Source organism: Thermosynechococcus sp. QS41, assembly GCF_031583515.1.
Classification (GTDB): domain Bacteria; phylum Cyanobacteriota; class Cyanobacteriia; order Thermosynechococcales; family Thermosynechococcaceae; genus Thermosynechococcus.
The window spans coordinates 1,537,409-1,765,150 of sequence record NZ_CP134181.1; the positions used below are offsets into that span (position 1 = coordinate 1,537,409).

The following is a 227,742-nucleotide window of genomic DNA, read 5'->3' on the forward strand; positions in this document are numbered from 1 at the left end:
TTCGCCTTCATCTATAATGTGGCCGGCATTCCCATTGCCGCCGGTATCCTTTACCCCCTGAGCGGCTGGCTCCTCAATCCCATGGTGGCCGGTGCAGCAATGGCCTTTAGTTCCTTCTCCGTGGTGATGAATGCCCTGCGCCTGCGCTCTTTTCGACCAAGACTGCCAGCCCTCAGTTAACACATAGATAATTAATACATAGATAACAAAGATAACAAAAAACAACGTTAGGAACAATCGGCACCCCTACGGGATCGGATCGTCCCCAACAGCGTCACTACTTGTACACAGCGTTGGCTGCCGACGGCAGTATTACCCTTTGGTCGGAATGTAATTTGTTGCGGTGGCGTATTAGTAATAGCGACACGACCATTAAATTCATAGGTGAGCCGATAGGAACCATCAGTTAGGGGCAGTGTTGTCTGACTAGGGACAATTTCGATTTTGTCAGCATCGTTCTCTAGCAAATTTTGCCACTGCCACTGAGTTACTGGCATACTGGATCGATTGACAGTCCACTGCACCTGATTATCGTGGGTACGAAAAGCTACTGTCCAGCGTAAATTTTCTCGCCGTGCCCCTGCCTGTGCCAAACGCATTGCAGACATGGCTTCGTTAACTCCGGAACGCATGCGTTGCTCATTGAGCAATGAAAACCAAGATACACCTGCTAAGCTCCCCAGTAGGCCAATAATTAGCACAACAACTAAAATTTCAATGAGTGTAAACCCTTGTTGGGTAAGCCTTAGCCTTGCCATATCTATCCTCCCTTAGTTACTGGGGACTTTCTGATGCACTCCCCGACTCAGTACTGTTGTTGTCAGCACTGGACGCACAGCCTCATCTTGGGGACGAATTGCTGGTTTACCGCGAGGATTAGCCCGCAAATAGACGAATGTTGCTGTATTGAAATTAGAACCGCGACTCAGGACACATCCATAAAAGCTATTGGGTGGTGTCGTTGTCTCCAATGGTGTGCGCACATAAGCACCAATTCGTGGATTAGTAACCTCATCTTGACAGGCAATTGGGGTAGGAGCTACTTCGCTCCAGTTACCATCAATAAAATCAGCCACAACTGGTAAATTACTCAAGTCATTACTGGGAGATGTAGCTTGAAGGTTTGCCCCCGTGTTAATATTCAGAGGCCAAGCAACAAAGTTGGTGTTTTCAGTGGGATCTACGTAACCGGGCGTTTGTGTAATGTTTGTGCCGTTAATAGTTGCATACTGTCGTAATTGATAGCGCCGTAGGCGAGCAGCACCCTGCCATTCACTACTAGTATTTGTATCTAAGTAATAAACAACTAACGTGTAAGAACGACGCGAGTTTTGAATCCGCAAGCACGTAGCATTCTCGGGCGGACAATTCGTGGGCATGACGAAAGCAGGATTGTTATCATAGGGCAAATGCTCTAAAATCCACATTGCTAAAATAGGACGGATATTTGCACCAAAATTCGGTAAGTAAGAAGTAATAGGTGTACGTGCACTACCATTTGAGTTAGCGCAAAGCCCGCTACCTTGAAGGCAATTACCATCATAGACAAAAGTTGCTTGGGATAAATCAGCAATAATAAAATTCATTGCCGACTGTAGTTCTTGTCTGACTTCGTTGAGGGATGCCTCACGCGATTCAGTTTCAATCATGTCAATGAGGATAGCTCCAAGGGAAACTGTGATCACAGAGCCAATCAACAGTGAGATCAATATCTCAATAATCGTAAATCCTTGGGCTGCTCGCCGCCACTGCCGCCATTTCATAGACACCTCAACTGATTCTTAAGAGCATTGACTAATTGCGCAAAGCGCTGTGCTAGAGTCACCTTGGACAATATCTGTCGTGATTACAGCAAGGGGCAGTTCTAAATTTCCAATTGAGGTCGTCATTGTTGCCGGCTGCTGACCAATTGGAGTTGCAGTGCTAGGAGAACCATTTGTAAATGTTGCGCGATTATAGACTCGAACCTGCATTGGATAGCCCACAATGCGGTTATTGGGACCAAAGGTAATGCTACCCCGATAAATTTGAACAACAAACTCCCTGTTATTAAATACGCGAAGACAGCCCTCAGTTGCTGAAGTGGGTAGTGCCATCCCGCCACCAGTGCAGGTAACCACTGTTGTTGGTGGAGGTTGATTTGAGAGCAGTTCGGGTTGCCCTAAACTAGCCGTGACAGAGCTAGGCGGTGGGATGACTGCGGTAGTAACATTAACCCCCTGTTCCATGAGTACTCGCATGCGATCGACCTCAGAAAGAGCAAGAGCGCTTGCTTGGGAGATACGATCGTTCTGCACCCGTGTGGCTGCTACCAACATCAAGGGCGCCACAAGCGCGGCAACCGCAACGTTAACTAGTAGGATGGCAACAATACATTCAGCAAGTGTTAAACCCTGTTCGGCACTATGTAATTGTGATTGTCTTATTTGCGTGATTTTCATCAGAACCCACCTCCATTTACGGACAACCTGTTACTGAAGGATCTACCGTACCACCGCCTCCTGGACGGGGAGCGCAGCGCAACCGCAGGATATAGGGGTCATCCGCCGGTAATTCCCTATAGTATTCGCTACGTTGGCGGGCAGGTGTAATAAAGCGCGACGCCACTGGCCCTGCCGGCGCGAGTTGCAGACCCACGTCATAGCCCCAACGACGGTTAGGCGGAGAGTAATATCTAATCCACTCAGCAGCCTGAGCCGCACAGTTAAATGCGGTATTGACATCTCGACACGCAGCCGTGTTTGGTACTTCCCACTGATCTTGATCAAAAGGACCTGTGGCTTGAGTAGAGAAGTTCAGTTGAATAAATGCTCCTTGGATCCATAGGTTATTCCAAGCTTCAATGAAGCGAGGGAAGTTATGCATCCCACCGTAGGACTGTGTGGGTCGCGAAGGCACAGTGCCACTGATGATTACCGCATTGACTTGGGTATCCGTTGCTGCGTTGCGGCTACGTTGAGAACCAAAGTCATAGTAGCTGTTGTAAGGGTTACTGGCTTGGCCCTGTTCACCATCGGGATAGGAGGTCAACCGTTTGCCCTCGCGATCCACCCGTTCACCTGTTCGGTAATTAATCGCCCAAGGCGTGCCATTGCGATCCACGTAAATCGGTGAACTGGGATCAAAGGGACTTTCCCGCAGCCAAACTGTATTGTTAGGTAAGTTGGCACTAGGACGGTTGGCATTCAGGAATGCAGGCTGTAAGGAGCTATTGTTACCACACGTAGGATAGATGCGGTTGTTACCAACATTACTCACAATAGCATTACTAGAGGTACCAACATTAGTTTGGGGGTAGTTTGTGCTTAGATTTTCAGGAGAGCTATTCCCCATGTTCGATACAGGGTCATTGTAGGCATTGGCAAAATAATCATTGGCAGAGCCATTGCAGAAATTGTCAGAGAGAATCGTCACCGCATCCCCGAGGATTTCTGCGGGTCGCCAAGTGTCGGAGTTAGGCCGGGCAAAGCGATTATCGAGCGTATTACGGCTATAGAAGTTGCTCCAGTTTGCGTCTAGGGTTGTGGTAAATTCCTCCAGATTGTTTGTTGTGCCGTTGGTACTGTGGAGGTTAAAGTTCCCCTGAATATACACGGGGTTATCGCTGATAAAGGAGAGACCAGCGATATTCTTCTCGGCAGGAATTCCTTGGCGGTCAAGGCGCCGGCCATTCCACAATCGAAAGCCATTGGGTCGCCGCATTGGATCCGCAAAGAAATCCACTGGTTTTGTCGAAATGCCGTTGGCGGCTCGGATGGGATCATGAGGATTGCTGGGATTAGTATTCATCCAGTTTTGACCTGTAATGGCAGGTCGGGCAATGCCATCTTCGCGCACTGCATCCTCCCGGAAGGCATAGACAATGCCCCCCATCGGCAGCCATGTATCCCCACCAATAGAAGTGCGCCGAAGCAGGTCAAGGTCAATATCCATTTCCCGCACCGCCATCTCTTCACGACCATTGAAGAGGGTGTTATCAAGGAAAGCGACATTGCGAGCATTGCCGTCAAAGCCAATGATTTGATTCAGGCGGCTGGGATAGCGGATATTATTCACTAGAGTCCCAGTAGCTGGCTCGGTAGGGGTAAGGAAATCTGTTGGATTCATACGTGGGTTTGCTGCAATAACACTCGGAGTTACACGCTTCTCCTCCGAGGGGTTGAAGATCGCCTGCAACGCTGGATATTTAATCACCGTATTAAAGGTACCGAGAGGCAATTCGCGGCGTTTGAGCACCACCAGTGTCGAGTCCTGAATAATGTCCTCCATACCCGTACCCGTACGTTCTGTGCCGCCAATGTAGCGTAGTTTTGCTGTAAGTGGAGCAGGACTGTCAATGACCTTAAAGACTCCCTCTACGCGATCACTGTTAGGATCAGTAGAATTGATGGGACGGCGAATTGCCACAATGTCTCCAACTTGGAGTTGGGGCGGTGGCGTGGGCGGTGGCGTGGGCCCTAGCATGTATGTGATTGTAACCTCGGTAGGGTTGCTTGGGTCATTGCTTGGGTTATTGGGAAACGGAACGGCAACGCTGATAGTACCAGTTTCCGAGGAGTTGTTAGGCGGAGTAACAATCCAAGCAGAAGCTCCTGCTGAAATCGATCCTGTCTTATTATCTAGGACGCCTAGGTTTTTCAACTTTACTTCGAGGATTTTGTCATGGTCATCACGGACGAAGGGATTCTTGGGATCCAGAATCATCCACCCCGCATCGGTGACATAGACAAATTTGCCCTTATCAGAGTCGCGCAGGTCAAAGTTATAGCTGGGGGCATCTTCAAGATTGACAGTCACTGTTTCACCGGCGGGCGGCATCTCAAACGCCTCACCAATCACAAATCCTCGTTTGTCTTGCCCTAGGCAAAAAGCCTTCCGCAAGTTGCTATACTGAATAGGAATTCCACACGTGTACTCTTGTGGATTAAGGTCATATTTCACCTGCTCCGTGAGGGCAATTAACCGCGCAAGACGGGCATTGACATCGGCATTAGTTTCTTGCAGCGGGCGCTGACTCCAGCGAGCATTAGGGATCAGGGCGGTGATGTAGGCATTGGCATCCAAATAGCCCCCGCGATAGGAGAGGCTCTGATTAGCACTGAAGCCTTGCCGAATGACTTGCACAGTACCTGCCCCTCTTTCTTCATTAATTCTCGGAATCACTTCACCGTTGTTAAAGTCATTGTCATTTAAATCATTGATACGATTGTTCAGGTTATCCAGTTGATTCCCCGCATTGAGGCTATTAACATCTAAGGTTTGAAGGGTATTCACGCTATGAGCCAGCATTCCCAACATACAGCCTGCGGTGTGGATTGTACTTTGATCGGCCAAGCTTAGAGCGCTCAAGCTGCCTCTTTGCTCTAGGAGTTGAAGCGCGCGGTCAAGGTTCGAGAAATTCCCAGCACGGGTCTTATCAGGATTGGGGTGAATTGTGGTTCCCCCTATTTCCTGTTTGGGCGGAAACGCCCCATCCACACCATCACCCGCATAGTCCACGAGGTTCCGCATCGCTTGTTGCATCTCTGGACTGTTGAAATTAGGAGGCTGAAACTCCCAACCATTGGTGCCGCGCCCGGTAAAGAAGTCAAAGAAGCGGAAGTTAGGGGGCAAGCCCTGAATGCCATCGTACTGGTTGAACATGATGCTGCGCAGGGCAGTTTGCGGTGTGCCGTGGTGGTGAGTAGTCGCCAAGCAGGCGATCGGCTCATAGCCCCCTGTGTCATTCCCCTCGTAGGGCAGGGTGAGAGGGTCTTGAATACTCGAGTTGATAGTAGTACCAGCAGCTTTGTAGTGATAAATGGCTGTGGCCTGCACGGCTGCCAAATCATCCCGCAGCGTGCGGTGCTGATAAAACTCGTTGCGGCGGCTGTTATTAGCGGTATCACCCGCAGGTGGATCAAGAGGTTTGCCCAGTTCCAAGCGTTCTCCCACAATGATTCGTAGGCCTTCTTGGCGTGCCCGCCGCTCCCAGTAGCCATCTAGACCAACTTCTGTCCGTCGATCCGCTTCAGCAGATTCAGGAACAGTATTACGCAATAACAGTTGGTTAGAGGAGGGAATTTGATCACCAATGCGGCTTCCAGACGGAATCACACGATCGGCAAATTCTGCAGCTACAGCGGGATCATTTTCAAGGGCATCACGGGTAACATTGGCATAGATTGGCTTGGGGCCGTAGCGATCGTCGGCACGGTACGTATCATCCACGTATGGCTTTGAAACCTGCTGATTGGAAAATCGACCCGTACCACCACTGTCAGCAGGCCCGTAGAATTGCTGTACCCAGTTAGGATCACGGTAGCTAGCATTACTGGTGTCAGATGCACGGGAGCGACTGCGATCTTCAGTAACGATTAAGACAGGGTTGAGGGCTAGTTGAGCTGGTTGATTAACAGAGCTAACAACTGAATCCCGATTGCCGTTAAAGATTACATTTTGTCCGGGTGGATCATTGTCACCTGTAGTGAAGGGAAGTGCAGGTGATTCACGGTAGGAATGAACAGTAGTACTGCCGCTAATAGTATTGTCCCGTAAGGTGCCCGAAATAAACTGGCCTTGAAATATTGGCTCGGACGTGTTGCCGTCATTGTCAAAATCATATGTGTCGGGAACCTGTGCTGCAGTAATTTCGGAAGCAGCTCGAGTATAGATACATGAACTGGGAGCGCTCACGAGAAAGGCCGAGAAACTGCTACCACCACCCATAAAAATACTTCCCTCGGTGTGCATGGCACCATTCCAACGGAAGGCAGGCCCCGGGAAAATCTCTAAGTCGTTTCGAAACCATGCTCCCCACTTGTTCCCACGGTCGAGTTCACGTTCTTGAATAAAGTCAAGGGTGGCAAGGGCTTGACCGCCATTGCGATTTTCATAAACAAAGGCGTTAACTTGGAAGTTTTTGCGCAGGCTAGCTGTGCCCACACTATCCCAACCTGCTTCTGCCGTTTGTGCTGCAACTCCACCTGCGCTGGCACATTGGCCACTCATTTCTGCAATGTTGAGGGCACGGCTGCGAGTGACTAGGGCTGCGGCCTTTTGAGCATCGCTTTGATTAATTTGGGTATCGTTGGGGCGGGTCATTAAAATGGAGTACGCCACAATTGAGTTGGGGGTCGGCTGGAAAACCCAAGCGTTATCCACATTCCCGTCACCATTGATGTCAATCCGTTGTTCATCGGCAAGAGTGTAGGGATCGGGGTTTGCACCCACATTCAACATCAGTTCTCGTAGGCGATCTTCCCCTGGCACCCCACTGGGGCGACGTGGATCCCGAGTAAAGAGATACTCTAGTTTGGCCTTGGCGCGATCAATAGCAGGCGTAGCAGCATTGAGTACTTGAATATCTTGGCGTTCTCCCGCCACTTGAGTAGTGCGGTTCAGTGTCCGCAGCATCAAGGCACCCACTGTAATAGTGAGCACTAAGATAACGATAACAACGGTCGGCAAAACAAACCCTGATCGCCCAAACCGCACTTGTCGCTGTCGGAGCACAGGGCTAAGCCGTCGCTGCATCCAGAGGCGTAGTTGGTGAAACAAATGCCGAATCGTTCGCATTAGCTTGCGATACTGCCGTTTTGAGAGGCCAAAGCGTCGGTCATTCTTTTTCATAGGGGCACCTAGTCAACGCACGGGAGCAGTAACCTACCACTAGTTATATCGATAGATCTGAAGATCTGAAATAGGCTAGTAATTAGTATGGTTTTTCCTTAGTAAAAAATTTCAGCCTCCAGACAATTTTGCGGATTGTTGCGCACAGCAATCATACTTAAAGATCAAAAACACAATTTTTCAACTGTTCCAACCAGCGATTTATGATGCCTAGGCTAGCTGGAGCGCTCTAGCCACGCAAACACTTCCTCTAGGGCAGTGAAGTCCAAGAGAGCCTCTGCCAAGGCTTCAATCTCATGGGCAGGGAGCTGGCGAATGCGCTCCTCAAGGCCAGCTGGTAACTCGCCAAACCGCCGTCTTAGGAGGCGTAAAACAACAAGGGTCTCTCCCTGTTGTAATCCCTGTTGTAATCCTTGCTGTAATACCTCTTCCCGTACCTCAGCATAGACCTCTTCCCGTACCTCAGCATAGACGTCCCGATAAAACCGCGTCCGCTTCAACTCTTCCGTCGTAAACCCCAGCATGTGCAACACCTCTTCGCGACTCAGCTCCGTAAACTTGTACAACACAATGGTGGTGATCAACTCCATTATGACTTCTGGCCTTGGCACTGCCTCTGTGCGAGTCCGCTCTGCCAACAACCGTGCTGCTGTCGGCATTTCTGCTTCGGGTAACACTGTGAGCTGCATCAGCGCTAGGCTCAATGGCAATTCCTCTGGTGACCCCAGTTCATTCAGATAGACCCGATGCAGGTGATGACTATTCACCAACACCTCATAGGGTTCAAAGGACACTTGTTCCACTTGACGATGGGGATAAATGACCACCGCTTGCCAGTGAGAGAAGGTGTGGCGATACAGCCGCAAGTAGAGAAAGATTTCCGCAAAGAAGCGATCATAGAAGCTGTTATCGCGCTGAAACTGCACCTCACAGAAATAGACGGTTCCTGAGGGGTCAGGGGGCACGAAGACGCCATCAATGCGAAAGGCCGTTTGCTTCAGCTCCACAGAGTCAAAGCGATACCCCTGAGGCGTGTCTATGCCCAAGAGATCAAAGAGGGTCTGGGGCAGCTGGGCAAAGAGTTGATAAAAAAGGGAGTCGCGGCGCATGGGCTAGCTGGAGCGCTCTAGCCACGCAAACACTTCCTCTAGGGCAGTGAAGTCCAAGAGAGCCTCTGCCAATGCTTCGATTTGAGGGGGAGAGAGCTGACGAATGCGCTCCTCAAGGCCAGCTGGTAACTCGCCAAACCGCCGTCTTAGGATGATGCGGGCGGCTCCGGGGGGCGTCTTGACTGCCAATAACTGCTGGAGTCCTCGTTGGCGATAAGCGTTCAGCCAGCGAGTAATAGTGGACTCGTTGCAATGGAGCAATTGGGCAATTTGTGGGCGGCTGTGGACAAGTCCTTGCTTCAGCCAGTAGAGCATCTGCAAGCGTTCCTGCTGTCGGGCATCGGTTTCATGTTGTAGGCGTCGCTGCAGTTCTTCAGAGCTTTCTGTAATTGTGAGGACAAGCAGGCGAGCCATGAAGGTCTCCTACTGAGATGACTTCAGTTTTAGGATAGACAATTCCCTCGTTTAAGACCTATTTATTAAGCTCAATGTTACAAAGAGCTGGTATTAAATACAAGTCTTGTCCCATGGATTGAACACACTCAACATTTTGAAAATGATTACAGGAAAGACTTATATCCGAGGTTTTAGAAAGGTGAAGAAGTGACACATTGACAATTGGTGCAGCCCCAAGCGATCGCTAGGCTAGAGGCAACCCCTTGGAACCGCCATTATGTACAGTGAGTCAGAACATACTCCCCAAGCGATCGCCAACCGCTCCTATCAAGTACGGATTGGTCAATACCTCAATGAGGGCTGGCAAATTTTCAGCACTCAACCCGCTGCCTACATTGGTTTTCTCATTCTGGCAATGATTATCAATGGTGTGCTCAACAACATTCCGGGGGCTGGCCCGATTGTTAGCACGATTTTGGCAGGCCTCTTCGCCGCAGGCTACTACTTTTTCAGCTTTCGCATTGCCCGCAACCAAAGACCCGAATTTAGCGACTTTTTTAATGCGTTCAAAAACAACTACTTTTTGCCAATTTTTCTGACGAACTTGATCATCGGTTTGATTACGAATGTGTTTGTGATTAGTGCCAGCATTCTATTCATGATTGCGGGGTTGCCCTTCTGGCAAAGCATATTAAGGCGGGCGGCGGCTGAAGCAGCGGAACCCGATGCCGACTTAGAACAACTGCTAGCGTTACTGGAGCAGCTTCCCGCTGTGCCGGATGCCCTGACCCCCGTTTTCATCTTGGTGGGTGCCATCCTGCTGCTGCCGGGGGTTTACTTTGGGGTAGCCTATATGTTTGCTGTGCCTTTGGTGGTGGAACACCGGTTTGATGTGTGGCCGGCACTAGAAACCAGCCGCCGCTTAGTTTCCCGCGATTGGTGGAGCTTCTTTTTTCTCAGCGTGTCAATCATTTTCTTCAATATCTTGGGCTTTTGCCTCTGCTGTGTGGGGATGCTGGTGACTATTCCTTGGAGTAGTTGTGTCATTGTGGCGGCCTACCGCGATATTATTGGCCTCATGCCCACGACGGATAATACGAACCAGTTTTAGTCTGATGACGCTGCCCACCCTTGCGGATCTCAACCTCGACCCCTTCTGGATGCCCTTTACGGCCAACCGCCAGTTCAAGCAAAGCCCTCGGCTCCTTGTTTCGGCAGCCGGGATGTACTACAGGAGCATTGATGGCCGTGAGATTCTCGATGGCACCGCCGGGTTGTGGTGTGTCAATGCCGGCCACTGCCGTCCAGAAATTGTGAGCGCGATCGCCCAACAGGCAGCAACACTGGATTTTGCCCCCACATTTCAGATGGGACATCCGGGGCCATTTCAGGTGGCCGATCGCCTGCGTGCCATTACCCCTGATCCCCTTAACCATGTCTTTTTTGCCAACTCTGGCTCTGAGGCCGTGGATACAGCCTTGAAAATTGCTCTTGCCTACCATCGGCTGCGGGGAGAGGGGACACGACAACGGCTCATTGGGCGTGAGCGGGGCTATCACGGGGTCGGCTTTGGTGGAATTTCAGTGGGAGGAATTGCGCCCAATCGCAAGTTCTTTGGTTCTCTCTTGGCAGGAGTGGATCATCTGCCCCACACCCACAACCTTGAGCACAATGCCTTCAGCAAGGGGCAACCCGCTTGGGGAGCACATTTAGCCGATGAGCTAGAACGCTTGGTGGCGCTGCATGATGCCTCGACGATTGCGGCAGTGATTGTTGAACCCCTCGCTGGCTCTACGGGGGTATTGATTCCGCCCCAAGGATACTTGGAACGCCTGCGTGCCATTTGCGATCGCCACGGCATTTTGCTGATCTTTGATGAAGTGATCACGGGTTTTGGCCGTCTCGGTGCCCCCTTTGCCAGTCAGTACTTTGGTGTGACTCCAGACCTCATCACGGTTGCCAAGGGTCTAACCAATGCCGCTGTACCCATGGGAGCGGTGATTGTCCGCGATGAGATTTACGACACCTTCATGCAAGGCCCCGCGGGGCAAATTGAGTTTTTCCATGGCTACACCTATTCGGGACATCCCCTTGCCTGTGCGGCCGCCTTGGCAACCCTAGAGATCTACGAGAAAGAAGCCCTATTTGAGCGGGCGGCTTCCTTGGCGCCCTATTGGCAGGAGGCCATCCACAGCCTACGGGGTCTGCCCCATGTCATTGATATTCGCAACTTGGGCTTGGTGGCAGGGATTGAATTGGCGCCACGGGAGGGACAAGGAGGGGCACGGGGCTATGATGCCCTCTGTCGTGCCTTTGAAGCGGGACTACTGATTCGTGTCACGGGGGATATTATTGCCCTCTCACCACCGCTGATTGTGGAGCGATCGCACATTGATCAAATGGTGGATATTTTGAGTCGTGTTCTACGGGAACTTCCCTAGGCACCGCCGCGTCAGAATCAGCGGATCACTCTCTCCTTGGAGGCATCTATGTTACGCTTCCTGCCGTTGGCCATCAGTAGCTTAGCTACGCTGGTGGCGATCGCTCCCCCCAGTCGTGCCGCCTATCCCCTCTTTCCTAATCAGCCGGGGGTTGATGTCTTTTTCCCAGGGCTAGAGTCCTTTGGGCGGCCACGGACACCGCAGTACAGTCCCTACAATCCCGTCATTTACCGTCCGCCGCAGCAATCTCAAACCTACATTATTGTGCCAGTGCCCTATCCGCCTCGCCCCGTAATTTACCCGCCCCCCTATTCACCCGTTTATTACCCCTATTACCCCTGTTATCCATTCCGTTGCCGATAAACAACAATACTGGGGATTGATACTTGACTCGACTTGGGAAGCAGACCGAGAGCCGGTTCTCCTGCTAAAATAGCGGCTAATTTAGCCATTTTCAGTTCGAGAGAAATCTATGGCTCAGTTGGCGATCGCTCCCGTTTTATTTCACCTTGCCTTTCCTGTCAGTAATTTGGCGGACACCAAGGCCTACTACATTGATGGGTTGGGCTGTGAACCGGGGCGCGAAAATCCCCACTGCCTGATCATGAAGCTCTATGGCCATCAACTGGTGGCTCACGTCACGGATGAACCCTTAACCCCACCCAAGAGCATTTATCCGCGCCACTTTGGCTTGATTTTCTTGGCACAGGCCGACTGGCAAAACCTCTGCGATCGCGTGATCAAGAAGGGACTTGACTTTTACCAGCCACCGCGTACCCGCTTTGCCAATACCCCCCTAGAGCACCAAACGTTCTTTCTCGCAGACCCCTTCCACAACCTGATTGAAATGAAGCACTACCGCCATGTAGAAGCCATTTTTGGCCTGCGGGATCACCGTCATATTGGCGATACCCCCCTCGTTTCTGCGCCGCAACCGTGACCCATCTGATTCTCTATAGCAAGCCCGGCTGTCACCTCTGTGAAGGACTACAAGAGAAGCTGGCCACTCTGAAGGAATTTACCCTTGAGGTACGCGACATCACCAGCCGCGAGGATTGGTGGCAAGCCTATCAATACGAGATTCCTGTTCTCTACCTAGTGATTGGAACGCAAGTGCTTCCCGTACCGCGCTTTTCTCCCCGTGCCAGTGCTGCACACATTCGTCAGCGACTCCAAGAACTGACCCATTCAGGCGGCTCAGCGTCCACTCCTTAAGGGCATGATCAATTACAGCCCTTTTCACAGCGATCGAATACGGCCAAAAATTTAATTGCTAGATTGCATCCCCCCTATGTATCCCATATGTTAGAAAAGGGTCGTCATCGGCATCGCAAAGCCAATAGGAAACTCAGGAATGGTGGATTTTGGAGCAATGCTCTTTCGCGGGCGGGGGGTCAAGATCTCGCAGCAGTATGCGGTGATTGGCCTAGGGCGGTTTGGCCGGGGGGTGTGCGAGACCCTGCACAGCATGGGCTATGAGGTGCTCGGCAGTGATAACCAAGAGCGATTGGTGAATCAAGTGCTTCAGGATCACATTGTGGATCATGCGATTCAACTGGATTCCACGGATCCCCAAGCCCTGAAGGAGGCGGGTCTGTTTGAGTTTGAAACGGTAATTGTGGCCATTGGCAACCATCTCGACGCCAGTATTATCACGACATTGAACCTAAAGGAGGCAGGCGTGCCCAATGTCATTGCCAAGGCTTCCTCAGAGATTCATAAAAAACTCCTAGAGCGAGTGGGGGCAGATCGGGTGGTCTTTCCAGAGTATGAGGCGGGTTGTGAACTGGCGCGATCGCTCACCCGCCCAGCGATTCTCGATTGGTTTGACCTTGACCCCGAAAAAAGTATTGTCGAAGTCAAAGTGCCTGAGGCATTTCACAATCGCACAGTTGCCGAGGTGGAACTCCGTAGTCGCTATGGCCTCAACCTCATTGCCCTGCGCTTTGATGATAAGTTTGAGATCAATCCCAGTCCCAACCAAAAGCTCAATAAAGGGGACATTATGGTGGTGATTGGTGCCAATAACGATATTGATCGCTTTTTGCGTAGTCAACACATTAATTAGGGCATAACCCTTGAGCTTTCGCTACTGGTCGCCGCCGGCACGGGTGATGGCAATTCTCCTGTGGATTTTTTGCATTAGTAGTTTGCGGCGGTTAGACAGTCTGGCGATCGCGACCTTGCTTGTGGCGCTCCTCTATCTCCTGAGCCATGTCCCTTGGCAGCGCTTGGGCAAACGTCTGCAGCAGATGGGGCTCTTTTTTCTGGGACTGTGGTTACTGTTGGCGGTTACGGCGTGGCCGATCGCACTGCTCCTCACATGGCGCTTGGTCTTGTGTCTTGCCCTTGGCGTGGTGTTGCTAGAAAGCTTGACGTTTAGTGAATGGGTGCGGGTCTGTCGCTGGTGGGGACTACCGCCCTTGTTGGTGGATACGCTGGCTTTGACCTATCGCTATCTCTTTGAGCTAGAGAGTCAGTTGACACAAATGCAGCAGGCACTCTTTCTGCGGGGATTTCGCTTGAGTTGGCGCCGCCTTCGCCCGTGGGCACAGGTGATTGGTATCTTTCTCATTCGCGCCGAGGAACGGGCACAGCAGATCTATCTGGCAATGCGGCTGCGGGGCTATGGGCAAGTGCTTCAGCGTCGTCCGCAATTTTCTGAAGGGGCGCCTTGGAGTTGGGGGCTAACGCTGAGTGCTAGCTTGGGGGCAGGATTGTTGGCAATCTATGATGCCCTTGGCGAAATCCAACTGCCTTTTTGAGGTGGATAGACGACAGTGGGAACAGTGGTACATTAACATATTAACATTTGTAAACGATTGCCCCTTTGAGATTGCCCCTATGAAACCCAAGAACGCGCTTTTCGTTGCGGAGCAGGTGTGCCTAGTTGGTCATATTGTGGCGATGGCCTTTGGCTTAGCGGGGTTGCTCCTCGTCGTTCCCCATCCCGAGTTTATTCTGGCGTTGCCCGCCTGGGGTCAGCAGCTTTTTCAATGGAGTATGGGGAGTGGGGGTGTCGTTTATATTGTCCTCGGCGCACTGGCGATCGCCCTTCACACCTATCGCAACTTTGGCCTTGGCAAACTGCTTGGCTTTTTGCTGCCAGCGGTGGGCATTTCCCTTACCAGTGAACTGTTGGGGACGAGTACCGGCTTTCCCTTTGGCCATTATGGTTACCTCAGTGGTTTGGGGCACAAAATTGCTGGACTGGTGCCCTTCACCATTCCCCTCTCTTGGTTTTATATGGGGCTAGTCACGTTTCTTTTGGCCTACAGTGGCTTCATCAGTCGTCCGCTGCGGGAAGGCAAGGGCGTGGGCTTGGGGGCAGCCTTGATCACCGTGGGCTTGGGAGCAATCTTTTTAACCGCTTGGGATTTTGTCCTTGATCCGGCCATGAGTCAAACTGCCATTCCTTTTTGGCAATTTCAGGATGTCGGTGAATTCTTTGGGATGCCTTACCGCAACATTCTGGGATGGACGGGCACAGGAGCCGTATTTATGGGGCTGGCGATGATCACTTGGTGGCCAAAGCCAATGGTGGTGAACCGTGGGCAACTCATTACCCCCTTGGTGGTGTATCTGGTGAATTTTGCCTTTGGGGCGATGATTACCCTCACATCTTTGGATCAACGTTTTTGGATTCCGGCAACGCTGGGATTTGTTTTGGGGGTCGTGCCGGTCACAGCACTGTGGTGGTTTACTGAAGCCCCCCTAGAGAAAGTTCAAGGGGTCAACATCAATACTGAGGCGGGTTGAGCGGGGACACTGCGCCTTGAGGTGCATGAGAGCTGGGCTGAGGTGAGAAACTCGTTCTAGTTTGCCCTTGAGTAAAATTTGCCAGCGGTAGCGGCCAGCAATTTTGGCGATCGCGGCCGGGGCGGGGCCAAGTACTTCCCATTCTCCCTGAGAAACTGGGGCTAACGTTTGGAGCTGTTGGGCGATCGCCTGAGCCGTTGCGGCCACCTCCTCAGCATCGGGACTACTCAAGCGCAGAAGGATTAGTTGGGCATAGGGGGGATAGCCCAAGGGGGCACGGCTACTTAGCTCCTGGGTAGCAAAGGTGTCCCAGTCATAGGCTTTGACCGCTGTAATCACTGGATGCTGCGGCACATAGGTTTGGAGAATGACTTTACCGGGGTGTGTCCCCCGGCCTGATCGCCCCGCCACTTGGGTGAGGATTTGAAACGTGCGTTCTGCCGCCTGATAATCGGGCAAGTGCAGGAGACTATCGGCAGCCAAAATTCCCACGAGGGCGACCTGCGGCAGATCAATGCCCTTCGTCAGCATTTGTGTCCCCACCATCACATCAGCTTCGCCGGCGGCAAACTGAGCCAGTAACCGGCGATGGGCACCCTTGCGTTGGGTCGTATCACTGTCAAAGCGCAGAACTCGCAACTGCGGAAAGAGGCGATTCAGTTCACTCACCACCCGCTGCGTCCCGCCACCAAAGGGCTTGAGATAGGGGGAGGCACAACTGGGACAACGCTGCGGTACGGCTTGGCTATAGTTGCAATAGTGACAGCGCAGCACTTCCATCTCCTCGCCAAAGAGGTGTCCAGTGAGAGAGACGCTGCAATGGGGACAGTAGATCACTGTGCCACAACTGCGACAGGAGACAAAGGTACTGTGACCCCGCCGCGGTACAAAGAGAATTGCCTGCTGTCCCTGAAGATTCCCTAGAGCGTCTTGCAGCGGACGACTGAGCATGGAACGGTTGCCACGGTGTAATTCTTGGCGCATATCCACAAGGGTGATGGGGGGCAGGGGGGTGGCGTGGATACGCTGGGGAAGGGAAAGGATCTGAATCTGGCCGGTTTGGACAGCCTGCCAAGTGCTGAGGGCAGGGGTAGCGGTTCCTAAAATCAGGGGACACTGTTGCTGGCGCGATCGCCACTGGGCAACGGTACGGGCATGGTAGCAGGGCTGAGGTTGATCCTGTTTGTAGCCGCTGTCGTGCTCTTCATCCAGAATGATCAAACCCAAGCCCACCAAGGGCAGCAGAACCGCCGATCGCGTGCCAATGATTACCCGTGGCTGCGGCATCAGCGTCAACCGCCAAGTATCGTAGCGCTCCCCCTCACTGAGACCACTGTGATAGACCAACAGGCGTTCACCAAAGCGAGCACGCACGCGATCCGTCAGTTGAGGCGTCAAGCCAATCTCCGGCACTAGCAGCAAGGCCGATCGCCCTCGCCCTAGGCACTCAGCTATGGCTTGCAGATAGACTTCCGTTTTGCCCGACCCCGTCACCCCGTGCAGGAGAAAGGTTTGGGCACAGTCTAGGTGTGCTGAAATGGCTTGCAGGGCGGTGGCTTGGGCAGGGGTGAGGGCTTTTGGCCGATCCGGTGTCACCGCTACCCCCTGTTCAATGCGGCAGTGCTGCTGCTCGACAATGGCAATGTATCCTTTGGCGGCAAGGCGATGGAGCGTTTGGGCGGTGGTGCCGGTGGCCTTGACCACCTCTTGTAGCCAGCAATCGCGACCCTGCTGCTGCAAATAGCGGAGGATTTGGCGCTGCCGCTGCGTTAAGGTCTCGCCTTCACTATTGAGGAGGATCACTGCCTGCTGCTGTTTTGGCTGTTGACTAGCGGGTGCCGCTAAGTAGGTTTCCACCAAGCCAAGGCGTTCGAGTTCTGCGAGGGCACGCTCAACCTTGGGAAGCTGTTGCTGGAGGTAGCGCACACTGTAGTCCCCATTACCCTTGGTCTGGAGAAAGCGCAGCAGATGTTGCCCCTGTTCTGACAGGGGGGGAATCCCCTGTTGGCGCCGCAGGCGCACCCGCCGTTGCGATCGCCCCAAGACCCCCGGCGGCAGAGCAGTGCGCACCACTTGAATTAAAGGCGTGCAGTAGTACGTGGCAATTTGTTCTAACAACGCCCAATAGTCCTTGGGAAAAAGCTGCTGGTCAACCACTTCAAGGAGCGATCGCAACCGCTGCGGATCAACCGATGGGGCTACAGTTTCTAGTACCTCTAGGACAATGCCGCGCACCACTTGGGAGCCAAAGGGCACGTCCACCACCTCGCCCCCTTGGAGACACCAACCCGCAGGAACTTGGTAAGTGTAAGCCTCGCTTGCCGCCGGACAGTCCACAAGCACACTGGCGTAGAGAGAGGGTTGTTGAGGTGCTAAGGCCATCAGATGGTTTGATTGGTTTTCACTCAGACAGGCAGATAAACAACGTCCCCAACCACTGTACATACTTCTCTATTTCTTTAGATTTTCGCTATTCCACAACGCAGATTTGCTCCCTAGGCTGGGAGCTGGCGATTATGCGCTGGCCGGTGGTGCACCGCTTTCCCACAGGCACTGTTTTAAGAGCCAATATCACACCCGCAGGCTTTGCCACGATTACCGATAGTCGAGGATTGCCTTGGTTCAAGGTGTCCATTGGTGAGGAGAATCACATTTGCTTGGTGCGAGCTAACCACCGATTGATTCGTCCCTGCTAAGAATTTGGTTGTTTGCTTTAGAGGACATGGGAAAATAGGAAAGGCTGCTCCTCACCCAAGATTCTCCGTGACTGGTCTTTACGAAGCACAAACGATCGCGATCGCCCGTCAACTGTGGGCGGCTAGTCAAGAGTCCCGCAACTTTTTCAGTCAACTGCGGGAGCAAATGCGCATTGAAGATAAACTCCTCGGCTGGGCGATGGAACATCCGGGGCTACGGGTGCAACTCTTTCGCCTCATTGACTGCCTGCCGAGTCTGCGCAGTAAAGCCGAGGTGGCACGCCACTTGCAGGAGTACCTCAGTGACCCCAGTGTGGAGTTGCCGGAAGGCCTAAAAAAACTCTTGAACTTTGCTCAGCCGGATTCCCTGCCCGCCCAAGCAGCGGCAACCACCTTCACAACAGCGGTTCAAGCCCTTGCCCACAAGTACATTGCTGGTGAAACCACCGAGCAGGTGCTGAAAACCATTGGCCGCCTACGCAAGCAGGGCATGCTGGTGACGATGGATATTCTTGGGGAAGCGGTGATTACGGAGGCAGAGGCGCAGCAGTATTGCGATCGCTACCTTGACTTGATGCAGCAACTCAGCCCCTTGGGTCAGCGGGAAGGGGTGAATCCAGTCCAAGTCTCCGTGAAGCTGACGGCCTTCTACTCGCAGTTTGATCCTTTGGATGTGTCTGGCTGCCGTGCCAAGGTGGGGGAACCGATTCGGCGGCTGTTGCATCGTGCCCAAGAATTGGGGGTAGCGGTGCACTTTGACATGGAGCAGTATGCCTACAAAGACATTACCCTTGCAATCCTCAAGGACATTTTGCTAGAGCCAGAGTTTCGCGATCGCGCTGATGTCGGGCTGACCCTGCAAGCCTATTTGCGGGATAGTTACCAAGATGCCCAAGACCTGATTACTTGGGTGCAACAGCGGGGGACACCAATCACCGTGCGGGTGGTCAAGGGCGCCTACTGGGATCAAGAACTGATTAAGGCGGTACAAAATGACTGGCCATTGCCCGTCTATCAACACAAGCAAGATACCGACGCCAACTTTGAGCGGGTGATTGAACTGCTCCTGAGTCACCACACGCTTTTGCGCACAGCAGTTGCGAGTCATAATGTGCGTTCCCAAGCGCGGGCGATCGCGATCGCCCAACATCAGCACATTCCGCCCACGGCCATGGAATGCCAAGTTCTCTATGGTATGGCCGATAAACTTGCCAAGGCTCTTGTGGAAGCGGGGCAGACGGTGCGGGTCTATTGTCCCTACGGTGAGCTGATTCCGGGGATGGCCTACCTGATTCGGCGGCTCTTGGAAAATACGGCCAATAGTTCCTTTTTGCGCCAACAATTGGGAGCGGTAAATATTGACGCACTCTTGGCACCGCCAGAACCAACGGCAGACTTTAGGGCAGTGAACGTTCATCTGACCACCGGCAAGACCTCAACCTTTGTCAATGCCGCCAATAGCGACTATGCCCGCGCCAGCCAGCGGGAAGCGATTCAAGCGGCCTTAATTCATGTCCATCGCCAACTAGGGCAAACCTATACCCCCATCATCAATGGCGATCGCGTCAATACCCTCGAATACAGTGAGTCCCTCAACCCCTCACAGCCAGAGGAAATCGTGGGTCGCGTTGGCTTGGCCACCATTGAGGATGCCGATCATGCAATCCGGGCTGCCAAAGCCGCTCAAGCGCAGTGGCAACAGACTCCCGTAGCCGAACGGGCCATCCTGCTACGGCGGGCAGCGGATCTCCTCGAGGCACAACGCCATGAACTGGTAGCTTGGATGTGCTATGAAGTGGGCAAGGTGGTGGCGGAAGGGGATGCCGAAGTCTCCGAAGCCGTTGATTTTTGCCGCTACTACGCCGATGAAATGGAGCGCCTCAGCAGCGGCTATGACCGCAACTTTCCCGGTGAAACCAACCATTACCACTACCAAGGTCGCGGCATTGCAGTCGTCATTTCCCCTTGGAACTTTCCCCTAGCGATTCCCACCGGTATGACCGTGGCCGCCTTAGTCACAGGCAACTGTACCATCCTCAAGCCCGCGGATCCGGCGGCTGTGGTTGCAGCGAAGCTGGCTGAAATTCTCATTGCCGCTGGTTTTCCCCGCGGGGTATTTCAGTTTCTGCCGGGGCGAGGATCGGTGATTGGCCCCTATTTGACAAAACACCCCGATGTGCATCTCATTGCCTTTACTGGCTCCCAAGAGGTGGGTTGCCGCATTATTGCTGAGGCAGCGGTGTTGCAGCGGGGACAAACCCACATCAAACGGGTGATTGCTGAGATGGGGGGCAAAAACGCCATTATCATTGACGAAAGTGCCGACTTAGATCAGGCAGTGGCGGGGGTGGTGCAATCGGCCTTTGGCTACAGCGGCCAAAAATGCTCCGCCTGTTCGCGGGTGATTGTCCTCGAGTCCATCTATCAACCCTTTGTGCAGCGCTTAGTGGAGGCCACCAAGTCCCTCAATATTGGGCCTGCCCATTTGCCCAGTACCCGTGTTGGACCGGTGGTGACCGCAGCCGCCCGCGATCGCATTCAGGAATACATTGCCAAGGGACAGCGGGAAGCGGAACTGACCTTGAGTGTACCGGTACCGGAGGTGGGGTATTTTGTCTCCCCTACCATCTTTACCAACGTCCCCCCCACCGCCACGCTCGCCCAAGAGGAAATTTTTGGCCCGGTGCTAGCGGTACTGCGGGCAGAAACCTTCAGCCAAGCCCTTGAAATTGCCAATGCCACGGCCTATGCCCTGACGGGGGGGCTCTATTCGCGGACGCCGTCCCATATTCAGCAGGCCAAAGCCCAATTTGCCGTAGGGAACCTGTACATCAACCGTGGGATTACGAGGGCGATCGTCGATCGGCAGCCCTTTGGTGGCTTTAAGCTCTCAGGGATCGGTTCCAAAGCGGGTGGCCGCGATTACCTACTGCAATTTCTGGAACCGCGTGTCATTACCGAGAATGTGCAGCGCCAAGGGTTTGCCCCCATTGCCGGAGTGGATGATTGATGCCAAAGGGCACTCAGCTATTGGCCGACCTTCAGGAGCGCATCAGGGCAGCGGGCGCCATTTCCTTCTGTGAGTTTATGGCCTTGGCTCTCTATGCACCGCAGTGGGGCTACTACAACCGTCCCCAAATACAAATTGGTCGGCGCGGCGACTTTATCACGTCCAGTAGTCTGACGAGGGATTTTGCGGAACTGCTCACTGAGGCTTTTGTGCAGATGTGGCACGCCTTGGAGCGACCGCAGCAGTTTACCCTGTTGGAGATGGGGGCGGGTGAAGGCCAATTTGCGGCTGGGGTCTTGGGCTATAGCCAAGCGACCTACCCCGATTTCTTTACCGCCCTGGAGTACCAGATTCAAGAGCAGTCCCCCACTTTACGGGAACGCCAACGGCAACGCTTGGCTCCTTGGGGCGATCGCCTGCACTGGCTGGATTCTAGCACAGCGGCTGAACCCATCGTTGGCTGTATTTTTAGCAATGAACTCGTGGATGCATTCCCAGTGCATCGGCTGCAATGGCAGGGGAGCAATTGGCAGGAAATTTACGTCAGCCTCAATGCCCAAGGGGAGTTTCAAGAGGTTTTGCGTCCCTTGAGTGGCGATCGCATTCACAAGTACTTTGCCACCGTTGGCATTAATCCGCAGCAGCAGGGCTACAGCGACGGCTACCGTACCGAGGTTAATTTGAACCTCATCCCCTGGCTCAAGGATCTGAGTCAGCACCTAGAGCGGGGCTTTGTTCTCACCATTGACTATGGTTATCCCGCCCAGCAATACTATCATCCCGCCCGCTGTGAGGGTACCTTGCAGTGCTACTATCAACACCGCTGCCACGACAATCCCTACTGCTTTGTGGGCCAGCAGGACATTACGGCTCATGTGGATGTGACCGCCTTGACGCGCTATGGGGAGCACTTTGGCCTTGAAACCCTCTATGTCACCCGCCAGAGTTTATTTCTCATGGCCTTGGGTTTGGGCGATCGCCTACTAGCGCAACAACAGAGGAATGGCAATCTCCTCCAAGCTCTCAACCGCCATCAATCACTGCACCAACTCATTGACCCCCTTGGCCTCGGTGGCTTTTACGTCGTTCTCCAAGGCAAGCAAGCCACCCTCGATCTGCCGCAACTCAGGGAAGCGGATCAGGGATTCAGTTAATGACTAAGAGCCACATCCCGCTGGGGGACTGGCAAAACTGATCGGTAGTACTGCTCTAGTTGCTGGGTGGCCGCCGCCCAACTCCAGCGTTCAGCTTCTTGGCGGGCATTTTGGCGTAGGGTCTCGCGATCGCTCGGAGAGTCAAAGAGGCGCTGACAAGCCGTAATCGCTCCTGTAGAATCCGCTGGGTCAAACAAAAACCCATTCACCCCATCAGTGACAATATCCGGAATCCCCCCACTGTTGGCAGCCACCACAGGACAGCCTGCGGCCATCGCTTCTAAAAGAACCAAGCCAAGGGTTTCCGTGCGCGAGGGAAAGACAAAGACATCCGCCGAGGCAAAAGCTGCTGCCAAGCGTTCACCCCGCAGATAGCCCACAAAATGCGTGGGGGTACCCGCAAAGTGCTGTTCAAGGGCTTCCCGATGCGGACCATTGCCCACGAGTGCCAGTCGCGCCTGAGGAATCTGCTCCAGAATGGGTTTAATCTGCTCAATTTCCTTTTCCGCGGAGAGGCGACCAACGTAGAGCAATAGGGGGGCTTCTGGATGCCCTTGGCTGAGAAAGTAACGCATTTCTTGACTTTGGCGCTGCGGATGAAACAACTCCACATCTACCCCCCGCTGCCAGAGATCCAGATGGCGAATGCCGTGCGCTTTCAGTTCTGCCACCATTGCCGTTGAGGTACACAAGTTGAGTTGAGCACGGTTATGGGCCAACCGCAGCAGCGACCAGAGCACCTCTTCAAGAAACCCCAAGCCATAGTACTTCAGGTATTGCGGCAAATGGGTGTGGTAGGAAGCGACCAAAGGCAAGTGGAATTTCTGCGCATAGTACAGACCCGCTACCCCCAAGACCGCTGGGTTCGCTACATGGATCAGATCGGGTGCAAAGGCCTCTAGGGCTTGACCAATGGCGGGTCGCGGCAGGGCGAGTTTGAGTTCAGGATACAATGGGAGGGGAAAACCGGAGACACCGTAGATCTGCGCACCTTCATAATGGTCTAGCCCGCCTTCGGGAGCCACCACCAACACCTGATGGCCATTCCGTTGCAGATGTCGGACGGTTTGACACAAACGGGTCACAATGCCATCAATCTTGGGAAGAAAGGTCTCGGTAAATAGCGCGATCCGCATTTCGCTAACCTGAATGGGAGGGGGATTTTTCCCATTCTCGAATTAGGGGGGTCTTGACGCAACCCATAGGGGCAAAAAAGTTGCTTGTACTAGGAGGGGTGAACTGTGGCAAAGACAGAGTTACTAATGGCGATCGCTGGCCTGAATCGAGGCATTCTAGCCACACCGCGCGATCGCAAACAGGTGGCCGCCCTTGCCGCTTCCCTTGAAACCATGAATCCCACCCCCGATCCCCTCAATGCCCTCGAAAAACTTGCCGGGGATTGGCGACTCATCTACACCAGTAGTCAGGCGCTGCTTGCTCTAGATCGCTCCCCAATTGTCAAGCTGGGGCAAATTTATCAGTGCATTCGTCCGCAGCAGCAGCGCATCTACAATATCGCTGAACTCTACGGCTTGCCCTTCCTAGAGGGGATTATCAGTGTCTTGGCGCGGTTTGAACCCTTGACCCAACAGCGGGTACAGGTGTACTTTGAACGCTCCATTGTTGGGTTGCGTCAGTGGCTCAATTACTATTCTCCCTCCCAGTTCATTCCCCAACTCCACAGCCGTCAGCCGCTGATTGCCCTAGATGTCCCCCTCAACAGCAATGATCAACAGGGCTGGCTCGATATCACTTACCTTGATGAGGATTTGCGAATTGCCCGCGGCAATGAGGGGAGCCTTTTTGTCTTGAGCCGGGTTTAGGGACAATTCCCTGTACCGTTAAACTAGGGAAGAGTGGCACGATTCTCACCCCTGCTGCAATGGAAGCACAGCTGCCCCAGCAACTCAGTTTTCCATGGAATCCGATGCCTTCTGAACCGCTGGCTGAAGGTTCCCTAGCGGCTACTCCTGTTGCAGGGAGTGATAGTAGCCAAGAGCGCATCCGTTATTTAGAGCAGGCTATTGACCAATGCGAACACTATATTAACGAGCTGAAGCAGCAACTGCGCAATCAGGCCTTTTTGGAAGACTTACTTGCTCGCACTGAGGAAACCGCTCAGATTCAACAACAGGCAATCCTTGCCCTCCAAGAACAATTGCGCTCCCAAGCCACCTGTGCCCACGAGTTGGCCGAAATGAGCCACCATCGCCAATCCTTGGAAACGATTCTTCAGCAATCGCAAACGGAAATTGAGCACCTGCATCAGGAGGTGGATCGGCTCCTCAAGGCTCAAGATGCCCTCGAGGCTAAATTGGTGAATAGCCATCGCCTCCTGCGGCAACGGGAACAGGAATATCAACTCCTTGAATCCCAACTGCGCCAAGTCCAAGAGGAAAAAGCGCTGCTGCAAACTCGCCTTGAACAAGCCCGCTCAGAGTTGAGCGATCGCCAAACCCAACTGGATGATCTCAACCGTCGCCTCACCCAAGCCAACCATTTAATTGAAACCCAAGAACGGATCATCACTGCGCTGCAACAGGCACAAGGATCAGAGGTCAGCAAAAACAATGTTATTCAGGGACTGAGTAAAACCCTCCTAAAAACCCAAACCAAGCTCCAAGAACTGGAGCGGGAGTATCAGCAACAGCGCCTGCAATATATGACCACCCAGCACTACAACCAAGAGCTGGAGGCGCGCACTAGTCAACAACAGGAACGCCTACAACACCTAGAAGCCCAAATTGCCGAACTCCAAGAGCAAATTCTCCATCAGGCACAGCAGGCACGGGAGCAGGAAACCGCTGTTCAACACTGGAAGGATCGCTACACCGAGGCCGAGCGATCGCTAGCGCAGTTACAACGCGTCATTGCCCAAATGGCCACGGGTGGATCCATTTCCCTGAGTGAGGTTCCTTCTTAGGGAGGATGTTTGAACAAATCTAAATTTTGTATAATAAGCCATAGTCATTACGAGTTTGTTTATGGTCAAATTCATTGGTTGGGCAGGGAGTCTGCGGGATAGCTCCTACTCTCAAAGCGCCCTAGATGTTGCCATTGCCAAAGCAGCCGCCCAAGGGGTTACCGTTGAACGTCTGGATTTACGGCAAATGACGCTCCCCTTTTGTACCGGTGCTGAGAGCTACCCCGACTACCCCGATGTCGCCATCTTTCAAACCAAGGTCAAGGAAGCCGATGGTATTTTGCTGGTGACCCCGGAGTACCACGGCAGCGTTAGCGGTGTGCTCAAGAACTCCCTTGATCTCCTCAGCTTTGAACACCTCAGCGGCAAAGTGGTCGCCATGATGAGTGTCCTCGGTGGCCAAACCAACAGCAATGCCCTCAATGATCTGCGGGTGATCTTGCGCTGGGTACATGCGTGGGTGATTCCAGAACAGGTGGCCATTGGTCAGGCGTGGCAAGCCTTCACACCCGAGGGGCAATTGAGGGATCCCAAGCTCGATGAGCGAGTGGACAAAATGATTGCCAGTTGGATTCAGACCACCCGTCAACTACGAGAAGCAAGCGCCTAATTCAATCCCTCTTGCAGCCACTGCGCCACCTGCTTGGCATGGTAGGTGAGAATGACATCAGCACCTGCCCGCTTAAAGCCAAGAAGGGTTTCCAGCACCACTTTTTTCTCATCAATCCAGCCATTGCAGGCGGCGGCTTTCACCATTGCATATTCCCCGGAAACGTTGTAGGCGGCCACGGGAACATCGCTCACCTGCTTGAGTTGGGCAATGACATCCATGTAGGCAAGGGCAGGTTTCACCATCACCAGATCGGCGCCCTCCTCAATATCCAAGCTGACCTCCCGCACTGCTTCGCGGACATTGGCTGGATCCATTTGGTAGGTTTTTTTATCACCAAACTTCGGTGCCGAATCTAAAGCATCGCGAAAAGGGCCATAGTAGGCGGAGGCGTATTTCGCAGAGTAGGCGAGAATCCCCACGTGGGTATAGCCTGCGGCATCTAGACCCGCCCGAATGGCACCGACACGGCCATCCATCATATCTGACGGAGCAACAAAATCAGCCCCGGCAGCCGCTTGACTCACTGCCTGTTTCACCAGCACCTCTACGGTTTCGTCATTGAGAATTTCGCCATCTTTGACAATGCCATCGTGGCCTTCGCTGCTGTAGGGATCAAGGGCGACATCGGTAAAGATCAGCAGGTCGGGTAAGACAGCCTTAATGGCACGTACCGATCGCTGGACAAGACCCTCAGGATTGTAGCTTTCGGTGCCAGCATTGTCCTTGAGGTGCTCAGGCACAAGGGGAAATAGCGCGATCGCCCCAATTCCCAAGGCATAGACCTCCTTCAGCTCTAAAATCAGGCGATCCAGCGTATAGCGATAGCAGTCGGGCATTGAGGGGACTTCCTGCACCTGATCTTCCCCCTCCATGACAAAGACCGGATAGATCAAATCCCCTGTGGTTAGGGTATGCTCGCGCACCAAGCGACGAATTTGAGCCGTGCGGCGTAAACGGCGAGGCCGATGGGTTAGCTCCATAATTCAACAATCAAAAACTCAGTAATGTCCCAGTTCAAACGGCTGTGAGTCAGCACGTACAACCTTTGGATTATTTCCGCATTATCTCACCTTGAGGGATCAAGACTGTGGGCGGTGCAGGATGCTTACAAACGTTTACGAACAACTTCAGTGTTCAAGCGGGTTGCAGATAGGGCAAGGCCAGATAGAAACTGGTGACGGTCTTGGCATCTTTCACTTGACCACTATGAATCGCAGCGGCCAAGTCAGCTAGAGAAAACTCCACGATTTCAATGTGCTCGTCGGTGTCCTGAGGCGGGGGTGTCTCTAGTTTTTCCAGCTCAGTGGCCAAGTAGGCGTAGATCACTTCATCAGAATAGCCGGGGGCAATGTAAAACTCTCCCAGTTTTTGCCAATGGTGGGCGCGGTAGCCCGTTTCCTCTTCAATCTCGCGCTCAATGGTGGCAAAAGGCTTTTCGTGATCCTCAACGGTGCCCGCTGGGAACTCCAGCAGATATTCCTCAGTGGCAAAGCGGTATTGTTTGACAAGGATCAGGTTGCCCTCTGGGGTCACCGGCACAGCTAATGCCCCCCCTGGATGCCGCACAGTTCCCAAGATCGAGACAGACCCATGGGGCAAGCGATATTGATTGACCTCAAAGGTAAACTTACGACTGCGGCAAAAGCAGTGGCGTTCGAGGACTTCGGGGGGGATTTTCGTCATAGAGGTTAGACAAGGGTGCGATCGGTGAGAATTTCGTAGCCCGTTTTGGTGACCAAGACCGTGTGCTCAAATTGGGCAGAGAGGGAATTATCAACCGTAACCGCTGTCCAGCGATCGCGCAAAATCCGCACCTGTTTTGAACCCGCATTCACAATGGGTTCAATGGCCAAGGTCATCCCCGCCCGTAGCCGCACATTCTTAAGTTCATTGGTGCGGAAGTTAAATACCGAAGGTTCTTCGTGGAGATTGCGCCCCACGCCGTGGCCAGTAAAGTCCTCGACCACAACAAAGCCATTGGCTTCGACATAATCTTGAATAGCACCCGCCAAATCCATGAGGTAGTTGCCTTCTTTAACCTGCTCAATGCCGCGGTAGAGGGCTTCTTCAGCCACTTTTACCAGCTTGGCCGCTTCCTCGGAGATTTCCCCCACTGGAATCGTAATGCAAGAGTCGCCATGGAAGCCATTGTAGTAGGCACCGGTATCAATCTTAACGATGTCGCCATTGCGAATCACTTTGCGGGGGCTGGGAATGCCATGAACCACCTCGTTGTTGATGCAAGCGCAAATGGAGGCCGGAAAGCCCTGATAGCCTTTGAAGCTCGGTGTTGCCCCCATTTCGCGGATGCGTTTCTCGGCATAGGCATCGAGATCCGCCGTCGTCATGCCCGGCTCGATCATCTGGGAAATTTCCTTGAGCACCGTCGCCACAATGCGCGAGGCCTGCCGCATAATCTCAATTTCTCGCTTGGACTTAATTTCAATGCCACGGCGGGGACGGGTTTGAATGGGGGTGGTGGGGGGAGTGAGCAGACTACCAAGGATATTCATGGGCGCGATGCAACCGCAAAAATCGTTCTTTTTCAGGATAACGCTGTTGCGCTGATCAGGGGAATGTCAATTTTATCCTTGAGGGATGGGTGAACGAACATGCGCTTGATAGAGCTGCTTAAATCGCCGCTGTTGCTGGCCGTGATCCACAATTGGCAAGGGATAACCGCAGCGATGCCGCTCTAGGGGAGAAATAGTTCCCGTCACCAAATCTGCCGTATCGAGGGATTTCAACTCCGGCAGCCAACGGCGAATATACTCCGCCTCAGGATCAAATTTTTGCGCTTGACTGGCTGGGTTAAAAATCCGCAGCGGCTTTGGATCCATCCCACTAGAGGCACTCCACTGCCAACCGCCATTATTGGCTGCCAAGTCGCCATCAATCAGTTTTTGCATAAAGTACCGCTCACCCCATTGGGGATTGATGATCAAGTCCTTAGTGAGGAAACTGGCCACAATCATGCGGCAGCGGTTATGCATCCAACCCGTTTCATTGAGTTGGCGCATGGCGGCATCCACAATTGGGTAACCGGTGCGACCCTCACACCAAGCCGCAAAGTGTTCTGCGTGATTCAGCCAAGGAAAAGTGGCAAATCGTTCACGATGGGGACGCTCCGCCAAGTGGGGAAACCAATAGAGGGCGTGCTGATAAAACTCCCGCCACGCCAATTCCTGCTGCCACGTGCGAATACTCGTTTTTGCCTCTTCACTGCGGGCTGCGGCCATAGCGGCCTGACTGGCTGCCCAGACACGACGAATACCAATGACACCGAACTTGAGGGCAGGGCTTAAGAGGGAGGTTCCAGGTTGCGCTGGATAGTTGCGCTGCTCACCATAGTCTTGAATGTGCTGGCCAATAAATGTCTCCAGTTGTGCTTGGGCGGCGGCTTCACCGGGAGCAAGGATCAGTTCTCCTGACCAATGAAATCCCAAATCCTTGGCAGTGGGGAGAGAAATCGCCCCCAAGGTTCGTGCAGTTGCTTGTTCTATTGCGGTGAGGGGTTCGAGGTGGCTGGGGCTGGGGACAGGCTCTGGTTTAGCTAGGCTTGACCAGTTGCGCCAAAAGGGGGAATAGACGGTGTAGGGCTGCCCCTGTTTTGTTTGTACGGCCTCTGGGGGATGCAGGAGTTGATCCCAAGCAGTTTCCACAGCAATTCCCTTTTCCTTGAGGGCAGCAGCCACAGCGCGATCGCGATCGCGACCGTAGGGTTCCACATCCTCATGCCAATGCACCGCCACCGCCCCTAAGCCACTGGCCACTTGGGGCAGAATTTGACGCGGGTCACCATGAAAAATTAAAAAGCTCCCCCCAAGTCGCTGATAGGCTTCTTGCAAGGCCTGTAGGCAACCCACGAGGTATGTCACCCGCACCGCCGCAATGTCCGAGGCACTGAGAATCGCCGGGTCAAAGCAAAAAATGCCAACCACTTTGGGAGTTTGGGTGTAGGCAGCCGCCAACCCCACACTGTCACTCAGGCGCAGATCGCGACGATGCCAAAAGAGGCGCAGGCTCATCACCCGTCCATCCTAGGCGCACTAGAAAATAGCGCCAATACATTCATTGATTGCGGCTTTAACTTCCGGGGGTTCATTGTCGGCAGTCATTTTCTGAAATTCCTCATAGCTCATTTTTTCTTGGAGGCGGTTTATCAGGCAAGTGCAATAGCGATGCCGCGATCGCCAAAGCCGGGAGGCGCTTGCGCCGCAAATTTGGTTTGACACTCCTGCATAAAGACCGCGATCGCCTCTGGGGGATAAGTCGCCGCTGGCGTTTCTTGGGCGAAAATAGATAAACTCAGCAATCCCAGACCGCTACTGCTGAGAAGGCTCATCACGAGTTTGGAGAATTTCATTGGGGCGACTCCTAGGGGCAATACCTGATGCGGTTCTGGCAAAGAGCTTCCTGCGGTTGCTGCACTTCCAAACTTTTGTTGAGTTAGCGATCAAGTCATAGACAAGGATGCCACGTTTATCTATACTTGTCTTCTATCGTTTTGTGTGTGCAGTTATCGGCAAAGGAGGCTCTCATTTCTGAACCACTTGCCCTCACCCAAAGCCTAAGAGGTACCCGTGAGATTCGCGATAACTATCAAGTGTTTCGCCTGACGGGTCTCATTGATGCGTTCTCCGAGTCGGCCTTTCGCAAGGTCATTAGTAAGTGTTTTGACGATGGGCCTGCCAACGTCATCTTAGACCTTTCAAAAATTGAGTTTATTGACAGCTCTGGCCTCGGCATTTTGGTACAACTGGCCAAAAAAGCCCAAGAGCATCAGGGTCAACTGCAAATTGTCACCAATCCCCGCGTCACCCAAACGGTCAAACTCGTGCGTTTAGAGAACTTTTTGCCCCTTCAGCCGGATCTGGCGACGGCGATCGCCCAAATTACTGGCGAAACCCATTCCTAAACATTCTGTTCCTGTGGCAGTAAAACTAAGGGGGGTCTTTTTAGCTGAAACGTCATGCTGGACTCTGCTGGATTATTGCCCCTTGTTCCCCCCAAAATTCCCGCCCATCAACTGCCACCGGCGGCTTTGGCCTACGTTGGCGACGCCGTTTATGAACTCTTTATCCGCTGGCTTTTTCTAACCCCCCCCCAACGTATTAATACCTACCACCGCCAAGTGGTGGCGCATGTGCGTGCCGAAAGTCAAGCCCGTTATATGGACTTCCTCTGGCAGCATTGCACCGAAACCGAACGCTCGATTTTTCGTCAGGGTCGCAATGCGGCTGCCGATGGCCCAAAGCGAGTTGCCGCAAAAATTTACCGTCAAGCTACTGGCTTTGAAGCCCTACTGGGATACCTCTACCTCACCAATCCGCAACGCCTACAGGAGATTTTTCAACTACTTGAGCGGCACATTCGCAATGAAATGAACAGCAATATCGACGAAGCAGAATCCCGTAATGAAATGTAACCACTGCGTGATAGGATGCTTAGTGGCCAGTTCAAGGCATCCTCGGATGCTCCCTATTCTGCTGTGACCGTTCCCGATTCTGCTTCAGCACCCTCTGTGCCATCAACCATTGCCAATTCCCCAAAGAAGGGCGGCTCGATGGCCGAGTTTTATCAACTCTGTCGCGAATTATTCACGACAAGCCTTGTGCTGATGGCGATCGCCTTTGGAGCGGTTTGGCTGATTTACGGCCTGAACACAGCGTTGAATTACCTTTTGGGGGCAAGTGCGAGCCTAATTTATCTGCGGCTCCTCGCCCGCAGTGTGGAGCGCCTAGGAAACGACCAGAAAAAGCTGGGGAAAACGCAGCTCCTTGTCGTCGTGGTTGTGATTATTTTGGCAGCCCGTTGGCAAGAGCTACATATTATTCCAGTGTTCTTGGGGTTCTTAACCTACAAAGCCGCCATTCTGGTCTATATGTTTCGTACGGTTTTGCCGTCCCCTTAACGCTGGCTCACTGTAGTGCTTAGACAACCGAGCGCGGAGGCATGATGCCTTTGATACACCTTTGGACAGCTCTTCCCCTTGCCAAGTTGGAGGTGGGGCACCATTTCTACTGGCATATTGGCAACCTAAAAGTTCACGGTCAAGTCTTCATCACCACTTGGTTTGTGATGGCCATTCTGATTGCGGCGGCCTTTGCCGCCTCGCGGAATATCCAACGGGTGCCCAGTGGTATTCAAAACTTGATGGAATACGCGCTGGAATTCATCCGCGATTTGACCAAGAGCCAAATGGGTGAGCACGAGTACCGAGCTTGGGTTCCCTTTGTGGGGACACTGTTCCTGTTCATTTTTGTTTGTAACTGGTCAGGCGCACTGGTACCGTGGAAACTCATCGAACTGCCAGAAGGGGAGCTAGCAGCACCCACCAATGACATCAATACCACCGTGGCCTTGGCTTTGCTGGTCTCCTTGGCCTATTTCTACGCCGGGCTACGCAAGCGGGGGCTGAAGTATTTCACCAAGTACATCGAGCCAACGCCCGTCTTACTTCCCATTGCCATCTTGGAAGATTTTACAAAACCGCTTTCCCTGAGCTTCCGTCTTTTTGGCAACATCTTGGCGGATGAATTGGTGGTGGGGGTCTTGGTGTTGCTGGTGCCCTTGTTTGTGCCCTTGCCCGTGATGGCCTTGGGACTCTTTACCAGTGCCATTCAAGCCCTTGTGTTTGCCACCCTTGCAGCCACCTATATTGGGGAGGCCATGGAGGGACATGGCGGCGAGCACGAAGAGGCGCACTCCTAAAAGGGGTACATACCCTGCTATTGTTATCTCTGGAAATTTTGTTTCGTCCTACTACGTCTCGAGGAAATCAACTATGGATCCGTTAGTCGCTTCTGCTTCTGTTTTGGCTGCTGCTCTGGCAATTGGTTTGGCATCGCTTGGGCCTGGGATTGGTCAAGGGAATGCCTCTGGTCAAGCCGTGGAAGGGATTGCGCGGCAACCGGAAGCGGAAGGTAAAATTCGGGGTACACTGCTGCTGACCTTGGCATTCATGGAGTCGCTGACCATCTACGGTCTGGTGATTGCGCTGGTGCTCCTGTTTGCCAACCCCTTTGCATCCTAATTAACCCCAGTGGGGGAGGCTTGGATGAGCTTTCCCCCGATCCCCCATTCTGGAGAGGCTGATGTTTGATTTTGATGCCACCCTACCCCTGATGGCTGTGCAATTCTTAATCTTGACCGTCATTTTGAATGCGCTGCTGTACAAGCCCTTGGGTCAGGCGCTGGACAATCGGGATGAATATATCCGAACCAACTTGCAGCAGGCCAAGGAGCGGTTGCAACAGGCCACTGAACTGGCTCAGCAGTATGAGCAGGAATTGGCCAGTACCCGTCGCCAAGCCCAAGCCTTGATTGAAGAGGCCAGAGCCGAGGCACAAAAAATTGCCACCGCCGAAATTGCCGAAGCACAGCAGGCCGTGCAGGCAGAGTTACTCAAGATTCAAGCAGAGATTGATCAGCAAAAGCAGGCGACACTGCAAGCGCTTGAGGGTCAAGTTGCCAGCTTGAGTGAACAGTTATTAGCGAAGTTACTGGCCTAGGAGTGTGGGTCATGGACGCAGTATTTTTATTGGCAACGGAAGAAGCGGGGCATTTTGGCATTAACACCAATTTGCTCGAAACCAATGTGATCAACCTTGCCATCATTATTGGGGTATTGGTGTATTTTGGGCGGGGCGTACTTGGCAAAACCTTGGGCGATCGCCAGCAACAAATTGCCACAGCCATTGCGGAAGCCGAAGAACGCCAGAAAGTGGCCGCTGCCCGCCTTACCGAAGAGCAGCAAAAACTGGCTCAGGCCAAGCAGGAGGCACAACGCATTCGCGAAGACGCCCTTGCCCGTGCCAAGGCTGCAAAGGAAGAACTCATTGCCCAAGCCAAGCGGGAAATTGAGCGCTTGAAGGAAACCGCTTCCCAAGATACGAGTGCCGCCACTGAGCGGGCGATCGCCGAAATTCGTGAGCGGATTGCCGCTAGGGCACTTGCCGAGGCCGAAAACCAACTCAAAGCGCGTTTGAGCCAAAATCCAGACCTTCAGCGTACCCTTGTTGATCGCAGTATTGCCCTACTAGGAGGCAAATGATGCAGACCACTGTCCGTGGTGAACTGGTTGAACCCTATGCCGAGGCGCTGCTGTCGTTAGCGCAAACCCACAACCTCATTGATCAGTTTCAGCAGGACACGCAGTTAATTCTGGAACTCCTTGCCAGCTCCAGTGAACTGCAACAGTTTCTCGCCAATCCCCTGATCAAGCCTGAGGCCAAAAAGAACGTGCTGCGGCAGTTGACCGTGGAGAAGGTGCATGGCTACTTCCTCAACTTCTTAATGTTGCTCGTGGATCGGCGGCGAATTAACTTTCTTGGCTCTATTTGTGAGCAGTATCGTGCCCTTGTGCGCAAACTCCGCAATGTGATCTTGGCGGAAGTCACCAGTGCCGTCGAACTCAACGACGATCAACGCCGTGCCGTGGTTGAAAAGGTCAAAGCCATGACCGGTGCTGCCGATGTAGAGCTGGTTACTGCCTGCGATCCCGAACTAATTGGTGGTGTGGTGATTAAAGTTGGCTCCCAAATCTTTGATGCCAGCCTGCGGGGTCAACTCCGCCGCCTCAGTCTCACCTTGGCGCAAGCCGCCTAACGTCCCCTTTGTAAACTGTTCAACCCTTGAGAGCGACTTCTATGGTAAGTATCCGACCCGACGAAATCAGTAGCATTATTCGCCAGCAAATCGAGCAGTACGAACAGTCGATCAAAGTCGATAATGTCGGTACTGTCTTGCAGGTGGGCGATGGCATTGCCCGTGTCTATGGCCTCGACAAAGTGATGGCCTCAGAATTGGTGGAATTTGAAGACGGCACCGTGGGAATTGCCCTTAACCTCGAAGAGGATAACGTGGGGGTGGTGCTGATGGGCGATGGCCTCGGTATTGAAGAAGGCAGTACGGTGCGGGCCACTGGCAAAATTGCTTCCGTGCCTGTAGGTGAAGCGGTCATTGGTCGGGTGGTGGATGCCCTAGTGCGCCCCATTGATGGCAAAGGGGAGATCCACACAACAGCAACCCGCCTGATTGAATCCCCCGCACCCGGTATTGTCCAGCGCAAATCGGTGTGTGAGCCGTTGCAAACGGGGATTACGGCTATTGACGCCATGATTCCCATTGGTCGTGGTCAGCGAGAACTGATCATTGGCGATCGCCAGACCGGAAAAACGGCCGTTGCCATTGACACAATTCTGAACCAAAAAGGCCAAGATGTGATTTGCGTCTATGTGGCCATTGGTCAAAAAGCGTCCAGTGTCGCTCAAGTGGTGAACGTGCTGCGGGAGCGGGGTGCACTCGATTACACGATTGTGATTGCCGCTAACGCCAGTGATCCAGCCGCTTTGCAGTATCTCGCCCCCTACACCGGTGCCACGATTGCTGAGTACTTCATGTACCAAGGCAAGCACACCCTCGTCATCTATGACGACCTCTCCAAACAAGCGCAAGCCTATCGGCAAATGTCGCTGCTGCTGCGCCGTCCTCCCGGTCGTGAAGCCTACCCTGGGGATGTGTTTTATCTCCACTCCCGCCTGCTGGAGCGTGCCGCCAAACTCAACGATGCCCTCGGCGGTGGCAGCATGACGGCGCTTCCTGTGGTTGAAACCCAAGCCGGTGACGTGTCTGCCTACATTCCCACCAACGTCATTTCCATTACCGACGGTCAAATCTTCCTCTCCTCTGACCTCTTCAACGCTGGCTTGCGTCCTGCCATCAACGCGGGGATTTCCGTGTCACGGGTGGGTTCTGCTGCTCAAATCAAAGCCATGAAGCAGGTGGCTGGCAAACTGAAGCTGGAATTGGCGCAATTTGATGAACTGCAAGCCTTTGCCCAGTTTGCCTCTGACTTGGATAAAGCCACCCAAAACCAACTGGCACGAGGCCAACGCCTGCGGGAAATTCTCAAGCAGCCCCAGTACTCACCCATTCCGGTGGAATACCAAGTGGCAACCATTTACGCCGGTACCAATGGCTACCTTGACGACATCCCCGTTGAGGCAGTGGCCAAGTTTGTTGCCGGTCTGCGGGACTACCTGCACACAAGCAAGCCCGAATACGGCGAAATCATCCGCACCACCCAAAAACTGGATGAAAAAGCTGAAGCCTTGCTGAAAGAGGCGATCGCCGAATACAAAGCTGGCTTTACTGCCTAGGCGCGATCGCGTTATATCATGCTCTGAACCTGCCCTCTACCTAGGGTAGGTTTTTTTATGCCTAGGCTACTCTCAAGTGTCAAAAATCATTGCAGTTTCCTGAAGCCATCCCCCTGAGCCTGCCGTCCTCTCCTACACTGGGATCCTAGGGCGAGGTTTGACAAAGGAGAAAACAGTGCGTGTCGTCCTCATGGCCGGGGGAAGTGGTACTCGGTTGCGTCCCCTCACCTGTGATCTACCTAAGCCAATGGTGCCGGTGGTCAATCGTCCCATTGCCGAGCATATTCTCAATCTCCTACGCCGCCATAGCCTTGATGATGTGGTCATGACATTGCACTATCTCCCCGATGTCGTGCGCGACTATTTTGGCGATGGGAATGAGTTTGGGGTGCACCTGAGCTATGTCGTTGAGGAAGAGCAGCCCCTTGGCACAGCAGGTTCAGTCAAAAACATTGCCAATTTGCTAACGGATCCTTTTTTGGTGGTCAGTGGCGATAGCATTACCGATATCGATTTAACCGATGCCCTACGTTTTCACCAGCAGCACGGTGCTCCCGTAACCCTGATCCTTGCCCGTGTACCTCAACCGAAGGAGTTTGGCATTGTCTTTACTGATAGCGATGGTCGCGTGCGGCGGTTTCTCGAGAAGCCCTCAGCGGGGGAAGTCTTTACAGATACGGTGAATACAGGCATCTACATCCTCAGCCCTGCTGTCATGGACTATCTCAATAGCGGCATCGAGCGGGATTTTTCGCGGGATTTATTCCCGTTGCTGTTGCAGGCGGATGTGCCGATGTATGGTTATATCACCGATGCCTACTGGTGCGATGTCGGCAGTCTGCAAACCTATCAACAGGTGCAACAGGATGCCCTCTATGGCCGCGTGCACTTGGAAATTCAGGGGCACGAAGTTCAGCCGCAAATTTGGGTAGGGCACAACACTACATTGCCGCAAACAGTTCAGCTACAGGCGCCGCTCGTCTTGGGCAATAACTGCCGCTTTGGTGCGGGGGTCACCCTTGGGGCAGGGACGATCTTGGGAGATAACGTGATTGTTGGTAATGGCAGTCGGTTGCGCTCAGTGGTGGCTTGGAGTGGCTGTTTTATTGGGGATGACAGTGAATTAGAGCACTGCATTTTGGCTCGCCATGTCCATGTCGATCGCCATGTGAGGGTGCACGAAGGGGTAATTATTGGCAGTCGCTGTGTGGTCGGGGAGGAAGCTAGCCTCAGTCAGGGGGTGCGGCTTTGGCCGGGCAAACGCATTGAAGCGGGTGCAATTGTCAATGAAAGCCTGATCTGGGGCACAACGGGGCAACGCTATCTCTTTGGCCAGCGGGGGGTAGCCGGTGTGGCCAATGTGGACATTACACCGGAGTTTGCTGTGCGGCTGGCGGCCGCCTATGCTTCAATCCTTGAGCCCGGAACTAGTGTGCTGGTGTCGCGAGATCAGCGCAATGTGTCGCGGATGGTGTCCCATGCTCTGATGTCGGGTTTGATGTCGGTGGGGATTCATGTCCTCAATTTGGAGGCGATCGCCCTACCGATTGCCCGCTTTGCTGCCCAAACCCTTTCAGTCAGCGGCGGAATTCATGTGCGTGCCCATCCCGATCGCGCCGATCAACTCTTGATTGAGTTTTTTGATCATAAAGGCATCAACCTGAGCAAAGCCAAAGAGCGGCAAATTGAAACCGCCTACTTCCGCGAAGATATTCGCCGCGCCCTACTTACGGATGTCGGTGTCATGACCCATCCCAACAACTGCGTGGCCGCCTATGCCCAAGGCTTTGAAAAGTGGCTAAATACCCAACTGTTTTATGGTAGCCCCGCCAAAATTGTCATTGACTATGCCTATGCCGTTTCTGGGGTTGTCTTGCCACAAATCCTCAGTAAGTTTGGCTGTGATGCCGTTGTTCTCAATGCCACCCTGCACCCAACCCCCCTCAATATTCTCGAGCGACAGCGACTCCTGCGGGAACTGGGACAGGTGGTGACAGCGCTATCTGCCAGTTTGGGGGTGCAAGTCTCTGCCAATGGTGAACGGTTGACCTTAGTGGACAATGCCGGTCAGGTGTTCAGTGATCAAGAACTCACGGCTCTAATGACCTACTTGATCCTCTTGACCCATCCGGGGGGCACTGTCGTGGTGCCGGTCACAACTTCTAGTGCGGTGGAGGCGATCGCCCGCCAGCAGGGAGGACAAATTATCCGCAGTCGCACCAACCCCACTGATCTCATGGAAGCCTGCCAACACCACAGTGGCGTTGTCCTAGGGGGATCTGCAGAAACCGGTTTTATCTTCCCGCAACTGCATCCGGGGTTTGATGCCATGTTTACGATCGCCACCCTGATCGAACTGCTGGCACTGATTGGCAAACCCCTCACCGTCATGCGCCAAGAACTGCCCCGCGTCCACTCCTATCATCGCCCGATTCGCTGTCCTTGGATTGCCAAAGGGTCATTGATGCGCCACTTGGTGGAAACCCATCCCCGCAATCACTTAAGTCTCATTGATGGCGTCAAAATTGGTGAACCCAATACTGACCACTGGGTACTGATTCTGCCCGATGCCAGTGAGCCATTGGTACACCTCTACGTCAATAGTCCCGATGCCACTTGGAGTGAGCAGATGTTGCAACGCTATAGCCGCCGCATTGAAGAGTTTGCTCGTTTGGAACCCCTCTCAGATGCCACAATAAAGATGTAACCAAAATCCCGTAGAATCAGGGAAAATTTTTCGTACATTAGGCGCAATGGTGGTGTTGAAAACCGAGAAAACCGAAGGGGACTTTACTGATAAATTGCGGGGCATTGCCCGTTGGTGGTCAGAATTCAAGATTCAAACCCGCCTCATGGCCACAGCAACCCTCGTGGTCTCGATCATCATGAGTGGTTTCACCTTTTGGGCGGTGAATACCATTCAAACCAATGCCCACCTCAATGACACCCGCTATGGCCGCGATTTGGGGTTGCTCTTAGCTGCCGATGTGGCTCCCCTCGTGGCCAAGGGAGATACCGCCGCTGTTGCCGAATTTTCCCGTAAGTTCTACGAGCGCAGTGCCAGTATTCGCTACATCCTTTATGCCGATCCCGATGGGGAAATTTACTATGGCCTCCCCTACTCTGCCCCCCAAGTGGAAAGTGCGCTGACCCTGCGCCGCCGTATTCAACTGCCGGACACCTACCGTGCCAGCCAAGAACCCCTTGTGCGCCAACACCAAACCCCCGACGGCCTTGTGGCCGATGTCTTTGTGCCGTTGATATTTAATGGTGAAAATCTAGGAGTTGTGGCTTTGGGCATTAATCCCAACCAAACGCTTATTGCCTCTGCCAATCTCACGCGGGATCTCACGATCGCCGTCTTTGTCTCCCTCTGGATCATGGTGATCTTGGGGGGCGTCTTCAATGCCCTCACCATTACTCAGCCCATTAAAGAATTGGTGCAGGGGGTCAAAAACATTGCCGCCGGCAATTTTAAGCAACGCATTAACCTGCCCTTTGGCGGTGAACTGGGGGAACTGATCACCAGCTTTAACGACATGGCTGAGCGCCTTGCTTCCTACGAAGCCCAAAACATTGAAGAACTGCAAGCGGAAAAAGCCAAGCTGGATACCTTGGTTTCCACCATTGCTGATGGGGCAATCCTGTTGGACACTGACATGCGGATTATTTTGGTCAACCCCACGGCTCAACGTCTCTTTAATTGGGAGGGGATGAATGTCATTGGTCAAAATGCCCTGAACTGTTTTCCGGCGCCGGTGTGTGAAAAACTCACCTGTCCTCTCTACAAAGCCTCCAAGGGCGAATCGGAAGGGGGAGAATTTCGCGTCACGCTCCAAGAACCCAGCTCGCGATCGGTACGCATTTTGCTGACAACGGTTATGGATGTGCAACGGGAAAAACCCAAGGGCATTGCGATTACGATTCAGGACATCACCCGCGAGGTGGAACTCAACGAAGCCAAAGCGCAATTGATTAGCAATGTTTCCCACGAATTGCGCACACCTCTATTCAATATCAAATCGATCATCGAAACCATTCAAGAGTACGGCAGCAGTCTTAGTGAAAAAGAGCAGCAGGAGTTTCTGGAAACCGCGAATCACGAGACCGATCGCCTGACCCGCCTTGTGAATGATTTCCTCGATATTTCTCGCCTCGAATCGGGTCGCCCCTATCAATTTGGCTCGGTACAGATGGCGCAGGTGATTGATCAGATCATGCGCACCTACCAACTCAATGCTGCCAATAAGTCCATTACCCTCACTGCCGAAGTGGAAAATCCCTTGCCACCGGTTTGGGGCAACTACGATCTGCTCATTGGTGCCCTCACTAACTTGGTGGGGAATGCTTTGAAGTTTACCCCCGAAAATGGACGGGTAACCATTCGTGCCTATGTCTGGCATCCCCCCAGCGATCCAGAGCAGGAACGGGTGCGCATTGAAGTCGCCGACACGGGTATGGGCATTGCCCCAGAGGATCAACCCCGCGTCTTTGAACGGTTTTTCCGCGTTGAGAATCGCGTGCATACCCTAGAGGGAACAGGGCTGGGGTTGGCCATTGTCCAAGATATTATCCACAAGCACAATACACAAATTCATTTAATTAGTGAATTGGGGGTCGGCAGTACCTTTTGGTTTGATTTGGCCATTGATGAATCCGCCCTCGTTAATAACCCTGATGGCACTGCTGAAACGGCACTTCCCCCCGCTTGAACAAGTTGATAGAGGAAGGGGGCGATCGCCCCACCTTGCCAACAACCACAAATGATCCGCTAAAATCTGAAGGCAAGAATCAATAACTCCTCACGCCAATGGTTCCTTGGGCTTGACCCTCAGGAAAAGAAACAAATTTTTGTATTGATTTTGCTGCCCTATCTAAAACCAAATAACTAAGCATTGGGGTTGAGGACGTGAAAACAAACTTATTTGCACCCGTTGCCCTTCTCTCTGTTCTCGGCAGTACGGGAGCGGTGTTACCTGCTTTAGCGATTCCAGTTATCACCCCCACCCAACAGGATATTCAGCCCCCCCTACCGGAACCACCCCCTCTACCCTCCCCTTCGCCACCCGCTCTTGAACCGCCCCCTTCACCCCCTAGCCCAGCCACCGAGTCAGAAAATGTTTTAATACCTGTACAAAAAATTGTTGTTGAAGGGAGTACTATCTTTGGGCCTGCGGAATTTGATCCGATTATTAAGCCCCTGGAAGGGCGTCAGGTGACGCTGGCGGAGCTACAAGGCGCTGCCGATGCGATTACAAAACTCTATCTTGAGGGGGGCTATTTGACCTCTCGCGCCGTTTTAGGCGAGCAGGTGGCACGGGATGGGGTAATCACGATTCAAGTGCTTGAAGGCCGCCTAGAGGACATTCGTATTGAAGGGAATAAAGGAATTATCCAACGCTATATTCGCAGTCGTATTGCCCTCGGTGCCGGCGTGCCCCTCAACTCCAATCGTCTGGAAGAGCAGTTGCGCCTGCTGCGAACGGATCCTCTCTTTGCCAATCTTTCTGCCAGTCTGCGACCCGGCACGACGCCCCAGGACAGTATTTTGGTGGTACGGGTGGTACCTGCCCGCTGGTTTAATGCTGCTTTTGGTTTGGATAACAATACGCCGCCAGCGATCGCCCCGGATCGGGCCACGGCCTTTTTGGGATACAACAACCTCAGTGGTCGCGGCGATAGCGTCTACGGTTCCTACGCCATCGGTAATAACCTAGGCACGTTTGACTGGGGAGCGTCCAACACTGTGGAGTTTGGCTACAGTCTGCCCCTCAATGCCATGAATGGCACACTCACCATTCGCACCGTACAAGCAGACAGCGAAATTACCCACCCCCCCGCCCTTGCTGGCTTGAATATTCGCAGTGAGTCTTCTATTTACGAAGCCAGTTTTCGCCAACCGGTGATTCGCAATATCCGTGAGGAACTAGCCTTTGGCATTGGCTTCCTGATGCAGTCGGCACAGACTTTTGTTTTGGGAGTGCCAGCCCCCATTTCCATTGGTTCTGATCCATCGGGCTATAGTGCCACCCGAGTGCTGGAAGTGAGCCAAGAATATATCCGCCGTGATCCCCAAGGGGCATGGGTCTTTCGTTCGCAGTTCAACTTTGGCCTGCCGATCTTTGGCGCCACCGAAAACCCCAGTCCAACCCCTGATGGTACTTTCTTTAGCTGGCTGGGACAGGGACAGCGGCTGCAACGCCTCTGGGCAGATAACTTCTTGATTTTGCGTACGGATGTGCAACTGAGTCCCAATAGCCTGCTCCCCTTTCACCAATTTGTCATTGGTGGCCCCCTGTCGGTGCGGGGTTACTCAACCAATGCCCTCTCTGGGGATAATGGCCTGCGGTTCTCTGGGGAAGCCCGTTTTCCCGTACTGCGCACTGCCAATCGTCGCCCAATTATTTCCATTGGGCCCCTGTTTGATCTGGGGGTGGTCTGGAACAATAGCCGTAATCCTGCGGGTGCAGTGCCTAACAATGTGATTGCCGGTTTAGGCATGGGACTCTTGGTGCAACCAACGCCCAACTTAGACATTCAGTTCCAGTACGCGGCACCATTGATTGATCTGCCCGGTCAAACCCGCAGTTTGCAGTCCGATGGCATTTACTTTACGTTGACGGTGCGTCCCTAGGGCGTATCGAGGGCTGTGCGGAGTGACTGACAAAACTCGGCGACAGCGGCAACTCCCTGCTCTGGTTCTGCCAGCCGTTTGACAAAGGCACTGCCGACAATGGCAGCATCGGCGCCCCAATCGCGCACTTGACGGGCATGCTCTGGACTGGCAATGCCAAACCCGACACCAATGGGCTTGGGGGTAATTTGCCGCAGTGTGCCCAATAGTTCCTGAACGCGACTGGCCATTTTTTGGCGCATCCCTGTGACGCCCGTGGTGCTGACAAGGTAGATAAAACCTTGGGAGGCGGTGGCGATCGCCTGCATCCGTTCGGGCGATGTGGTGGGCGCAATCAGTAGTGTCAATTCCAAGCCTAGATGCGCTGTTTCTGCAAGAACGGGTTCTGCTTCCTCAAGGGGCAAATCCGGAATCACTAAGCCCTTGATCCCGGCTTGGGCAACGGCTTTCAGAAATGAAGAGACCCCTCGATGGTAGATGGGATTGTAGTAGGTAAATAAAATGAGTGGTGCCCTCAGTTGGCAGTGTAAGTCCGTTGTCATTTCTAAGACTGCTTCGAGGCGAGTTCCCCGTTGCAGGGCGCGGGTAGCGGCTGCCTGAATCACAGGACCATCGGCCAAGGGATCGGAATAGGGCATTCCCAGTTCAATCAGATCTGCACCATGGGCATCTAAGGCCTTGAGGGCAGCAACCGTCGTTTCTAAATCAGGGTCACCGGCGGTCAAAAAGGGAATCAGGGCACAGCGTTGGCGGGCACGACATTGCTCAAAGCGTTCAGAAATTGTAGGCACAGTCACAGGCAGTCGCTCTCAAAGATGCATAATAATTGTGCCAGATTAGATACTGTTCCTATAGTGGCCGGTGCCAGTGAGGGTCATCTAAGCGTGAGTTGGTGGCGTTTTCTCCCCTTTGGCGATCGCCTGCGGCGCAGCGAAGCGGTTGGCGACCTGCGGCAGTGGACCCTAGAAGCACGATTGCTCCATTGGTTGACCCTAGTGTGGATTGGTCTTGGCTTGGTCGTCCTCTTTTCCGCTAGTTTTCCCGTCGGTTTGGCCGAAACAGGGGATGGGCTGTACTACTTTACGCGCCAGTTGCTGTGGCTTGCCCTTGGCTGGGCAGGGTTTCAATTGTTTCTACGGCTACCCCTGCGGCGATCGCTCCAGATGGCCATTCCAGGTTTCTTTTTGTTTCTGCTGCTGATCTGGGCAACACGCCTACCGGGGGTCGGGACAACGGTGATGGGCGCCACCCGCTGGATTAGTCTTGGTCCTTTTCAACTCCAGCCCTCGGAGATGATGAAGCCTTTTTTAGTCCTGCAAGCCGCTTGGGTGTTTAGTTCGTGGCGGCGGCTGCATCTCAAGGCACGCTGTTTTTGGTTAACGGCCTTTGCCGTGACGCTGCTAGGAATTTTAATTCAACCCAACCTCAGTACCACCGCCCTCTGCGGCATGACATTGTGGCTCATTGCCTTGGGTGCAGGTTTACCCTTGGCGCCCCTGCTGTTAACAGCCATGAGTGGCTTGGGCTTGGCAGTCCTCAGCATCAGCATTAACGAGTATCAACGGCGGCGGGTGATGTCCTTCCTCAACCCTTGGGCGGATGCGATGGGGGATGGCTACCAACTGGTGCAGAGTCTCTTGGCGGTTGCTTCGGGGGGCGTTTTGGGCACGGGCTATGGCTTTTCACAGCAAAAGCTCTCCTATTTGCCCATCCAGCACACGGATTTTATTTTTGCGGTCTATGCCGAGGAAATGGGGCTATTGGGGTGCCTCTTGCTCCTAGGACTGCTGGCGGCCTACGGTTGGCTGGGAATGCGGGTGGTGAATCAGGCGCGGAATCCCCTGATCCAGCTCATTGCCTTGGGGGCAACGGTGATCATGCTCCTACAGGCCTTGATTAATATAGGTGTCGCCATTGGTATCCTACCGACAACAGGATTACCCTTTCCCCTCTTTAGCTATGGCGGTAGCTCAATTATGGCCAGTATGGCGATCGCTGGCCTGTTGATTCGCTGTGCCCGTGAAGGACAGCAGGCAGAGGTGATTGCCTTCCCTGGTGCCACAAACACTCGCGCCAAAACGTCTAGAACCCACCGCCGCCGGGCTACCCCAGTCGTACCCCTGCGTCCTAAAGGGATCAATCGCTATTCTTCCCGCAAGCCCTAGGCTGACACTTCCCGGCCATCTGAGCGCCATACAGCAATGACGGCAGGCCGAGGCACGACCACCTCTTCTCCATAGGGCCAGCGTGTTGACAGATCAGCCGTGGATTTTGCCCCTTCCCCCGGATGCTGGATCGCGCAGAAAAAGGTGCGGTAGTCACTACTAAACTCTGGCCCACAAATTTCACAGCCGGGCACGCCAGAGAGGAACATCTTCAGTTCGCGGCGCTGCGGATTGAGGACATAAACGCCGTCATTTTTGCCAAGGCGGCTTGATGCTGGGTTCCCGTCGGTGGCAATCCACACGTTACCCCCTCGATCAAAGGCAAAATTATCGGGAGCGGAGATTGCTGGTACCTTAGCAGTGGCACGGTTGCCGTAAAGGATTAACTGCCGATTCGGCTCTCGGGCTGTAGGATCACCACACAACAAGGGCAAACGCCACTGAAACTGCAATGCAGCGGGATTGTTGCCCTGTTCCACAATCTCAACCACATGACCCATGACATTTTCAGCGCGGGGATTTACCCCATCGGTCTCCTTGCGGCGCTCATTGTAGGTCAGGGCCAGCCAAACACTTTTGGTGACCGGATTCCACTCAAAGTCCTCTGGGCGATCCATTTTTGTTGCCCCTAGGGCATCGGCGGCGGCGCGGGTGTAAATAAAACACAGGGCAGGATCCTGTTGGAAGGCTGTGGGCAGATTGGGGTTGGGGCTAATTGTACTGCCCTCAACGCGGGCGATCGCTCGCCATTCACCCGTCAGATCGTCATTAAAGCGAGCAACGTACAGTTCCCCTTCATCCAACAGATTCAAATTGGCGGCGCGATCGTTGGCTTGGTACTTGCCCTTGGTAATGAATTTGTAGGCATACTCAAAGCGTTCATCATCACCCATATACACCACAACTCGACCATCGGGGGCAATCACCGTTGTCGCCGCCTCATGGCGAAACCGTCCTAGGGCTGTGCGTTTAATGGGGGCGCGATCCGGAGAAAGAGGATCCACTTCCACAACCCAGCCAAAGCGAAAGGCCTCTTGGGGTTCCTTCGCGATGTTGAAGCGATCTTCATAGAGATAAAAGCCATAGCGATCGGCTCGCTCATTGGGAATGTCATAGCGCTTATGTAGCTCCTTCACCATGCCCGTCAGGTTGCTATCACTGCCGCCAAAATAGCTATGGAAGTTTTCCTCGCAGGTGAGTACCGTGCCCCAAGGGGTTTTGCCCGCTGCGCAGTTATTGAGGGTGCCATTCACCCGTGTCCCCGTGGGATCCCCAGCCGTCTTCAAAAGGGCATGGCCTTTGGCAGGGCCAGAAATTTCGCAGGGCGTTGAACCTGTGATTCGGCGGTTGTAGGGCGAGGCTTTCACATATTGCCAGCCACCATTGGCGTTTTTGGCAATCTCGACAATGGAGAGGCCATGGGCTTCCCGCTGGAGTGCGGCTTGCCATTGATTGGGGCGATCGCCCACCGTTTGAAACATGAGTTCGGGATTGGTGTATTCATGATTCACAACGAGCAAATGCTTGCCATCGGGTGTGGTCTGATAGCCAACAAAATCACAGTTGTAGCCAAAGCACTGCTGCTGCCGCTGGACATCAGCTGCGGTGACTGTTTGGTGAATGCGATTCCAATTCAAGTTTTCACCACCATCGAGGGCATCGCCCCAGCGAATCACGACGCCATGCTCAAAGCCCTCAGGCAGCGTAATTTTATCGTCGGTGTTGGGGTAAATCGTTGGAAAGCCTAAAGCCGGTGCAGTGGCACACCCTTTGGTCAGGGTTGCAAGGGTTAAACCCGCCGTGCCAAAAAGAGCAGTTTTTAGTACGGTGCGTCGGCTTAGGACACGGGGTAACAGATCACCAAAATATTCAGCCATGAAGCGTATCTCGTTCCAAATTCATCCACTGTGGGCAGCCAGTTTATAACTTAGGGAAGTTGGGTTAGGGTTTGCCTAAGAAATGGGGGAAAAGTGGTTAAGACCAGCTACAGAGCAGCGGCCAGCAATTTTTGCGTGTAGGGATGTTGCGGCTGGGCAAACAATTGGGCGGTGGGTGCCAGTTCAACAATCTTGCCAGCGTACATGACGGCAATGCGATCGCAAAAATAGCGGGCGACCCCCAGATCGTGGGTGATAAAGAGATACGTGAGTTGGAATTGTTCTTTTAACTGCTGCATCAGTGCCAGCACCTGGCGTTGAATATGAGCATCGAGCATGCTCACCGGCTCATCACAGACCACCAGTTGGGGATGGGTAATCAGGGCACGGGCGATCGCCACCCGTTGGCGTTGTCCCCCCGATAGGGCATAGGGATAGCGATGAACATAGGCTTCAGGGGGGGTCAATTCCACCTGTGCCAGCATCTCGCGTACCCGTTCTTGGGCAGCCTCTTTGGCCATCAGCCGATGAATTAGCAGTGGCTCCAGCAAGTTTTGCTCCACGGTCATTTTGGGATTGAGGCAGGCATGGGGGTCTTGGAAAATCATTTGCAGATCGCGGCGGACTGGGCGCAGTTGTGCCGCGGGTAATTGAGTTAAATTGCGCCCCAAAAAGACCACTTCACCGGCGTTGGCGGGAATCAGTTGCAGAATCAAGCGCGAGAGCGTACTTTTACCACAGCCGGATTCGCCCACAAGGCCAAGGGTTTCTCCCCGGCGCAACGTCAGATCGACGCCATCTACCGCTCGAATCGTGGTTTGCGGTTGTAGCCATCCCCCCAAGCGGTAGTGCCGCTGTAAATTGTGAACCCGCAGCAGTTCTGGGGCAGTGTCCAAGGGTGGGGTTTCTTTAGCGGTGAGTTGGGTGGCCGCAAGTAGGGACTGGGTATAGGGGTGTTGGGGCTGTTGCAGCACTTGACGAGCCGCTCCCCGTTCAACAATCTTGCCTTGGTGCATGACCGCAAGGCGATCGCAATACTTGGCCATCAATGCCAGATCGTGGGAAATCAGCAGCAGTCCCCGCTGCTCCTCTTGGCACAGGCGCGTGAGTTCATCGAGAATTTCCGCCGCGACAGTCACATCTAGCGCCGTTGTCGGTTCATCGGCAATGATCAGGGGTGGGTTCAAGAGCAACGCAAGGGCGATCGCCACCCGTTGCCGCATCCCGCCACTCAACTCATGGGGATACTGATGCAGGCGATTGGCCGAAATTTTCACCCGATCCAACACCTCAACAATGCGCTGCCGCCGTTGGGAGCGACTCCAAGCAGAGCAATGACTCCGCAATAGCTCATCGCAGTGGTCATAGACGCTCATGAGGGGATTGAGGCGCGTCATCGGATCTTGAAAGACCAAACCAATTTGCTCGCCCCGCAGTCGCCGCAATTGGGAAGTGGTCAGCCCCAAAAGGGATTGCCCCTGAAGGGCGATCGCCCCAGCAACCTGTGACCCAGTCGGCAATAATTGCAAAATGGCCTTACCAATCGTGGATTTGCCACAACCTGACTCCCCCACTAAGCCAAACCGCTCCCCAGCGGCCACACAAAAAGAAACACCATCCACCACAAATGTTGCAGCAGATGATGTCTCCGTTGTAGGGTAGGCGACCCGCAGTTCCCTGAGTTCTAAAAGAGTCGCCATGGGCTGGTCGATCCTAGGCAGGTTCGATGCGGGCGTAAAAGACCCCTTGAATTTTCACTTCGTGAGGTTCGTGGGCACCCATATCATCATCGGAGAGTTGCTCACTTTCAAAGGTGCCAGCAATTTCACCCGTGCGGCCATCCACTTTCGCCACATTCAGAGAAATTTCACCCTTGGTCAAGGAGAAGCGTTTGACGTTGGCGCGAGCCAGCTCTTCTTCTTTACCTTGGGGAATGGCGATCGCCGAATCATAACCAGAGGCCAAGCCCCGTCCTTTGGGATCGAGGAAGTTGGCAGTGCGGTAGGAAGGAACGGTGAATTCCCCTTTGAAATCCGTTGAAGTGGTGATGCTGCTAATGTTGGGCTGAGTGCTCGCCACCAAGTTTTTCACTGTAAACAGCAGTGGGATACGCTCGCCACCGGGCATTTGCACGGTCACTGGTTGGAAATCAATCCCATCCTCTTCTATGAACGTGAGGCTGCCATCGCTGTTGACCTTGAGTTCCCCTTGAATTTGATCCAGGCTCGTGGTTTCGCGGGTCACCAGTTTTGTGGGGACAAATTCGGCCTCTTGGCGTTTGTTCTTAGGCTCTTCCTTGACCAAAAATGTCGTGGGCTGTAAGCACAGTTGGGCAATGCGATAGGTTTGGGAGCTATCAATGGGGTAGGCACCGCGTGCCGTATCATCAAGCGTGGGGCACTTGTTGGCCAGACCAGTGCCGACAATATCGTCATAGGTTAAAGTCTGTTTTGCGGCAAAGGCGGGGGCGCTCAAGGAAAAAATCCCTAAACATACCGCCAGCAGCGTCGCCATTAAAATGCGATATTTCATGGTTAACCTCAGAAGTCAAAGCATCTCAAAGCAGTCAGAGTGTGGGAGATACCCCTGCGTAAGAGTCCAGTGAAGGCAGCCATGCAACTACCTTATCAATCCATGATTATACGGAGCTTTGCGATCGCCTCAGAAAGGAAATTTTCGCAGATATTTTAATTTCACAAGAGCAAAAACAATGACCGACCTCTCTCCGACTGGAGCGGCAAAGTAAACTATAAAAAAGCAGGATCGGGAGTGAGTTCATGGATGACAGCGAGTTGTTTGCTGTTTTTGTTGCCGATGTTGTCAATGGGGCTGAGAGCCTTGCCTCAAATCCCAACTATCGCATTGAATCGGTTTTAGGGACTTGGCAACTGGTGGACAACAAAGCGGGCGTCATTGCCACGGGCAAAAGTGAGAATGGTCAACCGCAGATCATGGTCAAGCGCTACTGCGATGCGTGGGAATCTTTGCGACAAGCATTGACCCATGGATCATTCTTCCCTGATCTCGCTCAAAATAAGGCACAACTGGTGCCCTTTACCCGTGCCGCCATTCCCGAAGGCTATCAACTCTATGATTGTGCTGCCAGTGAGATGTGGCGCAGTTGGCGACGGGGTGCAGTTAATTATGTACATATCTATACCGCGAATCAGTGGCGATCGGTGGGGGAAATTTCCTGTAGTGGCGGTGTGGTCTTTATCCCCGTTCCCGATCTCGATAAAGAGATTCAGATTACCAGTTCGTCATTGATGTCTTGGTTAGGCGTTCCTAATGCTTAGAACCCTAAAAAGGCTTAGGAAACTACGGATTAGGGGGGAGCGATCGCCCCAATGGATCAAACAGAACCTAAAGACTCTAGAGATAATAGACGTATAACCATAGCGACCTAGCAACACAATGCTTCCCTGTTTGCGACCTCGCCAGCCGATTTCCCCTTGAGGCAACTATGTCAGAACCGCACCGCGATACCAACATTGGCCAAATTCTGATGAATCGGTACCAGCTGACGGAGCTGATTGGCAAAGGCTCAATGGGGCGGGTGTATCGGGCAGAGGACATTCTCCTTGGCGGCGTTCCGGTTGCCGTTAAATTCCTGTCGCAAACCCTGCTCAACGATCGCATGAAAACCCGCTTTGCCCAAGAAGCGCGCGCGGGTGCTCTCCTCGGTCAGAAAAGTATGCACGTGGTGCGGGTGCTCGACTACGGCATGAACAACGAGGAAATTCCCTTCTACGTCATGGAATTTTTGGAAGGCGAAAACCTCAGTGATTTGCTCCTAGAAGAACCCCTGCCCTTAAGCCGATTTCTGCGAATTGCACGCCATATGTGCCTTGGTCTGCAGGTAGCCCATGAGGGAATTATCATCGAAGGCCAAAAATGCCCCATTATTCACCGTGACATTAAACCTAGCAACGTCCTTGTGATTCAGGATGGCACGATGGGGGAACTTGCGAAGCTATTGGATTTTGGGATTGCCAAATTTTTGGGGGATGTCTCTGAAAAAAGGCAAACCTCGTCGTTTATGGGCACTTTGGCCTACTGTTCCCCAGAGCAAATTGAAGGGCGAGAGTTGGATCACCGCTCGGATATCTACAGTCTTGGCATCACCATGTATGAGCTACTCACCGGCAAGATGCCCATTCAGGCGGACACCCACTCCATTGGCAGTTGGTTTAAGGCACACCACTTCCAAAAGCCAGTGCCCTTCAATGTGGCCAGTCCAGGGTTGTATCTTCCTCCTGTCCTTGAGGAACTGATCATGGCCTGCATGGCCAAGTCCCCCAGCGATCGCCCCCAAAACGTCGGTGAAATTATCAAGGTCTTAACAGCCCTTGAGGAACAGTTTGGGAGTAGTCGAGTCACCCAGCCGGGGGTAGAGGTCGCTGCAAAAGTCTCTCAACCCTCAGAACGCCAGTCTCAACCGCCTGTTGCCCTTGCAACGGTTGAAGAAGTTTGCTGGCAAAGTGTTTGGCCTGCCGATAAACCCGTAGCGGAAATTGTCTTTCCGATGCCTTTGTATGCACAGCGGGAATCAGCCGCCTCGCTGTGGGTGATGCTGCCTCGCCCAGAAATTGATCGGCGCATGCTCAATATTCGCTACAACCAGTTTCTCTTTACCACCAGTCCCCACCCGATGATCCTCTGGATTACTGCCATCTACGATCCCAAGCAAGGGCCCCGCTGGTTGCCCTGTTATTTGGATATGAAACTGCCACGCAACCAAGAGCTCTGCGTTTTGCTCTCGGAGACCGGCTACTATCCGCTGCTCTTTTTCTCCCTTGAGGATCCGCAACACTGCATCAATGTCCGCATGTTTACGATCGCTACCTTCCAGCGGCAACTGCTACGGGATTGGCTGCAAACCAGTAAAAGCTTGCCCAGTTCTGCCCCAGCGATTGTGAGCCGTAATCTCCTCAAAGCAGAGTTTGAAAACTACAAGCCGCAAATCCTCGCCAAGCTGGAGAACGTGAAGATGGCCACAGTCATTGATTAGGGATATCGCGATCGCCCTCTAGGACAGCAATAGAGAAAAATATATTAAGAGATGTTGCGGAATTAGTAAAGAATTGTTACAGTGAGGGTACAGGGTTCGATCAGGAGTCAAAACCATGGAAGATACCAAAACCATCAAAGCTGAAGATCGCAACGCATGGGTCTTTGGATTCACCCCCCAAGCTGAAATTTGGAACGGTCGCCTCGCCATGATCGGCTTTGTGGCGGCGCTACTCACAGAACTGATCACCAAACAAGGCGTGCTTCACTTCTGGGGTCTCCTCTAGACCTTAACTCTCTCCCAATTTTCAGCGGTCAAAGTGTCATTTTGAGGTCAGTAATGGCCTCTTTTTTTTGGCCAATTCAGCGGTACTACAAGGCAAACACAGCGCCTTTCACAAAGAGAGCACACCTTCAAAACCGTGAAAGCGACTAGCAGAGAGGATTGTACTCCCTCTATCCATCCCAATAGGTCAGGACTGTAGCGGGAAATGCCGCTGTCAAAGTACCTGTTAAATAATTCGCGATTGAGGATGAATAAATCTAGGAGTGATTCACACGAGGAATCCCCAGACTGTAGTTGCGCACACGACTGTTGAGGTTGTAGCCAATTTCCCCCTGCATCAGCAAAGAGCGAATAAAATGCTCCAAGTCCGAGCCAATGCGCCGCAGATTATATTCCGTCAAGTCCTCGCCAGCGGCATTTGCCACCAACTCCTGAAATTTGGCTTCCACCTTCGCTAGGGCGGCGTCGTTCCACTCCAACTCGTTATCGGGATCCACATTCAGCGTCAGCGTTTCTGTATCAGGATGAACTTCCCCATCAACCACATGGCCGGCATAGATGTGAACGTGGCGTGTTGTAGACTTCAGTAGCATGGCTAACCAATGACGAGTGAACCGTAGTTCGTAAACGCTTCTACTATACCAAGAATGCTTTCGCGGAAAGTTTCGAAAAACTCATGCCTTAGCCCAAGGATCCGTAATAGAACTAGGCTGGATTCTAGGCTGATTTTGGCTAGCGATCGCTAAAAGGGGCAACTGCCCCCTCTATAAGAATTTACCGTGCCTGTCGTTGCTCCCAGCGTCGCCGGCCACCTGCCCAAGGGGGAGGCCCACCATGGGGACGAATGTTAGTCACCTCTCCATTGGCGCGGGTAATGCGAAAGGCGTCAAAGTCATAATCATCATATTTACCGACAACTGTAACGGTTTCGCCGGGCTGGAGATTGATTTGGTGAAACCAACGGGGACCGGCATCCACAATGACTTGACCCGTGCCATCGTCGAGAATGAAATGATTGCCAACCACACTGCGTACGGTGCCGCGAATGGTAATGCCATAGACATTGCTTAAATTACGAATCGGGGTTATCGACTGGGCAACACTTTGAGCTATCGGTGGCATCAAAACGCCCGTAGTACCTACAAAAAGAGACATACCCAAGGCCCATAAATACTTCCTAACCATCTTCTGTGTCCTCAATGCTTCAATCCCTAGGTTAAGAAAAAAAAATGACAGAACTATGTCAACGTCCGCTTGGGGGTAAGGTAATGGTCACCGTTGTTCCCTCCCCCACGCGACTGTGAATTTGCAGCTGTCCTTGATGAGCATCAACAATTTGTTTGACGATTGCTAGCCCCAAACCAAATCCCTGCGGTTGTTCCTGACCTTGATGAATGCGATAAAAGCGCTCGCAGACATGGGGCAGGGCAGCTTCTGGAATGCCGATCCCCGTATCCACAACAGCAATTTGAACCTCGCGCTCCGTTGACTGAGTTTCCAATTTCACCTTGCCACCTTGGGGGGTATAGGCACAGGCATTACTCAGAAGATTGGCGATCGCCTGTTTCAGGAGTAAAAAATCACCCTTTACGATAAGTGGTAACTCCGGCAACTGAACCATAAACGTAATCCCACGCTGCACCATTGACAGTTGCCATTCTTGGGCAAGTTCAGCAATCAAAGAATTCAGATCAAAGGATTGGCAATTTGCGAGTTGTCCTTCATGGCGAGCCAAAAATAAAAGGTCACTCACTAGATGCGCCATCTGTTTAGCAATTTGAGAAATCTTGGCTAGATTTTGCTCCACTATTATCAGAGATTCACGAGAAGTTTCTTCGTCTTCTTGTAAAATCATGAGTGCAAGCTGGCTATTGCTTAAAATTACAGATAACGGCGCCCTTAACTCATGGGAGGCATTGGCTGTAAATCGTTGAAGCTGATCACAGACAATAGACAATTTAGCATTGTTTGCTTGCAGAGCATTTTCTCTTGACTCTAGCTCTGTAACCAATTGATAAAATAAATGAATTGAGAATAGACTAGTAATCCCACCAATGACTGCCGCAGCAATAATAATTGACCATGCGAGTTCTCGATACTCAATTTGATGTTGACGGCGATCGCCCAACAGAACCTCCTCATTTTTATAAAATTCGTAAATGCTTTGCCGTGCTCTTTCCATTAAAATCCGACTTTTATTCCAATCAATATTCTGCTCTTGGTTGGATTTACTGACTAAATGAGTCATAGATGCAAAATTTTCTGAATACACATAATGATCAAAAATCTGAATGTTTTGCTGAAGGGTTTCCTCGATTGAGTCTAAAGCCTTAAGTTGCTCAGGATTATCCTGTACCAGCTCTCTAATTTTTTCCAATGATGGAAAAATACGGGATTTTGCCGCGATGTAAGGTTGCAGAAAGCGGTGACTGCCTGTCAGGCTATAGCCACGCACACCCGTTTCCAAGTCCAGCAGTAAGTTAAGTAGTTTTTGCGTTTCTAGTCGTACTTTTTGCGTATGCAACACCCATTCATCATCTTCAATTAGGTTTAGCTTCAACCATATAAATGACGCGACAATAATGAACAGACAGATAATCGGCATGGCAATAATTAAGCCAGCACGATAGCGAATTGATCCAACTACTTTCCTAAGAAACATTTTGCTGGGGATTCAAGGAATAACCACTACCATAGTGGGTTTTGAGCCAATGCTCTACACCCAGTTGCTTCAATTGCTCCCGCAGCCGTTTCACTCGCACAGCAACCGCATTACTCTCAGGGGATTTATCCCATTCCCAGAGTTGACTTTCAATTTGCTGGCAGCTGAGAACTTGGCGTGGATGGCGCATCAGGTAGCTGAGCAACTGAAAATCTCGACTTTTAAGCTGAATTTCCGCACCTTGATAGCTCAACTTCCGAGTCTCTAGGTGGAGAGTTAATCCCTCAAGGGTTAGTTCATCCCCCTGCCAGAGGGGCGATCGCCGCCGCAGGGCGCGGATGCGTGCCAATAATTCCAATAGATCCACGGGCTTAATGAGATAATCATCGGCACCCACATCTAAGCCAGTGACTTTATCCGCCGTCGTGTCCTTTGCGGTAAGAAATACAATTGGCGCAGTTTTTTGCTGCTGGCGGTAATAGCGACACAGCTGTGTGCCTTCACCATCGGGTAAAAGCCAATCTAAAATGAGCAATTCATAATCCACCTCATGGATTAACGAGTAGGCTGTTTTCAAATCGGGTGCAGTATCAACGGTGTAGCCCTGCCGCTGCAGTGCTAGGCAAATGGGCTGTCGCTGCTGGGGGTCATCTTCGACAAAGAGAATGCGCATGATCGAGTGACCGCTGCTATAAAAAACGATGATAAACCGATTGAAATCCAACTTGATTTAGACAGAAAGAAATAGGATTCGGTTCAGGCCAGAGGCAGGTTGAGCAAAAGGGGAAGGCATGCTTAACTGAGTTAAAGAGTTTTGAGCCTTTGCTTCTATGCCTTTGATAGCGCTACTGTTTGAACCCTTTTTTGCCAATGCGGCAGCAGAATCAGTGAACTTGGCGGAAGCAGCACCTTTAATTTTGGCCGCTGTTTTACTGAGTCTGGTGGTGATTTACTTGGCGAGCAAAATGGGCGGTGAAATTTGTGCCCGCATTAACTTTCCACCGGTGTTGGGTGAGCTGGTGGGCGGTGTGGTGGTTGGTATTTCGGTCTTGCACCTGTTGGTCTTTTCCGAAGGGGGAACCACTGAGCCCTCTGTGCTGACAACGTTTATTCAGCAGACCACCGGTATGGATGACCCGCTGGCTACGGTGGTTGCCAATACTGCCAGTGAGGTCATTGCCGTCCTCTCAGAAATTGGCGTCATGATTTTGCTCTTTGAGATTGGCTTGGAGTCGGATCTAGAGGGTTTGCTGAGGGTGGGGCCGCAGGCAGCTATCGTTGCTGTGGGCGGGGTGGTGGTTCCCTTTACAGCAGGAACCCTTGGCCTCGTGACGCTGTTTCATGTGGACTTGGTACCGGCCATCTTTGCAGGGGCGGCTCTGACGGCAACCAGTATTGGCATCACAGCCAAAGTCCTTGCCGAAATTCAACGTCTTACTTCTCCGGAAGGTCAAATCATCATTGGGGCAGCCGTTCTCGATGATATTCTCGGCATTATTGTGCTGGCAGTGGTGGCCAGTCTAGCCAAAACGGGCACGGTCGAGATTAGCAATGTGATCTACTTGATCATTAGCTCTGTAGTCTTTTTGGTGGGGTCTGTTGTCGTGGGGCGGCTGCTGAGTCCCTTCTTTTTGGGAATGGTCGATCGCCTGACAACGCGCGGCAACTTACTGATTCCCTCTCTTATCTTTGCCTTTGTCCTTGGTTATGTGGCAGTGATGCTGCAATTGGAAGCGATTCTCGGTGCTTTTACCGCTGGCTTAGTCTTGGGGGAAACGGAAAAACGACGTGAGCTAGAGGAGCAGATTTTGCCCATTGCCGATATGCTAGTGCCAGTTTTCTTTGTCTGTGTTGGCGCACGCACCGATATTAGCGTTCTCAATCCCCTAGAACCGGCCAATCGTGCGGGTCTGATCATTGCCTCGTTCCTTGTATTGGTGGCCATTCTTGGTAAGGTGGTAACAGGGGCAACGGTCTTTGGCCAGCCGGGAATTAACCGTTGGGCCATTGGCATTGGTATGGTGCCTCGCGGTGAAGTGGGTTTGATTTTTGCGGCTGTGGGGTCGGCCAGCGGTGTGCTCTCGAAGGCTCTAGATGCCGGTATTATCGTCATGGTGATTGTGACCACGTTCGTTGCGCCACCCCTGTTGCGCTTGGTCTTCAAGCCAGAGGTAGAAGACTCAGAGGCGTTACCCAGCTCAGAAGTTGCAGTGGAGTCTCCCCCAGAAGGATAGCAATGGAACCGATTACGGTCATTGGTGGTGGTCTAGCGGGTACAGAAGCGGCTTGGCAAATTGTTCGAGCGGGTGTGCCGGTGGTGCTGTATGAAATGCGCCCCCATGTGCCTAGTCCAGCTCACCATACGGCGGAGTTGGCAGAGTTGGTGTGCAGTAATTCCTTTGGTGCCAAGGCGAGCGATCGCGCCACGGGGTTATTGCACCATGAACTGCGTGCCCTTGGGTCGTTGATTATTGCCACTGCCGATCGCCATCAAGTGCCTGCCGGCGGTGCTCTAGCGGTGGATCGTGCCCAGTTTAGTCGTGAGTTGACTGAAACCCTCGAACGCCATCCCCTTGTGACATTGCGGCGCGAAGAACTCCCCCATTTGCCAGAGACCGGGATTGTCGTGCTAGCCACCGGGCCGCTTACCAGTGAGGCGCTGAGTGCGGATCTCCAACGCTTTACCGGACTGGACTACCTCAGCTTTTTCGATGCTGCCAGCCCAATTGTGGTTGGGGAGTCCATTAACCGTGAGGTGGCCTTTTTGGCCTCCCGCTACGACCGAGGGGAAGCGGCCTATCTCAACTGTCCCTTCACTGCTGAGGAATATCAGCGCTTTTGGCAGGCTCTCTGTGAAGCTGAACAGGCACCCTTGAAGGACTTTGAGCGTGAGAATGCTCAATTTTTTGAGGCTTGCTTACCCGTAGAGGAGTTGGCGCAGCGGGGGGTGGATACCCTGCGCTTTGGACCTTTGAAACCCGTGGGCTTGCGAGATCCGCGTACGGGAGAGCGTCCCTATGCGGTGGCACAACTGCGCCAAGAGGATCGCCATGGTCAACTGTGGAACTTGGTGGGCTTTCAAACCAATTTGCGCTGGGGCGAGCAGCAGCGAGTCTTGCGGATGATTCCGGGCTTAGAGCAGGCCGAGTTTGTGCGCATGGGGGTGATGCACCGCAATACCTTCTTAAATGCGCCGAAGTTGTTGAGTGCCAGTCTCCAGTTTCGCGATCGCCCCACCCTCTTGGCGGCGGGTCAAATTACCGGTACCGAAGGGTATACAGCAGCAGCGGCGGGGGGCTGGTTAGCGGGAACGAACGCGGCTCGCTTGGCACAAGGACTCCCACCCTTGGTATTGCCGCCAACCACGATGGCTGGTGCCCTCTTCCACTACATCAGTACGGCGGAGAGCAAAACCTTCCAGCCCATGCCCCCCAACTTTGGTATTCTGCCACCCCTAGAGCAAAACGTTCGGCAAAAGGCCTTGCGCTATGCCGCTTATCGCGATCGCGCCCTCAAAGATTTAAGCATTTGGGCAACAGCGATGTCGCTGCCCCTACAGCCTCCAGAGTTAGACAGGTGCGATCCTGCTGTCGTTGAAGCTGGAGCCTAAGGTAGTCTGGGGGTAGCGTTGGCAGGCGATCGGGCCACTCTATGGCAACAATTCCGAGATCAATTTCTTCCCCAAGCCAATAGCGTTCCGGTGCCAACTCCGCCACTTCAGCAGGGGTAAGGCGATAGAGATCAAAGTGATAGAGGGGCACACGCCCTTCGGGGTATTCCTGAATCAGCGTGAAAGTGGGGCTTTGGATGACATCCGCAATGCCCAATCCCTCCCCCAAGGCTTGCACAAACGTGGTTTTCCCTGCCCCTAGATCCCCCGCTAACAAGAGCACTGTCCCCGGCGGCAGCCATGTCCCCCACTGGCGCCCCAAGGCTTGCAGATCCGCCAAGCTGAGGTTGAGGTTCGTCATCTAGGCGCGCACTGCTTCTAGGAGTCGCGAAAAGTAAAAGCGGGTTTTGGTCATGGCATTGCGTTCAATCCGCCAACCCAAGTCTCGCAAAATCCCCACAATAAATTCCTCACTGTGGAGATAGGCACGGGTGGCCTTGCTGGAGCCGGGGAAGAATTCACCAATTTTTTTTAGCAGCGTATATTTTGGTGTTTTGGGGGCAAAGCTGAGGATCAGTCGCTCCATCGCCAAGGAACTCAAGTGGGCTAGCATCCCTGCCATTTGGCTGTCGGGATAGTGGATGAGGACATCAAGGCAGATGACGGTATGGTATTGTCCCCGCAGGGCTTCAAGATCACTGACACTGAGGATGAGTTCATGGTGGCCATTCAATTGAGCAGCGGCGCGATCGCGGGCTTCGGCCACCATCTTCTCGGAAATGTCACTGGCATAGACCCGTGCCCCCAATTCCGCAAGGGGAATGCTCAGACTACCAACACCACAGCCCGCATCACAAATGAGTTTACCCTTGAGGGAGCCATCAGCCTTGAGCCATGCTAGTACCGTATCAATGGTCTGTTGGTGTCCCATGCGGATATCCGCTTGCACCTTGCTGACCTGATCCGTGCCATAGATGCGCCGCCAGCGATCGAAGCCGGTCGTGTTGAAATAATTTTGAACAATTGCTTTCTCGTCAGCCGTAAATTGTGCCATAGCCCTTAGAATCAATCGTCATTGCCCCATTTATTGTGGCATAGCCGCCTACCGCTGAGAGGTGGTTGGCAGTGCCAATCGGGTACTCACTAGCCCCAAAATTACCCCAATGATGATCAGGAACACCCCCAAGCCCAGCGACCATTCAAGGGAAACATTGCTGGCAAGGGCGCGAAAACTGGCCTGTTGGGTTAACCACTGCTGCAGCTGTTGACTACTGCCCCAGCCAACTATCCACGCCAGTAAACCACCGCCGCCACCTAGACTAGCGGCTTGAATAAATAGGGGGGTATAAATCCAAGTTTGGGTGGCGCCCACCAATGTCATGATCTCAATTTCAGGTTGGCGCACAAGGATAATCAACCGTAAAATGGCGCTCACTAAGGCAACTACCGTTAAACTCAGGAGCAGCACCAAAATGAACGTGACTGCCCGCACCACCCGCTGCACACTTTGCAGACCCGTTAGGGCACGCTCAAGATACTGCACCGACTCAATGCCTTCCTTTTGGGCAATTTGGCTGGCCAGGGGAGCCACCTGTTCGAGGCTTTGGGCGCGGATCTTGATTTCATCGCTGAGGGGATTGGTGTCAAAGAGGGCTAAGCCACCCTGTTCACTTTTGAGGCCTAAATCAGCTTGCAATTGTGCCCAAGCGCGATCGCGATCAATCCAAGTGAAGTCGGCTACCCCCGGTAATGCCGCCAACTGCTCCTTAAGGCTGGCCACTTTGGCTGCGGGAAGAGTCGGCGACACATAGGCCGTAATTTCTAGCCGATTGCCCAAGGACTCGACACTAGCGCCAAGGAGGTGCGACACTTGCCAGCCCCAACCAAAAATAAAGAGCGTCACGGCCACAGCAATAACGGCTGCGCCATTGAGCCAACCACCGCGCCAGAGACTGCGGCGCACTTCTGGAAGCAAAAAGTCAAGGGTGGGTAAGGGACTCAAGTTTGCCATGGTGCAAATGGAGAATCCGATGGGGGACTAAGCGAGTCAAGGCTAAGTCATGGGTGGTAAAGAGAACCGTTAGCCCATGTTGATGGAGGCGATGGAGCAGGGCAAGAATTTGCTGGCTGGTTTGCGGATCCAGATTGCCCGTGGGTTCATCCGCCAGCAATAGCTCAGGCCCACCAACGATTGCCCGAGCAATGCTCACCCGCTGCTGCTCTCCCCCCGATAGAGATTGGGGATTGGCATTGGCTTTGTGGCTCAGGCCCACCAGTTTGAGCGCCGTTTGTACCCGCTGCTGAATTTCTGCTTTGGGAATACCGCGCACCAGCAGCGCAAAAGCCACATTGTCTGCCACGGAGCGATCGCCCAGCAGCTTAAAGTCTTGAAAGATTACCCCCAAGCGCCGCCGCAACTGTGCCATCCGTCGATCCTGTTGGGGATTGACTTCCTCACCAAAGAGGCGAACTATGCCCTGATCTGGGCGAACTTGGCCACAGAGGAGTTTTAAGAGGGTGGATTTACCCGACCCCGAAGCACCCGTGAGAAAATAAAACTCTCCCCGTCGCAGTTGTAAATTGACGCGATGTAAGCAGGGCAAAGTGCCACCAAAGGACTTCGTGACTTGCCACAGTTCTGCAACGATTACCCCCTCAGAGGTGGGTTCGCAGGGGGGTACCACTGGGGTCACTGCTGTCATCGGGACGAGAAACGCTGTCGCCCATACAAACGACTTAGAAGCGCCTTCCATGCAAATTGGGGCAAAGCCAACATCCGCCGCCAGCGCCACGGTTCCTGATACAGACGGTAGAGCCATTCTAGATGGAGTTTTTGCATTAGCTTGGGTGCTCGCTTTTTAACCCCTGCCCACACATCAAAACTACCGCCCACGCCAACCCAAATCGCCTCTGGACAAATGTGACGATGGCGATCAATCCAATATTCCTGACGGGGAACTCCCAAAGCCACAAAAATAATGTGGGGTTGTGTCTCCTTTAGCGTTTCAATGAGAGCAACCTCTGTATCGGCATCGTGGTAGCCTGACTGCACACCAATAATGTTCAGGTTGGGCAACTCTCGATGCCAGCGCTCAGCTACTTTTTCTGCCACCCCCGGCGCTGCCCCATAGAAGAAGACCCGCTTGGGCTGGGGCGCCTCATTGGCAAGTCGCAGGAGGGCTTCGGCAAATTCAATCCCCGGCAGACGGCGCACCGAAAGGCCATGCAACTTGAGGTAGAGAATGACCCCCGATCCATCGGGAATCACCAAATCAGCACGGTGTAAAACATCAGCAAACTCTGGTGTTCGCTCCGCCAGCATCACCATCTCTGAATTGAGCGTGATCACGTGCTGACCATGGCCATCCCGCTGTTGCATTAGCAGCCACTCAGGAGCGTTGTCCACCAAATGAAGGGGAAATCCGAAAACTGAGACTTTTGCGGGAATGGTGGGCATCACAAGGGGGTAACCCATAGGGAAATTGAGCACAAGAAACACCGAGTATCTTACAGCCCTTTTCACAGCAAGTGAACACTCTGCGCAAAACAGCGTGATGGGCAGGAGAACGCTTCAGTAGTGGATCCCCGTCGTCTGGAAAAGGGCTATATCGGATATACAAGGTCATCCCACGGGATATGCCTTGTTGAAAACCACAAAACGCCTTTGCTAGATTAGAGTCGTTATTAAGATTCGTAAACTTGGCTCTTATCGTCCCATTGAGCTACCTCACGAATCTGCCTTTATCACTTCCTTTCGGAGTTGAGTTTTATGACGATCGCAATTGGACGAGCGCCAGCAGAACGGGGATGGTTTGACATCCTCGACGACTGGCTCAAGCGTGACAGATTTGTCTTTGTCGGCTGGTCAGGCATCCTGCTGTTTCCCTGCGCCTACCTTGCCCTCGGGGGCTGGCTGACCGGTACCACCTTTGTGACCTCTTGGTACACCCACGGCCTCGCCTCCAGCTACCTCGAAGGCTGCAACTTCCTCACCGTTGCCGTTTCCACCCCCGCCAACAGCATGGGGCACTCCCTCCTGCTCCTCTGGGGTCCCGAAGCCCAAGGGGACTTCACCCGCTGGTGCCAACTGGGCGGTCTGTGGACCTTTATCGCCCTCCACGGCGCCTTTGGCCTCATTGGCTTCATGCTGCGGCAATTTGAAATTGCTCGCTTGGTGGGCATCCGTCCCTACAACGCCATTGCCTTCAGTGCCCCCATTGCCGTTTTTGTCAGCGTCTTTTTGATCTATCCCTTGGGGCAATCCAGTTGGTTCTTTGCCCCCAGCTTTGGCGTGGCTGCCATCTTCCGCTTCCTGCTGTTCTTCCAAGGGTTCCACAACTGGACTTTGAACCCCTTCCACATGATGGGGGTGGCCGGTGTGCTCGGCGGTGCCCTGTTGTGTGCCATCCACGGTGCCACAGTGGAGAACACCCTCTTCCAAGATGGCGAAGGCGCCAGCACTTTCCGTGCCTTTAGCCCCACCCAATCGGAAGAGACCTACTCGATGGTGACGGCCAACCGGTTCTGGAGCCAAATTTTTGGCATTGCCTTCTCGAACAAGCGCTGGTTGCACTTTTTCATGTTGTTTGTGCCCGTGACGGGGCTGTGGATGAGTGCGATTGGCGTGGTGGGTCTGGCGTTGAACCTGCGGTCTTACGACTTTATTTCGCAGGAGATTCGGGCAGCGGAAGACCCTGAGTTTGAGACGTTCTACACGAAGAACCTGCTCTTGAACGAGGGCATTCGCGCTTGGATGGCGCCCCAAGACCAACCCCATGAAAACTTTGTCTTCCCAGAAGAGGTACTCCCCCGTGGTAACGCTCTGTAGAGCCTAATCGTATCCTCGTCTGAGTGTCCCTCTCCAATTGGGGAGGGATTTTTTATCTCAAGCAAATAGGGGAAGTTCGTTGAACGACTTGCCCTGCTGATCCTTGGCAGAAAGGAGGGGTTCGCTGTCGATCGGCCATTGAATGCCGACGGTTGGATCATTCCACAGCAGCGTATATTCATCCCCCGGATTGTAGTAGTCCGTTGTTTTGTAGAGCACTTGGGCAGTGGCTGATTGCACCCAGAAACCATGGGCAAAGCCAGGGGGAATCCACAGTTGCTGGAAGGTCTGCGCACTCAGCCAAGTCCCCACCCATTGGCCACAGGTGGGCGAAGAGCGCCGCAAATCGACTGCGACATCGAAAATTTCCCCCTCGATCACGCGAATGAGTTTGCCTTGGGGCTGTTGGTGCTGGTAGTGTAATCCCCGTAGCACGCCCTGTTGTGAGGCAGAGTGATTGTCTTGGACAAAGGTCACCTCTAAGCCTGTAGCGGCCATAAAAGCCCGCTGATTAAAGCTTTCTAGGAAAAAGCCCCGCTGATCGCGAAAGACACGGGGTTCCAAGAGCAGAACGTCAGCGATCGCCAGCGGTTGTACCTTAAGCATGAATGCCTCCAGTGACTTCTGCCCACACCTGCAAGAGATATTGACCGTAGCTACTTTTGCGCAGGGGTTGGGCGAGTTCATAAAGTTGCTCTGGGGTAATGTAGCCCTGATGCAGAGCAATTTCCTCTAAGCAGGCAATTTTCACCCCCTGCCGTTCCTCCAGCGTGCGAATGAAGCTGCTGGCCTGTTGCAGCAGATCATGGGTACCCGTATCCAGCCACGCATAGCCGCGGCCGAGCAATTCCACCCGCAGTTGTCCCTTTTCAAGGTAGAGGCGGTTGAGATCGGTGATTTCCAGTTCCCCCCGCGCCGATGGTTGAAGCTGGGCTGCCAGATCGCACACTTGATGGTCATAGAAATAGATGCCGGGCACCGCATAGTTGGACTTGGGCACCGCTGGCTTTTCCTCAATGCCGAGGACGCGACCGCTGGCATCAAACTCAATCACACCGTACTGCTGCGGATTGGCCACCCGATAGCCAAAAATCATTGCCCCTTCCGTCAATTGCGCCCCCTGTTGCAATTTTTGGGGTAAATCATGGCCGTAGAGTAGATTATCCCCAAGGGTGAGGCAGACGGGTTCTCCTTGTAAAAACTCCCGCCCTAGGATAAAAGCTTCCGCGAGACCATTGGGCTGAGGCTGCACACAATAGCTGAGGGACAAGCCCCACTGATGACCATCCCCTAGAAGCTTTTCAAAAAGATAGAGGTGCTCTGGGGTAGAAATAATGAGGATCTGCCGAATCCCCGCCAGCATCAGAATTGAGAGGGGATAGTAAATCATCGGCTTGTCATAAATGGGCATCAGTTGTTTACTGAGCACCTGTGTCAGGGGATAGAGGCGGGTTCCAGAGCCACCAGCCAAAATAATTCCTTTCATGGGCAATGACTAAGAACGCTGCCATAGTGGGTTGCCAGCCAAGCACTGTAGTCGGCGGTGCGCGCTGCTTCTACCCAGTCTTGATGGGCAAGATACCACTGCACGGTTTTTTCAAGGCCACTGCTGAAGGTTTCTTGGGGCTGCCACCCCAGTTCCCGCTGAATTTTACGGGCGTCAATGGCGTAGCGGCGATCGTGGCCGGGGCGATCGCTCACAAAGGTAATCAAGCTGCAGTAATTCAAATCAGACCGGGGCACAAGGGTTTGCAGCAGATCGCAGAGGGTGTGCACGACCTCAAGGTTCGGCTTTTCGCAGTTGCCACCAATGTTGTAGGTTTCCCCCACCTGACCCTTTTGCCAAACGGTATAGACCGCACGGCAGTGATCTTCAACGTAGAGCCAATCCCGCACATTTTGACCATCGCCATATATCGGCAGCGGTTGCCCCGCTAGGGCTTGGCAGATCACCAGCGGAATCAGCTTTTCGGGAAACTGGTAGGGACCATAGTTGTTGGAGCAATTCGTTGTCAGGGTGGGCAGGCCGTAGGTGTGGTGGTAAGCTCGCACCAAGTGATCCGAGGCAGCCTTTGAAGCGGCATAGGGGCTGTTGGGGGCGTAAGGGGTGTCCTCCCGAAAGGGCGGATCCTCAGGGCCAAGGCTGCCATAGACTTCATCGGTGGAAATATGAATGAAGCGGAACTGCTCCTGTGCTCCAGTGGGTAACTGTTGCCAGTAGGTTTTGACCTCCTCTAGGAGATTGGCGGTGCCCACAACATTGGTTTGGATAAAGTCTTGGGGACTATTGATGGAGCGATCGACATGGCTTTCGGCAGCAAAGTGAATCACGGCATCGGGCTGAAAGGTTTGCAATAGCTCTTGGACAAGGGGGCGATCGCCCACATCCCCCTTGACAAATTGATAATTGGGCAATTGCTCGAGCATGGCCAAAGTGCCGGGGTGACAGGCATAGGTCACTTTATCGAGGTTGAGTACCGCCCCCCAGCCTTCCGTAAGGGCTAAGCGCACAAAGTTGGCGCCAATAAAACCACCCCCACCCGTTACCAAAAACTTGATCATGGACACTGATACCACCAGATTCTGGCTTGCATCATACCAAGACTAGACACCCGTTCAGAAAAAGACGTTTACTAGGAATGAACATTTGCTCAGGCGGACAATCATGGATGAATTTATGGCGGCGGCGATCGCCGAAGCAGAACAAGGACTCAGAGAAGGTGGCATTCCGATTGGCTCGGTCTTGGTGCGCAATGGCCAAATCATTGGTCGCGGCCACAACCAACGGGTGCAGCGGGGTAGTCCGATTCTGCATGCGGAGATTGACTGTCTGGCCAATGCGGGTCGCATCGGTCGCTATGAGGATACGGTGCTCTACTCAACCCTAATGCCCTGCTATCTCTGTGCGGGTGCTGTGGTGCAGTTTAGCATCAAAAAAGTCATTGCGGGTGAATCCCAGACCTTTCCGGGGGCGCGGGAGTTCATGGCAGCCCACGGCGTTGAGGTGATTGACCTGAACTTGGAGCGATGCCAGCAGTTAATGCGGGACTTTATTACGCAGCATCCCCAGCTTTGGTTTGAGGACATTGGCGAACTCACCTCTGAAGGAGAGTAGCGAAATTTTAGGACACGGGAATACGCGGCAAGCGGTTCTTGAAGCCACAGAGAATTTCCCAAGTAATTGTGCCTAGGGTGTCCGCCCAAGTTTCTACGGTTAGGCAGTCCCCGCCATCTTCGCCAAGAAGGGTCACCACATCCCCCTCCTGAAGGCCATCAATGTCACTGACATCAATCATCAGTTGATCCATCGTAATGGCCCCCACTTGGCGAACGCGCTTTCCCTGAACCAAGACTTCGAGCTTGTTGGAAAGAAGGCGGGGCACCCCATCAGCGTAGCCAATGCCCACAACGGCAATTTTCATCGGTTTTGGGGCAATGAATTGGTGGCCATAGCTAATGCCCGTATGGGCGGGAATCTCCTTCAACAGGGTAATGCGCGATCGCACTTGCATCACTGGTCGCAGCGGCACCACCCCCCGTAAATGGGGCGCCGGATACACGCCGTAGAGACTCAAACCAACGCGCACCATGTCATAGTGACTACTGCGGTTGGCCAAGGTGGCTGCCGAATTGGCCATGTGACGTCGCACAGCCCCTAAACCTAGGGCCGAAATCTGTTCCCACACCTGTTCAAAATAGACCTGCTGCTGCCACATCAAACTGGGATCGGGGTCATCGGCACTGGCAAAGTGAGAATAGATTCCTTGGATGCACAGGTGGGGTAACCGCTGCACAAACTGCACAAATTCGACTGCATTCTGCCACGGACAGCCCAAGCGGGACATGCCTGTATCAATCATCAAATGAACATCAAGAGGTTCCCGCCGGTGATCGGCGTAGTCGGAGAAAATCAGCGCTTGCTTGGGTGTGGAGAGAGTAGGCTGAAGCTGCCACTCGGCCATCATCTGCACCTGCACGGGCAAATTGACGGATCCCAAGACCAAAATTGGCGCTGTAATCCCCACCTGCCGTAGGGCAATCCCTTCGGGGATTGTTGCCACCCCTAGCCAAGTTGCACCGTGGGCTAAAACCGTCTGTGCCACCGTGAGGGCGCCATGACCATAGGCATCTGCTTTCACCACGGCTAAAAGTTCCGTTGTTGGTGCCAGCCATTGGCGAAGATGTTGGGTATTCGCTGCCAAGGCCGCCAAATCAATTTCAATCCATGCGCGCTCACACTCCTGGGAACTGGTGAGCTGTTCCTGACTGAGCATTGTTTTTCCTATCCTCACACCATAATTCCCCACAGGGGGTGACGAAACTTACAGCCACGGGTGCTCTGTGATTCAATGTATAGCACTCTATGTTCGGTCTTGGCGTCAATTATTCGGTTCTTGGCAAAACCTGCTAGAGTGGCACTACAGCCCTTTTCTCAGACCTAGCGTCCATGAAGGGGATGTATTGTGGCTCTCACAGTTTGGAGCGTGTTTCATCCCTGTGAAAAGGGCAGTAGATTGGCTGTGGTTGCCCTCTCTCTGAACGGGGCAATGTCATTTTTGTTGGTGTGAGGTCGAGGTTCGAGTGGACAACTGGCACAAGACATCCCTAGGGCTAAATCCTCTGGGAGCGATTGGCGTGTTTGACAGTGGGGTGGGCGGCTTAACGGTTTTACAGGCACTCCAACGCCTTTTACCCCAAGAATCGTTTCTCTACTTTGGGGATACAGCACGGTTGCCCTATGGAACTCGCCGCCGCAGTGAAATCCTGCAATATGTGCGGGAGATTTTGACGTGGATGCATTCCCAAGGCGTCAAGATGGCGGTGATGGCCTGCAACACCAGTTCAGCCCTTGCCTTGGCACAGGTTCGCAGTGAGTTTCCCTTTCCGATCCTTGGCTTGATTGTCCCCGCTGCCAAGATGGCGGTCACGCTGGGAAAGCGCATTGGTGTCATTGCTACCCCCGCAACGGTTAAAAGCGGTGCCTATGCACGGGCACTTCAGGAACTCTCACCCACAGTGGCGATCGCTCAAGTGGCTTGCCCTGAGTTTGTCCCCCTTGTGGAAAGCAATTGCCTAGAGGGCGATCGCGTCCACCGCATTGTTTGTCAGACCCTAAACCCCCTAGTTCAATTTGACCCCGATACCCTCATTTATGGTTGCACCCATTACCCCCACCTGCGCCCTGTGATTGAGCAGTATTTGCCCGCAACGGTTCATCACCTTGATCCTGCCCATGCCGTTGCCCGTGCAACAGTGCGCAAACTAGAGGCCATGAATTTAGCGACTCCTTGCCCCCAAGGCCAAGTGCACTTTTATGTCAGTGGGATACCCGAACAATTTGCCCAGTTAGCCAGTCAATGGCTGGGATACTACCCAACGGTGGAGCATCTATCCTTGAGTGTCTTGACCCAATTCTATCCGCCATTAGAGATAACCGCCCCGCCACCAGAGGTCTCCGTGGTTGTTGCCAGCTAGGTGCCCTTGGGAATTTTGGCACAATAGAACTATGCCATCTGGCCATGTTGTCTATTCACCACCCTTGGAGGATTCCCGTGAGTAGTACCAGTAATTTTCAAGAGGCGATTCGCGAGGCGCGCAGTAGCGCGATCGTCGGTCCCAATGTGATTCGCAATGCCCTGCCCTTTGTCGGTGGTGGCCTCGTCCTGACGGCGGTGGGTAGCTGGGGTGGTCTGGGCGTGCTTGCTGCTGCGCCCCAACTCTTCATGCCCACGTTTATTGTGGCCATTATTGCTGAACTTGTCCTCTTTTTTGTGGCGCAGGGAGCCGCTCGCAAAGGGAATAATGGGCTAGCCCTACCCCTATTGGCCACCTACAGTTTGCTGTCGGGTTATACGCTCTCTGGATTGATTGCCCTTGCCCTCAGCACTGTAGGCATTATGGGGATCATCATTGCCGCTGGCGGCTGTGGCATCACGTTTATGGCCGCTAGTCCCATTGGTTCCAATCTGTCGGAACGCGATGGCTTTGCCCTTGCCAAAACGGTACAACTGGGGATTATTGCCCTGCTGGTGGTGCTCGTTCTCCAGTTAGTCTTCAGCTTCTTTGGTGTCTTTACACCCACGTTTCTGGAAATTGCGATTTCTGGCATTGGTGTCGTGCTCTTTGTGGGGGCTGCGGTGGTGGACTTCTTTGTGCTGCCCCGTACCTACCGCGATGATCAGTACCTCTCTGCTGCCCTTTCGATGTACCTGACCTACATCAACCTGTTTATCTTTATCCTGCGGTTACTGATTGCCCTCAATCGCAGTCGCTAAAACAGCAGATGACACTGGGCATGATCCCGGAGGAGATGGTCACAGAGAACGAGAGCTACCATTGCCTCGACCATCGGCACCGCTCGCGGTAACACACAGGGATCATGCCGCCCTTTTGCCGCTAGAATTGTCTCCTCGCCTGCTTGGTTCACGGTTTTCTGGGCTTGGCCAATGGTGGCGGTGGGCTTAAAAGCTACCCGCAAAATAATGTTTTCGCCATTGGAGATGCCCCCCTGAACCCCCCCAGAGCGATTGGTGCGGGTGCGAATTCTTCCCTGTTCATCGGTATAGAACTCGTCATTGTGCTCTTGACCCGTGAGCAGGGTACCGGCAAAGCCAGAACCAATTTCAAAGCCCTTACTGGCGGGCAGCGACATCACCCCCTTGGCAAGATCTGCTTCTAGTTTGTCAAAGACGGGGGAGCCTAGGCCGACAGGCACATTGCGAACCACGCACTCAATGACACCGCCAATAGAGTTGGCTTGCCGCCGCACGTCATCCACAAGGGCAATCATCTTTTCTGCGGTGGTGGCATCGGGACAGCGCATGATATTCGCCTCAACGGCAGCCGCTGCCACGGTATCAGGATCAACAACGGCTTCAATGTCCTTGACCCGCTTGACGTAGGCAATGATTTCGGTACCCGCGACTTGAGCCAGAATTTTGCGGGCGATCGCCCCCGCTGCAACCCGCCCAATGGTTTCCCGTGCCGAGGAACGCCCACCCCCTTGCCAGTTGCGAATCCCGTATTTGCCGTCATAGGTAGCATCTGCATGGGAGGGACGATAGACCTGTGCCATTTCGGCATAATCTTCGGGGCGAGTGTCCTTGTTGCGCACCAGAATCGCAATGGGCGTGCCGAGGGTTTTGCCCTCAAAGACCCCGGAGAGAATTTCACAGCGATCGCTCTCTTGGCGAGGGGTCGTGAGCCGACTTTGGCCGGGGCGGCGGCGATCCAGTTCCTTTTGAATATCCGCTTCTGACAGTTCCAATCGGGGAGGGCAGCCATCCACAACCACCCCCACACCGCCCCCATGGGATTCACCAAAGGTGGTGACGCGAAAGAGATGCCCAAACGTATTGCCCATAGTGATTTCTGAAACCTACGATCCGCTCACCCGAAAGGCCATGCCACAGCCACAGGTTTGACTGGCATTGGGATTGTGGAAGCGAAAAGCGCCCCCCATTAAGTCTTCGATGTAATCCACCCGCAACCCCCGCAACATCTCAGCCGCTTCCGCCGCGATCGCGATCGTCCAGCCTTGGGACTGGGTGAGCACATCCGTCGGCTCGGGTTCGGTCACAAGGGCAAGATCGTAGCGCCAGTCACCGCAGGCACTAGGTTGCACCTGAATCCGTAGAATCGCGGCTCGACCTCGACTGACGCCATGGGCTTGGAGACGTTCCAACTCTTGAATGGCTGCGGGGGTCAATTCCACCATCTTGCACCAAACTAGCGGGAACCATCAGTATATCGTGGTTTGAGGAGGTTGGTGAGAGCTGCCTTGGCGTTGGGGTAGTCAAATTGAAATCCCGTAGCCAGCGTCCGCTCCGGCAAGACCCGCTGCCCCTTGAGCACCACATCGGCACCTTCCCCCAGCAGCAATTGGAGGACGGCGGCGGGCACAGGCAACCAAGAGGGGCGCTGCATCACCTCTCCTAATACCCGGCAAAAGTCCGCCATCGTCAGTGGCTCTGGGGCGGTGGCATTGTAAACCCCCTGCATTCCCGCTTGATCCACTGCGGCCAGAATCAGGCGCACTAAATCCTGCTGATGGATCCACGAAAACCACTGCTGACCCGACCCAAGGGGCCCCCCTAGATATAACTGAAAGGGCAATAGGAGCTTGGCCAGTGCCCCCTGCTCGCCGAGGACAATGCCAAAACGCAGAATTACGAACCGCACCCCTAAATCCGTTACCCCTTGGGCAGCCGCTTCCCAGTCCACACAGACCTTGGCCAGAAAATCATTTCCCGCTGCATGGGTTTCGACAAACGTTTCTGTATCGCTAGTGCCGTAGTAGCCAATGGCAGAGGTCGAGACCAATACCCGCGGGCGCTGTTGACATTGGGCGATCGCCCGCACCAACTGCTGTGTGCCGACAACCCGGCTACCGTAGATCTCCTGTTTGCGCTGCGCTGTCCAGCGACCATTGGCAAGGGGTTCTCCTGCCAAGTTAATTACTGCATCCGCCCCCTCAAGGGCAGCAAACCAGTCCCCAGCGGCTTTGGGGGTATAGCCCACCCATTCAACATGGGTCATGCCAGCGAATTGTTTGGCGGCTTTCGCCGGGGAGCGTACTAAGGCAACCACGTGATCGCCGCGATCGCTGAGGGCGCTGACGACCTGCTGCCCGACAAATCCAGTAGCACCGGTTACAACGACTCTCATAGATCCCTATCCATGGGTTGCGCTGGACGCTTTTGCCTCAAGGGCGGCCACCACGGGTTGCCACTCTGTACCGTAGCGTTCCCGCAGGGTGTGCCAAGCTGCCACTTGACCTGCGGCGTATTCACCGGGCTTACCCCACTGCAAAAAGGCACTGAGGACGGATTTCTCATTGGCATCGAGAAAGCGAATGGCGTAGGTAGGAAAGTTGCCCCGCTTGGCTTGCCCTTCCTCAAAGCGAATTTTGGCCACCTGATCCATATTCAAGTGAAACTCAAAGTCCTCCGTGTGCATATTGGCATAGCGCCCCTTGGGCAGTTCAGCATAGAAAACCTTGGTGAGGGGCGATCGCACCTCCAGAACGGCAGTTTCGTTTGTAACCACAAGGCGCAGTAGCCCCAATTGCTCACAATCCCTGAGAAATTGCTGAAAGGAGGGAGAAGTATCAGACATCGTTGGTGCATCAGCTATGAACGCTTCTTCCACTGTGACGCACAGAGGATGCTGATGCAAGACTGCCAAGTTGGTCTTTGTTATTTGGCCTTGGCCAAGTGCAGCACCACCCCCAAGCCTGCTCCCATGTCCTCCGGGGTCACCTTACCATCGTGGTTGGCATCGAGGGCATCAAACACTGCATCCGTTCCCAGCCACTCTTCGCGGGTAATAATGCCATCGCCATCGAGGTCATAGACATGGAAGAGTTCTTCTGCTGCATGGGTGAGGGTTTCCGCCCCTTCAAGGCGGGTCAGTCGCTGCGTCAAGAGATCCTCAAGGGTCTCCAGTGCCTTGGTGAAGCCCTTAATGCCCTCATCCAGTTTTTCACTGGCCATCTCATCAGCCGCGTGCATCTTGCGGAAGGTGGCTTCATCCATAGCGACTTTTTCAATGTCAAGGGTGGCAGCGATCGCCGGATCCAGTTTGCGTTTTAGCTCGCCACTGGTGTTTTGTAGCTCCTGTAGCAGTGCCGGTGAAATCGTCAGCAGATCACAACCCGCCAGTTCAATAATTTCGCCAATGTTGCGGAAGCTGGCGCCCATCACTTCCGTGGGGTAGCCGAATTTCTTGTAGTAGTTGTAGATTTTGGTGACGGAAATCACCCCTGGATCCTCAGGCCCTGGATACTCGGCACGACCTGTTTTTTTCTTGTACCAGTCGAGAATGCGCCCAACAAAGGGGGAAATCAATGTCACACCCGCCTCAGCACAGGCGATCGCCTGATGGAAGCCAAACAGTAGGGTTAAATTACAGTGAATGCCCTCTTTTTCGAGAATTTCGGCAGCGCGGATGCCTTCCCAGGTCGAGGCAATTTTAATCAGCACGCGATCGCGCCCCACGCCTGCGGCTTCGTATTGGCCAATCAACTCCCGCGCCTTTTGCACTGTAGCTTCTGTATCGTAGGAGAGCCGCGCATCTACTTCCGTTGAGACCCGACCGGGGATAATTTGCAAAATTTTCAAGCCAAAGGCCACCGCCAAGCGATCCACAGCAAGGGAGACAATCTCACGGGGAGTAGCACCAGACCCCAAATCAGCTTTGGCTTTGCGCAGGGTTTCATCCACAATGGGCTGGTACTCCTTCATTTGGGCAGCAGCCGTAATCAACGAGGGATTGGTGGTGGCATCACGGGGGGTGAATTTTTCGATGGCGAGGATGTCTCCCGTATCGGCGACCACAACTGTCATTTGTCGCAACTGTTCCAGCAAGTTCATGGGACAAGTCTCCCAAACGTGTCCCTTTCATTATCGTTCGCCAGCCCAAGGGTCGGGGAAAGCGCCGTAACAAAGCGCAATATGTCACCCCTCGGCTCTCTAGGTGTCATCGATGAGCGACCAACCTTGCGCCTCAACCCGCGATCGCCAGTGCTGCCAGTGCCGCTTAAGTTCCTGCCCCATTTCGGGAGTATTGAGGTGATTGCGCCAAAGAATCAGGGCATCCTCTGGGGGGTTCTCGTAGTAGTGGGGACGCCGTCCGACCAGTTCAAAGCCAAAGTGCTGATAGAGTCCTTGGGCGGCTGCATTGCTGGCGCGTACTTCCAACGTTGCCCACTGGCGATCGCCCCCTTGATGCCCCAGTTGCAAGAGCCGACATAGGAGTAACCCTGCTAACCCCTGCCGCCGGTACTGCGGATGCACCATCAACAGCACTAGGTGCAATTCATCGGCAATCCCCCAGCTCACGCCACAGCCCCACACCCCATCAAGGGTGGCCACCACCAGCAGCGTATGTTGCGGATTCTCCAACTCACGGGCATAGCCTTGGTGCGACCAAAAGCCCCCCAGACACACCTGATCCAGTTGAACGATGCTATCTAAATCCTTAATCGTTGGGCGTCGTAATTCTAATTGCCCCATGGCCGTTGCCTGCAAGGGAGAGTGCTATCATGCAGAGGAAATGGTACCCTATAGCAGCGCTATGGCAGAAGAGACGCCCACCCAAGCCCCCAAAAAAGAAAAGCCCCCCGCCATTGAGGATAAACCCTTTGCTGAGTTTATTAATGAGGCTTTTTTGCCGGCTCTCCAGAACGCCCTCAGCGCCAAAGTGGGGGATGTGAGTCTGCGCCTAGAGGAGAATACCGTGATGGGTGAGTGGGGCAAGGGAATGTATCAGTTTCGCCTCTACTTCCTAGAGGGGGATATCCAAGGGCCGAAGGCTTTTGTCTGTAGCAGCGGTGGCATTGCCCCCAGCACCATTGAGCCATTTTTGGGGGATGAGCGTAAAGTAACGCTTGATCTACTGGTCTTTGGGGTGATGCAGCGCCTGAATGGCCAAAAGTGGTTGGGAGGCAATTAGCGAGAGTATGGCCACAGCAATTCAAGTGGGCGATCGCGCCCCTGACTTTGAACTCACGGCTGCCGATGGCCGCAAGGTGAAGCTCTCTGACTTTCGTGGCAAAAAGAACGTTGTCCTCTACTTTTACCCCGCCTCAGAAACCCCCGGCTGCACGATTCAAGCCTGTGCCTTTCGCGATGCCTACAGTGTTTTCCAAGAACTGGGCGCTGAAGTGATTGGCATTAGTGGCGACCCCGTGGAGCGGCAGCAGGGCTTCCAGAAAAATCACCAACTCCCCTTTCTCGTCCTCAGTGATCCCGGCAACAAGGTTCGCCAGCAGTATGGTGCCTCTTCGCTCTTTGGTCTCTTTCCGGGGCGAGTCACCTATGTCATTGATCAAGAGGGTGTGGTGCGCTACGTTTTTGACTCTATGCTCAACTTCAAAGCCCACGTAGATGAGGCGCTCAAGATTTTGCGGCAGTTGGCCAGTGCCACTGCCTAGAGCAAGCGATCGCAATCACACCCCAACGGTAAGCGAGTTCACTGCCAAGGCCGACTCCCTAGGGCTAGGGTAGAGCTATTCTTCTTAGGAGTTTGGCCATGCGTTCCTACCTTGCCCTTGTACCTGCGGTGCCCCTCTTTCTGTTGTCCCTTGGTTCTCTCAGCCTTGCTCAGGGAACGACCCCTGTGGTGAGCCAGCCTTCCAGTCTTGTGGCGCGACTGCGGGCGAATCTGCCGAACCGTGGTGTTCCCGGTAGTCGCTTTGGGGGGGCAACCCGTGGAGCCTGTGTTAGCGGCAGTGAACGTTTAACCGCCTTACTCCCTGATACCCACCTTGGCCAAACGGCTGTGGCGACACCAACCCTCTTTGTTTTTGTGCCCAAGAGCAAAGCCACGCAGGGGGAAGTGGTGATTGCTGATGCTGAGCATCGTCCCCTAGCAACAATGGTGGTGGATCTACCCGCTGAACCGGGGATTCTGGCACTGAAGCCCAATGTGCAACTCCAACCCGGCCAAGACTACCGCTGGACCTTTACCCTACTGTGTGGTGCTGATGCCGATGATCCCTCCGCCTTTATCTCTGTCAGTGGCGTGATTTCGCGGGTGCAGCCGGCCACGGATTTGGCAAAGCAACTTCAGGGCAAGAGTGGGGGCGATCGCCTTGGGGCAGCAGTTGATGCAGGCCTTTGGTACGAAACCTTGGCGATTTTGGCCGAGCTGCAAGGGAATGAAGCCACACGGAACCTAGCCCGCAGTGAATGGGTCGCCGTATTATCTGCCGTTGGTCTAGGGAGTATTGCCCAAGCGCCCCTAGTACAATAAAACTGAATGAGTTAGCGCGGTGGTTGCGGGAGTCTCTCACTCCTGAGGAAAGTCCGGGCTTCCGAAAGACCAAGCTTGCTGGGTAACGCCCAGTGCGGGTGACCGCGAGGATAGTGCCACAGAAATATACCGCCGATGGAGGGAAACCTCACAGGCAAGGGTGCAACGGTGCGGTAAGAGCGCACCAGCAACATCGAGAGGTGTTGGCTCGGTAAACCCCGGCTGGAAGCAAGGTGTGCTAGCGCTAAGGAACCAGGGTTGGTCTTTTCCCCAGTTCTTTGCTAGCCAGAGCCGCTAGAGGCACTTGGTAACAAGTGTCCCAGATAGATAACCACCCTTTGAACAGAACCCGGCTTACGTCTAACTCATTCATTAGACCCTTTTGCAAATCCCTTGTGAGGATGTGTCCTTGAGTCTTTGCCCCCCTTGTCTGGATCTTCTATGGTGAAGCTGGGTTATCTTGGCCCAGTGGGCACCTACAGTGAAGAAGCCGCTCAAAGCTACGCCCAATGGCAACAGGGAGAACCCCTGACGCTGATTCCTTTGACGACGATCGCTGGCTGTTTGGAGGCGTTGGCCGCCGGCGAGTTGGATTTGGCGCTAGTCCCCAGTGAAAATTCCGTTGAGGGCAGTGTCAACATTACCCTTGATTCACTATGGCGACTGGATACGCTGCACATTCAGTACGCCTTTATCCGCCCCATTGTCCATGCCTTCATTGCCCAAACCACAGATTTCGCCCAAATTCAAGCGGTCTATTCCCATCCCCAAGCTCTCGGGCAGTGCCAGCGCTGGTTACAAGCCCATCTTTCCCATGCTCGCCAATGTCCGGTGACCTCCACCGCCGAAGGGCTGCAATACGTGGCTCAATCCGATCGGGTGGCGGCGATCGCCTCCGTGCGAGCCGCCCAACTCCATCAACTACCCATTGTCGCCACCGAAATTCAGGATATTCCCGACAATTGCACGCGGTTTTGGGTGGTGAGTCGCCAACAGGGGGACGGCTGGCCCCAGCCGGGGGATACTCACACTTCCATTGCCTTTAGCCTGAAGGCCAATGCCCCCGGTGCCCTGCTCAAGGTGCTGCAACTCTTTAGCGATCGCCAGATTAACCTCAGCCGCATTGAATCGCGCCCCAGCAAACGTGCTTTGGGGGATTATCTCTTCTTTGTTGACTTAGAGGTGAATGGTCGCCCTGATGTGGTGGCTGATTGTCTCCTGGCGCTTAAGGACGCTACAGATGTGTTGAAGGTCTTTGGTAGTTATCAATTTCTAGACCTCGGAGAATAGATTGGCCATGCGTATCGGTGTCCCCAAAGAAATGAAGGATCAAGAATTCCGCGTCGGTCTGACGCCAGCAGGGGTGCAAAGTCTGCGGGAGCGCGGCCATGAGGTTCTCATTGAAAGTGGCGCGGGGGTGGGTTCAGGCTTTCTCGATGAGGCCTATGTTGCCGCAGGGGCCCAAATTGTGGCCACGGCCCAAGCGGCGTGGGATGCCCAACTGGTGGTCAAAGTCAAGGAACCCTTGCCCTCGGAGTATCGCTATTTGCGTTCTGGCCAACTGCTCTTTACCTACTTGCACCTTGCCGCTAGTCGGGAGCTGACGGTGGCTCTGTTGGAATCGGGGATTACCGCGATCGCCTATGAAAGTGTTGAAGAAACGCATCATCACCAACGCAGCTTCCCGCTGCTAACCCCCATGAGCATGATTGCTGGTCGCTTGGCAGTGCAGTTTGGTGCCCGCTTCCTAGAGCGTACCCAAGGGGGGCGGGGAGTGCTCCTCAGTGGCATTCCGGGGGTGCGGCCGGGGCGGGTTGTCATTTTAGGGGGCGGTGTCGTCGGCACAGAAGCGGCGCGGATGGCTGTGGGTTTGGGGGCACAGGTGAGCATTCTCGATATTAATGTCGAGCGTCTCAAGTATCTAGAAACCCTCTTTGGCGCCCGGGTGGAGTACCTCTACAGCAGTTCTCACCTCATTGCTGAGCTATTGCCCCAAGCGGACTTAGTAATTGGTGCTGTCCTTGTGCCGGGTCAGCGTCCTCCCTGTTTGGTGCCCAAGTCCCTTGTGCAAACGATGCGCCCCGGAGCAGTGATCATTGATGTGGCCGTGGATCAAGGGGGCTGTGTGGAAACGCTGCGACCCACGACCCATTCCAACCCCACCTATACCGCCTTTGGTGTGGTTCACTATGGCGTGCCGAATATGCCGGGAGCCGTGCCTTGGACAGCCACCCAAGCCCTGACGAATAGCACCTTGCCCTATATTCTTTGCCTCGCCGATCATGGCGATCGCGCCCTCGAACTCTCCCCTGCCCTTGCCAAGGGTCTAGTGGTCAAGCAGCACCATTTAGTCCATCCCGATGTGCGGGTTGTCTTTCCTGATCTTTAGGCCGACGATCAAGTACCTCTGGACAGGCTGAGCCCCGTTCTCATTGACGCTCATCCCGCTAAGGCTAGGCGTATAGCAGGAGATTCCCCGTTCACAGCATCTCTACGAAAAACCTAGGCCGTGCTAGTTGAAGTCCGTCCGAGGTGGAGAGAAAGTATTCTAGGCCAACATCGAGGCCAACCACCCGCTTCAAGACTTGCTGATGCTTGGGCGTTAACCGACGCTAAATCAGGGTTGAACTGCTTTGCTTGGGTTAATCGTTGACACTGCACGTTGAAGCTGGGGTAGGGGGCATCCGCTGGGATGATGTACTCGCTACGCACAGAGCAGGCATTGACTGGACATTTGCGCGAAGCAATCCAGTCTTTGCGCTCCCTCAGCGCATCATTTCAAACTTGGCGACACACGTCTAGATCGTAGTCGATCTGCTTAGCCTGCTGCTGGGTTAGTTTTAGCCTGTACTCGTACGTCAGGGTGATCATGAGTGGACTATAGCTATTAGTCGCACCCGATGTTCGGTACTAGCTCAATATATCCAGCAACAAGCTGAGATTGAGTGACTGCTCCCTATGGTCGCCTATCACCTCACTACCACCTAACCGCTTTGCGGTATAGGCGGAGCACTGCGGCGAATTTTGGTAGATTGAATGGCAAGAAACTCATTGACACAAGGGCAATAGTAACGTCACAAAGTAAAACACAAGGGGTGCCGTAAAAACATAGCTATCGGCGCGATCCAAAATGCCGCCATGCCCGGGAATCAACTGGCCAGAATCTTTGACGCCGGCATCCCGTTTCATCATTGACTCCGTTAAGTCCCCCAATAGACTGGCAATGCCAATCATGAGGCCAAACATTGCACCCAAAAGCCAAGGGAGTGGCCAGCCGAGGGAATGTGCTCCCCAAAGGGCGACGCCTAAACTCCCTAAAACGCCAAACACTGCCCCTTCTACGGTTTTCTTGGGACTGATGTGGGAAAGCCGTGTCCGGCCAAAGAGCTTACCAACAGCATAGGCACCAATATCTGCCGCCCAAATACAGACAAAGGCCAAGAGGGTTACCTGCAACCCCAAGGGCAAAGCGGTGAGTTGAAACTGCTCTGGCCAAAATCCTCCCAAAGGTAATGTTGCCTGTTGCTCCAATCCCCGCAAGCGCACCCAATAGCTTGGCAAATAGCCGCCGTAAAATAGCCCCATGATTGAAGTGGAAATGTCGGCGATCGAGGCCAGCTTGGGTTGAAATAGCAAGTAGAAGCAAATGAAGGTACCTGCGACGGGAAAGACAGCATCCGCAAGGTCTGGACGCAGCAGTGAGGTGATCAGGAGCACTTGACTCACCACGAGGGTGGTTTTAGCCGCCGGCGCACTCCCTTTGGCACGGGCTAATTCAAAGTATTCCAGTTGACCCAGATAAATCAGTGCCCCAATGCCCAGACAAAAATACCAACCGCCTAAAAAGGTCATCAGCAGCGCGAGAGCGATCGCGACAAGTCCACTGGCAATGCGGATCCAGAGCATGGTGGTGAGGGGCGGTGATAAGGAGAGGGGGTTACGATTGAGCCGCGCGTTGAGTGTTTGCGTAGCGCGTCCAAAGAACGATCGCCGCTACAATAAAAAGTTTAATCTAAATTCACCAACGTTAAGGAAACATTAACAGACTCGCAGCCAAAACAGGATGCATGGCAATGTCCTTGGCAAGCTATAACGGATCAGGGAACATCATGGGGGCAAGGGCGTCATGAAAAGCGATTGGTCTGAGGTCGATTGTATCCATGACATCCAGTCTTCCCCTTGCTTGGACGCGTGTTGAGGAGACCAGTGCTCGGGTGACGCTGCCGCTGACAAAACTTACACCCCAAGAGTTGGTTGTCCGCTGTCAAGCCGGCAGAACCCCAGATCGTGCTGCCTTTACTGAATTGTTGCGGCGATACCAATCCCATGTGGAGCGAATTATCTATCACCTCGCGCCCGACTGGGACGATCGCGCCGACCTTGTGCAAGAAGTCTGGATTCGGGTCTATCGCAACATTCACAAACTCCAAGACGCCAGCAAATTTCGGGGTTGGCTCAGCCGCATTGCCACCAACTTGTTTTACGATGAGTTGCGCAAACGCAAACGCCATCAACCGCCCCTGTCGCTGGATGCACCCCTGAAAACCCAAGAGGGTGAAATGAGCTGGGAACTTGCCGCCAGTGATGCCAGTCCCGATGACCGGTTGCGTACGGATGAATTTTATGATCAATTACGGCGGGCGATCGCCAACCTACCGGCAACCTTTCGGACAACGATTGTTCTGCGGGAAATTGAAGGCCTCTCCTACGAAGAAATTGCCCAAATCACTGGGGTTTCCCTCGGAACCGTGAAATCGCGAATCGCCCGTGCCCGACAGCGACTCCAACTAGAACTCCAACCCCACCTCGATCTCCCTTCAACCTGATGCGAATCACCCCTACCCTTTTCCTGCAAGGACAGACCCCTATGATGGACGAACTGGATCACTGCAAACGCGATACCTTTGAACTCCTGAGCGCCTACCTCGATGGTGAAGTGACGGCTGCAGAACGGCAACAGGTGGAAGCATGGCTGGCCACTGACCCCGAAGGCCAACGCCTCTATCAGCGACTCCTGACCCTCAAGCAACAGATGCAAGAACTGCCCGTACCCCTGACCCCCTGTCCAGCGGATCATTTGGCCGCTGAAGTGATTGCTAAGGCCCATCGCCCCCGTCGTATTTGGGTCTTAGGGAGTGCGGGAGCAACCCTAGCGGCATCCTTCGTGGCAATGCTGACGGGTCTAATTCCCAATCCCTTCTCCAGTCTGCCTGTGGCTATCACCAGTCCTGCCGGCATTGAGCCAGCGGTATCTCCTCTACCGATTGAGCCAACGGCAGTTGGTTTGATGCTCAGTCTTGACCGTCCCCCTGTGGCCATTCCCGTCAGTGAAACGGCTCCTGCGGCGCTGCCGGCACCTTGGGCAAGTTCACAGCCAAGGACTGAAGCTACTGACCAGGAATAATCTCCGGCTTGAAGGGACGCTCCAAAAGACAGTTGAGGGCAGCTTGGGGAGTGAGATGGCCACTAAGAACGGCATTCACCATCGCCGTAATCGGGATATCTAACTGGTGCTGCTGGGCATAGGTGCAGAGCACGCGAGCAGTGTTCACCCCTTCAGCCGTCCCCTTGGTCAGCGCTAGGGCTTGGGAGAGGGATTGACCCTGGGCAAGATGCCACCCCACTTGATAGTTGCGACTCAGGGCGCTGGTACAGGTGGCGAGGAGATCCCCTAACCCTGAAAGGCCGTAGAAGGTTTCCACTTGTCCGCCCCAGTGGGTACCCACCCGCACCATTTCCACCAGTCCTCGGGTAATCAGGGCAGAGCGGGCATTGACGCCAAGACCCAGACCATCATTGACGCCACAGGCGATCGCAATCACATTTTTGAAGATGCCCCCCATTTCCACACCCCGCCGATCCTCATTGCTATAGAGGCGAAAGGTGGTACTGCCCAAACAGTCTTGCACTGGCTTGGTGGCTGCTGGCTTTCCCCCCACCACTGCCGCTGCCGGTAGTCCCTGTTGAATTTCACCGGCCAAGTTGGGGCCAGAAAGAACGACGAGATCGTGATGCGGGCAGTAGGTTTGCCAAATATCCGCTGCTGTGGCAAAGGTTTCTGCTTCTAAACCCTTGGTGGCACTGACAAGGATGGTGTCTAGGGGGGGCTTGAGGGCGGCCACTTGGGCAGCGACTTCCCGTACCGCTTTGATGGGGAGAGCCGAAACCAATAAGTGAATCTCTTGGAAAAGAGCAGCCGAGAGTGCCCCCTGCGATCGCCCCCAGCAGGAGACCCTGCAGCCCTGTTGCTCAAATAGGTATGCCAGTGTTTGTCCCCAATGACCTAAGCCCAAAATCAATACCCTTGGGGACATACCATCCCCGTCCTAGGGCGTAACCGTTAGATTTTGAAATTGTTGCTGCTGTCGTTTGCGAAAGGCCTCTGCTTCAGCATTAAGATTTTCCATTTGATCCGCCACTACTTCGTTGGGATCGCGACCATCCATCAAACGCAGGCGATTCATCAGTCCGGGCACGGAAAAGTTGCCATTCTGGGGATTAAGAATGCTTCCCAAATCATTGGCATTGCCGTTTTGTTGCCAGCCTTCCATTGGGTTATTCGTGTTTGCAGTCTGGGCAAGCGCCATACCCCCGAGATTGAGAGTGAGTGCAGCAAGGGCAAGACTGGTGAGATAGCGAGGTGTCATGGGTCACTCCTCAAAACATGCGCTAGGAATGCAGACGATAGGATGGCTTAATCGGTGCCGAGGGCTGTACAAGGGATTATACCAAGTCTTTGTCCTTGCCTAGGGGTTGCAGAAGTAGCATTGACTGGGATCGGCAACGGCTTCAGGAACTGGCACTGTGAGTTGGTGCAAACAGCGTTGACAGCGGTAACGGCTGGCTTTGATGGCGCTGGTGGGTGCGCCACACCGTTCACAGGGTAGCCCCGGCAGTTTCTCACGAGCCACAAACCCCGGCCAACCACACTGAGGACAGCCCTGAGCCATTGCTTGAACGAGGTCAGCAGCCGCTTGAGCAATCACCTGCATGCGCGTCGGGTTCATGTGGGCCCGCATATCGGTTTCAAGGTGAATGGTGGGGCAATCGGTTTGCAGGCTAGCGATCGCCCTTTGCAACTGTTCCTCGCTTTGAATCCCTTTGAAAATTGGCGTATTGGGTAGAGGATCCGCCTGCGCCATCGCAATCAAACCATGGGATGGAAAGCCCACCCGTGCGCCAAAGGCCAAGGCCTCTTCAAGATGACTCACGGTGGCATGGTTAAAGTTGGTTTCTAGGGAGAGCACCTCCCCCCGCAAGACAAGGTCATGGCGGCGATCCACAAGCAGGATGAGTTCGCGATCGCTCGGAAGCATCGGAAATTGCGGATGAGGGCCAAAGCTCCCCTCACTGGCAACCACTAAGTCTGCCTCCGTTTGTGTCAGCACCGCTTCTGCCTTGGCGAGAGCTGCCTCCTCTTGGGTGCCACAGCGGGGAATTTCACGGCTAAACGTCCCAAAGCGATCGCTATCAAAATCCGAGGCCACAACCACCGTTACCCCTAGACGCGCCAGCACCGGGGCGATCGCCTGCTCTTTGCCATGCTTGGTGGCAAGAATAGCTGTTCGTCCTTGGAAATAGGAATCCGTCGCCTTAAACATCACCGCCGAGGTATGCCTCAATCACCTTGGGATCATTTTTAACCGTCAGGGGATCCCCTAAAGCAATGAGTTGACCAAAGTCCAATACTGCCAAGCGATCGCACAAACTCATCACCAAGGGCACATGGTGCTCAATGAGAATCACCGTCAGGTCAAAGGTCTCCTTGAGGCGGCGAATTAACTCACAGAGGTCTTGCTTTTCCTTGGGGTTCATACCCGCAGCCGGTTCATCTAACAAGAGCAGGCGGGGTTGCAGTGCCAAGGCACGCGCCAGTTCAAGGCGGCGTTGTTCACCATAGGGTAAGTTGCCTGCCCGCTCGTGGCGCCGCTCATAGAGATTCACCCAGTAGAGGAGTTCCTTGGCGCGGTTTTCCAAGCGCTCCTGAACATACCGTACAGGCGCTGCTCCCCAGAGGTTTGCCCAAAAACCGGCAGGGGCATGGAGATGCTGTCCCATGCGCACATTCTCCCAAACACTCATCTCTGGAAAGAGGCGAATATTTTGAAAGGTGCGAGCAATGCCCAACCCAGCAATCTGGTGGGGCTTAAGCAGGTGCAGGGGCTGCTGCTGAAACTGAATTTCTCCTGAGGTGAGAGGAATTAACCCCGTCAGCAGGTTAAAAAGGGTGGTTTTACCAGCGCCATTGGGGCCAATAATGCCAAAAATCTCCCCCGTTGCCACGCTAAAGGACACGCAATCAACCGCCTTGAGGCCGCCAAAGTAGCGGCACACATTCTCTAAGGTCAGGAGTGGCTGCGACATCTAGGGCTGAGAAGGGGGAAGTTTCTCGAAGGCTTGGTAGGCCATGCGCGAGACTTGGCGAATGAGTTCACTACCTCGGGGATCATTGTAGGGGCGTTTCACCATCATTGCTGCCACATAGCGTTGGCCATTGGGCATATCCACCATGCCCGCATCTCCCACCACAATACCAATATCGCCAGTTTTGTGGGCAATCGTAGCCCCTTTGCCAAGGCCAGCGGGCAAGAGGGTATTAGTGACCGTGCGCCGCATAATGTCCAGCAGGCGATCGCGACTACGGAGGGAGACAATTTCCCCCTGACCAATTTTCAGCATCAGCGTTGCCAAGTCGCGGGGGCTAGTGGTGTTGGTGCCCTTCATATCCGGTAGCAGATTGTTGATCACTGTATTTTCTAAGCCCCATTCCTGAAACTGTTGGTTGAGCACGGCTGCGCCCCCAAGGCGATCAATGATCATATTGGTTGCTGTATTGTCACTGATGGTAATCATCAAGTCAGCCACCTCAAGGGCAGGATACTGGGAATTGGGCTTTTGATACTGCAGCGTACCGGCCTCAGGGGCAATCAGATCCGGACGCATGGTGAGGCGTTCATGGAGCGTGACTCGTCCCTCATCCACCGCCTTGAAAAAGGCAACAAGGATGGGAAATTTAATCGTAGAGGCCGCTGGAAAGACCGCATCGCCGCCTACATTCAGAGATGCCCCGGAGTCGAGGTTAAAAAAGTACAGCCCCGCCGTCAGATTGGGTTGACGGCTCACCAGTTGTTGAATTTGCTGTTGCAGAGTGGGGAGGGGACGTTCTGGGGGCAAGTTGGGGGTTGGTGTTTCAGGAGCGATCGCCTGACTGGCCGTGGTCTCTAGGGACAGTTTTTCAGGCTGCAACACCGACAGCAGTGTGCCGACTATGGTGGCAAGGGCAACCACACTGACACCAAAGCGAAAAGTCATTAAGAACAAATTGGGACGGGGAGGCGTTGGGCTAGGAAGCAGTGCTGGATGAGACAGTGAGGAAAGCGTAGAGGACGGAACCATTGAACGCGACTGAGCAACCATGCCATTTACTGTAGAGGGAAGGTGTCCGAAGCAATCGTGGCTGCGTGCTGAATCGCCCACTCCACCTGACGAACCATGCCCCGCAACAGCGCCACTTCGGCATCCGTGGGGTAGGCACGCCCGAGGAGCGATCGCACCTTGGCCATACGACTAGCAGCGGTATGGGGATACAAAAAACCAATCTGGAGCAGCACCTGCTCTAAATGGTCATAAAACCCCTGCAACCGCTCAAAGGGGACGGCAGACCCTTGGGGAAAAGTTCCCGCACTGTCGCAGGCCGTCAACCACAACTCATAGCAGCATACGGCAACAGCTTGCGCCAGATTCAAAGATGGATAAGCATTAGCCGTAGGAATCTGCACCAAACCATGGGCACACTCCAATTCTGCATTCGTGAGTCCCCGATCCTCGCGACCAAAGACCAGTGCCGACTGCGGGACAGCCAACAGTTGCGGTGCCGCCTGACGCGGTGTCCACAGAGGTAACGCCAAATCCGCCACCTCTCGCCCCACCGTGGCAAAGACCCGCTGACAATCCGCCAGTGCCGTTGCGAGGGAGTCCGTCATTCTGGCTTGCTGGAGCACATCCTCTGCATGAACCGCCCAGCGACGGGCTAGCTCTCCCTTGGGATCACAGCGGGGACTGACAATCCACAACTGCTGTAACCCCATATTTTTCATCACACGGGCAATGCTGCCGACATTGATCTCCCCTTGGGGTTCAACGAGCACAATGCGTACCGAAGGCAGGGTATCCACGCTTGCTGGCTGAGCCAAAATAAAAAAATAATTAACATTTTCTAGATGATTTTAGAAGACTTCTTTAATCTTTCTCAAGTCCTTACCAATTCAGGACTTTGCTGCATATTTCATAAAATTTAATAACTGTAACACGCTGAGTACGGTTCTTAGCGCAATCAGTAAAATTGGAAATAACTTTTTAGGTGTGACCCCTACTCGCAAACCGCGTTCCCTTGCTTAGGAAGTTCTCCAGAGATTTCCTAGGTACAGCTCTGTTCTAAAACATGGGGGACACAAAGGGGGCTTCTCTCCTATAGAGACTTTCACCGTTTCAACTGTGTTCCATCCCTGTGAAGAGGGCTGGGTTTTGGGCTGGCAGCAGGGGGTCTTGACTTATGTGGTGTGGTTCTGTCAATGAGGAGTTAACTCATGTGGCGTTTTATGAGCTTGCATTGGCCAAAACTCAGTGCCGTCGGCATCCTGTACTGTGGTCTAGCCGCTGGCTTAGGTTATCTTACGAACCTACAACTGGATGCAATGCACAATCAAGCAAAAAATCAGGCAATCACCGTGCAATTGTCCCATAGCCTGAATGACCTCAATCCCTGAGTCAAGAGGCTTTAGCTTCGAGGGGGAGATCCTCCGTCAGACCAATTTCCCGTTTCAGCAGCTCAACCGACTGTGGATCAATGTAGCTTTCGCAGCAAATGAGACGGGGGATGCGAATCAACTCATGACGGGCCGCCGCAATAGCTGCTTTGACCCGTTCCCCACTGGCGCGATCGCTAATGATCGTGTGGGCACGGTGCACCAAGGCATTGAGCTTATAGCTATCGTTGGCTTGAGCCGTCACCAAGAGTAGCTCATCCCCTCGCAAACTGTGGATCATCACCTCGGCCACACCGAGGGTACCGGAACTCAGGCTCACCAACCCCAAGCAGGAGCCTTTTGGCAATTGTCGCACCACTTCCAGTTCCCGCTGGTAGTTGTAGATGTCGATGAAAAATACTCGCACGTCCTTATCGCGGGTAATCGCTTCCGTCATGCTGGCAAAATAGCGCACGGTAACGACAGTTGCAGAGGTATCGCCATCAAGGACGGTTTCTAAGTCTTCAAGAAAAATCAGCTCGACGGGAATTGGCAGCAGTTGTTGCAGTTCCTGAACAATCAGTTCGCCAGCCCCTTGATCGTGGCGGGGCACCGTCACCAAAACCCTCACTCCGGCTTTCTGGCGGGCATCAATCTCGGCAAGGAATAACTCGCGAATTTGACTCAGGGAATAGCCCATTTCGAGGAGGGTATCGACACTTTCTTGAACAATGCGGTGTACAGGCACAACAGCGGGTCGGCGTTGGCGAGGACGGGTTTCCTCTTGGCCGAGGGCACGCACATAGATGCCCGACCCCACTTGGGGCACGACTAAACCAGCAGCTTCAAGGCGTTCGTAAACTTTGCTGATCGTGTTGCGGTGCAATCCAGTTTGCATGGCGAGCTGCCGCGTACTGGGCAAGCGATACCCCGGCGGAAATTGCCGTGCAGCGATCGCAAAACTAATTTGGTTAAAGAGCTGAGTTGAAGCAGGAATTTCGCTATCTGGTTGGATGTGGAATTGAACCATACGTGTCCTTTCGCCCATCAGGTACTGTCCTAGAGGGATACGCCCTCCTTGGTGTGACTATGCCAGATGCAAAACCTACCCCCAATCGCTGCATAAACCGTCACAGTTAGTGAGTAATTTTACCGCACTTGCTACCGATCGTTTTTTTTGGGGCGATAAAGCACGGTTACAGGGTCACCACCAAGTTGTCGCGGTGGACAATCGTATCGGCAGCGGCATAGCCGAGGATCTTGGCTAGTTCGCTGGACTGTTGCCCCTGCACACGCCGGATTTCTTCACTGTTGTAGTTGACAAGGCCACGGGCAATTTCAGTGCCTGCGGGGTCACAGAGCTTAACAGCATCTTGGGCTTGAAACTCCCCTGCAACACGGGTGATGCCTGCTGCTAAGAGGGACTTGCCCCCCACAGTAATGGCCTTAACGGCACCCTCATCGAGCCACAACTCGCCTTTGGGAATGAGGGCACGGGCAATCCAGCGTTTGCGGGCATTGATGGTTTTGGGACGGGGTTCAAAGTGGGTGCCCAAGGGCTCACCCGCAAGAATTTTTAGGAGGTTGGTGGGCGATCGCCCATCGGTAATGACAGTGCGTACGCCGGCTTCGGTGGCAATCTCGGCAGCCTGAATTTTGGTGGCCATGCCCCCGGTGCCCCAAGGGGAGCCAGCAGCACCAATTTGAATCGTTTGGGCTAACTCGGCTAAGGAGACCACCCGCTCAATGGGAACGGCTGTTTTATCAATGCGCGGGTCCGCTGAGTAGAGGCGATCGACATCCGTGAGCAAAAATAACCAATCGGCTTCCACAAGGCTCGCCACAAGGGCTGAGAGGGTATCATTGTCGCCAAACTTGAGTTCATCCACCGCTACCGTATCGTTTTCATTGACAATGGGGATGACGCCCAGTTCAAACAGCGCTTGGAACGTGTTGTAGATATTCAGGTAGCTCTGGCGATCGACAAAATTTTGCCGCGTCACGAGGATTTGGGCAATCGGCTGGCGCAGGACTGAAAAAAGATCATCGTACATGCGCATTAGGTGTCCCTGCCCCACTGCTGCCACTGCTTGTTTTTGGGCTAATTGTTGGGGACGCTCTGTTAAGCCCAAGCGCACAGCACCCACGCCCACCGCCCCAGAGGAGACGAGTACCACGCGATCGCCCCGCCGTTGACAGTGACACAAGACCTCCACCAGTTGGGCAATGGTGGCCAAGGCTAGATTTCCTTCTTTACCCCCCGTTAAGCTCGATGTGCCAATTTTGACGACCAGTGTTTGTGCCATGGGGAGTCGGGACGGATATTGACCAGTGGGTATAGGATCAGACGTGCTCATTGTATCGCGGTGGGAGACAGCCAATGAACTCAGGGTTTTGGTCTGAGGTGCTGCAAACCTGTCAACAGATTCAACAGGTGGTTGCCCCCCGTTTGCTGGAGTGGGCAGGGCAATCCCCCAGCGATCGCAAAGCCGATGGCAGCCTTGTTACCCGCGCCGACCTTTGGGCCGATCAGAAAATCACCGCGATGCTGCAAGAGCGCTTTCCCCACCATGGCTGCCTGAGTGAAGAGGGCAACCATACCTACGGTGGTGAACAGTGGTGTTGGATCATTGATCCGATTGATGGCACGACTAACTATAGTCATGGTCTGCCCATTTGGTGTATTGCCCTCAGTCTGCTCTACCAAGGCACACCCGTATTTGGCTATGTGCACGTTCCCGGCTTGCAGCAGACGTTTTATGGCTTCTATCAAGCCCCTGACCATGCCAACGGTGCCTATTTGAATGAGAAACCCATTCGCGTCAAGGTCAGTGAGCCAACGTTGCAGACGTTTTTTAGTCTTTGTGCCCGCAGTACTGATGTGCTCAAGCGCTCCTTCCCCTGCAAAATTCGCATGTTGGGATCCGCCAGTTACAACTTGCTGACCGTTGCTGCGGGTTATACGCTCGGTGCTGTGGAGCGCACACCTCGCATTTGGGATGTTGCCCCCGCTTGGCCAATTGTCCATGCCGCTGGTGCCCACTGGCAATGGTTAGACCCGCCAGAACCGTGGCAGAGAATGTTTCCCATTCAGCCGGGGCAGGAAGCCGGGAGTCGTATCTTTCATACACTGGTGAGTGCCAGTCCCAGCTTGGGGCAATTTTTTGCAGCGTACATTATCTAAAATGCGTACATTATCTAAAATGCAGCTTGAGGGGATCAGCTCATCAAAAATCATGCAAAGCAATCTTTATGAAAGCGACTTTTATGCTTGGACCCTAGAGCAGGCGAAGTTGCTCAAGGGAGGCGACTTTGGCCATCTTGATATTGCCCACCTAGTAGAGGAAATCGAAGCCTCGGGACGGCAGGAGCGGCAAGAACTAAAAAACCGCCTCGGTGTTTTGATTGGGCATTTGCTGAAGTGGGAGTATCAGCCAGAAAGACGCAGTAAAAGTTGGCGAGTCACGATTCAGATGCAACGACGCGAGATTAAGGATTTATTGGAAGAAAATCCTAGCCTTCAGTCTTATCTAACGAAGGCGATCGCCAAAGCCTATTTGGCAGGACTAGACTTAGTGTGCTTGGAAACGCCCCTAGACTATCCAGATTTACCCCCAACCTGTCCCTATACCCTAGAACAATTGCTCGACCCAGACTTCCCGCGAGATTTGTATCCCACGGAATAGTTCACCATCAAAGGCCATGACCTCTCCTCTGTATGACACGGACTTTTATGCCTGGACCCTAGAGCAGGCGAAGTTGCTCAAGGCAGGCGACTTTGCCCACCTTGATATTGCCCACCTAGTAGAGGAAATCGAAGCCTTGGGACGGCAGGAGCGTCGGGAGCTAGAAAATCGCCTCGGGATTCTCATTGGACATCTCCTGAAGTGGGACTATCAGCCACAAAAACGCAGTAAAAGCTGGCGAGCAGCCATTCGCGAACAACGGCGAGCTGTGCAGAGACTGATCCATCAAAACCCCAGCCTGGAACCCTACTTACCCCAGGCGATTGCTGAGGCCTATGAATCTGGCAAAGATTTAGTGGTGCGTGAAACCCCCTTGGACTACTCAGATCTCCCTGAAACCTGCCCCTATACACTGGGGCAACTCTTTGATCCCGACTTTCCTGCCACGAAGTAAAAAACTTCAGCGTTCTGAAGCATACTCATGGCATCAAGGCTATACTGGCAGTGACGACGTGGAGTCGCAGTATGGATACAGCCCAAATTAAAGCTCTAGTGGAAAAAGCCCTAGAAGATAAAATTCTTACCCTCGAAGAGCATGGCCAAATTATTGACGCAGTGCTTTCCGATGGCCAAATTTCCGAAGAAGAGGAAAAAATTTTACAGGAACTCCTCGAACGGGTCGCCTCTGGGGAAATTGATTCCCAGTATTAGGGTGTTTTCATCTGCACTCGCCCTTGGCGCAGGACGTGCCATTCCCCCGATTGCCATTGCACGACGGTTGAAGGTTCTGGGGGGGTAGGGGGTAACTGCCACGGGTGGAGCGTCAGCACTTGGGGAAACTCACGGGCGATCGCCCCCCATTCAATGAGTGGCGGCTGACCTGAACGGTTAATACTGGTGGTGGCCAATGGTCCTGTTTGCTCGAGGAGGGCTTGGGCAGGCGGCCAATCGGGAACCCGCAAGCCAATTGTGCCTGTACCTAGGGGGTTCAAACCTGCAGGAAGTTCAGCAGCGGGCAACACCAAGGTCACGGCTCCCGGCCAATAACGCGCCGCCATGGCAGACCACTGCTCCCATTCAGCAGCACTACCGCGCACAAAGGGCCAGAGTTGCTCAGGATTGGCGCCCATGAGGATCAAGGGTTTAGCCGGTTGGCGCTCCTTGGCAGCATAGATCAATTCCCCGCGATCGCACCGACTGGCCAAGGCGGGCACCGTATCGGTGGGAAAACTAATCAACCAATTGCCCGCTCGCACTGCGGCGACTAAGGCGGCCATACTCACCTGTGCCATATTTCTCCTCTACCAACCCATGGCAGCACCTTCCCCCCGCGGATCGGCTGCCCCTTCCAATTGTCCCTGATCCAAAACGCGAATTAAGCTGGCATTTCCCCAAGGGCGGCTTTGTTCTACCCGATAGCCCCACTGTTGCCACGCTTGAATCCAAGAACTTGGAATCGTTGGCTCGACAAAGAGGGTATCCGGTGCCCACTGCTGATGAATGCGGGGACGGGCAACGGCGGTGGCGGCATCCTGCCCTAAATCAACGACGTTCAGAAACAGTTGCAGCACGGTGGTAATAATGCGACTGCCGCCGGGGGAGCCTAAAACCATATTGGGGCGATTATCCTTGAGGACAATTGTTGGACTCATGCTCGAAAGGGGACGCTTGCCGGGTTCGATGCCATTGGCAAGGGGGGCGTTTTCTGATTGAATACCAACCACACCAAAGAGGTTGGGTTGATTGGGGGCAATGGCAAAATCATCCATTTCATTGTTGAGGAGAATCCCCGTTTGCGGCACCACCACACCCGCCCCAAAGGGACCATTGATCGTAAAGGTTAGGCTAACGGCATTTCTTTGGGCATCGACAACATTCAGGTGACTGGTGTTGTCTGACTCTGCAAGTTGAATTGGGGTTGCGGCACTCACAGCACGTTGGGGACGGGCACGACGGGGAAGAATTTCAGTGACCCGCTGTTGGGCATAGCGAGGATGGGTGAGGGCCGTGACCGGCACCGGCACAAAGTCACTGTCCCCGAGGTAACGGGCGCGATCGGCGTAGGCAATTTGCATGATGCTGGCTAGGTAGTGACCGCGATCGCTGGGGGTAGAAGCAGGGGGCAACAGTTGCCAGAGGTTGAGCATTTGCACAAGGGCCACACCACCAGCAGAGGGGGGTGGCATCGAACAGATCTGAAACGCACGATAGGTGCCACAAATTGGCTCTCGCCAAACGGGGGTATAGGTTCGTAAATCCTCTAGGGTGATCTTGCCCCCTTGCTGTGCCATAAACTCGGCAATCGCTCTGGCAATCCAACCCTCATAAAAGCTGCGGGGATCACGGGCGATCGCCCCCAAGGTTTTTGCTAACTCTAGCTGTTGAATCACCGTGCCCAAGGGGGGAACTTGGCCATCCCTGAGGAAAATGCGCGCGGCGGTAGCATCGTGCTGCAGAACGGCTTGGCACATCGTTGCCCACTGCTGATAACGTGGGGTAACCGCAAACCCCTGTTGGGCAGCCTGAATGGCGGGTGCCACCACCTGCGACCAAGGCAGTTGACCATAGTGCTGGTGCAAAGCGGCTAAGCCAGCAACGGTGCCGGGGGTGCCTGCGGCCAAGACTCCATCCAAACTGGCGCGGGGAATCACCTCTCCCTTCGCGTTGAGATACATCGTTGGTGTCGCTTGCAGGGGGGCACGCTCCCGAAAATCAAGGGCACGCAGGGTTTGAGATTGGGCGTGATACACAAGGGCAAAGCCACCGCCACCAATCCCAGCGGCATAGGGTTCAACGACGGCGATCATGAATGCGGTTGCCACGGCTGCATCCACGGCATTGCCCCCTGCCTTGAGGATGTCTCTTCCTACTTTTGCTGCTGCGAGTTGAGCTGCTGTCACCATTCCCCGCTGGCTAATCGTTTGAGCTGGGGCGGGTGGGGCGGCAAAAAATGTTACCGCTAGGACAATAGCGAGGAAGGGCGATCGCCCCCATTGCTCAACCTTCCCTAGAGTGAATCCTTGCCCCATGATTGATTTGGCTCAAAACTGCTGCGGAACCCCAGCCTGTAAAATACACGAAGAGAGCAGTATTGCAAACGTCCTCAACCGCCAAGGTTCATTTTTGCCATGCCAAATTCACTGTTAGAAACCAGTTGGTGGGTACCCTGTTATGGCTTAGTGGGTGCAGCCCTGACGTTGCCTTGGGCCACCGGTGTTGTGCGGCGCACCGGGCCTCGACCCGCAGCCTATTTCAATCTGCTGATGACGATTGTTGCTTTTGTGCATGGCTTTTTCCTATTGCAACAAACTCGCAGTGGCGCCACCGCAACGATTGTTTGGCATTGGCTACAGGCACCGGGACTCGATCTCTCGTTTTCATTGCTCATCAACAGTGTCACCACGGGGGCTATGGAGTTGGTGACGGGTCTGAGCATCTTGGCGCAGATTTTTGCCCTTGGTTACCTCGAAAAGGACTGGGGCATGGCCCGCTTCTTTGCCTTGATGGGCTTTTTTGAGGCGGCCCTCAGTGGCATTGCGATCAGTAACTCGTTGCTCCTCAGCTATGGTCTGTTGGAGATGCTGACCCTCTCGACCTATTTGCTGATTGGCTTCTGGTATGCTCAGCCCCTTGTGGTCAAAGCAGCACGGGATGCCTTTCTCACCAAACGGGTGGGGGATATCTTACTCCTCATGGGGGTAGTCGCTGTCGGCAGCCTTGCGGGGAGTTATGATTTTCCCGATCTCTACCAATGGGCAGAAGACGCCAATTTACCAGACGGTTGGGGCTTTTTACTGGGCTTAGCCTTGATTGCAGGTCCCACGGGTAAATGTGCTCAAGTGCCTTTGCACCTGTGGCTCGATGAAGCGATGGAAGGGCCCAACCCCGCTTCGATTATGCGCAACTCAGTGGTGGTGGCGGCGGGTGCCTATATTCTCATTAAGCTACAGCCGATTCTGGTGGCCTGCCCGGGGGCAAACATTGCGCTGATCCTGATTGGGGCGGTGACTGCCATCAGTGAATCCCTTGTTTCCATTGCCCAGATTGACATTAAACGGGCACTGTCCCACTCGACGAGCGCCTATCTGGGGTTGGTGTTTATTGGGGTCGGCACCAACTGGACAGATTTTGCCCTGTTTGTCTTGCTCACCCACGCGATCGCCAAGGCACTGCTGTTTATGAGTATTGGCAGTGTGATTATGACCACTAACTGTCAGGATTTGACGGAATTGGGGGGCTTAGGCGGACGGATGCCAGCCACAAGTTCAGCCTTTGTGATCGGCGGTCTATCCCTAATTGGCTGTCTGCCCTTGGGTGCCTTTTGGTCGTTTTATCGCGGCATTGACTATTACTGGCAAACCCAGCTTGGCTTGGTGGGGCTGATTTTGCTGGTTAATACCCTAACGGCTGTCAACCTCACCCGTGTCTTTCGCTTGGTCTTCTTGGGGTCTGCCCAACCCAAAACCCGCCGCGCCCCCGAAGTGCCTTGGCCGCTAGCAGTGCCAATGGTCACCCTGAGTATTTTGAACTTGCTGGTGCCCTTCATTTTGCAGCGAGTGCAGTTGTTACCGACAACGATTGATTGGTGGATTGTGGTTCTGCTTGTGGTGTCAGGATTCACTGGAATTCTCCTTGGGGGCTTTGTCACTCTCAAACGCCAGTGGACACGTCCGATCAAGGTGCCCTTGCGCTTTGTGCAGGATCTGTTAGCCTACGATCTTTACATTGAGGAACTCTATCGCTATACCGTGGTCTGGGCAGTGCGATCGCTCTCGCAGTTGAGCGCTTGGGTGGATCGCCACATTGTCGATCGCATTGTGAATACAACGGGTGTGGCATCCCTTGTGGGGGGTGAGTTGCTCAAGTACAGTGCCAGTGGTCAATCCCAAGCCTATTTGCTGCTGGTGTTTATTGGTGTGGCAATTCTTGGGGGGGCGATCGCATGGCTACTACTGTAATGCCGCTGTTAAGTTTCCTTCTCTGGGTGCCCTTACTCGGTGCCCTTGCCCTCAGCCTGTTACCCGCTGAAAGTCTGGGACGCACCTACCGCAGTTTAGCCGCTGTCGTGATGGCGATCGCCCTTGTCGTCAGTCTCGCGATCGCCCGTCTATTTGACCCCGCCAATGCAGCACCGCAATTAACCGAGGTGATTCCTTGGTTGGAGCCACTGGGCTTGAGCTATCGCCTGAGCGTGGATGGCCTGTCGCTGCCGCTATTGGTCTTAAATAACTTCCTGACGCTGATTGCCCTCTTGGCCACTTCTGTCAATCTGCCCCGTCCGCGGTTGTATTACCCGCTGGTACTGCTGTTGAATGCGGGTGTCAGTGGCGCTTTTTTGGCCGATAATTTGCTGCTCTTTTTCCTCTTCTATGAATTGGAGTTGATTCCCCTCTACCTTCTGATTGCGATTTGGGGTGGGGCACGGCGCAGTTATGCCGCCACCAAGTTTTTAATTTACACAGCCATTTCTGGGGTGCTGCTCTTGGCTGGCTTTCTGGGACTGGTGTGGTTAGCCCATGCCCCCTCCTTTGACTTTGACCCCCAGTTATCCACCCTCTTACCCCTGAGTTCACAGCTGGTTCTGTTGGGGCTGATTTTGGTGGGCTTTGGCATCAAGATTCCCCTCGTGCCCTTCCATACGTGGCTACCTGATGCCCACGTTGAAGCCTCCACGCCGATTTCTGTGCTGCTGGCGGGGGTACTCCTGAAATTGGGTACCTATGGGCTAGTGCGCTTTGGCGTGCAGTTATTTCCGCAGGCATGGCAAGTTTTGGCGCCGGGGTTGGCCACTTGGGCGGTAGTCAGTGTCCTCTACGGTTCCCTAATGGCGATCGCCCAAACGGATATGAAAAAAATGGTGGCCTACAGTTCCATTGGGCACATGGGGTTTGTTCTCTTGGCCACTGCCACTGCCACTCCCTTGAGTATTTTGGCGGCTATTGCCCAAATGATGAGCCACGGGTTAATTTCCGCCCTCCTCTTTTTACTGGTGGGGGTTGTCTATGAAAAAACCGGCAGCCGCAACATTGAGGTACTGCGGGGATTGCTGAACCCTGAGCGGGGGTTGCCCCTGATTGGTAGCCTGATGATTGTCGGTGTCATGGCCAGTGGCGGTATCCCCGGCATGGTGGGCTTTGTGGCGGAGTTCCTGATCTTCCGCAGTAGTTTCCTCACCTTCCCAGTGCAAACACTCCTGTGTATGGTGGGGACGGGCTTAACAGCAGTGTATTTTCTCTTGCTGGTGAACCGCGTCTTTTTTGGTCGTTTGCCCAATGAATTGACGGATTTGCCGCCCGTGGCGTGGGGCGATCGCCTGCCGAGCCTCCTATTAGCCACGCTAATCTTGATCTTAGGGATTGTTCCCAACTGGCTGATCCATTGGAGTGAAACCACCGTTAGCCTTCTCACCACTGCTGTTGCTACGCTGCCCGTACCATGACCCTGATTACTGCTGCTCCAACCTCCCTGCATCAAGAACTGCGTACCGCCATCCTAGAGCGGTTGCTGAATGGTCAAGCCCTGTTACCGGATACGCCAACCCATGTGATGGAAGTGGTGGGCATCCTCAAAAGCTATGGGGTGGTGCTCAAGGCCTACGCGGAAAATCTCTGCGACATTAGTGAGCGGCAGTTTCTGGTGCTCTTTCCCTTTTTCAAATACTTCAACGGTGAGATTACCATTCCCAAGCTGCTGCGCCACTGGTGGCACGACCGCATTAACTACGAATACGCCGAATACTGTATGCGTGCCATGATGTGGCATGGGGGCGGCGGTCTTGATGCCTTCCTTGATTCGGCAGAATTTCGGCAATTGGCGGCCAAGGCGATCGCCGCTAAACTGCGGGGCAATCCCTTAATGCAACTGCTGAACGCTCTTTTTCCAGAGTTTTTGCTGGAAACAGTGCGGATGCTTTGCTACTACAGTGGCTTGGGGCAGTTTTGGACGGTGATGTATCCCATCTTTCTCACCTTGAGCGATCGCTACGATGCGGGTGAGATTCGCAGCATTCCCGATGTCGTAGATCATATTCGCGCGGGACTGATTGCGGCTGCCGATCGCCCCATTACCTACAGCGTTACCATTCACGGCCAAACTTACGATATTCTGCCGGCTAGCGCTGGTCTTACCTTTTTAGCCGACACCGCCATTCCCTATGTCGAAGCGGTGTTCCTGCGGGGTACCCCCTTCTTTGGCCTCATTTCCTTCAATGCCCAAGCGCAACAAATTTCCCGCGATCAAAGCGAGTTTGGTTATGGTGCCCTGTTTGCGGATCCCATTCCCACGGGTGCGGCTGGTATTCCTCCCACACTGCTCATGCAGGATATGCGCCACTATCTCCCTCCCTATCTTTTAGAGTTCTATCGTCGCCAAGGCCGAGGGGAAGACGATCTGCGCGTGAAAATTTGCCAAACCTTCCAAAAATCAATGTTTTGCGTCACCACAGCGGCAATCACTGCCCTTGCCCCCTATCCTTGGACGACCACTGACCCCCAAGAGCAAGCCGCCAATCGGGCATTCTACGAAACGTGGCTGGATCGCCTCGAAACCTCCCGCCTCTGGAACGTGCAACTGAGCAACTAACCAAGGCTCAGGCAGCGATCCGCGATAAGATAGTAAGGCAGTTCATCTCCCTCCATCGACAATAAAATGACCCATATTGATTGGCTTGCGCAAACGGATCCCTTGGTCGCTGAAATGGTACAGCGGGAAGTCCAGCGGCAGCAGCAACACCTTGAACTGATTGCCAGCGAAAACTTTACTTCTCCTGCGGTGATGGCCGCTCAAGGCACAGTTCTCACCAACAAATATGCCGAGGGATTGCCCGGTAAACGCTACTACGGTGGCTGCGAATTTGTGGATGAAGTAGAGCAACTGGCCATCGATCGCGCCAAGGAACTCTTTGCCGCCGCCCACGCCAATGTGCAACCCCACTCCGGTGCCCAAGCCAATTTTGCCGTCTTTTTGGCACTGCTCAATCCCGGCGACACGATTATGGGGATGGATTTGTCCCACGGTGGCCATCTCACCCACGGTTCCCCCGTCAACGTTTCTGGTAAATGGTTTAACGTCATTCACTACGGTGTCCATCCTGAAACAGAACGCCTCGATATGGACCAGGTGCGGGATTTGGCGCGGCAGCACCGTCCTAAGCTGATCATCTGCGGCTATTCCGCCTATCCGCGCGTCATTCCCTTTGCCGAGTTTCGCCAAATTGCCGATGAAGTGGGGGCCTACCTCATGGCCGATATTGCCCACATTGCCGGTTTGGTTGCCACAGGTCACCATCCCAATCCTGTGCCCCTTTGCGATGTGGTCACCACCACCACTCATAAAACCCTGCGCGGCCCTCGCGGCGGCCTGATTCTTACCCGTGATGAAGAGTTGGGCAAAAAGTTCGATAAAGCCGTCTTTCCCGGTACCCAAGGGGGGCCATTGGAGCACGTTATTGCCGCTAAGGCGGTGGCCTTTGGTGAAGCCCTTAAGCCCGAGTTCAAAGCCTATTCTGGCCAAGTGATCCGCAATGCCCAAGCCCTCGCTGCGGGGCTGCAAGCGCGACAACTGCGCCTTGTCTCTGGGGGCACCGATAACCACTTGATGCTGATTGACCTGCGATCGGTAAATCTAACGGGCAAAGAGGCCGATCGCCTGATGGGGGAAATCAATATCACCACCAATAAAAATACGATTCCCTTTGACCCTGCCTCTCCCTTTGTCACCAGTGGTCTGCGGTTAGGAACCCCAGCGTTGACAACCCGTGGCTTCACTGAGGCTGAGTTTACGGAAATCGCCGAAATTATTAGCGATCGCCTGCATGCCCCCGAGGATGAGGTGATTAAAAACCGCTGCCGCGAGCGGGTGGCTGCCCTCTGTACTCAATTTCCCCTCTATCCCCACTTGCAATTGCCGCAACCAGTGCTAGCCTGAGAGGGAATCCTGCTGCCAATGCCCTGAACAGATGCTGTACCACCTGATTGCCTTCCTTGCTGCCATTGCCGTTGTTCTGTTGGTCACCCCCATTGTCAATGACTTTGGCCAGAAGGCAGGGTTTGTGGATCGACCCAATGAACGCAAAATTCACACCCGTCCAATGGTGCGCCTCGGTGGCGTCTCCATTTTTCTTGGTAATCTGGTGGCACTGCTGATTGTTTGGAATGCGGGAGGATTTGGCGTCCTACCTCAGCCAGCAGAATATGAGATTTGGGGGGTCACCCTTGGCGGGGTGGCCTTTTTCCTGATTGGCCTAGCGGATGATCTGCTGACTTTACCAGCGCTTCTACGCCTTGTCCTGCAATTTCTGGTGGCGGGCATTGTCTGGGCCGTGGGTGTCAAAATTCGCATTATCACGGTGCCCTTTGTCGGCATTGTTGACTTGGGATGGTTGAGCTTACCCCTGACGACAGTGTGGCTGGTCGGCATTGCCAATGCCATTAACTTCATTGATGGTGTGGATGGCCTAGCAGCCGGGGTGTCGGGTATTGCTGCCTCAGCGATGCTGTTTGTCTGTATGCTGATGGGGGAGCCGGAGGCAGGACTATTGGCAGCTGCCTTGGCAGGAGGTGCCTTGGGGTTTCTACGCTATAACTTCAATCCGGCACAAATTTTCATGGGCGATGGCGGCGCCTACTTCATGGGTTTTACCCTTGCCGGCCTAGGGGTCATTGGCCTTGTGAAAGCCTACACAGCGGTGGCAATTTTGCTGCCCCTATTAATTCTGGCTGTGCCCATTGTGGACACCTCAACCGTTGTTTTTAACCGCCTTCTGAAAGGGCAGTCTCCCTTTGCCGCCGATAAGGGTCATCTGCACCATCGCTTGCTCAAGGCTGGTCTTTCTCAGCGGATGACGGTGCTGTTTATCTATTGCCTAACGCTATGGGTGGGGAGTCTGGCCTTGGCCTTGGCCGGTTTGCCGGGAGGATGGGGCTATGCCGTGGCTGCCTCCCTTTTGATGGGCTTTGCCGCTTGGTATGTATGGGAACGGGTGCGCAACAACGAAGATGACTGAAACAATGAGCGCAGAGATTATTTGCGTGGGCACAGAATTGCTGCTGGGGGAAATTCTCAACAGCAATGCCCAGTTTTTGGCCCAGCAACTGGCAAGCTTGGGGATTCCCCACTACTATCAAACCGTGGTGGGCGACAATCCCACGCGGATTAAGAAAGTCGTCGCCATTGCCTGCGATCGCGCCCGCCTATTGATTTTCACGGGTGGCCTTGGCCCCACGCCCGATGACCTGACAACGGAAACCATCGCCGATTTCTTTCAAGCGCCCCTCGAAGAACGTCCTGAAATTATTGCCGATCTAGAACGCAAGTATGCCCATCGCGGCGGCTTTAGTCCCAGTAACCGTAAACAGGCGCTCCTGCCTGCGGGCGCCCAGATTTTGCCCAACCCGATTGGCAGTGCCCCCGGTATGATTTGGCAGCCGCGCACGGGTCTGACAATTCTCACCTTTCCCGGTGTTCCCGCCGAAATGAAGCAGATGTGGCAAGAAACTGCGGTGCCCTTTTTGCGCTCCCAGGGCTGGGGAAAAGAGGTAATTTACAGCCGTGTGCTGCGTTTCTGGGGCATCCCTGAATCGGTACTTGCGGAAAAAGTGGCTGCCCAAATTGCCCGTGAGCATCCCACGGTGGCGCCCTATGCCAGCAATGGGGAAACCCGCCTCCGCATTACCGTCCGTGCCAAGGACGAAGCAGAAGCCCAGCAATTGATTCAACCCGTTGAAGCAGAAATCCGCCAAATTGTCGGCCTAGATTGCTACGGTGCGGATGAGGATACCCTTGCCAGTGCGGTAGCGCGGCTGCTTCAGGAACGACAGCAAACAGTGGCAGTGGCAGAGTCCTGCACCGGCGGTGGCCTTGGGGAGATGCTAACCCGTTTGCCGGGGAGTTCTCTCTCGTTTAAGGGGGGCGTAATTGCCTACGCCAATGATGTCAAGGTAACTCTACTGGGGGTCAATCCTGAGGACTTAGAGCAAGAAGGCGCCGTGAGTGCCGTGGTGGCTGCCCAGATGGCCCTAGGCGTGAAAACGCGTTTAGGCAGTGACTGGGGCGTCAGTATTACCGGGATTGCTGGCCCCGGCGGCGCGACGCTCAGTAAGCCAGTGGGACTGGTGTATATTGGCGTGGCACTGCCCAATGGCGAGGTCATGACCCGTGAATTTCGCTTTAGTGGTCAACGGGGACGGGATTGGGTGCGACATCTCAGTGCGATGAATGCCCTCGATGTATTGCGGCGGCAGTTATTGGTGAATCGATGAGTCACGGTCTGCTCTGGTTACCCCTATTAGCTATTTTTATCGTGCTGGCACGGTTGGGCTGGGTCGAGTACCGGAAGGTGGAACACTATCGCCAGTGGGCAAAAAATTTTGAAACCAGTAAATATGACATTGCCGCTGTCCTTGGTCAGCAGGGCGATCGCTTGACGTGGGGACACCCTACCCAACAGGGCATTATTCATTTGCAAACTTGCGAATTATCGACTATTCAAAACATTTGGATTGAGTGTAACGGTCAACGAATTGACACACAAACTACTCATTCTAAAGGAGCAATTCAACTGGTGCTAGAAACCTTTACAGGAGACTGTTATCGCATTCCTTTTACAGAATTCACCCTTGCCTTGGCATGGCGCGATCGCCTACAACGGGCGATCGGGAACTGATAAGGTTGATTAAAAACGAAAAAAAATCTAAATTGTGCTTGACTAAGCTTGACAATTAAGCGAAGTCTGACTAGAGTTACTTAAATAGTGAGCTAACGGGGGATACCAAAAAGGGAGGGTTTTCCTTCGCTTTTTTAGCGACGGTAGGACTTGTGTCTTTTTGGGTTTAAGGAAAGAGTAGCCCATAGGAAAGTGCAAAATTCTACAAAGCACTTGACTGTTGTATTTACACCTTAACCTTGGGAGGTCTATCCTCATGTGCAAAAGACTACACCCCGTTTTGGCTTGTGTTGTTAGCACAACAGTGCACATTATTCTGGTCACCACACCTGCATTGTCTCAAACTCGAGACTGTGGGAATCCTATTCCTCCTTTTTTTCCTTTTTTCAATTCTACCGGTGGTGGAGGGAACGAAAACCTAATTTGTGGCGCAAATAACAATTTACTCCCTGCCTTGCAACGGTCTATTGCTGTTGGTATTAGCAACACAGTAAATGGTGGCACTGTCGCCAATCATGCGATCGGTAGCAACAATAACCTTGGGTCAAACATAAATACCGAAAACACCGCTGTTGGTCATAACAACCAAATTAACGGAGTTAATGCTCAAAATCATGCCTTTGGCTCTAACAACGCAATCGGCTCTGGAGCGCCTATTCCAACTACAGAAGAAGGCAACAATAACACTGCCCTAGGAGCACAAAATCGAGTCGGCACAGTTGGAACACCCAATCCTTCAGATCCTTTTTTTCCCGACTCAGCTCGCAATAACAATACCGCAGTCGGTTATCAAAACGTTGCTGATGGCATTGCGGGTACAACTGGCAGTAACAACACCGCCATTGGCATGCAGAACCAAGCCCAGGGTGATAACAACACTGCTGTGGGGATGCAGAACCAAGCCCAAGGAGCTAATAGCACCGCAATGGGGATGCAGAATTCAGCGAATGCAGTAAATGCCACCGCCGTGGGGATGCAGAACCGAGCTCTAGGAAATGACAGCAGCGCAGTTGGCTTTGCAAACACCGCTCAAGGAAATAGAAGCACCGCAATGGGGTTTGTGAACCGAGCTCTGGGAAATGACAGCAGCGCAGTTGGCTTTGCAAACACCGCCCAAGGAGTTCAGAGCAGTGCAGTTGGCTTTGCAAACACTGCTCAAGGAGCTAATAGCACCGCAATGGGGTTTGTGAACCAAGCCAATGCAGTAAATGCCACCGCTGTGGGGATGCAGAATTCAGCGAATGCAGTAAATGCCACCGCTGTGGGGATGCAGAATAATTATGATGGCACCTACCTGACCCCTGGCGACAACAGTACCGCTGTAGGGATGCAGAACCGAGCCACCCAAACAAACGCCACCGCCGTGGGTAGACAGAACTTTGCCACTCAACAGGACGCCACCGCCGTAGGCTCTGGTAACCAAGCCCAAGGATTTCAGAGCAGCGCGGTTGGCTTTACAAACACTGCCCAAGGAACTAGAAGCACCGCAATGGGGTATGTGAACCAAGCCCAAGGAAATAGAAGCACGGCAATGGGGTATGTGAACCAAGCCCAAGGAGATAGAAGCACCGCAATGGGGTATGAGAACCAAGCCCAAGGAGATAGAAGCACCGCAATGGGGTATGATAACGACGCCTTGGGAGATGCCAGCAGCGCAGTTGGCTTTGAAAACACCGCACAAGGAGTTCAGAGCAGCGCGGTTGGCTTTGCAAACACTGCCCAAGGAGTTCAGAGCAGCGCGGTTGGCTTTGTAAACACCGCCCAAGGAGTTCAGAGCAGCGCGGTTGGCTTTGCAAACACCGCCCAAGGAGTTCAGAGCAGCGCGGTTGGCTTTGCAAACACTGCCCAAGGAGATAGAAGCACCGCAATGGGGTTTGTGAACCAAGCCAATGCAGACAACACTACAGCTGTGGGGATGCAGAACCTAGCCCAAGGGCTTGACAGCACCGCAATGGGTTCGGGCAACCAAGCCACCCAAACAAACGCCACCGCTGTGGGGATGCAGAATTCAGCGAATGCAGCAAACGCCACCGCTGTGGGGATGAGGAATAATTATGATGGCACCACCAACACCTACCTGAACCCTGGCGACAACAGTACCGCCGTAGGCTCTGGTAACCAAGCCCAAGGAGCTAATAGCACCGCAATGGGTTCAGGCAACCAAGCGCTGGGGGCTCGTAGTATTGCCATTGGCCACCAAAGTACTGCAAACCCGGCTGATAGTATTGCAATTGGTCAGACTGCCCAAGTCGTGGGTGGTGCTACTGATGGTGTGGCCATTGGTAGAGGTGCCACAGTTCAACATGCCAACAGTGTGGCCATTGGGGCAAACTCTGTAACAACACAGGCCAATGTTGTGTCTGTTGGTGCCCCCGGTGCTGAACGCAAGGTTGTCAATGTTGCGCCTGGCATCATTGCACCAACGAGTACGGATGCAATTAATGGCAGTCAGCTCTCTGCCCTCATCAACCAACTGTTTGCTACAGGAATTTGTTCAATCACTAACGCAACAGTAACGTGCGGTAACATTGCTTTGGGAAATGCTGCTAACCCTGGGGGTGCTAATAGTATTGCCATTGGCAACAATTCAACGACGGGTGCCAATAATGCCATTGCCTTTGGCCCATCGGCACAGGCCATCCATCCCAACAGTGTGGCCATTGGCGCTGGCTCTGTAACAACAGCTCCCAACACGGTTTCTGTGGGCGCCCCAGGAGCAGAACGCCGAATTACCAATGTGGCCACCCCCATCAATCCGACGGATGCTGTCAATAAAGCCTATGTTGACGGCATAGGAGCAGTGGCCTTGGGCGCAGCGAATGCTTACACCGATGCTCAAATCAATCAATTACGGGGAGAGGCCTTTGCGGGCATTGCCTCGGCAGCAGCACTCATGCCGATTGTGCCGGCACGTTCTGGTCAAACCACATTTAATGTGGGATTTGCAACCTACGGTGGATACAGTGCAGCTGGGATGGCCATAGCCCACCAAATCGGACCGGTGATTATTGATGCAGGGGCAAGTTTTTCTAGTGCAGGCTATCCCTTAGCACGCATTGGTATCGGCGCCCGTTTTTAGAACAACAGGGAACTAGGGGGGCTTTGATGTCCACATTTGGGAAAAGACGCTAGCCTTTAAAATTGCAGCTAAGCCTCCTCAATACTGCCCAAGGAATCTAGCCCTATGGATGTGTCTGTGGTCAACCAGAATCCACCATTTATGCTGAATCAGCCAGCAATGGCTCAGTCTTGGATCAAGCCCTGCCAAGTGGTCTTCTTCTGGAAACGCAGTGGCTTTTGTGGGGCTTTGGATTCAAGGCTTTTTACTGTTGGAGGTCGCTGATGAAAAATATTGTTGCGCTGGTGCCAGGGGGTATTGGGGATCAAATTTTGTTTTTTCCTACCCTCGACGACCTCAAAACCCACTTTCCGAATAGTCAAATTGATGTGGTTGTTGAACCCCGTGCGGTTGCTGCCTACCAACTGAGTCCTACAGTCCACCAAGTGATTCCCTTTGACTTCAAAGACCGCAATGCCTTGGCTGAGTGGGTAAACCTGATTGGTATGTTGCGGGATGGGGAGTACGACGCCATTCTCTCCTTGGGGCGCAGTAAGGCGGTGCGCTTTTTGCTGTGGCTGACGGGGATTCCCAAGCGCGTGGGCTTTGCGAAGCTCAATCCCTTGGGATTTCTCACCGATGCGGTACCTGTCAACCTTGATCAATACAGCGCCGCCACCTACCACGACTTACTGCAAGCCTTTGGTATCACTACCCCCTGTCCCCTGCCCAAGGCCGTGATTGCTGAGGCGGATCAACAGTGGGCAACGGCAGAGCAGCAACGCCTAGGAATTACTGGGCGGTATCGCCTCTTGCACGGTGGCTCAAGTCAGATGGCACTTACCAAGGGAATTAACAAAATTTACCCCCCCGCTGCTTGGGTTGAGGTCGTCCAGACGCTGCAACAGCAGGAGCCGCACCTGCCCTTTATCGTGGTCTGCGGGCCTGAAGATCACGCATGGGTGAGTGCGCTAACACAGGCGCTACCGGAGATTAAGATTAGCCGTCCTCCAGACTTGCGCAAACTGGCAGCTTTAATGCAACAGGCACAACAGATTCTCTGTACCGACAGTGGCCCGATGCACATTGGCGTGGCGGTGGGTACTCCCCTTGTGGCGCTTTTTGGCCCTACGGATCCTGCCAAACTCCTGCCCAACGATCCGCGCTTTCGAGCCGTCAAATCCCCTACTGGCAACATGGCCGATATTCCCGTGTCAGCCGTGATTGAGGCGGCTCGCCATGGCTAGACCGGCTGTCTTTCTCGATCGCGATGGCGTGCTGAACCAAGAGGTGGGCTATATTCACCGCCTTGAGGACTTACAGCTCATCCCCGGTGTGGCTCAGGCAGTGCGACGGCTCAATGATGCGGGGTGGTTTTGCTGCTTAGCCTCCAATCAATCAGGTCCTGCGCGAGATTATTACAGCATCGATCATGTTCATGCCCTGCACCACAGACTTCAGGAGTTGCTAGCCGCCAGTGCCGGTGCGGTGTTGGATGCGGTTTATTTCTGTCCTGATCTCAGCCGTCCTGAAGGGGGAGTGGTTGCCGACTATGCGGGCTGGACAACATGGCGCAAACCCAATACAGGAATGCTCGTAGCGGCCGCTTGGGATCATGATTTAGATCTCAGCCGCAGTGTCATGGTGGGGGACAAAGCCACCGATATTGATCTGGCGCGGAATGCCGGCTGCTATGGGATTTTAGTACAAACCGGCTTTGGCGATCGCGTTCTTGAGGGGAGTTACCAGCACGCCAGTCGGCCCGATTACATTGCAGCAGATTTAGCCGCTGCCGTAGAGTGGATTTGTACGCACCTTCCACCCCGTTAGGGATGACTTCATCGCCAGACCATACCAAGTTTCCCCTAGCCTTACTCTCACTTGTGGTATTGGGCTACGTCCTTGTGGGCTGGTATTTGTCTGCCTATCCTTGGATGTGGTCAGCCTATGCCTCTTTATTTGCAGCAATTCTGACAGTGTTTGTCGTGGGGGGCACCTCTAGCCTGTTGCGATCGCGCCAGAGCAACCCTAGAAATATCTTTAGTAGCTTAATTATGCGCGTGGGCACCCCCAGTCTCTTTACAGTACTGGTGCTGAGTACCGCTGTCACCCTTGCCATTATTGCCTTTCACGTCTTTAGTGTGATTGCCATTCTCATTGGCACCGAAATTCTTGTGCGCATTGAAATGAAAGCTGCTGGCTACCAGAACTGGCAAATTATGCTAGTGCTGATTCAAATGGCGATTTTAGGAGTGTTCATTGGCTGGAGCATTGGGCATTACTTGCTGCCATCCTCTTCAGGGCAATCATTATTGTTCTTAGTCCTAAAGGAGTAAACTTTCTAAGGCACGTAGATTCGTAATGCACAAGCTCTCTTGATTGCGGCGAATAATGCCCTTGCGCTCCAGTTTCCCCAACACCCGTGTCACCGTTTCCCGCGCCATGCCACTGAGACTACTTAATTCACGGTGGGGTAGATTGGGAATTTCTAGGCCATCGGCTCCCTGTCGCCCTTGACCATCCGCCAAAAACAGCAGAATATCGGCCACCCTTGACGTACTATCCGATTCCCGCAGCCGCAGCCGCCGATTCAGTTGCCGGAGCCGTCGTGCCATCAACTTGGCGAGGCGTATGCCCGCTTGAGGTTCAGTATTGACAAGATTGACAAAATCCGTCGCGGGCATATTGGCCACAACTGTCGGTGTTAGGGTAATCACATCCGTTGAGCGGGGCACTTCCTCTAGGGGAGCCATTTCGCCAAAGAGTTCGCCGGGACCGAGGATATTCAGGGTGACTTCTTTGCCATCAATGTTGTAGGTGCGAATTTTGACCCAGCCACTGAGGATAAAGTAAACCGATGTGCCCCAATCATTCTCCAGCAAGATGACTCGGTTGGCGGGATGCTGACGTGTCACTACATGGGCTAGGGCTTTCTCCACCACTGCCTGCGGTAAATCCCGAAAAAAGGGTGTATTTTGTAAAGATAATTCAGGTGCAGGAGAACTACGCCGTTCTTGCATAAAGGTCAAGGCCGAGAGGGCGAGGGCAGAGGCTGAGCAGATAGGTCGTCAGGCGTTGCAGGGAAATCAACACCTGTGATCTTACCATTGCTATCCATGATCACAATCAATGTATCTGTCACCTTAGCAAACGCTACCTTGACACTAACAATATTGCCATTGCTCTTGCTGCCAAGGCGCTCCTTGTAGGCACCAACCCGCTTCAGGAACCTTGCTTTGCGTTTCTCTAATCGTTTGAGCGGAAACTCTTTTTGTAGTTGCGGGTGCAAATAGCTCCACGCCAAGTCAAAGTTATTGCCAAACAGGGCATCAACAAATTGTTCAGCAGTTTGGATTTGAGTTTGCTCACTGACACTGATGACGGCTGGGGACTCCCCACGGGCGATCGCTGGCCACAGAGAGGAAGATACCCCCCATAGGAATGCCAAGGTCAAAACTGTTAATGGTGAAAAAGACTGCCCCATAATTTTTTAAGTTTTTTTATGGTTTTCTGAGGGTTTAAGGCGAAACGAATTTCTGAATATCATACCGCCTTTTGCAGAGGGATTGAGTGAGGTCGCGATCGCCCTGAGGCCGCCGTCCCGTCCAAGAAAAGCAATCCACATATCTCTTATCAATTCTCGACGCAGACTTGGCTCTATAGATGACTGATTCTTCAGGTCTTCAGGCATCCGGGGGAAACTGCTGCGGAGTGTAAAGTTTATTAAAGCCCTTGACTCCTTTGGTTAGCCTTCGTCACAATGAGTTCCATAGGTTAGGACTTGAATTTTATCCTCGTGAGCGGTTTGTCATAACTGCGAGTGAGTAGGTTGTGCCAATGCTAGAAACCCTTGAATTTGTGATTTATCCCGATGGCCGTGTCGTTGAAACGGTGACGGGAATTTCTGGGGCATCCTGTGCTGAGGTGACTGCTGCCATTGAAGCGCAGCTGGGGTGTGTCATTAGCCAACAGCCCACCGCAGAATACTACGCTCCCCAAGAGGAAGAAAATCAATTGGTTGTTCAATCTGTCCCCTCCCAGTGGTAATCGTTGAGGATTGGTGATCCATGTCGCACTTCAGCCAAATCAAAACCCAAATTCGCAGTTTACCCGCCCTACAGGCTGCCCTAACGGACTTGGGCTTACCATGGCAATCTGGCTGCCAAGAAGTGCGCGGCTTTCGCGGTCAAACCCAAACGGCTCAAGTCGTTGTTCCCCAAGATAATGGCTATGACATTGGCTTTCGCTGGAATGGCACCGAGTATGAGCTAGTGGCGGATTTGGAGTTTTGGCAGCAGGCATGGTCAGTGGATCGCTTCTTGAATAAAGTCACTCAGCGCTATGCCTACCATGCGGTGTTGCAATCCGCTACTGAGCAGGGCTTTCAAGTGCAGGCCACAGAACAGCAGGCCGATGGTAGTGTCAAGGTCGTGCTGCAACGCTGGCGTTCCTAGCCGGTCAAAATAATGGATAGGCAGATGGGTCAGCCCCTTGGCTTAGAACCAGAGCTTGGCGGTCAACTGCGCCAAAGTGAACCTCGCAGCGGCTACGAACCTGAACTCGGAGGAACCCATCGCCAACGCGGTGTCTATGTCGATGAAATTACCTGTATTGGCTGCAAGCACTGTGCCCATGTGGCTCGTAATACTTTCTACATTGAGCCGAACTACGGGCGATCGCGGGTGGTACGCCAAGAGGGTGACCCCCTTGAACTGATTCAAGAAGCCATTGATACCTGTCCCGTTGATTGTATCCACTGGGTAGATTACACGGAATTAAAACGGCTTGAGAAAGAACGCCTTGAGCAGGTGGTTCCCCTTGCCGGTTTTCCCATTGATCCAGCCACCACGCACCGCAAGAAACGGCGATCGCCCCCTAGGACTGAATAGCATCCTCGGGCATCACAATCAGCGTCGTTCCCTGACGGCCAATGATAATCACCCGCTGATGTTCGGGAATGGCCAAGCGGGGATCATCACAGCGAGCTTGCCAAGAAATCCCTTCGTACAGCACTCGCCCCGTCTCGCCAGCGGGGATTTTCGTAAGTGTTTCCGCCTCGGCGGCTTCCTTGAGGACGGGGGGAACTCGCTTTGGTTGATACCGCCGCAGGAGAAAGACCACCACAACAGAGAGCACCATCCAAAGGAGAATCTGTATTGAAAAGCTGGGAATCAGAAACGAGAGAAAGGCAACAATCAGGGCGCTGAGGCCGAGGGTGGCTTCCATAAAAGCCGTCGGCAAAACAAGCTCCATCACAAAAAGAATGATGGCAACAATTAACCAAATCCAAAAGGGAGACAGGGGCATTGCTCTTATCACCCAAGGCAGCCACTTCAACGATAGCTCAAACTCTGCGGCTACAGCGAGCAGGTTTAACCGTTTTGAGTGTGTTCAATTCTTGCGAAAGAGTTGTACTGGAACTTACAAGAGTCCCACTGCGTCAAGAGAGCCAGCACTCAAGAGAGATTCATCCGATTCTGTACAATAATGACTTCAATGAGGCGAACAACGATGACGGATCTATTCATTCCCCTCCTGGTGGGACTTCTCACCCTTGGACTGTTGACCAGTTGGCTATGGCGACCGACAGCAACGCCAGTTTCCCGTGCTGAACAGGTCAATACCCCTGATTTTGTTGCCGATGCGCCGCCGCCGGATGATGAAGGAACACCGCCCCGCCGTGGATAGGCTAGGATTTTCCTAGGGGCTTCTAGAAGAATGATTGAGTGATCAAGCAGCTTTGGGCAGCAGGACGGCGGTTTCAGGCGGGTTTCTTTGCCTTTGGTCGTGGTCTTTTTTTTATCGCCCGTTATCGTCTTTGGGGCTATCTACTGTTACCTGCCTGCTTGAGCCTTGTTCTGGGGGTAACGCTTATCATTGCTGCTTTCTGGGCTGTTCAAGTCATTGGTGATTATTGGTTTGTGGATGGGGAATGGCAGTGGCTCTACCAAGGGTTCATTGATATTTTGGCAACCCTCATTGCTGTCTTTTTGGCCCTAATTGGCTATCAAACGCTGATTCCCCTTGTGGTGATTCCTTTCCTTGGTCCGCTGCTCAACCGTGTTGAAAAAATTACCACGGGACAAACGATTGAGGTGGGGTGGCGGCGCGATCTATTCAACGCTATTATCGGTGGTTGGTTTGCGCTGCGGGATGCAGTGTTGCAGGTGATCTTCCTGCTGCTTTCATTTCTAACGGGGCCGCTGCAACCTATCGTGATGGCGATCGTTAACAGTTTCTTTCTAGGGCGAAGCAGCTTTGATTACCTCCTTGAAAAACACAGCACCTCTTTGAGAGAGCGCAAGCTCTTGACCCGTGCCTATACGCCACAAATCTATGGCCTTGGTTTGGCGCAGTTTTTGGGGCTGCTGATCCCCTTCGTCGGTTTGGTGCTCGTACCACCCGTGGGAGTTGTGGCTGCTGCTTTACTGATTCAAGATCATCCACCGCAACAACAGTTGATGGCAGCGAATGCGGTTTCTCGGCGTTGATCTGGCTTGGAAAGGAGGGGCATCAGGGTACTGCTGTTTGCAGTGGCAGGGGCAAGATTTGGCGGTGGTCGCTTGCGATCGCTCCCGTGATACGGATGAACTTTTGGCATGGATTGATCGCGATGCACCCTCTGCGCAAGCAGCCATGGTGGCGGTGGATGCCCCCCTCATTATTCCCAATTCGCGGGGAATGCGTACCTGCGATCGCCAAGCCCATCAAGTCCTTGGGCGGTATCATGCCGGCTGCTATCCTGCGAATCAGCAGTCCCCCTTTGCGCAGCACACCACGGGTTTTAGTCAAGCCCTTAGCCAACGGGGGTTTCGCCATGCGCCTACGATCGCCCCCCAAGCACACGGGCGATTTCAAATTGAAGTCTTCCCCCATGCCACGGCGATCGCCCTCTTTCAGCTTGACCAAATCATTAAATACAAAAAAGGCCGCCTTGCAGAACGAGCCAAAGGGTTAGCCAAGCTTAGGGATTTAATGGCCACCCAGCTTCCCCACTGTGAGCCACCCTTAGCACTAGAACTCACTATCGAAATCCCCAGCAACGGGCGAGACCTCAAGGCTCTTGAAGATCAACTCGATGCCGTTCTCTGTGCCTACACGGCAGCCTATTGGTGGTATTGGGGGCGCGATCGCCACTGGGTTTTGGGTGGTGAGTCTTTTTCCCCAAAGCCAGCATCAACCGATGCCTACTTAAAAACTGGCTATATTGTTGTTCCGCGTGCCTAGCTTTCGCGATTGCGGTAGCGTTGCAGTTCCGTGCGTAGAGCAGCAATTTCCGCCCGCAAATCATCAATGAGGGCTTGCCAATCCACCCCACTCCGAGGCACCACCATTTCTGCCTCTTGACGGGCACGAGCTTGCACCTCTTCCATGAATTGATGGAGCCGCTGCTGCTGTTCGGCATCAAATCGCCCCAGTTGACTTAGGAATTCCACAAATAGATGCTGCGCCTGATCACGCAGGAGCGTTGCAGTTGCTCGACCAAGGAAAAAGGCATCCAGCGGCGATTGACTCATAGGAGTGTCATGACCTCGTAAGTTGCTGCTCTCAATCCCTGAGTGTAACAAAGTTTTACAGTAAACAGATCTCGCTCTCTGCCGATTCTCCCCTTTTTGCCTATAGGACAGATAAGAAATTCTTTGATGTTTTCCCTAGACCGATTGTCTCCGCTAAAGCATAGAATTATATCAATTAAATATTTTCTTACCATAGCTACAAGTTATGAGGATGCTCCCATAGGGAGTGCTCTTAACAGCGATTTCGCTATGACACCCTCTCTAGATTCGCCAAAAGGGGCAGAAATGCTAACAAATTTAGTTAATCGAGTTCACTTTCGCTATTGGCGCGGCGATCTCTTTGGTGGGCTGACTGCCGCCATTGTCGCCTTGCCGATGGCCTTGGCCTTTGGGGTCACCTCTGGGGCTGGTGCAACGGCGGGACTGTACTGCGTCGTCTTTCTTGGCTTTTTTGCGGCTCTCTTTGGGGGCACGCCAACACTCATTTCCAATCCGACAGGGCCGATGACCGTCGTGATGACGGCAGTGATCACCCGCCTGACCAGTGAATATCCCGAACAGGGGTTATACATGGCTTTTACGGTGGTAATGCTGGCGGGCTGTTTTCAAATCCTCTTTGGTCTGTTGCGGTTGGGTAAATACATCACCCTCATGCCCTACACCGTGATTTCTGGCTTTATGTCGGGAATTGGCCTGATCATGATCCTGCTGCAAATTGGTCCCCTGTTGGGGCACAGCAGTAAAGGGGGGGTCTTGGGGGCAGTGCAAAACTTGCCAGAGTGGATTCAAGCCCTGAACTCGGCTGCCCTTACCTTGGGCTTGTTCACCCTCGGACTCATTTATTTCACGCCCCAGAAAATTCGGCGAATTGTGCCGCCACAGCTTCTCGCCTTGGTTTTAGGCACGATTTTGTCAATGGTGTTTTTTGCGGATGCCGGTTTGACCCGCATTGGCACGATTCCCACGGGGCTGCCAGCGTTTGTGCCGCCGACGTTTACACTGCCTGCGCTGAAAACGATGATTGTGGACGGGGCAATGCTGGGGATGCTCGGCTGTATTGATTCGCTCCTGACCTCGGTGATTGCCGATAGCATTACCCGCACCCAGCACGATTCCGATAAGGAACTGATTGGCCAAGGTATTGGTAACCTACTGTCCGGCTTATTTGGTGGTCTGCCCGGTGCCGGTGCCACGATGGGCACAGTGGTAAATATTCAAGCGGGTGGACGCACCTGCTTATCGGGCATGATCCACGCTGTCATTCTACTGATGGTGGTGCTGTGGGCTGCGCCTTTGACGGAACCGATTCCCAATGCCGTGTTGGCGGGGATTCTGATCAAGGTGGGGATTGACATCATTGACTGGAATTTTCTCAAACGTGCCCACCTCTTGTCCCTGCGGGCGGCCTTCATTATGTATGGCGTGATGCTGCTGACGGTCTTTGTGGATTTGATTGTGGCGGTGGGTGTGGGTGTCTTTATTGCCAATATGCTGACGATCAAGCGCTTGGCGGATCTGCAATCGGAGGATGTGAAGGCGATTACCCACGCCGATGATCAAACGCCCCTCACCCCCGAGGAAAAAGAACTCTTCCGCGAAGCCAAGGGTCAACTGTTGCTCCTCCACCTTGGGGGTCCGATGAGTTTTGGCTCCGCTTGGGCAATTTCCCAGCGGCAGGCGATCATGTCGGACTATAAGGTGCTGATTCTGGATGTCAGCAGTGTGCCCCTGTTGGGGGTAACGGCAACGTTGGCCATTGAGTCACTCATCCAAGAGGCACAAAAGCATCGTTTAGCAATTTTTCTCGTGAATGGTTCGGCGGATAAGGTGCAACAGCGGCTGCAACGCTTCCGTATTTTGGATCGGTTGCCGGCAGACCATGTGGTGAGCGATCGCCGACAAGCCCTCGAAAAGGCCATTCAGTTTCTCCACCAACCGGAGGAATTGCTGGAGGTGACAACGGGCAGCTACGAATAACGGGAGACCGCCGGGTTGCCCTGCACATACCACCGCCACGGAATCTCCTGACCTTGGGAAATACCAATGCGAGTGGTTTGTACCACAGGGGCTGTCAGGGGTTGGGGCGGCTTTTCTAACCAGAGGCCGCTCTCTTTCCCTAGCATCAAGCCCGAAAGCTGGCGATCGATCCCCAAGACTTGGCACAGTTTCCCCGGACCAGCAGCACTGCGGGGGGGCAAGGGCGGACTGAGCATCTCAAGGGCACGAATGAGAACAGCACTGGCAAAATTGGGGCGATCGCTGGCGATATTCAGGCAGTGGTGAATGCCATAGATTTGATAGACATAGATTGTCCCCGGTGCCGCAAACATCGGGGCGTTGCGAGCCGTTTGGCGACGGTAGCCATGACACGCGGGGTCGCCGGCCATATAGGCTTCAGTTTCAACAATACGGCCGCGGTAGAGTTGACCATTGGCCTGCTGTCGCACGAGAAGACACCCCAGTAATTCTTGGGCAACCACTGGGGCAGGGCGAGCCAACCACTCAAGGGGCAGACACTGATCTCGCTCAATGGGAACCCTTCTCAAGCAACAAATCCTCCATCAAGGCATGGCGCACGGGGGCATTCAAGCCAGAGACGGTGTAGAGCATGGCTTCGCGATAGAGACGCTGCACCGTGTGACTGAGCATCAAGGCACTGCCACCCGTCGTCATCAGGGCAGCCTGAGCCGCTTGGACGGCAAGGTGAATGGCTGCGGCGCGCAGTTGTGCATGGTGGGGGGGATTCAGGTTCTCTAGCTCTTCTTGAATCTGGTCGTAAAGGCGGTGCCAGCGATCGCGAAAGTGGTGATAGAGGTCTTTGGCGTCGGCACTCTCAGCGAGAATCTGCAAACTGGCACGGCCACAACCCATGGGGGCGGCACTGCCCCGCAGCAATTGCTGGCGATCGCGGACGGCCATCCAATCCACCTCACTGATACCCACTACATCTTCCGGCGGGACTAACCAATCCACCACTTCTGCTTGCACCGTTTGAGTTGAGGGCACAGCGGCCAAGGGCAAGGGCAATGAGAGGTGCAAAATTCCGCCAGTGGCCTGTTGGGCATTGATAAAGGGCATGAGGGCAAAGAGAAGACGCTGATCCGGTAGGGGAGCTGCGGCGACAAACATCGTCATGTGCTGAAAGCCACTGAGCCAAGGCAGTGTTCCCCGCAAGAGGTAGCCCTCGCTGGTCGGTTGAGCTTGTAGATCCACTGGGTTGTGGCGTAGGTGGGAAAAGCTGACACCAATCAACATCTGTCCCTTCATTAAGTCCGCCAAGTAGGTTTGGGCAACGTTCCCTTCAGGATGTTCAAGAATGATCCCCAAGGCGGATTGATGTTGTGCCACCAAAAAGGCAAGGGCACCGGAGGTTTGCGCTAGTTGCAAGTTCAAATGCCACAGGGTACGGCGATCGCACCCCAATCCCCCCCTTGCCTTGGGTACCGCCAAACGAAAAATGCCCAAATTCCCTAGGGCTTGCAGACTTTCCGATAAAAGGGACTTTTGCTGATCAATGCGGTTGGCAATTGGCGCAACAACGGTACTGAGGTAGGTCTGAATGTCCTCTAGGAGAGGCTGCGCTGCGGGGTCAGCAAAGACCAAGGCATCCATAGTTTAGGAGTACGCCAGATGGGCACGGGGGTTGTAGGACTCAATGGCCTGAAGTTGCCGGTAGAGATCGCGTTCAGCATCACTCAGTTGGGGCGGCAGTGTAATGACAATTTCCACCAGTTGGTCACCGCGATCGCCATCGGGGCGAGGATAGCCCTTACCCGCCAGTCGCAAACGTTGGCCTGTGCGCACCCCTGCTGGCACCATCATTTTCACCCAACCATCGAGGGTCGGGGCTTCAATTTGGCCGCCGAGGGCAGCCTCACTGGGGGTCACGGGGAGTTCACAGACAATGTCGTAGTCCTCAAGGCGAAAGAGGGGATGGGGCGTCACTTGAATTTTCAGATAGAGATCACCTCCACCCGTACCTTGACCCCGCAGCCGAATCCGCTGACCCGTAACCATCCCCGGTGGCAGCGTCACTTCTAAGGAGCGCCCATCCCCAAGGCGAATCCGCTCCCGTCCCCCTTCGTAGGCCTTCTCGAGGGGGATTTCTAGGGTGGCTTCAGCGTCGCGACGACTCACAGCGGTATAGGCGGTTTTGACGGTGCCGGGGCGAAAGTAGTCTGTGTCTATCGTAGGCGAGCGACGGGGGGGATCCGCAGCAACCGTAGAGGTGCGGGGCGATCGCCGACCCAACAGTTGATCCAAAAACTCTTGAAAATTATCTTCACTGAGGTCGGGTTCTTCCCTGACACTGGTGCCATTGCGCCGAGCCATAGTGGTACGTTGGGAAGGGCGAGTGCGAAAGCCGGGCTGTGACCAATATTCACCGTAGCGATCGTATTGCTCACGGCGAGCCGGATCACTTAGGACTTGGTAGGCTTCACTAATGTCTTTGAACTTCTCTTCAGCAGCGCGATCGCCCGGATTCATATCGGGATGATACCGCCGCGCCAGCCGCCGATAGGCACGTTTAATTTCCTCAGTGCTCGCACCTCGATCCACGCCCAAAAGCTGGTAGTAATCTCGAAAATTACGCATCGACAGTCCTATCTACACTCACAGTTGCGGCAAACAATGCAAACAAGTTCTACCAGTCGTCGTCATCCCAATCCTCCCATGCGGCTGAATCACTGCGCTGGGAATACCCCCGAGAACGCCGCGTCCGGGGTGGCTCATCCCACTCATCCTCATAATCGTCACGCCGCCGCTCTCGACCCCGCACCGCATCAAGGCCTTTATTGACTGCTTCCTTGAGGTTGGGCAGCTTAAAGACATCCTCATCGTCTTCCAATGCTTCTTCGCTGAGGCGCAGTTGGCGGACAAAGTCGTAGAGCCGCTCTTCAAGAGCCGCATAGGTGAGGTCAATCTGGCGATCGTCCTCATTGCGAATGGCCTCCTGCAATTGCCGCACCAGAGCCTCAATACTCCGGCGCTGATCAGCGGCAAATTGATAGCCAAATTCCTGAGCCGCTTCCCGCAACTGACGTTCAGCGCGGTGAATCAAATCTTGGGCACGGTTGCGCTTCTCAATGCGTGCCCGCCGCTGGCGATCGCCCGCTGCATTGGACTCCGCATCCAAGAGCATCTGCTGAATTTCCTCTTCACTCAGGGTTGATGCCCCCTGAATCACCACACTTTGCTCACGACCGCTAAAGCGATCCAAGGCCACCACTTGGAGCAGGCCATTGGCATCCAAGTCAAAGGATACTTGAATTTGGGGCACCCCCCGAGGCGCTGGCGGAATTCCCGTTAACTTAAAGCGTCCCAAGGACTTATTGTGTTCTGCTAGTTCCCGCTCCCCTTGAACGACGTGGATTTCCACTTGGCTTTGGTTATTTTCTGAGGTTGAGAAAATATCGGAGCGGCGCACCGGAATCGTTGTATTGCGGGGAATCAGCACCTTCGTGACGCCGCCAATGGTTTCCACCCCTAAGGAAAGGGGGGTTACATCCAGCAGCAGGATATCCTTCATATCCCCGGCGAGAATGCCTGCTTGAATGGCGGCACCAACAGCCACCACCTCATCGGGGTTGACATTTTGGTTGGGTTCACGGCCAATCATCTGCCGCACCAGATCCTGCACCATGGGCATCCGCGTCGCACCACCCACCAGCACCACGGCATCAATTTGAGCGGGGGTTAAATGGGCATCCATCAGTGCCTGTTCGACCGGATAGCGCAGCCGTTGCAGCAGGTCTTGGCTCAGGTCTTCAAATTGGCGACGACTGAGGGTGGTTTCAATGTGTTTTGGCCCATCCGCTGTGGCGGTGACAAAGGGCAGATCGATATTGGTTTCCAGTAAGCCTGAAAGTTCAATTTTGGCTTTTTCGGCAGCATCGGTGAGCCGTTGTAGCGACTGGCGATCGCGCCGTAAATCAATGCCCTCTTTGGCGAGGAAGTCTTCGGCTAGCCAGTCCACAATCAACTTATCAAAGTCATTGCCCCCCAGTTGGGTATCGCCGCTGGTGGCCTTCACCTCAAACACGCCATCGCCAACATCGAGAATGGAGACATCAAAGGTGCCACCGCCAAGGTCAAAAACGAGAATCGTCTGCTCCTTCTGGCGATCGAGGCCATAGGCAAGGGCTGCTGCCGTCGGTTCATTAATAATCCGCCGCACATTCAGACCCGCAATCCGCCCAGCATCACGGGTGGCTTGCCGCTGTGAATCATTAAAGTAGGCGGGGACAGTGATCACCGCATCGGTGACGGGTTCCCCTAGATAGCGGCTGGCATCCTCCACCAGCTTGCGCAAGACCATGGCTGAAATTTCTTCGGGGGCAAATTCCCGTTGCAATCGTGGGCACTTGATGCGCACTTTACCCGATTCATCGCGGCGAATGGTATAGGGTACCCGCTTGGATTCAGCCGTCAGTTCACTGTATTCGCGGCCAATAAACCGCTTCACGGCATAGAAGGTGTTTTGGGGATTGAGCACCGCCTGTCGCCGCGCCAACTGACCCACAAGGCGCTCGCCATCTTTGCCAAAGGCCACCACAGAGGGGGTGGTGCGGGAGCCTTCTGCATTGGCAATCACAACGGGTTTTCCCCCTTCCAACACAGCAATGACGGAATTGGTTGTCCCCAAATCAATGCCAACAATTTTGCCCATGCCGTTTGAACGACTCCGCACTGGTTAGAATAAATGAATAGCGTTATAGTAACGGATTATTTACCCTTTGTTACGCTTATTCGATTGTACGAGATCTGCCCCAGACCGTCAGAGAATCACTCTTTCCCCTGTGCTGCGCGATCGCTACTCAGTCCCCACACCTCCCATTCACCGCTGCTCATCTTTTGAAGTCTAGCGGTAAGATGACAGGCAAGAGGTTGCAGCACAGCTTATCAACTGTTGCTACGCCCAATTCCGAGAAGGAGACCGTTCTATGTTACACCGCAAGCTTTATCAACTCTATACCGACGGCCAAGAAGTCTGGATTTACTTGCGGGATCAACAACGCCTGATTGACCGGGCACGCATTGTGGACATCGAAGGGAATGTTGTTACCATCCGCTACGAAACGGAGGAAGACGACGAAGTGTGTGCTTGGGAAGAGATCGTCAATATCGAAAGCATTGGCTCGATTTCACGGCGGCTCGCAGCAGTTCCGCGGGGTTATGCGGAGTTACCCATTGCGGATGAGTGTCCAGAGGCGGAGCAACTGCCGAAGCATTCCTCGGAAACCGAACATGAGCGTTGATTCTTGCCCATGCGCTCAGCCCCCGTTGTGGAGGAGATAGCCACGATTGATGCCCAGTACATGGGGCGCTGCCTTGAGTTAGCCGCTCGTGCCAAAGGCTGTACGGCTCCGAATCCCCTCGTGGGCTGTGTGATTGTGGCGGAGGGACGGGTGATTGGGGAGGGGTTTCATCCCAAGGCAGGGGAACCCCATGCCGAGGTTTTTGCCCTGCGCAGCGTCAGCGAGAGCGATCGCCCCCTCCTCAGCAAGGCCACCCTCTACGTCAATCTTGAACCCTGCAACCACTATGGCCGCACGCCCCCCTGTACCGAGGCGATTATAGCGGCGGGTATTCCCAGGGTGGTGGTGGGCATGATTGATCCGAATCCCCAAGTAGCGGGGGCGGGGGTAGAACGGCTGCGCTCAGCGGGCATAGAAGTCACCGTCGGCGTGCGGGAAGCAGAGTGTCAACGCCTGAACGAAGCGTTTGTTCATCGGGTGCGCTATCAGCGTCCCTTTGGCATTTTCAAATACGCCATGACCCTCGATGGCAAAATTGCCTCCAGTGCCGGCCACAGTCTCTGGGTGAGTGGTGAAGCCGCACGCGCCATGGTGCATCAACTGCGCTCTGAATGCGATGCCGTGATTGTGGGGGGCAATACCGTGCGTCTGGATAATCCCCTTTTGACCTCGCGCCATGAGCGCAATCCCCTACGGGTGGTAATGAGTCGTACCCTTGATCTACCGCCGAATGCCTCTTTGTGGGAAACGACCACGGCTCCAACATTGGTGGTTACCGCTGCTTCACCCCAACATCCCCTCATTCCCCAATTGCAGGCACGGGGCGTGGAGGTGGTGCACCGAGAGCCGCTAACACCGACCACCGTTATGGCAGAGCTGCATCAACGGGGCATTATGACGGTGCTTTGGGAGTGCGGCGGTTCCCTTGCAGCGGCAGCGATCGCCGAAGGCATGGTACAGAAAGTGTGGGCATTTATTGCGCCAAAAATTATTGGTGGCTCCGATGCCCCCGCCCCAGTGGCCGATCTCGGCTTAACCAAGATGAATGAGGCCTTGTGCCTCGAGGACGTGACTTGGCAAACCGTGGGCGAGGACATTCTCGTGGTGGGCTACCTACCGCCTAGGCCTCGGGTTCCGTCACTTCAATAATGGTACAGCCCGTTTCTGTGGGGGGCGTATCCGCCTGCTCATAGAGCAAATCAATCCACAGTGACTCCGGGTAGGGCTTGCGACTAGAGACATAAAAAAGCCAATGCTGGCTGACATTGAGGGACTCGCGCCGCAGCTTGGCCATTGCCGGGGTTGTAATCAGGCGCAGAGCAGCGTTGGCATTGCGCCACTGCTCAATAATCCCAGCCGCCACCCGCAGGGTTTCCCCCTCGCTATTTTCTAATTCCAAAATGCCGTCAATGTGGATACTCTCCCACCAGTGCTGTGGATCCCGCAGATCCAATCCTTGGCCATCCATATAGTCAATGAGGTTGGGAAGATATTCGCGAATAAAGTTTTGGACAACACTAAAGGGGGGAAAAGGACGCAAGACTTTGAGGCGGCTTGCTGTTTGTTGAAACCACAGCTTGTGGTAAGTCATGGGGACAACGCTCCGTCAAAAAGGCGATCGCCAAAAATCGTTACAAACTGGTTTATTTTACCAAGCAAGCTTGCTCTAATTGTTCCTAAGAGCGAAGATGAATATGTGCCACTTTTAGCGCAATTTGGCACAAGTGTTATAGGACAATTTTGATTGAACGACCAACGCTGAGAAGGATGTCAACTGACTTATATTATTAAAAAAAACTATACACACTGATTAGCTAACTTTACTCTACTTATTCATTTATTGGAAACAATGATTTTTCTTTCATGGGCAGTAATTAAGCCCAAGTCGTGATGAATTCAGGTTTTTTGATTATTGACCAGTAGGTAGAAAATTCGTATTTTTATTTTGCAGCAAGTAATTCACCCCCCCAGAGAGGGCAGGACGAGGCAAGGGGGTGGCTTGTCATTTGGTTGTGGATTGGGTAAAGTCACCTAGAAGTTTCGTCGTGGTGCCAAAACACCCTTTGCATAAACAACAGATTGGGACAGTTTTAGGCATAGATGCGGCGAGTGGCCTCTGGCTACCTTGGACGATTGCTCATGATGTGTGTTCTCGGTTCACCGCTTTGTCGAATCACTGTCAATTTTGTGTGCGAGGAGGATTACCTTGAGCAACGATAGTCGTACCCCTACCGCCTCTCAGGATGCACCCCTTGCGTCTGCTGCTATGCTTGGTCGTTCGCTGCGCTCCCTTTGTTCCTGTCTGCCCCTGCTGGGTACCTTTGCTCTGATTCAGCCTACCCAAGCCCTTGATTTGACGACTCTTTCGGGCGATCGCGATCTGGGTTCAAAGGACATTCGCCCCGAATCTCTCAACCTCCCCTCCCTCTTCAGTACTGAAAGCCAAGACCCGCTTGCGGAATTTGAAAATCTTTTATCCGCCGACAAAACCGACCTACTCTTGGGCGTCACCCAAACGGCATGGCAACGCACCATCCAGTCCCAAGTCAGTTTTGCCCCCCTCACCCTCAGAAGACCGGCGCTGACCCTCTCTGCCTTTGCTTCCTTTGACCGTCTCAGCCGTCCTTCTGAGCCGACCTTCAAAGTGGTGGATCGGCGGGTTCGCACCGATAGCTTGGCGGATTTGGTGACGCAGGCCACCACCTCTGTTGTTGCTTCCTTGGCCATTGATACCCCCTTTGCGATGGGTGGCTCTTTGGAGCAAACCACGACGGCAGTTGAACCACAGTCCGCCGAGGGGGAAACGACTCAACTCTCGCAGCGGGTGGCAGTTGTGAACTCTCCAGCCGCATCGACCTCAACTGCAACCCTAGAGCCTGTTCCCTTTGGCCGTGCTGCTGAGCGGCGGCGGCATACCACCCCTGCCTTGGTTTCAGTCCAACAACCCCCTGCTCGCCCAGCGCTACCCCAGCCCACTGTTGCAAATCGCCCGCAAACAACAACAGTAACAGCACCAACACCTGCCACTGTACAGCCCATTGCCCCCCCTGTGCCCGTCAAGGTGGCACGCTCAATTGTGGCTCCCTCTTTACCCAGTAATCTCGACCTACCCCCTCTGCCCAACTCCGATCGCTTTCTACCTAGCCTAACCACCAACTTTATCTGGCCGGCGCGTGGTGTGTTGACCTCTGGCTTTGGTCCGCGCTGGGGACGGATGCACCGCGGGATTGATATTGCTGCTCCCATTGGCACGCCCATCTATGCTGCTGCCGCCGGTGTCGTTACCTACTCCCAATGGAATTCTGGTGGTTTCGGCAACCTGGTGGAAATTCGCCACGCCGATGGCACCCTGACGCTCTATGCCCATAACCATCGCAACTTGGTGCGCATGGGCCAATACGTTGAGCAGGGTCAGCAGATAGCCGAAATGGGCAGCACCGGTCGCAGCACAGGGCCCCACGTTCACTTTGAGATACATCCCCCAGGGCGGGGTGCGGTCAACCCAATGATCTTCCTGCAACGTAACCAAGGCTAGGCGTTGACGATCTATTTTGTGGGGGCAGGCCTAGGTTCACTTGGCTATCTCACCTTGGCAGCTTGGGTTTGTCTACAGCAGGCACAGGTGGTTCTTTACGATGCGCTTGTTTCCCCAGACCTCCTAGACCTTACACCCCCCGATTGTTTGCGAGTCGCGGTGGGCAAGCGGGCAGGGGCTGAGGCAGTTCCCCAAGCGGAAATCAACCGCCTTTTAGTGGACTACGGCCAGCAGTATGAACGGGTTGTCCGCCTCAAAAGTGGGGATGCGGGACTGTTTGGCCGTTTGCATCAGGAACTGGATGCTGTCCTAGGGGCAGGTCTAGAGGCGGTGGTGATTCCGGGTCTATCGTCAGCGCTGGCGGCACCACTGCTGGCGGGATTGTGTCTGACGGCAAAGGATGTGAGCCAGTCCGTAGCGATTCTGTCGGGACATGCGCCAGAAACCCTTCCTTGGGCAGCGATCGCCCAAATGGAGACGCTGATTTTTTTGATGGCCACCCGTTCCCTGCGATATATTGCCGAGCAATTGTTGAGGCAGGGGCGATCGCCCGCTGAGGGATTGGCCATCCTGCACTGGGCGGGGCAACCCCAGCAACAATTCTGGTTTGGCACCCTAGAGAGTTACCTGAAGACGCCTGACTTTCCAGACATGGCTCCTGCGGTCGTTGTCATTGGCGCGATCGCCCAAAAACGCTACCCTTTGGCTAGTCTAGATCTGGTCTTCCCTGAATTTTTGAAGATTTCCCCATCAGTCATGTCTCCGCTCCACGGCAAAACCATTCTCGTCACCCGGGCAGCAGCGCAAGCGAGTGACTTTACGCAGCAACTGACAGCCGCCGGTGCCACCGTTTTAGAAATGCCGACACTGGAAATCGTTCCCCCCAGTTCTTGGCAGCCCCTCGATCAGGCTTTGGCGCAACTCAATACCTTTGACTGGCTCATTCTCACGTCCCACAATGCCGTTAGCTTTTTTATGGAACGGTTACAGCATCATGGCAAGGATAGTCGTACCCTCGCCGGTCTCAAGATTGCTGTTGTTGGCGAAAAAACCGCCCAAACCCTCAGCAGTTACGGCTTAGTGGCTGACTTCACCCCCAGTGAATTTGTCGCCGATGCCCTAGTGGCAGAATTCCCAGAACCTGTAGCGGGGTTGCGTTTTCTCTTCCCACGGGTTGAAAAGGGTGGGCGACCCGTGCTAGTAGAGACCTTTACAGCGGCTGGGGCTGAGGTTGTTGAGGTGCCCGCCTACGATTCCCGCTGTCCCCAAACCGTTGATGCCCAAGTCTTAGGGGCGCTGCAAGGGGGTCAAGTGGATATGGTCACGTTTACCAGTTCTAAGACGGTGAAACACTTTTGCCAATTGGTGGGTGCGCAGGCGGCAGAGTTACTTCAGACTGTGCAGATTGCCAGTATTGGCCCGCAAACCTCGCAAACTTGTCGCGAACTCTTGGGACGGGTGGATACTGAAGCCACAGAGCATACCCTTGAGGGACTCCTTCAGGCATTATTACGGATCACTTAGTGCTTTGGGTGCACCAATCCGCTAGTGTGAAAAAAGGACTGTTGTAAGGCAATTGTGGAGCATGACACACGCAACCGATGTGCTGACCCTTGGCCGTTGGATGGCGGCGGATTTTAGTAACCAAGCCCAAGCCTTTGAGAATCCCCCCTTCTATGCCCATATTCGGGTGTGTATGCGCCCCCTGCCCAGTGGTCTTTTGGAGGGCATTGCCCTTTATGTGGAACAGGCCTATGACTATCTTCTAGGTGTCCCCTACCGCACACGGGTTTTAGAACTGGTGCCCGCCAATGATCACATTGTGATTAAAAATTACGTACTCAAGGATGAAAAACGCTTCTTTGGCGCAGCTCGCGATCGCCAGCGGCTTCAGGCGATGACAGCCGATGATTTGGAACTCCTCTGTGGCTGCAATATGCTCACCTACTGGACAGGGCACAGCTTTCGCGGTGAAGTGGAGCCGGGCAAAGCCTGTAAAGTCGTGCGTCAAGGACGGGAAACCTATCTTGATAGCACGTTTGAAATTGATGGCGATCGCTTCATTAGCCACGATCGCGGACGGGATCCCGAAACCGATGAGCACGTTTGGGGCTCCGTGGCAGGTCCCTTTCACTTTGTGCGCTGGCAGAGCTTTGCTGATGAAATTATTGCCTAGGCGGTTTGCCAATCGGGTAACGGTTTGCCTTGGTAATAAAGGCGAAAGAGTCCCCAAGCCCCTAGGGCGATCGCAACCAAGCTAACCACTTGGGCAATTCGCAGCGGCCCCAACATCAGGCTGTCCATGCGCAGTCCTTCAATCCAGAAGCGACCCAAGCTGTAGGCAATGGCATAAACCATCAGGAGCGTTCCCGGTTTTTGATAGCGAGGTTGACGAAAGAGCCACAGCAGGAGAATAAAGACTCCTAGGTTCCAAAGGGACTCATAGAGAAACGTGGGGTGGTAATAGGCTTCGTTGATTAGCGCCGGGGGACGCTGCGGCGCAGGGATATAGAGTTTCCACGGCAAATCCGTAGGGGCACCAAAGGCCTCAGAGTTAAAGAAATTGCCCCACCGTCCAATGGCCTGTCCCAAAATTAGTGAAGGGGCAATGACATCCGCCACTTGCCAAAAGGAAAGCCGCTGCACATAGGTAAAGATCGCCATCGCTAGCATACCGCCGAGGATGGCACCGTGAATGGCAATGCCGCCTTTCCAAATTTGCACCACTTGATCTAAGTGCTTTTGGTAAAAGCCCCAGTGAAAGGCGACGTAATAGAGCCGTGCAGCGGGAATAGCGGCAACCACAAGCCAAATCGACAGATCCGCAATCAGATCAGGATCAATCTGCCGCTGGCGTGCCAAGCGCTGACTCAGCCAAATGCCAATAAAGACGGCGGCGGCAATGAGTAGCCCGTACCACCGTAGGGTGATGAACCCTAGCTCAAGGGTGGCACCGGGGGATTGGAAAGTGGCGATCATGCCTAGAATAGGTTCTAAACAGCGCGAGCAGTCTGAATGACAGTGGCAAAGGCGTCCGTATCCAACACGGCCAATTGAGCCAGCATCTTGCGATTGAGTTGAATATCGGCTTTTTTGAGGGCGCCCATGAGTTGACTGTAGCTCATGCCATGTTGACGCGCAGCAGCGTTAATCCGCGCAATCCAGAGCCGCCGAAAGTCCCGTTTGCGCCGCCGGCGATCGCGATAGGCATTGCACAGTGCCTTCATGACCACCTGATTGGCGGTGCGGAAGAGCTTGGAGTGCCCCGCACGATAGCCCTTGGCGAGCTTGAGAATTTTTTTACGCCGTTTGCGGGCAACGTTACCCCGTTTGACCCTTGCCATAGTTCAATTTCACCCTTGATCAAAAACTGAAAATTTATCAATTAAGCGTAGGGCAGCATCAGCGATACTCGCTCAAAATCCCGTGGATCGACGAGGGCTTTGTGGGAAAGACGATTCTTGCGATCGCTCCCCTTATGTTCGAGTAAGTGATTTTTGTTGGCCTTACGGCGGACAAACTTACCACTGCCCGTCGTCCGAAATCGTTTGGCAGCAGCACGACGTGTTTTTAGCTTTGGCATAGCCTTGCCCTATTTTAGACACAGCTTACTAGTGTACTATTTTGAAGAGAGTCTTGGCAAGCTGCATGGAACTGGAGTTCATTCCTGTCGAAGAGTTTTATTTTGCCCTTACCTTGGCCATGCGCACCCTAGAAGATTTAGGCGATGCGGCATTTGTGGAGCGGGTGCGATCGCGCTTGCAGGAGCGGTTTGGTCAAGCCTCAACGGTTGCTGCCGGCAAGCAAAACACCTTTAACTATGTCTTTCGCGTCAAGGGGGTGGACAATAGCCCCGCCCCGCAGTTAATGCTTTCGATCGCTGACTGGCAGGGAAAAATCCGCCTCAGCAGTGACTATGGCTGGACATTGGATGCGCAGCGCAAAACAATCCGCACCGAGAAATTTGGCGATCGCTCCCAATTTTGCCAACAGGTGAAAGCCCACTTAGCCCAGTGGCTGGAATTACCCGAATTTCTTGAGGCCTAAATGTTTGACCTAGGGACCGCCCTTGAGAGAGCCATTAAAACTTGGTCGGTGGTGCATACCCTCTTTTTGCCGCCAGATCAGGTAGTGCAGGCACTCCGCACCCTTGAGCAACGAGCCGATGTTCATGGTCTCGCCTGGGGGGGGTACCCGCAAGCGGAACGCTGTCGGCTGGCGATCGCCCCCACTGAACTCAGTCTTGAGGAGCAACAGCCTCCCCTTGCTTTGGTGCGAATCACAGGCAACTTTCTCTTTGATCCCGCCACCTACAGTGATTTTGAGCGAGCGATCGCCAATGCCGGTCTTGATGACGGCGATTATGGGGATGTGATTCTCCTTGGGGAACGGGGGGCACAGGTCATTCTCATCCCTGAAAAAGTCCCTACTTTACAAGAACACTTAAAACAAGTGCGGACTGTAGCGGTGACCGTCGATCTCTGTGACTGGTCAGAACTGGCCGTAGCGCCCCCCCAACGGAAATCCCTCAGTACCGTCGAAGCATCATTGCGCTTGGATGCTGTGGCCTCAGCCGGATTTGGTGTTTCCCGCAGTAAAATGAGCGAGTGGATTAGCCAAGGGCTAGTGCGGGTGAATTGGCACATCGTGCAGCAACCGCGGCATCTCCTTAAGGTGAATGACCTCATTGCCATTCGCGGCAAAGGGCGATTGCGGATTCAAGACATTCAAGTTACGAAGAAAGAGCGCTACCGCATCCAGATGGAGCGCATTCGCTAACACTATGGCTCTGCTGCTGTCGAAATTACTGCCGCCACTGCTGTATCCATTGTCCTTAGCCTGTTGGGCATTGGTTTTTGCCATTGTTCGCTTTTGGCGTGCCCCCCAACAGGCAGCGATCGCCCTTGTGATTGCCCTGAGCATTTTACTCCTGAGCGGCAATGACTATGTGGCAACGGCTCTCATTGCTTCCCTAGAGCGACAGTATTTACCCCCTGATCCCATGCCCAAAGCTGCCGCGATCGTGGTTCTCGGTGGGGCGGTTGTCCCGCAAACGGCGCCGAGGCCTTGGGTAGAAGTCACGGAAGGGGGCGATCGCATCCTCTATGGTGCCCATCTTTTTCGTCAGGGCTATGCCCCCTATCTGATTCTCAGTGGCGGTCGCATTGACTGGCTGGGCCAAACCTTTCAGCGGGGCGAAGCAGCAGACATGGCGGAAATTGCTGCCACCTGCGGCGTGCCGACAGACAAGATGCTGCTAGACACCACCGCACTGAATACCTATGAAAATGCCGTGAATGTCAAAGCGCTTCTTGAGCAGCATCAAATTCAAGGGGATCTGCTGCTGGTGACATCTGCCTACCACATGCCCCGCTCCGTGGCTATTTTTCGCCGTTTGGGAATGAAGGTGATCCCGGCACCCACGGACTATCGGTACCTGTCGATCGCGCGATCGCCCACTTGGCAAAACCTGCTGCTCAGCCTGATCCCCAATCCCTACAACGTGGACATCACCACGATCGCCCTACGGGAATACCAAGGTCTGCTCGTTTACAAACTCAGAGGTTGGCTTTAGAGACCCTGAGCACGCAGAAACCCTTGACAGGCCTCCACAAAAGCAGGGGCTGACTCATAGGGCAAGACATTGCGCCCCGCAATCACCACTCCCTCAGCATTGGGAAATGTCTTGGTATAAAACTGCAACCGTTCTTCAGGCAATTCAGCCCCACCCTCCCGACTGATACTCGAGGCTTGGTCTCCCATCACCACAAGCACTGGCTGCTGAGTCTGCCGCATTTTCTGACGATAGTCTCGCCGCCAAAAACCCGACAGGAATGAATACACGCCATGGCGACTCTCAAGGTCAGCACAACCAGCGGCCAGCATCTTTAGCCACTCATCATCCACATCCTCAGGCTTGGCAAAAAGCTGCTTGATTGAAAACTGCCGCAGGAAACGTTCTTGGCGGGCATAGAGATAAAAGCCCCAACCCAAGGGGGAGTCAAAGAGATTCCAGCGCACCTTTTGCCACCTAGGATCAGTGTTTTCAGAAACGAGAGAAGCCGCTGGAGGGCCACTGAGGATCATGGCTCGAACGACTTGGGGATCAAGGTGCACTAGCTCCATCGCTACGGGAAACAATGCCCCTTGGACAACAAGAATCACCGCTTGGCGAATCTCAGAGGCGATAAAGACCTGTAACTGAGCCGCCCAATCTTCGGGGTAATAGGCAATGTGGGGTAGGGCGCTCTGGCCACAGCCGAGCAAGTCAGGGATATAAAATGAGTAACCTTCCCCTTGGAACTGCCAATGACCCACACAGCGATCCCAGAACCGCCCAGAGAGGCCAACCCCCACTGGATGGATAAAAAGAATCGGTGTTTGCCCTTCTTCCGAACTCAAGCGATAGGCGCAGGAAAGACCCTGCCACTGATAAGTTCTAGAGGCCAATGACGGCATTCCTAACGCTCCTGCAAATTGCCTGAAAAAACTCTATGTAACGCGATCAACGGTAAAGTTGTTACTCCTCTCAACAATATGACTGAACCCTAACATTCAATAGAAATTTTAACCAAATTTTTCCCTTGCCTTAACCTAATCCCTTGAATCTGTTGCTTATTCTGACGAAAGGGTAGTTTGATCGGTTCGCCTTTTTGAAATGTGTGGGCAACCGTCACCCCGAAGGTACTTTACTTGCAAAACGTTGTTTACTCCGCTAGGAAACATCACCATGTTTACATCTGCAAAAAGCTATGCCCGCCTAGGGGTAGTTGCAGCCATCGCGGCTCTGTCGGGTAGCCTGATTCCCGCTGCTTTTTCCCAAGGGACACCTACGATTCGCATTGATGGCTCCAGCACTGTTTTCCCCATTACCGAAGCTGTTGCTGAAGCCTTCCAAAAAGCCCAAGGGGGCAAAGTCCGCGTTACGGTAGGTGTGTCCGGTTCAGGCGGTGGCTTCAAGAAGTTCTGCCGCGGTGAAACGGATATTTCCAACGCCTCACGCCCCATTCTGGCCAAAGAAATTGCCGACTGTCGCGCTGCTGGTATCAACTTTATTGAACTGCCAGTGGCCTACGATGCCATCACCGTGGTGGTTCATCCTCAAAATACTTGGGCAACAAGCTTAACGGTTGCTGAATTGAAGCGGATGTGGGAACCCGATTCTAAAATCAATAACTGGAGCCAAGTGCGCCAAGGCTTCCCCAATGTTCCTTTGAAACTCTTTGGGCCAGGTGCTGACTCTGGAACCTTTGACTATTTCACTGAGGCCATCAATGGTAAATCAAAAGTCAGTCGCAAGGATTTCACCGCCAGCGAGGATGATAATGTGTTAGTCCAAGGTATCGCTCGCGATCGCGGTGCGCTTGGATACTTTGGTTTTGCCTACTATGCGGAAAACCGCAATCGGCTCAAAGCGGTTGCCATTGACAGCGGCAAAGGCCCTGTTCCACCTTCCGAGCAAAACGTGCTGAATGGGACATACCAGCCCCTCTCCCGTCCCATCTTTATCTACGTCAACGCTAAGTCAGCGCAGCGGCCTGAAGTACGGCAGTTTGTCACCTACTACCTAAATAATGCCCCGGCCATGGTGAAAAAGGTGAAGTATGTGCCTCTGCCGGCTAGTGCCTACCGCACGATTCTGGCTAACTTCAACCGCAACCGTGTGGGTACGATCTTTGGGGGCAAAGAGGCTATTGGCTTGACAATCAACCAACTGCTGAGGATGCAACCCCAATAGATTAATATTTTGATTTAATGAAGGGTGTGAGGTATCAGCCCTCCACCCTTTTTTCCCATTTTGTCAACCTCAGTCGTTGATTCTCTGAAAAGATAAATTCCAACTAAAAGATTTTTGCTTGCTGGAATAATACCCATGGTAGAACAGCCCCTACCCTACTCAACGAAGCTCCCCGTCGCCTTGCCATCCCGTACTGTGAGGATTTGGCGCGAACGGATCATTGCTAGCATTCTTTTTTTGGCAGCGATCTCATCGGTCGTAACAACACTGGTCATCATCTATATCCTTTTTGCCGAGACAGTCATCTTTTTTGAAAAGGTGATGGAAGTGCACCAAGAATCTCTCTTTGAGGCTCTGCTGGAGTTCTTTACGAGCACGGACTGGTCACCTCTAATTGAGCCGGTGGGAATTGGTATCTTACCCTTGCTCTCCGGAACCTTCACGACCTGCTTTGTGGCCAGTTGTGTGGCTATTCCCCTTGGCACGATTGCGGCCATCTATCTGAGTGAGTTTGCACCTGCCAAAACGCGGGAGATCCTCAAGCCTATCCTTGAAATCTTGGCGGGTATTCCCACTGTGGTTTACGGCTACTTTGCCCTTTTGGTGGTCACTCCCTTTCTCCAGAAAATCATTCTTGGCGTTCAGCAATTCTTTAATCCTGGTAAAGAACCTTGGGAATACTTTGAGCTGCCTGGTTTTAATATGTTGGGGGCAGGTATTGTGGTGGGGCTAATGGTGCTGCCCTATATTGCCAGCTTGACAGAAGATGCCCTCCAAGCTGTTCCTTTGCAACTGCGGGAGGGATCCTATGCAATGGGGGCAACGCGTTTGCAAACAGCAATCAAGGTTCTCATGCCGGCTGCTATCTCTGGCATTATGGCCGCCTATATTTTGGGGCTGGCACGGGCAATTGGCGAAACAATGATTGTGGCCGTGGCCGCGGGGTTACAGCCGAAGTTTACGTTTAATCCTCTAGAGGGGGCTTCAACCACAACTGCTTTCATTGTGTCAGTGAGTTTGGGGGACTTGCCCCACGGATCACTAGAGTATCAGTCGATTTTTGCCGCAGGGATCATGCTGTTTTTTGCAACCTTGATCTTAAACGTGCTGGGCTACTTCTTGAGTCGCCGTTATCGTGAGGTGTACTAGCCATGCGTAGCCAACGAACGATTCTCAATAACCTCCGCAATTCGATCGCGATCGCGGCCTCGATTCGGGAGCGCAAGCGCTGGGAACAGTTTTTTATCGTTTTAGGTTGGTTCTCCCTGCTAGTCGCCTTACTCACCCTTGTTTTTCTTGTGGGTGACCTCTTCCTGCGCGGCTTACCCATGTTGAACTGGAAGTTTTTTACTTCACCGCCGAGTAGTGACCCCGAAGAGGCAGGTATCCTCACGGCATGGGTGGGTAGTTTATTGGTCATTCTTGTAACGGCGTTTGTGGCTATTCCTTTGGGCATTGCGGCGGGCATTTACCTCGAAGAATATGCTCCCAAAAACTGGCTGTTGGATTTCATTGAGGTGAACATTACCAATCTGGCGGGTGTGCCCTCAATTATTTATGGCCTACTGGCTCTCGGTTTCTTTGTCTATATCCTCAACTGGGGCGAAAGCATTCTGACTGCCGGGTTTACACTGGCATTGTTGATTTTACCCGTGGTGATTGTGACCACCCGTGAATCCTTGCGCGCCATTCCCCAGGGGATTCGGGAAGCCGCCTATGCGGTTGGTTCGAGTCGCTGGCAGGTGATTGCTGATCATGTGCTGCCCTACTCGATGGGGGGGATTCTCACGGGGATTATTGTGGGTATCTCCCGCGCGATTGGCGAGACGGCGCCCCTGATCACCATTGGTGCTTTGACGTTTATCACGTTCTTGCCGGATCCACCGATTCAAAGCGAGTTTCCCTACATTTCGTTTAAGTGGATTTGGTCTCCCTTTACGGTGCTGCCGATTCAAATGTTTAACTGGGTTTCCCGTCCGCAAGAGGCCTTTCAAGTGAATGCTGCAGCGGCTGGGATTGTCCTGCTGGTGTTGACGCTGGCGGTGAATGCAACAGCTATTTATCTACGCTATCGTTTTAGGAAGAGTATCAAATGGTAAAACCTACAGATCGGGTCGTGACTACCGAGAACGAGCCACTGAAAAAGCTGGCAGAAGTTCGGGACTTGAACTTTTACTACGGTGGCAAGCAGGCTCTGAAAAACATCAACTTGCCGGTCTATGAAAAGAAAGTTACGGCACTGATTGGGCCTTCAGGTTGTGGCAAGACCACGTTGCTGCGTTGCTTTAACCGCATGCATGATCTGTATCCCGGCAATCGCTACGAGGGGGAAATTTGGTTGGGGGATGAGCAACCGCGTAACCTCCTGCAAATGGATCCAATCGAAGTGCGGATGCAGATTGGCATGGTCTTCCAAAAGCCCAATCCTTTCCCCAAGTCGATTTACGAAAACGTTGCCTATGGATTGCGGGTGCGCGGCATCAATAACCGTGCGATCCTCGATGAGGTGGTGGAGCGATCGCTCCGTCGTGCTGCCCTGTGGGATGAAGTCAAAGATCGTCAGAAGGAACCGGGCACGTCTCTGTCGGGCGGTCAGCAGCAGCGGCTCTGTATTGCCCGTGCCCTAGCCACTGATCCAGAGATTATTCTCTTTGACGAGCCAACATCGGCATTGGATCCGATTGCCACGGTCAGTATTGAGAACCTGATTAGCGAACTCAAGGAGCAAGTGACGATTCTGATTGTGACCCATAACATGCAGCAGGCGATTCGTATTTCCCAGTTCACCGCCTTTATGTATTTGGGCGAAATCGTTGAGTACAACGAAACCATGTCCATCTTCACGAAGCCAGTGGAACAGAAGACTGCCGATTACGTGAGTGGTCGCTTTGGTTGATCGCTGCGTCAAGTCCGCTTGAGAATGTGGTCTAAGAGGTAAGGTGTGGTTGTGAATCGATCGCTACCCTAGGGCTAGTAGTTATTTGTTCTCGCTCTAGGAGCGCAGTTATGGTGGCATCGCTGGAGTCAACGGTCAGGGAGATTTCACCTCAGGCGATCGCCCGTGAATTAGCGCTCCGCCTTGCGCCGCAGGCCACCTATGTGCGTGTCGCTCACTCCGCCGAAGGCTGGAAAATTCTCCTAGAGGCAGAGCAAATTCCCAATCAACGCACCTGCCTTGATGTCTTGGTTGCTTTTTTAAGTCCTGTCCTCCCCCAATCCATTGATGTCTATGGGCGACAGTTGGGGGGGCAGCGCCCTGCATGGGGAGTACGTCTGCGGCCTCGGCCGGTTGCAACCCCCACACCCACAACAGTTCGCGATCGCCAGCTTGAACCCTTAGCCTTAGCGGCCAGTGTCTTAGGGATTTTTGGTTTAGGAGCCGTCGGCCAATGGCAGTCTCCCAGTGTTTGGTTGGCAGCAGCACCAGAACCCAGCGTTGAACAAGTGCGATCGGTCATTCTCAATGCTGCGCCCACTCTGGCTCCCGCCCGCCCACCCCTGTGGTACCACTACTCACCCCCTGAGGCCTTCCGTGGCCGTGTGTTTAATCAGGTTACCTTACCCCCTGAGCAAAAGTTGGTGGCACTGACCTTTGATGATGGCCCTGATCCGACCTACACGCCCCAAGTTCTCGACATTCTTGCCCAAGAAAAGGTCAAAGGGACATTTTTTGCTATTGCCAGAGCCGTTGCAGCGCGCCCAAAATTAGCGCAGCGCATTGTTAGGGAAGGTCATGTCTTGGCCAACCACTCTTGGAGCCACGGCTACCATTACTTTAATCCTGCCGCTGCCCAGCACGAGGTGGATCAAAGTCAACAATTGATTGAAGACATCAGCGGGGCAAATATCAAGCTCTTTCGACCACCGGGGGGAAATCTCCATAATGGTCTGGTGAGTCGCGCCAGCCAACAGGGTTACGGTGTGGTGATGTGGTCAGTGGATCCACAGGATTGGTTACCTCGCCAAACGAGCGATCGCATTGTCAACACAGTTGTTCAGCAGGCGCATGCCGGTGCCATTGTCCTGCTCCATGATGGGGGTGGCTCGCGGCGAGCCACGGTTGCGGCCTTGCCCAGCATCATTGCCGAACTGCGGGCTAAAGGCTATCAATTTGTCACTGTCCCTGAGTTGATTGCGGCTCAAGAGCCAACAAGTCTACCAGAACCCCCTTCTTGGCTAACGATTCAAGAAACGGCGCAGCTTCAGCAGTTGGTTCTGCAACTGGAGACCCGCATTCAAGCTTTAGAAAAAGATTTAAGGACCACACCCCCATGGGCGATCGCCGAACGGGAATACCTAGCAGCCACCCTACGGGAGCAACAGGCAGCCCTGTCTTGGGTGCAACAACGGCTGGCCTTTGAACAAGCTGCTGCAGGTCAATATCAAGCGGCTCTCAAACTGGCGGAGCAGGCGACGCTTGCCGCTAAGGCACAACAATCATCAGTGGCCAAAATCTTGTGGCAGCGGGCGATCGCCACCCTAGACACCATTCCCAACACGGCCTTTGTTGCCCCCCTTGCCCGGATCAAGCAACGACAATATAGCCGCAGAATGCACCAACTAAAATAAAGGCAGCACGCGAATCCCCAACAGCCTGCCATGACAATTGAACACCCAGTGCAACTGCCGCCCCTTGAAAGTGGCGATCGCCTGACGCGGGACGAATTTGAGCGCCGCTACGCCGCCATGCCTCAGCTGAAAAAAGCAGAACTGATTGAGGGAATTGTTTACGTGGCTTCTCCCCTACGCTACCGCAGTCACGGTCAACCTCACCTATTCCTAATCACTTGGCTCGGCACCTACTGTGCAGCCACACCGGGGGTCGAAGCGGCAGATGCCCCGACTATTCGCCTAGATGCCGATAATGAACCGCAACCCGATGCAATTTTACGCCTCAGCCACGGGGGGCGATCGCGAATTACTGCCGATGACTATATTGAGGGCGCGCCGGAACTCGTAGTTGAAATTGCCGCCAGCAGTGCTGCCTACGACCTGCACGATAAGCTCAGGGTGTACCGCCGCAATGGCGTTCAGGAATATCTTGTCTGGTGTACCTACGATCGCCAGATCCACTGGTTCTCGCTTGAAGCAGGAGAATACCAGCCACTCACTGCCGATACTGAGGCGATAATTCGCAGTCGTCAATTTCCCGGACTCTGGCTTGCCCCTGAGGCATTACTGACCCATGATCTGGGTACGGTTTTGCAGGTACTCCAACAGGGAATTGCCACCCCCGAACATCAAGCGTTTGTGGCTCGCCAGCAGCGATAGAGAGGTTCTGAGGAGAGAGAGCCATGACACTAAAGTATTCTCTGCCGCCCCTTGAAAATGGCGATCGCCTGACGCGGGACGAATTTGAGCGGCGCTACGCGGCCATGCCCCACCTGAAGAAAGCAGAACTGATTGAAGGAGTTGTATTCATGGGGTCTCCCGTGAGTATCGATCATAGTCGCTCCCATGGCTCAATTATGGGATGGTTATGGTTCTACAGTGCTGCAACACCGGGGCTAGGTTGCTATGACAATCCGACGGTTCGCTTGGATGGCGATAATGAACCACAGCCCGATGCTGTGCTCCGCCTTGAAAGCGGGGGCAACTCTCGCATTAGTGAGGATGGTTATATCGAGGGGGCACCGGAACTCGTGGTTGAAATTGCCGCCAGCAGTGCCGCCTACGACCTGCACGATAAGCTCAGGGTGTACCGCCGCAATGGCGTTCAGGAATATCTTGTCTGGTGTACCTACGATCGCCAAATCCACTGGTTCTCCCTTGAAGCGGGGGAATACCAACCACTTGTTGCCGATACTGAGGGGATGATTCGCAGTCGTCAATTTCCCGGACTCTGGCTTGCCCCTGAGGCATTACTGACCCATGATCTGGGTACGGTTTTGCAGGTACTCCAACAGGGAATTGCCACCCCCGAACATCAAGCGTTTGTGGCTCGCCAGCAGCGATAGAGAGGTTCTGAGGAGAGAGAGCCATGACACTAAAGTATTCTCTGCCGCCCCTTGAAAATGGCGATCGCCTGACGCGGGACGAATTTGAGCGGCGCTACGCGGCCATGCCTCAGCTGAAAAAAGCAGAACTGATTGAGGGAATTGTTTACGTGGCTTCTCCCGTTCGTGTCAGTCACAGTCAGCCCCATGCCGAGATCATGGCTTGGCTGGGTTTTTACAAAGCAGTTACGCCGGGCGTTCTTGTCTATGACAATCCGACCGTTCGCCTAGATGGCGATAATGAACCGCAGCCCGATGCTGTGCTCCGCCTTGAAAGCGGGGGCAACTCTCGCATTAGTGAGGATGGTTATATCGAGGGGGCACCGGAACTCGTGGTTGAAATTGCCGCCAGCAGTGCCGCCTACGACCTGCACGATAAGCTCAGGGTGTACCGCCGCAATGGCGTTCAGGAATATCTTGTCTGGTGTACCTACGATCGCCAGATCCACTGGTTCTCCCTTGAAGCGGGGGAATACCAACCACTTGTTGCCGATACTGAGGCGATGATTCGCAGTCGTCAATTTCCCGGACTCTGGCTTGCCCCTGAGGCATTACTGACCCATGATCTGGGTACGGTTTTGCAGGTACTCCAACAGGGAATTGCCACCCCCGAACATCAAGCGTTTGTGCAAATCTTGACCGAAACTTAAAAAATTTCCCTAATCTGGCATTATGCTGTATAGAATCCCCGTGTCAATAGGGGGGTATTGGCATCGCCCTTGCCAAATGCATTGATTCTGTCTGCCGATTGACCGTTTCATTCACCGTAGCCCTATGTTGCAATTAGACCCCATTTCCAAAACGACCAATCAACATTCTGGTCACAAAGGCTTAGTGATGGCGATCGGGGGAGCGGAAGACAAAGTACGTGGGCGACAAATTCTCACCACCTTCTGCCAACGCGCTGGCGGCCTAGATGCCATCATTGGCGTCATTCCCTCTGCTTCCCGTGAACCCGATGCCATGGGGCGGCTCTACCACGATATTTTCCGCGAAATTGGTGTGCGCGAAGTGGACGTTCTATTGGTGGGCGATCGCGCTGATGCCGAACAGGAAGAGATGCTAGCTCGCTTGAGTCGCTGTACTGGCATTTTTATGTCCGGGGGCGATCAACTGCGTTTGTCGGCGCTGCTGGATGAAACCCCCCTCCTCTACCAATTGCGCCATCAAGTCTGGGAAGGCAAATCAATTCTTGGGGGCACGAGTGCCGGTGCCGCTGTCATGGGTGAGTGCATGATTGCTAGTGGGGGCAGCAATGAAGCTCCAAACCGCTCCTTAGTCGATTTGGCCACAGGCTTGGGTATTCTTCCCGATGTTTTAGTGGATCAGCATTTCCACAATCGCAATCGCCTCGCGCGCCTGATCAGCGCCATTTCTGCTCACCCCGACAAGCTGGGAGTCGGCATTGATGAAGATACCTGTGCCATGTTTGAAGCTGATGGTATGCTGCGGGTTCTTGGTCGTGGCTCTGTCACCATTGTTGATCCTCGGGATGTCAGCTACACGAACTATGCCCATGTGGATGTTAACGAACCCTTGAGTATCTACAACTTGCGCCTGCACATCCTCAGTGATGGTGACTGCTACAATCTCCGCACCCATCAAGTGCAGCACAAATGTATTTTGCCTCCCCTAAATTAAGTTTTCAGGAAAGTGTTGCTTAAGATACAGTTTATTGCGTCACTCGCCTCAAAACTAAAAATGGTAAGCTGTCCTTAAAAAAGCCACTCTTCTATGAAGATTCTCAAATTACAAACGCTGCGGGGTCCCAATTATTGGAGCATTCGGCGTCATAAGCTGATTGTCATGCGTTTAGATCTAGAAGAGGTGGCCAACACCCCCTCCAATCAGATTCCCGGCTTTGTGGATGGGTTGGTGCGGGTTTTACCCAGTCTCTACAATCATTTTTGTTCCCTCGGCCATGAGGGGGGCTTTCTCACCCGCCTTCGCGAAGGAACCTACCTCGGTCATGTGGTTGAGCATGTCGCCCTCGAACTCCAAGAACTAGCAGGGATGCCCGTTGGTTTTGGCCGCACGCGGGAGACCTCAACGCCGGGGGTGTATCAAGTCGTCTATGAATACCAAGTGGAAGAAGCGGGTCGCTATGCCGGCCGCGCAGCGGTACGACTTTGTCAAAGCATTATTGATACGGGCACCTATCCCCAGCGCGAACTGGATCAGGATCTCGCCGATCTCCGCGAGTTAAAAGCCAAAGCCTCCCTAGGCCCAAGCACGGAAGCGATTGTCCGCGAGGCGGAAGCCCGTAATATTCCTTGGTTTGAGTTGAGCAGTCGCTCGATTATTCAATTGGGTTATGGTGCCCGCAGTCATCGCATGCAGGCCACCTTGAGCGATCGCAGTGGCATCTTGGCCGTGGAACTCGCAGGGGACAAAGAAGGGGCAAAGCGACTGCTTCAGGATGCCGGAATTCCTGTGCCCAAGGGAACCGTCGTCCGCTACATTGAAGACCTCCCTGAAGCCATTGAGGACATCGGCGGCTACCCGATTGTCATTAAGCCCCTCAACGGCAACCACGGTCGGGGGATTACGATTGACATCAACAGCCTAGAAGAGGCCGAAGAAGCCTTTGAAATTGCCAGCAGTGTCTCCAAATCAGTGATTGTGGAACGCTATCATGCGGGTCGCGACTTTCGGGTTCTAGTGGTCAATGGCAAAGTAGTCGCCGTTGCTGAACGGGTGCCAGCCCATGTTATTGGCGATGGCCGCTCCACTATCGAAGAACTCATTGAGAAAACCAACCAAGACCCGCAGCGGGGAGACGGTCACGATAATATCCTCACTCGCATTGAGGTGAATCACGACACATGGACACTCTTGGAAAAGCAGGGCTATACCCTAAATACAGTCTTGCAACCGGGGGAAATTTGTTATCTACGCGCCACGGCAAACCTGAGTACCGGTGGCATTGCCGTCGATCGCACCGATGAAATTCACCCGGAAAATGTTTGGATTTGCCAGCGGGCGGCTCGGATCATTGGCCTCGATATTGCGGGGATTGATGTTGTCAGCCCCGATATTAGTCAGCCCCTGCCTAAAGTTGGCGGTGTGATTGTCGAGGTCAATGCTGCTCCCGGCTTTCGCATGCACACGAACCCCAGCCAAGGGATTGCCCGCAATGTCGCCGAACCGGTGTTGAATATGCTCTTTCCACCGGGAACGCCCTGCCGCATCCCGATCTTTGCGATTACGGGCACCAACGGTAAAACCACCACCACCCGTCTCATTGCCCATATCTGCAAACAAACGGGGCAAACCGTTGGCTACACCACCACAGACGGCATCTATATTGGCGATTATCTGGTGGAAAAAGGGGACACCACGGGGCCTCAAAGTGCCCAACTGATCCTGCAAGACCCCACGGTTGAGATTGCTGTCCTAGAAACAGCGCGCGGTGGTATTCTCCGCTCCGGCTTGGGCTTTGACCACTGTGATGTCGGGGTGGTGCTGAATGTGCAGGCTGACCATCTTGGCCTTGGTGATATTGACACCGTTGAACAGTTGGCGGACTTAAAGGCCGTGGTGGTGGAATCCGCTTGGCCGAATGGCTATGCTGTCTTGAATGCCGATGATCCCCTCGTGGCGGGAATGGCACGCCAAGTCAAAGCCCAAGTGGCCTATTTCTCGATGAATCCCCACAATCCGATTATTCGGCAGCACATTCAGCAGGGGGGCCTCGCCGCTGTTTATGAAAATGGCTATCTCTCGATTTTGAAAGGGGACTGGACGCTACGGATTGAGCAGGCAGAAAATGTGCCCATTACCCTTGGCGGTCGAGCCGGTTTTATGATTGCCAATGCCCTCGCTGCCAGTCTAGCCGCCTTTGCCCAAGGCATCAGTATTGAGCATATTCGCGCTGCCTTGACCACCTTCCGAACTTCAGTGGAGCAAACCCCCGGGCGGATGAACCTCTTTGATTTGGGGCAATTTAGTGTCTTGGTGGACTATGCCCACAATCCAGCAGGGTATGAGGCCATTGGTGAATTTGTCCAAAAATGGCCAGGGCAGCGCATTGGTGTCGTTGGCGGACCGGGCGATCGCCGTGATCAAGACTTAGAACAACTGGGTGAACTTTCAGCGAAAATCTTTGATTGGATCATCATTAAAGAAGATGACGATACCCGTGGCCGGCCGCGCGGCGATGCCGCCTATTGGATTGAGCGGGGAGTACATCACCACAGTGTCCAACGCCAATACGACATCATCCATGACGAGGTAGCAGCGATTCAATTTGCCCTCGATCGCGCCCCCCAAGGCTCCCTAGTGGTGATCTTTCCAGCGGAAATCAGCCGCACCATTCAACTGATTCACCAGCATCATCAACGACTCCAAGGGGAAACGACCAATGGCTTTCACAGTGAGGGAATTTCCACTAGTGGTGATCTCAATCCCTCCATCTCCCATTAGGCAGTTTCTCGACCACTAGCAACGCTGATCTGATCAAGTCACTCTGATCAACAGCGAGAAGCACAGTATAGGCCTTTTCAAAAAGGTTGGAGGATCTCACCGCTTTTACGTACTCCCTTTATATTAGAAAGAATTCATAAATAATCAATTATGAACGAGATTCATTTCATCCACGGCATTAACAATAAGCCAGTTGCTTCTAAAGCACTTGAACATGCACTTCAAGCAATCTCAAACATCCACGGAGAGTGTTTTCTGGGGTATCTTCTACCGACACCAGAAGGACTTTCAGCCATTGAGAATCTCTCCTCTTTACGGAAAAAGTCTCAGCAACGCCAAATTAATAGACCGAATTCTCGTGGAGCAAAGCTTAAGCAACTAGAAGATTCAATTGCTACCCTCGACCATCAGCAACATCGGGCGGTGATTGAAACCATTGATGGCGTCCAACGGATTCGTGGCTTAGCAGGCTCCGGTAAAACTATTATCCTTGCTCTAAAGGCTGCTTATTTACATAGTCAACACCCTGATTGGTACATTGCAGTAACCTTCCAGACGAGAGCCTTAAAAGGACAATTCAAGCGCCTAATTAATCAGTTCTGTATATCGCAAACCAATGAGGAACCAGACTGGATAAAAGTGCGGATAGTTAACGCATGGGGAGCTAAGGGGGATGAAGAACGGGATGGACTTTATTATGAATTTTGTAGAGTTACGGGTAGTGAGTTTCTTGATTTTTCAACAGCTAGGAGTCGTTTTGATAGTGGTGAAAAAGCTTTTGACAGTGCTTGCCAGCTAGCACTTGATACAGTCACAAAAGTACCAGAAATTTATGATGTTATTTGGCACTGGTATAGTTAATGATCAAAACTTTCCTAAGATAGTTAGGCACCCCAAATCCATATGGGATGTCAAATTTGATCACTGTGAAAACATTGCATTAGTAATAAGTGAAACGGATTATTCAGTAATTCACCAAATACTTAAAAATAATAGATACTATAGTGTAAAAATGATTGATGGTGGATTGCTTCAACTTATTTATCGGTTCCAAAGAAATACTCTCATTCAGCATCGCCTTGCTTATTATCTATCTTCTCAATTACTGCCATTTCAAGAAGATCCAGCATCTTATTTTGAAGACACGCACTTCCTTTAGATTATTAATAGACGTACTATTGCTTTTCCTTTGCGGTTTGACTTTGATCAGCAAGCGGCTATCAATAAGACACACCCAGCTTGTCATCTAACTTTGGGCGATGCAAAAAATTGATGAAAGTGGTATGGTTCACGTTGTCATTCCTGATATAGAGTGATCATGAACAATGCGGTTGCAATGAAAGCCAAATGGCAATTTTGGATCGATCGCGGGGGCACGTTTACGGATATTGTCGCCCGCCGTCCCGATGGTCAAATGGTGGTGCACAAGCTGCTCTCAGAGAATCCAGAGCAGTATCGCGATGCAGCAGTAGCGGGAATTCGTACTCTCATGGGGTTGGCGCCGGATGCCCCCATTCCCAGTGAAGCCATTGAAATTGTGAAACTGGGGACAACGGTAGCCACCAATGCCCTTTTAGAACGCAAAGGCGAGCCAACGGTGCTCCTGATTACCCAAGGCTTTGGGGATGCTCTAGCCATTGGCTACCAAAACCGCCCGGATCTGTTTGGCTTAGCGATTCAGCAACCGCCGCCCCTCTACAGCCATGTCATTGAAGTCAAAGAACGGGTGAGTGCCCAAGGGGAAATTCTCGTCCCCCTTGACTTAGAAGCCCTGAAGCCCCAATTGGCAGCGGTCTATGACCAAGGCATCCGCAGTTGCGCCATTGTGCTCGTGCATGGCTACCGCTACCCTGACCATGAACAACAGGTGGCAGCCTTGGCAAGGAAGATGGGGTTTAGCCAAGTGTCGGTGTCCCACGAGGTAAGTGGCCTGATCAAGCTGGTCAGCCGGGGCGATACGACTGTTGTGGATGCTTATTTGTCGCCGGTGCTGCATCGCTATCTACAGGGGGTGCAGGGGGAGCTGGGGGAGATTCCCCTCTACTGTATGCAGTCCAATGGCGGTGTGGTGGCGGCGGCCTGCTTGCGCGGTAAGGATAGTCTGCTTTCAGGCCCTGCTGGGGGGATGGTGGGGGTGGTGCGCACCGCTTTAGCCGCAGGGATTGAGCGGCTGATTGGTTTAGATATGGGGGGCACCTCGACAGATGTCTGCCACTATCGTCACAATCCGGATGCCCCTTGGCCAGAGTATGAGCGGTGGCAGGAAACGACCATTGCGGGTGTGCGGCTGCGATCGCCCCTCCTAGCCGTGCATACCGTCGCTGCCGGCGGTGGCTCGATTTTGCGATTTGATAAGGGGTGCTACCAAGTGGGGCCAGACTCTGCCGGTGCCAATCCCGGACCTGCTGCCTATCGTCGCGGCGGACCTCTCACGGTGACCGATGCCAATCTCCTCTTGGGGAAAATTCAGCCCGCCTATTTCCCCGCTGTCTTTGGCGCCGATGGTCAACAGCCCTTGGATCGCGAGACGGTGGAACAGCAATTTGCTCAACTGCGCCAAGAGATCTACGAGAGCACCGGAGATGCCCGCAGTGTTGCCGATGTGGCGGCTGGTTTTATTGAAGTGGCCGTGAATACCATGGCACAGGCAATTAAGAAAATTTCCCTAGAGCAGGGGCACGATGTGCGCGACTATACCCTCTGCTGTTTTGGCGGTGCCGGCGGCCAACACGCCTGTTTGATTGCCGAGGTGTTGGGAATGCCGCAGGTGTATCTCCATCCCTATGCGGGGGTGCTCTCGGCCTACGGCATTGGTCAGGCGGAGCTGCGGGTACTCAAGGAGCAAACGATTGAACAACCCCTCACCGCCGCTGTTCTGGGGGAGCTGCAAGGCCAAATTGAGCAGCTAAAAGGGCAAGCAATAGATGAACTTGTTGCCCAAGGGGTCGATCGCCCGCAGATTCAAAGTCAAGTGCGCATCGGCTTAGGTTATGTGGGGACAGATACGATCCTCTGGGTGCCCTGGGCAGATTTGGAAAGGATGGCAGCCGCATTTGCCCAAGCCCATCGCGATCGCTATGGGTTTACTATACGGGGGCGATCGCTCCGCATCGGTCAAGTCGCAGTTGAAGCCGTTGCTGTTCAGGCAGTTCCAGCGGTCACGATGCCCCATGCCACCACAGAACTCACGCCCCTTGCGCATGTGTCGGTTTACAGCAAAGGCCAATGGCACAAAGCACCCGTCTATGAGCGCGATCGCCTCCCTGCCCATCAGATCATTGCAGGAGTGGCCTTGATCTTAGATGCCACAGGAACCAATGTGGTTGAGGCAGGCTGGCAGGCCGAAGTGGATGATCAAGGGGGGCTGTGGCTGCGTCCCCTGCAAGAATCCCCGGCACCGTCAAAGCAGATTGCCGCCACCGTTGCGGATCCAGTGCAGCTTGCAATTTTTCAACAGTTATTTCGCGCCATTGCTGAGCAGATGGGGGTAACACTCCAGCAAACCAGTGCCTCGGTCAATATTAAGGAACGGTTGGATTTTTCCTGTGCTCTGTTTGATGCTGCCGGCAACCTTGTGGCCAATGCCCCTCATATCCCCGTCCATTTGGGGTCAATGAGCGAAAGTGTCAAGGCACTGCTGGCTGAGAAAGGCAACACCCTCCGGGCGGGTCAAGTGTTTGCCACAAATAATCCCTATCGCGGTGGCACCCATCTGCCGGATATTACCGTGATTACACCGGTGTTTCTCAAGGGGGAAGCGCAACCTGCCTTCTTTGTTGCCTCACGGGGGCACCATGCTGACATTGGGGGCATCAGTCCTGGATCCATGCCGGCCAATAGTACCGATGTCCGTCAAGAGGGAATTCTCTTTGATAATGTGCTGCTGGTGGAGGGCGGGGAGTTTCAAGAGGCGGCGATTTATCAACTGTTGAGCCAAGCCCCTTGGCCGGCTCGCTATCCTGAGCAGAATCTGGCGGATCTGCAAGCCCAAATAGCCGCCAATCAGCGGGGGGTACAAGAACTGATTACCCTGTGCGATCGCTATAGTCGCGAGATTGTGGCTGCCTACATGGAATTTAGCCAAGCCAATGCCGCTGAGTGTGTGCGCCAATGCCTGCGATCGCTCCAAGGGGGTCGCTTTTGCGTGGCCATGGACAACGGCAGCCAAATTCAGGTGCAAATTACCATTGATAGCACCGAAGGCACCGCTTGCCTCGACTTTGAGGGCACCTCCCCGCAAACCAATGACAATTTCAATGCTCCCCTTGCCATTACCAAGGCAGCTGTGCTGTATGTCTTCCGAACCCTCGTACAAGAGGACATTCCCCTGAATGCGGGCTGTTTGCGTCCCATTGAACTGCGGGTGCCGCAAGGCTCACTATTGAACCCCCAGTTTCCGGCGGCGGTGGTTGCTGGCAATGTCGAAACCTCGCAAACCCTTACCAATGCCCTCTACGGTGCCCTCGGCATTATGGCAGCGGCTCAGGGAACGATGAACAACCTCAGCTTTGGCAGCGATCGCTATCAATACTACGAAACCATCTGTGGCGGCGCTGGGGCAGGAGCCACCTTTGCCGGAGCCAGTACCGTGCAAACCCACATGACCAACTCTCGACTCACCGATGTCGAAGTGTTAGAAAACCGCTACCCCGTGATTGTTTGGGAGTTTTGCCGTCGCCGGGGCAGTGGGGGCAAAGGGCAGCAACCGGGAGGAGATGGGGCAATTCGTGTCCTTGAGTTTCGTGAACCCATGACCGTCAGCCTCCTCAGCCAGTCGCGCAAAATTCCCCCTTTTGGCCTTGCGGGTGGTGAGTGCGGTGCAGTTGGTGAAAATCAATGGCTGAAACTCGGCCAAATCCCCCATCCCTTAGCAGGAACCGCCACAATCAATGTTCAAGCAGGCGATCGCCTGCGCATTTGTACCCCAAGTGGTGGTGGCTTTGGGGTACCTCAACTCTCAGATTAGATATATCAAATTAATCTTCATCGTCGGTGGGTTGACCGTTGCTGCTCACTTGTCTAAGGTGAATGTGCTTACGGCCAAGGGTAATTTCAAATTCATCCCCCGGCCTGAGATTCATTTGCTTGGTATAAGCTGAACCAATGAGCAAATTACCATTGGCTTGTACCGTGATTCGATAACTAGCACTGCGACCGCCTCGGCTACCACCACGTCCTGACTTCGTATCAAGATTCATCCCCAAGGCTTCAAGAAGCGCCTTATTAAACTTCATTTTGCTGATGCGCTCCTTACCACTTTGGGTGATCGTATAGTAGCCACAGGCCTTTGCTTTTTCCTCGTGGCTGAGATGTTCCAATTGTTTGTACTTCTCTAATAAAGCAGCACCTGTCAAGGGTTCTACTTGTTTGCGTCCCATTTTAACCTACCTTTTCAATGATCCAATACTGTCTATTCATTGGCGATTCAATCAAAGAGTGCCAAAGTCTGACAGCGGACTCGTAATGAATGAGTGTCTACTTTTAGCAAACCATAATTTTTTTCAGAATTCAAGTTGCGATCGCCCTTGAGTCAGGGTTTTACATTTCCTTTAGACGAGTTACATTGACACTCTTTTCACAGGGACGCAAGAGGCTCAAAAAAGGTGAGGGCTAGTGTAGAAAGTACGCCACCTCTTTTACAGCCCTTTTCACAGGTGTCCACAGACTCAACACTACAAAAGTCACGACGGAAGAGATTTCTATCAGCGTTTATGTGTCCCCTATTTAAGATAAGGGCGGTAGATGCTCTATCCTTCAAAACAATGACGCTAATCAAACTTACGGCACTTTTTGCAAGAATTGAATACGCTCACAACAGTCGCTTCAGTGTGAGGTGGAAAAGCCCAAGAGTGTCAAACCCGAGTTGGCCTGCTGATCATTGTGAATTATTTGGGAAAATAGAAGCAAGCTCAAGCACTTGTTCGGGGAACTGCGGCAATTGCACAACGCCACTGGTCGGAATAATTCTCTTGCTGAGGTAGCCAAACTGCCGCGGTGTAATTTCAGCAGGTTCGCTATAGACTTCCAGTGTGCGATCGCTGACATTGAACAGCCAATAATAGGGAATCTTGGCTTCGGCATAAAGCGATAGTTTCACTGTGCGATCGTACTCTAGGGATGAATCCGCCACTTCTATCACAAGGAGCGTGTCCGCAGGTGTGGGATGGGCTGAGGCATAGTCATCTTCTTGGTTTTTCACGATCGCCACATCGGGTTCTGGCTCACCATCAAAGGCAATCGTAATCGGCGACTGGCACTGAAGCGTGGCGCGATCGCCCACAATCTTCGGTAAAATTCGCAATAATCGCCGCAGACAGCTTTCGTGCGCTGTTCCCTTTGCCGCCATGCGCACCAGTTCCCCCCGAATTAGCTCAATGTGGTCATCTTCCCTCAGAAACCCAAGTTCCAGTAAACGGTGGTAGTCCTGCACCGTAAATCGCACTGGTTGGGGGGTTGGAGTGGGTTGGCAAGTAGTAGTGATCATGATCTTAATTTTAGGCAGAGTCTCAGAAGTGACGCATTCCTCGCTAGAGAATGCCCTAAACTGTGGAAACATCAAGGGTGTGGTGCCCTATGATTCCACGTCAACTGGTATTGCGCAATTTCCTCAGCTATCGCCAAGCCACTCTTCCCTTTGCGGGGTTACATCTGGCCTGTATTTGTGGTGCTAATGGGGCGGGCAAGTCCTCGCTTCTTGAGGCGATCGCCTGGGCACTGTGGGGGCAAAGCCGCGCTAGCCGTGAGGATGATGTGATCTACTACGGCGAAATGGAAGCCCAAGTGACGTTTGAGTTTAGCGTTCAGGGGCAGACCTATCGGGTGGTACGGTTGCGGCGCCGCGAGCAACATACGGTTTTAGAGTTGCAGATTCAAACAGTAGCGGGCTATACCTCGCTAACGGGGCGATCGCTACGAGCAACACAGGAAAAAATCATTCAAATTCTGCGCCTTGACTACGCCACGTTCGTCAACAGTGCCTATCTGCGCCAAGGCCGTGCCGATGAATTTATGGCCAAACGCCCCAGTGAGCGCAAGCAACTCTTGGCCACCCTTTTAGGCTTGGATCAATACGAGACCCTAGCGGAGGCGGCTCGCGATCGCGCCCGTGACTACAAAGCCCAAATCAGCGTTCTGGAACAACGCCTCCAGAGCCTAGGGGAGCAACTCGCCCAAGAACCGCAGTTACGCGCCCAACAGGCAGCGGTGAGCCAGCAGATTCAACAGCAACGGCAGCAAGTCGAGCAGTGTCAACAACGGCTCCAAGAGCAACAGGCCGCCTACCACGTCTATCAACTGCAACAGCGGGACTATGAACACCTGCAACAGCAGCGAGACACCCTCGGGACAACAATCGCCCATCTCGAGCAGCAGTGCCAGACGCTCCGCCAAGAACAGGCCGCGATTGCGGATCTAGAAGCCCGTGCCCCCCTCTTGGAAGCCGCCGTTAGCCAATGGCAGCGCCTGAAAACCGCTGAAGCGCAATTGCAGCAGTGTTTTGCTGACTATCAACGGCTGCGCCAAGAGCGCGATCGCCAGCAGCAGAACCTCGACCAGCAGCGCCAAGACCTTCTGCGCACCCTGCATGGATTGGAGAGCCAGCAGCAATTTCTTCTGGAACAATGCCAGCAGTTGGAAAAGCTCCTCAAGCAAGAAAATCAGATTGTCGCTGCCTTTGAACAGTTACAGCGATCGCGCGCTCAGCTCCAAGCCCAGGAAGAGCTTCAACAAAAAGTCTTTCCCCTTCTGCAAGTCAAACAGCGCCTTGAACTGGAACGGCAACAGCAGGAACAACGCCTCCGCAGCCGGCGCGATGAATTGCAACAGTTGTGGCGGCATCTCCATCAACAGGTGGAACGACAACCCGCTCTCCAAGAGGCAGTGACATTGATTACTGCCCAGATTGAAACCCTTGAAAAACAGCGCATCTATCAAGACCATGTGCGGGAAAAGGGACTAGAGCGCCGCCGCTTCCTAGAGCAACTGCAAGCCCGCCAGCGGGAATATGAGCGGCAAATTAATCAACTGGAGCAGCGCTTAGAACTGCTGAATCAGCCGGGAGCGATTTGCCCCCTGTGTCAACGTCCCCTCGATGCCGAGCACCACGAAGCTGTCCTGCGCCGCAATGCCGCCGAAAAAGAGGATCTGCTGAATCAGTTGTGGGTGATTCGTGAGCAATTGGCGGTCACCGAGCGGGAAATTCAAGTCCTACGGCGGGAATATATTACCGTGGGCTATGAGATCTCGCAACTGACGCAACTGTTTGAGCAACGGGGGCAACTCCAGCAGCAACTCCAGAGCACACAGGATTTAGAACCGCAATTGGATCGCTTGGCCGCAGAAATTCAGCAGATTGAGCGGCAGCTGAGGAACGGCCATCAGGAAACCCTTGGGGAACTGCAAGCCATTGAGACGGAACTGAAACGCCTGAACTATGACGAGAAAAATTTGGCGATCGCCCGCGGGCAAGTGGAAAAATGGCGTTGGGCCGAAGCCAAGGAACAGGAACTCCGCCAAGCGCAGCGGCAATACCGCCAAATTCAGCAACAACTGCCGGCCCTAGTGGCACAACAGGAAGAACTGCAACGCCAACTCAATGCCCTTGAAACTCTCTCCCCCTTGGCACAAACCTTGGCCACCATTGATCAGCAGTTGGCGGCCTTAGCCTACGATCCTGAGCAGCATGCCCAAATTCAGGCACAACTGGCGGCATTAGAACCGGACTATGAGGCCTATCAGACCCTGCAACGGGGGCGATCGCGCCAACCCCAACTCCGCCAAGACCTCCAGCACCTAGAGGAAACGCTGCACCAACAACGGGAACAACTGCAACGCATTACTGACAAACTTGCTACCCTTGAGGACACTGCACGCGCCGCCAGCCGCCTTGCCGCCGAGCTGAACCAACGTCAACAGGAACTCCTGAAGCAGCAGCAGACCCTCGAAGCTAACCTTGCCCAGCAGGGCAAACTCACCGCTGAATTAGAGCAACTCCATCGCCTAGCCCAGGAATACGAACAGGGACAGCAAACCCTTGCCCACCTCCGCCATCAATACCGCCTCTACTGCGAACTAGCCCAAGCCCTAGGCAAAAATGGCATTCCTGCCATGCTCATTGAAACCGTCTTGCCCCATCTGGAGGCAGAAACCAACCATATCCTAGGCCGCCTGAGTAACCATCAACTCCATGTCCAATTCATTACCCAACGCAGTCGGCGGCGCAGTGGCGCTGATACTAAGCCCATTGAGACCCTCGATATTCTCATTGCCGATTGCCAAGGGACTCGACCTTACGAAAGTTATTCGGGGGGTGAAGCCTTTCGCATCAATTTTGCGTTGCGTTTAGCCTTGGCCCGACTGTTGGCACAGCGATCCGGCAGTGATGTTCAGTTTCTCATTATTGATGAGGGGTTTGGTACTCAAGATGCCCAGGGCTGTGAACGGCTGATTGCCGCCCTGAACGCGATCGCCCCTGAATTTCACTGCATCCTCGCCATTACCCATGTGCCTGCCCTCAAAGAAGCTTTTCAAACCCGCATCGAAGTCACCAAAATAGGGGGAGCCTCCCAACTCAGCATCATTACCTAGGACAGGGGTAGCAGCTTGCGGCACAATATCGGCAAAATGGTAGAGTAGGGTCAGCAACAGCACACTTTGCCACGATGACGGTTGAACTTATTGCCAAACTCAGCGATCCCATTGTCAGTGCCGGACAGGGGGCACAGCGCCAACTGGAACTAACGTTAGCGGCACAGCGACAACAACAGCAGCGCGCTCCTCTCAATCTCTGCCTGATTTTGGATCACAGTGGCTCAATGGCATGGCAACCTTTGGCAATGGTCAAGCGAGCCGCGCAGTCCTTGGTGGATCGGTTACTGCCGACGGATCGCCTGAGTATCGTGGCCTTTGATCACAAAGCTCAGGTGTTAGTGCCCAATCAATTTGTGCAGGATAAAACTGCAATCAAGGAGCAAATTGCAACCCTTGAGCCAAGTGGTGGCACTGCCATTGATCTGGGGATGAAACTGGCTCTGACAGAGTTGGCCAAAGGCAAACAGGGAACCATCTCCCAAGCCTTTTTGCTCACCGATGGGGAGAATGAACACGGCGATAACCAACGCTGCCTTGAACTGGCCAAGCTGGCAGCAGAGTACAACATTACGTTTAATACCTTGGGGTTCGGCGTTCACTGGAATCAGGATGTCCTTGAGCAGATTGCTGATGCGGCAGCAGGGCGTTTAGTCTTTATTGAATATGCGGAGCAGGCGATCGCCTGTTTTCAAGCGCTCTTTAGCCACATTAGCAGCGTGGACTACACCAATGCCCATGTCCTATTGACCCTGAGCGAGGCGGCACAACTAGGGAACTTCAAACCAGTCAACCAAGTGGCTCCCGATACGATTGAACTCACCTACGACAGCCCCACCCCCCACGAGTATGTGATTCGGGTTGGCGATGTTTCCGCTACCGTCAAACGCACACTCCTGATCACCCTGAGTACCCAACCCTTGCCCCCAGGCTCTCACCTCATTGGTTTTGTCCAAGTCCGCTACGATGACCCCGTGCAGCAAGCCACTGGCCTTTTCTCCGAGAGGATTCCCCTGACGCTCACGGCAGAACCCGATCACATCGCCCAAGTGGATCCAGAAGTACAGCAGAGTATACTCACCCTCGAAAAATACCGCAAAACCCAGTTGGCAGAAACAAAGCTGCAAGCGGGAGATACCGCGGGCGCTGCCACCTTTTTGCAAAGTGCTGCCAAAACGGCTCTGCAAATGGGAGATACGGAAGCAGCAAAAGTCCTTGAAGCCTCGGCTCAAGAGCTACAGCAACAATCTACCCTCAGTGAAGCCGCCCTCAAGCGCACCCGCATTGCTTCAAAAACCGTCCTGAGCAATCCCCCCTCAAACTAGCCACACAGCATCGCCATTCTGGCAGCCTAAGAGCGACTGGGCATTGCCACCATTAATGGCTAGCTCAATAAACCCATGACTGCCTACTAATGCCATCAGATGTTGAGGTGGAACATCACCATAGGTGTGGACGAGGGGAATCTGCTGCCCCTGAATCTGAATGTGGTGGTAGTCCTTGGCTAAAAGCGCCGCAGGGAGTGTGGTGATCACATTCCCAAAGTGATCAATCGCTTGAATCCAACCTTGGATGCCTTGGGGGGTAATCTCATAGGTGAGATGGGGCAAGCGCACCAAACTGTCTGGCTCAATGGCAGAGCCAAGGCGCGCCAAATCGGTTCCTGCAGCTAAATGGGCGGCCACGGGGGCAAAAATATCCCGCCCATGGAAGGTAGCACTGGGGTTGGGGGTGCGCCAAAACTGCGGCTGGGTGAGTTCAACCACTCGCTGAGGAGGATAGCGATCGCACACTTGACTAAAGACACCATTATCGGGCCCCACACAATACCCGATCCCCAGATCAAGGGCGATCGCCCGCCGACGGGTTCCCACCCCCGGATCCACCACCACGACATGCACCGTTTGCGGGGGAAAATAGGGCACCGCTTGCAGCAGTTGAAAACTGGCCGTGCGACAATCCTGCGGCGGAATTTCATGGCACAGGTCAATCACTTGGGCTTGGGGATAAAGACTTAAAATCACCCCCTTCATCACACCGACATAAACATCCTGATGGCCAAAGTCCGTCAGCAGGGTAATGCAGCAAGCCATGGGCAATCCCCTTAAAAGGAAAGGCGCTTAAACACAGGTTCAGGGATCCAACGAATGATCACCATGACCCAGCGCCAAATGGGTCGCACATAGATCACATCTTTCTTCTTTTCTATGGCTGTGTAGATAGCAGTGGCCACTTCCTCAGGCTCCGCCGTCAGCAAGGGGGGCAGTTTTGTGCCCTCGGTCATCCGTGTCCTCACATAGCCTGGCAAAACCGTTAAGACTCGAACCCCCGATTTGGCTAAGCGCTGCCGCAACCCCGACAAAAAGGCTGTAAACCCCGCCTTGGCAGAGCCATAGCAGTAATTCTTTGCCCGCCCCCGTTCCCCCGCCACAGAGGAAATCCCCACTAACGTCCCAAACCCCCGCTGCTCAAACACATTGGCAAAGAGACTCAAAACAACCGCTGGACCTTCATAATTGGTGCGCATCACTTCAAGGGCAAGGGATAAATCTTGCTCACATGCCTTTTGGTCTGGCATGAAGCCAACAACGCAGATCACGATCGCTGGTTGCTCCGGAAGTTTCTGGATAAAACTTGCATGGGTCTCCACCGCTAAAACATCAAATTCATGGACACTGACGGGCACGCCGTAGCGTATTTCCAAATCTGCTTTATCTGGCTCTAGGCGACCCACCTGCCGTGCCGCCAATTGAATTGGGTAGCCTTTAGCTGCAAACCGCTGGGCGATCGCCCGCCCCATATCGGAAGTTGCCCCCAAAATCAGCACAGGCGCCCTCATAGATGTAACCTCTTCGACTGTTCCGACGCAAAGTTGACCTGCCACTGATGGGCATTCCTAACTTGAACAAACCTCTCTACCCGAGCATCGGACTGGCGCAAGCGCATCGGCGTTAAATGGCTATCCTTGGCAAGGTAAAAGCGACCCCCATAGTGTAGGGTGATCTCCTCCAGTTGATCCAAAACCTTGAGGGTGCGTTGCGACATCGGAAAGTCCAAGGCCAAGGTATAACCCGCCATGGGAAATGAAAAATAACCCTGTTGATCCCCCAACTTCTTCAAGACCGCCAGAAAGGATCCCGCTCCTGCAGCTGACGTGCAATGCAGTAAGGCCGATAAACCTTCACGGGCAGTGCTCAGGGGCAAGACACATTGGAACTGGACAAAACCGCGCCGCCCATAGATGCGATTCCATCCCAATAAGCTATCAAGGGGATAGAAGAAAGTATCCCAATCCACAAAGGACTGACCCGCTTTGCGTTGACTGTTGAGGAAATACAGTTGATTAAAGGCACGCACGGTCAATGAATTCAAGGCACCATTGGGAAAATCCACGGGAATCGAGAGTTTGCGTCGTTGCGGAGTCCGCAGTGGACTTTGGCGATATTTGACTGGCAACCCCTCCCGTGTGGCGTGTTCGCCCAGCATGAGCACAGACCGTCCTAACTGCGAACCAGTCGCCAGACAATCAATCCAAGCCACGGAGTAGGTCACGTCCTGAGCCGCCTCAAAGAGATTAATGACCTCGTCTAAATGCTTGGCGATGCGGGTGGTTTGGCGAATCCAAGCGGTTTCAATGGGGCGCAAGCGAAAGGCTGCCCTGAGGATCACCCCCGTCAAGCCCATTCCCCCCACCGTCCAGTAAAACAAATCCTGATTTTCGGAAGGGGAGCAGCGATAAATTTGCCCCTCGCTGGTGAGGAGATCCAGCCAGTCCAAACTGTGAACAAAACTGCCCTCTTTGTGGTGATTCTTGCCATGAACATCAGCCGCAATCATGCCCCCCACGGTGACAAACTTTGTACCGGGGGTAATCAAGGGAAACCAACCGCGAGGCACAAAGATCTCTAAAATCTCCGCCAGCAGCACCCCCGCCTCAGCAATCAATTGACCCGTGTGCGGATTAAACCCCAATAGGCGATTGAAGTGGCGCATTTGCAGCGTTGCTTTGCTATTGAGGGCGCTATCGCCGTAGGCACGGCCATTACCGCGGGCAATGAGCGGCAAACCCCTCTTGAGAAGCTGGATCATCTCAGATTCTGAGCGCGGGCAATAAACATGACAGGTCTGCACAGGATACCGCCCCCAGCCGCAGAGCGTTTTAAGAGAACCCTTAGGCGTCATGGGAGAAGACATATCGCTTATCCAAGTGATACTTGACCACATAGCCAATGGCTAGACCAATAATGGCGCCAATTTCGCGCATGAAATGGCTTTGCCAAATCAACCAAAATACAGTTTCAAATCCCCAAAAGATGGTCGTTGTGAAAATCCCCATCGAAGCATACAGACTAAATTGACGGCTATAGTGATGCACACCCTTTTTATGATCAAAAAAAATCCAGCGCTTATCCAGATAGTATTTCACTACCAAACCCACGAGGGTACCCACCGCCACTGCGGTTATAAAATAAGGGAAACTATTATCAATGAGTAATATCATCCTTTGAAAAAATAAATTCATAAAGGTGGCAATAACCGCAAAAACTGTATAGCGAATAATCAGAGTTTGCAAACTCATAGAATCCCACCAATTATAAAGAGAAATAGGCAGATCAAGAAGCAGAGTTGACTTTGGCGATCTTTAATTGCATAAACAATTGGATCATCGTGCATCAAACCCCGATGGGTAATCATAATGGTTCTTGTAATCCAGTATAGAAGCACACAGCAAATGCCCCAGAGCACCTGTGGTCTTGTGTAAAGAAGCTGCACTTGGGGAGAGTTGATATAGAGCGCCAGCACCAAAATTGAGACATAACCCGCCCCAATGGCCATCATGCTAATAATCGGCAAATCGTCAATGTGGTAGCCCCGACCACTGGCCTTGAGTTGTTTGCGGTGACGATGATCCACCAGTTCTGCTTGCCGCTTGACTGTTGCTAGGCAAAAGAAGAAAAAGATGGAGAAGGCCAAAAGCCAGACACTGAGGGAAATTCCTGTGGCAACCGCACCCGCAAAGATGCGAATGGTGTAAAGACCAGCCAGCGTGCAAATGTCAATAATAATCCGTCGCTTTAGGTAAAAGGAGTAGGCAGTTGTGAGACCATAATAGGCCAGCAGAATGCCCAGAAATGGCCAACTAATGGTGGTGGCGATCGCCATTCCCAGTCCTAAAAGCACCAAAATCATCCAGATGCCATGACAGAGGGGAAGATCGCCAGCAGCAAAGGGACGATGACGCTTCCGAGGATGGGCGCGATCGACCTGCAAATCCAAAAGATCATTTAAGGCATAGACACTGGACGCCGTCAGACTAAAAGCAGCCGCTGCCACCAGCGAAATCCAAAAGGTTGGTAAATCAAATTGATGTGCCGCCAGCATTGGCACAAAGACCAAACTATTTTTCACCCATTGATGGGGGCGGATTTCTTTCAGGTAGGGTTGAATGCTTCGTTTTGCGGTACCTAGATGTTCAACATTAGAATTAACTTGCTCTACTTTCTTGCGCAGCCGAGGTGAGGCATTGACGGTAATTGCTTTGGCCGCAACTGCCCAAGCGGGCAAATCAGCCTCAGAATCCCCCATGTAGATAAAATTTTTCTCACCAAAACGCTCTACGATAAACCTTGCTTTATGCTCTCCCTTCAAATTAAGCTGGCCATCAGACCCATAAACCTCATCAAAAAGCCCTAAATAGGCAGCAATCTTATCAGCAATGAGTTGATCAGTGGCAGTGACGAGAGCAACCTTACCCCCCTTTGCTTTCCAAGCTTGGATATACTGAATAACCTCCGAGTTATAGGGCAGTGCTGTAACATCTATTTCAGAGAGTTTAGCTAATTTTCTTTTGATTTGGGCGCGATGAAAGCTTCTTATTTGAAAGAATATAACTAGAGACTGAGCCAAAGAAGAACAGATTAATTCCAGCAGAATATCCGTCCTCAGCAGTGTATTGTCTAGATCGATAAGAAGATAAACCATCTTTTACCGTTTAAGACTTGCGCTATGTTCTTGGTCAGCTTAAAGTAAGCTACCGCTTAACCCATTCTTTTCCATGAACTGCATGAGGGTATTAACCAAAATCGTTGATCCAAGGTGCCAGAATCAGCAATCCTAGGTCAGCTAAAGGCGAGTAACAGATTATGAATTAGCCGCTGCTGTAGCCCAACCTAGGCTGCCAGATACTAGAGTAGTAGTGAACTGATTCGGGAACGGAAACTATGGGTGAACTCTTTGGCCTGCTGTTTCTACTGGGGTTTGGAGGCTGGGGTATCGCTAACTCTGTGCGCATTGTCAATCAGGGCAATATGGCCTTGGTGGAGCGGTTAGGCAGCTATAGCCGTCGCTTGGAACCGGGGCTAAATTTTACAGTGCCGCTCCTTGATCGCGTGGTCTTTGAGCAAACGATTCGGGAAAAGGTCTTAGATATTCCGCCGCAGCAGTGTATCACCCGTGACAATGTGACGATTACGGTGGATGCCGTTGTCTATTGGCGGATTATTGATATGGAGCGCGCCTACTACAAGGTGGAAAACCTGACGATGGCAATGGTGAATCTGGTGCAAACGCAGATTCGAGCAGAAATGGGGAAGCTAGAGCTGGATGAAACCTTTACCGCCCGCACTCAGGTGAACGAGAATCTCCTGCGGGATCTGGATATTGCCACCGATCCTTGGGGGGTGAAGGTGACCCGTGTAGAACTGCGGGATATTGCCCCCTCGAAGGCGGTTCAAGACTCGATGGAACTGCAAATGTCCGCTGAGCGCAAAAAACGCGCTGCGATTCTCACCTCTGAAGGGGAACGGGAAGCAGCGATCAACTCGGCTCGAGGTAAAGCGGAAGCTCAAGTGTTAGCCGCCGAGGCCGAACAAAAAGCCGCTATTCTGGCAGCGGAAGCAGAACAAAAAGTGGTGGTGTTGCGTGCCCAAGCGGAGCGCCAAGATCAGATTTTGCGTGCCCAAGGAACTGCAGAAGCAATGAAGATTATTGCCGCAGCACTGCGTGAAGATCCGAAGGCGAAGGAAGCGCTCCAGTTTCTCCTTGCTCAGGGCTATTTAGATATGGGACGCACCATTGGCCATAGTGATAGCAGTAAAGTACTATTTATGGATCCCAGCAGTATCCCGGCAACGATTGAGGGTGTGAAGTCCCTGATCGAGCAGTCCCCCCGCGAGGTATAGTCCATGGCACAATTTCAGGCACAGGTTTTTGTTACGCTGCGACCATCGGTGTTAGATCCCGCAGGCGTCGCGGTACAGGCGGGGATTCATCATCTCGGCTATACGAATGTACAATCGGTGCGCATTGGCAAACTGGTGGAACTCACCCTAGAGGCCAGCGATCGCGCCACTGCCGAGGCACAACTCACCCACATTGCCGATCAACTGTTGGCCAACCCCGTGATTGAAACCTTTCGCATTGAATTGCAGGAGCTGGCAACTGCCGCAGGATAGGCACGATGTTCAACTGGTGGGATGATCTATTAGCCAGTATCGAGGCGGGCATCAAGGCCAGGATTGAATCGGGATTACAGTCCTTGGCGGAGACCCTTGCCCCCTTGCTTCAGGTACCGGAACCTGCAGCCCCGTTCCAACGCATTGCCCTTTTTCGGGCGGGTGTCGATCAACCCATTGCTGGCTCTGGTCTCAGGGTTGAAGGCGCCGCTTGGTATCTGGAGTCCCACTGGCCGCAAACAATTCCCCTCTTTGAACTGCCGGAAGCCCACCTGTGGTTGGAAGTGCCTTCTGCCCAAGGGGGAGATCAGTTGCTCCTGTGTCGCGCCCTAGTGAAAACCGGGATGCTGCCTGAGGGAGGGCAACTGGTTCTCAGCCGCAGTCAACCCTTTGGTTGGACATTTTCGCGCACGGTTTCCCTCGTGGGCGATCGCGATTGGCATCTGTGTGAAGTGCCTTTTCACCTGAAACCAGAACCCCAGACCCCTGGCTTGATTAAAATTGGGGTGGAATTCATGGGACGCGGTGTGGTCTGGCTACGGGATATTGAGCTACTCCATGCCCCTGCCAAGTTAAAGCCGATTACTGACGTGATGGATGGATTGCTGTGAGTCATGCCCTAAACGTGGGGATTGTGGTTTTTCCCGGATCCAATTGCGATCGCGATGTGGCCTACGTCACGAGTGAGATTCTCCAATGGCCAACGCAACTGCTGTGGCACGAAGAGACCCATCTGAGTGACTATGATTTGATTGTGCTACCGGGGGGCTTCAGTTTTGGTGATTATTTGCGCTGTGGGGCGATCGCCCGCTTCTCACCAATTATGTCCGCCGTCAAAGACCATGCCGCCGCTGGCAAATGGGTGCTGGGCATTTGTAATGGGTTTCAAATCCTGACCGAGGCCAAACTGCTCCCCGGTGCTCTAGTGCGCAATCGGGACTTGCATTTTATTTGCGATCGCGTGTATTTGCGCCTAGAAGCCAAGGAACGCCCGTGGCTACAGGCCTATGGCGATAAAACGGTGATTCGCTTGCCCATTGCCCACGGTGAGGGCTGCTACTACGCCGATGCCGCCACCCTCGCTGAACTGGAAGCCAACCGCCAAGTCCTCTTTCGCTATGCCGATGCCCAAGGGAATGTCACCCCTGAGAGTAATCCCAATGGTTCGCTCAACAATATCGCGGGTATTTGCAATGCTGCTGGCAATGTGTTAGGAATGATGCCCCACCCTGAGCGCGCCGCTGACCCCGCCTTGAGCCACTCCCCCAGTGATCACACGTTGGATGGCCTGCAATTGTTCAAATCGCTTTTGATGGCTGCGGCTGAGGTTTAGAGGTGTTTTCGTCTTTGGAGGCGATGCAACTTCATCAACTGACGGCAACCGTCAACCTCTATGATGCCCCCACGGGCGATCGCTTGGCGACCCAAGGGGCAGCAGGACGCTTGCTCTGGGCACCTGCTTTGGGGGCTGAACGTACCTACGTGCAACTTGCTGAGGATGAATACTGGGGCTGGCTGGATCCACAGGATTACCGCCATCTCACACCCGCCACTCAGTCCTATCAACCCATTGCCCGCGATCGCGCCTACATCGAGGCTGTCCTTGAAGAGGTGATTGCCTTTTGCTGCGCGGCACAGCAGGTTCCCCATGAATATCTCTGGGGCGGAACCGTTGCTCCCAACTACGACTGTTCTGGCTTGATGCAGGCCAGTTTTGCCAGTCAAGGCATTTGGCTGCCCCGTGATGCCTATCAGCAGGAGGCCTTTGCCACGCCCCTAGGGAGCAACTCCATTGAGGAAACCTTACCCCAGCTTCAGCGGGGTGATCTGGTGTTTTTCGGTACGCGTGAAAAGGCGACCCATGTGGGTCTCTATCTGGGGCAGGGACAGTATATCCATAGCTCTGGCAAAGAATATGGCCGCAATGGCATTGGCATTGATACCCTCTACCCCAGTGAAGATCCCGTCAGCATCGCCTATCAGCAGCAGTTTCGCGGCGGTGGCCGCATTGACTATAGCTATCTGCCCCTAGGCTAGCGCCCCATCCCCAGTTTTTGCGCTTTTTGATAGACCTTGCCTTCCGTGAGCAGGGAAGGAGCAATGACAATCTCCACCTGCTGCATTTCCCGCAGATCCTTGGCGCCAAGGGTGCCCATACTGGTTTGCAATGCCCCAAGAAAGTTGTGGGTACCATCATCCAACTGAGCCGGTCCCCGCAGAATCTGCTCAAGGGTGCCAGTGGTGCCGACATGAATGCGCGTCCCCCGAGGCAGCACCGGACTAGGCGTGGCCATCCCCCAGTGATAACCGCGACCGGGGGCTTCTTTGGCACGGGCAAAGGGGGATCCCATCATCACCGCATCTGCGCCGCAGGCAATACACTTGCAGACATCGCCACCCGTGACAAGGCCCCCATCGGCAATCACAGGCACATAGCGTTGCGTCTCTTCAAAATAGGCATCCCGTGCCGCTGCACAGTCAGCGATCGCCGTGACCTGAGGCACCCCCACCCCAAGCACGCCCCGGGAAGTACAGGCTGCCCCCGGCCCAATCCCCACCAGAATCGCTGCTGCACCACAGTGCATGAGACTGAGGGCCACCTCATAGGTGACGCAATTCCCCAAAATGACGGGCATTGGCATCCGTTCACAAAAAGCAGCAAGATCGAGTGGTTCTGTCCCCTCAGGGGCAAGGTGAGCCGGTGAGACGACCGTGGCTTGGACAAAGAGCAAATCGGCCCCCGCCGCTGCCACAACATCGCCAAAACGACTAGCCCCCGCTGGGGTTAAACTGACGGCAGCAATCCCCCCTTGGGATTTGATTTCTTGAATGCGTTTTTCAATGAGGTGGGGCTGAATCGGCTGGGCATACAACTGCTGCATCAGGGGCACAAATTCATCAACACTGACGCTGGCAATGCGTTCGAGAATCGGTGCTGGATCTTCGTAGCGGGTTTGAATCCCCTCAAGGTTGAGGACGCCCAGTGCCCCCATTTGGCTGAGTTTGACGGCCATCGTAACATCCACGACCCCATCCATGGCACTGGCAATAATCGGAATTTCCCGTTCAATGGAACCAAGGCGCCAGCGGGTATCGGCCAGCTGGGGATCAAGAGTGCGGTTGCCGGGGACAAGGGCAATTTCATCAATACCGTAGGCGCGACGGGCGGTGCGATGTCCCCCTAGTTGAATCGTCATGGTGTTCCTCGCAGTAGGTGGGCTAAAGGATCAAGTACGGTGTCTAAGTTGTTGTTGACAGTGCAACAAATTTACAAAAATTTACAACACTTCGACAAGCCATGCCTTGGCGCTAGTTCAATGGGGGATTGGGCGATCGCCGAACCGGGCGAAAGGAGGTCGGACGCGGCGATGTGGGCGATGAACCGGGACGCTGAGGGCGCTGGGGACGGGCTGGCCGTGCCTTGGCTTTCTTGGGCTTCTTGATTTTGCGGGGGGGCAAAATACCCACCGTGGCTGCCTCCTGAACCACTAGACTTGTGCCCTGTCGCTGTACCTGAAAGTCCCAAAAGTATCCGGGTGACTTCATAGGCACGGTTCCTGTTAGTTTCAGTTTGAAAGCTTTGGGTTTCTCGCCCCGCCGACGCGGCAACTGTTGAATTTTAACGACGACAAAGTTCTTTTCTTGGGAGTTGAAGATCACTTCTCCGCGTACAGAAAAGTAGCCGTCATTGACGCCGGGATCCGCTGCTGCGGCATTGGCCTGTTGCAGGCGTTCCGGTTCCCATACACCCACAATTTGCAGGTGCAGCTTCACCGCTTCTTTGTCAACGTCGCGGGTGCGGGGATAGACCACCCAGAGGTGGGGTTCATTCAGGTCGAGATATTTTTTAATCAGGTTCATCACCTGCCCCAAGAGGACGGTTTCAATTTCCACGCCATCCTCGGTCATCATCACCCCGCGGTTGAACTCCTCCTCCGAAGCGGGTACATAGCGACCGCGTACAACCCCGATCGCCCGATATTGCATCCGTTCACTGGGGGGCGGGATCGGCTGGGGACGGGAAGGAAGATCTTCTTGCTCAGAAATCGCTTCTTCAGGAGCAGTATTGACCTTGGGCGGTGAGCTACCCGCTACCGCAACACCGAGAATTTCTGGGCGAGATTTGGTTTCTAACTCAGGGGAAGGCGTTGGCGGAGTCGCTGGGGTCTTCTTGGCGCGGGGGCGCTTGGCCGGGGGTTCAGCAGTCATGGCAATTCTCGCAAACAGTCTAAACACCAACTGAGCACCTGTTCAGATGAACAGGCCACGGCAATTCTCAATTGGGGTACTCTCAATTATGCGTTGCCGCTGTGAGCTAAGCAACACTTTTGTTCCTGCCAAAAGTTGTGAGAACTATGAGCTGGATGCAACGCTCTCGATTTGGACGATCGCCCCAAAATCGCCAATAATTGCCGCACAATTGCGCAATAGACCAAGGAGCGCTAAGCGATTGGCACGTACCGTTGCATCCTCTGCCATCACCAGTACACTTTCCTCGCCATCGAAGAAGCGACTAACAATCGGAGCCAAGGAGGCTAGGGCACGAACAATCTCGCCATAGGCGCGCTGCACTTGAGCTTGCTGGACGGTGGGCAAGATGTCCTTGAGGGCGGCATAGAATTCCTTTTCAATGGGGGCTGCGAGGTGCTTGGCCTTGACGGCACGGATATTCAGGCAGTCTGTCCCTAGGGTGCCTTGGCGTGCCAAGCGAGTTGCCCGGTTTACCGTGGGGTAAATCGTCATCAGTTCACCAGATTGGCGCAGTTTTTGGAGAAATTGGGCGCGATCGCGGGCATCCACCACATCCCTGAGGGCACGCGTCTGCAACTCCGGCTGATCCTCTGGAATGACGGCATTCACCAAGTCATACTCAATGCCAAGATCTTCTTGCAGTAAGGTTCGCAGCCGTTGGCTAAAAAACTGCCGCAGTTGCTGCTCTAAGTCAGCGGCACTGAGCTTGGCGGCAAATTGGCGACAAAAGGCTTGGGCAGACTCCTGTAGCAGAGCGAGGAAATCCAAGTGATGTTCCCCCTGCCAGAGAATGGTGATCACGGCATTGGCTGCCCGCCGTAGGGCAAAGGGGTCTGATGACCCCGTGGGACACAGGCCGATACCAAAAAGGCAGACAAGAGTATCCAAGCGATCGGCGAGTCCCACCACCTGACCCGTGAGACTTTGGGGCGGGCGATCGCCAGCAAAACGCGGCAGATAATGCTCAAAAATCCCCGTCGCCACCGCTGGCGCTTCCCCGGAGACCGTGGCATACACTTGCCCCATGTAGCCCTGCAGTTCCGGAAATTCCCCTACCATCTGCGTCACTAGATCCGCTTTGCACAGGCAGGCCGTGCGTTCAATGGCAGCAACGTCCGCAGCCGCACAATTTAAGGCGGTGGCAATTTGGCGAGCCAGCACAGTTAGCCGCTCCACTTTGTCGGCCATGGATCCCAATTCATCTTGGAAGGTAACCGTGGCTAGTTTGTCGCGGTAGTGCTCTAGGGGCTGTGCCGTATCCGCCTTGTAGAAGAACTCGGCATCCGCTAGGCGAGCACGAATCACCCGCTCATTCCCAGCACGAATCAAGGGGGTGGCCGCCGGGTCGCCATTGCTAATCGTGATGAATACAGGGAGTAGCGCTTGGCGAGTGGCATCGGTGTACACGGGAAAATACCGCTGATGGGACACCAATACGGTGGTAATCACCTCAAGGGGCAGGGCAAGAAACCGCGCTTCAAAACTTCCCAAAACCGCCGTTGGCCATTCCACGAGGTGGGTGACTTCCTCCAAAAGGGGCACCTCTAAATCCACCCATCCCCCCGCTTCCGCAGCAAGGGCAGCAATTTGCTCGCGAATCCGTTGCTGGCGAACCTCTGGATCTACCAAGACTCCCGCCGTTTCAAGGGCAGCTTCATAGTCTTGGGCATGCTTGAGGACAATAGCCCCTTGAGAAAGGACGCGATGGCCATAGGTGGTGCGATCGCTGGCAATGCGCACGGAATGGCTCTCCAAGACCAAGGGCAGTACCTGCTCATCCCACAGCAGCACTAGCCACCGAATGGGACGCGAAAACCGCAAATCCCCATCCCCCCAGCGCATGAAGCGGGCACCCTCAAGGGCGGCAATCCACTGTGGTGCCAACTCGGTCAATCGTTGGGACGTCGGTTGGCCGGGGCGAACTTGCTTGAGATAGACTACCTCTCCTTTTTCCGTGGGACGGATTTCAATTTCCTCAAGACGACCTTGGCGCGATCGCAAGAACCCCAATAGGGCAGGGGTAGGTTCCCCCTCGCGAAAGGCCACGCTGGCCGCTGGCCCTTTGATTTCAATTGCTTGATCGGGTTGCTGGGGCGGTAACCCCTCAATCAGTACCGCTAAGCGGCGCGGGGTTGCCCAGACTTTGACTTCCCCCTCCAGTCCCTGTTCCTTGAGGGTTTGGGGAATCAGGGTGTGCCACTGGCGCAGGGCACTACTGACAAAGCGGGCGGGGAGATCCTCGGTTCCCACCTCCAAGAGGAACGTATGCGGTGATGACTTGGGCATGGTGACCATGGGCTAGATAACGGAGCTACTGCGGGCGGCTTCGGCCTCGTCGGGATGAATACCAAGGCGGGTCAAGTTAATGCGACCTTTGCTGTCCACCTCACGGATTTTGACGACAATTTCATCGCCAATTTTCACTTCGTCCTCGACTTTGCCAACGCGATATTCCGCCAACTGGGAAATGTGGATCATCCCCTCCTTGCCGGGGAGAAACTCGACAAAAGCGCCAATGGGAATAATCCGCGTCACCTTGCCCAGATAGACATCACCGGCGTTGAGCTTTCGCGTCAGACCCTCAATGGCCGCCCGTGCTTGCTTGGCGTTGGTTTCATTGGGGGCAGTAATGGTGACCAGCCCTTCTTCACTAATATCCACCTTGACGTTGTATTGCTCGCAGATACCGCGCACGGTTTTACCACCGGGACCAATGACAAGGCCAATCATATCGGGGGGAATTTGCAACGTCAGCAGCCGTGGCGCACTGGGGGGCAGTTGTGGACGGGGTTTGTCCAGCACCGCCAGCATTTTCTCAAGGATATGGAGCCGTGCCGGACGTGCCTGTTCGATCGCCTGCTTGATCACGGCAACGGGCAAGCCAGTAATTTTCATATCCATTTGCAGAGCGGTAATACCGCTATCGGTGCCGGCTACCTTGAAGTCCATGTCGCCAAGGAAGTCTTCAATCCCCTGAATGTCGGTGAGGATGCGCACCTCATTGCCCTCCTTGATCAGCCCCATGGCCGCCCCACTGACGGGTTTACGGATCGGTACCCCGGCATCCATCAAGGAGAGGGTGGAACCACAAACGGATCCCATGGAGGTAGAACCATCGGAAGAGAGCACCTCCGACACGACGCGAATCACATAGGGAAACTCCTCTTTGGGAGGAATGACCGGTTCGAGGGCACGCTCTGCGAGGGCACCATGGCCAATTTCCCGCCGCCCGGGCGATCGCAGGGGTTTGACTTCACCCACAGAGTAGGGGGGAAAGTTGTAGTGGTGCAGATAACGTTTGCTGTCCTCGGGATGCAGATCATCAAGGGCTTGGGCATCGGCAGGAGAACCGAGGGTGGTCACAGACATCACCTGCGTCAAGCCGCGATTAAAGAGGGCACTACCATGAACCCGCTCTGGCAGAACCCCCACCTCACACCAAATGGGACGCACTTCATCGAGACGGCGGCCATCCACTCGCACCCCTTCTTCAATAATTTGCTGCCGCATGAGTTTTTTCGTCACGGCCTTAAAGAGGGTAGGCAGGGCTTTCGGGTTTTCCGCTGCCGCCACTGCGACCGGGTGATCCGCTGGCAGGGCAGCAATTTCTTGGGCGATCGCCCCTTGCACCTCATCGAGGGCAGCATCGCGAACATTTTTGTCCTTTTCAAAGCGTTTGAGAATGGCTTTGACCGGTTCAACAGCGCGATCGTAGATGAAGTTTTCCAAGGTGGGGTCGATCGCCGGCGGTTCCGCGTGGACAATGTCAATGCCCAATTCCTTGAGGAGATCCCGCTGCGCTTGAATCAGGTCTTGGATCACCTCATAGCCAAAGTCAATAGCTTCAATCATGTCGGCTTCGGGCAGCTCATTGGCACCGGCCTCCACCATCACCACGCCATCGGGAGAGCCGGCCACGACCAGATCTAAGCCACCGCGCTCAATTTCTTTGTAGGTGGGGTTGATAATAAACTCATCCCCCACAAGGCCCACCCGCACTGCTGCCATTGGACCATTAAAGGGAATTTGCGCCAAAAGAACAGCGATCGAGGCTCCCGTTACCGCCAATACATCGGGGGGAACATTTTCATCCAAGGAAACCGTCGTGGCTACTACTTGCAGATCATCGCGCAACCATTGGGGAAAGAGGGGGCGCAGCGGCCGGTCAATCAGGCGACCAATGAGAATCGCTTTTTCGGGGGGGCGACCCTCACGCCGTAAAAAACCGCCGGGAATCCGCCCAGCGGCATAGAGGCGCTCTTCGTAATCCACCACAAGGGGTAAAAAATCAATGCCTTCGCGAGCGGCGGCACGATTCGCCGTCACGAGTACAGCCGTTTCTCCCGAACTAATGAGAATGGAACCGGCAGCTTGGGGGGCAAATTTTTGCAATACCACCTTAATATCCCGCCCATCTAGGGGGATAATCTTTTCTAGACCCTTCATTGGCGTTCTATTTTTTCCTTCTTCCTATTTCTTTCTCTCTACTAGGATAGCCGCTTCTGCCACTCATCCGCTAAAGTTCAAGGATCAGCCGTGTGCCCCCAAGGACGGCAAGACTGGGGGTCGCTGTCCAGCTTTGGGTTAATAAAATTTGTATCAGTTCTGCCGATCGCCGGCTGCTGGGGCTATCCTGTAACCCCAAATAGAAACTGGCAGAGTGGTGGCTATCTTGACCGAGCACTTTCAACAGATCATCAGCGTAGTGAATGGCTTTTTCCATCTGGGTTTGCAAGTTAGTCCACAGATCGACATTGCGAAGATTGCTCAGGGTTTCGGCCACCACATCTTGACGGTGTTGAATTAGGATGGTTCGCGGCTGTAGCTCTGGCGGTAAATCCGCAAAGAAAATGGCCGGGCCATAGCCAATGAGATGAACCATCTCCATCCATTTCGTTTGTGGCAGCAGCAATTGGTGGACAATGTGGCAGGCAAGGGCAGTAATAATTAACCCTTGACTATGGGCGACAAGGTACAATTCGGCTCCCGCTTGTAACCCCTTGACGATTTCATAGGCCAACCGCAGGGTGGGACGCGGCGCGCCGGCTGGAAAGGCACCGTAGAGATACTGGACAAAATCCCCCCAGCCTAATTTTTGTAGGAACGAGAGGTCAAGGAGTTTCGTTAAGTCAGCGGTGCTATTGATATCGAGGGGGCGCTGTTGCAGTTGGCTCGGTTGGGCGATCGCTAGAATATCGGCATCATCGGCAAGGTCTTTGCTCACCAGTTGGCTAAGGAGTTTGGCATACTCATAGCGGCGATCTTTGCTGGGGTCTGGGGCTGGGGTCTGGAGCCAAAAACGGTAGAGTTCTGCCTTACCGAGGAAACTTTCCAAGAGATCCGCTTGGAAGCCATGGGTCTGATTGTGAATGCCCCGAATTTCTAAAGGATAAGTCGCTGTGAGTTCGGCAAGGCGGTTCAAATCCCGCCGTTGCTTGGCAGCATCGCTCCCTATCCCATTCACATGGAGTAAACGCCGCCGTAGGGGGACGCTCAGGGGGTTGCCGGGCAAAATAATCGTACCGTCTAGGGGAGAGGTCATAGGGAATTTGGAAAGTCTAATGAGAGAATTTGGTGAAACGCAATAAAAGGCGGCTAAATTGTGATCATCGTCACAGTCATTCTATCGGGGGATGGGTCATACTAAATAGTGACTCAGTACTATCCGAGTCATCAACAGGGAACACACAACGAGCCGACAGACTGTAAGTAAGTTTGTCGGTTTTTTTTTGAATTTCAGTCATGCCCCACAAAAAGATCACGCTTCGTTTAGATGCTGAACTCTATGGCCAACTCCAACGCTGGCAAGTCCAGCAGGGATGCGGTTCCCTTAGTGAGGCAATTCGTAAAATTTTGCAACAATCTCTTCAGCCGACGGAGATGGCCTGTCCCACAGTTTTGCAGCGACTGAGTGCCCTAGAACAGCAAGTGGCCGCCCTTGAACGCCGACTGTGCCCGCCTCAACCCACTATCGAAACGCTGACGATCGCGGAGCTAGAGCGGCTGACTCGCCCACAACTGGTGGCCTTAGCGCGGGACTTGGGCATCTATAGCTATAAGCTGAATAATCCAGCGTTGCGGCAGGCCATTTGGGCAGCGAAACAAGCGATCTATGGACAGGAGCGGCAATGATATGCTGACGAAGGTGACTCAAGTATAGGTGAGATGGCTAGTCCGTCAGAATCGATAGATCGCTCCCGTTTGTGGTGGGCGGCGATTAAACTTCCTATGTACAGTGTGGCAGTGATGCCCATTTGGTTGGGCACAGCGGTGGCGATCGCCGAAACGGGAAGGGTGCACTGGTGGCCTTTTGGGTTGTTTCTGACAGCGGCAGTGCTGATTTTGGTTTGGCTGAATCTCAGTAATGATGTGTTTGATGCCGAAACGGGGATCGATCGCCACAAGTACCATTCTGTAGTCAACCTTACAGGCAAAAAGCAATTGATCTTTTGGCTGAGCAACCTCTGCTTACTTTTGGGACTACTGGGGGTTGCGGCCATTAGTTGGTTGCAACAGGATGCAACGGTTTTAGGGTTGGTATTGCTCTGCTGTGCCCTAGGCTATAGCTACCAAGGCCCGCCCTTTCGTTTGGGCTATTTGGGCTTGGGGGAGCCGATTTGTTTTATCTGCTTTGGACCTTTGGCGATCGCTGCTGCCTACTATAGCCAAGTGCAAACCTTTAGCCCTAGTATTTGGCCAGTGGCTATCCTCAATGGTCTGACGACAACACTGATTCTTTTTTGCTCCCACTTTCACCAAGTGGCCGATGATCTAGCCGCTGGCAAACGTTCGCCGGTCGTGCGCTTAGGGACGGCTCGCAGTGCTCAACTGGTCTATGGTGCCTGTGGTCTTTTTTATGGGGTGTTGCTGGCCAGTGTCGCATGGGGAATCCTGCCATGGCCAACACTGCTGGCTTTGAGTTCACTGCCTTGGGCGATTTATTTGTGCCAGCGGATGGCGCAATTTCACAGTGTCCCTGAGCAGATCAAGAACTCGAAATTTATTGCGGTGCAACTGCATTTTTGGAGTAGCTTGCTCTTGGGATTGGGTTACTTGCTCTGAGCTGGGGGGCGATCGCGATTCAGCGACCATTGGTACTCCACACTGCCGCCTCTCAATTGCCATTCCTCTTCAAACTGCTTTTGCAGCCGCAGGGCTTTGCGCAGATGAATGACCGCACTATGGAGTTGCTGGTAACCACTGGAGTGGGGAGGGAGGGCGGGCAACGAGACCTGTTCCAAAATTTGCAGCGCTAACTCGTAATGGATGTGGGCAGGAACAGGAATCTCATCTGAGGGGGCAGAAGAAAGAGTCACCGGGGCAGACACCTCCAAGGAACGACTATCTAGATTTCCGCTTTCTAGCGGCGGCGGGGACGGCGATAGGTCAACCGCTCGGAGCGATCGCGCTCGTAGGCAATCAGCCGGCCATAGATTTCGTGCTTGGTTAAGTTTAACGAAAAAAAGACATGCCGCCGCGGATTGCCAAAGCCCTTACGGGTAAAGAACTTCACTGCGGGCGTGTTGGCCGGATCGGTATCCACCAGCATAAATCGCGCCCCCTCCTCAATCATGCGTTCAATGAGCTTATCTACGAGCTTGTCGGCAATCCCCCGCCGTTGATACTGCGGATGTACCCCCAGCCAGTTAATGTAGCCATAGACCCAAGGGGCTTTGCTAATAATTGTGCCTAAGATAAACCCTGCCACTTGCGAGTCAGCTTCGGCCACCAGACAGTATTCGGGATCGGTGTTGTAGAAACCAATAACCTCCCACTCATCCCAGATGCGATACAGCGAGGGATACAGATCACTGGTGAAGAGTTCCTCACCAAGGTGAAATACAGGGGCAATGTCGTCAATGCCCATCTCGCGAATAATAATGTTGGTGGGTTCAGAGCGCTCTTCTTCTTTGGCGGGAACGATTTCTAAATCAACTAAATTGTGGTCAATGGGATCATCGGTGTGCAAAGACATACAAACGTTTGTACCGAGCTATTTCTAGCTTAGCCTATGTCCAGCGGGGTCAATTCGTGAACCTTAGCGCACTTCCACAACTGCCTCTAGGGGATAGCGTACCTTGGGCAAAGTCGCATAGTTGTCATCGGCCGCTCGATAGCCCGCTGCACATAGAACGACGGCATGATAACCCTGGGCAGGTAGACCGAGAAGGCGATCATATTCTTGGGGCAAGAAACCCTCCATCGGGCAGGTGTCAATGCCCAGCAGCGCCGCCGTCAGCATAAACTGACCCAAAGCAATATAGACTTGGCGGGTTGACCATTCATCAACATTGAGGGGGTAGGGGGGTGACTGCAAAAAGCCCTTGACCAAGTCCCCATACTTTTGCAGATTTTCCACTGCGGTTTGGTGGACTTCCGCTTGCCGTGCAAGGTAGCGATCAACGTCCGTAGCATTGAGATTGGTTTTAATGGCAAATACCACTAAGTGGGAGGCATCCACCACCTGCCGTTGATTCCAAGTGTGGGGGAGCAGGGCTTGGCGTAGCGCAGGCGTCTCAATGACGTAAAACTTCCACGGTTGCAGGCCAAAGGAAGAAGGAGCCAGTACCAGACTTTGTAGAAGTGTTTGCCATAGATCCGCAGGAATTTTGCGATTGGGGTCAAATTTCTTCGTGGCGTAGCGCCATTGTAGTTGTTGCAAAACCGTTGTTGGTGAAATCGGTGTTTCAGTCATTCTGTTCCCTAGAGAATTGATTAGAGCGATTACCCGAAGGGTACGCTACGCGATCGCGAGAACCACTCGCCGCTCATTTTGACAAACTATTAAAGGTGAGGTCAACTGCCCTGTAGATCAATTGCCCACTATTGCCACTGAATATCGGCATCGATCGCAGTCATGGCAGAGGTGAGTTTTTCAACCAGTTCCTTAACAGGGAAAGCGCCGACATCTCCCGCTGCACGGGTGCGGATACTCACGGTCTCGCTTTCGACTTCCTTGGCACCCACAATGCCCATCACAGGAATTCTCTGGGTTTCAGCATTGCGGATTTGTTGACCTAGCGATCGCCCGTACGATCCACACTCACGCGGATATCCTATCAGCCGAGGATCAGGTGCCCCTACCAATCATGGAGCAGGTCTTTAGGCGAGGCAGCCTGCTTACAAGCATTGCGCCCCTAATCGCAGGAATGGAAACGCAGTTTTGAGTGGTGGAAAAATCCTGCGATTTTAAGGGGGCAACGGTGCGCTGGCAGCAACAACAGATCCTCAGCTGGTAAGACGAGCCCCTCGCAATTGCTGGGCGGCGGCCACCATGTTTTTCAGTGAGGGAATCACTTCCTCCCAGCGACGGGTTTTCAGACCGCAGTCTGGGTTAACCCAAATCTGGTCACTGGGTAGATGGGCGATCGCAGTCTCCAGCTGCTGAACCATCTGCTCAACAGTGGGAACTGCCGGACTATGAACATCATAAACACCATTGCCCACCTGCTGTTGATAGCCGGCATCAGTAATTTCAAACAGCGTTTCATTGTTACTGCGGCTATTTTCAATGGACAACACATCTGCATCTAGGCGCTCGATATGTTGAATAATGTCGCCAAACTCCGAATAGCACATGTGGGTATGAATTTGGGTTTCTGGCTTAGCCACACCAGCCGCCAACCGAAACGCATCGACGGCCCAAGCCAAGTACTCCTGCCAACGTTCCGGCTTGAGGGGTAATCCTTCCCGTAAAGCGGGTTCATCAATCTGGATAATCTTTGCCCCAGCAGCTTCTAAATCGGCCACTTCATCCCGTAGAGCCAAGGCAATCTGCATCGCCTGTTCGCTACGCGGAATATCGGTGCGGGTAAAAGACCAGTTAATCATTGTTACCGGCCCCGTCAGCATACCCTTGACGATTTTTTGTGTCAACGATTGCGCCACCTTAAACTCTCGCACCGTCATTGGCTCGGTTCGCGCTACATCCCCATAAATAATGGGTGGACGCACACAGCGACTGCCATAGCTTTGCACCCAGCCGTGTTCAGTAAAGACAAAACCAGTGAGCTTCTGGCCAAAGAATTCCACCATGTCGGTGCGTTCAAACTCGCCATGCACCAATACATCTAGGCCAATTTCTTCCTGCAATCGAATGCATTTGGCAATTTCAGCATCAATTGCTGCTTGGTACTCAGCAAGGGTGATTTCTCCGCGCTTGAGCTTCACCCGCAATTGCCGCACTTCTGGGGTTTGCGGAAAAGAACCAATGGTAGTTGTCGGAAAGAGCGGTAAGGTGGGCTGCAGTTGGCGGCGTTGTTTATAGGGCATAGCCCGTTCCAGATCGTTGACGGTTAAATTGCGCAACCGCTGTTGTACCACTGGATTCACAGGCCTAAATTCCTTAAAGGCCTGCCACTGGGCTTCAATCTCTGCCAATTGGGGGTGCTGGGCAAGGGCTTTGGGACTCTCCTGCAGCGTCTGTGCCAATAGCACCACCTCATCCAACTTTTGTTCGGCAAAACTCAACACCCGCCGCAATGGCTCTGGTAACTTCACTTCTCGTGCTGCATCGTAGGGGACGAATTGTAAAGAGGCTGAGGGGTGCAACCGGATATTAGTTGTGATACCCTGAATCGCTGCTAAGGTTGACACGACAGGTTCTGGGCAAATTTTCCAAATGTTTCGGGCATCCACAATACCCACTCCCAGCTGTTTATCCCTTGGGAAACCATACTGCTGCAATAATGCCAAGTTCTGCCCACGGGTAAAATCTAGACTAATGCCGGCTACGGGCAACGTCACCACCCAAGGATAGGCAGCGCCGAGATCATCAAAGTAGGTCACTAGGTAAATCGGCAAGCCAACTTGACAGAGCGCATCAAATGTTGATTCATACAATTCCCTGAAGTTGTTGGTGTCCCCAAAAACCAAGGCAGGTTCGTGGATTTGTACCTCAACCACCCCTAGGTTCTTCAATTCAGCCAACAGGATAAGATAGCGCTCCACTAGGCAAGACAACGCTTCCTCTAGATTCATCTGCAGCCGACTCAGCCGTAGCAGGGTTAAAGGCCCTAGCACCATGGGAACGGCGCGATCGCCCAAGACCCTTTGGGCGCGACCAATGATGCCCAGAAAATCACTAAAGTCCGCTGCCTGAAGAGGCTGACTCATTTCGGGAACCAAGTAGTGATAGTTGGTGTCAAACCATTTGGTCATCTCAAGAGCTGGAATCCTCTCTTTGCCACGAGCCATTGCAAAGTATTGCTCCAGCCCTGTAAAGGCTTGATACCGCTGTGGGATGAGGCCGAGGCGGACACTCCAGTCAAGGACGGGATCGTAAAAACTGGTATCGCCAACGCCAATGCGATCAATGCCAGCCTGCAGTTGCGTTTGCCAATTTGCCAATTCAATCTCTTGAACTGTTTGTAGCAAATTTTCTTGATTGTATTTGCCATTCCAAAAGGCTTCCAATGCCTTTTTCAGCTCACGATTTTTACCAATGCGGGGGTAGCCTAGCGTTGCAGTTTGAATGGTCATTGTTGCAGTACCCTGAGTTTTGACAGTTCTCTCAATAGACAAAGAAAGATAGCTGTTTTCAGCCCAACAAGCAGTACACTTCCAGCATCATCAGCAGAACCTAACGTGGGTCACTGCAAGAGCAACCCCTTGTCTAAGTGCTTGTAGGTGCTTGAAAATCTCCAAAATCACTTGTGCTACAGCAACGGCAGCAACGTTGCGAGAAAAGGGCGGTAGGGGGGTTCTTTACCTAGGCAAATTAATGAAAATTGAAGCATGAAGAACATCATCTGTACCTCGCAGATGTTGGCATAACGACATTCACAACTCGGCGGGCATTCTGACTGAGAGAGTAGTGCCTCTCATCACAGCTGCGGGACAGCGGCAGATTTGCACTGCACTTTCCCCCTTGCGTCTGATGGCTGATCCCCACCAGAACCGAGTGAGTACATTCAAGGCTAACACAAGTTATGAGTTAAGGGTAAGAGCACGGCGGTCTATTGGTATGAAAAGCTGCCCCTAGGTTGACTGCTGCCGTTATTGTGCAACTGCTGAGGCTAAAATGAGAAATAGTTATCATTTTTCTCAGCAGCGTTCTTCTAGGTAAATATGCCCTCCGCCTGCCAGCCTTTACCGGCTTCCCTCGATCGCATTGTTCAGCGGTTCCAACAGATCTCAGATCCAAAGCGGCGCTATGAATACTTACTGAGCTTTGCAAAGCGCCTGCCGCCATTTCCTGAGGAGCAGAAGGTTGCCGCCAACCGCGTACCTGGCTGTGTCTCCCAAGTGTACGTGATGGCCTCTTTAGAGCAGGGCAAGGTGATTTTTCAGGGGGATTCTGACGCTCAAGTGACGAAGGGATTAGTGGGGCTATTGGTTGAAGGGTTGAGTGGGTTGACACCTGCAGAAATCCTCCAGTTAAAACCTGACTTTATTCAGCAAACCGGACTGAATGTCAGCTTAACCCCCTCGCGAGCCAATGGCTTTTACAACATTTTTCGAACGATGCAACAGCAAGCCCTAGCCTATCACTTGGCCGAGACTTCGTGTCACACTTAAAAATCTCAGCTGATGGGACTACAGCAGCAAAAGCTGGGCTGGGTGCTAGAGAACACCCTTACGAAGGAGGATAATCCTTTAGTTGTAGGATGACGCAACAATCCCCGCAACGGGGACACTAAGCTTCGTTTGCGGATTTAGCACTCGTGCTTGTACCCCATATTAGAGAAGGTATATACTTAGGAATAACAACTCGAATAAATAAAGCACAAATAAGAATTAATATTTGTAAAAGCAAATTTTCTCCGGTTTCTACCTGTAAACGGAAGAAATCACATAAAACTGATAATTTATCAGTTGATGAAATACCGCCAAGCATAAATTCTCCAGCAATAAAATCGCATCTGTGAAACTTACAGCCATTTTGAATAGCAGTTTTGATAAAGAAGTAGTCTGCGCCAACTGGAAATCTATAGGAATAGTATCCTAGTTGCCTATGAAGATCAGTTTTAATTAAAGTGCCAACAGCATGGGAAGATATGTAGGCTCCGGCTGAAAACAAATACGGTCTTCCCTTATTAGGACGCCTTAATCGTTTACCTACCCACACATGTGCTGATAGTATATCTGCTTTCGTAGAGCAAGCAGCTTTTCTAAACAACTCTATTGTATTCTGTTCTAGTACATCTCCAGCACCTAAAACAAGATAATAATCTCCATTTGCAATTTTAAGTGATTTATTGATTGCATGATATAAACTAAAATCTGGTTCTGATATAATTTTTATATTTAAGCCCTTTGTAGACTGAATAATACTAATGGTACTATCAGTTGAAGCACCATCTCCAATAATCCATTCAAAGTTTTTATCCGTTTGATCTTGAAGGCTTTTAATGGTTCGAGTAATCGTATCTTCGACATTGAGAGTTGCCGTAATGATTGATATAAAAGGATAGGTCATAATGAGTTAACCTCTAGCTACTGCCACTGAATCTCGGCATCTATTGCATTCACTGCCGATGTCAGTTTCTCGATGAGTTGTTCAACAGACAAGGCGCCGACATCTCCCGCTGCACGGGTGCGGATACTCACGGTCTCGCTTTCGACTTCCTTGGCACCCACAATGCCCATCACAGGAATTTTCTGGGTTTCAGCATTGCGGATTTGTTTACCTAGGCGATCGCCACTGCGATCCACGCTCACGCGCACACCCTGCTCTCGCAGTTGAGCGGCCACACGTTCGGCATAGGGGCGTTGCTCATCCCCCACGGGCAACAGGCGCACTTGCTCTGGTGCCAGCCAGAAGGGGAAATCCCCTGCGTACTCCTCAATGAGAATGCCAATGAGCCGCTCCAGCGAGCCAAAGGGGGCACGGTGAATCATCACCGGTCGGCGGCGGGTATTGTCCTCAGCAACGTATTCCAAATCAAAGCGCTCAGGCAAATTGTAGTCCACCTGAACCGTTCCCAACTGCCACTCGCGACCGAGAGCATCCTCAAAGATAAAGTCTAGTTTCGGCCCATAGAAGGCGGCCTCCCCAATCCCCAAGAAATGCTCCATGCCCAACTGTTCTACCGCTCGCTGAATTGCTGACTCCGCCTTTGACCAAGCCTCATCGGAGCCAATGTACTTGTCGGATTTGGGATCGCGGAAGCTCAGCCGTGCCTTGAATTTATTTAAACGCAGACAGCGAAAGACCGAGAGAATGAGATCAACCACATTCAAAAACTCGGCATCCAACTGCTCCGGCGTGACAAAAAGGTGGGAGTCATCAACGGTAAAGCCCCGCACCCGCGTCAAGCCCCCCAATTCCCCGGACTGCTCATAGCGATAAACCGTACCAAACTCCGCCAACCGTAGGGGCAAGTCACGGTAGGAGCGCAACTCACTTTTATAGATTTGAATGTGGAAGGGGCAGTTCATTGGCTTGAGGACAAAGCCCTGCTCGTTGGCTGCCGCCTCAGCATCTTCGGCCATCAGGGGAAACATATCCTCTTTGTACTTTTGCCAGTGGCCAGAGGTCTTAAATAGATCCACACGGGCAATGTGCGGACTCACCACCGGTAGATATCCCCGCTTCATTTGCTCTTTTTTGAGAAACTCCTCGAGGGTTGAGCGCAGAATCGTTCCCTTAGGAGTCCACAGGGGTAGCCCTGGTCCTACAGGATCAGCGAAAATAAAGAGACCCAGCTCTTTGCCCAGTTTTCGGTGGTCACGGCGCAGGGCTTCTTCTTTGCGGCGTTTATATTCCGCCAGTTGTTCTGGGGTTTCCCAGGCGGTACCGTAGATGCGCTGCAGTTGGGCTTTGGTTTCATCGCCGCGCCAGTAGGCACCGGCAACACTTTCAAGGGCGATCGCCTTGGGGTTAATCTCGCCCGTATTTTCAACGTGGGGTCCTGCACAGAGATCCCACCACTCATCCCCCAAGTGGTAAATCGTAATTGGCTCCTCGATGTCTTGGAGAATTTCCAGCTTGTAGGGTTCCCCTAGCTCGCGGATGCGGCGCTCGGCCTCCTCACGGGTCACTTCCTCGCAGATCACCGGCAACTTGCGCTTAATGATCTTGACCATCTCCTTTTCAATGAGCTTCAAGTCTTTTTCGCTGAAGGGTTCGGGGTGGTCAAAATCGTAATAAAATCCACTCTCAGTCCAAGGACCAATTGTGACCTGCGCCTTGGGAAACAGCTTCTGGACTGCCATTGCCAAAATATGGGACGTGGTGTGGCGAATACGCTTGATCCGCTCCGATTCACTGGTTTTGGGAAGGTGGATAGGGGCAGCAGCAAACTCTGGCATAGGGGCTGATCTATCTAACAAATCTTTCATCCGGCTGAGACTTCTATTGTGACATTCTCCTGCCCTCAAGGGTGGGTCTTTGACCCCAAATTTTTGGGTTCAGGGACGCTTTGCCGCAGTGTAAGGCGAGTGGCCAACTCCAAAAGATAGGGCTATGCTAAGGTTGAAATCACGTAGTGGTCATGCCACTGCCGCCCTCTATTCACAATCTCTTGCTATAGGAATCTTGTATAGAATGGAGTGTTTCCGTGACTAGCCGCAAAGTCCTTGTCATTGATGACAGTAAAGTAATCCGGATGCGCGTCCGCGAGATGTTGCCAGAGGGCGACTACGAAATCCTTGAGGCCAAGGATGGCCGTGAAGGTCTGCAACTCATTGAGCAGTCTGAGCCGACGTTGATCATGCTGGATTTTCTGCTGCCGAAGGTGAGCGGCTGGGAAGTTTATCAAGAATTGGAGAAAAATGATCTCCTTGGCGCTATCCCCCTCGTAATTATGTCAGGGCGCAAGGAAGAGGTCACCGAGAAGCTCCAAGAACCCTTTGAGTGGTTTGAGTTCATTGAGAAGCCCTTTGAAAAAGAACAACTCGAAGCAGCAATTCAAGAGGCCTTTCGCAAAGCCCGTAAGCCCAGACCCGTCAAAGCAGCAGCTCCTGCGGAAGTAGCGGCTCCCGTCGCTGTGGATCTCACCCCCGTCTATGCCAAACTGGCCGCCCTTGAAGGTGCCATTCAAGCTTTGCAGGCACAATCTGTCAAGGCAAATGACTTTGCTCAACTTCAAGCAACGGTTGCGCAACTGCAACAGCAACCAGCGGCAACAGGTAGTGGTGGGGATGAGAATCGCCTCGCCGCTTTGGAAGCGGAAAACCAGCGGTTACACCACGAGGTCGAGCAACTGAAGCGAGCCATTCACCAAATTGTGACGGCATTGCGGCGATTGCAGGGGGGGCACTAAGCTACTGCCACTCAATTTCCCGGCGACCGGCAAGGGCACGGGCAAGGGTCATTTCATCGGCATAGTCGAGATCACCGCCCACCGGTAGGCCAAAGGCAATGCGAGTGACCTTCACAAAAGGCCGCAGCAGCTGCCCCACATAGAGAGTGGTCGTTTCCCCTTCAATACTGGGGTTGATGGCCAAGATCACCTCTTGCACCTGCGGTTGGCTGGCGCGCTGAATCAGAGGTTGAATGTGCAGGTGTTCGGGGGTGATGCCCTCTAGGGGCGAAATGAGTCCGCCCAAGACATGGTACTTGCCGTGGTACTCGCGGGTTTTTTCAATGGCAATGACATCGCGGGAATCAGCCACCACACAAAGGAGATGATTGTCTCGCTGGGGGGAGGCACAGATGTCACACACGGGTTCGGCAGAGAGGTGAAAGCACACGGAACAAAGCCCCACCTGCTGTTTCGCTTCAAGGAGAGCTTGCGCCAAGGCTTGAATATCAGCCTCGGGACGTTTGATCAGGTGAAGGGCAAGACGTTGGGCGGTTTTGGGGCCAATGCCCGGCAGGCGTTGCAACTGCTCAATGAGACGAGCAAGGGGACGGGTATAGACACTACTCATGGGGCAGCTAGGCAGACACAACAGCGGCAAGGGGGGCGATCGCGCTCAGGCGCAGTTTGGGATGATCTGCCATTGTCTGTTGCAGATTCCACTCATTCTTAAAGAGCAGCACCGGCCGTCCCCAACTGTCTTTGACGGTGACAGCATTAAAGATGCGGCCAATGGCTGCAAGGGCTTCCCAACCATCCAGTACCCAGCGCGCAACGGTATAGGGGAGAGGGTCAAGACGAGTTTCCACACCGTATTCGTTTAATAGGCGAAACTGCACCACTTCAAATTGCAATTGGCCAACTGCCGCCAGAATCGGTTCTCGTTTCGATTCATCGGTAGAGTACATGATTTGCACGGCACCCTCTTCCCGTAGCTCATTCACCCCTTTTTGGAAGGATTTGAACTTGGAGGGGTTGGGGTTGCGCAGATAGGCAAAGAGTTCTGGGGAAAAACAGGGAATGCCTTCATATTCCAATTTGGCGCCGACATAGAGGGTGTCGCCAATGGCAAACATGCCTGGATTATTCAGGCCAATCACATCGCCCGCATAGGCCGTTTCAAGGGATTCGCGACCTTGGGCAAAGAGTTTTTGGGGACGAGAAAGGCGGATGGTTTTGCCGGTGCGAGCATGGTTGACGGTCATGTCCTTCTCAAATTTGCCGCTACAGACCCGCACAAAGGCGACGCGATCGCGATGTTTCGGATCCATATTGGCCTGCAGCTTAAACACAAAGCCAGTGAAATGCTCCTGCGTCGGATCAATCGCCCCGCGATCGCTCTTGTAGGCCATGGGTGGCAACGCATAGGTCAAAAAGTGCTCCAGAAACAGGCGCACGCCAAAGTTGGTCATGGCACTGCCAAAGAAGACGGGAGTCATTTTTCCCTGATGCACCAAATTGAGGTCGAGTTCAGCACCAACCCCATCTAGCAGTTCCAGTTCGTCCTTGAGTTGGTGATATTCCAAGCGATAGGGCTCAATGTAGGCGTCAATGGCCGGATCGCCAAGGGCAAGGATGGTTTCCGCCGCAGCACGACTACCGTGGGTCGTGCGCTCAAAAAAGTGAAAGTTGCGGCGCACGCGATCATAGACGCCGCGAAAGCGATCGCCCATTCCTAGCGGCCAGTTCACAGGATAGGGAATCAGCCCCAACTCCTGTTCAATTTCATCAATCAGTTCAAGGGGTTCCCGCCCCGGCCGATCCAGCTTGTTGATGAATGTAAAAATCGGCAGACCCCGCAGTTGGCACACCTCAAAGAGCTTACGGGTTTGGGGTTCTAGACCCTTGGCCGCATCCACCAGCATCACGGCATTATCAGCCGCCGCAAGGGTGCGATAGGTATCTTCACTAAAGTCTTGGTGGCCGGGGGTATCCAAGAGGTTAATCTGATAGCCTTGGTACTCAAACTGCAAGACCGTCGAGGTAATCGAAATCCCCCGTTGTTGCTCCATTTCCATCCAGTCAGAGGTGGCCTGCCGCTGTGCCCGTCGTGCTTTGACGGCTCCCGCCTCGTGAATAGCCCCACCGTAGAGCAGTAACTTTTCCGTCAGCGTCGTTTTCCCGGCATCCGGGTGAGAGATAATGGCGAAATTACGACGTCGTTTCACCTCTTGGGTGATTTCATGGTGCAAGTCACTGGTCATGGCAGAATTTGTAGCAGCTTTCCTAGTGTAACAGATGGACTTTAATGACAATTAATAATGGTAATAATTCGCCGCTGATTCTGGTCACCGGGGGCGCGGGCTATATTGGCAGCCATACCGTTTTGGCACTGCAGCAAGCCGGCTTCCAAGTACTGATTTTAGATAGCCTTGAGCGAGGGCACCGCGATTTGGTCGAGTCTGTTCTTAAAACAGAACTCATTGTGGGTCATATTGGCGATCGCTCCCTCTTAGATTGGATTTTTCAAACCTATCCCGTGACGGCAGTAATGCACTTTGCTGCCTATATTGAAGTGGGCGAGTCTGTCCGCTCCCCCGATCGCTTTTATCAAAATAATGTTTATGGTGCCCTGACCCTCTTACAGGCGATGGTGGCCGCCGCGATTCCCTATTTTGTCTTTTCCTCCACAGCCGCCGTCTATGGCTTGCCCTCAGAGGTGCCGATTCGCGAAACCTGTCCCTGTGCTCCCATTAACCCCTACGGGCGCTCCAAGTGGATGGTGGAGCAAATTGCTGCCGATATGGGCAGGGCCTACGGCCTCAAGTCGGTAATTTTCCGCTATTTCAATGCCGCAGGCGCCGATCCCGACTCCCGCTTAGGGGAAGATCACCATCCAGAAACCCACTTGATTCCCCTAGTGTTGCAGGCGGCGATGGGACGACGCCCCCACATCTGCATTTATGGCACAGATTACCCTACTCCCGATGGCACCTGCATTCGCGACTACATCCATGTCGTGGACCTAGCCCAAGCCCATGTGCTGGGATTAAAGTACCTCCTGAGTGGCGGCGACTCGCAAATTTTTAACTTGGGGAATGGCCAAGGCTTTTCGGTGCGGCAAATTATTGAAGCCGCTCAGAGGGTCACAGGTTGTTCGATTCCAGTCGTTGAGGGCGATCGCCGAGCAGGAGACGCCGCAATCCTCGTTGCCAATAGCGATCGCGCCCGTCAGATTTTAGGTTGGCAGCCGCAGTACCCTGACATCGAGCAAATCATTGATCACGCTTGGCGATGGCACCAATACCGCCACGGATCAGGCACGATTGTGGCAATATATAGCTATTCCAATCAAGAATGAGACATTATCCAGCACAATACTTGCGAATCACCTCATCCATAGAACGGTTTGACCCTGCATACCTCCGCGCTCGCTTCAGCCCACTCACTTCAGCCCACTAAAGTCATGCTCAACCACATTCAAATCAGGAGAGGATTTCGGTAAAAATAACACCGCGTGACCCGCCGCTTTTACCACTGCCTGCATCCCCCCTTGGGGATGAATCGGTGCATTATCCATAATCAACTAATCAACAGCGATGGTCTCTCTAACGCCGGCAAACAGTATTGACTCAGCCAGCTCACAAACCCTCACCCATTCAAATATCCTGAAAACAGCATTGGGGCGATAAAGTCTTTCTGGTGTCTATACCGTCTTGCCACTAAACGCTCTACTTTTCTGACACTTCCCAACTCTCCATCAATCCGTTAGCCTCGCGCTGACCGCCCCTACTCACAGGACACCTGAGAGTCAAACGCTGTCTCATCATCCGACACAGCCTGAAATATAGGGGATGATTGCGGCAACATAGACAAGAGACCTTCTGTGAAAACCACTATGGGTTGTAGCATTCTCCTTTCCTTTGTGGGTCATCAAGATCCGTACTCTGAGAAAACCAACCAAGAAGGCTCCATTGTTTCACTGGCAAAGTTTTTAGCCCAACAGCAGCCGATCAAACGGGTTCTATTGCTCTACACAGAAGACTTTCAACAACGGGCGATCGACACCAAGGACTGGCTTCACAGTGAGCTGCAAATTGGCGAGGAGGCAATTCACCTAAAAGTGGTCAGCAGGGAACTCTCCGCAGACCCAATTAACCCTGTCATCGCCGTCCAAGAGGCCAGGCGCGCACTACACCTAGCCAAGTATTATCAAGGCTCCAACGACTGGCTAGAACTGAATGGTTCCTCTGGTACCCCCGCCATGAAAGCGGCTTGGGGCATTTTACAGGCGATCGAGACGCAACACCGACTCCGGCTATGGCAAGCCCGCAATCCCCAAGAAATTCGACCAGGTCAAGAGCGAATATTTGCGGTGGACTTAAATGTCTTTCGCCAAGCGTTAGATCGTCAAGGGATTCAACAGCAGTTGGATAGTTATGACTACCAAGGGGCTGAAATTTCCCTCAAGCATAGCTCTATTGAGGCTCCTCTGGCCTTAGCACTGATTCGCTATGGCAAATATCGCCTTGCCCGCAACTACCACCAAGCCTTTGATGCCATCAACCCCTACAAAACTGAGATTGAAAAGCTCTGGTTTCAGGAAATCGCCCAACTGCGGCAGAACAATCGCCATGCTCTCTTTCGGGACACTTACTTTCAAGTTGTTGGCCTATTTACGGTGGGGCGCTATGCAGAAGCCCTAATCTTGGCCATGAGTTTGTACGAAAACTTATTGCAATACTTTGTACAAGAGACGGTGGGCCTTGGCATTACAACTGATGGGGCAACGCGAGAACGCAGCTTGAACTTGCTGCAACACCACGATCAGGGTCGACTTTGGCAATACCTCAGAAGCTACCAGCGCAAAAATGGCGATCGCCTGTTCCTTGATGTCGTGACGCGGGAGCTTTTGCTAGCAGTTTTAGAGTATGACTCCCAAACAACGGATCTTGCTCCTCACTTCCAGCGGATCGAGGCCTACTATCAGCAACGCAATAACGTTGTCCATCAACTGGCAGGACTGGCCAAGGTTGAAGATACGCAGGAAAAGGTGCTGAATGCCCTGAAACAGATATTAAGCAAAGTGTTGCCCGAAAAGCAATTGTCTCGCGATCCTTTCAAGGCCTTAAACTGCGTGATTGTCACTCACCTATCCCGCTGAAGCGACTCCATTAGCCTGATAAGGATTTTGTGCCACGATTGTGATGACCTCAAATCCCCCGCGATCGCCCCTCAGGTGATTTTCAAAGCCACGCGGATTGGGTAATTGATTATTAGGATCGTAAACAAAACAAATCAATTTTCTAAAACTCATTTCACTATGGCGGTACGCTTCAAGGTCTATTGCTAATTCTTTAAATAACCGATTCCGCCCTCCCTGTGCTGAGACTACCTTGACCTCAATTGCAACCTTCTCATCAACAAGCATAAAGTCAATCAATCGACCATGGGAGTAGGGCTGAGGAATAGGGTACTCCCGTCTAATATCCGAGTTGGGAAACGTACTTCTCAAGAGCCTTTCAAGGACAACTTGCACATCTTTCTCTTGGAAATTACTGGGAAGCTGTGAATGCGCTCTACTGTAGAAATTGCGACATAGATCAAGAATTCGCTCTAGGGATTCTCGCTGGAAGTGATCTAAACTGACCTCTGTTTCATCTAAAGACTACAAGCAAAAAGCCCACCCCGAGAGGCAGGCTGACCCATTCCATGAGTTATTTGTTCTTTCTAACCGCACAAGGGCTGCTGAAGAACGGATATGCCTAAGAGCGCAGCGACGACCTAGAGGCTATTCAAAAAGCCAATCAGACCGTGACCCGTAATCACTTCCAAGGCCAGCAGGGAGATAAAGCCAATCATGGCCAAGCGACCATTGAAGAGTTCTGCATAGGGAGTAAACCCAGCCTGCGGCTCACTCATCACGTACATTTTGGGTTCAATGGCAAAGTTGTTCATTTTGCCTTGTTCATCAATAATGCTGCCACTTCTCATTTTTGTCCTCCGTTTGTTACAAAGTGTTTCATGTTCTTAATATAACTTAACACTTCTGTGGGGGAATGGCAAGGGGTAACGGATTTTCTTAAGATTTGCAGTCTCTTCGGTTGTTCTTTGCGGTAAAAACACGGTTTCAGCACGCCAGTGTGCTAAAGATTGGGGTGGGAATCGCCCACTGGTATTCATGAGCCGCTTCTCTTTCCTCGGTTTTCACCCCTTCAGACGCCAATTACCCCGAGATCGGTCGGGCGTGGCGAAGTTTTTGTTGCAACCGCCGCAATGGTTACGTCTGGCGCTGCGTTTGCGTGGCTCGGTCATTCCGGCCATTCTTTCGGAAGTGCTCTTTTGCGGTGGCTTTGGCGTCTTGGTGACGGTGATCGACCTTTATGTGATCAATGTCCACTGGCCAGTGCTAGGCAGTCTCATTCCCTCGATTGTGCTGGGGTTGCTCCTCGTCTTTCGCACCAACACTGCCTATGAGCGCTTTTGGGAAGGTCGCCGCCAGTGGGGCAACATTGTGAATAATTCCCGCAGCCTAACCCGCTTGATGTGGACTGCCATTGACGAAAATAGTCCGGAGGATCACCAAGCCAAAATTGATGCCGTTCATTTAGTGGGGGTGTTTGCGATCGCCACCAAGCAACACCTGCGAGGAGAATCCTTTGCCGAATTAGAACCCCTGCTCAAGCCCCATCAATACAAAGAGCTACAAACGGTGCAAAATGTCCCCTTGCGCATTGCCCTGTGGATTGAGGACTATCTGCACCACCAACACCGCTGTGGCTCCCTGTCCCTGTACCAACTCACTTACATGGATGAACTGCTGGTGCAATTGGTGGATGCCATGGGTGCCTGTGAGCGAATTTTGAAAACACCGATGCCCCTTGCCTATGCCATTCATCTCAAGCAGCTATTATTTCTCTATTGCTTGCTGCTACCCTTTCAACTGGTGGATAACCTCGTGTGGTGGACAGGCCTAATGGTGGGACTCATTGCCTTTACCCTCTTTGGCGTTGAAGAAATTGGCATCGAAATCGAAAATCCCTTTGGCCGTGACCTCAATGATCTGCCCTTGGATGCAATTTGCCTAACAATGCAGCAGAATATCAATGACCTCATTAGTGCGCCGACCCATGGCCATCGCTCCGCCCAGCCCTTTTCTTAACCGATCCTTAGGGGTAATTGATCATGACTGCAACTGTGCTTTCCCCGCCGCCAGCAAGGGTTCATTACGAAGTGGTGCATCACTTACCGGGGCGAGTGCGGTTGCGGATTCCCCGCCTGCAATATGACGATCGCTATGGGCGGCAACTGCAAGCTCTCTTTGTTCAAGAAGACAGTGTGCAACAAATTCGCCTTAACTTGCCCGCCGCTAGCCTGATTGTTCAATACAGTCCCGAAGTTGACAATCCCCTTCACCGCTTTGGCCAATTGATTCAGGCCGCAGCAGATGAACGTTTACCCTTACCGGGGATGCTGCCCATTGATAAGTTGGTGTACTCCCCTTGGAACACCGCTTACTTTATCGAGAAAATGGCGCTACCCACCTTGGCGCTGGCGATCGTGGCGCTACTACCAGTACAAACCCCCTTCTACCCTGCCATTGTCGCCACTGTGATTGTGATTGTGGCACTGCCCACCTTCCAAGAAGCCCTAGAGAGCCTCGAACACCGCCATCTCAACGTCACCCAACTGGAATCCCTCTGGACGATTCTGCATACGCTGCAAGGGGAATACATGGCGCCGGTGTTAGCTGCCTTTATGGGTCAAGTGGGGGGGTCACTGCGGGATATGACCGCTCAAGTGGGGGAAAACCAAGTCTTTGACCCCCTCGATCAACAGCGCACCTATTGGGTAGAGCGGGGCGGCACTCGCCAAAATGTCTCTGTGCGCGAGCTACAGGTGGGCGATCGCGTGATTGTGGCCGCCGGATCCGCGGTGCCCGTGGATGGTACCGTGCTCTGGGGATCCGCCGTGATTCAGCGGCAGTTTCTCACGGGAGAGTCGGATCTATTGCCCTGTGAACCTGAACAAACGGTGCTGGCCTCTTCCCTTGTGGTGCGGGGACAAATTTGCATTGTTGCTGAAGCCGTTGGTGAAGAGACGCAGGTGGGCAAGGCGCTGCAACTGGCTCGCCAAGCGCCGCAACTGGATACTCGCATTGAAAACTACGCTGAGGAAATCTCGAACCAAGCCATTTTGCCCGCAATGGGCGTGGCTGCTATTGTTTATGGGGTCACCTTGGATGCCCATCGGGCGATCGCCCCTCTGCAATTGGACTTTGGCTCAGGGATTGGCATTACTATTCCCACTGCAATTTTGGCAGCCCTCACCCATGCGCCCCATGTCGGGGTGTATTTTCGCAATGGCCGCGCCCTCGAACTCCTCTCACGAGTCAATGTCATTGTTTTTGACAAAACCGGCACACTGACGGAAGTGAAGGGAACCATTGTGGGGGTCAATCTCCTCAAGCCCGGCCTGAGTGAACAAACGCTGCTCTATTGGCTGGCAACTGTGGAACAGTCAATCAATCACCCCTTTGCCCTTGCCATCCTTGAGTATGCGGCTGAACGCGGGATTGAGGGGGGAACCTATAGCAACTGGGTCTATGAACCGGGTAAGGGAGTTGCGGCAACCGTCGAGGGGCAAGAGATTTTGGTGGGCACACCCCAATGGATGGGCGATCGCCAAGTGCCCATTGATCTTGATGAACTGCGCACCCATGAAGGCGTGCTTTGGAACCGCTCCCTTGTCTGTGTTGCCTGTAATGGTGAACTGGTGGCACTGGTGTTCTATAGCAACCCCGTGCGTTCTGAAGCCGCTAGTGTGATTGCCGCTCTGCAACAGCGGGGTATTGAGTGCTATATGGTGACGGGAGATCACCACGAAGTCGCCAATGCGGTGGGCTATGCCACTGGCTTTCGTCTCGGTCAAATCTATACCAATAAAATGCCAGAGGACAAAGTTGAACTTCTAGAGAAGTTTAAAAATGGTGGCGAAAAAGTCGTGGCCTATGTGGGCGAAGGCTTCAATGATACAGCAGCAATGGCCTACGCTGATATTTCCATTACCCTTTCTGAAGGCAGTGATGCGGCGCGGCAAACCGCAGATCTTCTCTTGATGAATAATCGCCTTGAGGGACTGGTGCAGGCGATCGCCCTCAGCCAAGAAGTGATGAACATTATCAATCAAAATATCGCCCTTGTGGTCATTCCCAATGTCAGTGTGGTTTTAGCGGGGGTCTTTTTGAGCTTGCACCCCGTGATTGCCGTCTTGATTAGCAATGGCGCCACCCTCTTGGCCGAACTGAATAGCCTGCGCATCCTCACGGACTATCGCCCCGTCAAAGTTGAGCACAAGTCCAGTCGTAGCCGCTCCCAAGCGGGGGTTCTCGATATTCCTTGGAAAAAACGTCCTCGCCGCAGTTTTGGTCATTTCGGCAGCGAGTTGAGTTCTGAGTCCCTCAGCAATGGCCACGTCCCCTCAGAAACTTGACCAACAACTTCAGCAGGTCAATCAACGCCTCAAACTAGCGCAGTTGGGTCTGCAAATTGAACAACGCGGCCAACGTCTCAGCCTGAGGGGTACCCTGCCGCCACGACCGGGCAGCCATCGGCTCCGCCCCCACCAACAGCGTTTAAGTCTAGGGTTACCCGCCACCCCCAGCGGCCTTAAGGCAGCGGAAAAGGAAGCCAAAATCATTGCCGCCAAATTACTAGAAAACACCTTTCGCTGGCAGGACTATGAACGGGTCAAGGGCTTAGGGCGTCTGGGCGAGTTATCCCTAGGAGAGCAAATTGCCGCCTTTGAAACGGCCTTCTTGGCTCAAGATCGCAGCTGCACTACGTGGGAGATGGCCTATGCGCCCTATCTGCGTCAGTTGCTCAAAGCCGCCGCTGCCCATCCCGACCATTCATTACCAGAACTGATCTATGGCCTGTTGCAGCAAATCCCCGCTGATAAGCGACAACGGCAGGTGGCCTGTACCGCCTTTCAAGGGTTTTGTCGGTTCCTAGGGGTGGAGTTACCGATTCCCCTAGCTCAGTTTTGGGGCACCTATTCCCGGCGATCGCTCCAACCACGGGAGTTACCCAGTGATGAGGAGATTCTAGCCGCCTACCAGCAAATTCCCAATCCCCAGTGGCGCTATGTCTATGGCTTGATGGCGGCCTATGGCCTGCGCAATCATGAAGTGTTCTTCTGCGATTTAAGTGGGCTCGTCACAGGTGACCCGGCAGGGATGATCGAGGTGCAGGAAACCACCAAAACAGGTTGCCATCAGGTGTGGCCCTTTCCTCCCCAGTGGGTTGAGGTGTTTGGCTTGCGATCGCCCCAGTTGCCGAGGATCAATACGGATTTGACCCAAACAACCCTCCAACGCATTGGCCAGCGGGTAAATCAACAGTTCCGTCGCTACGGCTTGCCCTTTCGTCCCTATGACTTGCGCCATGCGTGGGCGGTGCGCACAATTCACTATGGCTTACCCGATACCGTTGCCGCACGGATGATGGGACACAGTGTGGCGATTCATACCCAAACCTACCACCGCTGGCTGACCCTACGGGATCAACGGCAGGCAGTGGCTCGTGTCCTTACTCAATTCGAATGCTCTTGAAGTCACTGGGGGGGGGTGGCGGCGGGCTGGGGGGCTGATAGTCGCCGTACTGCTTGAGCCAATCGCTGACTGGCTTTTGATCAAGGCTCAACCCCAACAATCCAGAGACAAAGCCGCCCATAAAGGCAACGGGTTTTTGGCTCAACTCTTTGACAAGGGGCGCTAATTCGCTCAAGAACATAGGCTATCTGGCAATATCAGCACAGGTTTCCTCACTGATTGTAGCTTAGGCACAGCGGAACGCACCTAAAACTTGGCACGGACAACAAATTCATAATCACCCCCCGGCTCTAATTGGTAGTCTTGGGCTTCGAGAAACCGCCCCAAGGGTTCTTTGATCAGAGCACGCCCAAAGGCTGGGGAGATTTGCAGTTTTTTCGCCTTAAATTGCCAGCAAAATTCCCACTGGTACTTGCTGGCGCAGACATGGCCACGAATGTGACCCTCTTGCCAACTGTGGGCAATGATACGGACATAGGCAGTAGTTTGGGGCAGGGAATGGGGAGCCACAATGCAATTCGGTCAACGCAATTGGGTGACGATTTGATTATTGATGAGACGCTCTTGGGTGAGCAAGTCATCAACGGTAACCCGCAGTTGGCGATCGCCATCCACTTGAAAGAGAACCCGAATGCGATCGCTCCCCGGATAGCCAGGGGGATCCAGCTTGGCGAGGGTTTTGCCTTGGGGGGTGTCATTGAGGGGCTGCACTGTGCGTTCACCGGCACTACGGGTAATCAGGCGATCGCCATCAAAAAAGATCTCCACACCCCCTTGCTCGTCCCCCAATTCACCAATCACCAGTTCAATACTGGGCTGTCCCTCCGTCGAGGCCCCTAAAATCAATTCCACGGGTTCGCCCATGGGGTAGGGTTGTCCCCGCTGGATAATGGGGTGCCAGCCATGACGGTTGAGCTTAGCATCCCAGAAGCGAATGCCGTAGCTGTGGTAGAGAAAATCCTTGACATCCAGCCCTTGGGTCACTGCTAGAGCACCCATGGCCACCGCTGTAAAAGGCTGTTGGGCGTTGATCTTTGTGGCCTCAAAATACTCAGCAACCCATTTTTGCACTGCGGGAATTTGCGTTGTCCCCCCCACTAGGAGCACCGCATCAATCGTGTCGGGGGTGATCCCTTGGCGGCGTGCCTGTTGGAGCACTTGGGTGAGAGCATCATCCAGACGTTGGAAAAATTGCTGTTGGTGAAGCATCTCCTCCAGTTCAGCGCGCTCGAGGCGCAGTTCAAGGGTGGTAAAGGTTTCGCTGTCAAAGTACACCTCTTGGGCATAGGGCTGCTGCGAGAGTTGAATTTTTAAGCGCTCGGCAAGGCGCAGGAGTAGGCTATTGGCGGTCATGCCGCGTTTTACCCATTCATCGACAATCCAGTGGTCAATATCCGTGCCCCCTAAATTCAAGCCCGCTTTGGCAATCACCCGCGCTGTGCGAGGCCGTTGGTTGTCGCTTGAGGCCCACTGGCGATCGCCCCACTTGAGAATAAATCCCAAGGGACGGCTTTGGCGTTGATCGGTCTTGAGTTCCACAAGGGAGAGATCGAGGGTGCCCCCGCCAAAATCAATCACCAAGATCAGCGGGCGATCGGCCACGCCATAACCTAAGGCCGCAGCCGTGGGTTCATCCAAGAGGCGAATTTGCTCAATGGCAAACCCCTCACACACCTGCAACAGCCAACTGCGATAGGTTTCAAAGCTATCCACCGGCACGGTGAAGATCAACCCCTGTTCGACATCGCCGCCGCTAGTGTGTTTCAGTTCCTTCAACAGGGCTTGCAAAAACCACGTACCAATGGTTTCAAAGCTCAAAGAACAGCCATCCAGCTCGGGTAAATAGCCCTGTACGGTGGCGCCAATCCCCCGCTTAAACCGCGAGAAAAAGCGACGATCGCCCACCCCATCCAAGCCGCGATCGCGCACCCGCTGCCCCACCACGACCAGAGGAACACTGGCATCCTCCACATAGGCCAAGCTAGGAATGAGCGCCGGTATCTCACCAAACCCCACCGAGAGTCCAGAGAGCGTTACCGCTTCGGCTGCTTGGGTGGCATAATTCCACCGCGCCACCAACGTATTACTGGTTCCAAAATCAATTGCGTAGGTCACCGTTTGCACACATCAACCGCATTCTCTCATCCCTACCTTACCGAGATTTTCTCCCCCTGAGATCCTGAGAGTATGTCACAATAAGAAAGCGATCGCGAAAAGATTTAGGTGATTTTGGGAATGGCGAGCCAAACAGGTGTACTACTTCTCAATTTAGGGGGGCCCGATCGCCCCGAGGATGTGCGCCCCTTTTTGTACAACCTGTTCTCTGATCCCGAAATCATTCGCCTGCCCTTCCGTTGGCTACAAAAGCCCCTTGCTTGGTTTATCTCCACCAGTCGTGCCCGGCGTTCTCAGGCCAACTATGCCCAAATTGGTGGCGGCTCCCCCCTACGGCGCATGACTGAACAGCAAGCCCGTGCCCTGAAAGACGCCCTAGAACGCATTGGCATTGAGGCTAATTTGTACATTGGTATGCGCTACTGGCACCCCTTTACCGAGGAGGCGATCGCCCAAATCAAAGCGGATCAAATTCGCGATCTAGTGATTTTACCCCTTTACCCGCAGTTTTCCATCAGCACCAGTGGCTCTAGTTTTCGCCTCCTAGAGAGCCTGTGGAACCAAGACCCTGAATTGCAAAAGATTCGCTATACGCTGATCCCCTCTTGGTACAACCACCCCGGCTATGTGGCGGCTATGGCGGACTTGATTCGCCAAGAACTCGACCAATGTGCCAATCCCGATGAGGCGGTGATTTTCTTTAGTGCCCACGGCGTTCCCAAAAGCTATGTCACCGAAGCGGGCGATCCCTACCAAGAGGAAATCGAAGCCTGCGTGAAGCTCATCATGGCCGCGCTGAATCGCCCCAATGCTCATGTGTTGGCCTACCAAAGTCGGGTGGGGCCTGTGGAGTGGTTGCAACCCTACACCGAAGATGTCATTCCCGAATTGGCTGCCCAAGGGGTGAAAACCCTTGTTGTTGTGCCCATTAGCTTTATTTCAGAGCACATTGAAACCCTCCAAGAAATTGACATCGAGTACCGCGAGATTGCCGAAGAGGCTGGCATTGAAGTCTTTCGGCGCGTGCCTGCTCTTAATGATCACAGCGGCTTTATTGGTGCCCTTGCCCAACTGGTGAAGGATGCTCTTGCAGCACCACCGCGTACCTTTGCTGAGGTGAATAAGTCCCGCAAGCGGGTGAAGCTTTACCCTCAGGAGCGCTGGGAATGGGGGATGACCTCCGCCGCCGAACGTTGGAATGGACGCTTGGCAATGTTGGGATTTTTAGCCCTGATCATTGAGTTAATCAGTGGTCAAGGGCCATTGCACATGCTGGGGCTACTTTGAAACTTTTCTGATCTGTTGCGATAAGAAGCTTAAGATTCTCGATAAAATAGGGGGTAACCTCACTGGCAAAGGGCTACACCTGTGTCTGAATCGCCCAAACCGGAATTTGACAAAGAAAAATTCCTCTTCCCCACCAGCCGCTACCATGGTGCATTTACGCCGCAAAACTTGGCCTTTAATGCCAATTTGCAGGAATTTGCTCAACGGGTGAGCTATATTTGTGGTCTGGAAACGGGCGGTAAGATTAGTTCTGAGGAGGCCTACAATCAAATTAAGGTGCTTTGGAAGCAACTGAAGAAATCCCGAGACTTGCTCTTTGCCAATATTCCTCCTGATGAGGATGCGGATGGTTCAGATAGTGATGAGTCCTAAATCCTGATGGCTGGCTTGACACCGACAACGTTACTCTTAAGCTTGAGTACCGCTCCCTTTCTGGCGGCTTTGTGCCTAGGGCAGGGATTATGGCAGATGGGATTGTCTTTGAGTGCAAGCAGCACTGAGCTATTACGGGGCGATCGCCTGCCCTTGGTCGAACAGGATGAAACTTGAGTCCTAGGGATAAAAGGCGACCTGGGGTAAGCCCAGCGTTTCTGGCCAGCCCATCATTAGATTCAAGCATTGCACCGCTTGGGAAGCCTGTCCCTTCATTAGGTTATCAATGGCGGACATGACAATCACCCGGCCGGTGCGCTCATCCACCTCAATGCCAATAAAACAGGCATTGGTGCCCCATGCCCATTTCGTCTGGGGATAGAGGCCGGGGGGCAGGATATTCACCCAAGGGGAATGGCGATAAAAAGCTTGGTAGATGGTGATTAAATCTTCACGCACTAGACCGGGATCCCGCAGCGTGGCATAGACAGTGGTCAAAATCCCCCGCGGCATGGGGACAAGGTGCGGCGTGAACTGCACAAGGACGCTTTGGCCGGCCAATTCGCTACAAATGGCTTCAATTTCTGGCGTGTGGCGATGTCGAGCAACACTGTAGGGAGCAAGGGAGTTGTCAGCTTCCGCAAGCAGGAGATTGATTTTGCCCTGACGACCGCCGCCGGAGGTACCGGACTTGGCATCAATAATTGCCGTATTCGGTTCAATCAGACCCTGCTTCATCAGGGGTGCTAGAGCCAGCAAGCTAGCGGTGGGATAACACCCCGGACAACCAATGAGGGCACTTTGGCGAATGCGATCGCGATAGAGTTCTGGCAACCCATAGACCGCCTGTCGGGTCGTAGCCTCATCTTCCCTTGGTTCACCGTACCACTGGGTGTAGGTTTTCAAATCCTGAAAGCGATAGTCTGCCGACAAATCCAGCACTTTGCAGCCCTGCTCAAGGAGTTGCGGGGCGAGCTTACAGGCAATGCCATTGGGCAGCGAGAGAAACACCACTTGGGCGCGATCGCGAATCACCTCCACGGATACGGGTTCCACCGTGAGATTCACCCGACCCTGCAAATGGGGATATAGCTCCGTGTAGGGGCGACCCGCACTCCCCTCACCGCCAAGGTATGCAATCTCCACTTGGGGATGGTCAAGGAGTAAACGCACCAGTTGGACGCCCCCATAGCCAGAGGCCCCCACAATCCCCACCGTCACGCGATCGCCCATGGTTCCTCAATCCTGCCGCTGTTGTTGGCCTCACCACTGCGATAGTGCCATCGAATCCCCTGTTTCGCCAAGGGGGCAAACCACGGTGATAAAGTTAAGAATTATTACAAATCTCCCCTTGCGTTTCCTCGCCTAACCCTTGAACTGCCTTGGCTGGTACAGGCTAAAATAACGACGAGTAACCTGTGGGGAATTGTGAATCGATGACATCGCCAATTGATTGGGACTACTTGGCTGCCCTTTCGGGGGGCGATCGCGAGTTTGAGTTGGAACTGTTGCAAACCTTTGTTGAGGATGCCCAGGAGCGTCTCCAAGCATTGGCGGAAGCGGTCAATCAGGGAAACGTTGATCAAATCAAGCGGGATGCCCATCATCTCAAGGGCGCCAGTGGTAATGTCGGCATTACTGCCATGCAAACCATCGCTGCCCAACTGGAACAATCCACGACCCCGCAAACGCTCGCCCAAGCCAAAACCCTAGTGGAAGAGCTACAACGCCTGTTTGCCACCGTTGCCAGTGAGGTCTCCGCTTAAGACCCATGTCGATCCTGCCCCCCGATAGTCTGGAGACTGCCCTCAGCCAAGCTCAACAGGCCACCCAAGCGGCGCTTCAAGAGGGTAAAAATCGCCTGCAAATCGAGATCCTGTTGCCCGATCTCAATGCGATGGCCTTTGCCGCTGGCTACCTCCCTTTGTTTGAGGAACTAGGTCGTGATCTCAAAGTCTTTTTTGCCGATGCTGGATCTGCCGCCCTTGCCCGTCGCGAATGGGGTGAAACTGCCTATAGTGTGCGGGGCGTGAATGAACTACTGACACCCATTACAGTGAGCGATCGCGCCATTGTCATCGTTGCCCCAACCCCTGTAGAAGCCAATGCCATTGAGCAGATGTGTGAAACGGCGGGCGATCGCCCCTTTATCCTTTTGAACCCAAGGCTTCAGGATGTGGCCGTCGTTGGTATTGGCTACGCCGGTCGGCGGCTGCGGGAGCGATTTCTCAACACCCTTGAACCCTGCTACTACCTTCGTCCCCTCGCAGAAACCATCATTCTCTGGCGCTGTTATCCGCAACCGTGGCAAATTTGGCAATACGGCGAAACCGCCCCCACCTGCCTAGCAGAATTTGAGCAACGCCCCAGTAGTGAAGACATTGAGCGTGCCCTGACGCCCCAAGGCAAACCCCGTGGTCAGGGAGTCTTTAGTCGCTTGGGTGCCTTTTTGCGAGCACTTCAGAACTAGCCAATCTCTAAGGGGTGGCCGGTTCAGTGTTACTGGTTGGCGGGGGTGACACCTCGGGCATTGTGTCTGTCGGTGGCGGTGAGGGCGTAGGTGTTGGTGGAGATGGTTCAACGGTGGTGGGGGGGGCGACGGGAGGCTCTGCGTTCTTTGGGGGCTTTGGGGACTTTGGGGGTTTTGGAGAGAGGGATGGCGGAGGAGTCGGCGTTGGTTCTGGGGATGCTTCCTCAGGACTCGGGCTAGGGGTAGGCGTTTCCGTTGGCTCTGGGGTGGGCGTCGGTTCCGTAGGGGTGGGTTCCGGCTCTGGCGTCGGTGTCGGGGTGGGAGTGGGCGTCACCTCTACAGGTGGCACAATGGTCGGCAGGGTGGGTGGAAATTCCTGTTCCTGAGGACGCGGGGGGCGAGGGGTGACTGTGTCCACGGGTTGGTTGCGCAAAAATAGCCCTAGGCCAATGCCTGCTAAGCTGCCAAAGATTGCCGTTCCCAACAGCCATAGCCACGGCGAAAAATTGCGTTGTTTGAGGGGAGCAACGACGGCTGTCCCCTCCGGTTGAGTATTTGCCAAGATAGTGGATCGGTACTGCGGCATCACCGCTACCGTTGCTGTGGTTTGACGCGCCACGGGCTGTCCCATGAGCAGTTGCAGCCACGCCCGCACCGTTTGGGGACGTTCGCGGACATCCAAAGCCATTCCTGCTTCAATGGCATCAATGGTGCGCTGACTAAGATTGGGCTGAAACTGGCGTAAATCCTCGAGAGGCACGCGATCGCGCAAGACCGAGGCCACAGGAGGGCGTCCTGCCAAAAGGGCATAGAGCGTTGCTGCTAGGGCATAGACATCCGTTGCCGGCGTCCATTGGTGGCGGGGTAAATACTGCTCCACCGGCGCATAACCTGCTGAGAGCAGTCCCGTATTTGTTTCCGTCACCCCAGCAGTGTATTCACGGGCAATGCCAAAGTCAATCAGCACCACTTGATCTGTGCCGTCCCGCAGCATGATGTTATCGGGCTTGACATCGCGGTGCAGCAGCCCATGCTCATGCACTAATTCAAGAGCGCTAGCCACTTGGCGAATATAGTGGAGAGCCGTTTTTTCCGGTAGGGGGCCTTCCTCCTGAATCACTTGGGCCAATGTTCGTCCGGGGATATAGTCCATGACAATGAAGGGACGCCCCCCCTCAATAAAGCAATCACTGACGCGCACAATGTGGGGATGATTAAACTGGGCAAGGCGTTGCGCTTCTTGGATAAACCGCTCCCCCAGATCATGAATCCGCTTCGGGGGTTCCTGCTGCAAGTTCAATGTTTTGAGCACCACTGGCTGATGGAGCAGGGTGTGGGTGGCGCGATAGGTGACACCAAAGCCCCCCTGACTCAAAAGGGCATCGAGGCGATATTTTTCCCCTTGGAGGGTTGTGCCCACACTAAGCAAACTGAGGGAGGACATAGGCACCTTAGGGACGCAATGGAGCAGATGGAGGAGTGGTTGGCAGTGGGGCTAAGCGTTGACTGAGAATAACCAAGCGATAGCCTAAATATGCAGGTAAGGTTGCCATCATCATCAAGAGTATCACGGACAACAAAGATTCCCATTCAAACCGAGACCCATAGTAGCTGCGGTAGGGATCGTAGTTGGCACTGGGCTTGATTTTTTCCCGCAGGGCCATGGGCCGCTTAAAGCGCAATCGGCGATCGTCGAGCTTCTCAAATAAAATCCAGCCCCCTTGGGCTTCCTCTTGGCAGACTTTGCGCAGGACATCGGGATCATGAAATTGGTTGCGGCGCGATCGCAGGATTTTGAATTCCCAACCTCCCAGCTTGGGGGATACTTGACGCTGTTCTTCTTTGGAGGGGTAGGTGGTCAACTGTTCCTCTTCTTCATCGCGTTCTTGATTGACTTGCTGCTGCCAGCTCCACCACTGATGGTAAAGCAGCGCCCATAGGCCTATACTGCCACTGAAGAGGGAGAATAATAGCGCTTCAGCCATGGGATCTAGGGGCAAGATGCTGCTTGGTGATCATAGCCAAAAAGTTGCTTCCTGCTCAGGAGAAATCCCCTCCCTCCCCCCGACGCACAAAATGACAGATGCCCCGTTCCGAAGCACTAATGAAATCGCAAAACTCTTGAATAAGGGGATGCATAAACTGTTCCCGCAGGTGTTGAACGGCTTGGGAGGTGGTCAATTGGGAGCGGTAGAGAATATCCAAGGCCTTTTTGAGGAGCTGTCGGTCTTGAGCCGAAAAGCCCGCTCGCCGCAAACCCACCACATTCAAGCCCATGATCGTATTGGTACTCAGGCTGCGGGTCATACAAAAGGGGGGCACATCTTTTTGAATGGCAGTGCCGCCGGAGAGCATGGCCAAGCGCCCAATGCGCGTAAATTGATGCACAAGGCAGTTCCCGCTGATAAAGGCGCGATCGCCCACATGGGCATACCCGGCAATCAAAGTATTATTGGCGATCGTCACATGGTTTCCCACATAAACATTGTGACCCAAATGACTGTGGGCCATCAGCAGACAATCATGCCCGACATGGGTGACGGTTTCTGGTTGGGTTCCCCGATGAATGGTTACCCCCTCGCGCAACGTACAGCGATCGCCAATGTGGACATAGCTAATCCCCCCCTGATAGGCCACATCTTGGGGGAGATCGCCAATCACCGCCCCACTATGCACTTTGCAGTTCTCGCCAAGACGGGTATATCCCAACAGAGTGACATGGGGAGCCAACTGCGTACCGCGTCCAATCTCCACCGTGGCCGCCACATAGCAAAAAGGACCAATTTCTACCTCTTCCCCAATGTGGGCACCCGCCTCAATCACCGCCGTGGGATGAACCGCCATGACCTTCCTGCACGATTGGCTAAAGATTCTTAACATAAAAGAGATTAAGCGATTTTGATCCCCGATGACGAACGACCTGCGGCAATATCTCCAGCTTTTAGAACAGCGGCAACAACTGCGACGCATCACCGTACCCGTTGATCCCGATCTGGAGATGGCGGAAATCTGTAACCGCCTGTTGGCTGCCGGCGGGCCAGCGTTACTGTTTGAAAACGTTATTGGTTCCCCCTATCCCGTCGCCATTAATCTCTTGGGAACCCTAGAGCGGGTGTGCTGGGCCATGAAAATGGAACACCCCCTAGACCTGGAAACCCTAGGGGAAAAGTTGGCTAAGCTACAACAGCCGAAGCCGCCCAAAACCCTGAGTCAAGCCCTTGATTTCGGCAAAATTCTCTTTGATGTTGTCCGTGCCAAGCCGAGTCGCGATTTGTTACCCCCGTGTCAGCAGGTGGTGATCAAAGCCCCCGATTTGGATCTACGGCAACTGCCCCTGATTCGCCCCTACCCCAAGGATGCAGGCAAAATTATTACCCTTGGTCTCGTCATTACCAAAGACTGTGAGACGGGCATTCCCAATGTCGGGGTTTACCGCTTGCAACTGCAATCCCCAACCACCATGACCGTGCATTGGCTTTCAGTGCGGGGAGGGGCACGCCATCTCCGCAAAGCTGCCGCCCGTGGCAAAAACTTAGAAGTGGCTGTGGCCTTGGGGGTGCATCCTCTAATCATCATGGCGGCGGCAACGCCAATTCCCGTGGATTTGTCGGAGTGGCTCTTTGCCGGGCTTTATGGCGGTGGGGGCATTCATTTGGCCAAGTGCAAAACCGTTGATTTGGAGGTGCCTGCCCACGCAGAATTTGTCCTTGAGGGCACCATTACCCCCGGTGAAGTTTTGCCCGATGGCCCCTGTGGCGATCACATGGGCTACTACGGTGGTGTAGAAGATTCGCCCGTCATTCATTTCCACTGCCTGACCCATCGCCGCAATCCCATCTATCTCACCACCTTTAGTGGCCGCCCGCCCAAGGAAGAGGCGATGATTGCCCTTGCCCTCAACCGCATTTACACACCCATTCTGCGGCAGCAGGTACCGGAGATTGTGGACTTCTTTTTGCCCATGGAAGCCCTCAGTTATAAGGCGGCGATTATTTCCATTGACAAAGCCTATCCTGGCCAAGCACGCCGCGCTGCCCTCGCCTTTTGGAGTGCCCTACCCCAATTTACCTACACCAAGTTTGTGATTGTTGTGGACAAAGAGATCAATATTCGTGATCCGCGTCAGGTGGTGTGGGCGATCAGCTCCAAGGTGGATCCCAGCCGCGATGTCTTTATTTTGGGAGATACCCCCTTTGACTCCCTTGACTTTGCCAGCGAAAAAATCGGCCTTGGGGGACGCATGGGCATTGATGCCACCACGAAAATTCCTCCAGAAACAGACCATCCTTGGGGCGATCCCCTCACATCGGATCCTGAGGTGGCACGGCGAGTCACAGAACGCTGGCAGGAATATGGCCTTGGCGATATTGACCTAACAGCCGTAGATGCGACGCGGTTCGGCTATGAGCTAGACCCCGCCTTTCGTTGGCGATAATCGAAGAAACAACGGTTCATAAAACATGACGAATAGAGATGCGATGCGTTGGCAACAGCGGTTGCAGAACTTTGGTCGTGTCCTAATCCGCCTAGAAACCGCCTGTGCTCAGGAGGAGTATTCGGAACTAGAGCGAGCCGGTCTGGTACAAATGTTTGAGTTCACCCTTGAGCTAGCGTGGAAAACATTGAAAGACCTTCTTTTTTATGAGGGGCTGGATGTGAAAACTCCCAGAGAAGCTATTCGCAAGGCCTTTGAGACAGGCTATCTCACCGAGGAAGACACGGAGATACTGCTAGATGCCTTGGCAAAGCGAAATCTCTTGAGCCATACCTACGAAGAGCAAACGACAAAAGAGGCGGAACGACTGATCAAACACAGGTTGACTCCTGTTTTTCGGAAACTGTACAACTGCTTACAGGAAAAATATCAACAATGACGGACGGACTCACCCCAGAAAAACGCAAAGCCATCATTGACACTCTAACGGCCAATCCCAAGGTAGAACGAATCGTCCTCTTTGGCTCACGGGCGATCGGTACCTTCAGAACAACTTCGGATATTGATATTGCCCTCTTTGGCGAGAACCTCACCCTTAGTGATCAAGCTGCCCTTGCCGAGGCGATCGCTGAACTGCCCATTGCCCAACGGGTGGATCTCCTCATCTATCACAGTATTGAGAATGCAACCCTACGGGAAGAGATTAACCAGCATGGGGTGGAATGGTTTGCCCGCAACAAGTTGATCACTGTTTAGGGGACAGGCCGCGATAGGCTAAAAGATAGGCGAACAATCTGCCGCTATTGTCTGGATACTTGGGATGGGTCGCACCTACCGCACAATTGGCATTAACCTCAAGGCCATGCCCCTGGGGGAAAGCGATCGCCTGCTCAGTGTCTTTAGTCGCGATCGCGGGCTGTTGAAGTTAGTCGCCCCCCATAGCCGTGGCTGCCGCTCGAAACTGGGCGGACGGGTGGATTTGTTTGTCGTCAATGACCTTTTTATTAGTCCTGGCCGCAATTTAGATCGCATTCTGCAAGCAGAAACAGTCGCCACCTACCAAGGCCTCAACAGCCACTTGACCACTCTGACCGCTGCCCAATATCTCGGTGAGGTGGTGCTCTACCAAGTCCATCCGCAGCAGCCTCAACCGGATCTCTTTGATTGGCTCTGTACCACCTTAGACCAACTTCAGGGGGTTTCGAGTCGCGCTGCCCTAGCGCTATTGGTGCGCGGCCTGTGGGGCATCTTGCGATTGGGGGGCATTGCCCCAGAATGGTACCAGTGCCATGAAAGTGGCTGCGAAATTGCTGTGCCTGCAGCGGATACCGACTGGCGGGTGGGCTTTAGTTTTGCCAGCGGTGGCGTTTTTATCCTTACAGAAGAAGGGAACGACAGGGGATCTTCGGGGGGCGATCGCCAACTGACAGCGACTGAAGTGCGCCTCGGGCAATGGCTTGCACTGCCCACCACCCCATCCTTGGCACGGGATGAATTCCTTGCCCAAGCTGAGGCCTATCCCCTCAGTGTTTGGCTGTCCCTTGAACGCATATTGCGCCAGTACCTGCAATTTCACCTTGAGCAAACGCTGCAGGTGCCTCCCCTCCTTGATCATTGTTTTTCACCTGTTGCGGTGTCCCAGCCATGACCATTGAGCAGCAAGACATTCGCATAGATCTCCCCCTACCACCGGTGCCTCCCCTCTGGCAAAACCGCAATTTTATTGCTCTTTGGTTGGCGCAGGTCTGCTCACAGTTGGCTGACAAAATTTACCTTGTATTTGTAATTGCCCTCACTACAGAGTTTTTCCAAGCGGCAGACCAGAGTATTAGTGGCTGGGTGTCAGCAATTATGGTGGCCTTTACGATTCCGGCCATTCTCCTCGGATCGGTGGCGGGGGTGCTGGTGGATCGCTGGTCGAAAAAACAGGTACTTATCGTGACCAATCTCTACCGTGCCCTCCTTGTCTTAGGGATTCCGATCACGATTCTCCTTGGCGCCGGGCAATGGTTTGGGTTTATGGCGCTGTTGCTGATCACGTTTACGATTTCCTGTTTAACCCAATTTTTTGCCCCCGCAGAACAGGCAGCCATTCCGCTGCTGGTGGATAAGTCCCATCTGCTGTCGGCCAACTCCCTCTATACCCTGACGATGATGGCTGCTCTCGTGGTGGGGTTCGCTGCGGGTGAGCCGCTTTTGAATCTTGCGAGCCACTGGCACTCCCAGTGGGGTGGGGCTGTCTTTGTCAGTGCCTGCTATGGCGGGGCAGCACTCCTACTCATGCTGCTGCGGCCACCGGATCAGTGTCATCTGCCACCAAGCCGCTATCGTCAAGTGTGGCAAGAACTCCACCAAGGCCTTCAGCTTTTGCAGGAATATACAGCCCTGCGTTTTGCCCTGCTGCAACTCATCCTGCTGTTTGCCATTGTCGCGGCGATGTCGGTTTTGGTAGTGCGCCTTGCGGAGGTCTTACCCAGCCTCGATACGGATCAATTTGGGTTTCTTTTGGCGGCTGCGGCCGGCGGACTCGGGCTAGGGGCACTGCTTTTGAATACAGTGGGCAAGCACTTTGCCTACGGCTGGTCGGGTTTAGTGGGCTGTTGGGGCATGGGGGGCATGTTTCTTGGTCTGTCCTTGAGTCTAGATTCTTTGGCTTGGAGCATGGGCTACATCATTGGTTTGGGCTTCTTTGCGGCCTTTGTGGCGATTCCAATGCAAACCTTAATTCAACTGATGACCCCAGCCGAACAGCGAGGGGCGATTTTTGGCCTGCAAAATAACCTCGTGAATATTGCCCTCAGTGTGCCCTTGGCGGTGGTTGGTTTAGCGGAGACGTGGTGGGGGCTGCAACCTATACTCATCGGCTTGGGGGGGGCGATCGCCCTTGGTGGGACGCTGATGACCCTCAGCCATCGCAACGGCATGGTGACTGGCGGCCTGCTCTAAAAGTTCCATAAAAAATCTTAAATCCTTTCATCTTGACGTTTTTTGCGCTACGCTGTACAGTCAATTGACGCTTTTGCTGGCGTAACTTACCATGTCACCTGCCTTCCCCTCATCCTCTACGACCTCCTCTAGCCCTGTGATCGCCCTCAAGGAAATGGTGTCGCGGTTACAGCGGGAAAATAGTAAAATTCAGGAGCTATTGGCCTCCCTGAGCTTTGCGCTGCGGAGTTTCAACAACCTGAATCAATTTTTTGAACTGATCCCGCTGATTACCTGCCGCGTGACGGAGGCGGAGGCCGCGGCCCTGGTTTTATTTCGCGCCGATGGTCAGGCTCGTCTTGAACAACTCCATTGTCACGCCAGCGATCAGTGCCCCAATATTCGCGCCGCCCTAGAAACGGCCACCCGCACCCTTGCCAATAGCGTTGGTATGGCTGCAATTGATGCGGGGAGCGATCGCGAGATCAGCCGTCCTCGGCTTGAGCAACTTTTGGATCAGCAACTGCGAGAACGTCTTCCCCAAGGCATTCAGTTCTACGGCACGGCGATTCTCGTCAAGGATTCGGGACTCACGGAGCGGGGGCGGCTCTACGTTTTTAGTCAGCAACCCGAATACGAGTGGAATGAAACACGGCAGCAACTGTTGCAGGTGATCGCGGATCAAACAGCCGTGGCCATTGCCAATGATGAGTTGGCCTTAAAGTTGCGCGATCGCCAGCGTTTGGATCGGGAACTGGAAATTGGGGCAGAAATTCAACGGCGACTCTTGCCGCACCGCTGCCCCAAAATCCACGGCCTCGAGCTAGCCGCCGAGTGTCGCACCGCCAGTTGGGTGGGGGGAGACTACTATGACTTTATCCCCATTACCTATGGCCTCGGTGATCAAAAGGAGATCGAGCAAGGCCGTTGGGGCATTGCCATTGGGGATGTGATGGGTAAGGGGGTACCGGCCGGATTGATCATGACCATGACCCGCGGCATGCTGCGGGCAGAAGCCCTCAATGGTCACCGTCCCAGTCGAATTTTGCAGCACCTCAACCGGGCGATGCAGCCAGATTTAGAAAGCTCCCATCGTTTTGTTACCCTCTTTTACTCTGAGTACAACCCGCAAACGCGGCTCTTGGCCTACAGTAATGCGGCTCATCTTCCTCCCCTGTTATGGCGAGCTGAAACCGGGATTATCCATCGGCTGGACACCTACGGTATGCTCATTGGTCTGGATACCCGCAGCCAATATCAAGAGGCAGAAGTGCGACTGCAACCCGGCGACACGGTGGTTTACTACACGGATGGCATCACAGAAGCCGATAATCCAAAAGGTAAACGCTTTGAGGAAGAGCGCCTCGCAGCAGTCTTCAAAGAGGGCTGTGCCAAGGGTTTGGGCGCTCAGGCACTATTGGATTATATTTTTGATGCCGTTGATGCCTTTACCAATGCCAATGGCCGGCGCAGCGACGATATGACGTTGGTGATTCTGCGGGTCATTGACCAGTAGGCAATCCTGCTTGACCCTTGTTTGACCCCATCGAGCTAACAAAGGCACCAGCAAAACCCTTGCCATAACGCACAAGGATTGAAAGTTGCTGCCTCCTCCCCCATTCGAGGAACCCCTCCCAACGGCATGACAATGAAATCAATAAAAGCGGTTAAGATAGCCGCAGGTGCCTGTGAGGTGGGGATGCGCTATTTCGTTGAGGTGAGTTTCCGATGCGATGATGATGCCATTTGGGACATCCTAACCCGTCATCTCGGCTTTGTTGAAGCCAAAACCCTTGAGCAAGCCATGGCACTCCATCATTTTTTTGAGATGCATCCACTGGTGTCTGGTGTGGAAACCTTTGTCCAATCCAGTGACAGCCAACCCTATCTCTTGATGACCACGTATCCGGAACGCATCAGCAAGGCCAATGTACAACGCAGCCGCTTTCAAGAGGCAATGTCCATCCTTGGGGAACATAGTCCGGGACTGGCAGAGTGGCTCTTCATGGAGACTACGGGAGATGAGTATTAGGTGCTCTACGCCACGATAGGGAAAACTATAATATAAAGTCCCTTTGGAGCACACCACAGGAAGTTGTGACGTTGCTATGTCCGACGATCGCCCGCTGCCCCATTCTGAGACTGAGTCCCCTGCCCTGCGCTTAGGACGCAACCCTGGCCTACAGGTGCGCCACGATGAGGTGGAGCGATCGCTGTTGACGCCGATGCTGCAGCACTATGCTGAACTCAAAGATGCCTATCCCCAAGCGCTGCTGCTCTACCGCGTAGGCGATTTCTACGAAACCTTTTTTCAAGACGCCTGCACCGTTGCCCGCGAGCTGGAACTGGTGCTCACCGGTAAAGAGGGGGGCAAAGAAGTTGGCCGGGTGGCCATGGCTGGCATTCCCCACCATGCTCTTGAACGCTATTGCCGCACCCTTATTGAAAAGGGCTACGCCATTGCCATCTGCGATCAAGTGGAAGACCCCGCCCAAGCTCAAGGACTGGTGAAGCGGGAAGTGACCCGAGTGTTTACGCCAGGAACGGTGTTGGACACAGAACTGCTCCAACCGCGCCGCAATAATTTTTTAGCTGCTGTTCTGCTTTCTGGGAGTCATTGGGGATTGGCCTATGCCGATGTTTCGACGGGGGAGTTTTGTACCACCCAAAGCAGCGATCGCGCCGAGTTAATTGCTGAACTCAACCGGTTACAACCCGCAGAGATTCTCCTTCCTAGTCAGGCTCCAGACATTAATCGCGTTTTGCGCCCGGGTGAAGCTCAGGATCAATTGCCCCCTGAATTGCCGCCCCAGTGGTGCTACACCCTGCGATCGCCCCAAGATTTTCAGGCAGCGGAAGCACGCCAACGCCTGTGTCAACGTTTTCAGGTCAAATCCCTTGAAGGCTTTGGCTGTGAGCATCTGCCCCTTGCCATGCGGGCGGCCGGTGGCCTCTTGGCCTACTTGGATGAAACCCATCGCCAACAACCGGTGCCCCTGCAAAACCTCAGCACCTACTCCCTCGCCCAGTATCTCTTTCTCGACCCGCAAACCCGCCGCAATCTAGAACTGACGCAAACTGTCCGCGATGGCAGCTTCCAAGGCTCGCTCCTGTGGGCGATCGATCGCACAACGACGGCGATGGGGGGGCGTCTATTACGCCGCTGGCTCCTGCAACCCCTCCTTGATATTGAGCACATCACGGCGCGCCAAGAGGCTATTGCTGAATTAATGGCCAATAGTAGCCTACGTCAGAGTCTGCACCGCCACCTTCAGGAAATTTATGACCTCGAACGCCTAGCGGGTCGGGCGGGTTCTGGGACGGCCAATGCCCGTGATTTAGCGGCACTGCGGGACTCCTTTCGCACGTTAGTTTCCCTTGCGGCAGTTGTGACGGCAACCCAATCGCCCTATCTCCAAGCCCTTGCCCACCTGCCACCGGTGATTGAGCAATTGGCGGATACCCTCAGCGCAGCCCTTGTGGATCAGCCCCCCATTAGTCTCACCGAAGGGGGTCTCCTGCGATCGGGTGCCTACCCCGAACTAGATCAGCAACGCCAGCAAATTGAGCAAGATCAGCAGTGGATTCTTAATTTAGAAGCCCAAGAACGGCAACGCACAGGCATTACCACGCTCAAAGTGGGCTATACCAAAGTCTTTGGCTACTATCTGAGTGTCTCCCGCGCCAAGCTGAATCAAGTCCCCGATGACTATATCCGCAAACAAACCCTAACAAATGAGGAACGCTTTATCACGGCGGAACTCAAGGAACGGGAAGCACGGCTATTGGCGGCTCAAAGCCATCTTTTTGAACTGGAGTACCAGTATTTTGTGCAGTTGCGGGAGCAGGTGGCCGCTCAGGCCTCAACGATTCGTGAGATTGCGGCAGCGGTGGCAGCGGTAGATGCCCTTTTGGGGTTAGCAGAGGTGGCGTTGTATCAGGGCTATTGCCGACCGCAAATGACCCGCGATCGCCAGCTTCAGATTCGCGGCGGGCGCCATCCGGTCGTGGAGCAGATGCTACCAGCGGGGTTTTTCGTTCCCAACGATACGGAACTCGGTACAAGCGCTGATTTGATGGTGCTGACAGGCCCCAATGCCAGTGGCAAAAGTTGTTATCTACGGCAGGTGGGTTTGATTCAACTGCTGGCGCAAATGGGCAGTTATGTGCCCGCCACCAGTGCTACTTTGGGAGTGTGCGATCGCATTTTTACGCGGGTGGGTGCCGTTGACGATCTCGCCACGGGTCAATCTACCTTTATGGTGGAGATGAATGAAACGGCCAATATCCTCAACCATGCGGGCGATCGCTCCCTGGTTCTCCTCGATGAAATTGGGCGCGGTACGGCCACTTTTGATGGGCTGGCGATCGCTTGGTCAGTGGCAGAATACCTAGCCACCACACTCAAATCCCGCACCATTTTTGCCACCCACTACCACGAACTGAATCAACTGGCAACGCTACTGCCCAATGTGGCCAACTACCAAGTGGTGGTCAAAGAACTCCCCGACGAGATTATTTTTCTCCACCAAGTCAAGCCCGGCGGTGCCGATCGCTCCTACGGCATTGAAGCGGGACGCCTTGCCGGATTGCCCCCCATCGTGATTCAACGTGCCCGTGAAGTGATGCGCCAAATTGAGAAGCACAGCAAAATTGCCGTGGGACTACGCAAAAGCCAAATGAATGGCACACCAACTACCCCCGAAATTGATCAGGGCGAGCTACCCTTTTAATTCCTTGGCTAGAATAGAAAATGTAACGTTTTGTTAACAAGGGGGATCCGTGGTTCTCCTGCTGAAGTTACCCCCACCCTTGCGGCAAACCCTGTTGAGGCTCATCGTAGCCGGCCTTTTGTTTTGGTCGAGCATTGCGGCAATGTTGCCCACGTTACCCCTCTACATTGCTGAGAAGGGGGGCACGCCCCATCAGGTGGGGTTTGTCATGGGTGCCTTTGCCGTAGGGCTGATTGCTTCCCGCTCGTGGTTAGGGCCTCTGGCCGATCGCCGGGGACGCAAAATTACACTGCTGATTGGCCTCGCGGTGGCCGCGATCGCTCCCCTGTTTTATATCGTCAGCCACAACCTACCCCTCCTTGTTGTGGTGCGCCTTCTCCATGGCGTGAGCATCGCTGGCTTTACCACCGGCTACATGGCACTGGTGACGGATATTGCCCCACCTGAGCATCGCGGTGAAATCATTGGCTACACCAGCCTTGTCCATCCCATTGGGGTTGCCCTCGGACCGAGTCTCGGCAGTTGGCTGCAAATGAACTATAGTCATAGCTTGGTCTTCATGGTTGCCAGTAGCTTAGCTGCCCTTGGGTTCATGGCTGCCGCAGGCGTGCGGGCGGTGAATATCCCACAGGACTCTGGAGGGTCTCGCCCAGAGAAAGCCCTCTTTTGGCGGCTCTTGCTTTCAGAACGGCTGCGGATTCCCAGCTTGGTGATGCTGAGTGTAGGGCTGACCTTTGGCACCATTGCCACCTTTATTCCCCTGTTTATTGCGGCTGAGCGGCTCAACATTTCCGCAGGGCTGTTTTACTCCGTGGCGGCGATCGCCAGCTTTATCGGTCGTGTGGCCACGGGTTCTGCCTCCGATCGCTGGGGAAGGGGCATTTTCATCTCCGCCAGCCTTGCCTGCTATGTGGTCTCAATGGTGCTCCTCGCCCAAGCCCAAACCCCCTTGGATATCCTCTGGGCGGCGATTCTTGAAGGTCTTGCCGGCGGTGTCCTGATTCCCATGGTCGCTGCCCTGATGGCCGATCGCTCCACCACCGATGAGCGGGGACGGGTTCTCAGCCTCAGTTTAGGGGGCTTTGATCTGGGGATGGCCTTGGCAGGACCGTTATTGGGGGGGCTGATTGATCCTTTGGGTTATCGCCTCATCTTTCGCATGGCGGCGGTCTTTAGCCTCTTGGGGCTAACCTTCTTTTTAACCGCTAGTAGCAAAAGCCTGCCCGATTCCCTGCGTTTTGCCCTCGGCATGGGGCGCGATCGCTATGCCCTGTAGCCTATTATTCTTTGGTATCGTTAGGGATTCGTTACAATTTGTTGAGATCACCCACTAGGGAAAAGCGTGTGTCCACACCAGTTTCGGCCAGTTTGACGCCCACCGGCAAATCCTACCGTTGGAATCGCGAGCGTTACTCAAAAACGCGGCGCTTCTTTGATATTTGGTTTTTTGTCTGGCGATTTCTCTTTGGCCGTTGGCTCCTCACCAAATCTTGGAGCTACTGGGGCGGTATGACCGATGCTAAGCGTGCGGCGCGACGCCGTGCCCAGGCGATCTGGATTCGTGAAACCTTCCTTGACCTTGGCCCCACCTTCATTAAACTGGGGCAACTCTTTTCCACCCGTGCCGATCTCTTCCCCAGCGAATACGTCGAAGAACTGAGCAAGCTCCAAGATCGCGTCCCCGCCTTTAGTTACGAGCTAGTCGAAAAAATCATCTACGAAGACTTTGGCCGCCATATCCCTGAACTGTTTCGCAGTTTTGATCCCATCCCCATGGCTGCCGCCAGTCTGGGTCAAGTCCACAAAGCGCAACTGCTCTCAGGCGAAGAAGTGGTGGTCAAAGTCCAACGCCCCGGCCTGCGGCAGTTGTTTGACATTGATCTAGCGATTCTCAAAGGCATTGCCCAATACTTTCAAAACCACCCCAAATGGGGGCAAGGGCGCGACTGGATGGGCATCTACGATGAGTGTTGTCGCATTCTCTACGAAGAAATTGACTACCTCAATGAGGGACGCAATGCCGACACCTTCCGCCGCAACTTTCGCGATCGCGACTGGGCCTGTGTTCCTCGCGTCTATTGGCGGTATACCTCACGGCGTGTGCTCACCCTTGAGTACTTACCGGGGATTAAAATTAGCCACTACGAAGCCCTTGAAGCGGCGGGTCTAGACCGCAAACGCCTTGCTGAACTCGGTGCCAAGGCCTACCTCTATCAAGTTCTTAATGACGGCTTTTTCCACGCTGACCCCCATCCAGGCAACATTGCCGTCAGCCCCAACGGCCAACTGATTTTCTACGACTTTGGCATGATGGGGCGCATTCAACCTGTGACTCGCGATAAATTGCTGAAAACATTTTTAAGCATTGCCCAACGGGATGCCGAACAGGTGGTACAGTGCCTTGTAGAGCTAGGAGCGTTGGTTCCCACAGGCGATCTAGGGCCGGTACGTCGCTCGATTCAGTATCTCCTCGACAATTTCATGAACCAGTCCTTTGAAGCCCAATCGGTGGCTCAAATTAGCGATGACCTCTACGAAATTGCCTATGACCAACCCTTCCGGTTTCCCGCCACCTTTACCTTTGTGATGCGGGCGTTTTCCACCCTAGAGGGGGTAGGCAAAGGACTCGACAAAGACTTTAACTTCATGCAAGTTGCCCAACCATTTGCGACCGAACTTATGACCAACGGAAACTTCCCCGATCCCAGTAATGGCAGTCTTTTCTCTGAACTGAGTCGTCAAGCGGCTCAAGTGGGCAGCAGTGCCATTGGCTTGCCCCGTCGCCTTGAAGAGGTGCTCGATAAACTGGAAAATGGTGATTTGCGCTTGCGCGTCCGTTCCAGTGAGAGCGATCGCATTCTGCGGCGCCTGAGTAACATTAACTTAGGGCTAAATTATGTCGTCCTTATTGGCAGTTTTTCCTTAGTGGCGACAATTTTACTCGTGAACCAGTATCTCCTCTTGGCGGGTGTGGCAGCCGCATTAGCGGTATGGTTTGGTATCCTCTATTGGCGACTAATGCTTAAACTCGATAAGTATGAAAAAATGTTTTAACAAGCAGCCCAACATAGGGGGGTCATGGACGTTGCCGGCTTAACTGATTGTGGTCTGATTCGCAAAAGCAATCAGGATGCTTTTTATGTTGACGAAAAGCATCAGCGTTTTTTTATTGTGGCCGATGGCATGGGTGGGCACGCTGGGGGCGAGGAAGCCAGTCGTTTAGCTGTCGAACATATTCAGGCATTCTTGGAAACCCACCTTGAAGACCTGCAGCATGACCCTGTGACCCTACTCCGCCAAGCCTTTCTCGCTGCCAATCAGGCCATTGTTGAGCAGCAACGCCAAAATACTGCCCGTGCTGATATGGGGACAACGGCTGTGGTGGTTCTCGTTGATGAAAAGGGCGATCGCGCTTGGTGTGCCCATGTGGGCGACTCCCGCATCTACCGCTGGCGCAAAGACCAACTCCAGCAAATTACCAGCGATCACACTTGGATTGCCCAAGCCGTACAACTGGGTAGCTTGACCATTGAGCAAGCGCGGCAGCATCCGTGGCGCCATGTCCTCTCCCAGTGCCTAGGCCGCGAAGACCTCACCCAAATTGATATTCAACCCATTGATCTAGAGCCGGGCGATCGCCTACTGCTGTGCAGTGACGGCTTAACTGAAGAACTCACCGACGAGGTGATCAGTATCTACCTCAGTGAACCCAATGTCGAAAAAGCAGCAACCGCCCTTGTCAATGCAGCTAAAACCCACGGTGGCCGTGACAATGTCACCGTCGTTGTCATTGGTGTTTAACCCATCAAGCAAAACCTATGCAAACGGAATTTATCCGTCTGACCCTACCCCGACATACCCTCTCCCCGCCTTTCCATGAGGCCATCGAACAGACCCTGCAAGCCCATGGTCAGCCCCTGCGTTGGGCGATTACCGCCACCACTACCACAGATCTAACGGTTGAAGCGGTTGTTCTCAAAACCCCACCCCGCCCTTGATACAATCCCTCTAGGTTCTTTGATTCACACCCCTATGACCCGTGCAGGTATTGGCATTCAAACCGCTCAGATTCGCCCCGGACGGGTGAGCGGTCAACTCCACGTCTATGACGGTGCCGGTAAGGGCAAATCCCAAGCTGCCCTCGGGGTTGTTCTGCGCTCCATTGGTCTGGGTATTGCCTCTGCCTGGCCCACTCGGGTACTCTTGTTGCGCTTTCTCAAAGGACCCGGCCGTGCCTATGCCGAAGATGCCGCCATTGAAGCGCTGCAGCGCGGGTTTCCCCATTTAATCGATCAAGTGCGGACGGGGCGCGCAGAATACTTTACCGCCGAAGAAATTACCAAATTTGATCGCCAAGAAGCCCAGCGGGGTTGGGATATTGCCAAGGGAGCGATCGCCTCTGGTCTCTATTCCGTCATTGTTTTAGATGAACTCAACCCCGTCCTAGATTTAGGTCTTTTGCCCGTTGATGAAGTTGTCAACACCCTCCGCCACAAGCCCGAACACCTAGAAATTATTGCCACTGGCCGGGGGGCTCCTGCCCAACTCCTGCAAATTGCTGACCTCCACTCCGAGATGCGTCCCCTTGTGCATCCTACGGCTCAAGAACAGGGCATTGAAGGCATTGAAATCTATACGGGTGACGGCAAAGGCAAGTCCACCAGTGCCCTCGGTAAAGCCCTTCAGGCGATCGGCAAAGGAATTAGCCGCGATCAATCCCACCGTGTGCTCATTCTCCAGTGGCTCAAGGGGGGGCAAGGCTACACCGAAGATGCCGCGATCGCTGCCCTCAAAGAGAGCTATCCCCATTTAGTGGATCATCACCGCTGTGGTCGGGATGCCATTGTCTGGCGCGGTCAGCAGCAGGAAATTGACTACATCGAAGCCGAACGCGGCTGGGAAATTGCTCGAGCTGCCATTGCCTCTGGTCTCTATAAAACCATTATTCTCGATGAACTCAACCCGACTGTTGACCTCGAGCTGCTGCCCGTCGAACCGATTGTGCAAACACTCCTGCGCAAGCCGCGCACCACGGAAATCATTATTACCGGTCGCTGCAAATATCCCCCCGCCTACTTTGAACTCGCCAGCGTCCACTCGGAGATGATCTGCCACAAGCACTATGCTGAAAAAGGCGTTGATCTCAAGCGCGGCATTGATTTTTAAGAACAGATGCGAGCCAGCACCGTTTCCCCCACCGTAAACTGCTGCAAATAGGCCATTAGGACTTCAAATTGGGGACGATTGAGGCGGTAATAGACCCACCGCCCTTCTTGACGCGACAGCACGAGATTGGCTTGCCGCAGTGCCCGCAGATGAAACGAGAGTTTTGAGGGGGTCAGGTGCAGGCGATCGCACAGATCACAGACACACAGCTCCTCCCGATGCAGAATTTCAATCACCTTCAACCGCAACGGCTCCCCAAGGGCATGAAAGGCCAATTGAATCTCAGCGGGGTATTCCTGATCAATCTCTGAAGCAACCATCACTGCACCGGACAAGGGACACCAAGGGGTTGGCGAAACTGCTCCTGCTCCCCTGTTTGCGCCGTATTCACGGGCTTAGGCGCTTGACTGCGATAAATGACTTGGCGCAATTGAGCCACCCCTGCTTGGTACAAGCGATCGGCTGCTGTCGTCCACAAACGGGGATTGGTACTCACCTCTTGCGGCAGCGTCACCATTACATTCGGCGTAATCCCTGTGCGGTTAATATCTGTGCCATTGGGCGTGTAGTAATGGGCAACCGTCACCGACAATCCTGAACCATCACTCAATTGATGAATGGATTGTACCAAGGCCTTACCGTAGGTTGGCGTGCCCACCACAATCGCACGACCGTTATCCTGCAATGCCCCTGTGAGAATTTCACTACTGCTAGCAGAGCGGTGATCCACCAAAACCACGAGGGGCAAATTCGTCAATGCCGATTGATTCGCCCGTGCCTGCTCACTGTGGCCACTGCGATCGACCGTACGCACAATCAAACCTTGATTCAACCACATGCGGGCAATATCAATGCCTGCCTGCAATAGTCCTCCTGGATTCCCCCGCAAATCCAAAACAAACCCCTCCACCTTCTCCGCCTCTAGCTTGCGAATCGCCGCGCGCAACTGATCCGCTGCATGGGCAGTAAATTCACTCAGATAGATATAGCCAATGCGGGCACCGCCTTCCTCCTTCACCAGCGATCGCACCGCAGGGAGTTCAATCAATGCCCGTGTCAGCGTCAGGCGAAAGGTACCGCGATTAGGGCGAAACAACTGAAGTTCAATGGGAGTCCCCACCCGCCCCCGAATCCGCCGCGATGCCTCCTCAATCGACATCCGCCGAGTAGAGTGACCATCAATGGCCAGCAGGCGATCGCCCGCCCGAATTCCCGCCTTAGTTGCAGGTGAATTTTCCAGCGGCTCCAAAATCGTCAACTGTTGTGTCTTTTCATCCACCGTCAAGCGAATACCAATCCCCGAAACTTCCCCCGACGTTTGCGTGCGCAAAGCCGTAAACTCCTCTGGAGTCATGAAGCGCGTATAGGGGTCATTCAACTGCTGCAACATTCCCCGAATAGCTGCATAGGCCTGCTCCCGCGACGTATAGCGCTGCGCCAAAAGTTGCCGCCGTACCGCCAGCCAATCCACCTGATTAAACGACTCATCCACATATTCCTGCTGCACAATTTGCCACACCTCATCCACCAACATCTTGGGGCTATCCTGCATTCGTCCGTAGCCTGGTAACGCCGCCGCCAGCACCGCTGCCACCACCGAGGAACCCACCAGCACCCAGTGCCGAAGACCCATCAAACGCATGAATTGAGGCATGACCCTAAAAACCTTTTGAGGAGAGCGATATTTGATGCAATATAGACCGAACTACCCATCAATGTCACTCCTCTATCCAAAACCGATCATCCCTTAAACATTTCTTAAAAATCAAGACCCCACCTAGAAAACCTAGATGGGGTGGTTTGAATATTTTGCCTAGCACCGAGCTATTTTTGCAGGAGGCGACCCTCCAACTATCTTCACCGCTGCGACGTTTCACCTCTGAGTTCGGGATGGATCAGCGTGGTTCCGTCGCGCCATAGGCACTAGGCAAAGCCTTGATTTTGAATTGAAAACCTAGACTATAGAATTGCTAGATAAATTCAGGATCAATAACCTTTCAACTAAATAGCGATTGTCAGTATAGTTAATTGAATCAGACACCTGTTGATTGATGAGGTCAAGCCCTCGGTCTATTAGTACTCCTAGACTTCATCCATTACTGGACTTCCATCGAGAGCCTATTAACGGGTGTTCTACCCGTGACCTTACTGGCTTATGCCATGGGAGCACTCATCTTGAGGTGGGCTTCCCACTTAGATGCTTTCAGCGGTTATCCACTCCGCACATGGCTACCCTGCGTTTACCGTTGGCACGATAACAGGTACACCAGAGGTGCGTTCCTCCCGGTCCTCTCGTACTAAGGAGGACTCCTCTCAATGCTCCTACGCCTGCACCGGATATGGACCGAACTGTCTCACGCATGTTGTTCTCGTATCACTACGAGCATGGACTATATCTTCATCCTGACTCTCGCCACTAACGAATCAGGAGCCGACATTTGATGTCTCTGACAACCTCAGAGCATCTCAGCTTACGCTTGATGGCTAACTCAAGCCTAGGCTTCAGTCTCTACGGGATCAAGAGTTGTCGTGATCTCAAGAACTGCTCCACTTGATCAGAGCGAATCGAACGCTTTTTGGAAGCATTCAGTTCACCAAATTGATCCACTTGCTGAGCAAGTTTTAGGAATTGTTCTGGCGTTAATCGCCTTGATTGAACAACTTCCTGTAGAACAGTAATTGCTAAATCACATTGTGGCTTCTTGAGTTTAAGATAACTGCGAAGAGTTAGCAGTGCTTCTAAGACAGATGGCGCATCAACAATTGCATACTCGCTTAAGCCATCCTTTCGATCTCTCACAAACCCTGCTTGGAAAATAGACTTTAACCACTCCAAGAAGGAACGATGCGAAGAAGACTGAAAGAAGGTGATGCTAGCGCGAATTTGATAACCAAGGATGTAATCCTTACGTCGCACTAGTTGAAGATTGATGCAACCATCACCATCCAAAAAACCAGCAATGTAACTCAGCGTTAAATCGTCTGTCACGAGACTCTTGCTTACCCTCGGTATTGCCTTAATCAGCCGTTCGTCACTGATTAAGATTCTACCGATTTTAGTCGGTTTGCTGCTCCACATTACTGTGAAGTGACGCAATGATTTACGTTCTGAACCCAGCTCACGTACCGCTTTAATGGGCGAACAGCCCAACCCTTGGGACGTACTACCGCCCCAGGTTGCGATGAGCCGACATCGAGGTGCCAAACCTCCCCGTCGATGTGAACTCTTGGGGGAGATCAGCCTGTTATCCCTAGAGTAACTTTTATCCGTTGAGCGACGGCCCTTCCACGCGGAACCGTCGGATCACTAAGGCCGACTTTCGTCTCTGCTCGACTTGTAGGTCTTGCAGTCAAGCTCCCTTATGCCTTTGCACTCTACGGCTGATTTCCGACCAGCCTGAGGGAACCTTTGCGCGCCTCCGTTACCATTTAGGAGGCGACCGCCCCAGTCAAACTGCCCACCTGAAACTGTTCCTTCGCTGGCTAACAGCAGAAGGTTAGAATTCTAGCCTTGCCAGAGTGGTATCTCACCGGCGACTCCATATCCCCCACAAGGGATACTTCAACGTCTCCCACCTATCCTGCGCAAGCAAAGCCCGAACCCAATTCCAGGCTACAGTAAAGCTTCATAGGGTCTTTCTGTCCGGGTGCAGGTAGTCCGCATCTTCACAGACACTTCTATTTCGCCGAGCCTCTCTCCGAGACAGCGCCCAGATCGTTACGCCTTTCGTGCGGGTCGGAACTTACCCGACAAGGAATTTCGCTACCTTAGGACCGTTATAGTTACGGCCGCCGTTCACCGGGGCTTCGGTCGCCAGCTTCGCTTGCGCTGACCAGCTTCCTTAACCTTCCGGCACTGGGCAGGCGTCAGCCCCCATACATCGTCTTACGACTTAGCGGAGACCTGTGTTTTTGGTAAACAGTCGCCTGGGCCTCTTCACTGCGACCACCTCTCGGTGGCACCCCTTCTCCCGAAGTTACGGGGCCATTTTGCCGAGTTCCTTAGAGAGAGTTATCTCGCGCCCCTTGGTATACTCTACCCCCCCACCTGTGTCGGTTTCGGGTACGGGTATCTTGGCTTAACGTGCTTAGAGCTTTTCTTGGAAGCATGACATCAATCACTTCCCCACCGTAGTGGGTCGTACTCCTGCCTCAGCTCAGAGCGTTTTCACCGCTCCTCAACACCTCGGACAGTTGAACCGGTAACCAACATCCGGCTGATCTAGCCTTCTCCGTCCCTCTGCACAAACCAAGATGAGTACTGGAATATTGACCAGTTGTCCATCGACTACGCCTTTCGGCCTCGCCTTAGGTCCCGACTAACCCTTCGCGGACGAGCCTTCCGAAGGAACCCTTGGGGTTTCGGGGCATTGGATTCTCACCAATGTTTTCGCTACTCAAGCCGACATTCTCACTTCTGCCTCGTCCACACCTGCTTACGCTAGTGCTTCAAACTAATGCAGAACGCTCCCCTACCACTTACGTAGTAAGTCCACAGCTTCGGTACATCACTTAGTCCCGTTCATTTTCGGCGCAGGAACGCTTGACCAGTGAGCTATTACGCACTCTTTTAAGGATGGCTGCTTCTAGGCAAACCTCCTGGTTGTCTGAGCATCCCCACCTCCTTTGCCACTTAGTGATGATTTAGGGACCTTAGCTGGTGGTCTGGGCTGTTTCCCTCTCGACGATGAAGCTTATCCCCCACCGTCTGACTGGCTGTGTGTACACAGGGTATTCAGAGTTTGACTCGATTTGGTACCGCTCTCGCAGCCCGCACCGAATCAGTGCTTTACCCCCCTGCTATAATCACAACCGCTATGCCTCAACATATTTCGGGGAGAACCAGCTAGCTCCGGGTTCGATTGGCATTTCACCCCTAACCACAGCTCATCCGCCGATTTTTCAACATCGGTCGGTGCGAACCTTCACTTGGTGTTACCCAAGCTTCATTCTGGCCATGGTTAGATCACCCGGGTTCGGGTCTATAAATACTGACAAACGCCCTATTCAGGCTCGCTTTCGCTATGGCTTCGGCATTCTTGCCTTAACCTGCCAGTACCTATAAGTCGCCGGCTCATTCTTCAACAGGCACGCCGTCACTCGTTAAATCGAGCTTCGACTGCTTGTAAGCCTACGGTTTCATGTTCTATTTCACTCCCCTTCCGGGGTTCTTTTCACCTTTCCCTCGCGGTACTATACGCTATCGGTCACACAGGAGTATTTAGCCTTACGAGGTGGTCCTCGCAGATTCATCCGGAATTCCACGTGCTCCGGACTACTCGGGATACAGCTAGGATTGTTAAGCTTTTGACTACAGGACTTTCACCTTCTCTGGTGTAGCATTCCACTACTTCGTCTAGCCGCTCAATTCCACGTTGCTGTCCCACGACCCCAACAGGCAAGCCCGTTGGTTTAGGCTGTTCCCCTTTCGCTCGCCGCTACTAAGGGAATCGAGTTTTCTTTCTTTTCCTCTGGCTACTAAGATGTTTCAGTTCGCCAGGTTCGCCCTCTAACGTTATGGATTGGCGTTAGAGTCACTGGGTTACCCCATTCGGAAATCTCCGGATCAAAGCTTGTTTCCAGCTCCCCGAAGCGTATCGTCGGTATCCACGTCCTTCATCGCCTCTGTGTGCCTAGGTATCCACCGTAGGCTCTTTGTAGCTTGACCACAGTCAACATTGGTGTCTGTGTTTCTAGATAGAACAAGTGATTGTCCTATCCAAGATAACTACCTGACTAATCGCTATTCAGTTTTCAAGGTTCTGTCGCTGAAGTTTGATGTGCAGACACGTCAACCTTTGATGGAATGACGTGGAGGTAAGCGGACTCGAACCGCTGACCCCCTGCGTGCAAAGCAGGTGCTCTACCAACTGAGCTATACCCCCAGGCATGTGATATGGGCCATCCTGGACTCGAACCAGGGACCTCACCCTTATCAGGGGTGCGCTCTAACCACCTGAGCTAATAGCCCATGCCTGTCTGCTTAACCTAGCAGGGTTTGAAAGCCAAGGTCAACCTCGTGCTTAGACCGCATTGAATCTGTTCTAAGAAGGTGACGTTGCGACCTGAACAGATTGGGTCTCCTTAAAAGGAGGTGATCCAGCCACACCTTCCGGTACGGCTACCTTGTTACGACTTCACCCCAGTCATCAGCCCTGCCTTAGGCGTCCCCCTCCCTTGCGGGTTAGAGTAACGACTTCGGGCGTGGCCAACTCCCATGGTGTGACGGGCGGTGTGTACAAGGCCCGGGAACGTATTCACCGCAGTATGCTGACCTGCGATTACTAGCGATTCCGCCTTCATGCAGGCGAGTTGCAGCCTGCAATCTGAACTGAGCCGTGGTTTAAGAGATTAGCTCGCCCTCGCGGGTTGGCAACTCTCTGTCCACAGCATTGTAGTACGTGTGTAGCCCAGGACGTAAGGGGCATGATGACTTGACGTCATCCCCACCTTCCTCCGGTTTGTCACCGGCGGTCTCCCTAGAGTGCCCAACTGAATGCTGGCAACTAAGGACGAGGGTTGCGCTCGTTGCGGGACTTAACCCAACATCTCACGACACGAGCTGACGACAGCCATGCACCACCTGTGTTCGCGTTCCCGAAGGCACTCCCACGTTTCCGCAGGATTCGCGACATGTCAAGCCCTGGTAAGGTTCTTCGCGTTGCATCGAATTAAACCACATACTCCACCGCTTGTGCGGGCCCCCGTCAATTCCTTTGAGTTTCACACTTGCGTGCGTACTCCCCAGGCGGGACACTTAACGCGTTGGCTACGGCACTGCTGGAGTGGATACCAGCAACACCTAGTGTCCATCGTTTACGGCTAGGACTACAGGGGTATCTAATCCCTTTCGCTCCCCTAGCTTTCGTCCATGAGTGTCAGTAACGTCCCAGTAGGGCACTTTCGTCACTGGTGTTCTTCCCGATATCTACGCATTTCACCGCTACACCGGGAATTCCCCCTACCCCTGACGCACTCTAGCGATCCAGTTTCCACCGCCGATCCGAGGTTAAGCCTCGGGCTTTGACGGCAGACTTGGAAAGCCACCTGCGGACGCTTTACGCCCAATAATTCCGGATAACGCTTGCCTCCTCCGTCTTACCGCGGCTGCTGGCACGGAGTTAGCCGAGGCTTATTCCTCAGGTACCGTCATTGTGTTCTTCCCTGAGAAAAGAGGTTTACAACCCAAAGGCCTTCATCCCTCACGCGGTCTTGCTCCGTCAGGCTTTCGCCCATTGCGGAAAATTCCCCACTGCTGCCTCCCGTAGGAGTCTGGGCCGTGTCTCAGTCCCAGTGTGGCTGATCATCCTCTCAGACCAGCTATGGATCGTCGCCTTGGTAGGCCATTACCCCACCAACTAGCTAATCCACCGCGAGCTCATCCTCAGGCCAAAAAAGATTTCACCTTGCGGCATATGGGGTATTAGCGGCCGTTTCCAGCCGTTATCCCCCTCCTGAGGGTAGATTCTCACGTGTTACTCACCCGTCCGCCACTAGCACCGAAGTGCTCGTTCGACTTGCATGTGTTAAGCAGACCGCCAGCGTTCATCCTGAGCCAGGATCAAACTCTCCATGTTGAAGAAAGAGAATTTGACTTTTTGCTCTAGTAGGTGTAACCTACATCGAAAATGTACTTACTTGAGTACCTTGACGAGGGTTAACGCTTTGGCTTTCAAACGTTGAGTTGTCTAGGTTCAGGACTCGTTTCGGCTGCGCGCCTCATCGAGTGCTTTATCAATCTAACAAGCCTACATAGGCGTGTCAACCCCTTTTTCGAGATTTTTTTCGGATTTTTTTCTGGATTTGGCTGAAACGCTCTCTACAAGCGGCTTTTGGGGCTAAAAAATTTTTCAGATTTTCGTTTCAGGAGGGTGAGCATGTCAGCGTTGGCGCTGCTGGAGGCCTATAGTCGTGCCCATCCGCAGGAGGTGTTGCTGGTGGAGGCACAGGTGGGGGAGCAAGAGGAGGTGGTGCTGATCTTTAAGGGGGTGTCGTCGTCGTTGACGGGAGCAACGGTGGTGGATGCGGATGTTCCCCTTTTGCCGCAGGAGGCGGTGATTGTGGCGGTAGATCGGCTGCGTAGTCCCTACACGCCTAGTGCGCCGGTGTATTTGGAGCGCGGAATTCCTTGGGAGGATTTTCAGCGACGGTGCTTGGGCGTAAGCTGATCGACGATACCTGTGCTTAAGGGATAGTGCTATGGATGTGCTGCTGCGGCGGTTGGATGTGGAGGGGTGGCGAAGCCACAGTGGGGTGGGGCGGCTTTTGGGTTTGCTCCAAGGATGGCAGGAGAAGAGTTGGCTGGGGCGATGGCTGCCACATTGTGCGGCGCTGCTGGTGGGCTTGGTGCTGGTACTGGCGCCGTTGATGCCGTCGGGAATGATTGGGATGCTGCTGGTAGCAGGGGGTGGGTTTTGGTTGCTGTGGACGCTGGCGGGGGAACGGGAAGGCCGCTGGTCGGGGGTACATTTGCTGGTGCTGCTGTATTGGGGGATTGCGCTGTTGGCAACGGTGTTGTCGCCGGTTCCTCGGGCGGCGATGGTGGGGTTGTCGAAGCTGACGTTGTACTTGCTGTTTTTTGCGCTGGCGGAGCGGGTGATGCGCAATGAGCGGTGGCGATCGCGCTTGCTGACGGTCTATCTGCTGACGGCGCTGCTGGTGAGTGTGGAGGGGATACGGCAGTGGATTTTTGGGGCGGAGCCGTTGGCGACGTGGACAGATCCAGAGTCGGCCTTGGCAAATGTGACACGGGTGTATAGCTTTTTGGGAAATCCCAATCTGTTGGCGGGTTATTTGTTGCCTAGTGTGCCGTTGAGTGCGGCGGCGATCGCGGTGTGGCGAGGCTGGCTGCCAAAGCTGTTGGCGGTGGTGATGCTGGGGATGAATACAGCAAGCCTGATATTGACGTTTAGCCGTGGTGGTTGGTTGGGGTTGGTTGCGGCGACGATCGCTGGGGTGGGGTTGCTGGGGATTTGGTTTTGGCCAAGGTTACCGCTGCAATGGCGGCGTTGGGGGGTGCCGACTGTGGGGGGGCTGGCGATCGCCCTCTGTATTGGTGCGATTGTGAGTGTGGCGCCGCTGCGGGAGCGAGCAGCGAGTATTTTTGTTGCCCGAGGGGACAGTAGCAATAATTTCCGCATTAATGTTTGGACGGCAGTGCAACAGATGATTTGGGCACGGCCTTGGCTCGGCATTGGACCGGGGAATGTGGCCTTTAACCAGATTTATCCACTCTATCAGGTGAATGTGCGCTTCACAGCATTGAGTGCCTATTCCATCTTTCTGGAAATCCTTGTGGAAGTAGGGGTGATGGGCTTTAGTGTCTTTCTCTGGTTGTTGGCGGTGCTCGCCGATCGCGCGTGGCGTTGTTTGCAGGCGTTACGGACAACAGCAAACCCTCAAGGGTTCTGGTTGATGGGAGCTGTGGCAACCATGGTGGGAATGCTCACCCATGGGTTGGTAGATACGATTTGGTTTCGCCCGGAGGTGGCTACCCTTTGGTGGCTGATGGTGGCGATCGTTGCCAGCTTTGCGCCGTTGGCAGACCGAACAGAGAATACAGCCGCTAACGGTCTGGATGCTGAGCCGTCAACCTAGGGATAAGCTCGGGATCGCCCGCTTGATCTTGCCAGCCACAGTGGGAGCAATGGCACTGACCTATCTTGAGTTGGGAGTGATGGATGGGTTGCCGACATGCAGGGCAGCGACCGGTGAAGTAAGGGTGGTACATCAGCATCCGAATCTGCTCAACAGGAGGAAGATGACCAATCACTTGCTCAAGACTGGTTGTGGGGCATTCTAGGGAAAACATCAGGGAGTCCACAGGAACGTTCGTATCGGTTGGCACAATCTCTTTTTTTCAGTGTGCGAGCGATCGCCGGCAAGGGGAATCGTAGAAATACGGAAATCTTCCCCCTCTAGCCTGTGGAAAACTCCAAAAAGCCTGTGGAAAATTCTGGGGAAAACCTGTGGAAAACCCCGGAAAAACTCTGAAAAACTGTGGAAAACTTTTTATTCTTTTTCCACTAAGATAATGGCTTGTGGAAAAACCCCCCACTTTTTCCACAAGTTTTCCACAGGGGGGAAGTGGCTCAAAGTCGCTCTGCAAGCGGGTTTCCGAAAATTTTTCCACATTTCCACAGCCCCTACTACTACTATAAATATTATTTAAATAATTTAGTAGCAGTAGTAGATCTCTAGATCTAAGGGGAATAAGATTCTGACAGAGAAAAATAAAAGATGTGATTTGGGGAACGTGGGGTTAGTTTGAAGCTGGCTTAGAGCTTGAGGAAATCTTGGTTGAGAGGGTTGTGATACTGGGAAACATTAGGAAGACAAGAACAAAACGAAAGGTTGAGATGGCTAGAGGATCAGAACTTCCAAGTGCTTGGGGAAAACTTTGGGGAATTTGGGGAAAACTGTGGAAAAGGATTTGAATTTAGGTTCAGGATGCTCTAATAAGGATCTGTTTGCGCCGCGAAAAATTTTTTTGGCCTGAGAAGGGTCTAGAAGCCCCTAGAAGGAGGGCGATCGCCCTAGTGAGTAGGTTTTATCGTTGAGGGGATTTTGCTGCCCATAGAAGCGATTTTATGAGGGGTTGTCTAGACAACCTTGGGATAACCGTTTGTCGATAGGATAGTCCAAGCAACTACCGTCCTCAAACTTGCCATGACACGCATTGTTACTCTCCTAGGAGCAACCCCAGAACAACAAACGGCACTGGGTCTGGCCATTGCCCAGTGGTTTGCCGGGCGACAGCAGCGAACCTTGTTAGCGGTGCCGAGTCCAGCCACTTCCCTGCAATTTCTCATTGGCAGTCCAGATCGGGCGATTGGTTGGCAACCCAAGTTGCTGTCGGAGGGATTAGCGATCGCCGAGCTGATGGCCACTGAAAGTCTCAACGCGGCATGGCAAGAACTTAGCCGTTTAGTGGAACCCTATTTGCCCCAAGAATTGGTGGGTAAGGTTTATGCGGGCGAATTGGTGATCTTGCCGGGGATGGATACTTTGCTGACCCTAAATGCGCTGCGCGTGCACTACAGCAGCGGTGAGTACGATGTGATTGTCTATGTGGGTGGGAATAGTCAAGATACACTGCGGCTGATTGGGTTGCCCCAAGGGTTGGCATGGTACTATCGCCGCTTTCAACGTTTGCTGGATCAACTGGATCTCAACGCGATCGCCAATGCTATTGGGGGGCCGATCGCCAGCGCAATTATGGCAGCCAATATTGACACCCAAAAAGTGCGTGAGCGTTTCGGTGAGGCGAAGGAGTGGATCGATCGCGGTGTGCAGATTGCCGCGGACTCGCAACGGTTATCGGTGTTTCTGCTAACCGATGGCACAGTGATCTCAACCGCTCAAACCGAATGGTTATGGGGCAGTGCTCAACAGGTGAATGTCCCTATTTCTGAGGTCTTTTGTATGGGGGAACCCACGCCAGAGGTCAGCCGCACGTTTGCACCGCTACGCATTTCGGCTCTTCCTAAAGACTGGAACAACTGGCAAAGTCTTGTTTCCTATCTTCCAGACTTGAACCAGCTAGGAGCGGCACCGGCTCCCCATGAGTTTGATGAGACCCAACAGCAGCTGCGCATTTTCCTACCGGGATTTTGCAAAGATCAGGTGAAACTCAGCGAGTTTAGTGGGGAACTGACGGTGGAAGCTGGCGATCAGCGGCGCCACATTGAGCTACCCCCTAGCCTCAAAGGCAAACCCGTTCGCGGGGGTAAATTTGAAGCTCCCTACTTGATCGTCAGTTTCTAAGACTTTCTAAGGTTCAAGGCGCAGACGCACAGAGTCGCGGTGGGAAATCAGGCCTTCTGTTTCAGCGAGGGTCATGACCGCTCCCCCCTGTTTGCGCAAGGCAGCAGGGGTGTATTGAATAATGCTGGAGTGTTTGAGGAACGTTTCTACGCCCAAGGCAGAAGCATAACGGGCGGCACCAGAGGTGGGCAGGGTGTGATTGGGACCCGCGAGATAGTCGCCAACCGCTTCAGGGGTGGAATAGCCGAGGAAAATCGCACCGGCATGGCGCACCTGCTCGACAAGGCTCCAAGGGTCTTCGACTTCCAATTCCAGATGTTCAGGGGCAAAGTGATTGGAGAGTTCTACCGCTTGTTCTAGGCTCTCGACAATGCCAATCAGGCCATAGTGGGCGATCGCCTTCTCGGTGAGAACCCGGCGCGGATGGTCAGCCAATTGTTCGTTCACCGCTGTAACCACCGCCTTTGCAAGGGGCAAACTCGGAGTCAGTAAAATGGCCGCTGCCAAGGGGTCATGTTCTGCTTGAGCTAGCAAATCAGCGGCAATGTGAACGGGATTGGCCGCCTCATCAGCAATGATTAAGACCTCTGAAGGCCCTGCTAGGGAGTCAATGCCAACACGGCCATAGACCTGCTTCTTGGCGAGCGTGACATAGAGGTTTCCTGGCCCTGTAATCACATCCACGCGCGGAATCGTTTCTGTGCCATAGGCAAGGGCAGCAATGGCTTGGGCGCCACCAACGCGATAAATCTCTTGAATTCCCGCTTCTTGGGCGGCAACGAGAACCGCAGGATTAATACCTTTGCCCTGACCGGGAGGGGTGACCATGACAATCCGCTGCACACCGGCCACCTGAGCGGGAATCGCATTCATTAACACCGTACTCGGATAGGCAGCCCGTCCCCCCGGCACATACAGTCCGGCAGCATCAACAGCAGTGTAGCGTTTGCCGAGGACAATGCCATCTTCACCAAATTGCACCCAACTTTTGGGGACTCGCTGGCGGTGGAAGGCTTCAATTTGTTGCTTGGCAAGGCGAATGGCATCGAGGAGTTCTTTGGACACCTGTTGGTAAGCGGCATCCAGTTCATCTCCTTTCACTCGTAATGTTTCGGGGGTGAGGTCAATGTGATCAAACTGGGCAGTGTACTCAATCAGGGCGCGATCGCCTTCCTTGGCCACACGGCGCAAAATTGCCTCAACAGTAGCCTTTTGGTCGCTCATCTCCCCGCTATCGGTGCGATCGCAAATGCGGCGTAGTTCAGCGCGTAGGTCTGTTAACTGGGTGATGATCCGCAACATGGTCGTTCACGTAGGCGAGGCAGAGAGTCGGGGAAAGGTTAAAAAACCTTAATCAACCCTATCAATAGCTTACAGCGATTTTCCAATTACAGGGGCGGGCTAAGGCTGGCCAACAACGAGTGCTTAGGGCAAGATCGCGATTCACGAGACTGAGCCTTCGGAGTTCGCATCAGATTGCCAAGGCAGCCAGTTCTGATCGAGAGCTTGTTCAAGGCTAAATTCGGGGGCTTCAGGAATCAAATGAGGATTCACCCCACTAGCGCTGAGAAAGAGTTTTCTCCCATTGCGATATTGTTTGATGAAAATCTCCTGTACAAAGGATGTCAAGCTAGGGCTGGCTTCGAGTATTTCCTGAATGTGCAATCTAAAATTCATCACTTCTCGTTGCCAACCCCGCAGGCAGTATTCCCGTTCCGTGTCCCAGTATTTAATTTTGAGGAGGTGCTCACAGAGTCGCATTAAATAGCTCGCGATCGCCTGTTTTTCGCTTCGACCCAAGCTCTCAATCTCCTCAATTAAATTTTCCACATCTAAGTGGTCAAAGTTCTCTGCCTTGAGGTGGGCAACGGTCTCCTTAAGCCAAAGGTAATAGTCTGCGGTGTAGAGGGATGCAGGTTTCGTTTTAATGGGAGGGGTCATACCAGAACACTTCTCGCAGGCCAGTGGATTCTATGAATTGAGGTCAGATTGCCAAGGCAGCCACTCCTCATCTAGAGCTTCCTCCATTGTGAAGTCGGGGACTTCCGGAATCACGTCAGGGGATAACCCAATCGCTTTCAACATATTTTTCCTTGCCTTTTGATAGGAGTCTAGGAAAGCTGCCTTTGCAAATGGCTGAAGACTGGGGCTATCCTGCAAAATTAGCGCAATTTCTAAACGGAAATGACTAATCTCCAACAGCCAACCCCTATAGCAGTATTGTCGCTCAGTTTCCCAGTATTTGAGCTTGAGAAGATGCTCACAAAGACGCAGTAGATAGCTGAATAGGGCGCGTTTTTCGCTTCGACCCAAGCTCTCAATCTCCTCAATTAAATTTTCCACATCTAAGTTGTCGAAGTCCCCTGCCTTGAGGTGGGCAACGGTCTCCTTAAGCCAAAGGTAATAGTCGGTCTCATAGAGGAGTTGGGTCTTAAGACAAGGGGTCATAGGGACTAGATAACAACGGCAACTGGTTTTCTGGTGGAGTATAGCCTAGGTGTTGCCAAGCGCGGGGAGTGGCAACGCGGCCTCGGGGGGTTCGTTGCAGATAGCCCATCTGGAGCAGGTAGGGTTCATAAACCTCTTCAATGGTTTGCACATCCTCACCAGTGGCTGCAGCAAGGGTTTCAATGCCCACAGGCCCGCCTTGATAGGACTCAATTATCAGACTGAGGAGCCGGCGATCGCTCCAATCCAAGCCTGCTGGATCCACATTGAACAGTTCAAGGGCAGCGGTAGCCACCTCTAGGCTAATCGTGCCATCGTGCTTCACATCGGCATAATCCCGTACCCGCTTCAGGAGCCGCAGGGCAATGCGGGGCGTACCCCGACTGCGGCGGCCAATTTCTAGAGCGGCTTCAGGAGTAATGGGAGTTTGTAAGAGGGCTGCCCCCCGCTGAACGATCTGCTGGAGTTCTTCGGGATGATAAAAGCGCAAGCGCTCCACTAAACCAAAGCGATCGCGCAAGGGCGAGGTCAAGGCGCCGGCACGGGTGGTTGCTCCCACAAGGGTAAAGCGATTGAGTTTCAGTCGTCGCGTGCGTGCCGTTTGCTGTTTGC

General features: G+C 53.5%; 221 protein-coding genes, 2 tRNA genes, 3 rRNA genes, 1 other RNA gene, 3 pseudogenes and 1 riboswitch (2 of these 231 only partly in view). Of the genes and pseudogenes, 126 read left to right on the plus strand and 104 right to left on the minus strand.

What is annotated here, in order from left to right; all coding sequences use genetic code 11:
* On the plus strand, positions 1–180 hold the 3' portion of the coding sequence (locus RHJ80_RS07545) for a heavy metal translocating P-type ATPase (RefSeq protein WP_310800696.1). It extends 2,067 nt beyond the left edge of the window; only the last 180 of its 2,247 coding nucleotides appear in the window; its start codon lies beyond the left edge, outside the window; its stop codon occupies positions 178–180.
* A 47-nt stretch (positions 181–227) separates the two neighbouring features.
* On the opposite strand, the gene RHJ80_RS07550 is transcribed toward RHJ80_RS07545, so the two are convergent.
* The 7 genes and pseudogenes from RHJ80_RS07550 to RHJ80_RS07575 all read right to left on the minus strand — a co-directional run bounded on the left by RHJ80_RS07550 (position 228) and on the right by RHJ80_RS07575 (position 9,134).
* On the minus strand, positions 228–608 hold the full coding sequence (locus RHJ80_RS07550; protein ID WP_310800697.1) for a hypothetical protein: 381 nt from the start codon (positions 606–608) through the stop codon (positions 228–230).
* A gap of 90 nt (positions 609–698) precedes the next feature.
* Positions 699–758: pseudogene (locus tag RHJ80_RS13190) on the minus strand (prepilin-type N-terminal cleavage/methylation domain-containing protein); the annotation flags it as partial.
* Between the two features lie 12 nt (positions 759–770).
* Positions 771–1,763, minus strand: coding sequence for a prepilin-type N-terminal cleavage/methylation domain-containing protein (locus RHJ80_RS07555; protein ID WP_310800698.1), 993 nt, complete (start codon positions 1,761–1,763; stop codon positions 771–773).
* An 18-nt stretch (positions 1,764–1,781) separates the two neighbouring features.
* Entirely contained in the window at positions 1,782–2,441 is a 660-nt protein-coding gene (locus RHJ80_RS07560) for a hypothetical protein (RefSeq protein WP_302676274.1), read from the minus strand.
* 16 nt (positions 2,442–2,457) lie between these two features.
* A complete protein-coding gene (hpsA, locus tag RHJ80_RS07565; protein WP_310800699.1) occupies positions 2,458–7,611 on the minus strand; it encodes a hormogonium polysaccharide biosynthesis protein HpsA in 5,154 nt (1,717 codons plus the stop codon).
* Between the two features lie 215 nt (positions 7,612–7,826).
* On the minus strand, positions 7,827–8,720 hold the full coding sequence (locus tag RHJ80_RS07570; RefSeq protein ID WP_310800700.1) for an Rpn family recombination-promoting nuclease/putative transposase: 894 nt from the start codon (positions 8,718–8,720) through the stop codon (positions 7,827–7,829).
* Between the two features lie 3 nt (positions 8,721–8,723).
* Positions 8,724–9,134, minus strand: coding sequence for a DUF4351 domain-containing protein (locus RHJ80_RS07575; RefSeq protein ID WP_310800701.1), 411 nt, complete (start codon positions 9,132–9,134; stop codon positions 8,724–8,726).
* Between the two features lie 259 nt (positions 9,135–9,393).
* Between RHJ80_RS07575 and RHJ80_RS07580 the strand changes: the two genes are divergently transcribed.
* From RHJ80_RS07580 to cruF, 8 genes are all read left to right on the plus strand, one after another.
* Positions 9,394–10,227, plus strand: a complete 834-nt coding sequence (locus RHJ80_RS07580; RefSeq protein WP_310800703.1) for a DUF975 family protein — start codon at positions 9,394–9,396, stop codon at positions 10,225–10,227.
* A gap of 4 nt (positions 10,228–10,231) precedes the next feature.
* Positions 10,232–11,557 carry an aspartate aminotransferase family protein gene (locus RHJ80_RS07585; protein WP_302677969.1) on the plus strand — a complete coding sequence of 442 codons (1,326 nt, stop codon included), beginning with the start codon at positions 10,232–10,234 and terminating at the stop codon, positions 11,555–11,557.
* Between the two features lie 48 nt (positions 11,558–11,605).
* Entirely contained in the window at positions 11,606–11,920 is a 315-nt protein-coding gene (locus tag RHJ80_RS07590) for a hypothetical protein (protein WP_206199653.1), read from the plus strand.
* A gap of 109 nt (positions 11,921–12,029) precedes the next feature.
* Positions 12,030–12,497: a VOC family protein gene (locus RHJ80_RS07595; RefSeq protein WP_310743625.1), complete on the plus strand. Its 468-nt coding sequence runs from the start codon at positions 12,030–12,032 to the stop codon at positions 12,495–12,497.
* The gene (locus RHJ80_RS07600; protein WP_206199655.1) at positions 12,494–12,772 is read left to right on the plus strand and encodes a glutaredoxin family protein; all 279 of its coding nucleotides are present in this window, start codon (positions 12,494–12,496) and stop codon (positions 12,770–12,772) included. Before RHJ80_RS07595 ends, RHJ80_RS07600 begins: the two co-directional genes overlap by 4 nt.
* 139 nt (positions 12,773–12,911) lie before the next feature.
* A complete protein-coding gene (locus tag RHJ80_RS07605; RefSeq protein WP_302676254.1) occupies positions 12,912–13,625 on the plus strand; it encodes a TrkA family potassium uptake protein in 714 nt (237 codons plus the stop codon).
* Between the two features lie 10 nt (positions 13,626–13,635).
* Positions 13,636–14,322: an energy-coupling factor transporter transmembrane component T gene (locus RHJ80_RS07610; protein WP_310438275.1), complete on the plus strand. Its 687-nt coding sequence runs from the start codon at positions 13,636–13,638 to the stop codon at positions 14,320–14,322.
* 79 nt (positions 14,323–14,401) lie between these two features.
* Entirely contained in the window at positions 14,402–15,316 is a 915-nt protein-coding gene (cruF, locus tag RHJ80_RS07615; RefSeq protein ID WP_302676252.1) for a gamma-carotene 1'-hydroxylase CruF, read from the plus strand.
* Here the strand turns inward: cruF and priA are convergent.
* Complete coding sequence (gene priA, locus RHJ80_RS07620) at positions 15,272–17,698, minus strand: primosomal protein N' (protein ID WP_310800704.1); 2,427 nt, start codon at positions 17,696–17,698, stop codon at positions 15,272–15,274. The two genes, cruF and priA, sit on opposite strands and share 45 nt — an antisense overlap.
* A 134-nt stretch (positions 17,699–17,832) precedes the next feature.
* On the opposite strand from priA, the gene RHJ80_RS07625 reads away from it, so the two are divergent.
* The 3 genes from RHJ80_RS07625 to RHJ80_RS07635 all read left to right on the plus strand — a co-directional run bounded on the left by RHJ80_RS07625 (position 17,833) and on the right by RHJ80_RS07635 (position 22,176).
* Complete coding sequence (locus RHJ80_RS07625; protein WP_206199660.1) at positions 17,833–18,012, plus strand: hypothetical protein; 180 nt, start codon at positions 17,833–17,835, stop codon at positions 18,010–18,012.
* A 67-nt stretch (positions 18,013–18,079) separates the two neighbouring features.
* Complete coding sequence (gene pruA / locus RHJ80_RS07630) at positions 18,080–21,022, plus strand: L-glutamate gamma-semialdehyde dehydrogenase (RefSeq protein ID WP_310800705.1); 2,943 nt, start codon at positions 18,080–18,082, stop codon at positions 21,020–21,022.
* Positions 21,022–22,176, plus strand: coding sequence for a class I SAM-dependent methyltransferase (locus RHJ80_RS07635; protein ID WP_310800706.1), 1,155 nt, complete (start codon positions 21,022–21,024; stop codon positions 22,174–22,176). The genes pruA and RHJ80_RS07635 overlap by 1 nt, the downstream gene beginning before the upstream one ends.
* Here the strand turns inward: RHJ80_RS07635 and RHJ80_RS07640 are convergent.
* Positions 22,173–23,312: a glycosyltransferase family 1 protein gene (locus tag RHJ80_RS07640; RefSeq protein ID WP_310742849.1), complete on the minus strand. Its 1,140-nt coding sequence runs from the start codon at positions 23,310–23,312 to the stop codon at positions 22,173–22,175. The two genes, RHJ80_RS07635 and RHJ80_RS07640, sit on opposite strands and share 4 nt — an antisense overlap.
* Before the next feature lie 105 nt (positions 23,313–23,417).
* On the opposite strand from RHJ80_RS07640, the gene RHJ80_RS07645 reads away from it, so the two are divergent.
* The 3 genes from RHJ80_RS07645 (at position 23,418) to RHJ80_RS07655 (ending at position 25,709) form a co-directional block, all read left to right on the plus strand.
* Entirely contained in the window at positions 23,418–23,999 is a 582-nt protein-coding gene (locus tag RHJ80_RS07645; RefSeq protein WP_286649886.1) for a PAP/fibrillin family protein, read from the plus strand.
* 104 nt (positions 24,000–24,103) lie between these two features.
* A complete protein-coding gene (locus tag RHJ80_RS07650) occupies positions 24,104–25,099 on the plus strand; it encodes a hypothetical protein (protein ID WP_310800707.1) in 996 nt (331 codons plus the stop codon).
* Between the two features lie 61 nt (positions 25,100–25,160).
* On the plus strand, positions 25,161–25,709 hold the full coding sequence (locus tag RHJ80_RS07655; RefSeq protein ID WP_310800709.1) for an NAD(P)H-dependent oxidoreductase: 549 nt from the start codon (positions 25,161–25,163) through the stop codon (positions 25,707–25,709).
* Here RHJ80_RS07655 and hemB read toward each other — a convergent pair.
* The 5 genes from hemB to RHJ80_RS07680 form a co-directional block, all read right to left on the minus strand.
* Positions 25,706–26,692, minus strand: a complete 987-nt coding sequence (gene hemB, locus RHJ80_RS07660) for a porphobilinogen synthase (protein WP_310800710.1) — start codon at positions 26,690–26,692, stop codon at positions 25,706–25,708. The two genes, RHJ80_RS07655 and hemB, sit on opposite strands and share 4 nt — an antisense overlap.
* A gap of 154 nt (positions 26,693–26,846) precedes the next feature.
* Positions 26,847–27,395 (minus strand): NUDIX hydrolase, encoded by a 549-nt coding sequence (locus RHJ80_RS07665; RefSeq protein ID WP_149818284.1) that lies wholly within the window; start codon positions 27,393–27,395, stop codon positions 26,847–26,849.
* Between the two features lie 5 nt (positions 27,396–27,400).
* On the minus strand, positions 27,401–28,225 hold the full coding sequence (map, locus tag RHJ80_RS07670; protein WP_206199667.1) for a type I methionyl aminopeptidase: 825 nt from the start codon (positions 28,223–28,225) through the stop codon (positions 27,401–27,403).
* A gap of 72 nt (positions 28,226–28,297) precedes the next feature.
* Positions 28,298–29,743 carry a deoxyribodipyrimidine photo-lyase, 8-HDF type gene (locus tag RHJ80_RS07675; RefSeq protein ID WP_315862885.1) on the minus strand — a complete coding sequence of 482 codons (1,446 nt, stop codon included), beginning with the start codon at positions 29,741–29,743 and terminating at the stop codon, positions 28,298–28,300.
* Positions 29,744–29,874: 131 nt separating this feature from the next.
* Positions 29,875–30,078 (minus strand): hypothetical protein, encoded by a 204-nt coding sequence (locus RHJ80_RS07680; protein ID WP_302677977.1) that lies wholly within the window; start codon positions 30,076–30,078, stop codon positions 29,875–29,877.
* 141 nt (positions 30,079–30,219) lie between these two features.
* On the opposite strand from RHJ80_RS07680, the gene RHJ80_RS07685 reads away from it, so the two are divergent.
* From RHJ80_RS07685 to RHJ80_RS07740, 12 genes are all read left to right on the plus strand, one after another.
* Complete coding sequence (locus tag RHJ80_RS07685) at positions 30,220–30,630, plus strand: STAS domain-containing protein (RefSeq protein WP_225901526.1); 411 nt, start codon at positions 30,220–30,222, stop codon at positions 30,628–30,630.
* A 54-nt stretch (positions 30,631–30,684) separates the two neighbouring features.
* Complete coding sequence (locus RHJ80_RS07690) at positions 30,685–31,140, plus strand: Mini-ribonuclease 3 (RefSeq protein WP_206199670.1); 456 nt, start codon at positions 30,685–30,687, stop codon at positions 31,138–31,140.
* A gap of 15 nt (positions 31,141–31,155) precedes the next feature.
* Positions 31,156–31,626 carry an ATP synthase subunit I gene (locus RHJ80_RS07695; protein ID WP_149818296.1) on the plus strand — a complete coding sequence of 157 codons (471 nt, stop codon included), beginning with the start codon at positions 31,156–31,158 and terminating at the stop codon, positions 31,624–31,626.
* A 41-nt stretch (positions 31,627–31,667) separates the two neighbouring features.
* Positions 31,668–32,426 carry a F0F1 ATP synthase subunit A gene (gene atpB, locus RHJ80_RS07700; protein WP_149818298.1) on the plus strand — a complete coding sequence of 253 codons (759 nt, stop codon included), beginning with the start codon at positions 31,668–31,670 and terminating at the stop codon, positions 32,424–32,426.
* A 73-nt stretch (positions 32,427–32,499) separates the two neighbouring features.
* Positions 32,500–32,748: an ATP synthase F0 subunit C gene (gene atpE / locus RHJ80_RS07705; protein WP_009767951.1), complete on the plus strand. Its 249-nt coding sequence runs from the start codon at positions 32,500–32,502 to the stop codon at positions 32,746–32,748.
* Between the two features lie 61 nt (positions 32,749–32,809).
* A complete protein-coding gene (locus RHJ80_RS07710) occupies positions 32,810–33,226 on the plus strand; it encodes a F0F1 ATP synthase subunit B' (protein ID WP_206199672.1) in 417 nt (138 codons plus the stop codon).
* An 11-nt stretch (positions 33,227–33,237) separates the two neighbouring features.
* The gene (locus tag RHJ80_RS07715; RefSeq protein ID WP_302676241.1) at positions 33,238–33,768 is read left to right on the plus strand and encodes a F0F1 ATP synthase subunit B; all 531 of its coding nucleotides are present in this window, start codon (positions 33,238–33,240) and stop codon (positions 33,766–33,768) included.
* The gene (gene atpH / locus RHJ80_RS07720) at positions 33,765–34,322 is read left to right on the plus strand and encodes an ATP synthase F1 subunit delta (protein WP_206199674.1); all 558 of its coding nucleotides are present in this window, start codon (positions 33,765–33,767) and stop codon (positions 34,320–34,322) included. Before RHJ80_RS07715 ends, atpH begins: the two co-directional genes overlap by 4 nt.
* A gap of 41 nt (positions 34,323–34,363) precedes the next feature.
* The gene (gene atpA, locus RHJ80_RS07725) at positions 34,364–35,875 is read left to right on the plus strand and encodes a F0F1 ATP synthase subunit alpha (RefSeq protein ID WP_302676239.1); all 1,512 of its coding nucleotides are present in this window, start codon (positions 34,364–34,366) and stop codon (positions 35,873–35,875) included.
* Between the two features lie 175 nt (positions 35,876–36,050).
* Positions 36,051–38,582, plus strand: coding sequence for a mannose-1-phosphate guanyltransferase (locus RHJ80_RS07730; protein WP_310800711.1), 2,532 nt, complete (start codon positions 36,051–36,053; stop codon positions 38,580–38,582).
* 46 nt (positions 38,583–38,628) lie between these two features.
* On the plus strand, positions 38,629–40,587 hold the full coding sequence (gene nblS / locus RHJ80_RS07735; RefSeq protein WP_310800712.1) for a two-component system sensor histidine kinase NblS: 1,959 nt from the start codon (positions 38,629–38,631) through the stop codon (positions 40,585–40,587).
* Positions 40,588–40,784: 197 nt separating this feature from the next.
* Positions 40,785–42,509, plus strand: a complete 1,725-nt coding sequence (locus RHJ80_RS07740; RefSeq protein WP_310800713.1) for a ShlB/FhaC/HecB family hemolysin secretion/activation protein — start codon at positions 40,785–40,787, stop codon at positions 42,507–42,509.
* Here the strand turns inward: RHJ80_RS07740 and trpA are convergent.
* Positions 42,506–43,300, minus strand: coding sequence for a tryptophan synthase subunit alpha (gene trpA / locus RHJ80_RS07745; RefSeq protein WP_315863373.1), 795 nt, complete (start codon positions 43,298–43,300; stop codon positions 42,506–42,508). The genes RHJ80_RS07740 and trpA overlap by 4 nt on opposite strands.
* A gap of 93 nt (positions 43,301–43,393) precedes the next feature.
* Here trpA and RHJ80_RS07750 point away from each other — a divergent pair, with 93 nt between their 5' ends.
* Positions 43,394–44,674: a putative peptidoglycan glycosyltransferase FtsW gene (locus RHJ80_RS07750; RefSeq protein ID WP_310800714.1), complete on the plus strand. Its 1,281-nt coding sequence runs from the start codon at positions 43,394–43,396 to the stop codon at positions 44,672–44,674.
* Here the strand turns inward: RHJ80_RS07750 and RHJ80_RS07755 are convergent.
* The 3 genes from RHJ80_RS07755 to RHJ80_RS07765 form a co-directional block, all read right to left on the minus strand.
* Positions 44,671–46,551 (minus strand): PhoX family phosphatase, encoded by a 1,881-nt coding sequence (locus RHJ80_RS07755; RefSeq protein ID WP_310800715.1) that lies wholly within the window; start codon positions 46,549–46,551, stop codon positions 44,671–44,673. The two genes, RHJ80_RS07750 and RHJ80_RS07755, sit on opposite strands and share 4 nt — an antisense overlap.
* Before the next feature lie 107 nt (positions 46,552–46,658).
* Positions 46,659–48,251: an ABC transporter ATP-binding protein gene (locus RHJ80_RS07760; protein ID WP_310800716.1), complete on the minus strand. Its 1,593-nt coding sequence runs from the start codon at positions 48,249–48,251 to the stop codon at positions 46,659–46,661.
* 13 nt (positions 48,252–48,264) lie between these two features.
* Positions 48,265–49,083, minus strand: a complete 819-nt coding sequence (locus RHJ80_RS07765; RefSeq protein ID WP_149818320.1) for a photosystem II manganese-stabilizing polypeptide — start codon at positions 49,081–49,083, stop codon at positions 48,265–48,267.
* Positions 49,084–49,328: 245 nt separating this feature from the next.
* Here RHJ80_RS07765 and RHJ80_RS07770 point away from each other — a divergent pair, with 245 nt between their 5' ends.
* From RHJ80_RS07770 to RHJ80_RS07780, 3 genes are all read left to right on the plus strand, one after another.
* Positions 49,329–49,847 carry a hypothetical protein gene (locus RHJ80_RS07770; protein ID WP_302676232.1) on the plus strand — a complete coding sequence of 173 codons (519 nt, stop codon included), beginning with the start codon at positions 49,329–49,331 and terminating at the stop codon, positions 49,845–49,847.
* A gap of 167 nt (positions 49,848–50,014) precedes the next feature.
* A complete protein-coding gene (locus RHJ80_RS07775) occupies positions 50,015–51,562 on the plus strand; it encodes a serine/threonine-protein kinase (protein ID WP_206199683.1) in 1,548 nt (515 codons plus the stop codon).
* Between the two features lie 115 nt (positions 51,563–51,677).
* Positions 51,678–51,848 (plus strand): chlorophyll a/b-binding protein, encoded by a 171-nt coding sequence (locus RHJ80_RS07780; RefSeq protein WP_011056299.1) that lies wholly within the window; start codon positions 51,678–51,680, stop codon positions 51,846–51,848.
* A gap of 256 nt (positions 51,849–52,104) precedes the next feature.
* Here the strand turns inward: RHJ80_RS07780 and ndhM are convergent, their stop codons facing one another.
* The 4 genes from ndhM to RHJ80_RS07800 form a co-directional block, all read right to left on the minus strand.
* On the minus strand, positions 52,105–52,440 hold the full coding sequence (ndhM, locus tag RHJ80_RS07785) for a photosynthetic/respiratory NAD(P)H-quinone oxidoreductase subunit M (protein ID WP_206199685.1): 336 nt from the start codon (positions 52,438–52,440) through the stop codon (positions 52,105–52,107).
* 181 nt (positions 52,441–52,621) lie between these two features.
* Complete coding sequence (locus RHJ80_RS07790) at positions 52,622–53,002, minus strand: hypothetical protein (protein ID WP_310800717.1); 381 nt, start codon at positions 53,000–53,002, stop codon at positions 52,622–52,624.
* 88 nt (positions 53,003–53,090) lie between these two features.
* A complete protein-coding gene (locus RHJ80_RS07795) occupies positions 53,091–54,509 on the minus strand; it encodes an ATP-binding protein (protein ID WP_310800718.1) in 1,419 nt (472 codons plus the stop codon).
* Positions 54,499–55,182: a response regulator transcription factor gene (locus RHJ80_RS07800; protein WP_310800719.1), complete on the minus strand. Its 684-nt coding sequence runs from the start codon at positions 55,180–55,182 to the stop codon at positions 54,499–54,501. The genes RHJ80_RS07795 and RHJ80_RS07800 overlap by 11 nt, the downstream gene beginning before the upstream one ends.
* Positions 55,183–55,339: 157 nt before the next feature.
* Between RHJ80_RS07800 and RHJ80_RS07805 the strand changes: the two genes are divergently transcribed.
* Positions 55,340–56,743, plus strand: a complete 1,404-nt coding sequence (locus tag RHJ80_RS07805; protein ID WP_310453383.1) for a cation:proton antiporter — start codon at positions 55,340–55,342, stop codon at positions 56,741–56,743.
* Between the two features lie 2 nt (positions 56,744–56,745).
* Complete coding sequence (trmFO, locus tag RHJ80_RS07810) at positions 56,746–58,119, plus strand: FADH(2)-oxidizing methylenetetrahydrofolate--tRNA-(uracil(54)-C(5))-methyltransferase TrmFO (protein WP_310800720.1); 1,374 nt, start codon at positions 56,746–56,748, stop codon at positions 58,117–58,119.
* Here trmFO and tsaE read toward each other — a convergent pair.
* From tsaE to RHJ80_RS07835, 5 genes are read right to left on the minus strand one after another with little or no spacing between them, the layout of a single operon-like run.
* A complete protein-coding gene (gene tsaE, locus RHJ80_RS07815; RefSeq protein WP_206199691.1) occupies positions 58,022–58,480 on the minus strand; it encodes a tRNA (adenosine(37)-N6)-threonylcarbamoyltransferase complex ATPase subunit type 1 TsaE in 459 nt (152 codons plus the stop codon). The two genes, trmFO and tsaE, sit on opposite strands and share 98 nt — an antisense overlap.
* Positions 58,481–59,173 (minus strand): magnesium protoporphyrin IX methyltransferase, encoded by a 693-nt coding sequence (gene bchM, locus RHJ80_RS07820; protein WP_302676227.1) that lies wholly within the window; start codon positions 59,171–59,173, stop codon positions 58,481–58,483.
* 48 nt (positions 59,174–59,221) lie between these two features.
* Positions 59,222–60,130, minus strand: coding sequence for a permease-like cell division protein FtsX (locus RHJ80_RS07825; protein WP_310800721.1), 909 nt, complete (start codon positions 60,128–60,130; stop codon positions 59,222–59,224).
* Positions 60,099–60,821 carry a cell division ATP-binding protein FtsE gene (gene ftsE / locus RHJ80_RS07830; protein WP_310800722.1) on the minus strand — a complete coding sequence of 241 codons (723 nt, stop codon included), beginning with the start codon at positions 60,819–60,821 and terminating at the stop codon, positions 60,099–60,101. The genes RHJ80_RS07825 and ftsE overlap by 32 nt, the downstream gene beginning before the upstream one ends.
* Entirely contained in the window at positions 60,818–61,594 is a 777-nt protein-coding gene (locus tag RHJ80_RS07835; protein ID WP_310453381.1) for a WecB/TagA/CpsF family glycosyltransferase, read from the minus strand. Before RHJ80_RS07835 ends, ftsE begins: the two co-directional genes overlap by 4 nt.
* A 294-nt stretch (positions 61,595–61,888) precedes the next feature.
* Here RHJ80_RS07835 and psbD point away from each other — a divergent pair, with 294 nt between their 5' ends.
* Positions 61,889–62,947: a photosystem II D2 protein (photosystem q(a) protein) gene (gene psbD, locus RHJ80_RS07840; RefSeq protein WP_149818344.1), complete on the plus strand. Its 1,059-nt coding sequence runs from the start codon at positions 61,889–61,891 to the stop codon at positions 62,945–62,947.
* A 57-nt stretch (positions 62,948–63,004) separates the two neighbouring features.
* On the opposite strand, the gene rfbC is transcribed toward psbD, so the two are convergent.
* The 3 genes from rfbC to rfbB are packed head-to-tail and all read right to left on the minus strand — an operon-like array spanning position 63,005 to position 65,509.
* Positions 63,005–63,553 carry a dTDP-4-dehydrorhamnose 3,5-epimerase gene (rfbC, locus tag RHJ80_RS07845; RefSeq protein WP_310744431.1) on the minus strand — a complete coding sequence of 183 codons (549 nt, stop codon included), beginning with the start codon at positions 63,551–63,553 and terminating at the stop codon, positions 63,005–63,007.
* Positions 63,546–64,433: a glucose-1-phosphate thymidylyltransferase RfbA gene (rfbA, locus tag RHJ80_RS07850; protein WP_310800723.1), complete on the minus strand. Its 888-nt coding sequence runs from the start codon at positions 64,431–64,433 to the stop codon at positions 63,546–63,548. Before rfbA ends, rfbC begins: the two co-directional genes overlap by 8 nt.
* On the minus strand, positions 64,430–65,509 hold the full coding sequence (gene rfbB / locus RHJ80_RS07855) for a dTDP-glucose 4,6-dehydratase (protein WP_310800724.1): 1,080 nt from the start codon (positions 65,507–65,509) through the stop codon (positions 64,430–64,432). Before rfbB ends, rfbA begins: the two co-directional genes overlap by 4 nt.
* Before the next feature lie 103 nt (positions 65,510–65,612).
* Between rfbB and RHJ80_RS07860 the strand changes: the two genes are divergently transcribed.
* Complete coding sequence (locus tag RHJ80_RS07860; protein ID WP_310800725.1) at positions 65,613–66,062, plus strand: nucleoside deaminase; 450 nt, start codon at positions 65,613–65,615, stop codon at positions 66,060–66,062.
* Positions 66,063–66,069: 7 nt separating this feature from the next.
* Here RHJ80_RS07860 and alr read toward each other — a convergent pair whose 3' ends face one another.
* Positions 66,070–67,221: an alanine racemase gene (alr, locus tag RHJ80_RS07865; protein WP_310800726.1), complete on the minus strand. Its 1,152-nt coding sequence runs from the start codon at positions 67,219–67,221 to the stop codon at positions 66,070–66,072.
* 307 nt (positions 67,222–67,528) lie between these two features.
* On the opposite strand from alr, the gene murI reads away from it, so the two are divergent.
* Together murI and RHJ80_RS07875 are read left to right on the plus strand one after the other, a co-directional pair.
* Positions 67,529–68,422: a glutamate racemase gene (murI, locus tag RHJ80_RS07870; RefSeq protein WP_149818353.1), complete on the plus strand. Its 894-nt coding sequence runs from the start codon at positions 67,529–67,531 to the stop codon at positions 68,420–68,422.
* Positions 68,423–68,499: 77 nt separating this feature from the next.
* The gene (locus RHJ80_RS07875) at positions 68,500–69,222 is read left to right on the plus strand and encodes a Bax inhibitor-1 family protein (protein WP_190278207.1); all 723 of its coding nucleotides are present in this window, start codon (positions 68,500–68,502) and stop codon (positions 69,220–69,222) included.
* On the opposite strand, the gene aroC is transcribed toward RHJ80_RS07875, so the two are convergent.
* The 6 genes from aroC to rimI form a co-directional block, all read right to left on the minus strand.
* On the minus strand, positions 69,219–70,310 hold the full coding sequence (aroC, locus tag RHJ80_RS07880; RefSeq protein ID WP_310800727.1) for a chorismate synthase: 1,092 nt from the start codon (positions 70,308–70,310) through the stop codon (positions 69,219–69,221). The two genes, RHJ80_RS07875 and aroC, sit on opposite strands and share 4 nt — an antisense overlap.
* Before the next feature lie 15 nt (positions 70,311–70,325).
* Positions 70,326–70,664: an iron-sulfur cluster assembly accessory protein gene (locus RHJ80_RS07885; protein WP_302676218.1), complete on the minus strand. Its 339-nt coding sequence runs from the start codon at positions 70,662–70,664 to the stop codon at positions 70,326–70,328.
* A gap of 11 nt (positions 70,665–70,675) precedes the next feature.
* Positions 70,676–71,614, minus strand: a complete 939-nt coding sequence (locus RHJ80_RS07890; RefSeq protein ID WP_310800728.1) for a TIGR01777 family oxidoreductase — start codon at positions 71,612–71,614, stop codon at positions 70,676–70,678.
* 6 nt (positions 71,615–71,620) lie between these two features.
* Complete coding sequence (locus RHJ80_RS07895; RefSeq protein WP_302677996.1) at positions 71,621–72,064, minus strand: ChuX/HutX family heme-like substrate-binding protein; 444 nt, start codon at positions 72,062–72,064, stop codon at positions 71,621–71,623.
* An 80-nt stretch (positions 72,065–72,144) separates the two neighbouring features.
* Positions 72,145–73,320 (minus strand): transaldolase, encoded by a 1,176-nt coding sequence (locus RHJ80_RS07900; RefSeq protein ID WP_206199707.1) that lies wholly within the window; start codon positions 73,318–73,320, stop codon positions 72,145–72,147.
* 99 nt (positions 73,321–73,419) lie between these two features.
* Complete coding sequence (rimI, locus tag RHJ80_RS07905) at positions 73,420–73,962, minus strand: ribosomal protein S18-alanine N-acetyltransferase (protein ID WP_302677998.1); 543 nt, start codon at positions 73,960–73,962, stop codon at positions 73,420–73,422.
* 61 nt (positions 73,963–74,023) lie between these two features.
* On the opposite strand from rimI, the gene RHJ80_RS07910 reads away from it, so the two are divergent.
* From RHJ80_RS07910 to ald, 6 genes are all read left to right on the plus strand, one after another.
* Positions 74,024–74,401, plus strand: coding sequence for a DUF2996 domain-containing protein (locus RHJ80_RS07910; protein WP_310445776.1), 378 nt, complete (start codon positions 74,024–74,026; stop codon positions 74,399–74,401).
* Positions 74,373–74,882, plus strand: coding sequence for a peroxiredoxin (locus RHJ80_RS07915; RefSeq protein WP_225901532.1), 510 nt, complete (start codon positions 74,373–74,375; stop codon positions 74,880–74,882). Before RHJ80_RS07910 ends, RHJ80_RS07915 begins: the two co-directional genes overlap by 29 nt.
* A gap of 98 nt (positions 74,883–74,980) precedes the next feature.
* The gene (locus RHJ80_RS07920; protein WP_206199709.1) at positions 74,981–75,703 is read left to right on the plus strand and encodes a DUF928 domain-containing protein; all 723 of its coding nucleotides are present in this window, start codon (positions 74,981–74,983) and stop codon (positions 75,701–75,703) included.
* Between the two features lie 7 nt (positions 75,704–75,710).
* An RNA gene (gene rnpB, locus RHJ80_RS07925) (RNase P RNA component class A) lies at positions 75,711–76,075 on the plus strand.
* A 69-nt stretch (positions 76,076–76,144) separates the two neighbouring features.
* Positions 76,145–76,993 carry a prephenate dehydratase gene (pheA, locus tag RHJ80_RS07930; RefSeq protein ID WP_206199710.1) on the plus strand — a complete coding sequence of 283 codons (849 nt, stop codon included), beginning with the start codon at positions 76,145–76,147 and terminating at the stop codon, positions 76,991–76,993.
* Between the two features lie 7 nt (positions 76,994–77,000).
* Complete coding sequence (ald, locus tag RHJ80_RS07935) at positions 77,001–78,092, plus strand: alanine dehydrogenase (RefSeq protein ID WP_206199711.1); 1,092 nt, start codon at positions 77,001–77,003, stop codon at positions 78,090–78,092.
* A 659-nt stretch (positions 78,093–78,751) separates the two neighbouring features.
* Here ald and RHJ80_RS07940 read toward each other — a convergent pair.
* Positions 78,752–79,609 (minus strand): phosphatidate cytidylyltransferase, encoded by an 858-nt coding sequence (locus RHJ80_RS07940; RefSeq protein WP_149821646.1) that lies wholly within the window; start codon positions 79,607–79,609, stop codon positions 78,752–78,754.
* 254 nt (positions 79,610–79,863) lie between these two features.
* On the opposite strand from RHJ80_RS07940, the gene RHJ80_RS07945 reads away from it, so the two are divergent.
* Positions 79,864–80,529 (plus strand): sigma-70 family RNA polymerase sigma factor, encoded by a 666-nt coding sequence (locus tag RHJ80_RS07945; RefSeq protein WP_206199712.1) that lies wholly within the window; start codon positions 79,864–79,866, stop codon positions 80,527–80,529.
* Between the two features lie 41 nt (positions 80,530–80,570).
* A complete protein-coding gene (locus tag RHJ80_RS07950; protein WP_310800729.1) occupies positions 80,571–81,107 on the plus strand; it encodes a DUF4880 domain-containing protein in 537 nt (178 codons plus the stop codon).
* Here the strand turns inward: RHJ80_RS07950 and RHJ80_RS07955 are convergent.
* The 6 genes from RHJ80_RS07955 to RHJ80_RS07980 form a co-directional block, all read right to left on the minus strand.
* Entirely contained in the window at positions 81,091–82,017 is a 927-nt protein-coding gene (locus RHJ80_RS07955) for an NAD(P)H-dependent glycerol-3-phosphate dehydrogenase (protein ID WP_206199714.1), read from the minus strand. The genes RHJ80_RS07950 and RHJ80_RS07955 overlap by 17 nt on opposite strands.
* A 12-nt stretch (positions 82,018–82,029) precedes the next feature.
* Positions 82,030–82,350, minus strand: coding sequence for a hypothetical protein (locus RHJ80_RS07960; protein WP_310800730.1), 321 nt, complete (start codon positions 82,348–82,350; stop codon positions 82,030–82,032).
* A 99-nt stretch (positions 82,351–82,449) separates the two neighbouring features.
* Positions 82,450–83,304, minus strand: coding sequence for a DUF6671 family protein (locus RHJ80_RS07965; RefSeq protein ID WP_310800731.1), 855 nt, complete (start codon positions 83,302–83,304; stop codon positions 82,450–82,452).
* Positions 83,297–84,067, minus strand: a complete 771-nt coding sequence (locus RHJ80_RS07970) for an ABC transporter ATP-binding protein (RefSeq protein ID WP_310743646.1) — start codon at positions 84,065–84,067, stop codon at positions 83,297–83,299. The genes RHJ80_RS07965 and RHJ80_RS07970 overlap by 8 nt, the downstream gene beginning before the upstream one ends.
* Positions 84,068–85,015: a serine hydrolase gene (locus RHJ80_RS07975; RefSeq protein WP_310800732.1), complete on the minus strand. Its 948-nt coding sequence runs from the start codon at positions 85,013–85,015 to the stop codon at positions 84,068–84,070.
* A 110-nt stretch (positions 85,016–85,125) separates the two neighbouring features.
* On the minus strand, positions 85,126–85,878 hold the full coding sequence (locus RHJ80_RS07980) for an RNA methyltransferase (protein ID WP_206199719.1): 753 nt from the start codon (positions 85,876–85,878) through the stop codon (positions 85,126–85,128).
* 411 nt (positions 85,879–86,289) lie between these two features.
* On the opposite strand from RHJ80_RS07980, the gene RHJ80_RS07985 reads away from it, so the two are divergent.
* A complete protein-coding gene (locus RHJ80_RS07985) occupies positions 86,290–86,469 on the plus strand; it encodes a hypothetical protein (RefSeq protein ID WP_206199720.1) in 180 nt (59 codons plus the stop codon).
* A gap of 1 nt (position 86,470) precedes the next feature.
* On the opposite strand, the gene RHJ80_RS07990 is transcribed toward RHJ80_RS07985, so the two are convergent.
* Both RHJ80_RS07990 and proB read right to left on the minus strand, forming a co-directional pair.
* The gene (locus tag RHJ80_RS07990; RefSeq protein WP_190278210.1) at positions 86,471–87,478 is read right to left on the minus strand and encodes a GntR family transcriptional regulator; all 1,008 of its coding nucleotides are present in this window, start codon (positions 87,476–87,478) and stop codon (positions 86,471–86,473) included.
* A gap of 166 nt (positions 87,479–87,644) precedes the next feature.
* Entirely contained in the window at positions 87,645–88,754 is a 1,110-nt protein-coding gene (proB, locus tag RHJ80_RS07995) for a glutamate 5-kinase (RefSeq protein ID WP_302678007.1), read from the minus strand.
* 74 nt (positions 88,755–88,828) lie between these two features.
* On the opposite strand from proB, the gene RHJ80_RS08000 reads away from it, so the two are divergent.
* The 4 genes from RHJ80_RS08000 (at position 88,829) to RHJ80_RS08015 (ending at position 90,845) form a co-directional block, all read left to right on the plus strand.
* Complete coding sequence (locus RHJ80_RS08000; protein WP_206199722.1) at positions 88,829–89,632, plus strand: inositol monophosphatase family protein; 804 nt, start codon at positions 88,829–88,831, stop codon at positions 89,630–89,632.
* Positions 89,633–89,684: 52 nt separating this feature from the next.
* Positions 89,685–90,134: a DUF29 domain-containing protein gene (locus tag RHJ80_RS08005; RefSeq protein ID WP_206199723.1), complete on the plus strand. Its 450-nt coding sequence runs from the start codon at positions 89,685–89,687 to the stop codon at positions 90,132–90,134.
* A 16-nt stretch (positions 90,135–90,150) separates the two neighbouring features.
* Complete coding sequence (locus RHJ80_RS08010) at positions 90,151–90,588, plus strand: DUF29 domain-containing protein (RefSeq protein ID WP_310800733.1); 438 nt, start codon at positions 90,151–90,153, stop codon at positions 90,586–90,588.
* A 71-nt stretch (positions 90,589–90,659) separates the two neighbouring features.
* Complete coding sequence (locus tag RHJ80_RS08015) at positions 90,660–90,845, plus strand: hypothetical protein (protein ID WP_011057956.1); 186 nt, start codon at positions 90,660–90,662, stop codon at positions 90,843–90,845.
* Here RHJ80_RS08015 and RHJ80_RS08020 read toward each other — a convergent pair.
* Complete coding sequence (locus tag RHJ80_RS08020; RefSeq protein WP_310800734.1) at positions 90,842–91,426, minus strand: L-threonylcarbamoyladenylate synthase; 585 nt, start codon at positions 91,424–91,426, stop codon at positions 90,842–90,844. The genes RHJ80_RS08015 and RHJ80_RS08020 overlap by 4 nt on opposite strands.
* Before the next feature lie 9 nt (positions 91,427–91,435).
* Positions 91,436–93,163: a gamma-glutamyltransferase gene (ggt, locus tag RHJ80_RS08025; protein ID WP_310800735.1), complete on the minus strand. Its 1,728-nt coding sequence runs from the start codon at positions 93,161–93,163 to the stop codon at positions 91,436–91,438.
* A 99-nt stretch (positions 93,164–93,262) separates the two neighbouring features.
* On the opposite strand from ggt, the gene RHJ80_RS08030 reads away from it, so the two are divergent.
* The 11 genes from RHJ80_RS08030 to RHJ80_RS08080 all read left to right on the plus strand — a co-directional run bounded on the left by RHJ80_RS08030 (position 93,263) and on the right by RHJ80_RS08080 (position 107,190).
* Positions 93,263–95,092: an NAD(P)H-quinone oxidoreductase subunit F gene (locus RHJ80_RS08030; RefSeq protein ID WP_302678010.1), complete on the plus strand. Its 1,830-nt coding sequence runs from the start codon at positions 93,263–93,265 to the stop codon at positions 95,090–95,092.
* Entirely contained in the window at positions 95,077–96,573 is a 1,497-nt protein-coding gene (locus tag RHJ80_RS08035) for an NADH-quinone oxidoreductase subunit M (protein ID WP_310453654.1), read from the plus strand. Before RHJ80_RS08030 ends, RHJ80_RS08035 begins: the two co-directional genes overlap by 16 nt.
* Complete coding sequence (locus RHJ80_RS08040; RefSeq protein WP_206199728.1) at positions 96,570–97,715, plus strand: CO2 hydration protein; 1,146 nt, start codon at positions 96,570–96,572, stop codon at positions 97,713–97,715. Before RHJ80_RS08035 ends, RHJ80_RS08040 begins: the two co-directional genes overlap by 4 nt.
* Before the next feature lie 66 nt (positions 97,716–97,781).
* Positions 97,782–99,059 carry a serine hydroxymethyltransferase gene (glyA, locus tag RHJ80_RS08045; RefSeq protein WP_310800736.1) on the plus strand — a complete coding sequence of 426 codons (1,278 nt, stop codon included), beginning with the start codon at positions 97,782–97,784 and terminating at the stop codon, positions 99,057–99,059.
* Positions 99,060–99,090: 31 nt separating this feature from the next.
* Positions 99,091–100,137 (plus strand): MraY family glycosyltransferase, encoded by a 1,047-nt coding sequence (locus tag RHJ80_RS08050; RefSeq protein ID WP_310800737.1) that lies wholly within the window; start codon positions 99,091–99,093, stop codon positions 100,135–100,137.
* A 4-nt stretch (positions 100,138–100,141) separates the two neighbouring features.
* The gene (locus tag RHJ80_RS08055) at positions 100,142–101,392 is read left to right on the plus strand and encodes a competence/damage-inducible protein A (protein ID WP_310743651.1); all 1,251 of its coding nucleotides are present in this window, start codon (positions 100,142–100,144) and stop codon (positions 101,390–101,392) included.
* Positions 101,389–101,796, plus strand: coding sequence for a hypothetical protein (locus RHJ80_RS08060; protein ID WP_302678013.1), 408 nt, complete (start codon positions 101,389–101,391; stop codon positions 101,794–101,796). Before RHJ80_RS08055 ends, RHJ80_RS08060 begins: the two co-directional genes overlap by 4 nt.
* A gap of 304 nt (positions 101,797–102,100) precedes the next feature.
* Positions 102,101–104,875 (plus strand): YadA-like family protein, encoded by a 2,775-nt coding sequence (locus tag RHJ80_RS08065; protein ID WP_310800739.1) that lies wholly within the window; start codon positions 102,101–102,103, stop codon positions 104,873–104,875.
* Positions 104,876–105,138: 263 nt separating this feature from the next.
* Positions 105,139–106,101, plus strand: a complete 963-nt coding sequence (locus tag RHJ80_RS08070; protein WP_310800740.1) for a glycosyltransferase family 9 protein — start codon at positions 105,139–105,141, stop codon at positions 106,099–106,101.
* Positions 106,094–106,684, plus strand: a complete 591-nt coding sequence (locus RHJ80_RS08075) for an HAD family hydrolase (RefSeq protein ID WP_310800741.1) — start codon at positions 106,094–106,096, stop codon at positions 106,682–106,684. Before RHJ80_RS08070 ends, RHJ80_RS08075 begins: the two co-directional genes overlap by 8 nt.
* 2 nt (positions 106,685–106,686) lie before the next feature.
* Complete coding sequence (locus RHJ80_RS08080; RefSeq protein ID WP_310800742.1) at positions 106,687–107,190, plus strand: hypothetical protein; 504 nt, start codon at positions 106,687–106,689, stop codon at positions 107,188–107,190.
* Here RHJ80_RS08080 and RHJ80_RS08085 read toward each other — a convergent pair.
* Together RHJ80_RS08085 and RHJ80_RS08090 are read right to left on the minus strand one after the other, a co-directional pair.
* A complete protein-coding gene (locus RHJ80_RS08085) occupies positions 107,179–107,874 on the minus strand; it encodes a Crp/Fnr family transcriptional regulator (RefSeq protein WP_149818430.1) in 696 nt (231 codons plus the stop codon). The two genes, RHJ80_RS08080 and RHJ80_RS08085, sit on opposite strands and share 12 nt — an antisense overlap.
* A 5-nt stretch (positions 107,875–107,879) precedes the next feature.
* Complete coding sequence (locus RHJ80_RS08090; RefSeq protein WP_310800743.1) at positions 107,880–108,302, minus strand: DUF3887 domain-containing protein; 423 nt, start codon at positions 108,300–108,302, stop codon at positions 107,880–107,882.
* Positions 108,303–108,691: 389 nt separating this feature from the next.
* On the opposite strand from RHJ80_RS08090, the gene RHJ80_RS08095 reads away from it, so the two are divergent.
* From RHJ80_RS08095 to RHJ80_RS08105, 3 genes are read left to right on the plus strand one after another with little or no spacing between them, the layout of a single operon-like run.
* On the plus strand, positions 108,692–108,901 hold the full coding sequence (locus RHJ80_RS08095) for a DUF2997 domain-containing protein (RefSeq protein WP_190278215.1): 210 nt from the start codon (positions 108,692–108,694) through the stop codon (positions 108,899–108,901).
* A 20-nt stretch (positions 108,902–108,921) separates the two neighbouring features.
* Positions 108,922–109,308: a DUF1257 domain-containing protein gene (locus tag RHJ80_RS08100; RefSeq protein WP_302679888.1), complete on the plus strand. Its 387-nt coding sequence runs from the start codon at positions 108,922–108,924 to the stop codon at positions 109,306–109,308.
* 24 nt (positions 109,309–109,332) lie between these two features.
* Entirely contained in the window at positions 109,333–109,743 is a 411-nt protein-coding gene (locus tag RHJ80_RS08105) for a ferredoxin (RefSeq protein WP_310800744.1), read from the plus strand.
* On the opposite strand, the gene RHJ80_RS08110 is transcribed toward RHJ80_RS08105, so the two are convergent.
* Positions 109,730–110,161, minus strand: coding sequence for an NfeD family protein (locus RHJ80_RS08110; protein WP_190278216.1), 432 nt, complete (start codon positions 110,159–110,161; stop codon positions 109,730–109,732). The genes RHJ80_RS08105 and RHJ80_RS08110 overlap by 14 nt on opposite strands.
* A 204-nt stretch (positions 110,162–110,365) precedes the next feature.
* On the opposite strand from RHJ80_RS08110, the gene RHJ80_RS08115 reads away from it, so the two are divergent.
* The 3 genes from RHJ80_RS08115 to RHJ80_RS08125 are packed head-to-tail and all read left to right on the plus strand — an operon-like array spanning position 110,366 to position 112,081.
* Entirely contained in the window at positions 110,366–110,542 is a 177-nt protein-coding gene (locus tag RHJ80_RS08115; RefSeq protein WP_190278217.1) for a hypothetical protein, read from the plus strand.
* Between the two features lie 38 nt (positions 110,543–110,580).
* A complete protein-coding gene (locus RHJ80_RS08120) occupies positions 110,581–111,345 on the plus strand; it encodes an EI24 domain-containing protein (RefSeq protein ID WP_310800745.1) in 765 nt (254 codons plus the stop codon).
* On the plus strand, positions 111,326–112,081 hold the full coding sequence (locus tag RHJ80_RS08125) for a DUF429 domain-containing protein (protein WP_310800746.1): 756 nt from the start codon (positions 111,326–111,328) through the stop codon (positions 112,079–112,081). The genes RHJ80_RS08120 and RHJ80_RS08125 overlap by 20 nt, the downstream gene beginning before the upstream one ends.
* Here RHJ80_RS08125 and RHJ80_RS08130 read toward each other — a convergent pair.
* Positions 112,078–112,371, minus strand: a complete 294-nt coding sequence (locus RHJ80_RS08130) for a DUF6825 family protein (RefSeq protein WP_181494369.1) — start codon at positions 112,369–112,371, stop codon at positions 112,078–112,080. The genes RHJ80_RS08125 and RHJ80_RS08130 overlap by 4 nt on opposite strands.
* Positions 112,372–112,656: 285 nt before the next feature.
* Here RHJ80_RS08130 and RHJ80_RS08135 point away from each other — a divergent pair, with 285 nt between their 5' ends.
* The gene (locus RHJ80_RS08135) at positions 112,657–114,348 is read left to right on the plus strand and encodes a SulP family inorganic anion transporter (RefSeq protein WP_310800747.1); all 1,692 of its coding nucleotides are present in this window, start codon (positions 112,657–112,659) and stop codon (positions 114,346–114,348) included.
* On the opposite strand, the gene RHJ80_RS08140 is transcribed toward RHJ80_RS08135, so the two are convergent.
* From RHJ80_RS08140 to dnaK, 4 genes are read right to left on the minus strand one after another with little or no spacing between them, the layout of a single operon-like run.
* The gene (locus RHJ80_RS08140) at positions 114,339–114,851 is read right to left on the minus strand and encodes a DNA-3-methyladenine glycosylase (protein ID WP_255451731.1); all 513 of its coding nucleotides are present in this window, start codon (positions 114,849–114,851) and stop codon (positions 114,339–114,341) included. The genes RHJ80_RS08135 and RHJ80_RS08140 overlap by 10 nt on opposite strands.
* Before the next feature lie 46 nt (positions 114,852–114,897).
* The gene (locus RHJ80_RS08145) at positions 114,898–115,983 is read right to left on the minus strand and encodes an acyl-CoA dehydrogenase family protein (protein WP_310800749.1); all 1,086 of its coding nucleotides are present in this window, start codon (positions 115,981–115,983) and stop codon (positions 114,898–114,900) included.
* 3 nt (positions 115,984–115,986) lie between these two features.
* A complete protein-coding gene (locus RHJ80_RS08150) occupies positions 115,987–116,967 on the minus strand; it encodes a DnaJ C-terminal domain-containing protein (RefSeq protein ID WP_206199748.1) in 981 nt (326 codons plus the stop codon).
* Between the two features lie 49 nt (positions 116,968–117,016).
* The gene (gene dnaK / locus RHJ80_RS08155; RefSeq protein WP_310800750.1) at positions 117,017–119,041 is read right to left on the minus strand and encodes a molecular chaperone DnaK; all 2,025 of its coding nucleotides are present in this window, start codon (positions 119,039–119,041) and stop codon (positions 117,017–117,019) included.
* Positions 119,042–119,315: 274 nt separating this feature from the next.
* On the opposite strand from dnaK, the gene RHJ80_RS08160 reads away from it, so the two are divergent.
* The gene (locus RHJ80_RS08160; protein WP_024125163.1) at positions 119,316–119,630 is read left to right on the plus strand and encodes a DUF6679 family protein; all 315 of its coding nucleotides are present in this window, start codon (positions 119,316–119,318) and stop codon (positions 119,628–119,630) included.
* Positions 119,631–119,639: 9 nt separating this feature from the next.
* Positions 119,640–120,779: a bifunctional diaminohydroxyphosphoribosylaminopyrimidine deaminase/5-amino-6-(5-phosphoribosylamino)uracil reductase RibD gene (gene ribD, locus RHJ80_RS08165; RefSeq protein WP_310800751.1), complete on the plus strand. Its 1,140-nt coding sequence runs from the start codon at positions 119,640–119,642 to the stop codon at positions 120,777–120,779.
* Here ribD and RHJ80_RS08170 read toward each other — a convergent pair.
* Entirely contained in the window at positions 120,751–121,221 is a 471-nt protein-coding gene (locus RHJ80_RS08170; RefSeq protein ID WP_310800752.1) for a hypothetical protein, read from the minus strand. The two genes, ribD and RHJ80_RS08170, sit on opposite strands and share 29 nt — an antisense overlap.
* Before the next feature lie 615 nt (positions 121,222–121,836).
* Here RHJ80_RS08170 and RHJ80_RS13195 point away from each other — a divergent pair.
* The 3 genes from RHJ80_RS13195 to RHJ80_RS08185 all read left to right on the plus strand — a co-directional run bounded on the left by RHJ80_RS13195 (position 121,837) and on the right by RHJ80_RS08185 (position 125,341).
* Positions 121,837–123,165 carry a M23 family metallopeptidase gene (locus RHJ80_RS13195; protein WP_310800753.1) on the plus strand — a complete coding sequence of 443 codons (1,329 nt, stop codon included), beginning with the start codon at positions 121,837–121,839 and terminating at the stop codon, positions 123,163–123,165.
* Between the two features lie 3 nt (positions 123,166–123,168).
* Positions 123,169–124,689, plus strand: coding sequence for a uroporphyrinogen-III C-methyltransferase (gene cobA / locus RHJ80_RS08180; protein ID WP_310800754.1), 1,521 nt, complete (start codon positions 123,169–123,171; stop codon positions 124,687–124,689).
* A 61-nt stretch (positions 124,690–124,750) separates the two neighbouring features.
* The gene (locus tag RHJ80_RS08185; RefSeq protein WP_310800755.1) at positions 124,751–125,341 is read left to right on the plus strand and encodes a chromophore lyase CpcT/CpeT; all 591 of its coding nucleotides are present in this window, start codon (positions 124,751–124,753) and stop codon (positions 125,339–125,341) included.
* Here RHJ80_RS08185 and lgt read toward each other — a convergent pair.
* From lgt to rpmI, 3 genes are read right to left on the minus strand one after another with little or no spacing between them, the layout of a single operon-like run.
* Complete coding sequence (lgt, locus tag RHJ80_RS08190) at positions 125,338–126,144, minus strand: prolipoprotein diacylglyceryl transferase (RefSeq protein ID WP_310800756.1); 807 nt, start codon at positions 126,142–126,144, stop codon at positions 125,338–125,340. The genes RHJ80_RS08185 and lgt overlap by 4 nt on opposite strands.
* 14 nt (positions 126,145–126,158) lie before the next feature.
* The gene (rplT, locus tag RHJ80_RS08195) at positions 126,159–126,509 is read right to left on the minus strand and encodes a 50S ribosomal protein L20 (RefSeq protein ID WP_149818464.1); all 351 of its coding nucleotides are present in this window, start codon (positions 126,507–126,509) and stop codon (positions 126,159–126,161) included.
* Between the two features lie 41 nt (positions 126,510–126,550).
* A complete protein-coding gene (gene rpmI / locus RHJ80_RS08200; protein WP_149818467.1) occupies positions 126,551–126,748 on the minus strand; it encodes a 50S ribosomal protein L35 in 198 nt (65 codons plus the stop codon).
* 65 nt (positions 126,749–126,813) lie between these two features.
* Here rpmI and RHJ80_RS08205 point away from each other — a divergent pair, with 65 nt between their 5' ends.
* Genes RHJ80_RS08205 through RHJ80_RS08215 form a run of 3 tightly spaced genes read left to right on the plus strand, consistent with a single transcriptional unit; the run spans position 126,814 to position 128,740 of the window.
* Positions 126,814–127,212, plus strand: a complete 399-nt coding sequence (locus tag RHJ80_RS08205; protein WP_206201667.1) for a hypothetical protein — start codon at positions 126,814–126,816, stop codon at positions 127,210–127,212.
* Positions 127,213–127,944 carry a photosystem II S4 domain protein gene (locus RHJ80_RS08210; RefSeq protein ID WP_310800757.1) on the plus strand — a complete coding sequence of 244 codons (732 nt, stop codon included), beginning with the start codon at positions 127,213–127,215 and terminating at the stop codon, positions 127,942–127,944.
* Between the two features lie 4 nt (positions 127,945–127,948).
* On the plus strand, positions 127,949–128,740 hold the full coding sequence (locus RHJ80_RS08215) for a YdcF family protein (protein ID WP_310800758.1): 792 nt from the start codon (positions 127,949–127,951) through the stop codon (positions 128,738–128,740).
* Here the strand turns inward: RHJ80_RS08215 and RHJ80_RS08220 are convergent.
* Positions 128,737–129,624: an alpha/beta hydrolase gene (locus RHJ80_RS08220; RefSeq protein WP_310453665.1), complete on the minus strand. Its 888-nt coding sequence runs from the start codon at positions 129,622–129,624 to the stop codon at positions 128,737–128,739. The genes RHJ80_RS08215 and RHJ80_RS08220 overlap by 4 nt on opposite strands.
* 271 nt (positions 129,625–129,895) lie before the next feature.
* On the opposite strand from RHJ80_RS08220, the gene RHJ80_RS08225 reads away from it, so the two are divergent.
* The 13 genes and pseudogenes from RHJ80_RS08225 (at position 129,896) to RHJ80_RS08280 (ending at position 146,290) form a co-directional block, all read left to right on the plus strand.
* Positions 129,896–130,903: a PstS family phosphate ABC transporter substrate-binding protein gene (locus RHJ80_RS08225; RefSeq protein WP_302678029.1), complete on the plus strand. Its 1,008-nt coding sequence runs from the start codon at positions 129,896–129,898 to the stop codon at positions 130,901–130,903.
* Positions 130,904–131,038: 135 nt separating this feature from the next.
* Entirely contained in the window at positions 131,039–132,052 is a 1,014-nt protein-coding gene (gene pstC, locus RHJ80_RS08230) for a phosphate ABC transporter permease subunit PstC (RefSeq protein WP_206199760.1), read from the plus strand.
* Positions 132,053–132,054: 2 nt separating this feature from the next.
* Entirely contained in the window at positions 132,055–133,002 is a 948-nt protein-coding gene (gene pstA / locus RHJ80_RS08235) for a phosphate ABC transporter permease PstA (protein ID WP_206199761.1), read from the plus strand.
* Complete coding sequence (gene pstB, locus RHJ80_RS08240) at positions 132,996–133,799, plus strand: phosphate ABC transporter ATP-binding protein PstB (protein WP_225901538.1); 804 nt, start codon at positions 132,996–132,998, stop codon at positions 133,797–133,799. Before pstA ends, pstB begins: the two co-directional genes overlap by 7 nt.
* Before the next feature lie 110 nt (positions 133,800–133,909).
* Complete coding sequence (locus RHJ80_RS08245; protein WP_206199762.1) at positions 133,910–135,472, plus strand: polysaccharide deacetylase family protein; 1,563 nt, start codon at positions 133,910–133,912, stop codon at positions 135,470–135,472.
* Positions 135,473–135,502: 30 nt separating this feature from the next.
* Entirely contained in the window at positions 135,503–136,174 is a 672-nt protein-coding gene (locus RHJ80_RS08250) for a Uma2 family endonuclease (protein WP_310453666.1), read from the plus strand.
* A gap of 23 nt (positions 136,175–136,197) precedes the next feature.
* Positions 136,198–136,860, plus strand: coding sequence for a Uma2 family endonuclease (locus RHJ80_RS08255; protein ID WP_310800759.1), 663 nt, complete (start codon positions 136,198–136,200; stop codon positions 136,858–136,860).
* A 23-nt stretch (positions 136,861–136,883) separates the two neighbouring features.
* Complete coding sequence (locus RHJ80_RS08260; protein WP_310800760.1) at positions 136,884–137,549, plus strand: Uma2 family endonuclease; 666 nt, start codon at positions 136,884–136,886, stop codon at positions 137,547–137,549.
* Between the two features lie 124 nt (positions 137,550–137,673).
* Positions 137,674–138,540: a cyanophycinase gene (locus RHJ80_RS08265; RefSeq protein WP_310743662.1), complete on the plus strand. Its 867-nt coding sequence runs from the start codon at positions 137,674–137,676 to the stop codon at positions 138,538–138,540.
* A 93-nt stretch (positions 138,541–138,633) separates the two neighbouring features.
* Entirely contained in the window at positions 138,634–141,324 is a 2,691-nt protein-coding gene (cphA, locus tag RHJ80_RS08270; protein WP_310742892.1) for a cyanophycin synthetase, read from the plus strand.
* A 150-nt stretch (positions 141,325–141,474) separates the two neighbouring features.
* Complete coding sequence (locus RHJ80_RS08275) at positions 141,475–142,185, plus strand: hypothetical protein (RefSeq protein WP_310800761.1); 711 nt, start codon at positions 141,475–141,477, stop codon at positions 142,183–142,185.
* Positions 142,160–142,597, plus strand: a pseudogene (locus RHJ80_RS13200) (DUF2290 domain-containing protein). The gene RHJ80_RS08275 and the pseudogene RHJ80_RS13200 overlap by 26 nt, the downstream one beginning before the upstream one ends.
* 45 nt (positions 142,598–142,642) lie before the next feature.
* Entirely contained in the window at positions 142,643–146,290 is a 3,648-nt protein-coding gene (locus RHJ80_RS08280; RefSeq protein WP_310800762.1) for a hydantoinase B/oxoprolinase family protein, read from the plus strand.
* Positions 146,291–146,300: 10 nt separating this feature from the next.
* On the opposite strand, the gene RHJ80_RS08285 is transcribed toward RHJ80_RS08280, so the two are convergent.
* The gene (locus RHJ80_RS08285) at positions 146,301–146,702 is read right to left on the minus strand and encodes an AbrB family transcriptional regulator (protein ID WP_310800763.1); all 402 of its coding nucleotides are present in this window, start codon (positions 146,700–146,702) and stop codon (positions 146,301–146,303) included.
* A gap of 497 nt (positions 146,703–147,199) precedes the next feature.
* Entirely contained in the window at positions 147,200–147,808 is a 609-nt protein-coding gene (locus RHJ80_RS08290) for a Uma2 family endonuclease (protein ID WP_310453670.1), read from the minus strand.
* A gap of 89 nt (positions 147,809–147,897) precedes the next feature.
* Here RHJ80_RS08290 and RHJ80_RS08295 point away from each other — a divergent pair, with 89 nt between their 5' ends.
* Positions 147,898–150,909 (plus strand): SMC family ATPase, encoded by a 3,012-nt coding sequence (locus RHJ80_RS08295; protein ID WP_310742894.1) that lies wholly within the window; start codon positions 147,898–147,900, stop codon positions 150,907–150,909.
* Between the two features lie 74 nt (positions 150,910–150,983).
* Positions 150,984–152,234 carry a VWA domain-containing protein gene (locus RHJ80_RS08300; protein ID WP_310438231.1) on the plus strand — a complete coding sequence of 417 codons (1,251 nt, stop codon included), beginning with the start codon at positions 150,984–150,986 and terminating at the stop codon, positions 152,232–152,234.
* Here the strand turns inward: RHJ80_RS08300 and RHJ80_RS08305 are convergent.
* Genes RHJ80_RS08305 through RHJ80_RS08325 form a run of 5 tightly spaced genes read right to left on the minus strand, consistent with a single transcriptional unit; the run spans position 152,226 to position 156,891 of the window.
* Positions 152,226–153,002: an SAM-dependent chlorinase/fluorinase gene (locus tag RHJ80_RS08305; RefSeq protein WP_310453672.1), complete on the minus strand. Its 777-nt coding sequence runs from the start codon at positions 153,000–153,002 to the stop codon at positions 152,226–152,228. The genes RHJ80_RS08300 and RHJ80_RS08305 overlap by 9 nt on opposite strands.
* 11 nt (positions 153,003–153,013) lie before the next feature.
* Positions 153,014–153,748 carry an SDR family oxidoreductase gene (locus RHJ80_RS08310; RefSeq protein ID WP_310800764.1) on the minus strand — a complete coding sequence of 245 codons (735 nt, stop codon included), beginning with the start codon at positions 153,746–153,748 and terminating at the stop codon, positions 153,014–153,016.
* Positions 153,745–155,103, minus strand: coding sequence for an FAD-binding oxidoreductase (locus RHJ80_RS08315; RefSeq protein ID WP_310800765.1), 1,359 nt, complete (start codon positions 155,101–155,103; stop codon positions 153,745–153,747). Before RHJ80_RS08315 ends, RHJ80_RS08310 begins: the two co-directional genes overlap by 4 nt.
* Positions 155,081–155,488 carry a GtrA family protein gene (locus RHJ80_RS08320; RefSeq protein ID WP_310800766.1) on the minus strand — a complete coding sequence of 136 codons (408 nt, stop codon included), beginning with the start codon at positions 155,486–155,488 and terminating at the stop codon, positions 155,081–155,083. The genes RHJ80_RS08315 and RHJ80_RS08320 overlap by 23 nt, the downstream gene beginning before the upstream one ends.
* Positions 155,485–156,891: a UbiA family prenyltransferase gene (locus tag RHJ80_RS08325; protein WP_310800767.1), complete on the minus strand. Its 1,407-nt coding sequence runs from the start codon at positions 156,889–156,891 to the stop codon at positions 155,485–155,487. The genes RHJ80_RS08320 and RHJ80_RS08325 overlap by 4 nt, the downstream gene beginning before the upstream one ends.
* A gap of 239 nt (positions 156,892–157,130) precedes the next feature.
* On the opposite strand from RHJ80_RS08325, the gene RHJ80_RS08330 reads away from it, so the two are divergent.
* From RHJ80_RS08330 to RHJ80_RS08350, 5 genes are read left to right on the plus strand one after another with little or no spacing between them, the layout of a single operon-like run.
* Positions 157,131–158,090 (plus strand): SPFH domain-containing protein, encoded by a 960-nt coding sequence (locus RHJ80_RS08330; RefSeq protein WP_206199779.1) that lies wholly within the window; start codon positions 157,131–157,133, stop codon positions 158,088–158,090.
* A gap of 3 nt (positions 158,091–158,093) precedes the next feature.
* Positions 158,094–158,363 (plus strand): phosphoribosylformylglycinamidine synthase subunit PurS, encoded by a 270-nt coding sequence (gene purS, locus RHJ80_RS08335; RefSeq protein ID WP_206199780.1) that lies wholly within the window; start codon positions 158,094–158,096, stop codon positions 158,361–158,363.
* 5 nt (positions 158,364–158,368) lie between these two features.
* Complete coding sequence (locus RHJ80_RS08340; protein WP_206199781.1) at positions 158,369–158,974, plus strand: hypothetical protein; 606 nt, start codon at positions 158,369–158,371, stop codon at positions 158,972–158,974.
* Positions 158,971–159,696 carry a phosphoribosylformylglycinamidine synthase subunit PurQ gene (gene purQ, locus RHJ80_RS08345; RefSeq protein WP_206199782.1) on the plus strand — a complete coding sequence of 242 codons (726 nt, stop codon included), beginning with the start codon at positions 158,971–158,973 and terminating at the stop codon, positions 159,694–159,696. The genes RHJ80_RS08340 and purQ overlap by 4 nt, the downstream gene beginning before the upstream one ends.
* 23 nt (positions 159,697–159,719) lie before the next feature.
* Complete coding sequence (locus RHJ80_RS08350; RefSeq protein ID WP_206201670.1) at positions 159,720–160,400, plus strand: C40 family peptidase; 681 nt, start codon at positions 159,720–159,722, stop codon at positions 160,398–160,400.
* On the opposite strand, the gene RHJ80_RS08355 is transcribed toward RHJ80_RS08350, so the two are convergent.
* From RHJ80_RS08355 to RHJ80_RS08375, 5 genes are all read right to left on the minus strand, one after another.
* Complete coding sequence (locus tag RHJ80_RS08355) at positions 160,397–161,560, minus strand: GuaB3 family IMP dehydrogenase-related protein (RefSeq protein ID WP_206199783.1); 1,164 nt, start codon at positions 161,558–161,560, stop codon at positions 160,397–160,399. The two genes, RHJ80_RS08350 and RHJ80_RS08355, sit on opposite strands and share 4 nt — an antisense overlap.
* A gap of 112 nt (positions 161,561–161,672) precedes the next feature.
* Positions 161,673–162,572 (minus strand): hypothetical protein, encoded by a 900-nt coding sequence (locus tag RHJ80_RS08360; protein ID WP_302676106.1) that lies wholly within the window; start codon positions 162,570–162,572, stop codon positions 161,673–161,675.
* A gap of 144 nt (positions 162,573–162,716) precedes the next feature.
* On the minus strand, positions 162,717–164,900 hold the full coding sequence (gene glyS / locus RHJ80_RS08365; RefSeq protein ID WP_310800768.1) for a glycine--tRNA ligase subunit beta: 2,184 nt from the start codon (positions 164,898–164,900) through the stop codon (positions 162,717–162,719).
* A gap of 12 nt (positions 164,901–164,912) precedes the next feature.
* Entirely contained in the window at positions 164,913–167,060 is a 2,148-nt protein-coding gene (locus RHJ80_RS08370; RefSeq protein WP_206199785.1) for a polyribonucleotide nucleotidyltransferase, read from the minus strand.
* A gap of 70 nt (positions 167,061–167,130) precedes the next feature.
* Positions 167,131–168,156 carry a hypothetical protein gene (locus RHJ80_RS08375; RefSeq protein ID WP_206199786.1) on the minus strand — a complete coding sequence of 342 codons (1,026 nt, stop codon included), beginning with the start codon at positions 168,154–168,156 and terminating at the stop codon, positions 167,131–167,133.
* A gap of 200 nt (positions 168,157–168,356) precedes the next feature.
* Here RHJ80_RS08375 and RHJ80_RS08380 point away from each other — a divergent pair, with 200 nt between their 5' ends.
* Together RHJ80_RS08380 and menA are read left to right on the plus strand one after the other, a co-directional pair.
* Positions 168,357–168,746 (plus strand): hypothetical protein, encoded by a 390-nt coding sequence (locus RHJ80_RS08380; RefSeq protein ID WP_310438220.1) that lies wholly within the window; start codon positions 168,357–168,359, stop codon positions 168,744–168,746.
* Positions 168,747–168,779: 33 nt separating this feature from the next.
* Positions 168,780–169,676, plus strand: a complete 897-nt coding sequence (gene menA / locus RHJ80_RS08385) for a 2-carboxy-1,4-naphthoquinone phytyltransferase (RefSeq protein WP_310438219.1) — start codon at positions 168,780–168,782, stop codon at positions 169,674–169,676.
* Here the strand turns inward: menA and RHJ80_RS08390 are convergent.
* The 5 genes from RHJ80_RS08390 to metE form a co-directional block, all read right to left on the minus strand.
* Entirely contained in the window at positions 169,664–169,930 is a 267-nt protein-coding gene (locus RHJ80_RS08390; RefSeq protein ID WP_206199789.1) for a DUF5340 domain-containing protein, read from the minus strand. The genes menA and RHJ80_RS08390 overlap by 13 nt on opposite strands.
* Positions 169,931–169,974: 44 nt before the next feature.
* Positions 169,975–170,481, minus strand: coding sequence for a GNAT family N-acetyltransferase (locus RHJ80_RS08395; RefSeq protein ID WP_225901709.1), 507 nt, complete (start codon positions 170,479–170,481; stop codon positions 169,975–169,977).
* Positions 170,482–170,652: 171 nt separating this feature from the next.
* Positions 170,653–171,309 (minus strand): NAD(P)H-dependent oxidoreductase, encoded by a 657-nt coding sequence (locus RHJ80_RS08400; RefSeq protein ID WP_206199791.1) that lies wholly within the window; start codon positions 171,307–171,309, stop codon positions 170,653–170,655.
* A 128-nt stretch (positions 171,310–171,437) separates the two neighbouring features.
* Positions 171,438–171,590 carry a His/Gly/Thr/Pro-type tRNA ligase C-terminal domain-containing protein gene (locus RHJ80_RS08405; RefSeq protein ID WP_255521535.1) on the minus strand — a complete coding sequence of 51 codons (153 nt, stop codon included), beginning with the start codon at positions 171,588–171,590 and terminating at the stop codon, positions 171,438–171,440.
* 252 nt (positions 171,591–171,842) lie between these two features.
* Positions 171,843–174,095 carry a 5-methyltetrahydropteroyltriglutamate--homocysteine S-methyltransferase gene (gene metE / locus RHJ80_RS08410; protein ID WP_310800769.1) on the minus strand — a complete coding sequence of 751 codons (2,253 nt, stop codon included), beginning with the start codon at positions 174,093–174,095 and terminating at the stop codon, positions 171,843–171,845.
* A gap of 291 nt (positions 174,096–174,386) precedes the next feature.
* A riboswitch (cobalamin riboswitch) is annotated at positions 174,387–174,532 on the minus strand.
* 151 nt (positions 174,533–174,683) lie between these two features.
* Between metE and RHJ80_RS08415 the strand changes: the two genes are divergently transcribed.
* The gene (locus RHJ80_RS08415) at positions 174,684–175,133 is read left to right on the plus strand and encodes a SufE family protein (protein WP_302676115.1); all 450 of its coding nucleotides are present in this window, start codon (positions 174,684–174,686) and stop codon (positions 175,131–175,133) included.
* 118 nt (positions 175,134–175,251) lie between these two features.
* On the opposite strand, the gene RHJ80_RS08420 is transcribed toward RHJ80_RS08415, so the two are convergent.
* Positions 175,252–176,034 (minus strand): glycosyltransferase, encoded by a 783-nt coding sequence (locus RHJ80_RS08420; protein WP_310800770.1) that lies wholly within the window; start codon positions 176,032–176,034, stop codon positions 175,252–175,254.
* 17 nt (positions 176,035–176,051) lie between these two features.
* The gene (gene thrS / locus RHJ80_RS08425; RefSeq protein WP_310800771.1) at positions 176,052–177,869 is read right to left on the minus strand and encodes a threonine--tRNA ligase; all 1,818 of its coding nucleotides are present in this window, start codon (positions 177,867–177,869) and stop codon (positions 176,052–176,054) included.
* A 248-nt stretch (positions 177,870–178,117) separates the two neighbouring features.
* Here thrS and RHJ80_RS08430 point away from each other — a divergent pair, with 248 nt between their 5' ends.
* Positions 178,118–178,822, plus strand: coding sequence for a response regulator (locus RHJ80_RS08430; protein WP_310438214.1), 705 nt, complete (start codon positions 178,118–178,120; stop codon positions 178,820–178,822).
* A 1-nt stretch (position 178,823) separates the two neighbouring features.
* Here RHJ80_RS08430 and recR read toward each other — a convergent pair whose 3' ends face one another.
* Positions 178,824–179,432 carry a recombination mediator RecR gene (gene recR / locus RHJ80_RS08435; protein WP_206199797.1) on the minus strand — a complete coding sequence of 203 codons (609 nt, stop codon included), beginning with the start codon at positions 179,430–179,432 and terminating at the stop codon, positions 178,824–178,826.
* A gap of 7 nt (positions 179,433–179,439) precedes the next feature.
* On the minus strand, positions 179,440–181,065 hold the full coding sequence (locus RHJ80_RS08440; protein WP_310743677.1) for a peptide chain release factor 3: 1,626 nt from the start codon (positions 181,063–181,065) through the stop codon (positions 179,440–179,442).
* 44 nt (positions 181,066–181,109) lie between these two features.
* Between RHJ80_RS08440 and galE the strand changes: the two genes are divergently transcribed.
* Positions 181,110–182,162 (plus strand): UDP-glucose 4-epimerase GalE, encoded by a 1,053-nt coding sequence (gene galE, locus RHJ80_RS08445; RefSeq protein ID WP_206199799.1) that lies wholly within the window; start codon positions 181,110–181,112, stop codon positions 182,160–182,162.
* 4 nt (positions 182,163–182,166) lie between these two features.
* On the opposite strand, the pseudogene RHJ80_RS08450 reads toward galE, so the two are convergent.
* A pseudogene (locus RHJ80_RS08450) lies at positions 182,167–182,533 on the minus strand (transposase); the annotation flags it as partial.
* Positions 182,534–182,699: 166 nt separating this feature from the next.
* On the opposite strand from RHJ80_RS08450, the gene RHJ80_RS08455 reads away from it, so the two are divergent.
* The gene (locus tag RHJ80_RS08455; RefSeq protein WP_310800772.1) at positions 182,700–183,965 is read left to right on the plus strand and encodes a hypothetical protein; all 1,266 of its coding nucleotides are present in this window, start codon (positions 182,700–182,702) and stop codon (positions 183,963–183,965) included.
* Here the strand turns inward: RHJ80_RS08455 and RHJ80_RS08460 are convergent.
* Positions 183,954–184,340 (minus strand): hypothetical protein, encoded by a 387-nt coding sequence (locus tag RHJ80_RS08460; protein WP_310800773.1) that lies wholly within the window; start codon positions 184,338–184,340, stop codon positions 183,954–183,956. The genes RHJ80_RS08455 and RHJ80_RS08460 overlap by 12 nt on opposite strands.
* 245 nt (positions 184,341–184,585) lie before the next feature.
* The gene (locus RHJ80_RS08465; protein WP_302676119.1) at positions 184,586–184,795 is read right to left on the minus strand and encodes a chlorophyll a/b-binding protein; all 210 of its coding nucleotides are present in this window, start codon (positions 184,793–184,795) and stop codon (positions 184,586–184,588) included.
* A 187-nt stretch (positions 184,796–184,982) separates the two neighbouring features.
* Between RHJ80_RS08465 and RHJ80_RS08470 the strand changes: the two genes are divergently transcribed.
* From RHJ80_RS08470 to RHJ80_RS08480, 3 genes are read left to right on the plus strand one after another with little or no spacing between them, the layout of a single operon-like run.
* Positions 184,983–185,963: a bestrophin family protein gene (locus RHJ80_RS08470; RefSeq protein ID WP_302676120.1), complete on the plus strand. Its 981-nt coding sequence runs from the start codon at positions 184,983–184,985 to the stop codon at positions 185,961–185,963.
* A gap of 23 nt (positions 185,964–185,986) precedes the next feature.
* Positions 185,987–188,293, plus strand: coding sequence for a heavy metal translocating P-type ATPase (locus RHJ80_RS08475; protein WP_310800774.1), 2,307 nt, complete (start codon positions 185,987–185,989; stop codon positions 188,291–188,293).
* Positions 188,268–189,413 carry a tyrosine-type recombinase/integrase gene (locus RHJ80_RS08480; protein WP_206199806.1) on the plus strand — a complete coding sequence of 382 codons (1,146 nt, stop codon included), beginning with the start codon at positions 188,268–188,270 and terminating at the stop codon, positions 189,411–189,413. The genes RHJ80_RS08475 and RHJ80_RS08480 overlap by 26 nt, the downstream gene beginning before the upstream one ends.
* Here RHJ80_RS08480 and RHJ80_RS08485 read toward each other — a convergent pair.
* From RHJ80_RS08485 to RHJ80_RS08495, 3 genes are all read right to left on the minus strand, one after another.
* Positions 189,391–189,594, minus strand: a complete 204-nt coding sequence (locus tag RHJ80_RS08485; protein WP_011058047.1) for a hypothetical protein — start codon at positions 189,592–189,594, stop codon at positions 189,391–189,393. The two genes, RHJ80_RS08480 and RHJ80_RS08485, sit on opposite strands and share 23 nt — an antisense overlap.
* Positions 189,595–189,659: 65 nt before the next feature.
* Entirely contained in the window at positions 189,660–189,923 is a 264-nt protein-coding gene (locus RHJ80_RS08490) for a DUF3146 family protein (protein ID WP_206199807.1), read from the minus strand.
* Between the two features lie 12 nt (positions 189,924–189,935).
* The gene (locus RHJ80_RS08495; protein ID WP_310800775.1) at positions 189,936–191,528 is read right to left on the minus strand and encodes an Hsp70 family protein; all 1,593 of its coding nucleotides are present in this window, start codon (positions 191,526–191,528) and stop codon (positions 189,936–189,938) included.
* 120 nt (positions 191,529–191,648) lie between these two features.
* Here RHJ80_RS08495 and hemH point away from each other — a divergent pair, with 120 nt between their 5' ends.
* The 3 genes from hemH (at position 191,649) to RHJ80_RS08510 (ending at position 193,364) form a co-directional block, all read left to right on the plus strand.
* Positions 191,649–192,815: a ferrochelatase gene (hemH, locus tag RHJ80_RS08500; RefSeq protein ID WP_310800776.1), complete on the plus strand. Its 1,167-nt coding sequence runs from the start codon at positions 191,649–191,651 to the stop codon at positions 192,813–192,815.
* A gap of 81 nt (positions 192,816–192,896) precedes the next feature.
* Positions 192,897–193,187, plus strand: a complete 291-nt coding sequence (locus RHJ80_RS08505) for a hypothetical protein (protein ID WP_310800777.1) — start codon at positions 192,897–192,899, stop codon at positions 193,185–193,187.
* Positions 193,188–193,193: 6 nt separating this feature from the next.
* Entirely contained in the window at positions 193,194–193,364 is a 171-nt protein-coding gene (locus RHJ80_RS08510) for a hypothetical protein (protein ID WP_206199811.1), read from the plus strand.
* Between the two features lie 3 nt (positions 193,365–193,367).
* Here the strand turns inward: RHJ80_RS08510 and argC are convergent, their stop codons facing one another.
* Positions 193,368–194,420 (minus strand): N-acetyl-gamma-glutamyl-phosphate reductase, encoded by a 1,053-nt coding sequence (argC, locus tag RHJ80_RS08515; RefSeq protein ID WP_310800778.1) that lies wholly within the window; start codon positions 194,418–194,420, stop codon positions 193,368–193,370.
* A gap of 203 nt (positions 194,421–194,623) precedes the next feature.
* Here argC and RHJ80_RS08520 point away from each other — a divergent pair, with 203 nt between their 5' ends.
* Both RHJ80_RS08520 and RHJ80_RS08525 read left to right on the plus strand, forming a co-directional pair.
* The gene (locus RHJ80_RS08520) at positions 194,624–194,953 is read left to right on the plus strand and encodes an Hpt domain-containing protein (protein WP_310744456.1); all 330 of its coding nucleotides are present in this window, start codon (positions 194,624–194,626) and stop codon (positions 194,951–194,953) included.
* Between the two features lie 5 nt (positions 194,954–194,958).
* Positions 194,959–195,657 carry a DUF1995 family protein gene (locus RHJ80_RS08525; RefSeq protein ID WP_310800779.1) on the plus strand — a complete coding sequence of 233 codons (699 nt, stop codon included), beginning with the start codon at positions 194,959–194,961 and terminating at the stop codon, positions 195,655–195,657.
* A gap of 7 nt (positions 195,658–195,664) precedes the next feature.
* On the opposite strand, the gene RHJ80_RS08530 is transcribed toward RHJ80_RS08525, so the two are convergent.
* The 3 genes from RHJ80_RS08530 to lpxA are packed head-to-tail and all read right to left on the minus strand — an operon-like array spanning position 195,665 to position 198,501.
* Complete coding sequence (locus RHJ80_RS08530; RefSeq protein ID WP_310800780.1) at positions 195,665–197,101, minus strand: serine/threonine-protein kinase; 1,437 nt, start codon at positions 197,099–197,101, stop codon at positions 195,665–195,667.
* A 7-nt stretch (positions 197,102–197,108) separates the two neighbouring features.
* Entirely contained in the window at positions 197,109–197,657 is a 549-nt protein-coding gene (locus tag RHJ80_RS08535) for a hypothetical protein (protein ID WP_310800781.1), read from the minus strand.
* 40 nt (positions 197,658–197,697) lie between these two features.
* Positions 197,698–198,501 carry an acyl-ACP--UDP-N-acetylglucosamine O-acyltransferase gene (lpxA, locus tag RHJ80_RS08540; RefSeq protein WP_310800782.1) on the minus strand — a complete coding sequence of 268 codons (804 nt, stop codon included), beginning with the start codon at positions 198,499–198,501 and terminating at the stop codon, positions 197,698–197,700.
* A 64-nt stretch (positions 198,502–198,565) separates the two neighbouring features.
* Between lpxA and RHJ80_RS08545 the strand changes: the two genes are divergently transcribed.
* The 13 genes from RHJ80_RS08545 (at position 198,566) to RHJ80_RS08605 (ending at position 212,916) form a co-directional block, all read left to right on the plus strand.
* Positions 198,566–200,092, plus strand: coding sequence for a UbiD family decarboxylase (locus RHJ80_RS08545; RefSeq protein WP_206199818.1), 1,527 nt, complete (start codon positions 198,566–198,568; stop codon positions 200,090–200,092).
* Positions 200,093–200,117: 25 nt separating this feature from the next.
* Complete coding sequence (locus RHJ80_RS08550) at positions 200,118–200,531, plus strand: HI0074 family nucleotidyltransferase substrate-binding subunit (protein WP_302678070.1); 414 nt, start codon at positions 200,118–200,120, stop codon at positions 200,529–200,531.
* Positions 200,528–200,848, plus strand: a complete 321-nt coding sequence (locus RHJ80_RS08555) for a nucleotidyltransferase family protein (RefSeq protein WP_302678071.1) — start codon at positions 200,528–200,530, stop codon at positions 200,846–200,848. Before RHJ80_RS08550 ends, RHJ80_RS08555 begins: the two co-directional genes overlap by 4 nt.
* Before the next feature lie 64 nt (positions 200,849–200,912).
* Positions 200,913–201,740, plus strand: a complete 828-nt coding sequence (gene recO / locus RHJ80_RS08560) for a DNA repair protein RecO (RefSeq protein ID WP_310800783.1) — start codon at positions 200,913–200,915, stop codon at positions 201,738–201,740.
* A complete protein-coding gene (locus tag RHJ80_RS08565) occupies positions 201,737–203,038 on the plus strand; it encodes an MFS transporter (RefSeq protein ID WP_310800784.1) in 1,302 nt (433 codons plus the stop codon). Before recO ends, RHJ80_RS08565 begins: the two co-directional genes overlap by 4 nt.
* 91 nt (positions 203,039–203,129) lie before the next feature.
* Complete coding sequence (locus RHJ80_RS08570; RefSeq protein WP_310800785.1) at positions 203,130–204,533, plus strand: PP2C family protein-serine/threonine phosphatase; 1,404 nt, start codon at positions 203,130–203,132, stop codon at positions 204,531–204,533.
* A gap of 126 nt (positions 204,534–204,659) precedes the next feature.
* Positions 204,660–205,049 (plus strand): hypothetical protein, encoded by a 390-nt coding sequence (locus tag RHJ80_RS08575; RefSeq protein WP_310800786.1) that lies wholly within the window; start codon positions 204,660–204,662, stop codon positions 205,047–205,049.
* A 76-nt stretch (positions 205,050–205,125) separates the two neighbouring features.
* A complete protein-coding gene (gene mutS, locus RHJ80_RS08580) occupies positions 205,126–207,750 on the plus strand; it encodes a DNA mismatch repair protein MutS (protein ID WP_310800787.1) in 2,625 nt (874 codons plus the stop codon).
* Positions 207,751–207,799: 49 nt separating this feature from the next.
* Entirely contained in the window at positions 207,800–209,026 is a 1,227-nt protein-coding gene (locus RHJ80_RS08585) for an MFS transporter (protein ID WP_310742912.1), read from the plus strand.
* A gap of 68 nt (positions 209,027–209,094) precedes the next feature.
* Positions 209,095–210,804, plus strand: a complete 1,710-nt coding sequence (locus RHJ80_RS08590; protein ID WP_302676140.1) for an AarF/ABC1/UbiB kinase family protein — start codon at positions 209,095–209,097, stop codon at positions 210,802–210,804.
* 24 nt (positions 210,805–210,828) lie between these two features.
* On the plus strand, positions 210,829–211,551 hold the full coding sequence (locus tag RHJ80_RS08595) for a Stp1/IreP family PP2C-type Ser/Thr phosphatase (protein ID WP_302676141.1): 723 nt from the start codon (positions 210,829–210,831) through the stop codon (positions 211,549–211,551).
* Between the two features lie 17 nt (positions 211,552–211,568).
* Entirely contained in the window at positions 211,569–211,748 is a 180-nt protein-coding gene (locus RHJ80_RS08600) for a hypothetical protein (RefSeq protein WP_206199829.1), read from the plus strand.
* 34 nt (positions 211,749–211,782) lie between these two features.
* Positions 211,783–212,916 (plus strand): cob(I)yrinic acid a,c-diamide adenosyltransferase, encoded by a 1,134-nt coding sequence (locus tag RHJ80_RS08605; RefSeq protein WP_302676142.1) that lies wholly within the window; start codon positions 211,783–211,785, stop codon positions 212,914–212,916.
* Here RHJ80_RS08605 and RHJ80_RS08610 read toward each other — a convergent pair.
* The 7 genes from RHJ80_RS08610 to RHJ80_RS08640 all read right to left on the minus strand — a co-directional run bounded on the left by RHJ80_RS08610 (position 212,913) and on the right by RHJ80_RS08640 (position 220,493).
* Complete coding sequence (locus RHJ80_RS08610; protein ID WP_206199831.1) at positions 212,913–213,236, minus strand: helix-turn-helix transcriptional regulator; 324 nt, start codon at positions 213,234–213,236, stop codon at positions 212,913–212,915. The genes RHJ80_RS08605 and RHJ80_RS08610 overlap by 4 nt on opposite strands.
* Complete coding sequence (locus RHJ80_RS08615) at positions 213,236–214,549, minus strand: S41 family peptidase (RefSeq protein ID WP_310800788.1); 1,314 nt, start codon at positions 214,547–214,549, stop codon at positions 213,236–213,238. The genes RHJ80_RS08610 and RHJ80_RS08615 overlap by 1 nt, the downstream gene beginning before the upstream one ends.
* Before the next feature lie 178 nt (positions 214,550–214,727).
* Positions 214,728–214,844, minus strand: a 5S ribosomal RNA gene (gene rrf / locus RHJ80_RS08620).
* A 125-nt stretch (positions 214,845–214,969) separates the two neighbouring features.
* Positions 214,970–218,584: ribosomal RNA gene (locus tag RHJ80_RS08625) — 23S ribosomal RNA — on the minus strand.
* A 144-nt stretch (positions 218,585–218,728) separates the two neighbouring features.
* Positions 218,729–218,801 (minus strand) — tRNA-Ala (locus RHJ80_RS08630).
* Positions 218,802–218,813: 12 nt separating this feature from the next.
* Positions 218,814–218,887 (minus strand) — tRNA-Ile (locus RHJ80_RS08635).
* 116 nt (positions 218,888–219,003) lie between these two features.
* Positions 219,004–220,493: ribosomal RNA gene (locus RHJ80_RS08640) — 16S ribosomal RNA — on the minus strand.
* Together the 16S, 23S and 5S rRNA genes with 2 tRNA genes alongside form the textbook arrangement of a ribosomal RNA operon.
* A gap of 300 nt (positions 220,494–220,793) precedes the next feature.
* On the opposite strand from RHJ80_RS08640, the gene RHJ80_RS08645 reads away from it, so the two are divergent.
* Together RHJ80_RS08645 and RHJ80_RS08650 are read left to right on the plus strand one after the other, a co-directional pair.
* Positions 220,794–221,084, plus strand: coding sequence for a hypothetical protein (locus RHJ80_RS08645; protein ID WP_302676144.1), 291 nt, complete (start codon positions 220,794–220,796; stop codon positions 221,082–221,084).
* 31 nt (positions 221,085–221,115) lie between these two features.
* Complete coding sequence (locus RHJ80_RS08650) at positions 221,116–222,513, plus strand: IctB family putative bicarbonate transporter (protein WP_310800789.1); 1,398 nt, start codon at positions 221,116–221,118, stop codon at positions 222,511–222,513.
* On the opposite strand, the gene RHJ80_RS08655 is transcribed toward RHJ80_RS08650, so the two are convergent.
* Positions 222,482–222,763 carry a hypothetical protein gene (locus RHJ80_RS08655; RefSeq protein WP_310800790.1) on the minus strand — a complete coding sequence of 94 codons (282 nt, stop codon included), beginning with the start codon at positions 222,761–222,763 and terminating at the stop codon, positions 222,482–222,484. The genes RHJ80_RS08650 and RHJ80_RS08655 overlap by 32 nt on opposite strands.
* An 821-nt stretch (positions 222,764–223,584) precedes the next feature.
* Between RHJ80_RS08655 and RHJ80_RS08660 the strand changes: the two genes are divergently transcribed.
* Positions 223,585–224,682 carry an ArsA-related P-loop ATPase gene (locus tag RHJ80_RS08660; RefSeq protein ID WP_310800791.1) on the plus strand — a complete coding sequence of 366 codons (1,098 nt, stop codon included), beginning with the start codon at positions 223,585–223,587 and terminating at the stop codon, positions 224,680–224,682.
* Positions 224,683–224,688: 6 nt separating this feature from the next.
* Here the strand turns inward: RHJ80_RS08660 and hisD are convergent, their stop codons facing one another.
* From hisD to ruvB, 4 genes are all read right to left on the minus strand, one after another.
* A complete protein-coding gene (gene hisD, locus RHJ80_RS08665) occupies positions 224,689–225,984 on the minus strand; it encodes a histidinol dehydrogenase (RefSeq protein ID WP_310800792.1) in 1,296 nt (431 codons plus the stop codon).
* A 141-nt stretch (positions 225,985–226,125) separates the two neighbouring features.
* Positions 226,126–226,623, minus strand: coding sequence for a DUF29 domain-containing protein (locus tag RHJ80_RS08670; protein WP_302676147.1), 498 nt, complete (start codon positions 226,621–226,623; stop codon positions 226,126–226,128).
* 30 nt (positions 226,624–226,653) lie between these two features.
* Entirely contained in the window at positions 226,654–227,130 is a 477-nt protein-coding gene (locus RHJ80_RS08675; protein WP_310800793.1) for a DUF29 domain-containing protein, read from the minus strand.
* A protein-coding gene (gene ruvB / locus RHJ80_RS08680) for a Holliday junction branch migration DNA helicase RuvB (protein ID WP_310744462.1) crosses the window boundary here: on the minus strand, positions 227,114–227,742 show its 3' portion. Its footprint extends 460 nt past the window's final position; 629 of the gene's 1,089 nt are visible here — the last part of the coding sequence; its start codon lies beyond the right edge, outside the window — the gene reads right to left on this strand; its stop codon occupies positions 227,114–227,116. Before ruvB ends, RHJ80_RS08675 begins: the two co-directional genes overlap by 17 nt.

Coding starts and splice junctions, on each gene's coding strand:
- RHJ80_RS08510 (WP_206199811.1), top strand. CDS start 193,194: ATGGCTGGCTTGACACCGACAACGTTACTCTTAAGCTTGAGTACCGCT.
- RHJ80_RS08520 (WP_310744456.1), top strand. CDS start 194,624: ATGACATCGCCAATTGATTGGGACTACTTGGCTGCCCTTTCGGGGGGC.
- RHJ80_RS08330 (WP_206199779.1), top strand. CDS start 157,131: ATGGGTGAACTCTTTGGCCTGCTGTTTCTACTGGGGTTTGGAGGCTGG.
- RHJ80_RS08360 (WP_302676106.1), bottom strand. CDS start 162,572: ATGACTGCTGAACCCCCGGCCAAGCGCCCCCGCGCCAAGAAGACCCCA.
- RHJ80_RS08080 (WP_310800742.1), top strand. CDS start 106,687: ATGACTTCATCGCCAGACCATACCAAGTTTCCCCTAGCCTTACTCTCA.
- RHJ80_RS07690 (WP_206199670.1), top strand. CDS start 30,685: ATGCTGGACTCTGCTGGATTATTGCCCCTTGTTCCCCCCAAAATTCCC.
- atpB (WP_149818298.1), top strand. CDS start 31,668: ATGATGCCTTTGATACACCTTTGGACAGCTCTTCCCCTTGCCAAGTTG.
- dnaK (WP_310800750.1), bottom strand. CDS start 119,041: ATGGGCAAAATTGTTGGCATTGATTTGGGGACAACCAATTCCGTCATT.
- RHJ80_RS08600 (WP_206199829.1), top strand. CDS start 211,569: ATGCAAACGGAATTTATCCGTCTGACCCTACCCCGACATACCCTCTCC.
- bchM (WP_302676227.1), bottom strand. CDS start 59,173: ATGGCACAATTTACGGCTGACGAGAAAGCAATTGTTCAAAATTATTTC.
- RHJ80_RS08595 (WP_302676141.1), top strand. CDS start 210,829: ATGGACGTTGCCGGCTTAACTGATTGTGGTCTGATTCGCAAAAGCAAT.
- RHJ80_RS07765 (WP_149818320.1), bottom strand. CDS start 49,083: ATGAAATATCGCATTTTAATGGCGACGCTGCTGGCGGTATGTTTAGGG.
- RHJ80_RS08305 (WP_310453672.1), bottom strand. CDS start 153,002: ATGGCTTGCTGCATTACCCTGCTGACGGACTTTGGCCATCAGGATGTT.
- RHJ80_RS08575 (WP_310800786.1), top strand. CDS start 204,660: ATGACAATGAAATCAATAAAAGCGGTTAAGATAGCCGCAGGTGCCTGT.
- RHJ80_RS07775 (WP_206199683.1), top strand. CDS start 50,015: ATGTCAGAACCGCACCGCGATACCAACATTGGCCAAATTCTGATGAAT.
- RHJ80_RS08550 (WP_302678070.1), top strand. CDS start 200,118: ATGACGAATAGAGATGCGATGCGTTGGCAACAGCGGTTGCAGAACTTT.
- RHJ80_RS08525 (WP_310800779.1), top strand. CDS start 194,959: ATGTCGATCCTGCCCCCCGATAGTCTGGAGACTGCCCTCAGCCAAGCT.
- RHJ80_RS08295 (WP_310742894.1), top strand. CDS start 147,898: ATGATTCCACGTCAACTGGTATTGCGCAATTTCCTCAGCTATCGCCAA.
- RHJ80_RS08555 (WP_302678071.1), top strand. CDS start 200,528: ATGACGGACGGACTCACCCCAGAAAAACGCAAAGCCATCATTGACACT.
- RHJ80_RS08265 (WP_310743662.1), top strand. CDS start 137,674: ATGTTGCAATTAGACCCCATTTCCAAAACGACCAATCAACATTCTGGT.
- map (WP_206199667.1), bottom strand. CDS start 28,225: ATGAATATCCTTGGTAGTCTGCTCACTCCCCCCACCACCCCCATTCAA.
- RHJ80_RS08300 (WP_310438231.1), top strand. CDS start 150,984: ATGACGGTTGAACTTATTGCCAAACTCAGCGATCCCATTGTCAGTGCC.
- RHJ80_RS07975 (WP_310800732.1), bottom strand. CDS start 85,015: ATGACTTTTCGCTTTGGTGTCAGTGTGGTTGCCCTTGCCACCATAGTC.
- RHJ80_RS07800 (WP_310800719.1), bottom strand. CDS start 55,182: ATGCGCATTCTCTTTGTCGAAGATGACCCCCAGCAGCGACAGCCCATT.
- RHJ80_RS07965 (WP_310800731.1), bottom strand. CDS start 83,304: ATGTTTAAGGCGACGGATTCCTATTTCCAAGGACGAACAGCTATTCTT.
- RHJ80_RS08095 (WP_190278215.1), top strand. CDS start 108,692: ATGCTAGAAACCCTTGAATTTGTGATTTATCCCGATGGCCGTGTCGTT.
- RHJ80_RS07950 (WP_310800729.1), top strand. CDS start 80,571: ATGATGGACGAACTGGATCACTGCAAACGCGATACCTTTGAACTCCTG.
- RHJ80_RS07795 (WP_310800718.1), bottom strand. CDS start 54,509: ATGTTTCTTAGGAAAGTAGTTGGATCAATTCGCTATCGTGCTGGCTTA.
- priA (WP_310800704.1), bottom strand. CDS start 17,698: ATGGCCTTAGCACCTCAACAACCCTCTCTCTACGCCAGTGTGCTTGTG.
- RHJ80_RS07985 (WP_206199720.1), top strand. CDS start 86,290: ATGTGGCGTTTTATGAGCTTGCATTGGCCAAAACTCAGTGCCGTCGGC.
- RHJ80_RS08125 (WP_310800746.1), top strand. CDS start 111,326: ATGCGGTTTCTCGGCGTTGATCTGGCTTGGAAAGGAGGGGCATCAGGG.
- pstA (WP_206199761.1), top strand. CDS start 132,055: ATGCGTAGCCAACGAACGATTCTCAATAACCTCCGCAATTCGATCGCG.
- RHJ80_RS08310 (WP_310800764.1), bottom strand. CDS start 153,748: ATGAGGGCGCCTGTGCTGATTTTGGGGGCAACTTCCGATATGGGGCGG.
- RHJ80_RS08260 (WP_310800760.1), top strand. CDS start 136,884: ATGACACTAAAGTATTCTCTGCCGCCCCTTGAAAATGGCGATCGCCTG.
- RHJ80_RS07625 (WP_206199660.1), top strand. CDS start 17,833: ATGCGCTGGCCGGTGGTGCACCGCTTTCCCACAGGCACTGTTTTAAGA.
- RHJ80_RS08415 (WP_302676115.1), top strand. CDS start 174,684: ATGCCCTCCGCCTGCCAGCCTTTACCGGCTTCCCTCGATCGCATTGTT.
- RHJ80_RS08280 (WP_310800762.1), top strand. CDS start 142,643: ATGAACAATGCGGTTGCAATGAAAGCCAAATGGCAATTTTGGATCGAT.
- RHJ80_RS08670 (WP_302676147.1), bottom strand. CDS start 226,623: ATGACCCCTCCCATTAAAACGAAACCTGCATCCCTCTACACCGCAGAC.
- atpA (WP_302676239.1), top strand. CDS start 34,364: ATGGTAAGTATCCGACCCGACGAAATCAGTAGCATTATTCGCCAGCAA.
- RHJ80_RS07780 (WP_011056299.1), top strand. CDS start 51,678: ATGGAAGATACCAAAACCATCAAAGCTGAAGATCGCAACGCATGGGTC.
- RHJ80_RS08570 (WP_310800785.1), top strand. CDS start 203,130: ATGTCACCTGCCTTCCCCTCATCCTCTACGACCTCCTCTAGCCCTGTG.
- recO (WP_310800783.1), top strand. CDS start 200,913: ATGGGTCGCACCTACCGCACAATTGGCATTAACCTCAAGGCCATGCCC.
- RHJ80_RS08405 (WP_255521535.1), bottom strand. CDS start 171,590: ATGGGCATTGTGGGTGCCAAGGAAGTCGAAAGCGAGACCGTGAGTATC.
- RHJ80_RS08315 (WP_310800765.1), bottom strand. CDS start 155,103: ATGTCTTCTCCCATGACGCCTAAGGGTTCTCTTAAAACGCTCTGCGGC.
- RHJ80_RS08035 (WP_310453654.1), top strand. CDS start 95,077: ATGGCTACTACTGTAATGCCGCTGTTAAGTTTCCTTCTCTGGGTGCCC.
- RHJ80_RS07990 (WP_190278210.1), bottom strand. CDS start 87,478: ATGGTTCAATTCCACATCCAACCAGATAGCGAAATTCCTGCTTCAACT.
- atpH (WP_206199674.1), top strand. CDS start 33,765: ATGATGCAGACCACTGTCCGTGGTGAACTGGTTGAACCCTATGCCGAG.
- RHJ80_RS07695 (WP_149818296.1), top strand. CDS start 31,156: ATGCTTAGTGGCCAGTTCAAGGCATCCTCGGATGCTCCCTATTCTGCT.
- recR (WP_206199797.1), bottom strand. CDS start 179,432: ATGAGTAGTGTCTATACCCGTCCCCTTGCTCGTCTCATTGAGCAGTTG.
- RHJ80_RS08485 (WP_011058047.1), bottom strand. CDS start 189,594: ATGTTCTTGAGCGAATTAGCGCCCCTTGTCAAAGAGTTGAGCCAAAAA.
- RHJ80_RS08220 (WP_310453665.1), bottom strand. CDS start 129,624: ATGCCGTCATTGGCCTCTAGAACTTATCAGTGGCAGGGTCTTTCCTGC.
- RHJ80_RS08145 (WP_310800749.1), bottom strand. CDS start 115,983: ATGGATGCCTTGGTCTTTGCTGACCCCGCAGCGCAGCCTCTCCTAGAG.
- RHJ80_RS08350 (WP_206201670.1), top strand. CDS start 159,720: ATGCAACTTCATCAACTGACGGCAACCGTCAACCTCTATGATGCCCCC.
- RHJ80_RS08245 (WP_206199762.1), top strand. CDS start 133,910: ATGGTGGCATCGCTGGAGTCAACGGTCAGGGAGATTTCACCTCAGGCG.
- RHJ80_RS08160 (WP_024125163.1), top strand. CDS start 119,316: ATGTTACACCGCAAGCTTTATCAACTCTATACCGACGGCCAAGAAGTC.
- RHJ80_RS08110 (WP_190278216.1), bottom strand. CDS start 110,161: ATGCCCCTGTCTCCCTTTTGGATTTGGTTAATTGTTGCCATCATTCTT.
- pheA (WP_206199710.1), top strand. CDS start 76,145: ATGGTGAAGCTGGGTTATCTTGGCCCAGTGGGCACCTACAGTGAAGAA.
- RHJ80_RS08225 (WP_302678029.1), top strand. CDS start 129,896: ATGTTTACATCTGCAAAAAGCTATGCCCGCCTAGGGGTAGTTGCAGCC.
- RHJ80_RS07650 (WP_310800707.1), top strand. CDS start 24,104: ATGCCTTCTGAACCGCTGGCTGAAGGTTCCCTAGCGGCTACTCCTGTT.
- RHJ80_RS08355 (WP_206199783.1), bottom strand. CDS start 161,560: ATGACGATTCAACTAGGGGGACATCGCACCGCCCGTCGCGCCTACGGT.
- RHJ80_RS07920 (WP_206199709.1), top strand. CDS start 74,981: ATGCGTTCCTACCTTGCCCTTGTACCTGCGGTGCCCCTCTTTCTGTTG.
- RHJ80_RS08215 (WP_310800758.1), top strand. CDS start 127,949: ATGGCTCTGCTGCTGTCGAAATTACTGCCGCCACTGCTGTATCCATTG.
- RHJ80_RS07640 (WP_310742849.1), bottom strand. CDS start 23,312: ATGCGGATCGCGCTATTTACCGAGACCTTTCTTCCCAAGATTGATGGC.
- hemB (WP_310800710.1), bottom strand. CDS start 26,692: ATGGAGCTAACCCATCGGCCTCGCCGTTTACGCCGCACGGCTCAAATT.
- cruF (WP_302676252.1), top strand. CDS start 14,402: ATGAAACCCAAGAACGCGCTTTTCGTTGCGGAGCAGGTGTGCCTAGTT.
- RHJ80_RS08465 (WP_302676119.1), bottom strand. CDS start 184,795: ATGAGAAGTGGCAGCATTATTGATGAACAAGGCAAAATGAACAACTTT.
- RHJ80_RS07655 (WP_310800709.1), top strand. CDS start 25,161: ATGGTCAAATTCATTGGTTGGGCAGGGAGTCTGCGGGATAGCTCCTAC.
- RHJ80_RS08275 (WP_310800761.1), top strand. CDS start 141,475: ATGAACGAGATTCATTTCATCCACGGCATTAACAATAAGCCAGTTGCT.
- menA (WP_310438219.1), top strand. CDS start 168,780: ATGGCTAGTCCGTCAGAATCGATAGATCGCTCCCGTTTGTGGTGGGCG.
- aroC (WP_310800727.1), bottom strand. CDS start 70,310: ATGGGCAATACGTTTGGGCATCTCTTTCGCGTCACCACCTTTGGTGAA.
- hpsA (WP_310800699.1), bottom strand. CDS start 7,611: ATGAAAAAGAATGACCGACGCTTTGGCCTCTCAAAACGGCAGTATCGC.
- RHJ80_RS08380 (WP_310438220.1), top strand. CDS start 168,357: ATGCCCCACAAAAAGATCACGCTTCGTTTAGATGCTGAACTCTATGGC.
- RHJ80_RS08010 (WP_310800733.1), top strand. CDS start 90,151: ATGACCTCTCCTCTGTATGACACGGACTTTTATGCCTGGACCCTAGAG.
- RHJ80_RS08255 (WP_310800759.1), top strand. CDS start 136,198: ATGACACTAAAGTATTCTCTGCCGCCCCTTGAAAATGGCGATCGCCTG.
- rfbA (WP_310800723.1), bottom strand. CDS start 64,433: ATGAAAGGAATTATTTTGGCTGGTGGCTCTGGAACCCGCCTCTATCCC.
- glyS (WP_310800768.1), bottom strand. CDS start 164,900: ATGCCCAAGTCATCACCGCATACGTTCCTCTTGGAGGTGGGAACCGAG.
- alr (WP_310800726.1), bottom strand. CDS start 67,221: ATGCTCAGTCAGGAACAGCTCACCAGTTCCCAGGAGTGTGAGCGCGCA.
- RHJ80_RS07665 (WP_149818284.1), bottom strand. CDS start 27,395: ATGACGAAAATCCCCCCCGAAGTCCTCGAACGCCACTGCTTTTGCCGC.
- rplT (WP_149818464.1), bottom strand. CDS start 126,509: ATGGCAAGGGTCAAACGGGGTAACGTTGCCCGCAAACGGCGTAAAAAA.
- RHJ80_RS08060 (WP_302678013.1), top strand. CDS start 101,389: ATGAGTCACGGTCTGCTCTGGTTACCCCTATTAGCTATTTTTATCGTG.
- RHJ80_RS07755 (WP_310800715.1), bottom strand. CDS start 46,551: ATGGCTGAATATTTTGGTGATCTGTTACCCCGTGTCCTAAGCCGACGC.
- RHJ80_RS07900 (WP_206199707.1), bottom strand. CDS start 73,320: ATGAACTTGCTGGAACAGTTGCGACAAATGACAGTTGTGGTCGCCGAT.
- RHJ80_RS08605 (WP_302676142.1), top strand. CDS start 211,783: ATGACCCGTGCAGGTATTGGCATTCAAACCGCTCAGATTCGCCCCGGA.
- RHJ80_RS08250 (WP_310453666.1), top strand. CDS start 135,503: ATGACAATTGAACACCCAGTGCAACTGCCGCCCCTTGAAAGTGGCGAT.
- RHJ80_RS08135 (WP_310800747.1), top strand. CDS start 112,657: ATGCTAACAAATTTAGTTAATCGAGTTCACTTTCGCTATTGGCGCGGC.
- RHJ80_RS07860 (WP_310800725.1), top strand. CDS start 65,613: ATGGATGAATTTATGGCGGCGGCGATCGCCGAAGCAGAACAAGGACTC.
- RHJ80_RS07970 (WP_310743646.1), bottom strand. CDS start 84,067: ATGTCGCAGCCACTCCTGACCTTAGAGAATGTGTGCCGCTACTTTGGC.
- RHJ80_RS07770 (WP_302676232.1), top strand. CDS start 49,329: ATGGATGACAGCGAGTTGTTTGCTGTTTTTGTTGCCGATGTTGTCAAT.
- RHJ80_RS08070 (WP_310800740.1), top strand. CDS start 105,139: ATGAAAAATATTGTTGCGCTGGTGCCAGGGGGTATTGGGGATCAAATT.
- RHJ80_RS07570 (WP_310800700.1), bottom strand. CDS start 8,720: ATGCGCCGCGACTCCCTTTTTTATCAACTCTTTGCCCAGCTGCCCCAG.
- metE (WP_310800769.1), bottom strand. CDS start 174,095: ATGACCATTCAAACTGCAACGCTAGGCTACCCCCGCATTGGTAAAAAT.
- RHJ80_RS07635 (WP_310800706.1), top strand. CDS start 21,022: ATGCCAAAGGGCACTCAGCTATTGGCCGACCTTCAGGAGCGCATCAGG.
- RHJ80_RS07550 (WP_310800697.1), bottom strand. CDS start 608: ATGTCTGCAATGCGTTTGGCACAGGCAGGGGCACGGCGAGAAAATTTA.
- RHJ80_RS07710 (WP_206199672.1), top strand. CDS start 32,810: ATGTTTGATTTTGATGCCACCCTACCCCTGATGGCTGTGCAATTCTTA.
- RHJ80_RS08085 (WP_149818430.1), bottom strand. CDS start 107,874: ATGCAAGAACGGCGTAGTTCTCCTGCACCTGAATTATCTTTACAAAAT.
- ribD (WP_310800751.1), top strand. CDS start 119,640: ATGCGCTCAGCCCCCGTTGTGGAGGAGATAGCCACGATTGATGCCCAG.
- rimI (WP_302677998.1), bottom strand. CDS start 73,962: ATGGGGCAATTAGAATTACGACGCCCAACGATTAAGGATTTAGATAGC.
- RHJ80_RS08455 (WP_310800772.1), top strand. CDS start 182,700: ATGGGTTGTAGCATTCTCCTTTCCTTTGTGGGTCATCAAGATCCGTAC.
- RHJ80_RS08210 (WP_310800757.1), top strand. CDS start 127,213: ATGTTTGACCTAGGGACCGCCCTTGAGAGAGCCATTAAAACTTGGTCG.
- RHJ80_RS08615 (WP_310800788.1), bottom strand. CDS start 214,549: ATGGGTCTTCGGCACTGGGTGCTGGTGGGTTCCTCGGTGGTGGCAGCG.
- RHJ80_RS08000 (WP_206199722.1), top strand. CDS start 88,829: ATGAACTCAGGGTTTTGGTCTGAGGTGCTGCAAACCTGTCAACAGATT.
- RHJ80_RS07580 (WP_310800703.1), top strand. CDS start 9,394: ATGTACAGTGAGTCAGAACATACTCCCCAAGCGATCGCCAACCGCTCC.
- psbD (WP_149818344.1), top strand. CDS start 61,889: ATGACGATCGCAATTGGACGAGCGCCAGCAGAACGGGGATGGTTTGAC.
- RHJ80_RS08470 (WP_302676120.1), top strand. CDS start 184,983: ATGAGCCGCTTCTCTTTCCTCGGTTTTCACCCCTTCAGACGCCAATTA.
- RHJ80_RS07910 (WP_310445776.1), top strand. CDS start 74,024: ATGGCAGAAGAGACGCCCACCCAAGCCCCCAAAAAAGAAAAGCCCCCC.
- RHJ80_RS08545 (WP_206199818.1), top strand. CDS start 198,566: ATGACGAACGACCTGCGGCAATATCTCCAGCTTTTAGAACAGCGGCAA.
- RHJ80_RS08040 (WP_206199728.1), top strand. CDS start 96,570: ATGACCCTGATTACTGCTGCTCCAACCTCCCTGCATCAAGAACTGCGT.
- RHJ80_RS08185 (WP_310800755.1), top strand. CDS start 124,751: ATGACACACGCAACCGATGTGCTGACCCTTGGCCGTTGGATGGCGGCG.
- purS (WP_206199780.1), top strand. CDS start 158,094: ATGGCACAATTTCAGGCACAGGTTTTTGTTACGCTGCGACCATCGGTG.
- rfbB (WP_310800724.1), bottom strand. CDS start 65,509: ATGATCAAGTTTTTGGTAACGGGTGGGGGTGGTTTTATTGGCGCCAAC.
- RHJ80_RS07940 (WP_149821646.1), bottom strand. CDS start 79,609: ATGCTCTGGATCCGCATTGCCAGTGGACTTGTCGCGATCGCTCTCGCG.
- RHJ80_RS08675 (WP_310800793.1), bottom strand. CDS start 227,130: ATGACCCCTTGTCTTAAGACCCAACTCCTCTATGAGACCGACTATTAC.
- RHJ80_RS08480 (WP_206199806.1), top strand. CDS start 188,268: ATGGCCACGTCCCCTCAGAAACTTGACCAACAACTTCAGCAGGTCAAT.
- RHJ80_RS08610 (WP_206199831.1), bottom strand. CDS start 213,236: ATGGTTGCTTCAGAGATTGATCAGGAATACCCCGCTGAGATTCAATTG.
- trmFO (WP_310800720.1), top strand. CDS start 56,746: ATGGAACCGATTACGGTCATTGGTGGTGGTCTAGCGGGTACAGAAGCG.
- ndhM (WP_206199685.1), bottom strand. CDS start 52,440: ATGCTACTGAAGTCTACAACACGCCACGTTCACATCTATGCCGGCCAT.
- RHJ80_RS08290 (WP_310453670.1), bottom strand. CDS start 147,808: ATGATCACTACTACTTGCCAACCCACTCCAACCCCCCAACCAGTGCGA.
- RHJ80_RS07790 (WP_310800717.1), bottom strand. CDS start 53,002: ATGTCTCTTTTTGTAGGTACTACGGGCGTTTTGATGCCACCGATAGCT.
- hemH (WP_310800776.1), top strand. CDS start 191,649: ATGGCGAGCCAAACAGGTGTACTACTTCTCAATTTAGGGGGGCCCGAT.
- glyA (WP_310800736.1), top strand. CDS start 97,782: ATGACCCATATTGATTGGCTTGCGCAAACGGATCCCTTGGTCGCTGAA.
- RHJ80_RS08050 (WP_310800737.1), top strand. CDS start 99,091: ATGCTGTACCACCTGATTGCCTTCCTTGCTGCCATTGCCGTTGTTCTG.
- RHJ80_RS08030 (WP_302678010.1), top strand. CDS start 93,263: ATGCCAAATTCACTGTTAGAAACCAGTTGGTGGGTACCCTGTTATGGC.
- RHJ80_RS07890 (WP_310800728.1), bottom strand. CDS start 71,614: ATGAGAGTCGTTGTAACCGGTGCTACTGGATTTGTCGGGCAGCAGGTC.
- rfbC (WP_310744431.1), bottom strand. CDS start 63,553: ATGCTTAAGGTACAACCGCTGGCGATCGCTGACGTTCTGCTCTTGGAA.
- RHJ80_RS08005 (WP_206199723.1), top strand. CDS start 89,685: ATGCAAAGCAATCTTTATGAAAGCGACTTTTATGCTTGGACCCTAGAG.
- ftsE (WP_310800722.1), bottom strand. CDS start 60,821: ATGACAGCAGTGACCCCAGTGGTACCCCCCTGCGAACCCACCTCTGAG.
- RHJ80_RS08660 (WP_310800791.1), top strand. CDS start 223,585: ATGACACGCATTGTTACTCTCCTAGGAGCAACCCCAGAACAACAAACG.
- RHJ80_RS07680 (WP_302677977.1), bottom strand. CDS start 30,078: ATGAAATTCTCCAAACTCGTGATGAGCCTTCTCAGCAGTAGCGGTCTG.
- RHJ80_RS08320 (WP_310800766.1), bottom strand. CDS start 155,488: ATGAGTTTGCAAACTCTGATTATTCGCTATACAGTTTTTGCGGTTATT.
- RHJ80_RS07895 (WP_302677996.1), bottom strand. CDS start 72,064: ATGTCTGATACTTCTCCCTCCTTTCAGCAATTTCTCAGGGATTGTGAG.
- lgt (WP_310800756.1), bottom strand. CDS start 126,144: ATGATCGCCACTTTCCAATCCCCCGGTGCCACCCTTGAGCTAGGGTTC.
- RHJ80_RS08285 (WP_310800763.1), bottom strand. CDS start 146,702: ATGGGACGCAAACAAGTAGAACCCTTGACAGGTGCTGCTTTATTAGAG.
- nblS (WP_310800712.1), top strand. CDS start 38,629: ATGGTGGTGTTGAAAACCGAGAAAACCGAAGGGGACTTTACTGATAAA.
- RHJ80_RS08055 (WP_310743651.1), top strand. CDS start 100,142: ATGAGCGCAGAGATTATTTGCGTGGGCACAGAATTGCTGCTGGGGGAA.
- RHJ80_RS07555 (WP_310800698.1), bottom strand. CDS start 1,763: ATGAAATGGCGGCAGTGGCGGCGAGCAGCCCAAGGATTTACGATTATT.
- RHJ80_RS07805 (WP_310453383.1), top strand. CDS start 55,340: ATGCCTTTGATAGCGCTACTGTTTGAACCCTTTTTTGCCAATGCGGCA.
- pstB (WP_225901538.1), top strand. CDS start 132,996: ATGGTAAAACCTACAGATCGGGTCGTGACTACCGAGAACGAGCCACTG.
- RHJ80_RS08400 (WP_206199791.1), bottom strand. CDS start 171,309: ATGACTGAAACACCGATTTCACCAACAACGGTTTTGCAACAACTACAA.
- RHJ80_RS08205 (WP_206201667.1), top strand. CDS start 126,814: ATGGAACTGGAGTTCATTCCTGTCGAAGAGTTTTATTTTGCCCTTACC.
- RHJ80_RS07590 (WP_206199653.1), top strand. CDS start 11,606: ATGTTACGCTTCCTGCCGTTGGCCATCAGTAGCTTAGCTACGCTGGTG.
- cphA (WP_310742892.1), top strand. CDS start 138,634: ATGAAGATTCTCAAATTACAAACGCTGCGGGGTCCCAATTATTGGAGC.
- RHJ80_RS08375 (WP_206199786.1), bottom strand. CDS start 168,156: ATGACCTCTCCCCTAGACGGTACGATTATTTTGCCCGGCAACCCCCTG.
- RHJ80_RS08395 (WP_225901709.1), bottom strand. CDS start 170,481: ATGGGCATTGACGACATTGCCCCTGTATTTCACCTTGGTGAGGAACTC.
- atpE (WP_009767951.1), top strand. CDS start 32,500: ATGGATCCGTTAGTCGCTTCTGCTTCTGTTTTGGCTGCTGCTCTGGCA.
- RHJ80_RS07960 (WP_310800730.1), bottom strand. CDS start 82,350: ATGACACCTCGCTATCTCACCAGTCTTGCCCTTGCTGCACTCACTCTC.
- RHJ80_RS08130 (WP_181494369.1), bottom strand. CDS start 112,371: ATGAGTCAATCGCCGCTGGATGCCTTTTTCCTTGGTCGAGCAACTGCA.
- RHJ80_RS08370 (WP_206199785.1), bottom strand. CDS start 167,060: ATGAAGGGTCTAGAAAAGATTATCCCCCTAGATGGGCGGGATATTAAG.
- RHJ80_RS08020 (WP_310800734.1), bottom strand. CDS start 91,426: ATGGCACAGGTGAGTATGGCCGCCTTAGTCGCCGCAGTGCGAGCGGGC.
- RHJ80_RS08170 (WP_310800752.1), bottom strand. CDS start 121,221: ATGACTTACCACAAGCTGTGGTTTCAACAAACAGCAAGCCGCCTCAAA.
- RHJ80_RS08325 (WP_310800767.1), bottom strand. CDS start 156,891: ATGGTTTATCTTCTTATCGATCTAGACAATACACTGCTGAGGACGGAT.
- RHJ80_RS07760 (WP_310800716.1), bottom strand. CDS start 48,251: ATGGCGACTCTTTTAGAACTCAGGGAACTGCGGGTCGCCTACCCTACA.
- RHJ80_RS07715 (WP_302676241.1), top strand. CDS start 33,238: ATGGACGCAGTATTTTTATTGGCAACGGAAGAAGCGGGGCATTTTGGC.
- RHJ80_RS08530 (WP_310800780.1), bottom strand. CDS start 197,101: ATGTCCTCCCTCAGTTTGCTTAGTGTGGGCACAACCCTCCAAGGGGAA.
- RHJ80_RS07560 (WP_302676274.1), bottom strand. CDS start 2,441: ATGAAAATCACGCAAATAAGACAATCACAATTACATAGTGCCGAACAG.
- RHJ80_RS07825 (WP_310800721.1), bottom strand. CDS start 60,130: ATGGCAAACTTGAGTCCCTTACCCACCCTTGACTTTTTGCTTCCAGAA.
- RHJ80_RS08105 (WP_310800744.1), top strand. CDS start 109,333: ATGGGTCAGCCCCTTGGCTTAGAACCAGAGCTTGGCGGTCAACTGCGC.
- tsaE (WP_206199691.1), bottom strand. CDS start 58,480: ATGACGAACCTCAACCTCAGCTTGGCGGATCTGCAAGCCTTGGGGCGC.
- RHJ80_RS08340 (WP_206199781.1), top strand. CDS start 158,369: ATGTTCAACTGGTGGGATGATCTATTAGCCAGTATCGAGGCGGGCATC.
- hisD (WP_310800792.1), bottom strand. CDS start 225,984: ATGTTGCGGATCATCACCCAGTTAACAGACCTACGCGCTGAACTACGC.
- RHJ80_RS07955 (WP_206199714.1), bottom strand. CDS start 82,017: ATGTCCCCAAGGGTATTGATTTTGGGCTTAGGTCATTGGGGACAAACA.
- argC (WP_310800778.1), bottom strand. CDS start 194,420: ATGGGCGATCGCGTGACGGTGGGGATTGTGGGGGCCTCTGGCTATGGG.
- RHJ80_RS07835 (WP_310453381.1), bottom strand. CDS start 61,594: ATGGGTTACCCCCTTGTGATGCCCACCATTCCCGCAAAAGTCTCAGTT.
- lpxA (WP_310800782.1), bottom strand. CDS start 198,501: ATGGCGGTTCATCCCACGGCGGTGATTGAGGCGGGTGCCCACATTGGG.
- rpmI (WP_149818467.1), bottom strand. CDS start 126,748: ATGCCAAAGCTAAAAACACGTCGTGCTGCTGCCAAACGATTTCGGACG.
- RHJ80_RS08075 (WP_310800741.1), top strand. CDS start 106,094: ATGGCTAGACCGGCTGTCTTTCTCGATCGCGATGGCGTGCTGAACCAA.
- RHJ80_RS08475 (WP_310800774.1), top strand. CDS start 185,987: ATGACTGCAACTGTGCTTTCCCCGCCGCCAGCAAGGGTTCATTACGAA.
- galE (WP_206199799.1), top strand. CDS start 181,110: ATGACAATTAATAATGGTAATAATTCGCCGCTGATTCTGGTCACCGGG.
- RHJ80_RS07915 (WP_225901532.1), top strand. CDS start 74,373: ATGGCCAAAAGTGGTTGGGAGGCAATTAGCGAGAGTATGGCCACAGCA.
- ggt (WP_310800735.1), bottom strand. CDS start 93,163: ATGGGGCAAGGATTCACTCTAGGGAAGGTTGAGCAATGGGGGCGATCG.
- RHJ80_RS07885 (WP_302676218.1), bottom strand. CDS start 70,664: ATGGTGGAATTGACCCCCGCAGCCATTCAAGAGTTGGAACGTCTCCAA.
- thrS (WP_310800771.1), bottom strand. CDS start 177,869: ATGCCAGAGTTTGCTGCTGCCCCTATCCACCTTCCCAAAACCAGTGAA.
- RHJ80_RS08150 (WP_206199748.1), bottom strand. CDS start 116,967: ATGCGTAATTTTCGAGATTACTACCAGCTTTTGGGCGTGGATCGAGGT.
- RHJ80_RS07605 (WP_302676254.1), top strand. CDS start 12,912: ATGGTGGATTTTGGAGCAATGCTCTTTCGCGGGCGGGGGGTCAAGATC.
- pstC (WP_206199760.1), top strand. CDS start 131,039: ATGGTAGAACAGCCCCTACCCTACTCAACGAAGCTCCCCGTCGCCTTG.
- RHJ80_RS08565 (WP_310800784.1), top strand. CDS start 201,737: ATGACCATTGAGCAGCAAGACATTCGCATAGATCTCCCCCTACCACCG.
- RHJ80_RS08645 (WP_302676144.1), top strand. CDS start 220,794: ATGTCAGCGTTGGCGCTGCTGGAGGCCTATAGTCGTGCCCATCCGCAG.
- RHJ80_RS08440 (WP_310743677.1), bottom strand. CDS start 181,065: ATGACCAGTGACTTGCACCATGAAATCACCCAAGAGGTGAAACGACGT.
- RHJ80_RS08015 (WP_011057956.1), top strand. CDS start 90,660: ATGGATACAGCCCAAATTAAAGCTCTAGTGGAAAAAGCCCTAGAAGAT.
- RHJ80_RS07945 (WP_206199712.1), top strand. CDS start 79,864: ATGACATCCAGTCTTCCCCTTGCTTGGACGCGTGTTGAGGAGACCAGT.
- RHJ80_RS07585 (WP_302677969.1), top strand. CDS start 10,232: ATGACGCTGCCCACCCTTGCGGATCTCAACCTCGACCCCTTCTGGATG.
- RHJ80_RS08115 (WP_190278217.1), top strand. CDS start 110,366: ATGACGGATCTATTCATTCCCCTCCTGGTGGGACTTCTCACCCTTGGA.
- ald (WP_206199711.1), top strand. CDS start 77,001: ATGCGTATCGGTGTCCCCAAAGAAATGAAGGATCAAGAATTCCGCGTC.
- RHJ80_RS08420 (WP_310800770.1), bottom strand. CDS start 176,034: ATGACCTATCCTTTTATATCAATCATTACGGCAACTCTCAATGTCGAA.
- RHJ80_RS07575 (WP_310800701.1), bottom strand. CDS start 9,134: ATGGCTCGCCTGCTTGTCCTCACAATTACAGAAAGCTCTGAAGAACTG.
- mutS (WP_310800787.1), top strand. CDS start 205,126: ATGTCCGACGATCGCCCGCTGCCCCATTCTGAGACTGAGTCCCCTGCC.
- RHJ80_RS08100 (WP_302679888.1), top strand. CDS start 108,922: ATGTCGCACTTCAGCCAAATCAAAACCCAAATTCGCAGTTTACCCGCC.
- RHJ80_RS07595 (WP_310743625.1), top strand. CDS start 12,030: ATGGCTCAGTTGGCGATCGCTCCCGTTTTATTTCACCTTGCCTTTCCT.
- RHJ80_RS08650 (WP_310800789.1), top strand. CDS start 221,116: ATGGATGTGCTGCTGCGGCGGTTGGATGTGGAGGGGTGGCGAAGCCAC.
- proB (WP_302678007.1), bottom strand. CDS start 88,754: ATGGCACAAACACTGGTCGTCAAAATTGGCACATCGAGCTTAACGGGG.